This window comes from Mesorhizobium sp. M2E.F.Ca.ET.209.01.1.1, assembly GCF_004010375.2.
In the GTDB taxonomy this organism is placed as follows: Bacteria; Pseudomonadota; Alphaproteobacteria; order Rhizobiales; family Rhizobiaceae; genus Mesorhizobium.
Genome location: NZ_SADP02000002.1, coordinates 57672 through 288357, shown reverse-complemented (window position 1 = coordinate 288357; position 230686 = coordinate 57672). Strand labels below are relative to the sequence as shown.

205 protein-coding genes, 6 pseudogenes and 1 riboswitch (2 of these 212 only partly in view) are annotated in these 230686 nt (G+C 63.1%); of the genes and pseudogenes, 90 read left to right on the top strand and 121 right to left on the bottom strand.

Translation table 11 applies throughout. The features are described 5' to 3' along the window. Both EN852_RS04810 and EN852_RS04805 read left to right on the top strand, forming a co-directional pair. A protein-coding gene (locus tag EN852_RS04810; protein WP_127875556.1) for an aminomethyltransferase family protein crosses the window boundary here: on the top strand, window positions 1–1753 show its 3' portion. 617 nt of this gene lie to the left of the window's left edge; the window shows 1753 of its 2370 coding nt (coding positions 618–2370); its start codon lies beyond the left edge, outside the window; the stop codon is at window positions 1751–1753. 252 nt (window positions 1754–2005) lie between these two features. After that, on the top strand, window positions 2006–3715 hold the full coding sequence (locus EN852_RS04805; protein ID WP_127875557.1) for an APC family permease: 1710 nt from the start codon (window positions 2006–2008) through the stop codon (window positions 3713–3715). Between the two features lie 73 nt (window positions 3716–3788). On the opposite strand, the gene EN852_RS04800 is transcribed toward EN852_RS04805, so the two are convergent. The 5 genes from EN852_RS04800 to EN852_RS04775 form a co-directional block, all read right to left on the bottom strand. Then, window positions 3789–5138, bottom strand: a complete 1350-nt coding sequence (locus tag EN852_RS04800; RefSeq protein ID WP_127875558.1) for an LLM class flavin-dependent oxidoreductase — start codon at window positions 5136–5138, stop codon at window positions 3789–3791. 265 nt (window positions 5139–5403) lie between these two features. Further along, complete coding sequence (locus tag EN852_RS04795) at window positions 5404–8556, bottom strand: efflux RND transporter permease subunit (RefSeq protein WP_127875559.1); 3153 nt, start codon at window positions 8554–8556, stop codon at window positions 5404–5406. A gap of 251 nt (window positions 8557–8807) precedes the next feature. Next, complete coding sequence (locus EN852_RS04790; RefSeq protein ID WP_246694190.1) at window positions 8808–9953, bottom strand: efflux RND transporter periplasmic adaptor subunit; 1146 nt, start codon at window positions 9951–9953, stop codon at window positions 8808–8810. Between the two features lie 73 nt (window positions 9954–10026). Beyond that, the gene (locus tag EN852_RS04785) at window positions 10027–10632 is read right to left on the bottom strand and encodes a TetR family transcriptional regulator (protein ID WP_127875561.1); all 606 of its coding nucleotides are present in this window, start codon (window positions 10630–10632) and stop codon (window positions 10027–10029) included. 364 nt (window positions 10633–10996) lie between these two features. After that, complete coding sequence (locus EN852_RS04775) at window positions 10997–12637, bottom strand: acyl-CoA synthetase (RefSeq protein ID WP_127875562.1); 1641 nt, start codon at window positions 12635–12637, stop codon at window positions 10997–10999. A gap of 204 nt (window positions 12638–12841) precedes the next feature. On the opposite strand from EN852_RS04775, the gene EN852_RS04770 reads away from it, so the two are divergent. The 5 genes from EN852_RS04770 to EN852_RS04750 all read left to right on the top strand — a co-directional run bounded on the left by EN852_RS04770 (window position 12842) and on the right by EN852_RS04750 (window position 17848). Continuing rightward, window positions 12842–13807, top strand: a complete 966-nt coding sequence (locus EN852_RS04770; RefSeq protein ID WP_127875563.1) for a sugar-binding transcriptional regulator — start codon at window positions 12842–12844, stop codon at window positions 13805–13807. Between the two features lie 83 nt (window positions 13808–13890). Beyond that, complete coding sequence (locus EN852_RS04765; RefSeq protein WP_127875564.1) at window positions 13891–15945, top strand: bifunctional aldolase/short-chain dehydrogenase; 2055 nt, start codon at window positions 13891–13893, stop codon at window positions 15943–15945. A gap of 102 nt (window positions 15946–16047) precedes the next feature. Continuing rightward, window positions 16048–16305 (top strand): type II toxin-antitoxin system RelB/DinJ family antitoxin, encoded by a 258-nt coding sequence (locus tag EN852_RS04760; protein WP_127875565.1) that lies wholly within the window; start codon window positions 16048–16050, stop codon window positions 16303–16305. 48 nt (window positions 16306–16353) lie between these two features. Further along, window positions 16354–16578, top strand: coding sequence for a type II toxin-antitoxin system YafQ family toxin (locus EN852_RS04755; RefSeq protein ID WP_127875566.1), 225 nt, complete (start codon window positions 16354–16356; stop codon window positions 16576–16578). Window positions 16579–16783: 205 nt separating this feature from the next. Continuing rightward, window positions 16784–17848 (top strand): D-alanine--D-alanine ligase family protein, encoded by a 1065-nt coding sequence (locus EN852_RS04750; RefSeq protein ID WP_127875567.1) that lies wholly within the window; start codon window positions 16784–16786, stop codon window positions 17846–17848. A 401-nt stretch (window positions 17849–18249) separates the two neighbouring features. Here EN852_RS04750 and EN852_RS04745 read toward each other — a convergent pair whose 3' ends face one another. Further along, window positions 18250–19755: a winged helix-turn-helix domain-containing tetratricopeptide repeat protein gene (locus EN852_RS04745; protein ID WP_127875568.1), complete on the bottom strand. Its 1506-nt coding sequence runs from the start codon at window positions 19753–19755 to the stop codon at window positions 18250–18252. Window positions 19756–19938: 183 nt separating this feature from the next. Between EN852_RS04745 and EN852_RS04740 the strand changes: the two genes are divergently transcribed. Next, window positions 19939–20130 (top strand): DUF1127 domain-containing protein, encoded by a 192-nt coding sequence (locus EN852_RS04740; RefSeq protein WP_245519618.1) that lies wholly within the window; start codon window positions 19939–19941, stop codon window positions 20128–20130. A 76-nt stretch (window positions 20131–20206) separates the two neighbouring features. Here EN852_RS04740 and EN852_RS04735 read toward each other — a convergent pair whose 3' ends face one another. The 3 genes from EN852_RS04735 to EN852_RS04725 form a co-directional block, all read right to left on the bottom strand. Beyond that, the gene (locus EN852_RS04735; protein ID WP_127866943.1) at window positions 20207–21259 is read right to left on the bottom strand and encodes a substrate-binding domain-containing protein; all 1053 of its coding nucleotides are present in this window, start codon (window positions 21257–21259) and stop codon (window positions 20207–20209) included. Window positions 21260–21298: 39 nt separating this feature from the next. Then, window positions 21299–22291 carry an ABC transporter permease gene (locus EN852_RS04730; protein WP_127866942.1) on the bottom strand — a complete coding sequence of 331 codons (993 nt, stop codon included), beginning with the start codon at window positions 22289–22291 and terminating at the stop codon, window positions 21299–21301. A 68-nt stretch (window positions 22292–22359) separates the two neighbouring features. Continuing rightward, window positions 22360–23871 (bottom strand): sugar ABC transporter ATP-binding protein, encoded by a 1512-nt coding sequence (locus EN852_RS04725; protein ID WP_127875569.1) that lies wholly within the window; start codon window positions 23869–23871, stop codon window positions 22360–22362. A 138-nt stretch (window positions 23872–24009) separates the two neighbouring features. Here EN852_RS04725 and mtnK point away from each other — a divergent pair, with 138 nt between their 5' ends. The 6 genes from mtnK (at window position 24010) to EN852_RS04690 (ending at window position 29709) form a co-directional block, all read left to right on the top strand. Next, window positions 24010–25278, top strand: coding sequence for an S-methyl-5-thioribose kinase (mtnK, locus tag EN852_RS04720; protein ID WP_127875570.1), 1269 nt, complete (start codon window positions 24010–24012; stop codon window positions 25276–25278). Beyond that, window positions 25275–26369, top strand: a complete 1095-nt coding sequence (mtnA, locus tag EN852_RS04715) for an S-methyl-5-thioribose-1-phosphate isomerase (protein WP_127875571.1) — start codon at window positions 25275–25277, stop codon at window positions 26367–26369. The genes mtnK and mtnA overlap by 4 nt, the downstream gene beginning before the upstream one ends. A 300-nt stretch (window positions 26370–26669) precedes the next feature. Continuing rightward, window positions 26670–26817: riboswitch (FMN riboswitch) on the top strand. Between the two features lie 79 nt (window positions 26818–26896). Then, window positions 26897–27364, top strand: a complete 468-nt coding sequence (locus EN852_RS04705) for a 6,7-dimethyl-8-ribityllumazine synthase (protein WP_127875572.1) — start codon at window positions 26897–26899, stop codon at window positions 27362–27364. Window positions 27365–27514: 150 nt separating this feature from the next. Then, window positions 27515–28579, top strand: a complete 1065-nt coding sequence (gene fba / locus EN852_RS04700; protein ID WP_127875573.1) for a class II fructose-bisphosphate aldolase — start codon at window positions 27515–27517, stop codon at window positions 28577–28579. A gap of 133 nt (window positions 28580–28712) precedes the next feature. Then, the gene (locus tag EN852_RS04695) at window positions 28713–28871 is read left to right on the top strand and encodes a peptide ABC transporter permease (RefSeq protein WP_127866937.1); all 159 of its coding nucleotides are present in this window, start codon (window positions 28713–28715) and stop codon (window positions 28869–28871) included. 112 nt (window positions 28872–28983) lie between these two features. Then, entirely contained in the window at window positions 28984–29709 is a 726-nt protein-coding gene (locus tag EN852_RS04690; RefSeq protein WP_127875660.1) for an MgtC/SapB family protein, read from the top strand. Window positions 29710–29724: 15 nt separating this feature from the next. On the opposite strand, the gene EN852_RS04685 is transcribed toward EN852_RS04690, so the two are convergent. From EN852_RS04685 to EN852_RS04665, 5 genes are read right to left on the bottom strand one after another with little or no spacing between them, the layout of a single operon-like run. Beyond that, window positions 29725–30960, bottom strand: coding sequence for a VWA domain-containing protein (locus EN852_RS04685; protein ID WP_127875574.1), 1236 nt, complete (start codon window positions 30958–30960; stop codon window positions 29725–29727). Continuing rightward, window positions 30953–33211, bottom strand: coding sequence for a DUF5682 family protein (locus EN852_RS04680; RefSeq protein ID WP_127875575.1), 2259 nt, complete (start codon window positions 33209–33211; stop codon window positions 30953–30955). The genes EN852_RS04685 and EN852_RS04680 overlap by 8 nt, the downstream gene beginning before the upstream one ends. 3 nt (window positions 33212–33214) lie before the next feature. Then, a complete protein-coding gene (locus EN852_RS04675; RefSeq protein WP_112095179.1) occupies window positions 33215–34294 on the bottom strand; it encodes an AAA family ATPase in 1080 nt (359 codons plus the stop codon). 19 nt (window positions 34295–34313) lie between these two features. Beyond that, window positions 34314–35747, bottom strand: coding sequence for a DUF5691 domain-containing protein (locus tag EN852_RS04670; RefSeq protein WP_127875576.1), 1434 nt, complete (start codon window positions 35745–35747; stop codon window positions 34314–34316). Then, entirely contained in the window at window positions 35744–37144 is a 1401-nt protein-coding gene (locus EN852_RS04665; RefSeq protein ID WP_127875577.1) for an SWIM zinc finger family protein, read from the bottom strand. Before EN852_RS04665 ends, EN852_RS04670 begins: the two co-directional genes overlap by 4 nt. A 539-nt stretch (window positions 37145–37683) precedes the next feature. Here EN852_RS04665 and EN852_RS04660 point away from each other — a divergent pair. Then, window positions 37684–41088 (top strand): acyl-[ACP]--phospholipid O-acyltransferase, encoded by a 3405-nt coding sequence (locus tag EN852_RS04660; protein ID WP_127875578.1) that lies wholly within the window; start codon window positions 37684–37686, stop codon window positions 41086–41088. Window positions 41089–41158: 70 nt separating this feature from the next. Here EN852_RS04660 and EN852_RS04655 read toward each other — a convergent pair whose 3' ends face one another. Then, window positions 41159–41884 carry an SDR family oxidoreductase gene (locus EN852_RS04655; RefSeq protein ID WP_127875579.1) on the bottom strand — a complete coding sequence of 242 codons (726 nt, stop codon included), beginning with the start codon at window positions 41882–41884 and terminating at the stop codon, window positions 41159–41161. A 149-nt stretch (window positions 41885–42033) separates the two neighbouring features. Between EN852_RS04655 and EN852_RS04650 the strand changes: the two genes are divergently transcribed. Next, on the top strand, window positions 42034–42930 hold the full coding sequence (locus EN852_RS04650; RefSeq protein ID WP_127875580.1) for an AraC family transcriptional regulator: 897 nt from the start codon (window positions 42034–42036) through the stop codon (window positions 42928–42930). A 28-nt stretch (window positions 42931–42958) separates the two neighbouring features. Here the strand turns inward: EN852_RS04650 and EN852_RS04645 are convergent, their stop codons facing one another. Beyond that, window positions 42959–43945, bottom strand: a complete 987-nt coding sequence (locus EN852_RS04645) for a zinc-dependent alcohol dehydrogenase family protein (RefSeq protein ID WP_127875581.1) — start codon at window positions 43943–43945, stop codon at window positions 42959–42961. Window positions 43946–44048: 103 nt separating this feature from the next. On the opposite strand from EN852_RS04645, the gene EN852_RS04640 reads away from it, so the two are divergent. Next, entirely contained in the window at window positions 44049–44951 is a 903-nt protein-coding gene (locus EN852_RS04640) for a LysR family transcriptional regulator (RefSeq protein ID WP_127875582.1), read from the top strand. Between the two features lie 249 nt (window positions 44952–45200). Here the strand turns inward: EN852_RS04640 and EN852_RS04635 are convergent, their stop codons facing one another. The 8 genes from EN852_RS04635 to EN852_RS04600 all read right to left on the bottom strand — a co-directional run bounded on the left by EN852_RS04635 (window position 45201) and on the right by EN852_RS04600 (window position 53188). Further along, the gene (locus EN852_RS04635) at window positions 45201–46220 is read right to left on the bottom strand and encodes an isopenicillin N synthase family oxygenase (RefSeq protein WP_127875583.1); all 1020 of its coding nucleotides are present in this window, start codon (window positions 46218–46220) and stop codon (window positions 45201–45203) included. 219 nt (window positions 46221–46439) lie between these two features. Next, a complete protein-coding gene (locus EN852_RS04630; protein WP_127866923.1) occupies window positions 46440–47096 on the bottom strand; it encodes a methionine ABC transporter permease in 657 nt (218 codons plus the stop codon). Beyond that, window positions 47077–48168, bottom strand: coding sequence for a methionine ABC transporter ATP-binding protein (locus tag EN852_RS04625; protein ID WP_127866922.1), 1092 nt, complete (start codon window positions 48166–48168; stop codon window positions 47077–47079). Before EN852_RS04625 ends, EN852_RS04630 begins: the two co-directional genes overlap by 20 nt. A gap of 77 nt (window positions 48169–48245) precedes the next feature. Next, complete coding sequence (locus EN852_RS04620; protein ID WP_127866921.1) at window positions 48246–49097, bottom strand: MetQ/NlpA family lipoprotein; 852 nt, start codon at window positions 49095–49097, stop codon at window positions 48246–48248. A 201-nt stretch (window positions 49098–49298) separates the two neighbouring features. Beyond that, window positions 49299–50096 carry an amino acid racemase gene (locus EN852_RS04615; RefSeq protein WP_127875584.1) on the bottom strand — a complete coding sequence of 266 codons (798 nt, stop codon included), beginning with the start codon at window positions 50094–50096 and terminating at the stop codon, window positions 49299–49301. Further along, complete coding sequence (locus tag EN852_RS04610; RefSeq protein ID WP_246694173.1) at window positions 50093–51430, bottom strand: cation:dicarboxylase symporter family transporter; 1338 nt, start codon at window positions 51428–51430, stop codon at window positions 50093–50095. Before EN852_RS04610 ends, EN852_RS04615 begins: the two co-directional genes overlap by 4 nt. A gap of 29 nt (window positions 51431–51459) precedes the next feature. Beyond that, complete coding sequence (locus EN852_RS04605) at window positions 51460–52296, bottom strand: transporter substrate-binding domain-containing protein (protein ID WP_189545714.1); 837 nt, start codon at window positions 52294–52296, stop codon at window positions 51460–51462. 202 nt (window positions 52297–52498) lie between these two features. Beyond that, complete coding sequence (locus EN852_RS04600; RefSeq protein ID WP_127875586.1) at window positions 52499–53188, bottom strand: SDR family NAD(P)-dependent oxidoreductase; 690 nt, start codon at window positions 53186–53188, stop codon at window positions 52499–52501. A 187-nt stretch (window positions 53189–53375) separates the two neighbouring features. Here EN852_RS04600 and EN852_RS04595 point away from each other — a divergent pair, with 187 nt between their 5' ends. After that, complete coding sequence (locus tag EN852_RS04595) at window positions 53376–54491, top strand: anhydro-N-acetylmuramic acid kinase (RefSeq protein WP_127875587.1); 1116 nt, start codon at window positions 53376–53378, stop codon at window positions 54489–54491. 80 nt (window positions 54492–54571) lie between these two features. Here EN852_RS04595 and EN852_RS04590 read toward each other — a convergent pair whose 3' ends face one another. Both EN852_RS04590 and EN852_RS04585 read right to left on the bottom strand, forming a co-directional pair. Beyond that, the gene (locus tag EN852_RS04590) at window positions 54572–54994 is read right to left on the bottom strand and encodes a GNAT family N-acetyltransferase (protein WP_127875588.1); all 423 of its coding nucleotides are present in this window, start codon (window positions 54992–54994) and stop codon (window positions 54572–54574) included. Window positions 54995–55089: 95 nt separating this feature from the next. After that, window positions 55090–56274, bottom strand: a complete 1185-nt coding sequence (locus EN852_RS04585; RefSeq protein WP_127875589.1) for an MFS transporter — start codon at window positions 56272–56274, stop codon at window positions 55090–55092. Between the two features lie 48 nt (window positions 56275–56322). Between EN852_RS04585 and EN852_RS04580 the strand changes: the two genes are divergently transcribed. After that, window positions 56323–56862, top strand: a complete 540-nt coding sequence (locus EN852_RS04580; RefSeq protein ID WP_126078718.1) for an Lrp/AsnC family transcriptional regulator — start codon at window positions 56323–56325, stop codon at window positions 56860–56862. On the opposite strand, the gene EN852_RS04575 is transcribed toward EN852_RS04580, so the two are convergent. After that, entirely contained in the window at window positions 56859–57362 is a 504-nt protein-coding gene (locus tag EN852_RS04575) for a hypothetical protein (protein WP_127875590.1), read from the bottom strand. The two genes, EN852_RS04580 and EN852_RS04575, sit on opposite strands and share 4 nt — an antisense overlap. A 95-nt stretch (window positions 57363–57457) precedes the next feature. Continuing rightward, a complete protein-coding gene (locus EN852_RS04570) occupies window positions 57458–58282 on the bottom strand; it encodes a class I SAM-dependent methyltransferase (RefSeq protein WP_127875591.1) in 825 nt (274 codons plus the stop codon). A gap of 83 nt (window positions 58283–58365) precedes the next feature. Between EN852_RS04570 and EN852_RS04565 the strand changes: the two genes are divergently transcribed. Both EN852_RS04565 and EN852_RS04560 read left to right on the top strand, forming a co-directional pair. Continuing rightward, window positions 58366–59319 carry a LysR family transcriptional regulator gene (locus EN852_RS04565; RefSeq protein ID WP_127875592.1) on the top strand — a complete coding sequence of 318 codons (954 nt, stop codon included), beginning with the start codon at window positions 58366–58368 and terminating at the stop codon, window positions 59317–59319. 32 nt (window positions 59320–59351) lie between these two features. After that, window positions 59352–59534 (top strand): helix-turn-helix domain-containing protein, encoded by a 183-nt coding sequence (locus EN852_RS04560; protein WP_281407772.1) that lies wholly within the window; start codon window positions 59352–59354, stop codon window positions 59532–59534. A 394-nt stretch (window positions 59535–59928) separates the two neighbouring features. Here the strand turns inward: EN852_RS04560 and EN852_RS04555 are convergent, their stop codons facing one another. Continuing rightward, on the bottom strand, window positions 59929–60264 hold the full coding sequence (locus EN852_RS04555) for a hypothetical protein (protein WP_127866909.1): 336 nt from the start codon (window positions 60262–60264) through the stop codon (window positions 59929–59931). Window positions 60265–60330: 66 nt separating this feature from the next. Further along, window positions 60331–61179: a helix-turn-helix transcriptional regulator gene (locus EN852_RS04550; RefSeq protein WP_127875594.1), complete on the bottom strand. Its 849-nt coding sequence runs from the start codon at window positions 61177–61179 to the stop codon at window positions 60331–60333. Between the two features lie 98 nt (window positions 61180–61277). Here EN852_RS04550 and EN852_RS04545 point away from each other — a divergent pair, with 98 nt between their 5' ends. After that, complete coding sequence (locus EN852_RS04545) at window positions 61278–62180, top strand: SDR family oxidoreductase (RefSeq protein WP_127875595.1); 903 nt, start codon at window positions 61278–61280, stop codon at window positions 62178–62180. A 16-nt stretch (window positions 62181–62196) separates the two neighbouring features. Here EN852_RS04545 and EN852_RS04540 read toward each other — a convergent pair whose 3' ends face one another. The 8 genes from EN852_RS04540 to EN852_RS04505 all read right to left on the bottom strand — a co-directional run bounded on the left by EN852_RS04540 (window position 62197) and on the right by EN852_RS04505 (window position 68960). Continuing rightward, window positions 62197–62922: a GntR family transcriptional regulator gene (locus EN852_RS04540; protein WP_189401719.1), complete on the bottom strand. Its 726-nt coding sequence runs from the start codon at window positions 62920–62922 to the stop codon at window positions 62197–62199. A gap of 115 nt (window positions 62923–63037) precedes the next feature. Continuing rightward, window positions 63038–63766, bottom strand: coding sequence for an aspartate/glutamate racemase family protein (locus EN852_RS04535; protein ID WP_127866905.1), 729 nt, complete (start codon window positions 63764–63766; stop codon window positions 63038–63040). Window positions 63767–63777: 11 nt separating this feature from the next. Beyond that, window positions 63778–64500 (bottom strand): ABC transporter ATP-binding protein, encoded by a 723-nt coding sequence (locus tag EN852_RS04530; protein WP_127866904.1) that lies wholly within the window; start codon window positions 64498–64500, stop codon window positions 63778–63780. Beyond that, window positions 64497–65276 carry an ABC transporter ATP-binding protein gene (locus EN852_RS04525; RefSeq protein ID WP_127875596.1) on the bottom strand — a complete coding sequence of 260 codons (780 nt, stop codon included), beginning with the start codon at window positions 65274–65276 and terminating at the stop codon, window positions 64497–64499. The genes EN852_RS04530 and EN852_RS04525 overlap by 4 nt, the downstream gene beginning before the upstream one ends. A 3-nt stretch (window positions 65277–65279) precedes the next feature. Continuing rightward, entirely contained in the window at window positions 65280–66260 is a 981-nt protein-coding gene (locus EN852_RS04520) for a branched-chain amino acid ABC transporter permease (RefSeq protein ID WP_127875597.1), read from the bottom strand. 7 nt (window positions 66261–66267) lie between these two features. Beyond that, window positions 66268–67134: a branched-chain amino acid ABC transporter permease gene (locus tag EN852_RS04515; protein ID WP_127875598.1), complete on the bottom strand. Its 867-nt coding sequence runs from the start codon at window positions 67132–67134 to the stop codon at window positions 66268–66270. Between the two features lie 77 nt (window positions 67135–67211). Continuing rightward, window positions 67212–68414 (bottom strand): ABC transporter substrate-binding protein, encoded by a 1203-nt coding sequence (locus EN852_RS04510; RefSeq protein WP_127875599.1) that lies wholly within the window; start codon window positions 68412–68414, stop codon window positions 67212–67214. Between the two features lie 255 nt (window positions 68415–68669). Continuing rightward, window positions 68670–68960 (bottom strand): hypothetical protein, encoded by a 291-nt coding sequence (locus tag EN852_RS04505; protein ID WP_127875600.1) that lies wholly within the window; start codon window positions 68958–68960, stop codon window positions 68670–68672. Window positions 68961–69170: 210 nt separating this feature from the next. Here EN852_RS04505 and hutH point away from each other — a divergent pair, with 210 nt between their 5' ends. Further along, window positions 69171–70667 carry a histidine ammonia-lyase gene (hutH, locus tag EN852_RS04500; RefSeq protein ID WP_127875601.1) on the top strand — a complete coding sequence of 499 codons (1497 nt, stop codon included), beginning with the start codon at window positions 69171–69173 and terminating at the stop codon, window positions 70665–70667. Window positions 70668–70776: 109 nt separating this feature from the next. Here hutH and ugpC read toward each other — a convergent pair whose 3' ends face one another. The 5 genes from ugpC to EN852_RS04475 all read right to left on the bottom strand — a co-directional run bounded on the left by ugpC (window position 70777) and on the right by EN852_RS04475 (window position 75793). Continuing rightward, window positions 70777–71853, bottom strand: coding sequence for a sn-glycerol-3-phosphate ABC transporter ATP-binding protein UgpC (ugpC, locus tag EN852_RS04495; RefSeq protein ID WP_127875602.1), 1077 nt, complete (start codon window positions 71851–71853; stop codon window positions 70777–70779). A 26-nt stretch (window positions 71854–71879) separates the two neighbouring features. Continuing rightward, window positions 71880–72626 carry a ribonuclease activity regulator RraA gene (locus tag EN852_RS04490; RefSeq protein WP_127875603.1) on the bottom strand — a complete coding sequence of 249 codons (747 nt, stop codon included), beginning with the start codon at window positions 72624–72626 and terminating at the stop codon, window positions 71880–71882. A gap of 85 nt (window positions 72627–72711) precedes the next feature. Then, a complete protein-coding gene (locus tag EN852_RS04485; protein ID WP_127875604.1) occupies window positions 72712–73590 on the bottom strand; it encodes a carbohydrate ABC transporter permease in 879 nt (292 codons plus the stop codon). Continuing rightward, window positions 73587–74510 (bottom strand): sugar ABC transporter permease, encoded by a 924-nt coding sequence (locus tag EN852_RS04480; RefSeq protein WP_246694189.1) that lies wholly within the window; start codon window positions 74508–74510, stop codon window positions 73587–73589. The genes EN852_RS04485 and EN852_RS04480 overlap by 4 nt, the downstream gene beginning before the upstream one ends. Window positions 74511–74512: 2 nt before the next feature. Continuing rightward, entirely contained in the window at window positions 74513–75793 is a 1281-nt protein-coding gene (locus tag EN852_RS04475; RefSeq protein WP_127875606.1) for a sugar ABC transporter substrate-binding protein, read from the bottom strand. 352 nt (window positions 75794–76145) lie between these two features. Between EN852_RS04475 and EN852_RS04470 the strand changes: the two genes are divergently transcribed. Then, complete coding sequence (locus tag EN852_RS04470) at window positions 76146–76841, top strand: FCD domain-containing protein (RefSeq protein ID WP_246694172.1); 696 nt, start codon at window positions 76146–76148, stop codon at window positions 76839–76841. A gap of 64 nt (window positions 76842–76905) precedes the next feature. Here EN852_RS04470 and EN852_RS04465 read toward each other — a convergent pair whose 3' ends face one another. Beyond that, window positions 76906–77892 carry an aldo/keto reductase gene (locus tag EN852_RS04465; RefSeq protein WP_127875608.1) on the bottom strand — a complete coding sequence of 329 codons (987 nt, stop codon included), beginning with the start codon at window positions 77890–77892 and terminating at the stop codon, window positions 76906–76908. A gap of 295 nt (window positions 77893–78187) precedes the next feature. Between EN852_RS04465 and EN852_RS04460 the strand changes: the two genes are divergently transcribed. Together EN852_RS04460 and EN852_RS04455 are read left to right on the top strand one after the other, a co-directional pair. Then, window positions 78188–79345 (top strand): mandelate racemase/muconate lactonizing enzyme family protein, encoded by a 1158-nt coding sequence (locus EN852_RS04460; RefSeq protein WP_127875609.1) that lies wholly within the window; start codon window positions 78188–78190, stop codon window positions 79343–79345. A 62-nt stretch (window positions 79346–79407) separates the two neighbouring features. Then, window positions 79408–80292 (top strand): NAD(P)-dependent oxidoreductase, encoded by an 885-nt coding sequence (locus EN852_RS04455; RefSeq protein ID WP_127875610.1) that lies wholly within the window; start codon window positions 79408–79410, stop codon window positions 80290–80292. A 62-nt stretch (window positions 80293–80354) separates the two neighbouring features. Here the strand turns inward: EN852_RS04455 and EN852_RS04450 are convergent, their stop codons facing one another. From EN852_RS04450 to EN852_RS04430, 5 genes are all read right to left on the bottom strand, one after another. Next, window positions 80355–81554: a mandelate racemase/muconate lactonizing enzyme family protein gene (locus EN852_RS04450; protein WP_127875611.1), complete on the bottom strand. Its 1200-nt coding sequence runs from the start codon at window positions 81552–81554 to the stop codon at window positions 80355–80357. Window positions 81555–81563: 9 nt separating this feature from the next. Further along, window positions 81564–81890 (bottom strand): NIPSNAP family protein, encoded by a 327-nt coding sequence (locus EN852_RS04445; RefSeq protein WP_127875612.1) that lies wholly within the window; start codon window positions 81888–81890, stop codon window positions 81564–81566. A gap of 99 nt (window positions 81891–81989) precedes the next feature. After that, a complete protein-coding gene (locus EN852_RS04440; protein ID WP_127875613.1) occupies window positions 81990–83348 on the bottom strand; it encodes a mandelate racemase/muconate lactonizing enzyme family protein in 1359 nt (452 codons plus the stop codon). A gap of 57 nt (window positions 83349–83405) precedes the next feature. After that, entirely contained in the window at window positions 83406–84572 is a 1167-nt protein-coding gene (locus EN852_RS04435) for a mandelate racemase/muconate lactonizing enzyme family protein (RefSeq protein WP_127875614.1), read from the bottom strand. Between the two features lie 48 nt (window positions 84573–84620). Continuing rightward, window positions 84621–85331, bottom strand: a complete 711-nt coding sequence (locus tag EN852_RS04430) for a GntR family transcriptional regulator (protein ID WP_127875615.1) — start codon at window positions 85329–85331, stop codon at window positions 84621–84623. Between the two features lie 217 nt (window positions 85332–85548). On the opposite strand from EN852_RS04430, the gene EN852_RS04425 reads away from it, so the two are divergent. From EN852_RS04425 to EN852_RS04400, 6 genes are all read left to right on the top strand, one after another. After that, window positions 85549–87030 carry a sugar ABC transporter substrate-binding protein gene (locus EN852_RS04425; protein ID WP_127875616.1) on the top strand — a complete coding sequence of 494 codons (1482 nt, stop codon included), beginning with the start codon at window positions 85549–85551 and terminating at the stop codon, window positions 87028–87030. Window positions 87031–87107: 77 nt separating this feature from the next. Next, window positions 87108–88067 carry a sugar ABC transporter permease gene (locus EN852_RS04420; RefSeq protein WP_127875617.1) on the top strand — a complete coding sequence of 320 codons (960 nt, stop codon included), beginning with the start codon at window positions 87108–87110 and terminating at the stop codon, window positions 88065–88067. After that, window positions 88064–88954, top strand: coding sequence for a carbohydrate ABC transporter permease (locus EN852_RS04415; protein ID WP_095818911.1), 891 nt, complete (start codon window positions 88064–88066; stop codon window positions 88952–88954). The genes EN852_RS04420 and EN852_RS04415 overlap by 4 nt, the downstream gene beginning before the upstream one ends. A gap of 12 nt (window positions 88955–88966) precedes the next feature. Further along, window positions 88967–90064 (top strand): ABC transporter ATP-binding protein, encoded by a 1098-nt coding sequence (locus EN852_RS04410; RefSeq protein WP_127866882.1) that lies wholly within the window; start codon window positions 88967–88969, stop codon window positions 90062–90064. Between the two features lie 30 nt (window positions 90065–90094). Beyond that, window positions 90095–91258 (top strand): mandelate racemase/muconate lactonizing enzyme family protein, encoded by a 1164-nt coding sequence (locus tag EN852_RS04405; protein ID WP_127875618.1) that lies wholly within the window; start codon window positions 90095–90097, stop codon window positions 91256–91258. A gap of 24 nt (window positions 91259–91282) precedes the next feature. After that, the gene (locus tag EN852_RS04400; RefSeq protein ID WP_127875619.1) at window positions 91283–92017 is read left to right on the top strand and encodes a ribonuclease activity regulator RraA; all 735 of its coding nucleotides are present in this window, start codon (window positions 91283–91285) and stop codon (window positions 92015–92017) included. 156 nt (window positions 92018–92173) lie between these two features. Here EN852_RS04400 and EN852_RS04395 read toward each other — a convergent pair whose 3' ends face one another. The 6 genes from EN852_RS04395 to EN852_RS04370 are packed head-to-tail and all read right to left on the bottom strand — an operon-like array spanning window position 92174 to window position 96550. Then, window positions 92174–93433: an ABC transporter substrate-binding protein gene (locus EN852_RS04395; protein ID WP_127875620.1), complete on the bottom strand. Its 1260-nt coding sequence runs from the start codon at window positions 93431–93433 to the stop codon at window positions 92174–92176. 50 nt (window positions 93434–93483) lie between these two features. Beyond that, window positions 93484–93912: a DUF4440 domain-containing protein gene (locus EN852_RS04390; RefSeq protein WP_127875621.1), complete on the bottom strand. Its 429-nt coding sequence runs from the start codon at window positions 93910–93912 to the stop codon at window positions 93484–93486. Window positions 93913–93917: 5 nt separating this feature from the next. Beyond that, window positions 93918–94973 carry an aldo/keto reductase gene (locus tag EN852_RS04385; protein WP_127875622.1) on the bottom strand — a complete coding sequence of 352 codons (1056 nt, stop codon included), beginning with the start codon at window positions 94971–94973 and terminating at the stop codon, window positions 93918–93920. Beyond that, complete coding sequence (locus EN852_RS04380) at window positions 94970–95329, bottom strand: TIGR04076 family protein (protein ID WP_127875623.1); 360 nt, start codon at window positions 95327–95329, stop codon at window positions 94970–94972. The genes EN852_RS04385 and EN852_RS04380 overlap by 4 nt, the downstream gene beginning before the upstream one ends. Window positions 95330–95331: 2 nt before the next feature. Next, window positions 95332–95820, bottom strand: a complete 489-nt coding sequence (locus EN852_RS04375) for a DUF3830 family protein (RefSeq protein WP_127875624.1) — start codon at window positions 95818–95820, stop codon at window positions 95332–95334. A 1-nt stretch (window position 95821) separates the two neighbouring features. Continuing rightward, window positions 95822–96550: a GntR family transcriptional regulator gene (locus tag EN852_RS04370; RefSeq protein WP_127875625.1), complete on the bottom strand. Its 729-nt coding sequence runs from the start codon at window positions 96548–96550 to the stop codon at window positions 95822–95824. 150 nt (window positions 96551–96700) lie between these two features. On the opposite strand from EN852_RS04370, the gene EN852_RS04365 reads away from it, so the two are divergent. From EN852_RS04365 to EN852_RS04345, 5 genes are read left to right on the top strand one after another with little or no spacing between them, the layout of a single operon-like run. Further along, window positions 96701–97501: an ABC transporter ATP-binding protein gene (locus tag EN852_RS04365; RefSeq protein ID WP_127875626.1), complete on the top strand. Its 801-nt coding sequence runs from the start codon at window positions 96701–96703 to the stop codon at window positions 97499–97501. Then, a complete protein-coding gene (locus tag EN852_RS04360) occupies window positions 97498–98265 on the top strand; it encodes an ABC transporter ATP-binding protein (protein ID WP_127875627.1) in 768 nt (255 codons plus the stop codon). Before EN852_RS04365 ends, EN852_RS04360 begins: the two co-directional genes overlap by 4 nt. Then, entirely contained in the window at window positions 98262–99170 is a 909-nt protein-coding gene (locus tag EN852_RS04355) for a branched-chain amino acid ABC transporter permease (protein WP_127875628.1), read from the top strand. Before EN852_RS04360 ends, EN852_RS04355 begins: the two co-directional genes overlap by 4 nt. Next, a complete protein-coding gene (locus tag EN852_RS04350) occupies window positions 99167–100144 on the top strand; it encodes a branched-chain amino acid ABC transporter permease (RefSeq protein WP_189545710.1) in 978 nt (325 codons plus the stop codon). The genes EN852_RS04355 and EN852_RS04350 overlap by 4 nt, the downstream gene beginning before the upstream one ends. Window positions 100145–100149: 5 nt before the next feature. Then, window positions 100150–101439 (top strand): FAD-dependent oxidoreductase, encoded by a 1290-nt coding sequence (locus tag EN852_RS04345; protein WP_189545708.1) that lies wholly within the window; start codon window positions 100150–100152, stop codon window positions 101437–101439. A 46-nt stretch (window positions 101440–101485) separates the two neighbouring features. Here the strand turns inward: EN852_RS04345 and EN852_RS04340 are convergent, their stop codons facing one another. Further along, the gene (locus EN852_RS04340) at window positions 101486–101680 is read right to left on the bottom strand and encodes a hypothetical protein (RefSeq protein WP_127875630.1); all 195 of its coding nucleotides are present in this window, start codon (window positions 101678–101680) and stop codon (window positions 101486–101488) included. Here EN852_RS04340 and EN852_RS04335 point away from each other — a divergent pair. Then, window positions 101679–102752, top strand: a complete 1074-nt coding sequence (locus EN852_RS04335; RefSeq protein ID WP_127875631.1) for an ABC transporter ATP-binding protein — start codon at window positions 101679–101681, stop codon at window positions 102750–102752. The genes EN852_RS04340 and EN852_RS04335 overlap by 2 nt on opposite strands. A gap of 46 nt (window positions 102753–102798) precedes the next feature. Here the strand turns inward: EN852_RS04335 and EN852_RS04330 are convergent, their stop codons facing one another. The 5 genes from EN852_RS04330 to EN852_RS04305 all read right to left on the bottom strand — a co-directional run bounded on the left by EN852_RS04330 (window position 102799) and on the right by EN852_RS04305 (window position 108609). Further along, complete coding sequence (locus EN852_RS04330; protein WP_127875632.1) at window positions 102799–103641, bottom strand: carbohydrate ABC transporter permease; 843 nt, start codon at window positions 103639–103641, stop codon at window positions 102799–102801. Next, window positions 103638–104522: a sugar ABC transporter permease gene (locus EN852_RS04325; RefSeq protein WP_127875633.1), complete on the bottom strand. Its 885-nt coding sequence runs from the start codon at window positions 104520–104522 to the stop codon at window positions 103638–103640. Before EN852_RS04325 ends, EN852_RS04330 begins: the two co-directional genes overlap by 4 nt. Before the next feature lie 59 nt (window positions 104523–104581). Then, entirely contained in the window at window positions 104582–105856 is a 1275-nt protein-coding gene (locus tag EN852_RS04320) for an extracellular solute-binding protein (RefSeq protein WP_127875634.1), read from the bottom strand. A 114-nt stretch (window positions 105857–105970) separates the two neighbouring features. Beyond that, window positions 105971–107476 (bottom strand): alpha-N-arabinofuranosidase, encoded by a 1506-nt coding sequence (locus tag EN852_RS04315; protein ID WP_127875635.1) that lies wholly within the window; start codon window positions 107474–107476, stop codon window positions 105971–105973. Window positions 107477–107682: 206 nt separating this feature from the next. Continuing rightward, entirely contained in the window at window positions 107683–108609 is a 927-nt protein-coding gene (locus EN852_RS04305) for a transcriptional regulator (protein ID WP_127866865.1), read from the bottom strand. A gap of 1254 nt (window positions 108610–109863) precedes the next feature. Between EN852_RS04305 and EN852_RS04300 the strand changes: the two genes are divergently transcribed. The 3 genes from EN852_RS04300 (at window position 109864) to EN852_RS04290 (ending at window position 112308) form a co-directional block, all read left to right on the top strand. Continuing rightward, on the top strand, window positions 109864–110088 hold the full coding sequence (locus EN852_RS04300; protein ID WP_127866864.1) for a hypothetical protein: 225 nt from the start codon (window positions 109864–109866) through the stop codon (window positions 110086–110088). Between the two features lie 469 nt (window positions 110089–110557). Then, window positions 110558–111262: a Crp/Fnr family transcriptional regulator gene (locus tag EN852_RS04295; RefSeq protein WP_127875636.1), complete on the top strand. Its 705-nt coding sequence runs from the start codon at window positions 110558–110560 to the stop codon at window positions 111260–111262. 395 nt (window positions 111263–111657) lie between these two features. Then, window positions 111658–112308: a response regulator transcription factor gene (locus EN852_RS04290; protein ID WP_246694188.1), complete on the top strand. Its 651-nt coding sequence runs from the start codon at window positions 111658–111660 to the stop codon at window positions 112306–112308. Between the two features lie 128 nt (window positions 112309–112436). Here the strand turns inward: EN852_RS04290 and EN852_RS04285 are convergent, their stop codons facing one another. Next, window positions 112437–112715 carry a hypothetical protein gene (locus EN852_RS04285; RefSeq protein WP_189545705.1) on the bottom strand — a complete coding sequence of 93 codons (279 nt, stop codon included), beginning with the start codon at window positions 112713–112715 and terminating at the stop codon, window positions 112437–112439. 191 nt (window positions 112716–112906) lie between these two features. Continuing rightward, window positions 112907–113065: pseudogene (locus EN852_RS04280) on the bottom strand (PIG-L family deacetylase); the annotation flags it as partial. A gap of 60 nt (window positions 113066–113125) precedes the next feature. Between EN852_RS04280 and EN852_RS04275 the strand changes: the two are divergent. The 3 genes and pseudogenes from EN852_RS04275 to EN852_RS04265 form a co-directional block, all read left to right on the top strand. Beyond that, entirely contained in the window at window positions 113126–113359 is a 234-nt protein-coding gene (locus tag EN852_RS04275; RefSeq protein ID WP_127875638.1) for a hypothetical protein, read from the top strand. Between the two features lie 122 nt (window positions 113360–113481). Next, entirely contained in the window at window positions 113482–114021 is a 540-nt protein-coding gene (gene rfbC / locus EN852_RS04270; RefSeq protein ID WP_127875664.1) for a dTDP-4-dehydrorhamnose 3,5-epimerase, read from the top strand. Between the two features lie 392 nt (window positions 114022–114413). Then, window positions 114414–114702 (top strand): annotated as a pseudogene (locus EN852_RS04265) (AGE family epimerase/isomerase); the annotation flags it as partial. A 997-nt stretch (window positions 114703–115699) separates the two neighbouring features. On the opposite strand, the gene EN852_RS04260 reads toward EN852_RS04265, so the two are convergent. From EN852_RS04260 to EN852_RS43125, 4 genes are all read right to left on the bottom strand, one after another. Then, entirely contained in the window at window positions 115700–117022 is a 1323-nt protein-coding gene (locus EN852_RS04260) for an HlyD family type I secretion periplasmic adaptor subunit (protein ID WP_127875639.1), read from the bottom strand. Beyond that, the gene (locus EN852_RS04255; RefSeq protein WP_246694171.1) at window positions 117019–119376 is read right to left on the bottom strand and encodes a peptidase domain-containing ABC transporter; all 2358 of its coding nucleotides are present in this window, start codon (window positions 119374–119376) and stop codon (window positions 117019–117021) included. Before EN852_RS04255 ends, EN852_RS04260 begins: the two co-directional genes overlap by 4 nt. A 136-nt stretch (window positions 119377–119512) precedes the next feature. Further along, complete coding sequence (locus EN852_RS04250) at window positions 119513–119902, bottom strand: hypothetical protein (RefSeq protein ID WP_127875640.1); 390 nt, start codon at window positions 119900–119902, stop codon at window positions 119513–119515. Window positions 119903–119994: 92 nt separating this feature from the next. Next, window positions 119995–120117: a hypothetical protein gene (locus EN852_RS43125; protein WP_281407771.1), complete on the bottom strand. Its 123-nt coding sequence runs from the start codon at window positions 120115–120117 to the stop codon at window positions 119995–119997. Between the two features lie 746 nt (window positions 120118–120863). Here EN852_RS43125 and EN852_RS04245 point away from each other — a divergent pair. After that, a complete protein-coding gene (locus tag EN852_RS04245) occupies window positions 120864–124217 on the top strand; it encodes an Ig-like domain-containing protein (RefSeq protein ID WP_127875641.1) in 3354 nt (1117 codons plus the stop codon). Window positions 124218–124460: 243 nt separating this feature from the next. Here the strand turns inward: EN852_RS04245 and EN852_RS04240 are convergent, their stop codons facing one another. The 4 genes and pseudogenes from EN852_RS04240 to EN852_RS04225 all read right to left on the bottom strand — a co-directional run. Then, the gene (locus EN852_RS04240; protein ID WP_127866844.1) at window positions 124461–124703 is read right to left on the bottom strand and encodes a hypothetical protein; all 243 of its coding nucleotides are present in this window, start codon (window positions 124701–124703) and stop codon (window positions 124461–124463) included. Window positions 124704–124775: 72 nt separating this feature from the next. Beyond that, a complete protein-coding gene (locus EN852_RS04235) occupies window positions 124776–125771 on the bottom strand; it encodes a nucleotidyltransferase family protein (protein WP_127880092.1) in 996 nt (331 codons plus the stop codon). After that, window positions 125768–126922 (bottom strand): aldolase, encoded by a 1155-nt coding sequence (locus EN852_RS04230; RefSeq protein WP_127880093.1) that lies wholly within the window; start codon window positions 126920–126922, stop codon window positions 125768–125770. The genes EN852_RS04235 and EN852_RS04230 overlap by 4 nt, the downstream gene beginning before the upstream one ends. Before the next feature lie 358 nt (window positions 126923–127280). Continuing rightward, window positions 127281–127505, bottom strand: a pseudogene (locus tag EN852_RS04225) (DUF4158 domain-containing protein); the annotation flags it as partial. Window positions 127506–128002: 497 nt separating this feature from the next. On the opposite strand from EN852_RS04225, the gene EN852_RS04220 reads away from it, so the two are divergent. Further along, window positions 128003–128674: a sugar transferase gene (locus tag EN852_RS04220; protein ID WP_127880095.1), complete on the top strand. Its 672-nt coding sequence runs from the start codon at window positions 128003–128005 to the stop codon at window positions 128672–128674. Window positions 128675–129066: 392 nt separating this feature from the next. On the opposite strand, the gene EN852_RS04215 is transcribed toward EN852_RS04220, so the two are convergent. The 6 genes from EN852_RS04215 to EN852_RS04190 are packed head-to-tail and all read right to left on the bottom strand — an operon-like array spanning window position 129067 to window position 138331. After that, window positions 129067–130356: a lipopolysaccharide biosynthesis protein gene (locus tag EN852_RS04215; protein WP_127880096.1), complete on the bottom strand. Its 1290-nt coding sequence runs from the start codon at window positions 130354–130356 to the stop codon at window positions 129067–129069. Next, window positions 130353–131738 (bottom strand): O-antigen ligase family protein, encoded by a 1386-nt coding sequence (locus EN852_RS04210; protein ID WP_189545701.1) that lies wholly within the window; start codon window positions 131736–131738, stop codon window positions 130353–130355. The genes EN852_RS04215 and EN852_RS04210 overlap by 4 nt, the downstream gene beginning before the upstream one ends. Window positions 131739–131740: 2 nt before the next feature. Next, window positions 131741–133345 carry a right-handed parallel beta-helix repeat-containing protein gene (locus EN852_RS04205; RefSeq protein WP_127880098.1) on the bottom strand — a complete coding sequence of 535 codons (1605 nt, stop codon included), beginning with the start codon at window positions 133343–133345 and terminating at the stop codon, window positions 131741–131743. Beyond that, window positions 133335–135488 (bottom strand): exopolysaccharide transport family protein, encoded by a 2154-nt coding sequence (locus EN852_RS04200; RefSeq protein WP_127880099.1) that lies wholly within the window; start codon window positions 135486–135488, stop codon window positions 133335–133337. The genes EN852_RS04205 and EN852_RS04200 overlap by 11 nt, the downstream gene beginning before the upstream one ends. Further along, on the bottom strand, window positions 135485–136819 hold the full coding sequence (locus EN852_RS04195) for a hypothetical protein (protein ID WP_127880100.1): 1335 nt from the start codon (window positions 136817–136819) through the stop codon (window positions 135485–135487). Before EN852_RS04195 ends, EN852_RS04200 begins: the two co-directional genes overlap by 4 nt. Window positions 136820–136837: 18 nt before the next feature. Beyond that, window positions 136838–138331 carry a hypothetical protein gene (locus tag EN852_RS04190; RefSeq protein WP_127880101.1) on the bottom strand — a complete coding sequence of 498 codons (1494 nt, stop codon included), beginning with the start codon at window positions 138329–138331 and terminating at the stop codon, window positions 136838–136840. Between the two features lie 266 nt (window positions 138332–138597). Here EN852_RS04190 and EN852_RS04185 point away from each other — a divergent pair, with 266 nt between their 5' ends. The 3 genes from EN852_RS04185 to EN852_RS04165 all read left to right on the top strand — a co-directional run bounded on the left by EN852_RS04185 (window position 138598) and on the right by EN852_RS04165 (window position 142654). Beyond that, window positions 138598–139437 (top strand): WecB/TagA/CpsF family glycosyltransferase, encoded by an 840-nt coding sequence (locus tag EN852_RS04185; protein ID WP_127867269.1) that lies wholly within the window; start codon window positions 138598–138600, stop codon window positions 139435–139437. A 1549-nt stretch (window positions 139438–140986) separates the two neighbouring features. Then, the gene (locus EN852_RS04170; protein ID WP_127880102.1) at window positions 140987–142294 is read left to right on the top strand and encodes a polysaccharide biosynthesis/export family protein; all 1308 of its coding nucleotides are present in this window, start codon (window positions 140987–140989) and stop codon (window positions 142292–142294) included. A gap of 117 nt (window positions 142295–142411) precedes the next feature. After that, complete coding sequence (locus EN852_RS04165; RefSeq protein WP_127866844.1) at window positions 142412–142654, top strand: hypothetical protein; 243 nt, start codon at window positions 142412–142414, stop codon at window positions 142652–142654. A gap of 265 nt (window positions 142655–142919) precedes the next feature. Here the strand turns inward: EN852_RS04165 and EN852_RS42170 are convergent. Continuing rightward, window positions 142920–143087 (bottom strand): annotated as a pseudogene (locus EN852_RS42170) (integrase); the annotation flags it as partial. Between the two features lie 306 nt (window positions 143088–143393). On the opposite strand from EN852_RS42170, the gene EN852_RS04150 reads away from it, so the two are divergent. The 5 genes from EN852_RS04150 (at window position 143394) to fabG (ending at window position 149260) form a co-directional block, all read left to right on the top strand. Further along, window positions 143394–145664, top strand: coding sequence for a propanediol/glycerol family dehydratase large subunit (locus EN852_RS04150; RefSeq protein ID WP_127878195.1), 2271 nt, complete (start codon window positions 143394–143396; stop codon window positions 145662–145664). Beyond that, window positions 145661–146080, top strand: a complete 420-nt coding sequence (locus EN852_RS04145) for a diol dehydratase small subunit (RefSeq protein WP_127878197.1) — start codon at window positions 145661–145663, stop codon at window positions 146078–146080. The genes EN852_RS04150 and EN852_RS04145 overlap by 4 nt, the downstream gene beginning before the upstream one ends. 9 nt (window positions 146081–146089) lie before the next feature. Next, window positions 146090–146788: a cysteine hydrolase family protein gene (locus tag EN852_RS04140; protein ID WP_127878199.1), complete on the top strand. Its 699-nt coding sequence runs from the start codon at window positions 146090–146092 to the stop codon at window positions 146786–146788. A gap of 99 nt (window positions 146789–146887) precedes the next feature. Then, window positions 146888–148414: an APC family permease gene (locus EN852_RS04135; protein WP_127878201.1), complete on the top strand. Its 1527-nt coding sequence runs from the start codon at window positions 146888–146890 to the stop codon at window positions 148412–148414. A gap of 81 nt (window positions 148415–148495) precedes the next feature. Continuing rightward, window positions 148496–149260 carry a 3-oxoacyl-ACP reductase FabG gene (fabG, locus tag EN852_RS04130; RefSeq protein WP_127878203.1) on the top strand — a complete coding sequence of 255 codons (765 nt, stop codon included), beginning with the start codon at window positions 148496–148498 and terminating at the stop codon, window positions 149258–149260. A gap of 145 nt (window positions 149261–149405) precedes the next feature. On the opposite strand, the gene EN852_RS04125 is transcribed toward fabG, so the two are convergent. Further along, entirely contained in the window at window positions 149406–150416 is a 1011-nt protein-coding gene (locus tag EN852_RS04125; protein WP_127878205.1) for a phosphotransferase enzyme family protein, read from the bottom strand. Window positions 150417–150533: 117 nt separating this feature from the next. Next, window positions 150534–151817: an aspartate aminotransferase family protein gene (locus EN852_RS04120; protein WP_127878207.1), complete on the bottom strand. Its 1284-nt coding sequence runs from the start codon at window positions 151815–151817 to the stop codon at window positions 150534–150536. 101 nt (window positions 151818–151918) lie between these two features. Here EN852_RS04120 and EN852_RS04115 point away from each other — a divergent pair, with 101 nt between their 5' ends. Continuing rightward, window positions 151919–152680 (top strand): SDR family oxidoreductase, encoded by a 762-nt coding sequence (locus tag EN852_RS04115; protein ID WP_127878209.1) that lies wholly within the window; start codon window positions 151919–151921, stop codon window positions 152678–152680. Window positions 152681–152815: 135 nt separating this feature from the next. On the opposite strand, the gene EN852_RS04110 is transcribed toward EN852_RS04115, so the two are convergent. Then, entirely contained in the window at window positions 152816–153766 is a 951-nt protein-coding gene (locus EN852_RS04110) for a LysR family transcriptional regulator (protein ID WP_127878211.1), read from the bottom strand. A gap of 78 nt (window positions 153767–153844) precedes the next feature. On the opposite strand from EN852_RS04110, the gene EN852_RS04105 reads away from it, so the two are divergent. From EN852_RS04105 to EN852_RS04065, 9 genes are all read left to right on the top strand, one after another. After that, a complete protein-coding gene (locus EN852_RS04105; protein WP_127878213.1) occupies window positions 153845–154699 on the top strand; it encodes a dioxygenase in 855 nt (284 codons plus the stop codon). After that, window positions 154696–155757, top strand: coding sequence for a maleylacetate reductase (locus EN852_RS04100; protein WP_127878215.1), 1062 nt, complete (start codon window positions 154696–154698; stop codon window positions 155755–155757). Before EN852_RS04105 ends, EN852_RS04100 begins: the two co-directional genes overlap by 4 nt. 22 nt (window positions 155758–155779) lie before the next feature. After that, the gene (locus tag EN852_RS04095) at window positions 155780–157057 is read left to right on the top strand and encodes an ABC transporter substrate-binding protein (RefSeq protein ID WP_127878217.1); all 1278 of its coding nucleotides are present in this window, start codon (window positions 155780–155782) and stop codon (window positions 157055–157057) included. A gap of 154 nt (window positions 157058–157211) precedes the next feature. Further along, a complete protein-coding gene (locus tag EN852_RS04090) occupies window positions 157212–157931 on the top strand; it encodes an ABC transporter ATP-binding protein (protein WP_127878219.1) in 720 nt (239 codons plus the stop codon). After that, window positions 157931–158641, top strand: coding sequence for an ABC transporter ATP-binding protein (locus EN852_RS04085; RefSeq protein ID WP_127868484.1), 711 nt, complete (start codon window positions 157931–157933; stop codon window positions 158639–158641). Before EN852_RS04090 ends, EN852_RS04085 begins: the two co-directional genes overlap by 1 nt. After that, window positions 158638–159501 (top strand): branched-chain amino acid ABC transporter permease, encoded by an 864-nt coding sequence (locus EN852_RS04080; RefSeq protein ID WP_127868483.1) that lies wholly within the window; start codon window positions 158638–158640, stop codon window positions 159499–159501. The genes EN852_RS04085 and EN852_RS04080 overlap by 4 nt, the downstream gene beginning before the upstream one ends. A 1-nt stretch (window position 159502) precedes the next feature. After that, window positions 159503–160591, top strand: coding sequence for a branched-chain amino acid ABC transporter permease (locus tag EN852_RS04075; protein WP_127878221.1), 1089 nt, complete (start codon window positions 159503–159505; stop codon window positions 160589–160591). Beyond that, window positions 160584–162347, top strand: a complete 1764-nt coding sequence (locus EN852_RS04070; RefSeq protein ID WP_127868481.1) for an FAD-dependent monooxygenase — start codon at window positions 160584–160586, stop codon at window positions 162345–162347. Before EN852_RS04075 ends, EN852_RS04070 begins: the two co-directional genes overlap by 8 nt. Beyond that, the gene (locus EN852_RS04065; RefSeq protein ID WP_127878223.1) at window positions 162347–163234 is read left to right on the top strand and encodes an intradiol ring-cleavage dioxygenase; all 888 of its coding nucleotides are present in this window, start codon (window positions 162347–162349) and stop codon (window positions 163232–163234) included. Before EN852_RS04070 ends, EN852_RS04065 begins: the two co-directional genes overlap by 1 nt. A 291-nt stretch (window positions 163235–163525) precedes the next feature. Here the strand turns inward: EN852_RS04065 and EN852_RS04055 are convergent, their stop codons facing one another. From EN852_RS04055 to EN852_RS04010, 10 genes are all read right to left on the bottom strand, one after another. After that, window positions 163526–165139, bottom strand: coding sequence for a choline dehydrogenase (locus tag EN852_RS04055; protein ID WP_127878225.1), 1614 nt, complete (start codon window positions 165137–165139; stop codon window positions 163526–163528). Between the two features lie 38 nt (window positions 165140–165177). Then, window positions 165178–165954, bottom strand: coding sequence for an enoyl-CoA hydratase-related protein (locus EN852_RS04050; protein WP_127878227.1), 777 nt, complete (start codon window positions 165952–165954; stop codon window positions 165178–165180). A gap of 3 nt (window positions 165955–165957) precedes the next feature. Continuing rightward, window positions 165958–166914, bottom strand: coding sequence for a dihydrodipicolinate synthase family protein (locus EN852_RS04045; RefSeq protein WP_246694170.1), 957 nt, complete (start codon window positions 166912–166914; stop codon window positions 165958–165960). A gap of 63 nt (window positions 166915–166977) precedes the next feature. Continuing rightward, on the bottom strand, window positions 166978–167925 hold the full coding sequence (locus EN852_RS04040; RefSeq protein ID WP_127878231.1) for a substrate-binding domain-containing protein: 948 nt from the start codon (window positions 167923–167925) through the stop codon (window positions 166978–166980). An 84-nt stretch (window positions 167926–168009) separates the two neighbouring features. Further along, a complete protein-coding gene (locus EN852_RS04035) occupies window positions 168010–168996 on the bottom strand; it encodes an ABC transporter permease (protein ID WP_246694169.1) in 987 nt (328 codons plus the stop codon). A gap of 1 nt (window position 168997) precedes the next feature. After that, window positions 168998–169843, bottom strand: a complete 846-nt coding sequence (locus EN852_RS04030; protein WP_127878235.1) for a Cof-type HAD-IIB family hydrolase — start codon at window positions 169841–169843, stop codon at window positions 168998–169000. After that, window positions 169840–171315, bottom strand: a complete 1476-nt coding sequence (locus EN852_RS04025) for an aldehyde dehydrogenase family protein (RefSeq protein WP_246694168.1) — start codon at window positions 171313–171315, stop codon at window positions 169840–169842. Before EN852_RS04025 ends, EN852_RS04030 begins: the two co-directional genes overlap by 4 nt. A 13-nt stretch (window positions 171316–171328) precedes the next feature. Further along, window positions 171329–172801, bottom strand: a complete 1473-nt coding sequence (locus tag EN852_RS04020; protein ID WP_246694186.1) for a sugar ABC transporter ATP-binding protein — start codon at window positions 172799–172801, stop codon at window positions 171329–171331. Between the two features lie 64 nt (window positions 172802–172865). After that, window positions 172866–173693, bottom strand: coding sequence for a 3-ketoacyl-ACP reductase (locus EN852_RS04015; RefSeq protein ID WP_095766658.1), 828 nt, complete (start codon window positions 173691–173693; stop codon window positions 172866–172868). Then, window positions 173690–174907 (bottom strand): CaiB/BaiF CoA-transferase family protein, encoded by a 1218-nt coding sequence (locus EN852_RS04010; RefSeq protein WP_127878239.1) that lies wholly within the window; start codon window positions 174905–174907, stop codon window positions 173690–173692. Before EN852_RS04010 ends, EN852_RS04015 begins: the two co-directional genes overlap by 4 nt. Between EN852_RS04010 and EN852_RS40750 the strand changes: the two genes are divergently transcribed. Both EN852_RS40750 and EN852_RS04005 read left to right on the top strand, forming a co-directional pair. Continuing rightward, complete coding sequence (locus EN852_RS40750) at window positions 174788–175048, top strand: hypothetical protein (protein WP_189545749.1); 261 nt, start codon at window positions 174788–174790, stop codon at window positions 175046–175048. The genes EN852_RS04010 and EN852_RS40750 overlap by 120 nt on opposite strands. 36 nt (window positions 175049–175084) lie before the next feature. Then, a complete protein-coding gene (locus tag EN852_RS04005) occupies window positions 175085–176107 on the top strand; it encodes a LacI family DNA-binding transcriptional regulator (RefSeq protein ID WP_127878241.1) in 1023 nt (340 codons plus the stop codon). 215 nt (window positions 176108–176322) lie between these two features. Here the strand turns inward: EN852_RS04005 and EN852_RS04000 are convergent, their stop codons facing one another. Both EN852_RS04000 and EN852_RS03995 read right to left on the bottom strand, forming a co-directional pair. Further along, window positions 176323–177609, bottom strand: a complete 1287-nt coding sequence (locus EN852_RS04000) for a D-tagatose-bisphosphate aldolase, class II, non-catalytic subunit (protein ID WP_127878243.1) — start codon at window positions 177607–177609, stop codon at window positions 176323–176325. Continuing rightward, a complete protein-coding gene (locus tag EN852_RS03995; protein ID WP_127878245.1) occupies window positions 177606–178553 on the bottom strand; it encodes a sugar kinase in 948 nt (315 codons plus the stop codon). Before EN852_RS03995 ends, EN852_RS04000 begins: the two co-directional genes overlap by 4 nt. Window positions 178554–178793: 240 nt before the next feature. On the opposite strand from EN852_RS03995, the gene EN852_RS03990 reads away from it, so the two are divergent. Then, complete coding sequence (locus tag EN852_RS03990) at window positions 178794–179816, top strand: LacI family DNA-binding transcriptional regulator (RefSeq protein ID WP_095769692.1); 1023 nt, start codon at window positions 178794–178796, stop codon at window positions 179814–179816. On the opposite strand, the gene EN852_RS03985 is transcribed toward EN852_RS03990, so the two are convergent. After that, window positions 179813–180769, bottom strand: a complete 957-nt coding sequence (locus EN852_RS03985; RefSeq protein WP_095769691.1) for an alpha/beta hydrolase — start codon at window positions 180767–180769, stop codon at window positions 179813–179815. The two genes, EN852_RS03990 and EN852_RS03985, sit on opposite strands and share 4 nt — an antisense overlap. Before the next feature lie 6 nt (window positions 180770–180775). Beyond that, window positions 180776–181924, bottom strand: a complete 1149-nt coding sequence (locus EN852_RS03980; protein WP_127878247.1) for a Gfo/Idh/MocA family oxidoreductase — start codon at window positions 181922–181924, stop codon at window positions 180776–180778. 183 nt (window positions 181925–182107) lie between these two features. On the opposite strand from EN852_RS03980, the gene EN852_RS03975 reads away from it, so the two are divergent. The 17 genes from EN852_RS03975 to EN852_RS40745 all read left to right on the top strand — a co-directional run bounded on the left by EN852_RS03975 (window position 182108) and on the right by EN852_RS40745 (window position 198052). Then, complete coding sequence (locus EN852_RS03975; RefSeq protein WP_127878249.1) at window positions 182108–182908, top strand: class I fructose-bisphosphate aldolase; 801 nt, start codon at window positions 182108–182110, stop codon at window positions 182906–182908. 3 nt (window positions 182909–182911) lie between these two features. Continuing rightward, window positions 182912–183862, top strand: a complete 951-nt coding sequence (locus tag EN852_RS03970) for a PfkB family carbohydrate kinase (protein ID WP_127878251.1) — start codon at window positions 182912–182914, stop codon at window positions 183860–183862. An 86-nt stretch (window positions 183863–183948) separates the two neighbouring features. Further along, a complete protein-coding gene (locus EN852_RS03965; protein ID WP_127878253.1) occupies window positions 183949–185094 on the top strand; it encodes an ABC transporter ATP-binding protein in 1146 nt (381 codons plus the stop codon). 111 nt (window positions 185095–185205) lie between these two features. Continuing rightward, window positions 185206–186453 (top strand): sugar ABC transporter substrate-binding protein, encoded by a 1248-nt coding sequence (locus tag EN852_RS03960; protein ID WP_127878255.1) that lies wholly within the window; start codon window positions 185206–185208, stop codon window positions 186451–186453. Between the two features lie 125 nt (window positions 186454–186578). Further along, on the top strand, window positions 186579–187475 hold the full coding sequence (locus EN852_RS03955) for a sugar ABC transporter permease (protein ID WP_127868462.1): 897 nt from the start codon (window positions 186579–186581) through the stop codon (window positions 187473–187475). A gap of 5 nt (window positions 187476–187480) precedes the next feature. Next, window positions 187481–188323 (top strand): carbohydrate ABC transporter permease, encoded by an 843-nt coding sequence (locus tag EN852_RS03950; protein WP_127878257.1) that lies wholly within the window; start codon window positions 187481–187483, stop codon window positions 188321–188323. A 32-nt stretch (window positions 188324–188355) separates the two neighbouring features. Further along, window positions 188356–189177 (top strand): sugar phosphate isomerase/epimerase, encoded by an 822-nt coding sequence (locus tag EN852_RS03945; RefSeq protein ID WP_127878259.1) that lies wholly within the window; start codon window positions 188356–188358, stop codon window positions 189175–189177. Window positions 189178–189179: 2 nt separating this feature from the next. Beyond that, window positions 189180–190256 carry a Gfo/Idh/MocA family oxidoreductase gene (locus tag EN852_RS03940; protein ID WP_127878261.1) on the top strand — a complete coding sequence of 359 codons (1077 nt, stop codon included), beginning with the start codon at window positions 189180–189182 and terminating at the stop codon, window positions 190254–190256. Beyond that, window positions 190256–191074, top strand: a complete 819-nt coding sequence (locus EN852_RS03935) for a sugar phosphate isomerase/epimerase family protein (protein WP_127878263.1) — start codon at window positions 190256–190258, stop codon at window positions 191072–191074. The genes EN852_RS03940 and EN852_RS03935 overlap by 1 nt, the downstream gene beginning before the upstream one ends. After that, window positions 191074–191901, top strand: a complete 828-nt coding sequence (locus EN852_RS03930) for an alpha/beta hydrolase (protein WP_127878265.1) — start codon at window positions 191074–191076, stop codon at window positions 191899–191901. Before EN852_RS03935 ends, EN852_RS03930 begins: the two co-directional genes overlap by 1 nt. Continuing rightward, on the top strand, window positions 191898–192620 hold the full coding sequence (locus EN852_RS03925; RefSeq protein ID WP_127878267.1) for a ribulose-phosphate 3-epimerase: 723 nt from the start codon (window positions 191898–191900) through the stop codon (window positions 192618–192620). Before EN852_RS03930 ends, EN852_RS03925 begins: the two co-directional genes overlap by 4 nt. After that, complete coding sequence (locus EN852_RS03920) at window positions 192620–193603, top strand: ROK family protein (RefSeq protein WP_127878269.1); 984 nt, start codon at window positions 192620–192622, stop codon at window positions 193601–193603. The genes EN852_RS03925 and EN852_RS03920 overlap by 1 nt, the downstream gene beginning before the upstream one ends. 381 nt (window positions 193604–193984) lie before the next feature. Beyond that, window positions 193985–194971 carry a substrate-binding domain-containing protein gene (locus EN852_RS03915; protein WP_127878271.1) on the top strand — a complete coding sequence of 329 codons (987 nt, stop codon included), beginning with the start codon at window positions 193985–193987 and terminating at the stop codon, window positions 194969–194971. Then, the gene (locus EN852_RS03910) at window positions 194968–195972 is read left to right on the top strand and encodes an ABC transporter permease (RefSeq protein ID WP_127878273.1); all 1005 of its coding nucleotides are present in this window, start codon (window positions 194968–194970) and stop codon (window positions 195970–195972) included. The genes EN852_RS03915 and EN852_RS03910 overlap by 4 nt, the downstream gene beginning before the upstream one ends. Then, complete coding sequence (locus EN852_RS03905; protein WP_127249170.1) at window positions 195969–196733, top strand: ATP-binding cassette domain-containing protein; 765 nt, start codon at window positions 195969–195971, stop codon at window positions 196731–196733. Before EN852_RS03910 ends, EN852_RS03905 begins: the two co-directional genes overlap by 4 nt. Before the next feature lie 48 nt (window positions 196734–196781). Beyond that, the gene (locus EN852_RS03900) at window positions 196782–197867 is read left to right on the top strand and encodes a Gfo/Idh/MocA family oxidoreductase (protein ID WP_127878275.1); all 1086 of its coding nucleotides are present in this window, start codon (window positions 196782–196784) and stop codon (window positions 197865–197867) included. 26 nt (window positions 197868–197893) lie between these two features. Next, window positions 197894–198052: a hypothetical protein gene (locus tag EN852_RS40745; RefSeq protein ID WP_189545699.1), complete on the top strand. Its 159-nt coding sequence runs from the start codon at window positions 197894–197896 to the stop codon at window positions 198050–198052. Here EN852_RS40745 and EN852_RS03895 read toward each other — a convergent pair. From EN852_RS03895 to EN852_RS03855, 9 genes and pseudogenes are all read right to left on the bottom strand, one after another. Next, window positions 198034–198235 (bottom strand): annotated as a pseudogene (locus EN852_RS03895) (pentapeptide repeat-containing protein); the annotation flags it as partial. The gene EN852_RS40745 and the pseudogene EN852_RS03895 sit on opposite strands and share 19 nt — an antisense overlap. Window positions 198236–198523: 288 nt before the next feature. Beyond that, entirely contained in the window at window positions 198524–199255 is a 732-nt protein-coding gene (locus tag EN852_RS03890; protein ID WP_127878277.1) for an ABC transporter ATP-binding protein, read from the bottom strand. Further along, window positions 199252–199980: an ABC transporter ATP-binding protein gene (locus EN852_RS03885; RefSeq protein ID WP_127878279.1), complete on the bottom strand. Its 729-nt coding sequence runs from the start codon at window positions 199978–199980 to the stop codon at window positions 199252–199254. The genes EN852_RS03890 and EN852_RS03885 overlap by 4 nt, the downstream gene beginning before the upstream one ends. After that, entirely contained in the window at window positions 199967–201046 is a 1080-nt protein-coding gene (locus tag EN852_RS03880) for a branched-chain amino acid ABC transporter permease (RefSeq protein WP_246694167.1), read from the bottom strand. Before EN852_RS03880 ends, EN852_RS03885 begins: the two co-directional genes overlap by 14 nt. A 13-nt stretch (window positions 201047–201059) precedes the next feature. After that, window positions 201060–201929, bottom strand: a complete 870-nt coding sequence (locus EN852_RS03875; protein ID WP_042639200.1) for a branched-chain amino acid ABC transporter permease — start codon at window positions 201927–201929, stop codon at window positions 201060–201062. A gap of 87 nt (window positions 201930–202016) precedes the next feature. Then, entirely contained in the window at window positions 202017–203249 is a 1233-nt protein-coding gene (locus EN852_RS03870) for an ABC transporter substrate-binding protein (RefSeq protein ID WP_127868446.1), read from the bottom strand. 258 nt (window positions 203250–203507) lie between these two features. Beyond that, a complete protein-coding gene (locus tag EN852_RS03865) occupies window positions 203508–204362 on the bottom strand; it encodes an amidohydrolase family protein (protein ID WP_127878281.1) in 855 nt (284 codons plus the stop codon). Between the two features lie 5 nt (window positions 204363–204367). Then, entirely contained in the window at window positions 204368–205354 is a 987-nt protein-coding gene (locus EN852_RS03860) for an aldo/keto reductase (RefSeq protein ID WP_127878283.1), read from the bottom strand. A gap of 264 nt (window positions 205355–205618) precedes the next feature. After that, the gene (locus EN852_RS03855; RefSeq protein ID WP_127878285.1) at window positions 205619–206362 is read right to left on the bottom strand and encodes an FCD domain-containing protein; all 744 of its coding nucleotides are present in this window, start codon (window positions 206360–206362) and stop codon (window positions 205619–205621) included. A 98-nt stretch (window positions 206363–206460) separates the two neighbouring features. Between EN852_RS03855 and EN852_RS03850 the strand changes: the two are divergent. Continuing rightward, window positions 206461–207372 (top strand): annotated as a pseudogene (locus tag EN852_RS03850) (NAD(P)-dependent oxidoreductase); the annotation flags it as partial. A 62-nt stretch (window positions 207373–207434) separates the two neighbouring features. On the opposite strand, the gene EN852_RS03845 reads toward EN852_RS03850, so the two are convergent. After that, on the bottom strand, window positions 207435–208220 hold the full coding sequence (locus tag EN852_RS03845) for a FadR/GntR family transcriptional regulator (protein WP_127878289.1): 786 nt from the start codon (window positions 208218–208220) through the stop codon (window positions 207435–207437). A 3-nt stretch (window positions 208221–208223) separates the two neighbouring features. Further along, window positions 208224–209666, bottom strand: a complete 1443-nt coding sequence (locus EN852_RS03840; protein ID WP_127878291.1) for an FAD-binding oxidoreductase — start codon at window positions 209664–209666, stop codon at window positions 208224–208226. A gap of 161 nt (window positions 209667–209827) precedes the next feature. On the opposite strand from EN852_RS03840, the gene gloA reads away from it, so the two are divergent. Next, window positions 209828–210241, top strand: coding sequence for a lactoylglutathione lyase (gloA, locus tag EN852_RS03835; protein WP_095080570.1), 414 nt, complete (start codon window positions 209828–209830; stop codon window positions 210239–210241). An 83-nt stretch (window positions 210242–210324) separates the two neighbouring features. On the opposite strand, the gene EN852_RS03830 is transcribed toward gloA, so the two are convergent. The 4 genes from EN852_RS03830 to EN852_RS03815 all read right to left on the bottom strand — a co-directional run bounded on the left by EN852_RS03830 (window position 210325) and on the right by EN852_RS03815 (window position 215036). Then, window positions 210325–211293 carry an ABC transporter permease gene (locus tag EN852_RS03830; RefSeq protein ID WP_127868440.1) on the bottom strand — a complete coding sequence of 323 codons (969 nt, stop codon included), beginning with the start codon at window positions 211291–211293 and terminating at the stop codon, window positions 210325–210327. A gap of 4 nt (window positions 211294–211297) precedes the next feature. Then, the gene (locus EN852_RS03825; protein ID WP_127878317.1) at window positions 211298–212800 is read right to left on the bottom strand and encodes a sugar ABC transporter ATP-binding protein; all 1503 of its coding nucleotides are present in this window, start codon (window positions 212798–212800) and stop codon (window positions 211298–211300) included. Between the two features lie 5 nt (window positions 212801–212805). Further along, window positions 212806–213846 carry an ABC transporter permease gene (locus EN852_RS03820; RefSeq protein WP_246693148.1) on the bottom strand — a complete coding sequence of 347 codons (1041 nt, stop codon included), beginning with the start codon at window positions 213844–213846 and terminating at the stop codon, window positions 212806–212808. A 107-nt stretch (window positions 213847–213953) separates the two neighbouring features. After that, entirely contained in the window at window positions 213954–215036 is a 1083-nt protein-coding gene (locus EN852_RS03815; protein WP_127878293.1) for a sugar ABC transporter substrate-binding protein, read from the bottom strand. Window positions 215037–215245: 209 nt separating this feature from the next. Between EN852_RS03815 and EN852_RS03810 the strand changes: the two genes are divergently transcribed. Continuing rightward, on the top strand, window positions 215246–216838 hold the full coding sequence (locus tag EN852_RS03810; RefSeq protein WP_127878295.1) for a GMC family oxidoreductase N-terminal domain-containing protein: 1593 nt from the start codon (window positions 215246–215248) through the stop codon (window positions 216836–216838). A 1-nt stretch (window position 216839) separates the two neighbouring features. Here the strand turns inward: EN852_RS03810 and EN852_RS03805 are convergent, their stop codons facing one another. Continuing rightward, complete coding sequence (locus EN852_RS03805; RefSeq protein ID WP_127878297.1) at window positions 216840–217667, bottom strand: NAD(P)-dependent oxidoreductase; 828 nt, start codon at window positions 217665–217667, stop codon at window positions 216840–216842. A gap of 155 nt (window positions 217668–217822) precedes the next feature. On the opposite strand from EN852_RS03805, the gene EN852_RS03800 reads away from it, so the two are divergent. Further along, on the top strand, window positions 217823–218554 hold the full coding sequence (locus EN852_RS03800; RefSeq protein WP_189545697.1) for a FadR/GntR family transcriptional regulator: 732 nt from the start codon (window positions 217823–217825) through the stop codon (window positions 218552–218554). A gap of 17 nt (window positions 218555–218571) precedes the next feature. Here EN852_RS03800 and kdgD read toward each other — a convergent pair whose 3' ends face one another. The 4 genes from kdgD to EN852_RS03780 all read right to left on the bottom strand — a co-directional run bounded on the left by kdgD (window position 218572) and on the right by EN852_RS03780 (window position 222670). Next, window positions 218572–219504 carry a 5-dehydro-4-deoxyglucarate dehydratase gene (gene kdgD / locus EN852_RS03795; protein WP_127878301.1) on the bottom strand — a complete coding sequence of 311 codons (933 nt, stop codon included), beginning with the start codon at window positions 219502–219504 and terminating at the stop codon, window positions 218572–218574. A gap of 76 nt (window positions 219505–219580) precedes the next feature. Further along, a complete protein-coding gene (locus tag EN852_RS03790) occupies window positions 219581–220408 on the bottom strand; it encodes an ATP-binding cassette domain-containing protein (RefSeq protein ID WP_127878303.1) in 828 nt (275 codons plus the stop codon). After that, the gene (locus EN852_RS03785) at window positions 220405–221478 is read right to left on the bottom strand and encodes an ABC transporter permease (protein ID WP_127878305.1); all 1074 of its coding nucleotides are present in this window, start codon (window positions 221476–221478) and stop codon (window positions 220405–220407) included. The genes EN852_RS03790 and EN852_RS03785 overlap by 4 nt, the downstream gene beginning before the upstream one ends. Window positions 221479–221596: 118 nt before the next feature. Beyond that, window positions 221597–222670: a sugar ABC transporter substrate-binding protein gene (locus tag EN852_RS03780; RefSeq protein WP_127878307.1), complete on the bottom strand. Its 1074-nt coding sequence runs from the start codon at window positions 222668–222670 to the stop codon at window positions 221597–221599. A 176-nt stretch (window positions 222671–222846) separates the two neighbouring features. Here EN852_RS03780 and EN852_RS03775 point away from each other — a divergent pair, with 176 nt between their 5' ends. Next, complete coding sequence (locus tag EN852_RS03775) at window positions 222847–223890, top strand: aldo/keto reductase (protein WP_127878309.1); 1044 nt, start codon at window positions 222847–222849, stop codon at window positions 223888–223890. Window positions 223891–224339: 449 nt separating this feature from the next. On the opposite strand, the gene EN852_RS03770 is transcribed toward EN852_RS03775, so the two are convergent. From EN852_RS03770 to EN852_RS03745, 6 genes are all read right to left on the bottom strand, one after another. After that, window positions 224340–225290: a hypothetical protein gene (locus EN852_RS03770; protein WP_126101812.1), complete on the bottom strand. Its 951-nt coding sequence runs from the start codon at window positions 225288–225290 to the stop codon at window positions 224340–224342. Window positions 225291–225310: 20 nt separating this feature from the next. After that, the gene (locus EN852_RS03765) at window positions 225311–226162 is read right to left on the bottom strand and encodes an HNH endonuclease (RefSeq protein ID WP_126101813.1); all 852 of its coding nucleotides are present in this window, start codon (window positions 226160–226162) and stop codon (window positions 225311–225313) included. Beyond that, window positions 226162–227268: a hypothetical protein gene (locus tag EN852_RS03760; protein WP_126101814.1), complete on the bottom strand. Its 1107-nt coding sequence runs from the start codon at window positions 227266–227268 to the stop codon at window positions 226162–226164. Before EN852_RS03760 ends, EN852_RS03765 begins: the two co-directional genes overlap by 1 nt. Before the next feature lie 158 nt (window positions 227269–227426). Next, entirely contained in the window at window positions 227427–227876 is a 450-nt protein-coding gene (locus EN852_RS03755) for a hypothetical protein (protein WP_126101815.1), read from the bottom strand. Window positions 227877–227993: 117 nt separating this feature from the next. Then, window positions 227994–228770 (bottom strand): exodeoxyribonuclease III, encoded by a 777-nt coding sequence (xth, locus tag EN852_RS03750; protein ID WP_126101816.1) that lies wholly within the window; start codon window positions 228768–228770, stop codon window positions 227994–227996. Between the two features lie 19 nt (window positions 228771–228789). Then, window positions 228790–228972, bottom strand: a complete 183-nt coding sequence (locus EN852_RS03745; RefSeq protein ID WP_126101817.1) for a DUF3606 domain-containing protein — start codon at window positions 228970–228972, stop codon at window positions 228790–228792. Between the two features lie 131 nt (window positions 228973–229103). Between EN852_RS03745 and ligD the strand changes: the two genes are divergently transcribed. Then, window positions 229104–230686 carry the 5' portion of a DNA ligase D gene (gene ligD, locus EN852_RS03740; protein WP_126101818.1) on the top strand. The gene runs 358 nt beyond the window's last position, so the window shows 1583 of its 1941 coding nt (coding positions 1–1583); the start codon lies at window positions 229104–229106; its stop codon lies off the right edge, out of view.

The window sequence follows — 230686 nt, the reverse complement described above, 5'->3', positions numbered from 1 at the left end:
GGGCGACTATCTGCAGATCATCGATGTCGATGGCCGGCAATGCACCGACTTCCAGTGCTTTTCGGCGCGCAAGCTGGACAAGGGCCGCGACCTGCCGCTCGACGTGACGACGACCCGCACGCTGATGGGCTCGGCCTATCCGATGCCCGGCCTGCATTCGAAGTATTATGACCAGGACATGGAGCCGCTGGTCGAGGTGGTGCAGGACACATGCGGGCGGCACGACGCCTTCGCGCTCGCCTGCGCCGCCAAATATTACGACGACATCGGCTATCCCGGCCACACCAACTGCTCGGAGAATTTCAACAAGGCGCTTGCCGACAAGGGTGTCACGCCCCGCGCCGGCTGGATGGCTATCAACTTCTTCTTCAACACCGCGATCGACGCGCATGGCGTGATGGTGTCGGACGAGCCATGGTCGCGTGCGGGCGACTATGTGCTGCTCAGGGCGCTGACCGATATCGTCTGCGTGTCCTCGGCCTGCCCGGACGACACCACGCCCGCCAATGGCTGGGACCTGACCGACATCCATGTGCGGACCTATTCCGGCCAGCACAAATTCTCGCGAGCGATCGCCAGACGCATGAAGCCCGACTCGGAACCGAAAATGACCCGCGAGACAGCCTTTCATTCGAGCTTTGCCAAGCATACGCGCGACTTCGTCGAATACAGGGGCTATTGGCTGGCCAACTCCTTCGCCAAGGAAGGCGCAATCGCCGAATACTGGGCCTGCCGGCAGGACGCGGTGATCATGGACCTGTCGCCGCTGCGCAAGTTCGAGGTCACCGGGCCGGATGCCGAGGCGCTGCTGCAATACACGCTGACCCGCGACGTCAAGAAGCTCGGCGTCGGCCAGGTCGTCTATACGGCGATGTGCTACGAGCATGGCGGCATGATCGACGACGGCACGCTGCTTCGGCTCGGCAAGGACAATTTCCGCTGGGTCGGCGGCGACGATCTGTCCGGCGAATGGCTGCGCGAGACCGCCAAGAAGCTCGGCCTCAACGTGCTGGTGCGCTCCTCCACCGACCAGATGCACAACATCGCCGTGCAGGGTCCGAAGAGCCGCGACATCTTGAAGGAGGTCGTCTGGACCTCGCCGGTGCAGCCCTCGATCGGCGAGCTCGAATGGTTCCGCTTCGCCGTCGCGCGCATCGGCGGCGGCAACGGGGTTCCGGTCGTCGTCTCGCGCACCGGCTATACGGGCGAGCTGGGCTATGAAATCTGGTGCCATCCGCGCGACGCCGAAAAAGTGTTCGACGCCGTCTGGGAAGCCGGCCAGCCGCACGGGCTGAAGCCCATGGGCCTGCAGGCGCTCGACATGGTGCGCATCGAGGCAGGGCTGATCTTCGCCGGTTACGAATTCTCCGACCAGACCGATCCGTTCGAGGCCGGCATCGGCTTCACCGTGCCGCTGAAGACCAAGGCCGACGACTTCATCGGCCGCGACGCGCTGATCCGGCGCAAGGAGCATCCGCAGCACAAGCTCGTCGGCCTCGACATCGACGCCAACATCCCGGTCGGCCATGGCGACTGCGTCCATGTCGGGCGCGCCCAGATCGGCGTCGTCACCTCCGGCATGCGCTCGCCGGTGCTCGGCAAGACCATCGCGCTGGCAAGGCTCGACGTCACCCATGCCGAGATCGGCACCGAGGTCGAGATCGGCAAGCTTGACGGCCACGCCAAGCGGCTGCCGGCGCGCGTCGTGGCTTTTGCCCATTACGATCCGCAGAAGTCAAAGCCGCGATCCTGATACGCCTCCAAAGGCCAGATCCGACCCTCGCCGGCCGCCGCCGGCGGCGGTCGGATCAATGTTTCGAAAGCGTGATGTGCATGACATCCACAAAACGCTTGACGCGAAAGCGCGCCGGATCAATGTTCACTCTAAAGAAAAAAATACGACTGAGTGGAAACACGACGGTCGGACCATAGTGGCCGGGGAGCAAGCTTCGCGAGAGCCGAAGCGTCGCCGGCGGGGAACAGAAAAAAGGGGAAGACACAAGAAATGAGCACGATAAGCACGGCCCTGGAGCAGCCTGCCGAAAGCAAGCTGCTCAGGCATATCGATTGGCGTGGCGCCTTCTGGGTGGCAAGCGGTGTTCCGGCACTGGTCCTGTTCTCGATCGGCGGCATTGCCGGCACGACCGGGACGCTGGCCTTTCTGATCTGGACGGTGTCCATGATCATGGGCTTCCTGCAATCCTTCACCTATGCGGAGATTGCCGGCCTGTTTCCGAACAAGTCGGGCGGCGCCTCGATCTACGGCGCTACCGCCTGGCTGCGCTATTCGAAATTCATCGCGCCGCTTTCGGTGTGGTGCAACTGGTTCGCCTGGTCGCCAGTGCTGTCGCTCGGCTGCTCGATCGCCGCCGCCTATATCCTCAACGCGCTGGCGCCGATCCCGGTCTTCTCCGAGACCTCGCCGGAGGTTGTCGCCTATATCGCCGCACACGCGGGGACGGCACCTGCCGACGCCATCGCCGCGGTCACCGCCGCCGCGACGCCGGCGATCCGCACCTGGACGCTGTGGGGCCACACGCTCGGCCCGGTCTCATTCACGCTCAACGCCACCTTCTTCATCGGCGCGGTGCTGATGCTGGTCATCTTCGCCATCCAGCATCGCGGCATCCTCGGCACGGCCAATGTGCAGAAATATATCGGCCTGCTGGTCATCATCCCGATGCTGATCGTCGGTGTGGTGCCGATCATCACCGGACAGATCGACTATGCCAATTTCTCGCCGCTGGTGCCTCTAGCCGCGGCCTACGCGCCTGACCCAGGCTCCTGGAACATCGCCGGCTGGACGCTCGTGCTCGGCGGCATGTTCATCGCAGCATGGTCGACCTACGGCTTCGAGACGGCGGTCTGCTACACGTCGGAGTTCAAGAATCCCGGCACCGACACGTTCAAGGCCATCTTCTATTCCGGCCTGCTCTGCATGCTGCTCTTCATCCTGGTGCCCTTCACCTTCCAGGGCGTGCTCGGCCTGAACGGCATGCTGGCGACGCCGATCGTCGACGGCTCCGGCGTCGCGGATGCGCTGGCCGGCATGGTCGGCGGCGGCAAGATCATCCACAGCCTGCTGGTCATGCTGATGATCCTGGCGCTGGTGCTCTGCATCATGACGGCGATGGCCGGTTCCTCGCGCACGCTCTACCAGGGCTCCGTCGACGGCTGGCTGCCGCGTTATCTCAGCCATGTCAACGAGCACGGCGCGCCAACGCGGGCGATGTGGACCGATCTCTGCTTCAACCTGGCCGTTCTGGCGATCGCCTCGGCCGACGCGACGAGCTTCTTCTTCATCCTCGCCGTGTCGAATTGCGGCTACATCATCTTCAACTTCCTCAACCTCAATGCCGGCTGGATCCACCGCATCGACAACGGCCATATCAGCCGGCCGTGGAAGGCGCCGACCTGGCTGCTCGGCATCGGTGCCATCTTCGCCTATGTCAACGCGGTCTTCATGGGCGCCGGCGCCAAGGTGTGGAATCCGATGGCGCTGTGGGCCGGCCTGATCACGGCTGCCTTGATCATCCCGGTGTTCTGCTTCCGTCATTACATCCAGGATGGCGGCAAGTTCCCCGAGCATATGCTGGCCGATCTCGGCATGGCGGGGGCCGACCTCTCGGTCAAGAAGGCGGGCATGCTACCCTACCTGACGCTCGCCGCCGGCGTGATCGTGATGCTGATCGCCAACTGGGTGTTCGTTATCTGACGTGGCAACCTGAATGGAAACGGGCGCGCTTCGGCGCGCCCGTTTGTTTTTGGCGAGTTTATCGAAGCTGAGATCAGCCGGCCTTGCGGACGGCCGCTTCTTCGAAGAACCGGTTCGGCGGTCGCTTCAGGCCGAGATTCTCGCGCAGCGTCGAGCCTTCATATTCGCGCCTGAAGATCCCGCGCCGCTGCAGCTCAGGCACCACCTTCTCGGCGAAGTCGTCGAGACCGGCGGGAAGGTAAGGGAACATGACGTTGAAGCCGTCGGAGCCTTCCGCCAGCAGCCATTCCTCCATCCCGTCAGCAATGGTTTTCGGGGTGCCGACAAAGGCAAGGCCGGAAAAGCCGCCGAGCCGCTGTGCCAACTGGCGGACTGTGAGATTTTCATTGCGCGCAAGTTCGATGACGCGTTCGCGGCTGCTCTTCGAGGCATTGGTCTCCGGAATGTCAGGCAACGGCCCGTCCGGATCGAAACCCGACGCATCATGGCAAAGCGCGATCGACAGCGAGGCGATGCCGCTCTCGTAATAGACCAGGCTGTCGAGCTTCGCGCGCTTGGCCCGCGCTTCCTCGATACTGTCGCCGACGATGACGAAGGCGCCGGGCAGGATCTTGATGTCGTCGCGCGCGCGGCCAAGCTTTTGGGCGCGGCCCTTCACGTCGGCAAAGAAGCGCTGGCCGGATGCCAGATCGGGCGGCGCGGCGAAGATGACCTCCGCCGTCTCGGCGGCCAGTTGGCGCCCGACGTCGGACGCGCCGGCCTGGACGATGACTGGCCAGCCCTGGATTGGCCGGGCGATGTTGAGCGGGCCGCGCACAGACAGGTGCTCGCCCTTGTGGTCGAGCACATGCAGTTTCGATGGATCGAAGTAGAGTCCGCTTTCGGCGTCGCGGATGAAGGCGTCGTCGGCAAAACTGTCCCACAGTCCGGTCACGACATCGTAGAACTCGCGCGCCCGGTGGTAGCGCTCGTCGTGCTCGACATGCTCGTCGAGGCCGAAATTCAGCGCCGCGTCGGGATTGGACGTGGTGACGATGTTCCAGCCGGCGCGTCCGCCGCTGATATGGTCGAGCGAGGCGAAGCGCCGGGCGATGTGATAGGGCGCGTCGAAGGTGGTCGAAGCGGTCGCCACCAGGCCGATATGATCGGTGACGGCGGCAAGCGCCGAGAGCAGCGTGAACGGCTCGAAGGACGTTACTGTATGGCTCCGCCGCAGCGCCTCGATCGGCATGTTGAGCACAGCCAGATGGTCGGCCATGAAGAAGGCGTCGAACTTCGCCGCCTCGAGCGTCTGGGCGAAACGCTTCAGGTGCGCGAAGTTGAAGTTGGCGTCCGGATAGGCGCCCGGATAGCGCCAGGCGCCGGTGTGAAGACTGACGGGGCGCATGAAGGCGCCGAGTCGCAATTGCCGTTTTTCTGACATGGGAAATGATCCAGCGATGACGAGCGTTGCCGCTCCGATATTAGCGCAGGATCGGCCTGCATCGCGCCGCTGAAAAGGAATTCTGTTTTGCCGAAGCCTTGCCGCGGAGTATTTTCGCCCGGCCGGCCCTGGATGCGGATCATCCGCCACCGGCTTTCGCCGATGGCGGATGATCCAAGGTTGCCACCTTATCGTTTGAGCATGATCTCTTCCGAACCGAAGGTCAGCGCAGCAAAAACCGCTATGCACTTTTCGGGATCATGCTCTATTCCGCGGCCAGTGCCAGTTGCGGCCGTTCGATGCCTTCGATCTTCTCCGGCTCCGGCGCCTGCTCGGCGGTCTTGGCCTTTTTCGGCGCGCGGCCGAAGAACAGCGCGTAGCCGGCCGGCAGCACCAGAATGGTGAGCACGGTGGCGACCAGGATGCCGCCCATCATGGCGTAGGCGAGCGGCCCCCAGAAGACGGCGCGCGAGATCGGGATGAGCGCCAGCACGGCGGTTAGCGCCGTCAGCATGATCGGCCGGAAGCGGCGCACGGCCGCACCCACGATCGCTTCCGATCGGTCCATGCCTGCCGCTATGTCCTGATCGATCTGATCGACCAGGATGATCGAGTTGCGCATGATGATGCCGAGCAGCGCGATGACGCCGAGGATGGCGACAAAGCCGAAGGGCGCGCCGCTGATCAGCAGCGCCGCGGCGGCGCCGATGATGCCGAGCGGACCGGTCGCCAGCACCAGCATCGACTTGCCGAAATGCTGCAGCTGGACCATCAGAAGCACGACGATGATGGCGAGCATGATCGGCGCCTTGGCTGCGATCGAGGCCTGGCTTTCGGCCGAATCCTCGGCGCCGCCCTGGATCTCGACCTTGTAGCCGGGCGCAAGGCCGGCGCGCAGGTCCTTCATGTCGTTGTACATCTTGGTGACGACGTCGTTCGACTGCACGCCGTCCGGCAGCGTGGCGCGCACGCTGATGGTCGGCAGGCGGTCGCGCCGCCATTCGACGCCCTGCTCCATGACCGGCACGACCTTGGCCACCTGCGAGAGCGGCACCGAGCCGCCAAAATCGGTCGGGATGTAGACGGAGTCGACCGAGGACAGGAGATGGCGGCTCGCCTCCGGCTCGCGGGCGACGATCGAGACCGTCTCCTCGCCGTCGCGGAAGTCGTCGAGCGGCGCGCCGGACATGGTGGCCTGCAGCACCTGGCGGATGCGCTGCGAGGTTACGCCAAGGGCCCGGGCGCGATCCTGGTCTATCACCAGCTTCATCGCAGGCACCGGCTCCAGCCAGTCGTCATGGATGGCGCCGAGCAGCGGGTTGGCCTGGAACTTCGCCTTCACCTCGTCGGCGATGCGGCGCACCTCCTTGCGGTCCGGACCCATGATGCGCATCTGCACCGGCCAGCCGGTCGGCGGTCCGAGGAACAGACGGTCGACCTTGCCGCGGATCGACGGGAAGTCCTTGGCCAGGATGCCCCGCATCTTGACGATCAGCCGCTCGCGCGCCGGCTCGTCCTTGGCCATCACCAGCAGCTGGGCAAAGTTGGGATTGCGCAGCTGCTGGTCGAGCGGCAGGAAGAAGCGCGGCGCGCCTTCGCCGATATAGGTGGCGATGAAGCGCTTGTCGGGATCGTCCATCATCCTGGCTTCCAGCGCCTTGGCCTGGTTCTCGACCTCCTTGATCGAGGTGCCTTCGGGCAGCCAGAGATCGACAAGGATTTCCGGGCGCGAGGATTGCGGGAAGAAATTCTGCGGGATGAACTGGAAGCCCCACAGGCTGGTGGCGAAGGTGACCAGCGTCATCACCAGCACGATGATGCGGTGGCGCACGGCCCAGGTGACCGTCGCGCGCAGGCGGCGATAGAAGCGGGTGTCGAAGACATCGTGGTGGGTGCCGGCGTGCTTGCGCTGCTTGAGGATCATGTAGCCCAGCCACGGCGTGAAATAGACCGCGACGAACCACGACACGACGAGCGCGATGCCGACGACGTAGAACAGCGTGCGCACATATTCGCCGGCGGTGGACGCCGCGAAGCCGACCGGGATGAAGCCCGCCGTGGTGATCAGCGTGCCGGTGAGCATCGGGAAGGCGGTCGAGGTGTAGGCGAAGCTCGCCGCCTCGATCTTGACCAATCCTTCCTCGAGCTTTCGCTCCATCATCTCGACGACGATCATGGCGTCGTCGACCAACAGGCCGAGCGCGATGATCAAAGCGCCGAGCGAGATGCGCTGCAGGTCGATGCCGATCTCGTACATGATGGCGAATGTCGCGGCCAGGACCAGCGGGATGGCGATCGCGATCACCAGGCCCGAGCGCCAGCCGATCGACAGCAGCGAGACGGCGAGCACGATGAGCAGCGCTTCGCCGAGCGCTTCCATGAATTCGCTCACCGCGTCCTTGACCACCTCCGGCTGATCGGAGATCTGGTCGACCGAAACGCCGTAGGGCAGCCCTGCCTCGAAGCGCTGGTAGGTCGCCTCGACATCCTTGCCGACGTCCCTGACGTTGAAACCCTTGGCCATGACGACGCCGACCTGGACGCTCTCATGGCCGTTGAAACGGTATTTGCGCTCGTAAGGGTCTTCGAGGCCGGACGAGACGGTGGCGATGTCGCCAAGCCGCGTCACCTGGCTGCCGGAGCGCAGCCTGAGCTCGCGGATATCCGCGGCCTTGGTGACGTCACCCTCGACCGAGATGCGCACCGAGCGCAGGCCGGTGTCGACCGAGCCCGCCGGATCGACGGCGTTCTGCCCCTTCACGGCGTTCTGCAGATCGAGAATCGTAAGGCCGCGCTCAGCCAGCGCCTTGGACGAGACGTCGATATAGATCTTCTCCGGCTGGTCGCCGATGATGACGGCCTTTTCGACCCCCGGTGTCGTCAACAGCATGTCGCGCGCCTGGATGGCGAATTTCTTCAGCTCCGGATAGGTGAAGCCGTCGCCGCTGATCGAATGCAGCGTGATGAAGGTGTCGCCGAACTCGTCGTTGAAATACGGACCGAGCAGGCCTTGCGGCAACTCGTTGGAAATGTCGCCGACCTTCTTGCGCACCTGGTAGAAGGCGTCCTTGACCTGTTCAGGGTTGGTGTCGCCCTCGACCTGCAGGGTGATGATGGCGCTGCCGGCACGGGTGTAGGAGCGCACGAAATCGAGATGCGGCGTCTCCTGCAGCTTGCGCTCGATCTTGTTGACGACCTGGTCCTCCATGTCCTGGATCGAGGCGCCGGGCCAGATCGCCTGCACCACCATGACGCGGAAGGTGAAATCAGGGTCTTCCTTCTGGCCCATGCGCATCAGACCGAGCGCGCCGGCCAGGATGATCAACCCGAACAGGAAGCGCGCGATGCTCGGATGTCCGATCGCCCAGCGCGAAAGGTTGAAGGGCCGCTTTTCAGTGCTGCTGTCGGTCGTGGTCATGGCACAAGTCCAGTCCAATTGGCCGGCAATGCACACCTGGCATTGCCCGTGAATTCTCGATCGGGTTTCCGGGCGGCGAGACGCTCAAGCGGAGGGAGACTCGCAAATCACGCGGGACGACGCGGCACTGCCGCGGGGGGGAGCCAACATGCCGGCATCCCGCGATCGGGCGCACACCGCCCGGAACCCATGCCCTTCCCCGGCTCGCGGCTCGATGCAGCGAGAGCGGGAAAGGCGTCTGTCGCGCCTGGTTAGTGCAGGCTGCCGGTGGTCGCGACGTCATTCTCCGCCGAAGCGGATTGCTGGGCGTCGCCGGAAAGCTTGACCTTCAGGTTTTCGGTCATGAACTGGGTGCCTGCCGCGACCACGACATCGCCCTGTTTCAGGCCGTCGGCCACAGTGACGCCGTCGGCGGTGAAGCTGGCGATCTTGATCGGGCGCGGATGCACGGTGTCGGAGGCGCGATCGACCGTCCAGACGATCTGCTTGCCGTCCTTCTCGGTCATGGCGGTCAGCGGGATCGACACGAGCTCAGCCTTGCTGCCGACGGCCGCCTGGACATTGGCGGTCATGCCGAGCAGCACGCGCGGATCGTTGGGCAGCGAAACCCGGACGGCGAAGGTGCGCGACTGTGGATCGGCGCTGCCGGCGACCTCGCGGACCTTGCCGTCAAGGGTGAGCCCTTCGTCAGACCAGAAGCTCGCCTTGACCTCCTTGCCGGGCTTGAAGCCGGCGATATCCATCTCCGGCACCGCGATCGAAACTTCCTTCTCGCCATCGACCGCGACGGTCATCACCGGCGTGCCGGCGGCGACGACCTGGCCGACATCGGCGGAAATCGCGGTGACGATGCCGTTCTTGCTGGCCTTCAGATCGGCGTATTGAACCTGGTTCTGCGCCTGGGCCAACGCCGAACGGGCGGCATCGCGGGCCGCCACGGCCTGGTCGTAGGTCAGGCGTGCCTGATCGAGCTGCGACTTCGGCGCGAAATTCTTGGCATAGAGCTGCTCGGCACGCTTCCTGGCGAGGTCGACCGTCTCCACTTGGCGCTCGGCGGCGTCGAGGCTGGCCGCGGCGCTCTTCACCGACAGTTCGTAATCAGCAGGATCGACGCGGGCGAGCACGTCGCCCTCGTTCACATGCTGGCCGATGTCGACCAGACGCTCGGTGACCTTGCCGGCGATGCGGAAGCCGAGATTCATCTCGGTGCGGGCGCGCACCGAACCGGAATAATCGAGCTGGCGAGTAGTCTGCGCCTCGCCGATCTCGACCACCTTCACCGGCCGGACGACCTCCTGGACGACCTCGGCTTTCTCCTGGCTGCAGCCGGCAAGGCCGAGCACTGCCGCGATGACGGCGGCGGTTGGGAGGCCTGCGGCCGGCAGCTTGCGGAGGATGGAACTGGACAAAGACACCTTAGCGCTCCCGAATTGGAGATGATCTGTCGAAACCGCGCCCGGCGGGCGTCGGCTATTTCAAGGCTCTGATGGCGTAGTCGATAAGTTCGTCGGGCATCGCCCGGTTGGTCTTGGCAAGGCACTGCGCCACCATCTGCGGGTGGCAGAGAATGACGGTCGCGGCGCCGAAGCAGCGCGAGGCTGTTTCTGGGTCCTGTTCCCTGAACTCACCGGCCTCGATGCCCTCGCGGATCACCTCGGCGAACAGGTTGTGGATGCTGTTGACATGCTTGTCGATGACGCCCCAGTCGCGCTCCATCGCGACGATGACCATCTCGTGCACCTTCTCCTGGTCGAGCATGACTTCCAGCGTCATCTTGTATTGGGCATGGATGTAGCGCCGCAGCCGCTCCTCGGCGCTGATCGGCAGGTGCATGATCTCGTAGGCCATCTTGTAGCTGGCGCCGAGCATGCGGCCACAGACGGCCTGGTGGATTTCGACCTTGGAGGCAAAGAAGCGGTAGATGTTGGCCGGCGACATGCCAAGCTCGCGGGCAATGTCGGCGACATTGGTCTTGCCGTAGCCGTAGTGGCGGAACAGGCGCTCGGCGCAGTCGAGAATGCGGGTCACATTCTCCTGCCTGGCGGGGTCTGCCACGATGCTGGCGGCTTCGGACATGGCGCTTTCGTTTGACAAGTGACGAATTTCAATTTTCGTCAGTCGTAAAACGAAAGCGGCGAGGAGTCAACGCGGAATCGACGTACGCGTATAATTGGTGACAGATGGTGACAATTGCGAGGGTGGTGACCAGGGTAAGGAACGCTGAGCCTACTTTCGGCGCAGCGATCCTTCACACCCCCCTCTGGCCTGCCGGCCATCTCCCCCGCAAGGGGGGAGATTGGCAGCTCGGGCGCCGGCGCTTTTTCCTGCAGCGCTGACGATTGGCGAAAGCGGCGGCGACATCCGATCTCCCCCCTTGCGGGGGAGATGGCCGGCAGGCCAGAGGGGGGTGGGCGGGAACTCGGCTTTGTCCGTTTGAGGCTCACGCCCCCTTCGCCATTTCCCTCAACCTGAACTTCTGGATCTTGCCCGTCGACGTCTTCGGAATCTCGGCAAACACCACAGCCTTCGGCACCTTGAAACGCGCCAGCAGCCCTCGACAATGCTCGATGATCTCGGCCTCGGTCGCGGTCTTGCCGGGCTTCAGCTCGACATAGGCGACAGGCACCTCGCCCCATTTCTCGTCGGCGCGCGCAACGACGCCGCAGGAGGCAACGGAAGGATGCTTGTAGAGCGCGTCCTCGACCTCGATGGAGGAGATGTTCTCGCCGCCCGAGATGATGATGTCCTTGGAGCGGTCCTTGAGCTGGATGTAGCCGTCGGGGTGCATGACGCCGAGATCGCCGGAATGGAACCAGCCGCCGGCGAAGGCCTCGTCGGTGGCCTTGCGATTCTTCAGATAGCCCTTCATGACGATGTTGCCGCGGAACATGACCTCGCCAATGGTCTCGCCATCGGCCGGCGTCTCGATCATCGCCTGAGGGTCCATCACCGTAAGACCCTCGAGCGACGCGTAGCGCACGCCCTGGCGCGCCTTCTTAGCCGACCTCGGGCCTTTCTCCAATCCGTCCCACTCATTGTGCCATTCATTGACGACCGCCGGGCCGTAGGTCTCGGTCAGGCCGTAGAGATGGGTGACGGCAAAGCCTGCATCGGCCATGCCGGACAGCACGGCCTCCGGCGGCGGTGCCGCGGCGGTGTTGAAAGTGACAGTCTGCCGGAACGCGCGCTTGTCCTCCTCCTTCGTATTGATCAGCACCGACATGACGATCGGCGCGCCGCAGAGATGCGTGACGCCGTGGTCGGCGATGGCGTCATATATCGGCTTTGCCCGCACCCAGCGCAGGCAGACATGCGTGCCGGCCTGCACGGCGAGCGTCCAGGGGAAGCACCAGCCGTTGCAATGGAACATCGGCAGCGTCCACAGATAGACCGCGTGCTTGGCCATGCCGGCATGGATGGTGTTGGTATAAGCCATCAGCGCGGCGCCACGATGGTGGTAGACGACGCCCTTCGGATTGCCTGTCGTGCCGGACGTGTAGTTGAGCGAGATGGCGTCCCATTCGTCGTCCGGCATCGACCATGCGAACGCCTCGTCGCCCGCGGCGACGAAGTCTTCATAATCGAGCACGCCGATCCGCTCGCCCTTCGGATAGGGCGCGTCGGCGGCGTAGTCCGGGTCGTCATAGTCGATGACCAATGGCTTCACCTTGGCCAACGCCAGGGCCTCCTTGACCACGCCCGAGAATTCGCGGTCGACGATCAGCACCTTTGTGTCGGCATGGTCGAGCTGGAAGGCGATGACGGCGGCGTCGAGACGGGTGTTCAGCGAATGCAGCACCGCCTTCACCATCGGCACGCCGAAATGCGCTTCGAGCATCGGCGGCGTGTTGGACAGCATTACCGTCACCGTGTCGCCCTTGCCGATGCCGCGCTTGGCTAGTGCGGCGGCAAGCTTCAGCGAGCGGCGCCAGAACTCGCGGTAAGTGATGCGCTGGCTGCCATGGATGATGGCGATATGGTCAGGATAGGTCTTGGCCGCACGCTGAAGATAAGTTAGCGGCGTCAGCGGCTGATGGTTGGCGGCGTTCCTGTCGAGATCCTGTTCGTAAGGATTGGCCATCCTGTTCTCCCCAAAGTTCTTTTCGAACTTTCTAACCTTAGGCTCGTCGTCGCGCTATCCCCATCCGGCGTCTGAAAATGCTATGCTGCGCCGGCTTGGTAGAACGGCGATCCAGGATACGCCTTGCCGGGAGGTGATTGCCCTCCGCCCAACCAAATTTGACTTTTGTCGAGAGCCGTGACTAATGTCAGCCGAGGAGGCGGCATGGCGATCAGACCGGCAGAACAGCTCATCCACAAGGCCGCCTGGCTTTACTATGCCCATGGCCTGCGCCAGGACGAAGTGGCGAGCCAGCTCAACATTTCCCGCGCTTCGGTCGCCATGTATCTGCGCAAGGCGCGTGAAACCGGCATCGTCAACATCTCGACCTCGACGCAGCTTTTCACTGACGATGTTGTGGCCCGCAAGGTTGAAGACGCGTTCGGGCTCGACGCGGTCTGGATCGCGCCGGAAAACGCCTATCTCGCCGATCCCTCGACCGATATCGCGGTGCTAGCGGCGAGCGTCTTTCTTGAGCTGGTGAAGAAGGGCGACCGCATCGGCGTCGCCTGGGGCCGCACCGTCTACACCATCGCCGACATCATGTCCTTCGCCGACCTGCAGGACGTCACCGTGGTGCAGCTCTGCGGCAATCTCGGCGCGCCCTATTCCTGCCGGCCCGACCAGTGCACGATGGAGATCGCGCGGCGGCTGAACGCCAAGGGCCTGAACTTCTATGCGCCGCTGGTGCTGTCGACGGAAGAGCTGGCGAAGAGCCTGCGCGCCGAGCCGGTGATCCGCGACCAGCTTGCCGGCATCGCCAACTGCGACCTGGCGCTCTATTCCGTCGGCGCGGTCGATGCCGACAGCCATCTGGTCAAATGCGGCGCGCTGTCGCCCGCCGAGATGGAAGGGCTGCGCAGCCAGGGCGCTGCCGGCGTCATCGCCGGACAGATCATCGACGCCGGGGGCGAGGTGCTCGACTGTGGCTACAACCGGCGCGTCATCTCCGCCGCGCTCGCCTCGCTGCGCGCCATCGAGAAGCGGCTGATGGTGGTGCAGGAAGACACCAAGTTCGAGCCGCTGCTTTCAGCCATCGCCGGCGGGCTCTGCACGCATCTGGTGATCGGCGCGCATATGGCCGGGCGCCTGCTCCAATACGCCGAGGCGGCAACCCAAAAGGCCTCTTAGAAAAACCACCCTCGCCGCTTCTGTCATACAGACGTCGCGGCTTTCTGTTCATGAGCAAAAAAACGAGTATCGGACGGAACGACATGAAGAACCTTTGGAACGACGCCGACGCCGAGAAGATGGTTGCCGACTATGCCAGGAAGGGCGTCGGTGGCGACCTTGCGTTGCGCGTCTACACGACCCGCCTGCTCGGCGGCGAGCCGCGGCTGGTGCTGCATGGCGGCGGCAACACGTCCTGCAAGACCAAGGCCACTGATCTCCTCGGCGACGAGTGGGACGTGCTGTGCGTCAAGGGCAGTGGCTGGGACATGGCCGTCATCGAGCCGCAAGGCCTGCCGGCGGTGAAGATGGGCGCGCTGCTCAAGGCGCGCGGGCTGGACAAGCTCTCCGACGAGGACATGGTGGCGCTGCAGCGCTCCAACCTGATCGATCCGTCCTCCCCCAATCCGTCGGTCGAAACACTGCTGCACGCCTTTCTGCCGCACAAATTCGTCGACCACACGCATTCGACGGCAATCCTGGCCATCGTCGACCAGGAAGACAGCAAGCCGCTGATCAAGACCGTGTTCGGCGACAAGATGGGTTACGTGCCCTACATCAAGCCCGGCTTCGACCTCGCCAAGGTCGCGGCGGAAGTCTTCGACGCCGACCCGAGCGTCGAGGGTTTGATCCTCGACAAGCACGGCATCTTCATCTTCGGCGATGATGCCAGGCAGGCCTATGACCGCATGATCCATCACGTGACTGTGGCCGAGGAGTATGTCGCCAGGAACGGCAAGCCGCAGGCGGCCAAGGCGGCGCTGCCGGCAAAACTCGCCAAGCCGAGCGACATTGCGCCGACGCTGCGCGGCGCGGTGGCCGTGGCGCGCGGCGAAGGCCGCTTCGACCGCATGATCAGCGACTTCCGCACCTCGGACGCGATCGTCGATTTCATCAATTCGGCCAAGATCGCCGAGTTGGCCGGCCGAGGCGTCTCGACGCCCGACCTGTCGATCCGCATCAAGACCGGGCCGATGGCGGTACCGGCGCCGGAGGCCGACAAGCTCGGCGACTACAAGGCAGTGGTGCGCAGCCATGTCGAGGCCTTCGTCAAGGACTACACCGCCTATTTCGAGACCAATGACGCGCTGGACGACGTGAAGCGCACCATGCTCGACCCGATGCCGCGCCTGACGCTTGTGCCGGGTCTGGGCATGTTCGGCCATGGCCGCACGCTGAAGGACGCCAAGATCGCGTCGGATGTCGGCGAGATGTGGATCGAGGCAGTGCGCGGCGCCGAGGCCGTCGGCAATTTCCATCCTCTGTCCAAGGCCGACCTCTTCCCGCTCGAATACTGGTCGTTGGAACAGGCCAAGCTTGCCTCCAACAAGCCGAAGCCGCTGACCGGCCAGGTGGTGCTGATCACCGGCGGCGCCGGCGCCATCGGCGCCGCGACGGCAAAATTGTTCGCCGCCAATGGCGCGCATGCGGTGATCGTCGACCTCGATCCGGCCAAGGCCGCGGAAGCGGCCAAGGCGGCCGGCTACAACTCGATCGGCGTCGGCGCCGACATCACCAAGCCGGCCGAGATGCGCGCCGCCTTCGACAAGGCGGTCGCGGTCTATGGCGGTGTCGACATCTTGGTCTCGAATGCGGGAGCGGCCTGGGAAGGCCGCATCGGCGAGTTGGATGACGCGACGCTGCGAAAGAGTTTTGAGCTCAATTTCTTTGCTCATCAGTCGGCGGCGCAGAACGCGGTGCGCATCATGCTGGAACAAGGCACCGGCGGCGTGTTGCTCTTCAACACCTCCAAGCAGGCGATCAATCCCGGCCCGAAATTCGGCGCCTACGGGATTCCCAAGGCGGCGACGCTGTTCTTGTCCAGGCAATATGCGCTCGACTACGGCGCCTTTGGCATACGCTCGAACGCGGTCAACGCCGACCGCATCCGCTCGGGCCTCTTGACCGACGCCATGATCGCCAGCCGCTCCGGCGCGCGCGGCGTATCGGAGAAGGAATACATGTCCGGCAATCTGCTCGGGCAGGAAGTGACGGCCGACGACGTGGCGCAGGCCTTCCTGCACCAGGCGCTGGCCGAACGCACGACCGCCGACGTGACAACGGTGGACGGCGGCAACATCGCGGCGGCGTTGCGGTGATGTTTGTCCTGTAAAGGTGATGTTTGTCCTGTAAAAATGGCAGGGTATCTGCTTGCAGGAATGCTCCTCTGTAGCTACATTGTGGCTCCAGAGGAGTCGCATATGGCATCAGATACGGTAGTTCGTGCTCGCATCGATACCGCAACGAAGGATCAGGCTACGGAAGCCTTGGCGGCCATGGGGTTGTCGGTTTCCGACGCCATTCGCCTACTGTTGGTCCGTGTCGCCGCGGACAAGGAATTTCCCTTTCCGGTGAAAGTGCCGAACGCAACCACACGAAAGGCCATGGCCGAATTGGAGAAGGGCAAGGGCAAGCGGTTCGCTTCGGCCGACGAGTTGTTCAAGGATCTGGACATCTGACATGTTGATCCCCGTTCGCTCCGGGCAATCCGCCGGGATGTGAAGCGTATGGAGAAGCGTGGCAAGGATCTCGGCAAGTTGCGTCAGATATTAGGTCTCCTGATCGGCGAACATGAACTGCCGCCGATCTACAAGGACCATCCGCTGAAAGGCGACTGGAAAGGCTATCGCGACGCTCACATCGAACCGGATTGGCTTTTGATCTATCGCGTCGCGAATGGCGAACTGCAGCTTGCACGAACCGGTTCTCATTCCGATCTCTTCAACGAGTAGCTCATCGTTTCACGAAAACGACGAACCGCTCGATCTCCTCGCGTTGACTCCTCTCAGGACGGAGCGCCTTTCGCAGCTTCTGCTGAAAAACTGCTTCAACCGGTCAAAGTCCCACTCCAATCCTTCCTTACTACTGGAAGGGTTGAAGGGGACTAGCTGGTGTTTCGCATGCGAGCTCCAACCCTGATCATTGGTGGAGTTATCGATGGCGGCAAAGAGACTTCGTATCGGCGTGTTGTTCGGCGGGCGCTCCGCCGAGCATGAGGTATCGCTGCTTTCGGCGGCCAACGTCATGGCCGCGCTGGATCCGGCGAAATACGATGCCGTTCCGATCTTCGTCACCCGCGAAGGGCAATGGCTGCTCAGCCGCTTCGAGAGCGGCGCGCTGGCCACGCCGTCGGCCGGCACGCAGCTCTGCCTGGTGCCGGGCGGTCATGGGCGGATGCTGGCGATACCCGCCGGCGGCGCGCCCCACGACATTCCCGCCATCGATATCCTGTTTCCGGTGCTGCACGGCCTGCATGGCGAGGACGGCGCGGTGCAGGGATTGGCCGAAGTGGCGCGCGTGCCGCTCGCCGGCTGCGGCATCCTCGGCTCCGCCACGGCCCTCGACAAGGACATTGCCAAGCGGCTGCTGAAGGCGGCCGGACTGCCCGTCGCACGCTCAGTGACAATCGAAGAGGATGCGGCGCCTGCCCTCACCGAGCTGGAAGAGCAGCTCGGCCTGCCGCTGTTCATCAAGCCGGCGCGGCAGGGATCGTCGGTCGGCGTCTCGAAGGTCAATGCCAGCCAGGAATTCGATCGAGCACTCGAGGAAGCCTTCCAGCACGATCGCAAGCTGCTAGCGGAGGAATTCGTTCGCGGCCGCGAGATCGAATTCAGCGTGCTGGAAAGCCCCGAGGGCGAACTTTTCGTCTCGCGTCCAGGCGAGATCGTGCCCGCGGAGAGCCACGGCTTCTACAATTACAATGCCAAATATATCGACGAGAACGGCGCTGCGCTGATCGTGCCGGCGGAATTGCCGCCGCAAGTCGAGGAAGCCATGCGGGGCGCAGCCGCAAGGGCGTTCAGGGCGCTCGGCTGCGACGGCATGGCCCGCGTCGACTTCTTCCTGATGCCGGACATGTCGTTCCTTATCAACGAGCTCAACACCATTCCGGGTTTCACCAATATCAGCATGTACGCCAAGGCGATGGCGGCAAGCGGCATCAGCTATCCGGAGGTCATCGACCGGCTGGTGGCACATGGGCTGGCCCGCGCCGGCCGGTGAAAAAATATAAGGAATTGGACGCGGGTTGCCGTTTGTCTTGGCGCAGGATTTCCGCCCATTGTAGTGAAATCAGCGCGAACGCCGGGAATTGGTTGAAGCCGCCCCAACCTCGTCATTCTATGGCGGAGCAAGGAGCGAAGCGACGCGGCGCAGACCATGGAATCCATGCCGTGACATGGAAGCGCCGCCACGGTGCAGAATTCTGCTCCGTTGCACGCCTTGGCGAAGGTAACGGCATGGATTCCAGGGTCTTCGCGACGGAGCTTCGCTCCTGCTCCGCCCTGGAATGACGATCGCGATAGGCGTTTCGGCCAATCTCCAACGCATGCCGCCTGCCAACGAAAACAGAGCCAAGCGATCAAATCCTGTGCTCGGGCGACTAGGCCGTCATCGTCGCCGCATTACTCCGGAAGGCCGGCCTTGCGGAAGCCGTCGACGAAATGCCGGAGTGTCGCGTCGTCGCGGAACGGCTCCGTGTCGACCCAGCGCTGCGTGGAGAAATGCGGGTTGCCGACGAGGAACAGCGCGACCTCGGTGCGCGCCTCGTCGAGCCGGCCGAGTTGAGCAAGGGCCGCCGCCAGGAAGCGGCGCGAGCTGGTGCGGTAGGTCTCGTCGCGGCGCAGCGTCTCGACGGCCGCCTCGTAGTCGCGGGCCGCATACTGTGCCTGGCCGAGCGTCAGGTAATACCAGCTCGGCGGAAACGGATTGAGCCGAAACGCCTTGCGGATGTGTTCGAGACTCAACTCCACTTGGCCGGCCAGCACCTCGATGTCGGACAATGTCGCCCAGATATCGGCCTCGTTCGGATCGAGTTCGATCGCCTTGGCGAACTCAATCTCGGCCTGTTCGAAATCGCGCTCATAGGCAAGCAAATTGGCGAGCACCCAGCGGCAGCCGGCATCGTTGGGGTCGATCGCCACGGCCTTGCGCGCCAGTTCCAGAGCCGTGCTGCGGGCAGGCTCGAACGGCTCGCCCCAATGAACCCAGCCCATCCAGTGGTTCATCGCCTGCCAGCGATAGGCCTCGGCATAGTCCGGATCGAGCGAGATCGCGCGCGTCAGCATCAGATGCGCTTCGCGCGCCATTTGCGGCGACTCGTCGAACATTTTGCGTGCCCGCACGACGAGATCATAAGCTTCGAGGCTCTTCGGCCGGTTGCGCTCTGGCGGCGCGCGCAGCCTCCCAAGCAGCGCTTCGACGATCTTACTGGTAGCCTCATCCTGAACGGCGAAGATGTCCTCCAGGCCGCGATCGAAACGCTCCGCCCAGAGATGCTCGCCGCTCAGCGCATCGATCAGCTGGGCGTTGATGCGAACCCGTCCGGCGACACGTCTTGCGCTGCCCTCCAGCAGATAGCGCACGCCAAGCTCCCCGGCGATGGCGCGCACATCCATGGCCCTGCCCTTGTAGGCAAAGACCGAGTTGCGCGCGATGACGAACAGGCCCGGAATCCGCGAGAGATCGGTGATGAGGTCTTCGGTCAGGCCGTCGGCGAAAGAGTCCTGCTCGGGATCGTTGCTCAGATTGATGAAGGGCAGCACGGCGATCGACGGTTTGTCGGGCAGCGGCAAGAGTTTGCGCGTGGCGTCGGCCTGTTCGACGGTACCGGTGAAGCGGTAGCCGACACGCGGCACGGTGGCGATCCACTCGCCGCCACCGGTCGCCGGGCCAAGCAGCTTCCTGAGCTGCGCGATCTGGACGGTGAGATTGCCTTCCTCAACGGCGGTACCCGGCCAGGCCGCGTCCATCAGCTCTGCCTTGGCCAGGATTTCGCCGGGACGCGCGACGAGGGCCTCGAGCAGCTTCAGTCCGCGATGACCGGCGGCCACAGGGACGTCGCCCCGAAGCAGCGTTCCCGCGCCAGGATCAAACACGAACGGTCCAAAAGCAAAGCGCGATCCCTGCATGCGGCGATCTATAGCCGATTTGGAAGTTTTGAGAACTATTTGGCAGGGCTTAATTACGCCGCCGGCCGGCTGCGGCACAGTGCAATCTCAATCTGGTCGAGGGCCTTCGGAACCCTCATTTCGATGGAGGTTGCCATGAACGACAGCTTTGCGCCTTCCACATGTCTGGCGATGGCGCCGGCAATGCAAAAAGGCCGCCGGCGCTACAGCCTGGCTGCTTTGCGCAGCCTCATCGCGGAACACCGCAAGCAGGCCTATTTTCGCTTTGAGCTCAAGCGGATGGCGAGGGACAATCCGCATCTGATCGACGATATCGGGCTGACGAAAAAAGAGGTCGAGGCCGAGATCGCCAAGCTGCCCTTCTGGCAGCGATGAGGCCGCAACAGCAGACTTGGAAAGACAGAGAGCGGCCCTTTGGACCGCTCTCTTCATTTCGTGACCGCCAGAGACCTTACTTGGCATTCGGGTTCGGCATCCAGGCCGGCATCGCGACATTGGCATGGGCGAATTGCGGCAGCTTGGCCGACAGGTCTTCCATGTTCTTGATGTCCTTGTCGATCAGCTCCTTCTGGGTGATCAGCGTCGGCGGCACGATGACGTTGTGGCCGGGATCCTCGCCGGCAAGCAGCTGCGCCAGCGCGCGCACCGAGACCTGGCCGACGACGGCCGGGTTGGTGGCGGCGGTCGCCGCCCAGGCGCTGTCCGGCTCGCGCATCGCCGCGATATCCGAGGTCGAGATGTCGGCCGAGTAGATCTTGATGCCTTTGTTCAGGCCGGCCTCGTCGACCGCGATCTTCACGCCCTTGGCGAACTCGTCATAGGGCGCGAACATCACCTTGATGTCGGGGTGCGCCTGCAGCACCGAGCGCGCCTGGTTGGCGACGGAGTTGGCGATCGGGTTGTCGAGCGTGCCGAACTGGGCGACCTCGCTGATGCCCGAATATTTCTTCTTCACGTCCACCCAGGTCTCGTTGCGGCGGTCGAGCGGGGCGATGCCGGCGACATAGACATAGCCGGCCTTCCAGCTCTCGCCATTGTCCTTGACCGCCTGCTCGAGCGCGAGCTTGGCAAGGTCCTTGTCCGACTGCTCGATCTGCGGGATCTTCGGGTTCTCGACATTGACGTCGAAGGCGACGACCTTGATGCCGGCGTCGACAGCGCGCTGGGCGGCGTCCTTCATCGATTCCGTCAGGCCGTGCTGGATTATGATGCCCTGCACGCCGAGGGCGATGGCCTGGTCGACCATGTCGGCCTGGAGCGCGGCATCCTGGCGGCTGTCGAGCACGCGCAGATCGACGCCCAGCGCCTTGGCCTGCGCCTCGACGCCGGACAGATAGGCCTGGAAGAAGTCACCGGTCGATAGATACCGCACCAGCGCGATCTTGACGCCCGGCTTGTCGAACGGCGCCGGCTTGTCCGCCGCCGATGCCGTGCCCTGCATCAGCAGCGCCGCGCCGGCGAGGCCGAGTGCCGCCTTCCCCAAAAGTCTTCTCGTGATGTTCACTTCGTTTTCCTCCGTTTTGTCTCAATACCCCGGTCGAAACTATCTCTTGCCCCTGCCGGACAGGGCGAAGGTGAAGACAAGGGCGACGACAAGCACCGCGCCCTTGACGAAATCCTGCGTGTAGTAAGGGGCGTTCATCATCGTCAGGCCTTGCAGCAGGACGCCGACGAACACCGCCCCGACGGCCGTGCCGAAAGCGTTGGGCTTGGCCGCGCCGAGCACCGCGTAGCCGATGAGCGCCGCCGCTACTGCGTCGAGCAACAGATTATTACCCGAGGCGATGTCGCCGCGTCCAAGCCGGGCGGCGAGCAAAATCCCGCCGATCGAGGCAAAAACTCCCGAAATGACATAGGCCCAGATTTTGTATGCCTTGACAGGCGCGCCGGCGAGTTCGGCGGCCCTCTCGTTGGAGCCGACCGCATACATCATGCGGCCGAAGCGGGTGTATTCGAGGAAGAACCAGATCAGCACCGCGAGCACCACCAGCACCACCACCGAGACCGGGATCAGGCTCGGGATGAAGAAGTCGATGCGATGGCGGCCGAGCGCCAGGAAGGCTTCGGAAAACTTGCCGTTGGCGACCGAGCCGTCGGGCATGGTCATGCCAGTGGCGATCGAGCGGCCTTCGGTCGGGATGCGCTGCAGGCCAAGCAGCAGGAACATCATGCCGAGCGTCGCAAGCAGATCGGGCACGCGCATATAGACGATCAGCCAGCCATTGATCAGCCCGACGATGACGCCGATGACCAGGCAGGCGATGACGGCGACGATGGCGTTCTGCTCCAGCACGACCATGGCGTAGGACGCCGCCATCATGGCGCTGGTGGCGACCGAGCCGATCGAGAGGTCGAAGCCACCGACGACCAGCGTCGCGGTGACGCCGAGCGCCAGCACGCCCGTGATGGCCACCGACTGGAAGATGAAGACGGCGCTTTGCGGCGAAACGAAACCGTCGGCTGCAACAGCGAAATAGGCGATCAGCCCGACCAGCAGGACGATGAAGCCGTAGCGGATGGCGTAGTCGCGCATCATTCAGCGCCCCGCCGCGCGGCATTCGAACTCAAACGCATTCCCAGTCCACTCCCTGCAATTTCTCCCCCTCACGCAGCGCTGTGAAGCGGGCCGCCGGCCACTTCCGCCAGCAGCCGGTCGAGGTCGATATCGGCGTTGCGGTGCTCGCCGACGATCGTGTGTTCCGACATCACCAGGATGCGGTCGGCGGTTTCCAGCGCCTCGTCGATCTCGGTGACGAAGATCAGCGTCGCGCGGCCGTCGGCGCTGGCTCGAAGCTTCGCGGCGATGTCGCGGCGCGCCGAAATGTCGACGCCCTGGAAGGGCTCGTCGAGGATGAAGAGGCGCGAAGCCTGCGACATCCAGCGCGCCACCATCACCTTCTGCTGGTTGCCGCCGGAAAGCGCCGACAGCTCGTCCTTCTCCGAACGGCAGACGATGCCGAGCTCGTCGATCTGGCGGCGGGCGGCGACACGCTCGGCGCGCGTCTTCATGACACTGAGGCTCGACATGCGCTTGAGGAACGGCAGGCTGATGTTGCGTTCGATGTTGAAGCCGCCGACGATGCCGCTCTCGGCGCGATCCTTGGCAACCAGGAAGACACCGGAGGCGATCGCCTCGCGCGCCGAGCCCGGCGCGTAGGGCTTGCCGTCCATATGCATGGTGCCGGCAAGCGGCTTGCGCACGCCGAACAGCGTTTCGGCCAACGCCGTCTTGCCGACGCCGACAAGGCCGGTGACCGCCACCACCTCGCCGGCGCCGAGCGTCATCGAGATCGGTTTTGCTCCGTGCGCGAGCTGCAGGCCTTCGGCCATGAAGACCGCGCGCGCCGAGCTTCTGGCGACGACCCTGTCGAGGTGGATCTTGCGGCCGAGCATGGCGTTGACCGCGCCCTCGTAATCGAGCGGTTTTTGATCGAAGACGCCGGAGACGACACCGTCGCGCATCGACATGATGCGGTCGGCGAGCCGCCTGATGTCGGACATGCGGTGCGAGATGTAGAGGATGGCGACGCCATGACCGCGCAGCCGGTCGATCAGTGAAAACAGCCGGTCGGCCTCGGCGCTCGACAGCGACGAGGTCGGCTCGTCGAGGATCAGCACTTTGGGCTCATGCGCCATGGCGCGGGCGATGGCGACCATCTGCCGGTCGGCCAATGATAGATCGCTGACGCGCGCCTTGAGGTCGATAGTGAGCCCCATGCGGTCGGCGACAGCCTTGGCTTCGGCGCGTACATTGGCTGGCCTGAACAGCATCGACGCGCCCTTGCCGCTCAACCGGTCGAGCGTCAGATTGGTGGCGACGTCGAGGTCGGCGACCACGCCGTCATTGATGTTCTGGTGCACGGTCACGACGCCGGCGCGGATGGCCTCGGCCGGGGTCTGCGGGTCGAACGCCTCGCCGGCGAGCTGCATGGTGCCGGCACCGCGCGAATAGACGCCGCTGACGATCTTGACCAGGGTGGATTTGCCGGCGCCATTGGCGCCCATCAGCACCGTCACCTCGCCTGAATGCAGTTCGAGCGAGATGCCGCCAAGCACCTCGTTCTGGCCGAAGGATTTCCTCAGGCCCTCCACATGGAACACGGCATCTGCGCCCATTCCTTCCTCCCTAGCCCGTGACGCTATGGGCTCATTCGTCAATTGTCAACACGATTGACATTTGCCAGAGCGCTTCCTAGCTTGGCCCCGCCGTCGTGGCTCCGCTATCGTCGGAGATCACGCGAAGGAGGGGAGAGCATGACCGGGAAGTTCGAAGCATTGTCGGTGGAAACGCTGCCGAAGCGCCTTGGCGAGACCGTGGCGCTGACCGAGCGCATCGGCAAGGACATCAGCCGCTGGAAAGTACGCGAGGTCGGCGACGGCAATCTCAACCTCGTGTTTATCGTCGAGGGCGACCGGGGCGCCGCGGTGGTCAAGCAGGCGCTGCCCTATGTGCGGCTGGTCGGCGACAGCTGGCCGCTGCCCTTGAAGCGCTCCTTCTTCGAATATCATGCGCTGACCCGGCAGGAGCGCCGCGCGCCGGGCTCGGTGCCGGCGATCTACCATTTCGACGAGACCCAGGCGCTGATCGTGATGGAATATCTGGCGCCGCCGCATGTCATTCTCAGGCGCGCGCTGATCGACGGCCGCGAATTGCCGAACATCGCGCGCGACATCGGCCTGTTCATGGCCCGCACGCTGTTCCGTGGCTCTGACCTGTCGATGGTGGCCAAGGATCGCAAAGCCGATCTCGCTTTGTTCGCCGACAATGTGGAGCTCTGCGACATCACCGAGAACCTGGTGTTCTCCGATCCCTATTTCGACGCAAAAATGAACCGGCATACCTCGCCGCAGCTCGACGGCCTTGTCGCCGAATTGCGGGCCGATCGCGACCTCAAGGTCGAGGCGCAGCGGCTGAAGCATCTCTTCGCCGCCAATGCCGAGACGCTGCTGCATGGCGACCTGCATTCGGGCTCGATCATGGTGACGGACACAGAGACCCGGATGATCGATCCGGAGTTCGCCTTCTACGGCCCGATCGCCTTCGATGTCGGCATGCTGCTTGCCAATTTCTGGATGGCCTTCTTCTCGCAGCGCGGGCACGAGGAAAAAGGCAGTCGCGACTCGATGCGCGCCTATCTGCTCGGCGTCACCGCCGAGACCTGGGCCACCTTCCGCGCCGAGTTCGCGCATCTGTGGCGGACCGAGCGCACCGGCATCCTCTACCAGAAAAGCCTGTTCGAGGATCAGGGCGACAGGCTGGGTTCCGAGCAGGCGCTCGATCACATGCTGCATTCCATCTGGACCGACCTGCTCGGCTTTGCCGGCATCGAGGTGCACCGGCGCATCCTTGGGCTAGCCCACAATGCCGATTTCGAGACCATTGCCGATCAAGACCTGCGCGCCAGATGTGAGGCCAAGGCTTTGCGCTTCGGCCGCCACATCGCCGTCAACCGGCGCCAGATCCACAGCGTCGACGAGGTCAACAATCTGGCCGCGCTGATCGAACAGGAGAACTCCCTTTGAATGTCGGCGAACGCCATTACCGCACCATCTGGCTCAGCGACGATGAGCGCTCGGTCGAGATCATCGACCAGCGCTGGCTGCCGCATGAGTTCCGCATCGAGACGATCGGAACCGTCGCCGGCATCGCCACCGCGATCCGCGACATGTGGGTGCGCGGCGCGCCACTGATCGGCGTCACCGCGGCCTATGGCGTCGCCATCCAGATGATGGACGATCCGTCGGACGAAGCGCTCGATGCGGTGCGGGAGACGCTCAACAAGACGCGGCCGACGGCGATCAACCTGCGCTGGGCGCTGGACGAGATGCGACGCTTCCTCAAGCCGCTGGCGCCGGAGGAACGCGCGGAGGCTGCCTACAAGCGGGCCGCCGAGATCGCCGACGAGGATGTCGGGTTGAACCGCGCCATCGGCGAGAACGGGCTTGCCATCATCAGAGAGATAGCGGCGAAGAAGAAGCCCGGCGAAACCGTCAACATCCTCACCCATTGCAATGCCGGCTGGCTCGCGACGGTCGACTACGGCACCGCCACCGCACCGATCTATCTGGCGACCGAGGCCGGCATTCCGGTGCATGTCTATGTCGACGAGACCAGGCCGCGCAACCAGGGCGCCCAGCTGACCGCCTGGGAGATGGCCGGGCACGGCGTGCCGCATACGCTGATCGTCGACAATGCCGGCGGCCACCTGATGCAGCATGGCGACATCGACATGGTGATCGTCGGCACCGACCGCACCACCGCCAATGGCGACGTCTGCAACAAGATCGGCACCTATCTGAAGGCGCTGGCCGCGGCCGACAACGACGTGCCCTTCTACGTCGCGCTCCCCTCGCCCACAATCGACTGGACAGTGGCCGACGGGCTAGCGGAAATCCCGATCGAGGAGCGCTCCGGCGACGAGGTTTCGCTGGTCTGGGGCAAGACGTCAGACGGCAAGATCGCGCAGGTGCGCGTGTCGCCGGATCAGACGCCGGCGGCGAACCCGGCCTTCGATGTGACGCCGGCAAGGTTGGTGACGGGATTGATCACCGAACGCGGCGTGGCAAAGGCCTCGCGCGAGGGGTTGAAGGCGATGTTTCCCGAGCGAAGCTAATCCCCTCCGTCGCCAATGGCGACAGAGGGGGCGCGGTCCCGCCGGCGTATCTATGCTTGGGTTCCTCGCCCCCGCCAAGGCGGGGGAGAGGTGGCCGCGAAGCGGACGGAGCGGGGGCCTTCGTAGGGCGCTCCCCTCTCCGTCTCGGCTTCGCCGAGCCACCTCTCCCCACTTCGTGGGGCGAGGAACCTTGATCCTGCAACGCCGCGCCCCCGTCTACCTGCCGGTCATCCCCCACAACGGAGAGATTGGCTAGTCGCCAATTGACAGCGCCTGCCTCCCCCTCCATAGCTGCACCGTCAATGTTCTCAGGGCGGGGTGAAATTCCCCACCGGCGGTAAGGGTCTCGACCCAAGCCCGCGAGCGCCTTCCGGCCTTATCGGAAGGGTCAGCAGATCCGGTGCGATTCCGGAGCCGACGGTTACAGTCCGGATGGAAGAGAACGATCGCATAAGACGGTCCGCTCGCGCGGGCCGCATTTTTGCGTCGTGCGTCCTGATTCTGGTTCGAAACGGAAGGAAGGACCCATGAATCAGCATTTCCCCAAAGACCATACTGTCCGGCGTGTCGCCGTCATCCGGGCGCGCTGGCACGCCGATATCGTCGACCAGTGCGTGGCGGCGTTCGAGGCGGAGCTTGCCGCGCTCGGTGGCTTTGCCGTCGAGGTCTTCGACGTGCCGGGAGCCTATGAAATCCCGCTGCACGCCAAGACGCTTGCGGAGACAGGCCGCTACGCCGCGATCCTCGGCACCGCCTTCGTCGTCAACGGCGGCATCTACCGGCACGACTTCGTGGCGAGCGCCGTCATCGACGGCATGATGAATGTGCAGCTTGCGACCGGCGTGCCGGTGCTGTCGGCGGTGCTGACGCCGCACAACTACCATGACAGCGCCGAGCATCACCGCTTCTTCCACGAGCATTTCACCGTGAAGGGCAAGGAAGCCGCGAAGGCCTGCGTCGAGATCCTCGCCGCGCGTGCAAAGATTGCCGCCTGAGCAACCGGTGCACCAGAACTAAACCGATTTGGATTTCAGGACCGCGACGAGAGTGGTTGCGGTGCGTCGGAAATCCAGCCAGAAGCAACGGGGCCGCCCGCCCGGGTGGCCATTTCAAACGGGCTCGAACCAGATACGGGAGACTATTCGTTGGCTCGCATCACACTGAGACAATTGCTCGACCATGCCGCAGAACATGGCTATGGCGTGCCTGCCTTCAACATGAACAACATGGAACAAGGCCTCGCCATCATGGAGGCGGCCGAGGAGACCAAGTCCCCGGTCATCCTGCAGGCCAGCCGCGGCGCGCGCGCCTATGCCAATGACGTGGTGTTGGCCAAGCTGATCGACGCGCTGGTCGAGATCCATCCCGATATCCCGGTCTGCATGCATCTCGACCACGGCAACAACGAAGCGACCTGCGTCACCGCGATCCAGTACGGCTTTACCTCGGTGATGATGGACGGCTCGCTGAAGGAGGACGGCAAGTCGCCGGCCGACTATGCCTACAATTCCGGCATCACCCGGCGCGTCGTCGACATGGCGCATTGGGGCGGCGTGTCGGTGGAAGGCGAGATCGGCGTGCTGGGCTCGCTGGAGAGCGGCGGCGGCGAGCAGGAAGACGGCCATGGCGTCGAAGGCGCGATCAGCCACGACCAGCTTTTGACCGACCCGGTGCAGGCCGAGCAGTTCGTGCGCGACACGCATGTAGATGCGCTGGCGGTGGCCATGGGCACCAGCCACGGCGCCTACAAGTTCTCGCGCAAGCCGGACGGCGCGGTGCTGGCGATGAACGTGATCGAGGAGATCCATCGCCGCCTGCCCAACATGCATCTGGTCATGCATGGCTCGTCGTCGGTGCCGGAAGAGTTGCAGGAGATCATCAACAAATATGGCGGCGAGATGAAGCCGACCTGGGGCGTCCCGGTGGAGGAGATCCAGCGCGGCATCAAGCACGGCGTGCGCAAAATCAACATCGACACCGACAACCGCATGGCGCTGACCGGCGCGATCCGCAAGGTGCTGACCGAGAACCCGTCGGAGTTCGACCCGCGCAAATATCTGACGCCGGCGATGGCGGCGATGAAGAAGCTCTGCAAGGAGCGCTTCGAGCAGTTCGGCACCGCCGGCAACGCGCCGAAGATCAAGCCGATCCCGCTGGCGGACATGGCCAAGCGCTACAAGTCGGGCAGCCTCGACCCGAAATTCGGCTAAAGCGAAATCTCCCGCGACCGGTTCAATCCCGGTCGCGGGCATTGCTCCCCCCGAAACACGGCGGAACTTCGCACCGACAAATCGGTTCCTGCTCAGAGACCTTCCGGATCCGTTCCAAAGGAAGGAGCAATTCATGAGCAAGGATCGCGATAGCGAAGGACTGGTCTTCTCGGGCCAGGACGCACGACAGGGTGAAATCATCCTGCGCACGCGCACCCGCCGCATCATTTTCATCGCCGGGCTGGTGGGCATCGTGGTGCTGGCGTTGGTGGTCAGCCTCGCCGCGCATTGAAGACAGCCCTGATGTCTTCAGACATCGGTCACGGAACCATTCCCGGCTCTGCCCGGTTGAACGTCGCTGACGAAATTGAGGCGCGGTGAATTTACACCCCCTTGTCGAGACGATGTTCGAGACACTTTGCTGCGACATGCCGCTTCATCCGACCTGGCTGGACCTTGTCGGGCGGCTCTTGCTGACCCTGCTGGCCGGCTTCCTCATCGGCCTGAATCGCGAGGCGCGCGGCCATTCCGCCGGGCTGCGCACGACCATACTGGTCGGTCTGGCGGCCTGTGTGGCCATGGTTCAGGCCAACATGCTGCTCGACGTCTCCGGCAAGACGCCGGACTCTTTCGTGCGCATGGATGTGATGCGCTTCGCGCTCGGCGTGCTGACCGGTGTCGGCTTCATCGGCGGCGGCGCCATCCTGCGGCGCGGCGATCTCGTCACCGGCGTCACCACCGCCGCGACGATGTGGATCATGACGATGATCGGCCTCGCCTTTGGCGGCGGCCAATATGGCCTCGGCATGATCGCGACGGTGCTGACGCTGGTGACGCTGCAGGCGCTGAAATGGGTCGACCTGAAAATCCCGCGCGACCACAAGGCGATCCTATCGGTCTCATGGCCGGAAGATTCGCCACCCGACATACGCAACATGGTACGACCGCTTGGCTACGACGCGCGCTTTGTCGGCATGGAGCATGATGTCGACCGCAACTGCTTTGTTTTTTCCTTCGACGTTCAATGGAAGCAGCCCGACGCGCTCGAGCCTTCGACGGACATCCTGGCGGTGATTGCCGAGCACTGCGCGGTCGAGCGCTTCGAGATGACCGGCGAGAAGCCGTTCTGAGTTCGGGCGGCAAGCCTACTCCGCCGCGCCCGGCGCCTCCGTATCGGCGCGGACGAGCTTGATGTCGGCGCCTGCCGCCCAGGCGCCGATATCCTCGCGGCGCAGCGCCGCCGCCATCATGTCGGGGAAATGGTCGGGCGTGCAGGCAAAGACCGGGATGCCGAGCGCGGCGACCGACCCCGCCATCGACGGATCGTAGCCGGGACGGCCCTGATCGGTGAGCGCCAAGAGCACGACGACGTTGACGCCCGACCGGACAAGCGCCGCCAGCCTTTGCAGGAGCTCCTTGCCGTTGCCACCTTCGTAGAGATCGGTGATCAGAACGAAATGCGCCTTGGTTGGCCGCTCGATGCGCTCGGCGCAGTAGGCGACCGCCTGGTTGATGTCGGTGCCGCCGCCGAGCTGGACGCCGAACAGCACCTCGACCGGATCGCTGAGCTCTTCGGTCAGATCGACGATCGCCGTGTCGAAGCAGACGAGTTTCGTCCGCACGACCGGCAGCGAGGCCATCACGGCGGCGAAGATCGAGGCGTAGATGACCGAGCTCGCCATCGAGCCGGACTGGTCGACGCAGAGCGTCACCTCATCGAGGTCGACCAGTCGGCGCTGACGACGCATGAAGCCGACCAGCTTTTCCGGCACGACGGTCTTATGGTCCGGCTGGTAGTGGCGAAGGTTCGCCGTGATCGTGCGCGGCCAGTCGATATCGCGCTGGCGCGGCCGGTCGGTGCGCCGCGACTTATCGAGCGCGCCGCGGATCGCCTCCGCGGTCTTCTGCTCCAGGCGCTGCATCAGCTTGGCGACAATGTCGGAAATGATGGACCTGGCGATGTCCTTGGTCTTGTCCGGCATCGCCGAGCGCAGCGAGACGAGGTCGGCGACGAGATTGACGTCGGCCTCGATCGCCTTGAGGAATTCGGGCTCCATCAGCATCTGCTTGAGGTTCAGCCGCTCAAAGGCGTCCTTCTGCACGACCTGGACGACCTGCTCCGGGAAAAAGGAGCGGATGTCGCCCATCCATTGCGCGACGCGCGGCGCCGAACGGCCAAGCCCGCCGCGCCGCTTGCGCGGATCGCCGGCGGGGTCGCCGCTGCCGTCGCCATAGAGCACATCGAGCGCCGCCGACAGTTTTCGGTCCTCGGCCGACAGCGCCGACGATGTCTCGTCGTCGGCGCCGATCGCCAGCCGCCAGCGGCGCTCACGGTTGTCTTGCGTCGGATCGAGCTCCGGCCCGTGCGTTTCATCAACCATGGCCGGGTTCCCCTGCGAGCAGCTTTGCGAGAACACCAAAATGCCTGCGCCATGCCGCGCCGCCATCCGGCGCCGCCGTCAGTCCGGCGGGCAGGCTTGCTCTCTTGCCAAGCACGGCCTCGATCAGGCGCCGACGCTCCATGCTGTCGAGGTTGGAGAAGACGCGGCGCAGCAGCGGCAGATGCGCCACGAAAGCCTCCTCGTCGAGCGAGGCCAGCCAGGCATCGACGGCACCGCGCAGACCTTCGTCATAGATCAGCCGCTGGCCGGCGCCGCTGAAGAAGCCTTCGAAGAAGGCGGCGGCATCGATCACAGGCGTTCCCGGCGACAGGCGCCTTGCCAGGAGATCGGCGGTCTCATCCGCTGAGAGGCGTCCAGCCTCGTAGAGCAGATGCGCGGCGCAGCCGGCGACGAGCGCCGTGGCGCGTAAGGAATCGAGCACGGCCGCCAGCCCGTTGCGCCAGGCTTCCAGAACATGCTCATCCGGCTCGATCAGCTTGATCGCCTCGTCGGCCTTGCGAAGTGCTGCCATCAGCGCGGCGGCGGCCTGCGCATCGAGATCGCGCGCCGCGTAAGGCAGCGCGATGGAGCCCTCGATGATCAGCCGCTCCAGCAGGCCGGCGAGACGCTCCGTCTCTGTCTTGCGCGCTTCGCCGTAGCGGATGATGTCGGCCAGCGGCGGCACCGAGGCCAGCAGCTCCAGGCACTCGCTGCTGTGCGCTGCCTTTTCCTCGAGCGCCGCAAGACCGGCGGCGGACGCCTCGCTCAAGGCGGCGGTGATCGCACTCTGCACCAGCGTGGCCAGAGCATCGAGCGTTGGAGCGGCGCCGATCATAAGGATCAATCGGCCATTGGCGGCCTTCTCGATGGTCGGGCCGTAGACCAGGTTCTCGACCAGGCGGACGGCATATTCCGGCTGCCAGGCCAGCATCCAGCGCTCGCGAAACGTGCCGCGGCTGCGCCCGACATCGGTCAGCCTGCCCCAGCTCACGCCGAGAACGTTCAGCCGATGCAGCAAGGTCGAGCGGAAGAGACCGCTCTCGCTGCGCAGGTCGACGGAAAGCTCTCGTTCCAGCGCTTCCGGTTTCAGCCGCGCGGCCTTCTGGTTGCGCTGCAGATCGTCGATCAGCGGCGCGAGCGGCGTGTCGGGCGGGATCTCGCCGACATCGGCGCCAAGCAGCAGCTCGGCCTCGACCATCTTCCACAGCAGGGCCTCGCCATTGAAGAGCGCCGAGACCGAGGCGTCGCGCAGTTCCTCGAAGCCCGGCTTCGGCCGTTCGCGGATTGCGGCAAGCGCGCGCGCCAAGCGCTCCGCTTCGATCAGCGATGCAGTCGAGATCATGTGGCCCTTCGCCCTGAGCACCGAGGCGATCCGCGCCAGCCACAGGACGGAGGCGTCGCCCTCCCCGCGCGTCTGCCACAGATGCTTGCACCAGCCGGGCGCGACGACGCCGGCGCCGTAGCCATAGCCCAGCGCCAGGCGCGGTCCGGTCCACGGCGCATAAGTCATCGTGGTCTTGCGTCGGCCGATGCCCTTGAGCAGCGCCTGGTCACTCTTTTGCGTATGCGCGGCCCCCAAGGCCGGCACATGCCAGGCGCCGCAGACGACAGCCAGCGGCCCGTCGAATTCTTTCCGCGCGGCGGCGATCTCGAGGCGCATATGCGCCTCCCGCATCGCCTCGAACTTGGCGATCGCGCCCTCGCCCTCGCGCAGCGTCGTCATCGCGTCGGCGATGGCCGCGAAGATCGGGCCGGGTTCGGGATTCTGCTCGATAATGTCCGACCACCAACTCTCGCCGTCCTCATAGCCGGCGGCGCGCGCCAGGGTACCGATCGGATCCTGAATGCGCGTGGGTTCCTCGCCCTGCTCGTCCGTGGCCTCCGCCTCGGCTGCTTCGGTGTCCGCGGCTGCTTCAGGCGCCTTCTCCGCAAGCCGCGCGGCCGACGGCAGGTCGATGAAGCGCAGCGCCGCCTTGTTGGCGACGGCCCAAAGTGCTGCCTGATATTCCGGCGAGAATTCGGCGAAGGGCCAAAAGCTGGTCGCGGCGGGGTCGTCCTCGGGATAGCAGAGCAACGCCACCGGCGGCTTCATGTCGGGGCTGGCGAGCAACGGCAGCAGCGGCGAGGCATCCACCGGCCCCTCGATCAGCACGGCGACGGGCTGCAATTCCTGCAACGCCTTGACCAGGCTCCCGGCGGAGCCCGGGCCGTGGTGGCGAATGCCGAAATAGCTGATGCCGCCTTGCGTCATGGCTCAGATGGCCGCGTTGAGCGCCGCATAATAGCCGGCATAGTCCGGCCGCTTCTTCAGCACCGTCTCCAGATATTCCTCGAGCACCACCTTGTCCTGAACCGGATCCTTGACGATGGCGCCGACAAGACTTGGCGCCAGCCCTTCGGCGTGGAGCTTGCCGTCGTCGAACCATGCCGCCTGGCTGAGGCCGCTGACCATGGTTGCGATCGCCTCGGCGGTGGAGAGCGAGCCCGACGGCGTCTTCAGCGTCACCTTGCCGTCGGCGGTCGCGCCCGAGCGCAGCTCGCGGAAGATGGTGAGGACGCGGGCGATCTCCTCGCCGACATTCTTCGGCACCGGCAGGTCCAGCCCGCCGGCCATCTCGCCGACGCGCCGGGAGACGATGGAGACTTCCTCCGCCATATCGTCCGGTAGCGGCAGCACCACTACGTTGAAGCGGCGCTTCAGCGCCGAGGAGAGTTCGTTGACGCCCTTGTCGCGGTTGTTGGCGGTGGCGATGATGTTGAAGCCGCGCTGCGCGTAGATCGAGGTGTTCAGCTCCGGCACCGGCATCATCTTTTCCGACAGCACGGTGATCAGCGTGTCCTGCACATCGGAGCCCATGCGCGTCAGCTCTTCCAGCCGGCAAAGCTTGCCGTCCTGCATCGCGCGGTAGAGCGGCGTTGGCACCAGCGCTTCCTGGCTCGGGCCCTTGGCCAGGAGCTGGGCATAGTTCCAACCATAGCGGATCTGGTTTTCGTCGGTGCCGGCGGTGCATTGCACGACCAGCGTCGAATTGCCCATGATGGCGCCGGCGAGATGTTCCGAGACCCAGGATTTTGCCGTTCCGGGAACGCCGAGCAGAAGCAGCGCCCGGTCGGTCGCGAGCGTGGCGACCGCCGTTTCCATCAATTGCCGGCGGCCGACATATTTCGGCGAAATCACCGTGCCGTCGCTCGCCTTGCCGCCCATTAGATAGGTGAGCACGGCTTTCGGCGACAGGCTCCAGCCGGCAGGCTTTTGGCGGTCGTCGCCGCGCGCGAGCGCCTGCAGTTCGGCGGCGTAGACCTGTTCGGCCGGGAGGCGGATGGCTGCGTTCATGCGATCTTCTCCGGGTTGATCATCTGTCGGATTGGGAAAGGTTTTCGGTCAGTGCCGCATTGAGCCGCAGCAGGCTGAGGGATGGAGACGCCGGCGGCAAGCCAGTTGTAATTAAATCTTCGATTAGTCTCGTCGCAGCTGTTGCGGTAGCGAGAAAGCCCATCACCTCGAGGAAGTCGTGAACCCCTTGCCGCATAGCATCGTCGCTTCCGCCGATGACGGAACGCAACGCTGGAAGCACTTGCCCATTCGTCAGGTCGTCCCAGTCCAGCCAGCCAGCGTCGAGGCTTTCCGCCAGATTAAGCATTCCGAGGTAGTTCGCTTGCTTAAGGATCAACCGGACCAGCACACGTTTTCGGCGATTATCTAAGCGCGGGGTCAATTGAAGCGCGCGAAACACATGCTTGCCACCTTCGGCGACAAGCATGTCGGCCATATGCGCCACCGCAGTGTCGCTGCCGGAGGCGGCGACCATGCGCGAGAGATGGACATCGGCATTGTTGTCGGTGCCGAACTGCCAGCCGGTTATGAAGTCGGACTCCGTAACGCCGAACCGCGTCGCCAGATCGACCAGGTTGCAGAGCTCGAACAGCTCCGCGCGGCGCTGTTCCTGCGCGTGCGATTTGGTTTTCGCCGGCCCGAAGGTCGTGCGCCGGCGAATGAAGCCCGCCTTACCCTCCTCGATGAAGCCGGCAAGCTCGGCTACGGGGGCGTCCGGCCCTCCTTCGCCATGTTCGCCCAGCATCGCCAGCATGCGGCCGGCGAGCTCACGGACCTTGGTGGAGCGATCTGAGGCCAGGCTCTTCAGGAACGGCGCGTCGTCCGGTCCGAGGCCGATGCGGATGAGCTCGACCAGCGACAGCCTGACCTCGGCCGATTCCGCCGGACCCTTGGCCTCGATCAGCAGCCTGGCGACCGCCGGTTCGCTCCGGCGCATCCCCGCCAGCGCAACGCGCCGCGCGGCCGGAAAGAATTCTGGCCAATTCTGCAAGGTGAGCTTTTCATGCGACAGCCGTTCCTCTCCGGCGCTCGCCCGCCAGTCGATCCAGGGCGCGTAGATATCCGGTGCGATCTGGTCCGACGCGGAAGGCATCCAATCCATCGGATGGGTGACGAAGCCACGACTGGCGACCAGCTTGACGACCTGCGCCTTGCGCCTCGCATCGGCGGCCTGCTTCAGCGCGGCGCGCAGCGCCGGCCGCAGGCGTTCAGGCAGCATCGGCAAAGCCAGCACCGGCAACGGCGGACGCCGCTTCAAGCTTTTCGGCGCCGCGGGGCGGAGCGCGACATCCAGCGCCTGCGCGGCGATGGCCAACAGCCGCCGCTCCCGTTCGTCGGGGCTGGTAGCGGTGGCTACCTCTTTCCACTCGACCGGGGCGAATTCGAACATGGCGCCGCCCGAAATCCAGCCGTCGCGCAACCGTGCCAGTCCGGCCTGATCGAGCTCGTTCATGACAGATCGAGCCTCCCGATGCTGCTTTGCGATGCCAGCAGCTCGAGCCTGGCGCCGTTCCAAAGCGCTGCCGTCGCCGCGAGATCGAGGCCGAGCAAGGTCTGGTTGACGGAGCCGGCAACAGGCAGGGCAATGCCGTGCGGATCGCCGGCCGCCTGCCACCAGGCGCCGTCCTTTTCGTCCAGCGCGATCGCACCGGCCGGCAGGATGACAGGGCAATCGGACAGCCAGGGCGCGCCATCCTGGAACGCGGCGTAGGCGGCCAGCGGATCGCCTGCTGCATCCGGGACGAATGCCGGCCACGCGCCAGACGCCACGTCGCCCAGTCGGTCCGCGACCAGCGCGCGCAGCGGATTGCGCGACGGATAGAACACCAGCCTCGCTCTGAAGCGGTCGCCCGGCGCGAAGGCGCCGGAGCGGCGTCCGGCCGAGGCGGGGAAGAAATCGAGCAGCACCGCAAATCGCGGTGTCGTGCTTTTCAGATCGAGCAGCCAAGTGGCGTGACTGACCAGCCCGTCGCGTCGGGTCTCGATCTTTTCGCCAAGCACCTCCCAGTCGCTCTCGACCTGAACGGCGTCGGGGTTGGCGAGTATCTGGTCGCGCGTCTCCGATGTCGAGACCAGGCGTTTCAATTCGGCATCGTCCGGCGCGGCGCGCCAGGCCTTCGCGAGCAGCACCAGCTTGCCCAGCTCGCGGATCGCGGCGTCCGGCCGCTCCTCGCCGCGCAGCGCCATCAGCTTCGCGGGCAATTCGTCGATACGACCGGCGAGTGCCGCCGCCTTGAGGTCTACAAGCCGTGCCGCGATGCGGCGGCAGCGCTCGCTCGAGGCATCGACAAAGCCGGCAAGACCGAGCCGCAACTGGTCGGCGATCCACTGGTCGAGCTCGTCGAGCGCCGCCGAGACCGCGCTGCGCGTGTCCTCCGCCCGCTTGCGCTGCGCCGCCTCGCGGCGTTCGGCGGCAGCTGCGTCCTCGACAGGATGTGCCTCTTCCGGCCGCGATGCCTCGTCGATGCTTTTGCCTTCCGCGCGAGCTGGTGCCGTGGCCGGCGGCTGCCCAGGCTTGCGGCGCCGGCCGAGCCAGTCATTGACCCAGTCAGGCGTCTGGTCGACACGCGCGAAGCTCGCCGGCGCGGTGGCGCCGATCCAGGCCAGCGCCAGAATGTGCTTGCAGGGAAATTTCCGCGACGGACAGGTGCATTTATAGCCGTGGTCGGAGGTGTCGAACGCGACCCGGTAAGGGTTGGAGCCCGAGCCCTGGCATTCGCCCCAGATCAGCGGCAGCTGTTCATGCGCTTCAAGCCTGGGCCAGTTCGACCGCTTGGTCAGCTTGGCGGCGGCGCCAAGCGAGGCCTGATCGGGGGCCAAAGCCTCGATTGTCTTCAAATCCAGCTGCAAGCCGCGCGCCTCTCACCACCCCGAAGCATGACTTCGCGACGATTGATAGCCGTTTGCGGCCGGCTGGTGTAGCTCCAGTCGCCGCAAAATCGAGAGCTTGTCTAACGTTTCGTTGTTCTCCTGAACGCCAGGTCGCGCGCAGCTCGCATCCAGCGTGTTCCCATTCAACAGTTCGATCTGTGAACGCCGTTCATTTTTCTCTTGAACGTCGTTCACGATATGCTATGCTGCGAACATGAACAATGTTCACTGAATTGTATCCGGCCTGAAACAAGCCCAGGCCGACGCAGCCTAAGCCTGAAACGAAAGGATCATATCGATGCTCACCGACAGCCATGCCCGCAAATATTCAAGCGCCTGCAAGCCCTGGAGACCGACCGCGGACGTCAGATGCGGGGCGCCAAGGGCAAGAAACAAATGGATTGGAATAAATCGCAGTAACGAAGTTTAACCGCTTCCCGGTAAACAAGGCTCAAACCGCGCAAGTGTCCGCTCAGTCCAAACGGATTGCCAGTCGGGCTTGCCCAATGGAAATTGCCATGAACACCCATCTGATGATGTCGCGGCGCTTCGCGCCTCTCTTCTGGACGCAATTCCTCTCGGCCTTCAACGACAATTTCCTGAAGAACACGCTGGTGTTCCTCATTCTCTTCACGCTGGCGAAGGACCAGGCCGCGTCGCTGGTGACGCTGGCCGGCGCCATTTTCATGGCCCCCTTCCTGCTGCTTTCGGCGCTGGGCGGCGAGATCGCCGACCGCTTCGACAAGGCGCTGATCGCGCGCCGGCTGAAATTCACCGAGATCGCCGCGGCCGCCGTCGCCGTCGTCGGCATCGCGCTGTCCTCTATTCCCGTGCTGATGACGGCGCTCTTGATGTTCGGCATCATCTCGGCGCTGTTCGGACCGATCAAATACGGCATCCTGCCGGACCATCTGGAGCGCAAGGAACTGCCCAAGGCCAATGCCTGGATCGAGTCGGCGACCTTCGCAGCGATCCTGGGCGGCACGATTGCCGGCGGGGTCGTCTCCGCCGACGGTATCGGCGTCACGGTGTTCGGGCCGATCATGATGGCGCTGGCCGTCGGTTGCTGGTTCGTCAGCCGTTACATCCCTTCCACCGGCTCGGCGGCTCCCAACCTCACCATCGACTGGAACATCTTCCGCTCGACTTGGCGGCAGGTCGCCGAACTGCGCACCGACACGCGCATCTGGCGCGCCGGCCTGATGACCTCGTGGTTCTGGCTGGTCGGAGCCATCGTGCTTTCGATCCTGCCGGCGATGATCAAGGATTCGCTCGGCGGCAACGAGATCGCCGTCACCGCCTATCTCGCGGTGTTCGCCGTCTCCATCGCCATCGGCTCGGCCATCGCCGCCTGGATGTCGCAGGGCCGCATGGTGCTTTTGCCCGCGCCGGTCGGCACCGCGCTGATGGCGCTGTTCGGCCTGCATCTGGCCTGGACCATCGGCAGCATGCAGCCTTCGCCGACAGCCGCCAGCCTGTCGGCCTTCTTCGCCGGCCCCAACACCGTCCGCGTCGCCATCGACCTCGCCGGCATGGCCATTGCCGCCGCCTTCCTTGTCGTGCCGACCTTCGCCGCCGTGCAGGCCTGGTCGCCGGAAGCGCGCCGCGCCCGCGTCGTCGCGGCGGTCAGCATCGTCAACGCCGGCTTCATGACCGTCGGCGGCATCCTTGTCGCCGCCATCCAGGCGGCGGGCGTCTCGATCGCAGGCATCCTGTTCGGCCTCGTCGTCGCCAACGCCGTCGCCGCCTGGCTGATGCTGAAATTCCTGCCGACCAATCCATTCCGCGATTTCGTCTCGATCCTGTTCCGCGCCTTCCTGCGGCTGGAGGTCGAAGGACTGGACAAACTCAAGGCGGCCGGCAAGGCGCCGATCCTGGCGCTCAACCATGTCAGCTTCCTCGATGGTCCGCTGGCGCTGACGCTGACCGACGAGGAGCCGGTCTTCGCCATCGACTACACGATCGCCCAGGCCTGGTGGATGAAGCCGTTCATGAAGCTCGCCCGGGCGCTGCCGCTCAATCCGGCGAAGCCGATGTCGACCCGCACCCTGATCAAGATCGTGCAGGGCGGCGATCCGCTGGTCATCTTCCCGGAGGGACGCATCACCGTCACAGGCGGCCTGATGAAGGTCTATGACGGCGCCGCCATGGTCGCCGACAAGACCGGCTCGATGGTGGTGCCGGTGCGCATCGAGGGGCTGGAGAAGAGCTATTTCTCGCGGCTCTCCTCGCAGCATGTGCGCCACCGCCTGTTCCCGAAGGTCAAGGTGACCATCCTGGAGCCGGTGAAGCTCGAAGTGCCCCAGGAACTGAAGGGGCGCCAGCGCCGCGCGGCGGCGGGCTCGGCGCTCTATCAGGTGATGTCGGACCTCGTCTTCCGCACCCAAAACATCGACAAGACGGTGCTTCAGAAGATCATCGAGACGGCCCACGAGCGCGGCATGAAGGAGCTCGCCGTGCAGGATCCGGTCACCGGCTCGCTGAGCTACGGCAAGCTGCTCACCGCCGCCGCGGTGCTCGGCGAGAAGTTCAAGCATCTCTATGCGGGACAAGAGACGCTGGGCATCATGCTGCCCAACGCCAACGGCGCCTGCGCTGCGCTGCTCGGCGTCATGTCGGCCGGCAAGGTGCCGGCGATGATCAACTTCACCGCCGGCGCGGCCAACATCCTGTCGGCATGCAGGGCGGCCGAAGTGAAAACCGTGCTCACCTCCCGCGCCTTCGTCGAGCAGGCAAAGCTCGGGCCGGTGGTGGAAGAGATCGGCCGCTCGGTCGACATCGTCTGGCTCGACGACCTGCGCGTCACGATCGGCCTCAAGGACAAGCTGCTCGGCCTGTTGCGCAAGACAACGCCGCGGGTGGCGCGCAAGGCGGACGATCCGGCGGCGATCCTGTTCACCTCGGGCTCGGAAGGCACGCCCAAGGGCGTGGTGCTGACCCACCGCAACATCCTGGCCAACGCCGCCCAGGCGGCCTCGCGCATCGACTTCCACTCGGGCGACAAGGTGTTCAACGTGCTGCCGATCTTCCACTCCTTCGGCATGACGGCGGGCACGGTGCTGCCGCTGATCTCTGGCGTGCCGGTCTATTTCTACCCCTCGCCGCTGCACTACCGCATCGTGCCGGAGCTGATCTACGGATCGAACGCGACGATCATCTTCGGGACCGATACGTTCCTCGCGGGCTATGCGCGCACCGCGCACCCCTACGATTTCCGCTCGGTGCGCTATTGCTTCGCCGGCGCCGAACCGGTGAAGGTGGCGACGCGCATGACCTATATGGAGAAGTTCGGCCTGCGCATCCTCGAGGGCTACGGCGTGACGGAAGCCGCACCGGTGATTGCCATCAACACGCCGATGTACAACAAGGCAGGCAGCGTCGGCAAAATCATGCCCGGCATGGAATATCGCCTGGACCCGGTGCCCGGCGTCGACGAGGGCGGGCGGCTCTTCGTGCGCGGTCCGAACGTCATGTCGGGCTATCTGCGCGCCGAGAACCCCGGCGTGATCGAGCCGCTGAAAGACGGCTGGCACGACACCGGCGACATCGTCACCGTCGACGACGCCGGCTTCATCTCGATCCGCGGCCGCGCCAAGCGCTTTGCCAAGATCGGCGGCGAGATGATTTCGCTGGCGGCGGTCGAGGCGCTGGCCGGCGAACTCTGGAAAGGCTCGCTGTCAGCGGTCGCCACAGTACCGGACGCGCGCAAGGGCGAGAAGCTTATCCTGATCACGGAAGCTTCCGGCGCGACCCGCGCGGACTTTCTCGCCTTCGCCAAGGCGAATGGCGCCATGGACCTGATGGTGCCGGCCGAGGTGCGTGTCGTGCCGAAGGTGCCGGTGCTCGGTTCCGGCAAGCTCGACTTCGCCGGCGTGATCAGGATGGTGCGCGGCGAAGAAGAGCTGAAGGTCAAGGCGGCGTGACGAGGTTAGGCGAACGGGCCGGCGCGAAACGCCGACCTGTTCGCATCTGGCTGACTCGGCGGCACGACGTCTACATATTTGCTGCCGTCGGGCGCACGATCACTTCGTTGACGTCGACGCCGTCGGGCTGTTCGAGGGCAAAGCGGATCGCCCGCGCAATGGCGTCCGGCGTCAGCGATTTCTGCCGCCACTCCTTCAAAGCCGCGGCCACCTGAGGATCGCTGATGTCGTCGCCCAATTCGGTCGCGGTCACGCCGGGCGAGATGATCGTGGCGCGGATGTCGTCATGCTCCTGGCGCAGGCCTTCGGTGATCGCCCATACCGCATATTTTGTGCCGCAGTAGACCGCCGCGGTGGGCAGAACGAGATGCGCGCCGACGGACGCCACGTTGACCACGTGCCCGTTTTTCTGAGCGACGAAGCGGGGCAGCACCGAAGCGATCCCGTTCAGCACGCCGAAGATGTTGACGTTGATCATGCGCGCCCACTCATCGCGCTTCAGCGCGGCAAGCGGCGACAGCGGCATGACGCCGGCATTGTTGACCAGCACGTCGATCCGCCCGAATTGCGCCTGAGCGGCATCGGCGAATGCGGCGAAGCTTGCCGCATCCGTCACATCGAGTTCGCGCCAGCCAACCCCTTCACCGAGTTCCTCGGCCAGCGCCTTCAGACGCTCGGCGCGGCGGGCGCCGATAAACAGCCTGGCGCCTGCCGAGGCAAGCTCGCGAACCGTCGCTTCGCCGATGCCGCTCGAGGCGCCGGTGATCAATACAACCTTGTCTTTCAGTCCCGTCATGATTGTTTCCTTTTCGCTTGCGGTGACGGGACGCAAAATGGTGGCGCGAAGGCGGAGAGCGGTAGCGCGATCGTCCAAAGAGTTTGCACGATCCTCCAAATAAGCCGACCAAGCCTTGCAACATCGCGCGCGATGCAGATTTATGCGGCATGAACAAAATTGCCGACCTGGCTCAGATGATCGCGCGGTTCGCGCCGGCTTCCGGCATGTCCGGCACCGCGGTGCCTCGGCTGTCGCTTATTCGCGCCGACCATCCCAGCGCGCCAGTGCCGGCGGTCTATGAAGCTTCGCTTTGCATAATCGCCCAAGGGTCGAAGCGCGTCTCGCTGGCCGGCCAGAGCGTGGTCTATGATGCATCGAGCTATCTTCTTGTTTCGGTCGACCTGCCTCTGGTCGGCCATGTTCTCGAGGCCAGTCCGGCCGCGCCATATCTGTGCTGCAAGATCGACTTCGACACCGCGGCACTTGCCGACCAGCTTGTGACCGAGCGGCGGGTTTCTTCCGAGAAGGACGTGCCCGTGCTTGCCGTCTATCCAAGCGACCCGGACCTGATCGATGCCGCGTGCCGATTGGTGAAGCTGCTCGATCGCCCCGAAACCATCGATGTTCTGGCCCCGCTCGTGGAGCGCGAAATTCTCTACCGTCTGCTCACCGGTCCGCATGGCGCAACGCTTCGTCAAATGGGAACCGTCGACAGCCACCTGAACCAAGTGAGCCGCGCCATCGCCACGATCCGGAACGGCTTTCAGGCGCAATTGCGCATCGACGAGATTGCCACGGCGTCAGGCATGAGCGCGTCGTCGCTTCACGCCCACTTCAAAGCGATCACGCGCATGACCCCGCTCGAGTATCAAAAACAGCTACGCCTGCAGGAAGCGCGAAGGCTGATGCTGGCTGACGGGGCCAACGCCGGCACAGCCGGCTTCGCCGTCGGCTACGACAGCCCTTCGCAGTTCAGCCGCGAATATCGGCGCCTGTTCGGCGCCCCGCCCCGTCAGGACGTCGAGCGCCTTCAGGCTATACCCGGCTCGGCCGAAGCCTATTAAGCCTTTGGCTGAGCGGGCAAAGTGCGCCTCAAACCACGACCACCACCTTGCCGAACTGTTCGCCCGCCTCGAGAAAGCGGTGCGCCTCGACGATCGCCTCGAACGGAAACGTCCTGGCAACGATCGGCTTCAAGGCGCCTGATTGGAGGCCGTCGAGAATGAAAGCCTTGGCGGCTTCCAGCCGGGCGGGATCGCCGGTGATCTCGTGCACGAGGTAGCCGCGCAGCGTCAACGTCTTCGCCAGGACCTCGAACAGCGGGAACGGCGTCGGCTCGGGGCTGAGGCCGCCATATTCGATGAGAATGCCGCCGCGTGCCATCGCGGCTGCAAGAGGCGTGAAGATCGGGCCGCCGACCGGGTCGAGCACGACGCGCACGCCTTGCGGCGCGATCGCTCTCAGCCGCGCCTCGAGATCGTCTTCAGCCAAGGCCACCACATTCGCAGCGCCGGCATCGAGCAGCGCCGTCTTCTTGGCCGATGTCCGGGTGACGGCGATCGGCACGGCGCCAATTCTGTTGGCGATCTGGATTGCGGCGAGCCCGACGCTGCTCGACGCGGCGGTGATGACGACGGGCTCGTCACGACGGAGACGGGCGATATCGATCAGCGCGCCATAAGCGGTGAGATATTGCATCCATGTCGCGGCGGCGGCCTCGAACGAAAGCGATGGCGGATGTTTGACGACGAGTTCAGCCGGAAAGGTGACGAACTCACCATAAGCCGGCCAGCGAACCATGGAGCGCGGCGGGATGATGCTGACCGCATCGCCCGTCGCGAAACCACCGACGCCCTCGCCGATCGCCTCGACAATGCCGGCCGCCTCAAGACCTAGGCCTGACGGCAGCGGCGGCGTTTCGATGCAAGTGCCGTTGCGCATCGAGGCTTCGGCGCGGTTCAAGCCCAGTGCCCTGACGCGTATCCGCACCTCGCCAGGACCTGGCAACGGAACCTCTTTTTCCTCGATGCGAAGCACCTCGGGACCACCGTGACTGTGAAAGCGAACAACCCTTGCCATCCATGCAACTCCAAATCGAATCGATGGAATGGAACTATGCAGAGGCGTGAAGAGCCGATAAATCGCTGTGCAGGCAGAACAGTCGAAACGCCGGGTTTTCAATATGGACCGCCTCGAAAGCATGGAAGTGTTCGTGAAAGCCGTCGACCTCGGCTCTTTCACCGCCGCCGCGGCGGCGCTTGACCTTTCGGGGCCGATGGTCGGCAAGCATGTCCGCTTCCTTGAGGAACGCCTTGGCGCACGGCTCATCAACCGTACGACGCGCCGGCAGAGCCCGACCGATTTCGGGCGCGCCTATTATGAGCGCTGCAGGATCGTGCTGGCGGAAGCGCAGGCGGCCGATGCATTGGCAGCCGACCAGTTGTCCGAGCCGCGCGGAAGACTGCGCGTGACGATGCCGACGCATTTCGGTCGCCACTGCGTCACGCCGATCCTACTCGCCCTTGCCCGGAACTATCCGACACTGGAGTTGGACCTGTCGCTCAGCGACCGCTTCGCCGATCTCGTCGAGGACGGCTTCGATCTGGCGATCCGCACCGGCGCACTGGATGACCGGGCTGGCATCATCGGGCGCCGAGTCGCGCGCCAGCGCATGGTTGTCTGCGCTTCGCCGTCCTACATCGAGACCTCCGGCCGACCGGTTCAGTTTGAGGACATCGCCAGCCACCAGGCAATTGTTTACCGCCGTCTCGGCCAGGCACTGCAGCCATGGCTGTTCCCGCGCGAGGATGGCTCGGTAACCGAGATCGCGCCCGTCGGCAGGCTGCGGCTCGACGACCTCGACGCCATCGCCGATGCGGCGACCGACGGCATGGGACTGGCCTGGCTGCCATATTGGCTGGTGCGTGAGCGTTTCGAAGCGGGCAAGCTCATCCGCGTGCTGCCCGACCAGCCGGACTATCTCTACGATTGCCACGCACTCTGGCTGCAGGTGCCGCATCTGCCGCTGAAGGTGCGGCTGGCCATCGATGCGCTGGCGGCGGGATTGCCGAAGCTGATGAGCTAGGCCGCTTGGTCGATATCGTCTTTGCCTAGTCCGGGCATCCCCAGGCATTTGAAAGAAAAAGGCCGGGCGCGAAAGCGGCCCGGCCAAGCATGAAGGTCATAACCTTCAGAGGGGAACATCACCCGGCGCAATGGGAGGAAAACACCGGGCGACAATGCCTATTTGGGGTCACCGCGGTGTATTTTCCACGAACGAAATTCCAAAAAAGAGCAAGAATGCGGAAAATCTCGCCCTGACGCGTCTCAATCGTCAGCCGGCGGCCGATGCTTTTTCCAACAGATCCGCATAATGGCGCCGAGCCACGTCGGGATGGGACCTCAGCCGGCTTTTCAGCACATTGGCGCCGACGTTGCGGAACAGCGGGTTATCCGGGTCGCTGGCCGGGCCGCGCGCCTCGGCCGCCAGTTCCTCCGGCAGGTCGAGCAGCGGGATTGTGGCGTCGAGCCGGGCGCTGAAGAAGAACGGCACCGAAATCCGCTCGACGCCGGCGGGCGGCGTGACGACACGATGCACGGTCGCCCTAAGATAACCGTTCGAGGCGAGTTCGAGCAGCTCGCCGATGTTGACGACGAGCGTCTGAGGGATCGGGTCCACGTTCACCCAGCTGCCGTCATATTCGACCTGCAGGCCCTTGTTCTCGTCCTGCAGCAGAAGGGTGAGGAAGCCGCCATCCTTGTGCGCGCCGACGCCCTGGTCGTCGCCGGTCGTGTCGCGGCCGGGATAGCGCACGATCTTCATGCGGTGGTTCGGCTCGCCGCGATAGATCGCATCGAAAGCGTCCTCCGGCTGGTCGAGCGACAGCGCGAAGGCCTTGAGCAGCCGGATCGCCACATCGGTCGCCTTGGCTTGCCAGGCGAGCAGCGCCGGCTTCAGATCGGGGAGCGCGGCAGGCCACTGGTTCGGGCCCTGCAGCCGCGTCCAGGGCGGCACGCCCGGCCCTTGCGCAATGGTCGCGCGTTCGACGCCGATGTCGAGCTGCTCGCGCCAGTCGGCCTTGCCCCTGGTCAGCTCGCCGCCGGCGCGCGTATAGCCGCGGAACTGCGGCGACTTCACCATCTCGATGGCGAGCTTGTCGGCTTCCGGCAAGGCGAAGAAGCCGCGCGCGGCACCCAGCACCGAGTCGATCTCCGGCTGGGTGATGCCGTGGCCGCTCAGATAGAAGAAGCCGACATCGCGGGCGGCGGTGCGCAAATCAAACAAGAAAGTTCGAAGCTCGGATGGACCCTGCTCCAGGCGGTCGAGATCGAGCACCGGAATTATTCTTGGCATGGACAGGCTCCTCTTGGCGGCAACTTTCTATTTTCGCAATTCCGGACGGAAAACCGCCGCGCACTTTTCCTGGAATTGCTCTGGCAACCCCAGCCGCACGATGACATCAGCGGCATTGCTGGTGAAGAAACACACCGACCAATCTCATTGCAAACGGAGCAAGCCGGCGCTCAATTCCCGGCTTTTGCGGCAAATTGCGTTCGCCTCCGGCGCCTGCCCTTACCCGCGGTGGTCCAGACGAGCGACCAGCCGGTCGCCGATCCACTGGATGCCGCAGACCAGCACGATGAGCACGACGACAACGGCGACCATGACGCTGGTTTCGAAGCGCTGGTAGCCGTAGCGGATGGCGAGATCGCCGAGACCACCGGCGCCGATGGCGCCGGCCATGGCCGAGGCGCCGACGAGCGTCACCAGCGTCACGGTAAAGCCGGCGACGATGCCGGGCAGCGCCTCCGGCACCAGCACCTCGCGGATGATCGTCCAGCGGTTGCCGCCCATGGCGCGCGCCGCCTCGATCAGCCCGAGGTCGACCTCGCGCAGCGACACTTCGGCGATGCGCGCGTAGTAGGGCGTCGCCGCGATCGACAGCGGCACGATGGCCGCCCAGGTGCCGATCGAGGTGCCGACGATCAGCCGCGTCACCGGGATGAGCGCCACCAGCAGAATGATGAAGGGCACCGAGCGGAAGCCGTTGATGACGGCGCCGAGGATGCGGTTGACCCAAAGGCTCTCGGCGATGCCGCCGCGATCGGTGGCGACCAGGGCAAGGCCAAGCGGCAGGCCGAAGACAAGCGAGATGAGACCGGACGCGCCGGTCATCAGCACCGTCTCCCAGATCGAGCGAAGCAGGAGTTCAAACAGGACCGGCGACATGGCCAAGCACCTCCACCCGCGCGCCGCGGTCTTTGAGGAATGCGATAACCGCCGCCAGATGCCTGGCATCGGCTCCAGGAACAGCCACGAACAGCGTGCCGACCGGCTGCTGCTGCACATGGTCGATGCCGCCGTGCACAAGCCGGAACGCGCCGGGCACGCCGGCGCTCAGTTCGGACAGCAGCGGGCGACGCGCGGCTTCTCCGGCGACATCGATCCTGAGAATCGTTTCGGTGCCTTCGCCCGCCACCAATTGGCTGGCGATCTCGGGCGGCAGTTGGGGCCGGATGCCGCCGAGCAGGCTGCGGGTGATCTCTGATTTCGGATCGGCGAAGACCTGCCAGACGGCGCCCTCCTCGACGATGCGGCCGGCATCGATCACCGCCACGCGATCGGCTATGGAGCGGATCACCTCCATCTCGTGCGTGATCAGCAGGATGGTGAGGCCGAGCCTGGAATTGATGTCCTTGAGCAGCGCGAGGATTGAGCGCGTCGTCTCCGGGTCGAGCGCCGATGTCGCCTCGTCCGACAAGAGCAGCGCCGGCCGCGCGGCCAAAGCCCTGGCGATGCCGACGCGCTGCTTCTGGCCGCCCGACAGTGAAGCGGGATAGGCTTTGGCCTTCTCCGACAGGCCGACCAGCTGCAGCAATTCAGCCGCGCGGGCCATGCGCTCGGCGCGCGTCCGCCCTTCGATCTTGAGCGGCAGCGCGACATTGTCTTCGACGGTCTTCGCCGACAAAAGGTTGAAGTGCTGGAAGACCATGCCAATGCGGCGGCGCAACGGCTGCAGCTCGTGTTCGCTCAGACGACTGATCTCGCGACCCTCGATGAAGACCTCGCCGGAATCCGGCCGCTCCAGCCCGTTCAGGCAGCGGATCAGCGTCGACTTGCCGGCGCCGCTGCGGCCTATGATGCCGAGGATCTCGCCCTTCTTCACAGTAAGCGAGACGCCGTCGAGCGCCGCCGTCGCGCCGAAGCGGCGCTTCAGGTCTACGAGGCGGACAACGTCTTGCGACGCGGCTGGTTCGACAGCGACCGGGTCGCCCGTCTCAGCCGTGACATGCTGATTCATCTCTGTTTCCGTACCGCTCAAATGCGAGGGCGGCTCGCTCAAAAGCGGACCGCCAACTTCAGATAGCCAGGCGCCGGTCAATAGGCGCTGATCCCGGTGCCCTTGTAGACCTTGTCGAACTCGGCCTTGACCGTTTCGTTCTGGTAGGAGGCGACCAGCGTCTTCACCCAGGGCTCGTTCTCGCTTCCGGCCTTGACCGCGATGAAGTTGCGGTAGGGATTGTCCGCCACCGGCTCCTGCGCGATGCGGTTTTCAGGGCCGAGGCCGCTCTTCAGCGCCCAGTCGGTGTTGACGACGGCGGCGTCGAGATCGTCGACCGAACGGCCGACAATGCCGGCGTCGAGCTCCTTGATCTCAAGCTTCTTCGGGTTGTCGGCAATGTCGGCGGTGGTCGCCAGGATGCCGGTGCCGTCCTTGAGCTTGATCAGGCCCTCATGCTCCAGCACATGCAGCGCGCGGCCCTCGTTCGACGGATCGTTCGGAAGCCCGACGACGGCGCCTTCCGGCAGGTCGGCAACCTTGGCGTGCTTCTTCGAATAGAGGCCGATCGGCCAGACGCCGGTATAACCGACCGGCACGATGTGATAGCCTTGCGTCTTGATCTGGTTGTCGAGATAGGGCTTGTGCTGGAAGGCGTTGGCATCGATCTCGCCGCGCTCCAGCGCTTCGTTGGGCTGGGTGTAATCGTTGAAGACGATGGTCTCAATCGTCAGCCCTTTCTTGGCCGCCTCGGCGGTGACGACGCGCCAGACATCCTCGTCCTCGCCACTGATGATGCCGACCTTGATCGCCTTCTTGTCCTCGGCGAAGGAGGGCGACGGCGCAGTCAGGCCGATGACGGCCAATGTCGTGGCGAGAAGTGCCGCCAGTCCGGCGCGCCTGGTGATTGACGTAACGAGAGAATTTGAAGCGCTGCCGCGTTCTGACATGATGCGTTCCTTGCAATCTTGAAATCATTTCGGCCCGGCGGGATGCGAAGCCTTGATCTCAAGCATCACCAATGCTGCCCGCTCGGGCAAAGAAGCGCATTTCCTCTCAGACGGGAGGCGGAAAATATTCTCTCAAAGATTTTATGACTTGGAGAACATTGGCTGCTGGCAGCCGGTTTTACGCGATCAAGCGGCAAGCGCTCAGGAGGCCTGCTGCGCGACTCGCCAGCTCAACCGATCGCTTCCCCGCAAGCGAGGCACAGTCGGCAGGCCCCGCGCTTCCTGTACGCCGAAGCCCAGCCGCATCAGGCTGGCCCGCGCCAGGGCCGCATTGCTGTCGATGACGATCAATCCGTCCGTGTCGCCAAGGCTGGCCGCCACCACCGACAATTCGGTGCAGCCAAGCAGGGCGACATCGGCGCCGGCCATTTGCGCGAGATGAAGCGCGCGCTCGGTCTCGGCAGCGGCTTGCGCGATCGACCCGGCCTTGACGAGCATGATCGCGCTGTCGACTCGCTCCTGGAACTCCGCGTCCGCCGGAATGCAGAGCTCGAAGCCCGCCGCCTCTATCCTGCGCTGATAGAAGCCGGAAACCAGCGTGCCCCGGGTTGCGAGGTTGGCAACCCTGCCCCGGTCCAGGCTACGGCGGATTTCCGCCACCACGGCGTCGCCGATGTGGATGATCTCGGCTCGCGAGTCCGCCGCCAGCCTGTCGTACCAATGATGGGCGGTGTTGCAGGGCATGGCGATGCAGGCAACGCCGAGCGCGTTGAGCGTTGCGACCGCCGCTCGCAGCGGCGCCAGCGGACCGTCATGGTTGCTGAGGATCGCTTCGGTCCTGTCGGGCAATTGCGGCACGCTAAGGATAACGGAAGGCACATGCTCGTTGTCGCGCAGTGCTTCGGTCATCCGGGTCAGCTTGAAATAGAAGTCGGCCGACGCCAGCGGTCCGAGACCGCCGATGATGCCGAGCTGGGGACGAATGCCGTCGTCGATCATTGGGCTGGCTCGGCTTCGAGCTCTTGCCCGACCATTTCAGCGCTCTGCGTCCTCTCTCGATGGCTGGGCGCGATCATTGCCGTGCTTGCGGCCACAGTGGAGACGCTGGACAGCGTCATCAGCGTGTCCACGGCCGCGTCCACCGCGACGAAAAGGGCGAACGCCGCCTCGAAGGGAAGCTTCAGATAGCCGCAGACGATGGACATCTGCGACAGGATGAGCAGGCTGCCCATGCCGCCTGTCGTCAGCGCCAGAAGCGCGGAGACGACGCCGACAAGCAGGAGGTCCGGGATCGCCAGCTGATGGCCGTAGAGCTGGGCAATGAACAGGGCGCCCGAGGTGTAGACCAGCGCCGGGCCGGTCCGCAGCAGCGCCGCTTGCAGCGGCACGAGCAGCTCGACCACCACCAGGTTGAAGCGCAGCCGTTCGCTTAAAAGGTTGATGACCCAGGGCAGCGAGGCGACCGTGGAGCGCGTCGTGATGGCCACCATCAGGAGCGGCTGAAGGGTCTTGATCGTGGCCCAGTAGCTTCGCCGCGAGCGTATAGCGATGATAGCAAACGCGCCTGCGAGGAATGTCAGGCAGGAAAGGCCCATCACCAGCAGATAGCCGCCCATCAGCATCAGCGGCTTGGTACCGGTCGAGGCGGTCTGGTCGGCGATCAGGATGAAGGTCGCAAAAGGCAATCCCCAGACGAACCAGTTGGTCAGCACCGTGCAGGCCCGGTACACGGCGTTCAGCGCCTGTGAGAGGCTGAGCGACGAGGGCTGCGGGATCTTGCCCATCGCCAGCCCGAAAAGCAGGCAGAACAACAGCACCTGAATGGTCTGGCCCGAGGCCAGCGCGTTGAAGACGTTGTTCGGCACAAGATCCAGGAAGATCGAATGGCCGCTGTTCGCATCGCCGGTGGGCGGCGGCGGCTGGAACGGGAAGGCGAGATCGGTGGAGACGCTGCCTTGCGAATTGATGAACTCACCGAGCTCGATGCGCGACTGCGGGTTCTCGATCTGGCCGGGCTTGAGGATCAGCGAATAGGTGCCGCTGACCAGCACGGCGAGGAACGACACGACCAGCACCGCTATGCCGACCTTGCCGAGATAGCGCACCGATTTCGGGTCCTGGACCATGGCGGTGATCGAGAAGATGACGGACGAGACCAGGTAAGGCAGGACGACCATCTTGAGGAAATTCAGGTAGACCTGCGCGACGGGGCTGATCGCATGGGCGAAGGCCGGGTAGTAGAGCCCGCACAAGATCCCGGCCAGGATCATGATGATCGTCGTCAACGGCGAGCGCAGGATGCGCTTCGCCGCCAGGCGCCAATCGAGAGGCATGGGTGCGGCTGCATCCGAGACGGCCATTGTCAGGCTTTGCTCCCCTGGCGATAGCGCGCGATGATCTCGTCGGTGTTGAGGACCTGCTGGCCCCTTGCCAGATCGAGATAGAGATCGACGAAGGCCGCGAGATGCGGATTGGCCGGGCTGACGCCGACCGCTATGGTGTCGACCTTGTCGGTCAGCGTGATGGAGCGCGCGACGACCGTCATCGACGGATCGTCGACCATCAGCTTCTTGATCTCGAAATCATCGCGATAGGCGAGGTCGATCGTGCCGTTGCGGATCGCATCGATGACGGTGTTCCAGCCCGCGAAGCGCTGGATAGTGGCATGCGGAAAGGTCACCGCTGCATAGGTAGCGAAGGACGAGCCTTCGATCACGCCGAGCTCGCCGGAGAAATCGCGGATGATCTGCTCGGGCGGCTTGCCTTGTGTGATGCGCGCCAGGTTAACGCGATTGGCGAGCAGACCCTGGTGCAGCATGGCGTAGGGCCGCGAATAGAGAATCGACCGGCCGCGTTTAAGCGTGCGGCTGAGCTTGCCGATCGCCAGGTCGGCCTCACCCAAGGCCAGCTTTTGCACCATGGCATCGAAGGTCACGGCGGACCGGTCGAACACCGGTTCGACGCCGAGCTCCGCGGCTATGCCGCGCGCAAGGTCCATGTCGATGCCCTTGTCGCCTGAACCGTCGGCCGGAAAGAACGGATCGGAAGCGAAAGCCGGCATGGCGATGCGCAGCTTGTTGTCGGCGACGATGGGTTTCGGCACGTCTTGCGCCTGGGCAGGCGTGGAAACGGCTTGCGCCTGCACGATCAGCAGCCCTCCGCCTCCGGCTGCAAACAGCGTACGACGTGTAAGCGGCATGCCTATTCTCAATTCGCGCAGGAGAGCCGGACAACAGATCTGACCGTTCCGCAGTATGCACGCCGAAGTTAAGTAAAGGTATCTTTTATTTTTCGCCTTTTTACATTGCGGATCGCTAAAATGGCATCAGTAAATATGCAGACTCTCTAAAATAACATGTCCACGGCGGTGCGCGTTATTGCGCGGTTGGTGCAGTGGGCCATCAGAACGTCTCGACCCAGGGTCTCAGCTCGACCTCGAAGCTCCAGGCGCTGCGATGCTGGCGATGGACCGCGAGATAGGTCTCGGCGATCGCGTCGGGCGAGAGGCGGCGGTCCGGACGTTCGGGCTCGGGCGCCTGACCGGCCGGCTCGATCTGGCCGTCAATGATGAAATGCGCCACATGGATGTTCTTCGGGCCGAGCTCGCGCGCCATCGATTGCGCCAGCCCGCGCAGACCGAATTTGGGCATGGCGAAACCGGCCGAGCCCGAAAAGCCTTTTAGGCTCGCCGTAGCGCCGGTGAACAGGATCGAGCCGGAACCGCGCGCAAGAAGCCGGCGCGCCGCCTGCTGGCCAACCAGGAAGCCGCCATAAACGCCGACGAGGAGGGCCTGCTTGACCGCTTCCGCGTCGAGTTCGGCGATCGGCCCGCGCGTGCGGCCACTGGCGTTGAAGACGGCGATTTCGAGCGGACCCGCCTTGTCGGCCGCCTCGAACAGCCGCTCGACGGAGGCCCCGTCCGACACGTCGGTTTCCACGGCCTGCGCGCCGGTTTCCTTCAGCAGCGCGGCAAGCTTGTCGACATTGCGCGCGGCAAGGACGACGCGGAAACCTTCCTTGGTGAGAAGCCGCGCCAACGACGCGCTCAGCCCGGAGCCGGCGCCCGCGATCACTGCAACATTGGCTGCCATGGCATTTCCTCCTTGAGACAGGTCGGTGAGGTCGCGCAGGCTCGCGCCTTCGGCGGCAAGAGGCAAGAACGTGGTTGCTCGATTTTCGCCATTTGGCGCAAAAGGCCGCCGACAAGGGCGCGGCGAAAGACTTGCCTGCCGCGCCGATCCGTCCGACACGTGGTGACGACGATTCGGGGACAAGACCATGGAACCAATCTGGGCCGTCGGCCTGATGACCGGCACGGTGCTCGACGGCAATATCGACGTGGCGCTGATCAAGACGGACGGCGAGCGCATCGCCGATACCGGCACCTACACGCTGGCCCCCTACCCGCAATCGATCCGCGCCTTGCTCGAAGAGACGCTGCGCCAGGCGCGCGCCTGGAATTTCGAGGGACCGGAGCCAGTGATTTTTCGCGAGGCCGAGGAGGCGCTGACGCGGGCGCAGTCGGCGGCGGTCAGGGATCTGGTCGAGAGCCACGGCATGCGCATGGCCGATATCGGCATCGTCGGCTTCCATGGCCAGACCGTGCTGCATCGCGCGCCGCAGCCAGGCAAGATCGGAAGGACGCGCCAGCTCGGCGATGGCGAGCTGATGGCCTCGCTGCTCGGCACCAAGGTGGCCTACGATTTCCGCTCGGCCGATGTGGCGGCCGGCGGGCAAGGCGCGCCTCTTGCGGCCGCCTATCATGCGGCGCTGCTCAAGCAAGCGGACGCCAGCGGTGACACCGCGGTGCTCAATCTCGGCGGCGTCGGCAACATCACCTGGTGGGACGGCAAGGACAATATCGTCGCCTTCGACACCGGGCCGGCCAATGCGCCGGTCAATGATTTCATCAAGGCGAAGGGCCTCGGCGAGATGGACCGCGACGGCAGGTTCGCAGCCGCCGGCAAGGTCGACGAGGAAAGGCTCGCCAGGCTCTTGCAGCATCCTTACCTGACGAAGCCCTATCCGAAATCGCTCGACCGCTTCGACTTCACCTCGGCCATGGCCGAAGGGCTGAACGCAGAGGATGGCGCCGCTACGCTGACGGCCTTCACCGTGTCGGCCGTCGGCAAGGCGCTCGATCTTTTGCCGCGAAGGCCGCAACGGCTGGCGGTGAGCGGCGGCGGCCGCCACAACCCGACGATGATGGCGATGCTCGAAAGCCGCGCCGGCGTCGAAGTGGTGCAGGCCGAGACGCTCGGATGGAAGGGCGACGCGGTGGAGGCGGAGTGTTTTGCCTTCCTCGCCGTGCGCGTGCTGCGCGGCCTGCCGATCAGCTTTCCAAGCACCACCGGCGCGCCAAAACCGATGCGCGGCGGAAAGCTCGCGGGTTAGTTTGTTTTGACGCAATTCCGGACGGAAGGCTACGGCGAAGACGCCGAGCCTGACCGCTCCACACTTTTCCTGGAATTGCTCTACGGCAACTTCTTCTGCAGGAAAACGCGGCGACGGCCGACCGGAAAATCCGGGAGCTCCCCGAACGGTTTGTAGCCCTGGCGCCGATAGACCTTCTCGGCGATCGGATTGAAGGTGTCGATCCAGGCGCCGTGGCAACCGCGTACGACGGCTTCCTGTTCGGCGGCTTCGAGCATGCCGGCGGCAATGTGTTGGCCGCGCTGCTTTTCGTCGACCCACAGCCATTGCACGTAGAGCCAGCCCCAGGCGGTGTAGCCGGAAATGCCGGCGACGATGACGCTATGCTCGTCGCGCACAAAAACCGCCAGCGGCTTTCGACCTGACGCGCCGACATCGGCGTCGTTGAAAGCGGTGAGGTTCCCGCTCAGGAAAGCGAGGTCCTGCGGCAAGGGCTCGGCGGTGATCTCGAGGCTGGTCTTCATCGGCTGCGACTCCGGTTCGCAAGCCAGCCTTAGAGCAATTGCAAGGAAACTGCGAAACGGTTTTCCGTCCGCAAGCGAGGAGTAAGGCAGACCTGTTACCGAGGACCGACCGATCGCCATGCCGCGGCCGATGCCGCCACCAGCATCAATCCCGCGGCGATCAGGGCGCAGTTGGCGAAGCCCAGGCTCGTGTAAAGCGGGCCGAAGCCGGCGGTGCCGACAGTGACGGCGAGATAGGTGACCGCGCTGTTCAGGCCCATGATGGTGCCGCGCTGCGACGGGTCGAGGGCGGTAAGGCGCATGACCAGCACGTTCAGACCGAAATGGTTGGCCAGGCCCCAAACGGAGGTCGTCGCGATCAGCAGGCCGAAGCTACCACTCGCCAGCACGATCACCACATAGACAGCGGCGACCAGCAGATAGGCGAAGGGCATGACACGGCGCGCGCCGAGGCCATCGATGACACCATCGAGCAAGGCGGCCGCGCCGAAGCCGAGGCCGTAGGCGACGGCCGCCAGGCCGTTGGCGCTGACCGGCTCGCCGAGAGCTTCATGCAGATGATCGCCGAGATAGCCGTAGACGCCATAGAAGGCGGTCATGAAGGCGCCGCAGGCAATGAGCAGCGGCAGGATGCCGGGAACGGCGAGCGCGCCGAGCGGCGACGGCGCGGGGCCGCTCTTCCTGGCATCGTGCAACGAACTCATCGCAAGGCCGGCAACGGCCGCTGCCGCCAGCAGCGCCACGGCCGCGAAGGCGGCGCGCCAGTGGATGAGATCGGCGAGCACCGCCGACAGCGAGACGCCGGCGACCATGGAAAGCGTCCAGCCTGTCAGCACGACGCCGATGGTGCCGCTTTCGCGGCCGGGCGGCGCGATCGCGGCCGAACTGGCATAGATCGCCGGCATGGCGATACCGGCGGCAATGCCGGCGACGAGCTGGGCCGTCACGAGCAAAGCGACGGTCGGCGCGAGCGCGCTGGCGACCAGCGCCAGGGCCAGCAGCAGCAATGCGCCCTGCAGCATGCGGCGCGCGCCGATACGGTCGATGTAGCGGGCAAGGAAGAGCGCGCTGGCCGAGGTGCCGAGGCCGAAAGCGGCAGCCGCCGTCATCACCGCCGGCACGCTGGCGCCGAACGACGCCGCGACGGCCGGCGCGATCGGTCCCAGAACCAGCGAATTGGAGCCGATGACGGCAATGCAGCCGGTCAGCAGATAGGCTGAGGCCGGGATCGGCGCGCGGGGCACCTCAGTCATAAAAGCTGATTGATTGCTGTTCGACATATCATCATATTGGCCGAATTGAATTCCGCATCAACGGAGAATTTCCATATGGACGCAGAAACAGATGACATTCAGCGGAACAAGCAACCGGCCCGTGAGATCGACCCGATTGACCGAAAAATATTAGGCGTTCTCGTCGAGGACGCGACCATCAGCTATGCCGATCTGGGCGAGCGCGTCGGCCTGTCGCCGCCGGCGGCGCATGAGCGGGTCAAGCGGCTGAAGCGCAGCGGCGCCATTCGTGCCACATCGGCGATCATCGATCCACGGGCGGTGAAGAAGCCGCTGCTCGCCTTCGTGCATATCGACACAAGAGGCTGGGGCAAGACGCCGGAGCTGATGGCGGTCTCAAAATATCCCGAGGTCGAGGAGATCCACACCGTCGCCGGCGACACCTGCATGCTGCTCAAGGTGCGCACCGAGGACACGCGGGCGCTCGAAGGGCTGCTTGCCCGTCTCTACGACACGCCCGGCGTCACTTCGACGCGCAGCTATGTGGTGCTGTCGACCTATCTCGAGCGTCCGGTGCAGCCGGAGATCACCGGCGAATGGCCGGCGCCCAAGCACATGGCGAACCCTATGTATTAGGCCGTTGCCGGCTGATGGCGCCTGGATCGCGCCAGCAGATAAAAGGCCGCGACATGCGTGATCATCAAAAGCGGCACGTAGATGACCGGGATCGCATAGGTCGCGCCCAACTGCCCGGCATGACCGGGAAGGTCGAGCATGACGCCGTGATAGTAATCGCCGACAAGGTCGACCACGCCCACGACATTGAAGGCGACGACGAGCGGCCAGAAGATCGCGGGCCTCGCCACTGCGAGCAGCGCCAGCATGGCGAGGAGTCCGGTCGCGAAGTCGCCATAGGCAGCAAAAGGGGCAAAGCCGGCAGGCAGGTCCGGCCCCACGACGCCCGGGATCAGGAAGACGAGCCCGAAGAAGCGGAAGCTGTGCAGCGTAGCGATGGCTCGCTGCGCCTCTATCGACTCCATCGACCTCAGTCTCGGCCAGATATAGGCGGCAAAGCAAAGCAGCCAGGGCACGTAGCCAAGCCCAAGTTGGATGTTCAGGATCATCGCCGGTGACATCCGCGCCTCCTATCAATATTAGTTTTCGCAATTCCGGACGGAAGGCTACGGCGAAGTCGCCGAGCCTAACCGCTGAACACTTTTCCTGGAATTGCTCAGTTGACCGGAAAGGCTTCGAACACCGCGGTGAGGATACCCAGCCGTCCCTGCATGAGATTGCGCCCGAGATTGGTGGTGAGTTCGGCGAAACCCTGCCCCATGACGACGCCGAGATTGAGCGGCGGCGGACCGGAGGCGCGGAGTTCGGCGAACCAGGCCTTGGCTATGGCCGTGTCGTCGCGGCGGACCAGCGCGCCGAAGCCGGCGGCCTCGATCGCCTCGCAGGTCGCTTCGGCGGTCAACAGGAAGCTTTCGCCCGGCGTCTTCGCCCACGGCACCGGATAGAGTGGATCGCCACCGCTCAGCACGACATCGAAGGTCGCGAATTTTCCGCCCGGCTTCAGCACGCGCCTGATCTCGCGGTAGAGCAGCGGCCGGTCGGCGATGTTCATCGCCACATGCTGCAAAAGCGCGGCATCGAAGCGGCCGTCTTCGAAAGGCAACGCCAGCGCGCTGCCGGTTTCGAACGACACCTTGCCGTCCTGCCCGGTTCGCCGGGTCAGATAGCGCGCGGCCTCGACGAAGGGTTCGCTGAGATCGACACCCGTCACGTGGCAGCCATAGCTCTCCGCAAGAAAGCGGGCCGGCCCGCCGACGCCCGATCCGACGTCGAGCACCGACATGCCGGCTGTGATTACGGCCAGATTGGCAAGCTCCGCTGTCGCGGCCAGCCCGCGGGTGTGGAACTGATCCAGCGTAGCCAGCTGCTCGGGCTTCAACCGCTGTTCCTCCGGCCCAAATACCGCCAGCGCCGTCTTCAATCGATCGGTGAGGCCGGTCGCGCGGTAGTGATCGCGCACGCGATCGAGTTCGTCGGTCATTGCACTTCCCTTCAGGCTTCCTCGTCGCGCAAGAAATACGGCCACTTTCGGCCAGCGACTATCAGCGATAATGTCGATGGGTCATGAAGCAGAACTTCACAGTCCGACACGGCGCGCTCGACGGCGTGGAGGCCTTCTTGAGCGTCGCAAGGCACCGCAATTTCCGCAAGGCCGCGGCCGAGCTTGCCGTCACCCCGTCGGCGATCAGCCAGGCGATACGCACGTTAGAGGCGCGCATAGGTGCCGCGCTCTTCATCCGCACGACGCGCAGCGTCGGCCTCACCGAAGCCGGCGAGCGCTTTTTCGCGCGCGCCCGGCCGGCCTTCGAGGAGTTGATCGCCGCGAGCGAGATCGCCCGCGACATGGGCCAGCGGCCGGCGGGGCTGTTGCGCCTTTCGGTGCCGCCGGCCGTGGTGCCGGTGCTGCTGGAGCCGATGATCGCCTCCTTCTGCCAGGCCTATCCTGAGATCGAGCTGGAGATCGTCGCCAGCGGCGAACTGGCCGATCTCGCCGCCGAAGGCTTCGATGCCGGCATCCGCATCGGCGATCTGATCGCGCCCGATATGGTCGCGGTGCGCCTGACGCCGTCCTTTCCGATGGTGGTCGTCGGCAGTCCCGATTATCTGCGCCGGCGCGCTGCACCCGAGCGCATCGAGGACCTGCGCGACCATGCCTGCCTGCGCCTGCGCCGCTCCAACGGCTCAGTTGCGCCATGGTCCTTCGTCGACGGCAACAAGACGATAGAGGCGATCGTCTCGGGACCGCTGATCGCGCACGACTATCCGTCGCTGCTCGGCGCGGCGATCCAAGGTGTCGGATTGGCGCAGGTGCCGAGCCCGATCGCCGAAGCGCCGACCGCCGACGGGCGCCTGCAGGCGCTGCTTGGCCGTTTCGCGGTGACCACGCCGGGCGTTTTTCTCTATTATCCGGAACGGCACCAGGTGCTGCCCAAGCTGCGCGCTTTCATCGACCACATAAGGCAGCCGGCTGACACAGACCCTTCCCCGAAGCGGTCGGGCAAACGGCAGCCACGCTGACGCTTCGAGTCTGACGGTTCACCGGGCCGGCTGTGTCCGAGATATTTGAGCTGCATGCATGGTTGGAAGCGGCGCGCATGGCTGTGGAAACCAGCAACGCGCCACTCGGCCGCATCGCCGGGGAAACCGGCTTCGGCGATCCCGGCCGCATGCGCCGCGCCTTCATGAGAAGCTTCGGCCAGCCGCCGCGGGCGCTCAGGCGCGCGGCAAGGTAGTCCTGGCGCGCTAATTCCCCGACACAGGGATTTTGAAAGGTTGCCGTTTGTCTTGGCGCAGGATTTTCCGTTCATTTGCGTGAAATCAGCGCAAACGCCGGGGATTGGTCGAAGCCGCCCCAACCTCGTCATTCTATGGCGGAGCAAGGAGCGAAGCGACGCGGCGTAGACCATAGAATCCATGCCGTGACTTCGAAGCGTTGCCGCGGTGCAGAATTCTGCTCCGTTGCACGCCTTCGAAGGTAACGGCATGGATCCTAGGGTCTTCGCGACGGAGCTTCGCTCCTGCTTCGCCCTGGAATGACGATCGCGATGGGCGTTTCGGCCAATCTCCAACGCATGCCGCCTGCCAACGCAAACAGAGCCGACCGCTCAAAATCCCTGTGCGGTGCCACTAGTTTCTCTCATGCCAAGCAAGGAACCTGCTTATCTCTTCCCGTTTGTCTTGCGACAAACCGGCAAGGAGCTTCTCGTCCAGATACCCTTTCCGGATTAGACCGCCAAAGACAACGGTCAGCTGCGAGTAGCGATAGTCGAACATCTGCTCAAGGTTTCGCCGTTGCTGTCTCAGATAATCTTCGATCTCCCACATATCGGAAAAGGTCGCCGCATCGCTGGCCTTCTTTTTGAATTCGGCCAGCTTCTTGCCGAGCGCCACCTCCAGCGCCGCATCGAAAGCAGCGCGAGCAACCTTCTTTTCGGACGGAGACCATTTCAGATCGAAGTTCATGGAACAGCTCCCTGGTCCTGCAGCCAATCTCAGACGCGCCGTGAGGCAAACACAAAGGGCACGGCGTCAGCCGGATCGAGACGCGATCAGCGATTGAATGCGTTCCGCGTCCGCCTGCGTCACGGGATTGTAGACGATCATGCCGAGCTCGGGCCGGCCGTCAACGGCAAAGACCGAGAACTCCAGCTCGATCAGTCCAATGTCGGGATGCCGCAGGCGCTTCACGCCTTCGCCATGCGCCGGGACGACATCATTGTCGCGCCAGAGCGCGGCGAACTCGGGGCTCACCCGCGAAAGCTCCTCGACGAGTTCGGTGACCTCCGCGCCGGCGCCGGCACGGACGGCGTCAGCCCTGAACGAGCCAACCACGAAACGCGCGACGCTCTGCCAGTCGTCCTGCGCGTCACGCACGCGCGGATTGCCGAACATCAGGCGCAGGATGTTGCGCTGCTCGCGCGGCAGCTTGGAATAGTCGGTCAGCATCGCCGCGGCGGCGCGGTTCCAGGCCACCACATCCCAGGTCGCGGTCTTGATGATCGCCGGGCTGGGGTCCAAGGCGTCGAGGACACGCTGCAGGCGCGGCGTCACGCTGTCCACGCCTCTGTAGCGGACCTCCGGCGGCCGCCCGAGACCCAACATGAACAGATGCTCGCGCTCGGGCTCGGTCAGCATCAGGCCGGTGGCGATACGGTTCAGCACATCGGCGGACGGGGCGCCGCCTCGCCCCTGCTCCAGCCAGGTGTACCAGGTCGGGCTGATATTGGCGCGCTGCGCCACCTCTTCACGCCGCAGGCCCTGGGTGCGCCGTCGCCCCGTGGCGAAGCCGAACGCCGTCGGATCGAGGCGCATGCGGCGATCGCGAAGAAAGGTGCCCAGCTTGTTGGTCGTCTCTTTGTCGGCGGTCCCTTGGGGCATTGCCATCCTGTTGGGCATTATACCATGATAAAGTCACTACTTTAACAGAATGAGCTATAGCGCAAATAAGGCCTCCGAACAACCACAGGAGACCTCCCATGCGTGTATTTCTTACCGGCGCGACCGGTTTCATCGGTTCCAGGATCGTGCCTGAGCTTCTCGCCGCGGGTCATCAGGTGCTTGGCCTGACCCGCTCCGATGCCGGCGCGCGGTCGCTCGTGGCCGCAGGCGCCGAGCCGCATCGCGGCGACATCGAAGACCTCGACAGCCTGCGCGACGGCGCGGCGAAATCGGATGCGGTGATCCACACAGCCTTCGACCACAATTTCTCGAATTTCGTCGCCAATTGCGAGAAGGACAAGCGCGTGATCGAAGCGCTCGGCGGCGCGCTCGCCGGCTCGGACCGGCTGCTCATCATCACGTCGGGCGTCGGCATGGGCTCCGCCGAACATGGACAACCGGCGAGGGAAGACGTCTTCAACACAGAGCATCCCAATCCGCGTATCCTGTCGGAACTGACCGGCCAAGCGTTGGCCGAGAAGGGCGTCAAAGTATCGGTGGTGCGCTTGCCTCAGGTGCATGACACGGTGAAGCAGGGCCTGATCACGCCGCTGATCGCGCAGACGCGGGCCAAGGGCGTGTCGGCCTATCTCGGCGAAGGCCGCAGCCGATGGTCGGCGGCGCATGTGCTCGATGTCGCCAAGCTCTACCGTCTGGCGCTGGACAAGCAGGACGCCGGCGTGCGCTACAATGCCGTCGCCGAGGAAGGCATCCCGATGCGCGAGATCGCGGAAGTGATCGGCGCCGGCCTCAACATGCCGGTGGTCTCGCTCTCGCAGGACGAGGCAGCGGACCATTTCGGATGGCTTTCCATCTTCGCCGGCCTCGACATGCCAGCGTCGAGCGAATGGACGCGCCAGCATCTCGGCTGGCAGCCGACCGGACCCGGCCTGATCGCCGATCTTGAACGGATGGATTATTCGCAGGCGGCCGCAGCCTAGCCAGTCCTCCGGCGGTTCAGCGACCCGGCTGGACCGCCGTCTGCAACAAATCCGCCAGGCTGTCGGATTTACCCACCTTGTCGGTCAGGTCGAGACCGGAGAGCAGGTCGACCAGATGGCTGTTCATCAGGGCGGCGGCGTCGGCGCTGTCGCCGGCCTCGATGGCGTCGACCAGCGCATGATGGGCATGCTTCTCGCAGGTGGCGTCGCGGCGCTTCCAGTAGAGCGCGATAATCAGCGAGGAGTGCGAGACGAGGTCACGCACGAAGTTGGTGAAGACCGAATGCGCCGCGATTTCGGCGATGCCGACATGAAAGCGCGCCGACAGCATGATGGCGTCGCTGTCGCGGCCATCATGCAGCGCCTCATGCTCCTTTTCGAGATGGTGGCGCAATTGCACGATGTCCGACGGCACCGCCGCCCTGGCGGCAAGCGCCGCCACCTTGGGCTCGATCAGCGCCCTCGCCTCGAACACTTCCCGCGCCTCGATCTTCGATGGCTGAGCGACGAAGGCGCCGCGGTTGGGCTCCAGCCGTGCAAGCCGGTCGTGCGCCAACGCCTGCAGGGCGGCTCGAACGACGGTGCGGCTCACCGAATAGATCGAGGCCAACTCGTCCTCCGGCAGCTTCGTGCCCGGCGCGAGGCGATGGCTGACGATGGCGTCCCTCAGCCCATAATAGATCGGCGACCAGCGCGCCGCCGGCTTGTCTTCTCGATCGTCTTCCCTGAGTACCGTCAACATGCTCTTCAACGCGCAGGCGCAGCACGCCTGATTTGCCTCCATTGGTAGAGGTCGGTTCAATCTAATATGGCTTGCGCGGTGGTCAATCCCGGGCAGCCTGCCTTACACGACTGTCTCAGTCGGCCGGCGACAGCGGTGCGAACATGCCGGCAAACTGCTTGCCGCGCGGCGCCGCATAGCCGCCGATCTTCGATGTCTTCAAGCCGACCTTTAACAGGCTCTCGGCCAGCGTGACGGCGCAGACGACGCCATCCAGCACCGGGACGCCGTGCTCCTCGGACAGGCTGTGCGCAAGGTCGGCCATTCCGGCGCAGCCGAGCACGATCGCCTCGGCCCTGTCCTCGCTGATGGCGCGCGCGATCTCTTCCGAAATCCGATGTCTTGCATTCGATCCCGGACGTTCGAGCTCGAGCACGGCGACGTCCGACGAGCGCACCTTGGCGCAGCGCGAGGCGAGGCCGTATTTCGCCAGATTGTGCTCGATCGCCGGAACCGAGCGGGCAAGCGTGGTGACGACGCTGAACTTGCCGGCGACGAGGCTGGCCATATGAAAGGCCGCCTCGCCGATGCCGATGACGGGAGCCTCCGTCGCGCAGCGCGCGGCATCGAGGCCGGTATCGTCGAAGCAGGCGATGACATAGGCGTCGGCCTGTGCCTTGCCCATCTCGGCGATGATGCCGGGAATGGCGAAGACCTCGTCGAAATAGCCTTCGATGCTGGGCGGTCCGTCGACCGGATTGACGGCGACGATCTCCGTCGCGCCGGAGGCGACACTTGCCGCCGCCTCGCCGATCTTGGCGGTCATCGAGGCTGTGGTGTTGGGGTTGATGACGAGAATGCGCATTCCATTCAGCCTCAGATCTCGCCGCCCAGATAAAGACGCTTGACCCGGTCGTCGGTCAGCAGTTCGGCGGAGTTGCCGCTGAGCGCGACACTGCCGGTGGTCAGCGCGTAGGCGCGCTGCGAGATGCGCAGCGCCATGCGCGAATTCTGCTCGACCAGCAGCACGCTGACCTTCTCGTCGCGGTTGATAGCGACGATCGAGCGGGCGATGTCCTGGACGAGCTTTGGCGCGACGCCCAGCGATGGCTCATCCAGCAGCAGCAGCTTCGGCTTCGCCATCAGCGCGCGGCCGATGACCAGCATCTGCTGCTCGCCGCCGCTCATCGTGCCGGCGGCCTGCGAGAAGCGCTCCTTGAGCCGGGGAAACCGCCCCAGCACCATCTCCATCGAAGCGGCGATCTCGGCCTTGCTGGTGCGGGTGAAGGCGCCCATCAGGAGGTTGTCCCTGACCGACATGTAGGGGAAGACGCGGCGTCCTTCCGGCACCATGGCGATGCCCATCTTGACGATCTCGTCGGGGGCGGCGCCGTCGATCCGCTTGCCGCCGTAATGGATCTCGCCGGACCTGATCTTGCGCAGGCCGGTGATGGCGCGAAGGATCGACGATTTGCCGGCGCCGTTGGCGCCGATCAGCGCGACGGTCTCGCCCTCGTTGACCTCGAGCGAAACGCCTTTCAGCGCATAGACATGGTCGTAATAGAGCTCGACATTGGCGAAGTTCAGGATCCGGTTCATAGGCCGATCGCCTCGTCTTCGCTGCCGAGATAGGCTTCGATCACCTTGTCGTTGGCCTGGATTTCCGACGGCGTTCCCTCGGCGATCTTCTGCCCGAAATTGAGCACGACGAGCCGATCCGAAATCTTCATCACGGCCGGCATGTCGTGCTCGACCAGAAGGATGGTAAGGCCGCGCTCGCGCAGGCGCCGCACCATCTCGACCATGCGCATCGTCTCGTCATGGTTCATGCCGGCGAAGGGCTCGTCGAGCAGCAGGATGGAAGGGTTGGTAGCCAGACCGATGGCGATGCCCAGCGCGCGCAAATGGCCATGCGGCAGGTTGCGGGCGATCTCATGGGCGAGCGAGGAGAGGCCGAGCAGCGCCAAGATGTCGTCGGCCGATTGGCCGAAGGCCGCCTCGTCCGCCTTCGCTGTGCCGGTGCCGAGGAAGAAGCCGAAGAGGCTCGCCTTCGAACGCAGATGGTGCGCGATGATGACGTTGTCGCGCACGCTCATGTTCTTGAAGATCGTCGTCTCCTGAAAGGTGCGCACCACGCCCTTGCGCGCCGCGATGTGCGGAGCGAGACCTGCGATGCGTTCGCCCTTCAGCCGCACCTCGCCCGTTGTCGGCCTGAGGAATGACGAGATCAGCTTGAACAAAGTCGACTTGCCGGCGCCGTTCGGCCCGATCACCGACAGGATCTCCTTCTCGCGCACCGAGAAGGACACGTTGTTGACCGCAACCAGACCGCCGAAGCGCTTGGTGATGCCGGAGACCTCGAGCATTTCGGCCATAGCTCAACCCTTCTTCCGGGTCGTTTCGGCAAGGCTGAGCAACCCGTTGGGCAGCACCAGCATCAGGACGATCATCAGGCCGGAATAGATGAGCAACTGGAACTGGCCGGTCTGGAACAGAAGGTCCCAGCCGAAATAGAGCACCAGCGTGCCGAGCATCGGACCGAACACATAGCCGAGGCCGCCGAGGAAGCAGTTCAGCATGAAGTTGACGGAATCGGTGACGGTAAAGCTCGACGGGTAGATCGACTGCGAGATGGCGGCGAAGATGGCGCCGGAAACGCCGCCGAAGAAGGATGAGACGGCATAAGCGATGACGCGCAGATAGGCGATGTTGACGCCGATCGAGGAGGCGAGCTCCTCGTTCTGCTGCAGCGACTGGCAAAGCTTGCCGATGCGCGAATTGACCAGCCGGTACATGATCGCGAAGCAGACCACCATCAGCGTGACCGCCAGCAGATAGAAGGCGAGCCGCGAATTCTGCAGCGTGGCGAAATCGGGGATCAGCGTGATCCCGAAGACCGACAGCGCGCCGGGCAGCGGAATGCTGACGATGCCCTTGGCGCCGTTGGTGATCGGCAGCGCCAGGGCGAGCAGGCGCGCGACCTCGGTCAGCACCAGCGTGACCATGGCGAAATAGACGCCGCGCAGGCGCAGGATCGGCAGGCCGATCAGCACGCTGGCGGCGGCGCAGAACAGTCCTGCGACGGGGAGCGTCAGCCAGAACGACCAGCCATGGTTCATCACCAATATGGCCGAGACATAGCCGCCCGTCAGCGCATAGGCGCCCTGGCCGATGTTGATGCGGCCGATGTAGAAGGTGAGCCATACACCGGCGCTGGCGATGCTGAGCAGCGCCACCGAGGTCAGCGTGTAATAGAGGTCGAAGCGGCCGCTGGCCGAAATCGCGGCCGGCACGACGACAAAGACGATCGCGAGGAAGGCGACGACCGCGGCGACCCTGGTGTTGCGATTGAAGGTCATGGCACGATCAACCCCACGGCTTGCCCATCAGCCCGTTGGGGCGGATCGACAGGAACACCATCAGGGCGGCGAAGATGACGAGATAGGTTACGTCGCCATATTCGCGCAGCACGGTGAGGCCGACCGATTCCATCATGCCGAGGATGAAGCCGCCGGCGATCGCGCCGCCGACGACGCCGGCGCCGCCGATCATCACCATCAGGAAGGCCTTGATCGAGATCGGCCCGCCGATGCCTGAATTGACGCCGGTGATGGTGACCAGCAGCCCGCCGACGACACCCGCGAGCATGGCGCCCATGGCGAAGCCGATCATCGAATAGCGGTCGACACGGACGCCCATCAGCTGGGCGGCGACGCGGTCCTGGGCAAGCGCGCGCATGGCGCGGCCGACCCGGCTGTACTGCATGTAGAGGACGAAGGCGGCGATGAAGACGATCGCCAGCGCGCCGACGACGATGCGGTCGTATGGCATGATGATGCCAACGTCGTTGAAGACGCCCTTGACGATCTTGGGAACGCCGCGCTGCTTTTCGCCGAACAGAAGCAGGATGACGGCATCGAAGAAGAAGGCGGTCGCGGCGGCGAGCAGCATGGTGCTTTCCTCGCGATGGCTGCGCCGGATGACGGTGCGGAAGAGGAATTTCTCCATCAGCGCGCCGATGACGGCGAGCGTGACGCCGGAGGCGAGCAGCGCCACCACGAAAGGCAGGCCGAGCTGGCCGTAGACGGTGTAGGTGATGAGCCCGCCCAGCACATACATCTGGCCGTGGGCGAAATTGAGCACGTTCATCAGGGCGAAGATCAGCGTCAGGCCCAGCGCGATCAGCGCGTATTGGGCACCGAGATACAATCCGTTGGCGATGACCTGTTCCATGGATACCTTCGATCTTCCGCGGGGTCCGGCCTATTGGACCCCGCGGCAAGCTGGAGGAAGTGACGCTCGAAGGTAAACTAGTCGACGGAGCCGACGAACAGGGTCTGGAACGCGCCGTCCTTGTATTCGTTGACCACCATCGGCACCGAGAGCTGGCGCTTCTGGCCGAAGGACGTCGCGCCGACATAGCTCAGCTTCGCGTCACCCTTGAGGTAGGGATTGGGCGCCGAGAAAGTGTCCATGGTTTTCTTGAATTCCGCGACGTCGTTGATCGCGGCCGGATTGGCCTTCAACGTGTCAAGGATGTATTCCAGCGCATAGACCTTGGTGTTGGACTCGTCGTTATATTCGCCGAACATCTTGGTGTAGCGGGCAACGAATTCCTTCATCTCGTCCGAAGCGATCTCCGGCGTCGAGGCGCCGCCGACGGAGATGAAGCCGTTGGCATATTCGCCGGCGCCCTCTTCCAGCACCTTGGCGTCCTGCGCGGTTTCGGTCGAGATCAGGCCTTCATAGCCGAGCTCGCGGGCGGCGCGGATGAGCAGCGGCGCATTGGCCGGCGCGACACCCGACAGGACGAGCAGGTCGGGCTTCAAGGCGACGATCGGCGTCAGCACCGGGGTGAAGTCGCGCGTGTCGTTCTGGTAGGTGTCGTTCTGGGCGACGACTTCCAGGCCGAGAGCTTTCGCCGCCTCGACACCCGAGTCGCGCTGGCTGAGCGGGTCGGATTCATTGGCGGCGACAAAGGCGATCTTCTTCACGCCCTTGTTTTCCTTGAGGTATTTGTAGATTGCCGGACCCGACTGGTAGTTGGCGATCATGCCGAGCACAGCGTTGGAAGCCGGCTTCTGGTAGAGCGCCTTGGGGAAGGCGTAGGGGAAATAGATAATGCCGTTGGCTTCGGCGACCGGGCGCACCGCGGCGGCGCCGTCATCGACATTCGGACCGACGACATAGTGGATGCCTTCCTGCGCCATTTTCTCCATGCCGGCGATAGCGCGCTTGGGGTCCTTCTGGTCGTCGAAGGTGACGATGTTGATGTTGTAGGTGTCGTTGCCGATCTTGACGCCGCCTTTTTCGTTGAGCCAGGCGGCGCGCGTTTGCATCGAGCGTACGTTCGAGGTGCCCCAGGCGGCGGCCGGGCCGCTGGTGACGCCGACAAAACCGATCTTCAGTTCCTTGTTTTCAGCCTGCGCGTACGAAATGCCGACAGCGGCAATGGCCAGGGTCGAGACGGCGCCGAGCGCCATGGATTTCAGAGTCGAGCGACGGTTGATCATATTGGCAGTTCCCCTTGGTTATCGCGCTTTGTGTTTTGCTCATAGGCTGCGCGGATAGTGTTAAGGGAAACCGGCTGCGGCAGATTGTCAACATCTTTCTTATGTTTTGTATACAATGTGTCGAGGGAATGTGTTCGAACGCCCTCGGCGCCAGCAGCGACCAACGGAAGCCCTTGCTGACGGCATCAGTCGTCCGCGAACGCAGTGAAATGGTCGAAGGCTATCTTTCGCAGGGCGAAGCGTGACGGACGACGGCTACTTCCCGCAATGATGGTCGTTGATCTTGTTTATCGCATTCGCATCCGGTCCGACCCCGTCGTAGGAACAGGCGCCCGCGGCGGTTGTGAAAAGCTGCTGGTCGTAATAGCGCGGACCGCCGAACAGCTGGTAGAGGATATCATCACTGGCCGGAACGTAGCGCTCATGCTCGACCGGCGGCTGATGACGATGGTAGCGATGATGATGCCATTCGCCCGCGACCGCCGAGGCGGACATGCTGGCGGCCGTGACCAGCACGAAAGCAGAGAGGGCGAGGTACTTCATCATCGACGGCAACCTTTCGGCAGTTGGATTCGCAGCATATCCAAAATCGCTGGCGGCGCAAAAGTTCCCGTATGGAGCATTTCTCGCGCCGTACAGCCAGCTGAAGAAAGATAACGGCAATCGCGACGGCGGATTTTCGACAATGGCCGGCTCCGATGCCGGATATCCTGCATTCGTTCGGCCACCATTCCCGGAGGCCCAAGGAATAGACCGATGACAGCCAGAGTGATCGTCCTCGACGCCAAGCCGCTCAGCACGGAAGACGTCGCCGAGATCGCGCGGCGCAATGCCCGGCTCGTGCTCGGCGAGGAAGCTATGCGCCGCATCCGCGCAAGCCGCGCCCTGATCGAGCATCTCACCCAGCTCGGCAAGCCGCTTTACGGCGTCACCACCGGACTTGGCGCCTGCGTCGACACGCCGCTCGCCGGGGCCGACCTGATTGCCTTCCAGCACAGCGTTCCGCTCAGCCATTCGATGGGCGCCGGCCCGTTGCTGCCGACCGAGGCGGTGCGGGCGCTGATGGTCGCGCGCATCTGCGGCATGGCGGCGGGCGGCACCGGCACTTCGGAAGGTGTGGTGCTCGGCCTGCTCGCCGCGCTCAACGCCGGCGTCCATCCCGTCATTCCGAGCTGGGGATCGGTGGGCGCCGCGGATCTCGCGCCGCTCGGCCATCTGGCACGGGCGCTGCGCGGCGACGGCGAGAGCGAGTATCAAGGCAGGATCATGCCGTCGGCCGAGGCGCTGAAGCTCGCCGGGCTCGAACCGCTCGACCTGCGCGAAAAGGACGGCCACGCCATCATCGTCGCCAACAGCCTTTCGACCGGAACGGCATGCCTGGCGCTCGAAGAGATCGCGTGCCTGATCGACTGGTCGCTAGCGGCGGTGGCGCTGAACTATGAAGCATTCCGCGCGTCGCTCAAGGCCATCGACGAGGATGCGCTTGCGGCGCGTCCGGCCTTCGGCCAGCAGGAGATCGGCGCGCGGTTGCGGGCCGAGCTTTCAGGCAGCGGGCTGTGGCAAGAGAACGCCGCGCGGCGCCTGCAGGATCCGCTCAGCTTCCGCTGCGTGCCGCAAGTCTGGGGCGGGCTGCTCCATGCCTATGAGCAGGCGAAGATCGCGACGGAGATCGAGCTTGGCCATTCCGGCGACAATCCGGTCATCCTGCCGGAGGCCGAGCGGGTCGTCTCCAACGGCAATTTCGACCTGACGGCCTTCACACTGACCTGGGAAAACCTCGGCCAGGCGCTGGCGCATTGCGCGGTCGGCACCGCCAACCGCTCGATGAAGCTGATGTCGCCGACCGTGGCGGAGCTGCCGCGCTTCCTGTCGGCCAGGGGTGGCAGCCGCCAGGGCTATGCGGAACTGCAAAAGCCGGTCGCCGCCCTCGAAGCCGAGATCCGGCACCTCGCCAATCCGATGTCGCTCAGCCCCTTGGCGATCTCGGACGGCGTCGAGGACCAGTCGTCAATGGCGCCGCGCGTGGTGGCCAAGACGGCGGGGATCATCGAGCGCCTGCGCTATCTGGTGGCGATGGAGCTGATCTTCGCCGCCACGGGCGTGGAGCTGCGCGGCGTGCTGGACTCGATGGGCGAAGGCCCGCGGCGCAGCTATGAGGCCGTGCGGGCGCTGGTCGCCCCGCTCGACGACGATCGCGAGATGAGCGCCGATATGGCGCGGGTGGCGCGCATGGTGGCGAGGCCGCGGCTGTAGGGTGCCCGCGAGAGCCCGCTACAGGCGTCAGTGGTAGCAGATGCCACCGTCGACGTTGAGCGCCTGGCTGGAGCTGGAGGTTTTCAGCTCCACGGGCGAGCAGTTCCCCCTACCCACTGACGAGTTCGTCCTGATTTATCCTCATGCCACTTCGCGCGTCGAACAGGTGGACCTTGGAAACCATCACCTCCAACCCAACCTCTTGATCGGGCTTGAACGGCGGGTGATCCCGAACTTCGGCCACCAGCTCGACCCCGCTTGTCCTCAATGTCAGCTCCTGAGCCTCCCCTGTCGGCTCCACCACCTGGACGCTTGCCCTCGCATGATCGCCCCCGACGATGATGTGCTGGGGACGGATCCCGTAAATCACCTCTTGTGCGCCGCGGAACTGCAACCCTTTGGGCAGAGGCAGGCGAAGACCTGAACCGGCTTCGAACGCGCCGTTGTCGACGCGACCTTCGATAAGATTCATTTCCGGGGAGCCGATAAAGCCCGCGACGAACAGATTGGCCGGTTTCTCGTAGAGTTCGGACGGGGTGCCGATCTGTTCGATGCGGCCTTTGTTCAGGACCACGATGCGGTCGGCCAGCGTCATCGCCTCGGTCTGGTCATGCGTGACGTAGATGCTGGTGCGGCCGAGCCGCTGGTGCAGCTTCTTGATCTCGGCACGCATCTTCACGCGCAGCTTGGCGTCGAGATTGCTGAGCGGCTCGTCGAACAGGAACGCCGAGGGGGCGCGGACGATCGCGCGGCCCATGGCGACACGCTGGCGCTGGCCGCCGGACAGCTGACGCGGCATGCGGCCAAGCAGGTCCTGCAGACCGAGGATTTCGGCAGCCGCCTTCACCCTGGAGACGATCTCCTCCCGGGGAACCTTGGCCAGCCGAAGCGCGAAGCTCATATTGTCGGCCACGCTCATATGCGGATAAAGCGCGTAGCTCTGGAAGACCATGGCAATGTCGCGCGACTTGGCGGGCATCTCGTCGACGACGCGCCCGCCGATGCGGATCTCGCCAGTAGTATGCTCTTCGAGCCCCGCGATGATGCGCAGCAGCGTTGACTTGCCGCAGCCCGACGGACCGACCAGGACCACGAACTCGCCGCTGGCGATCTCGATGTTGACGTCGCGCAGAACTTCCACCGCGCCAAAGCTCTTGCCGAGCTGTTCTATCTCGATTGCGGACACCTAGCTTTCTCCCGTACCGGCGCGGCTCATTTTCCTTGGGCCTGCCGCCATGCGCGGTATTCGGCCTCGCCCTCGGGGCTCAACGGATAATATTTCCGCAGGTCTCCGCCTTGCGCGAGCCGCAAGCGAGAAAATTCCTCCCACTCGACATGCGCGCCGGCGAGCTCGACCAGGCTGGGAGCAAGGGCGACCGGCACGACGACCACACCATCGTCGTCGGCGACGATGATGTCGCCGGGGATGACCAGCACGTTCGAGCAGGCGATGGGAACGTTGACGGCGAAGGGGACGATGTTGGTCTGGGCGTGGAAATTCGGCGTGACGCCCCTCACCCAGATGCCGATATCGAGCGCCGCCGCCTGAGCGGAATCGCGAATGCAGCCGTCGACGACGACGCCGGCGCCGCCCCGCCCGGCGAAATAGGTCAGCATCATCTCGCCGAAGATGCCGCTGCCCATATCGCCGCGGGCATCGACCACCACCATGTCGCCCGGCTTGGTGGGATAAAGGACGTGCCGGTGCAGTTGCCGCTCCGGCTCCTCATACTCCGTCTCGTTGTACAGATCCTCGCGCTTCGGCATGCATTGGAGCGTGAGCGCCGGCCCTGCCGCCGTGCTGCCAAGCCGCAATGGGCGAGGTCCACGGATCTGCGGATCGCGAATGCCCATCTTGTGATAGAGCTCGCTGGCCAGTGTCGCCGAACCGATCGCCGCCAGCGCGTCGACCAGTTCTCGTGGCGGCCGGGAAATGTCCGGTATCTGGTCAGCTTCCATTCCGTTTCCTCCAATGCGCGGTGAGGTGCCAACCTCGCCAATCGTCACTCAGTTGCGTTCAACCGTCGTCGAAGCCGTTCGCCCTTCAGCCGCGAACGGCCCCGGTGGTCAGGCCTTTGACCAGCAGCCCTTGGGCGAACCAGACGAACACCAAAGTCGGGATGACCATGAGCACGCCTGCGGCCGACATGGCGCCCCAGTCGATGCCGTACTGCGAGACGAAATTGGTGAGGCCGACGGGTAGCGTCTGAGCGGCCTTGCTCGAGGTCAGCGTTAGCGCGAGCAGCAGGTCGTTCCAGGTGAAGAGGAAGGTGATCACGGCGCTGGCGCCGATGCCGGGCGCAATCAGCGGCGCCACGATCTGGACCAGCGTGCGCACGGTGCCGGCGCCATCCGACTGGGCCGCCTCCTCGATCTCTTTCGGCACATCCTGGATGAAGCCCAGAAGCAGCCAGATGGCGACTGGGAGCTTGGCCGCCGTATGGCTGAGGATCAGCGCCCAGACGGTGTCGAGCAGGCCCATGGCGGCGAACACCGCGAAGAGCGGAATCGCCAGCGCGATGACCGGGATCATGCGCATGATCAAAAGCACCCCGAAGATCAGCATGGCGCCCGGCATCCTGAAGCGCGACAGCGCATAGGCGCAGGGTATGGCCAGCAAATGGACAAGGATGACTGTCGCCACCGAGACGACGACGGTGTTCCAGACATAGCCCATGGTGTCGTACTGGGCGAAGACCGCGACATACTGCGTCAGCGTAGCGGTCTCGGGGATGATATGCACCGGAACCGAGAAGATGTCGGCCGAGCTGCGGATCGAGGTCAGGAACAGCCACACCAACGGAAAGACCGTGAGCGCGACGGTCGCGACCAGCGCCAAATACTGGCCGGCGATCCCCGCCGTGAGCCGGCGGCGCCGGCGCTTTGGCATGGGACGTGCGCCGACAATGACGGCTTCGGTCATATCGCCCTCCGTTTCGCAATGACCCACGGCACTCCGTAGAGCAGTGCGAGCACGAACAGCGACATGCCCAGCGCGATGTATGAGACCGCCGCCGCGTGTCCGAAATCCACCGCCTGAAACGCCAGCAGATAGGAATAGACCGTGAGCAGGTTGGTGGCACCGCCCGGTCCGCCTTGCGTCATCAGCCAGACGACGTCGAAGGTGCGGAACGTGTCGATGATGCGCAGCATCAGCGCGATCATGATGACCGGGCGCATCAGCGGCAGCACGATGTGCCAGAAGCGCTGCCATGGCGTGGCGCCGTCCACGGTGGCCGCCTCGAGCGGCTCCTGCGGCAGGGATTGCAGGCCGGCAAGGAACAGGAGCACCATCAGCGGCGTGTTCTGCCAGACATCGGCAACGATCACCGAGACGAGCGCCCAAGTCGGGTCGTTGAGCCACGGAATGTCGGGCAGGTTGAACATGCGCAGCAGCGCATCGACCAGCCCATACTGGGTGTTGAACAGCCAGCGGAAGTTCAGCCCGACGACGGCGGGCGCGATCATCGGCGGGACCAAAAGCAAGGTGCGCGCAAGGCGCATGCCGCGCAATTTGCCGTTGACGAGCACGGCGATCGCCATGCCGGCCACCACTTCGATCGTGATGGAAACGACGCTGAAAATGGTCTGGTTTCGCAGCGCCTGGTTGAACTGGCGGCCGAAGAGCTCGTCGGTGTAGTTTCCCGTCCCGATGAATGGCGCCGAGCCGCTCAGATCCCAGCGGAAGAAGCTCATGATGAAGGAATATCCGAGCGGATAGATGAGGATGGCCAGCATGACGAGAAGCGCCGGGCTGGCCAGCAGGTATCCTCTCTGCCAGGTGTAGGGCAGCGGCGAACGTCGCCGGCGCCCTGACACGGGAGCCTGCGCAATGGGCGCCATGCTCAATCGTAAGCTCCGGCCCTGCGCATGGTTTCTTCCGCTTCCTTCGCCGCCTGATTGAGCGAGTCGGCGGGCGAAGCCTGGTCGGACAGGGCTTGCTCGATGGCCGAGAACATCAAGGTGCAGACCTTCGAGAACCCGGCGAGCTTCGGCCATTCCTTGCCGTTGGCGATCGTCGTCTCCAGCTGCTGCAGCCAAGTCGCCTGCGGGCCCTTGGCCGCGGCGATCACTTCCTTGGCCAGGCTCTGGCTGCTCGGGAAGTTGGTGAACTGGTCGAACTGCAGCCGCTGGGCGTCGGTGCTGACCGTGTATTTGATGAACTCGACGGCGGGTTCCTTGCGGCCGGATTGGCCGTTCAGCGCCATGGCATGCGAGATGGCGCAAGAGATCGCGGCCTTGTCCCGGACATAGGGAGCCGTCGACCATTTGCCGACGACGCGCGAGGTTTCCGGATTGGACAGGGTGGCGAAGGCACCCGGCCAATCGAAAGTGGCGTAGACGGTGCCGGACGAGAATTCGGTGGAGTTCTCGTTCCACTGATAGCCAACAGCGTCGGGCGGCACGATTTTGTGCTTCTGGATCAGATCGCGATAGAAGGTGAGCGCCTTGATGCCGGCTTCGGAATTGAAGGCCGGCTTGTTGGCCTGGTCGACCCAGTCACCGCCGGCTTGCCAGAGAAGATCACTGAAAGTGCGTTGCGCCGGATCGCCCTGCCCCGGCACGACAAGGCCATAGTGACCGTTGCCGGTGAGTTTCAGGCCGACATCGACGAGTTCCTCCCAGGTCTCGGCCGGCTTCAGGCCTTTTTCCTGGTAGATGTCGCTGCGGTAATACTGAACGCGCGCATCCATGTTGCGCGGAATCGCCGCCAGATTTCCGGTCTTGGGATCGCGCAAATATTTGACCGCGACGGGATAGAAGTCCGCCAGCTCGGAGTCGCTGAAATAGCTGTTCAGCGGCGCGAAATGATTGAAGTAGGAATCGATCTGCGCCGTGTGGGTGCTGTAGACGTCGTACTGGCTCGACCGCGCCGCGCTCAACGTGACCACCTTCGCCGTCAAGGGCGTGAATTCCAGGAGGTCGTAGCGAACCTTGATACCGGTCTTGGCGGTGAAGTCCTGAACGATCTTCTCCCAGTATTTGGGATAGAGCGGGCCGCCCGTGATCAGCAATGCGGTGATCTCTTGGGCGTCCGCCCTGGCAACCCACGGCGCGGCAAGCGAGCCGGCCGTCACCGCCGCGCTCGCGGCCAGGAATTTGCGTCTCGATAAGTTTCCGGACATCACAATCTCCTCCTGGTTTGATTGGTCGGTCCATCGCAGGGACGGCCGACGACTTTCAGCATCGGCAATCCGCCGGCGTGCTCCTCCCGCCGCGAGACTGCCTGGATTGGTTCCCGGACGACGCTTGCGAGCCTCCGGGCGATCGGGCACTTGCGCTCCGACACGCCTCGCTCGGTTGCGAGGGCGTATCGATCGTGATCTCGGACGGCGGCAACAGGGCACGGCGGCTGGACACCGCTCGATCCTCCCTTCCCGCAGGCCGCGTTATAGGCTAGTGAGCGTTTTTATGAGATAAGTTGACTGCATATCTAGCTATCAGCCTATAAGCTTATCAGACAAGTGGATGTTAATGATGGATACCGTCGAGGTCAAGCTTCAAACTTTGCCCAAGCAGGTGGCGGGTGTGCTGGCGCGGCGCATTGCCAGCAGCGGTGTCGCCGGCGCCCAGGGGCCGTCGGAACAGCAGATCCTCCAGGAATTCGGGGTCTCGCGCGCGGTCGCCCGAGAGGCGCTGAAGATGCTGGCGTCGCTGGATATGATCGAGATCGCGCAGGGACGGCGCGTGGTGCTGCGCCCAGCCGAAGAGTGGGACTATCTCAGCCCGTTGCTCATCGACTGGCTGCCGCCCGAGCAGATGCGCGAGATCCTGGCCGAAGCGCACGCGACGCGGATCATCATCGAACCGGCCATCGCCGCCATCGCGGCCAAGCATATGACCAAGGAAAATCTCGAGCGCCTTGGCACGTTGCTGGCGGCGATGTCGGCCAGCGAGGACAATCCCGACGCCTATCTAAAGCTCGACCTGGATTTCCACATGGAGATTTGCCGGGCGGCGCAGAACAGGATTCTCGACCGCTTCATGTATTCGTCCCGGTGGTGGCAGATGGCGAGCAGGCGCATCAGCAACCAGATGCCTCATGCTCTGCCCTCGGCGACCGAAATGCACAGGGCGATCTACGAGGCGCTCGTGGCGCGCGATGAAAAGCGAGCCGAGGAAGCGATGCGCCGGCACCTCAAGAAGACCACCGCGGTCGGCTTGCCTCGATGAAGAAGCGGCGCAGCCAGCATTCGCGCTGGCCGCGCCGCAGCGTGCCGGGAGGACACGGCTTGAGCTAGGCTCTTTTCGCTTGTTGCTCCTGGCGTTGGCGTGCGCGGAAACCGAACATGTCGCCCTTGTCCTTAATTTCCGCCCAGACCGGCGCAGTGATCCTGTCGATGGCGGCGATGTCCGCGTCGGAAATCGTCCAGCCCGCGCTCTCGACGTTTTCCTCCAGCTCCTTGACGGTGCGGGCGCCGACCAGCGGCGAGCTGACGCCTGGCCGGCTGGTGAGCCATTGTATAGCAAGTTGCGGAACCGTCTTGCCGTAGCGCGCCGCGATCGGCTTAAGCATGTCGACGGCATTCACCGCCCGCTCATAGGTGCCCGGCTGGAACAGCACCGTCGTGCGCCGCTCATCGCCCTCGACGAATTTGGTGTCCTGCGACAGCGTGCCGGTGAGCAGTCCCTGTGCCAGGCCGCTATAGGGCATGACGCCGATATTGTGCTTGCGGCAATAGGGCAGCGTCTCGGCCTCAACCTCGCGCCATAGCATGTTGTAGGGCGGCTGCAGCACATCGATGACGCCGTGTTGGCGGGCACTTTCCATGTCGGCGATGCTGAAATTCGAGACGCCGACGGCCTTGATGCGCCCTGATGAGCGCAGTCGCTCCATCATCTCCATGGTCGGGCCGATCGGAAAATCCGAGTTCGGCCAGTGGACGAAATAGACGTCGACATGGTCCGTCTGCATTCGCTTCAGCGAACCATCGAGCGCCGCCTCGATCGCGGCGGGTTCGAGATGATTGGGCGCAACCTTGGTCGCGATGACGGCCTTGTCGCGGCGGCCGGCCAGCGCCTTGCCGACGACCTCCTCGGCATGGCCGTGTCCATAGGCCTCGGCGGTGTCGATCAGCGTGATGCCGAGCTCGAGCGCGCGTCTGATCACCCGGATCGACTCCTCGTCGTCGGCCGCGCCCCAAAACGCGCCCGACATCCCCCAAGTCCCGAGGCCGATTTCCGATACCTTGACCGGCGACGATCCGAGCTGTCGCTGTTGCATCCTGTTCCTCCCGATTGGCAGCACGCATGAGGCATGGCTCAGCGATCACCCAATTTATACGCTTATATACTCGTCTAACAAGTGCGTTCTTCGAGATTTGCGATACCTGACCGGCGACTCGGAATTTCTCAAACAAAACAAGGATCGGCGATCCATTGAGCGTCCATCCCCATGCAAAATCCACCTAAAGGGGTTTACGGCACATTATTCAATCTTGTATGCTTATTAGACAAGTTTGCCGTTAGGCAGAAATCCGCGCTTGTAAGCGTTGCGCCATCACGGGGAGAAGGGTCCGATGAAGATCGTGGACATCAAGACGGCGGTCGTCGCCTATCACGGCAAGGCGACCCTGATCCGGATCGACACGGACGCCGGCATTTCCGGCTATGGCGAAGCCAATCCCGACGCGGGCGCGGCCGCGATCGTCGGGCTGATCTCGGAGCTGAAGTCGGAACTGATCGGCCAGGATCCGCGCAATGTCGAATATTGCTGGGACAAGATCCGCCGCGATCATGTCTTTTCCGGCGCGCAGGCCGGCATCTTTCTCATCGCCCTCACCGGGCTCGAAATGGCGCTGTGGGACGTCGCGGCAAAAGCCGCCGGCCAGCCGCTCTACCGCATGTTCGGCGGCAAGTTCCGCGACCGGATAAGGCTCTATGCCGATTGCGGCGACGGCGATGACGAATCGGGATCGCCGCAGGGCTGTGCCGCCCGCGCGCGCCGCATGGTGGCGGAAGGATTCACGGCGCTTAAGTTCGATATCGACAATTTGCACCATCCAACAAAATTCGACCGGATGAACCACACCATCAACGGCGCGGAACTTCGCTTCATGGTGGAGCGTGTGGCGGCGGTGCGCGACGCTGTTGGTCCCGACGTCGATCTCTGCATCGATCTGCATGCGCGCTATGATGTGCTCAGCGCCAGTCGCATCGCCGCCGAGATGGAGCGCTTCAATCTTCTGTGGCTCGAAGAGCCGATCCCGGCGGAAAATGTCGAGGCCCTGAAGCAGATCCGGATGCGGACCAAGACGCCGATCTGCGTCGGCGAAAACCTCTATCTGCGCTGGGGCTTTCGCGAGCTGTTCCAGAATTACGGCGCCGACGTCGTCATGCCCGACGTGCCGAAATGCGGCGGTCTTGCCGAGAGCCGCAAGATCGCCAACCTCGCCGAGATGTACTACGTGCCCTTCGCGCCGCATCTGGTGTCGACGCCGCTGGGCACGATGGCGACTTGCCACGTATGCGCCAGCGTTCCGAACTTCCTGGTGCTGGAATGGCACGCGCTGGAAGAGCGCGACGCCTGGGACAGTTACGTGCGCTTGCCGAACGGGGCCAGGTCGATTGTCGAGGACGGCCACATCGCGGTGCCTGATGTGCCAGGCATCGGCGTCGAGCTCGACATGGATGGCGTCCGCAAACACGCAGTCCCCGGCTACGGCATTTTTGAATAGCGGATGACCAGCCGGCCGGTGGGATCCGCCGCTCGATCAAGCAAATTCGCTCGGAGGAAGCCATGGGCAAGCGGATCGTCTTCACCGGCGGCAGCGGCAAGATCGGCCGGCACGTCATACCTTACCTGCTCAAGCGCGGGCATCAGGTTCTCAACCTCGACCTGACGCCACTCGACGTGCCCGGTGTCGATACCGTCATCACCAACCTTGCGGACGCCGGCGAAGCCTACAATGCGCTGACGCTGCATTTCGGCTTCCGCGAGTATTTCGGCGGCAAGGGCCGCGCCCCGGTCGACGCCGTGATCCATTTCGCTGCGCTCCCACGCATATTCCTGCGGCCGGACAACGCCATGTTCGCCGCCAATGTGCAGTCGACCTACAATGTGATCGAGGCCGCCACCAAGCTCGGGATCCGCAAGATCGTCACGGCCTCCAGCGAAACGGTCTACGGCATCTGCTTTGCCGAAGGCGAACGCGACTTCTCATCCTTCCCGGTGGATGAGGAGTACGACGTCGATCCGACCGACAGCTACGGCCTTTCCAAACTTCTGGGCGAGAAGATCGCGCGGTCTTTCGCCTCCCGCACCGGGGCCGACATTTATGCGCTGCGGATCGGCGGCGTCGTCGAACCGAAGGACTATGCCCGCTTTCCGGAATTCCTGGCCGATCCCTCGAAGCGGCGGCGCGACGCCTGGACCTATATGGACGCGCGCGATCTCGGTCAGATCGTCGACCTGTGCGTCGAGAAGGACGGCCTGGGGTTCCAGATATTCAACGCCGTCAACGACAACATCGTGTCCGAGTTGCCGACGGCGGAGTTCCTCAAGAAGCATGCGCCCGACATACCGGTCACCCGCGCCATGGACGCATTCGAGGGCCTGATCTCAAACCGGAAGCTGCGCGACGTCCTTGGGTTCCGGCAAGAACATGACTGGCGGACACAGTGAGCCGATCGGCGAGCTCACAGTCGTCCTGATGCCGGCGCCCAAAGGGAGGGCAGCTGGGAAGCTCAGTCGAAGAAGCCAGCATCCTCTTCCTTGAGATATTTTCTCGCCGCCTCGGCGTCGATATCGAGGCCGAGCCCCGGCGCCTCGAGCAGATCCACCATGCTGTCGTTCACGATCTGTTTCGGCAGGCCGATCACGAGGTCCTCCCACCACGGATCGGAGGCGCTCGGATATTCGAAGGCGATGTAATTCGCGGGCAAGGTGGCGCAGACATTGATCAGCGCGCCGAGACCGAGCAGGCCGTTGGCGGTACCGTGCGGCGCCATCAGGATCGAATGCATATAGGCGTGCTCGGCGACCCACTTCAGTTCGGCGATGCCACCTATATCAGCCGGATCGGGACCGATGACCCGTACCGCCTGCGTCTCGATCAGCTCCTTGAAATTGTGCCGCAGGTAAATCTGCTCGCCGGTATGGATCGGCGTCGAGGTTGAGGTCGTCAGTTCGCGATAGGCCTGCGGATTGACCCAGGGCACATAGTCGCCGGTGAGCATGTCCTCCAGCCACATCAGATTGTACGTCTCGACGGCGCGGGCGAACTTGATCGCATCGGGCAGCATCCAGCCCGGGCCGCAGTCGAGCGCCAGGCTCACCTTGTCGCCCAGCACTTCCTTCATCGCGATCACGCAGTCGAGCATGTGATTGAAACCGCGCTCGCTGATCACGCCCTGATCCATGGCGCCGTGATAGCCGGCCTTCTTCTGCGTCACGCCGTAGTGAAACCCCTCGACGCTGTCCTTCATGTTGGAGTGGAACGAGATGCCCTGCTTCAGCATGAAGAAGTTCTGCGGCTGCTCCATCATCCATTTGACGTCGGCGGCATAATCTTCCGGCCTGTCGCCCGTGCGCTTGCGGCGGATCGAACCGTTATAGACGCGCACCTTGTCGCGCACCTTGCCGCCGAGCAGCTTGTAGACCGGCACGCCCGCGGCCTTGCCGGCAATGTCCCACAGCGCGTGCTCGATGGCGCTCACCGCCGCGCCATAGGGCTTGAACGAGCCGCGCTGGCGGATCTTCAGCATCACCCGCTCGACCTCTGTCGGATCCTCGCCGATCAGCGCCTCGCGGAAATGCAGCACGAAGGGTTTCAGGTAGGTCTTTGTGTATTCGACCTCGCCCAGGCCATGGAGGCCCTCGTCGGTAACGATGCGGACGATCGGGTGCTTGCCGATGACGGCGCAGCGCAGGTCGGTGATCTTCATGGCCCGGTCCTATTTCACAGACGAAAAAGCTGTCGGCGTGAGCATCTGGCTGCTGATATTGGCAACGATCTGCCCGTCGCGCTCAGACTCGTCCCGGGCCTTGTGCCATACTGGATCGGTGGCGAAAGCCGTCCATTTCGCCTCACGCTCGGCCAGCGATTCCCAGGCGAGGAAATAGGTGAGGCGATTGTTGTTTTCGCCGATCACCGTGGTAAAAAACCCGGCTTGGCGGATGCCGTGCCTCTCCCAGATGGCCAGCGTCTGGTCGGAAAAGCGCTTGAGCAAAGCCGGCAGCCTGCCCGGCAGGCAGTCATAGATGCGCAGTTCGTAGATCATGGTTTCCGTTTCTCTCTTCGCCTCTCCCTTGGGAGAGGTCGACACGAATGGTCGGTCGGTGGCTCTGTGACCTTAGGGATGAGGGCAAGGGCGTCCGGGCTAACTCCAGGTCCGGTCCCAGCTATATTCATTGTCCCAATGCTCGGTGGATTGCCATATCCCTGTGACACCGGGCTGCAAGTGCTGCGAGATCACCTCGTCAACCACATCGTCTATGCCCAGCCCCGGCTTGTCGGGCACGGTGATGAAGCCGTCCTTGACGAGCGGCTTAGGCAGGCCCGTGACGATATCATCCCACCAGTCGACATCGGCGGAATGGTATTCGAGCGCCATGAAGTTTTCGGTTGCGGTCGCGACATGCGCCGCAGCCATCGCCGCGATCGGGCTTTCGGCCATGTGGATCGCCATGGCAACGCCGTGGTCCTGCGCCATGTCGCCGATCTTCTTGGTCTCGAGGATGCCGCCGCTGGTGAGAAGGTCCGGGTGGATGATGGAGAGGCCGCCGCTCCTCAGCAGCGGCTCAAAGCCCTCCTTGAGATAGATGTCCTCGCCGGTGCAGATCGGCACCGAGGTCGCCTGCTGTAATTGCCTGTACTGCTCGGTGTACTGCCAGGGGATCACGTCCTCGAGCCAGGCAGGGACATACTTCTCGATACGGCGCGACAGGCGGATGCCGTCCTGCAGCGAGATGTGGCCGACATGGTCGATGGCCAACGGGATCTCGTAGCCGATGACCTCGCGGACCTCGTGGATATATTGCTCCAGCAGGTCGATGCCCTTTTCCGTGAAATGCAGGCCCGTGAATGGGTGCTGCACATTCTGCGCATCGTAGGCAAGATTGCGGGCCTTGCGCTCCTCCAACGTCCCGGCGCGGCCGCGCGGATTGGCGTGAAAACCTTCGAGCGCGCCGGCGGGCGCCGTGACAGCGCCCGGAATGTGGGCGATCTGCATCAGGCCCAGATCCATCTTGAGGAAGGTGAAGCCGCGCTCCATGCGCGCCTTGAGGCGCTTGCCGGTCTCGGTGCCGCTCGGCTTCTCGGCGTCCGTGTCGCAATAGACGCGCACCTGGTCGCGAAACCTGCCGCCGAGCATCTGGTAGATCGGCACGCCATAGGCCTTGCCGGCGAGATCCCAGAGCGCGATCTCGACCGCCGACACGCCGCCGCCCTGCCGGCCATGGCCGCCGAACTGCTTGATGCGGCGGAACAGCCGGTCGATATCGCAGGGGTTCTCGCCAAGCAGCCGGCTTTTCAGCATCAGCGCAAAGGTGGCGCTGGCGCCATCGCGCACCTCGCCAAGCCCAACGATGCCCTGGTTGGTGTAGATCTTGAGCAGCGCCGAGGTGAAGGGCGCGCCGACAATCTCGGCCACACGCATGTCGGTGATGCGCAGGTCGGATGGCTTGGAATTGGTGTTGATGCGATTGAGAGCCTCGTCGGCTCCATCCGTCTTTGGCATGATTTGTCCTCGTTCCGCTGGGAGTGGCCCCGCCCGCCGGGCCTGCTTTAAGCAGCGCTAGCCCAGTTCGATCTCGTGGGCCTGCAGGTAGTCGCGGTTCATCTCGACACCGAGGCCGGGCTTCGACGTTAGCTTGAGGCTGCCGTTCGAAACATCGAGCGGTCTGTCGATGAGGTGATCGTATTTGGAGAGGTCCCACTCCGATGTTTCGAGCTTGTAGAAGTTGGGAACGGTCATCATCACCTGCGCTCCCGCGACCACATTGATCGGTCCGGCGGCGTCATGCGGCGAGACCGGGACGTAATAGGCTTCGCACAAGGCAGAGATTTTCTTGAGCTCGGTGATGCCGCCGGTCCAGGTGACGTCGGGCATGATGTAGTCGGCGAGCTTGTTTTCGAGCACCGGCACGAAATCCCATTTCGTGTGGCCGCGCTCGCCCCATGAGATGGGAGCGCTGACCTTGTCGCGCACCTGCTTGAGGGCGTTGAGGCTCTCGGGCGGACAGGGCTCCTCGAACCAGTCGATCTGGCCTGCTTCCTCGAGGCTGCGGCAGAGGCGGATGGCGGTCGGCACGTCGAAGCGGCCATGCGCGTCGATGAGGATGTCGACATCGGGCCCCGCCGTCTCGCGGATCAGCGCCGTCAGTTCGGCGGCCTCACGCTCGTCCTTGCGGGTCATGCCGCCGTCGAGATAGCCGTCCCGCCTTTCGCGGGCCACGCCATCGACGCTCGGACCCTGGTGCGGGAACGGATCGAATTTGAGCCCGGTGTGGCCGGACTCCACGATGTCGCGAATTTCGCGGACTACCGCCTCCTTGCTGGTGAATTTGGCCTGGTTGGGGTGGGTGTAAAGCGCGATTTCATCGCGCACCGGCCCGCCCAGCAGCTCGTAGATCGGCTTGCCCAGCACTTTGCCGCGGATGTCCCAAAGCGCAATGTCGATCGCGCTCACGCATTCGACGGCGGCGCCGCGGCTGCCCATATAGGTGAAGCTGCGGAAGATCTTGTGCCACAGATGTTCGATGCGCGCCGGATCCTCCCCTGTCACGGCGGAGCCGATCTGCCGCAGGATCGTGCACAAAGCGCGGTTGGCGAGCTTCGTCGTGGTGGTGATCTCGCCCCAGCCGCTGACCCCTTCGTCGGTCGTCACTTCGACGAATAGATACTCTCCCCAGTAGGAAGCGTCGGACTTGATCAGCCATGGCCGAATGCTCGTGATTTTCATCTGGACTATCCTCCCTGATATGGCCAGGCTGACGATGTTGCGGGTCCGCTACCCTGCCCGGGCGGCGCTGCGTGCGCGCATGTGTTCGAGGACGTGCCGGCCGGAGCCCTCGACATGGCGAGCAATGAGTTCGGCCGCCTTGTCGGCCTCTCCCGATTTCACGAGCGCGATGAGCTCGCGATGCTCGCGGATGATCGCGGCGCGCCGGGCAAGCGTGAAATTGAAACGGCGGCTGACCGCGCGCAGCACCTCGCGGTGCTTCCACCAGAGCTCGGCGGCATGGCGATTATAGTGCCGCTGGTACATCACGGTGTGGAAGGCGGTATCCAGCTCGCTGTGCCTGAACGTGTCGGTGAAGTTGTTCTCTTCGATCAGGCCCTGGAGACGTTCGAGCTCGGCAATGTCCTCCTCGGTCGCCATTCCCACAAACCAGCGCGTCAGGGCGGGCTCGATGAGAACGCCGATCTCGTAGATATCGCGCACGAAATCCTGATCTATGGGCCGGACGCGCGCGCCCCGGTTGGGAACGAAGGTGACGAAGCCCTCGCCGCGCAACAATTGCAGCGCCTCGCGCACGGGATTGGTCGAGGTGCCGTGACGGCGGGCGAGATCGGTGACCACGAGCCGCTCGTTTGCGGCCAGCCGTCCCTCGATGATGTCTTCCCTTATCTGTTCGTAAAGCGAGGCGCCCTCGCTCGATGCCCCGAGGGCGTCAATCCCCTCGGGTGGCTCTGCTTTGAAATCGCTCGTTTCCGCCAAGGCCGTCCCCCTTCGTCCAATACACGATCCGACCGATATCATGCACATCTTCGACAAACAATGTACGATTTGTTGCGTTGACAGCTATTCTGCGATCTGAAAACGTATAAAGTGATCGAAGGGATACATTAGGGCGGAGACATATCCCGGCGATCGAAACGACCAAGGACCGCTTGCCTAGGCGCAGAGCGGCATAGGACAACCTGGGAGGAGACCTATGAGGAGGATTACAGTCGGCGGTGCCGCCCTGCGCGGCGCTGTTTCCACTGCATTGACGATATCGCTGATGTCGGGCTCGGCGCTTGCCGCGCCCCCGGTCGACCTGAGCAAGTGGTCGCCGGAATATGTGCGCTCCATTGCCGGCACGCAGGATTTCGACACCGCCGGCGATTGCGCCAAGGTCACCCCGCTCGACTACAAGGGGCGACTGACATTCTGGTACCAGGGTGTCTTCGAGGGCGACCCCGACCTCCTGCGCCAATACTACAAGGATTTCTTCGCAACCTTCCGCAAGACCTACCCGAACATCCAGCTCGAGGAACAGGCCCTCACCTACAACGACCTGCTCGACAAGTTCCGCACCGCGCTCCTTGGCAATGCGGCGCCGATGGCGGTCCGCCTGCAAATCCTGGGTGGAACCGAGTTCGCCTCGAAGGGCTATCTGCAGCCGCTCAAGCCCGAGGATGTCGGCTATTCGACCGAGGATTTCTGGCCCGGCGCCATGAAGGCGGTGACCTGGGACGGCGTGACCTACGGCATTCCGACCAACAATGAGACGATGGCCTTCATCTGGAACGCCGACATCTTCAAGCGCGCGGGCCTCGATCCGAACAAGCCTCCGGCGACCTGGGACGACGTCGTCAAATATTCCAAGCAGATCCACGACAAGCTCGGCATTGCCGGCTACGGCCTGGTGGCGCGCAAGAATGCCGGCAACACGCCCTACCGCTTCATGCCGCAGCTATGGGCCTATGGCGGCGGCGTCTTCGACGAAGCAAAGGCGAACCCGACCTATAAGGAGATCGAGCTCAACAGCCCGCAGAGCAAGGCAGCGCTGCAGGCTTCCTATGACATGTATGTCCGCGACAAATCGGTTCCGGTTTCTGCGCTCACCAACCAGCAGGCCGACAACCAGCCGCTGTTCCTGGCCGGCCAGCTCGGCATGATGATCTCGCATCCATCCGACTACAACGTCATGCTCGACCTGCAGAAGAAGGCGACGGGCGCCGACAAGGACAAGGCGCAGACCGTCATCGACAACATGCGCTACGGTCTCATTCCGACCGGTCCCGACGGCAAGCGCGCCGTCGTCTTCGGCGGCTCGAACATTCACATCCTGAAGCCCGAATATGTCGAGGGCGGCAAGGTGGACGAGCCGGCGGCAAAGGCCATCATCTGCATGTGGACGAGCCCCGAATGGTCGCTGAAGATGGCCTATGCCGGCTCGAACCCCGGCAACCTCAACGGCTTCAAGACCAAATGGATGAAGGAGCGTCTGGACAGCATCAAGTTCCTCGATGTCACGACGTCGATGCTGCCATACGGCATTCCCTTCCCGGCGCTGCCGCAGTCGCCCGAGATCATGAACATCATCGTCCCGGACATGCTGCAGAATGCCCTGACCGGAGCGATGACCGTCGACCAGGCGGCGGATGACGCGGCCAAGAAGGTCAAGGACCTGATGGGCGGCGGTCTTTAAGCAAAGCCCGACCTGCGATCTCACCGGCTGCGCCGACAACGCAGCCGGTTCGTTCCGATGAACAAGGGCACGCCAAAGTGACGATCGTGAGCGGCAAGGCCGAGGCTCGCCGAACATTGCAATCCGCCAGGTCCGATGTGCTTCGCAAGATGTGGGAGCATCGCGCCGACTATGCCTATGTGCTTCCGGCGATCGCCGTGATGCTCATCGTCATCGCCTATCCGATCTACTACACAATCGAATTGTCGTTCTTCAACACGCCGCCCGGCCTGCAGCTCCGCGACAAGATCTTCGTCGGTTTCAACAACTACACAGCCATCCTGACCAGCGGGGTGTTCTGGCAGGTCACCTTCAACACCCTGATCTGGACAATCGCATCCACTTTCTTTTCCTTCGTCCTGGGGTTTGCCGCGGCGCTGGCGCTGCATCGCGATTTCATCGGCCGCGGCGTCCTGCGCGCCATCCTGATCATTCCCTGGGTCATCAGCGCCGTCGCCGCCTCCTATATCTGGAAGTGGATCTACCATTCGGATTTCGGCATCATCGGCGCGGTGCTGGTCGAGCTCGGATGGGCCGAGCGACCGCCGAACTTCATCGACAGCGTCTCAACGGTGCTGCCCTCGCTGATCGTCGTCAACATCTGGCGCGAGTTCCCTTTCGCCATGATCATGATGACGGCCGGCCTGCAGACCGTTCCCGAGCAGTTGCTGCGCGCCGCCAAAGTCGATGGCGCCAACGCGTGGCAACGCTTCTGGCACGTCACCTTCCCGCATTTGCGCAATGTGTCGACGGTGACGATCCTGCTGCTCGCGGTCGCGAACTTCAACTCCTTCATCATCCCCTGGATCATGACTGGCGGCGGCCCGTCCAACGCTTCGCACATCTGGATCACCCACATCTATGAGCTCGCCTTCGGCCGTCAGCGCTGGGGCGTGGCATCGGCCTATTCGGTGCTTCTGTTCATCATCCTGATGACGCTTGGCTACTTCTATGTCCGCGCGCTGAGCGGCAACGAGCGGAAGGACGGCAGCGCATGAGCACGGTTTCCGAGACGATCTCACGGGGCCGTTCGGCCCGCCGCGTGCGCATCGATGGATGGCGCTGGGGCGGACGCGCCTTCCTGGTGTTCATGCTGCTCTATACAGCGCTGCCGATGATCTGGATGCTGCTCACCTCGATCAAGTCCGGCTTCGCGGCGATGCAGTTTCCGCCGCAATGGTGGCCCGACCAGCCTACCCTTGACAGCTACCAGAAGCTGCTCGATCCGCAAAACAGCGTCGGCCAGGATTTCCTCCGCTTCTTCTGGAACAGTCTCATCGTCTCGACCGCCACGACCATCCTTTCGGTGATCGTGGCTGTGCCTGCAGCCTACGCGTTCTCGCGCTTCACCTTCCCGGGCCGCAACTTCCTGTTCTTCGCCGTCCTGCTGCGCAACATGTTCCCGGCGGTGATCTTCCTCGTGCCGCTCTTCATCCTGATGCGTGCGATCGGGCTGGTGAACACGCACGGGTCGCTTGTGCTGACCTACCTAACCTTTGGCCTGCCGCTGGCGATCTGGCTGCTCAAGGGCTTCTACGACAACATCCCGGTGCAGCTCGAGCAGGCGGCGCGCATCGACGGGGCAACACGGTTCCAGGCCTTCGTCCTGATCGTGATGCCGCTCTCGGCGCCGGGCATCATCGCCACCGCTATCTATTCCTTCATCGGCGCCTGGAACGAGTACATCTATGCCTACACCTTCCTCTCCAAGAACGAACAGCTGACGCTGCCGGTCGGCATCCAGCGCTTCTTCTCGGAGAACACGACGGACTTTCCTGGCCTCATGGCGGCCAGCTTCATGATGAGCGTGCCCGTCGTGGTGCTGTTCCTCCTCCTGCAACGATACTTCGTGCGCGCCCTGACGGAAGGCGCGGTCAAGCACTAGGGAGCTGCCTGCATGGCCCATGTGGTCCTCAAAGATCTCGTCAAGACCTATGGCAGCTTCAAAGCCGTCAACGACGTTTCGCTGACGGTCAATGACGGCGAGTTCGTTGCGCTGGTCGGGCCCTCAGGCTGCGGCAAGACGACCACGCTCAATCTCGTCGCGGGCCTGATCTCGGTCACATCGGGCGACATCGTCATCGGCGACCGGGTGGTCAACGACCTCGACCCCAAGGACCGGGACATCGCCATGGTGTTCCAGAACTACGCGCTCTATCCGCAGAAGTCGGTCTACATGAACCTCGCCTTCCCGCTGCAGATGCGTAAGCTGCCCAAGGACGAGATCGACAGGAAGGTCAGGGAAGCAGCGCGCGTGTTGGACATGACGCAGTTGCTCGAACGCAAGCCGCGCGAGCTTTCCGGCGGGCAACAGCAACGCGTGGCGCTCGGCCGCGCCCTCGTTCGCGATCCAGCAGTTTTCCTGATGGACGAGCCGCTCTCCAATCTCGACGCCAAGCTGCGCGTGCAGATGCGATCCGAGATCAAGCGGTTCCACCAGGACCTCAAGGCGACCATCATCTATGTGACGCACGACCAGCTCGAGGCCGTCACCATGGCGGACAGGATGGCGGTGATGAATGGCGGCTACCTGCAGCAGTATGATTCACCCGCGCAGGTTTTCGCCCACCCCGCCAACATGTTCGTCGCAAGCTTCGTCGGCAGTCCGGCGATGAGCCTCATTCCGCTGGAGGCATCGACGGCAAACGGCGGCGCCGTTCTGACGAGCGCGGAAGGCTGGAGTCTCGCGCTGTCGCCGCGCAACGCACAGAAGGTCGCGCGAGCAACGACCAGGAAGGTCGTGCTCGGCGCCAGGCATTCGACGATCAAGCTGCACAAGAGTGCCATTGCCGGCGCCATTCCGGCCAAGGCCTATACGGTGGAGCCGACCGGAGACGTCACCTTCGTGCAGGCGTTCCTCTCCGGCGCCATCGTCAACATCAGCGTCTCCCCCAATGTCGCCGTCGCACCCGACGAGCAGATCTGGCTCGAGTTCGACCAGGAGCGCATGCACCTGTTCGACAGCGAAACGCAAATGGCGCTCGAAGCCAACTGAGACACCAAGCGCATGGAACATGAGGGGGGAATGACTACGAAAATGACGATCAGCGCGATCAAGCCCTATCCGGTATGGGTCGGGACCCGTAACCAGATGCTCGTCAAGGTCGAGACCGACCAGGGCATCTTCGGCTGGGGCGAGAGCGGCCTGAGCGGTCGCGAGAAGGCGGTGGCCGGCGCGGTCGAACACTATCGCGAATTTCTCATCGGCCGCGACGCCATGCAGATCGGCCGCATCTGGCAGGAACTCTATCGCAGCCAGTATTTCGAAGGCGGGCGGGTTCTGCAGGCGGCGATCTCCGCCATCGACATCGCCCTTCACGACATCAAGGGCAAGGCGCTGGGGGTACCGGTCTACGAGCTGCTCGGCGGCAAGCAGCGCGACCGAATTCCGACCTTCGCCTCGACCGGAGACGAGGCCGAGGGCGACGCCGCCATCGAACGGGCGCGCGAGTTGCGCGCTGAAGGATGGCAGGCGATCCGCTTCTTCCCAGCCGGGCAAAGCAGCAAGGACATTTTCGAGCCGCGCGAGTCGATCGGTCCTACCGCCACCATGCTGAACAAGGCGCGCGAGGCGCTGGGCGACGAGGTCGTGCTCGGCATCGACTATCACCACCGGCTGTCGGTCGCCGAGGCGGCGAGCTTCTGCAACAAGCTCGGTCGCGGCGTGCTCGATTTCCTCGAGGAGCCGATCCGCGACGAGACGCCGGAGGCTTATGAGAGCCTGCGCAGGATGACCGACATCCCGTTCGCCATTGGCGAGGAGTTTGCCAGCAAGTGGCAGTTCCTGCCTTACATCGAGCGCGGCATCCAGCAGTTCAACCGGCTCGATGTCTGCAATGTCGGCGGACTCACCGAGGCGATGAAGGTCGCGGGCTGGAGCGAGGCGCATTATGTCGACCTGATGCCGCACAATCCGCTTGGCCCGGTCTGTACGGCCGCGACCGTCCATTTCGGAGCGGCGGTGCCCAACTTCGCCTGGCTCGAAACCAGGGCGCCCGAAAGGAAGCTGGGCTTCGACAATTCAGACTTCTTCCCCGTGCAGCCTCGCCTGGACGGCACCCATTACCCGGTCGGCGATCTGCCGGGACTGGGCGTCGAGGTCAACGAGGCGGCGATCCAGGCACAGAGCTTTCGCTTCTGGGAAGCGCCGCATCTCAAGCGCCGCGACGGTTCCGTCACCAACTGGTAATTCCATCTCATCCGGAGTCCGACAATGACGCATACAACCGACATCACCCGGCCGCCCAAGGATCTGATCGAAGCGCTGAAGGAGATCGGCGCCGCGACGGTTGCCGGCACGCTTGGCCATATGGGCTTCCGCAGCCCTCATATGGTCGGCCCGGTCGCGCAGAACCACGGCAAGTCGATCGTCGGACCGGCGCTGACGCTGCAGTTCCTGCCGCAGCGGCCGGACCTCTTCAACGAAGGCGAATATGCCGATCCGGAAACGCAGTTGCACCGGCATGTGCTCTACCACGCGCAGGAGGGCGACGTGGTGGTGGTGGACGCGCGCGGCGACATGAGGTCGGGCGTCTTCGGCGATATGATGTCGACCTATTTCAAGGGCCGGGGCGGCGCGGGCATCGTCATCGACGGATGCATGCGCGATCGGCCCAATGTCGAGAAGCTCGATCTGCCGCTATGGCTGCGCGGCTGGACGCCCAACTATCATGTGCAGACCAGCATCTATCCCAATGCCGTCAACGTGCCGATCGCCTGCGGCGGTGTCACGGTGATCCCCGGCGATATCATCGTCGCCGACGATGACGGGGCGGTGGTGGTCCCCGTCTCGATGGCGCCCATGGTCATCGAAGAGGCGCAGAAGCATCATGACTGGGAAGAGTTTTCCCGAGAGAAGCTCATGCAGGGCGCGCCCTTGCAGCGCTACTATCCGCTGCACGATGATGCCCGTGGAGAGTATGAGGCGTGGCGCAAAGCGAGGCGCTAGCGAAACGCAACCAGCGTGACTTGGAGCGGTGCAGCTTCAAGCCAGACTAGACGGAACGAGATAGCGCCGCTCGGCACAACGCGGCGCGCAGTCATTGCCTGTTGGGTCGGCGGCAATCCAAACCTCAAGGATCGCCGCCGGGCGAGTATTTCCGCGTTACTGCAGCTTCGCCTGCAGCGCGTTGACGTCATCCGTCGTCATCTCGCCGTCGGTCGTCACCTTGCCGTCGACGATTTTCCAGAGCCGGAACGGACCGGTGATATCGCCGAATTTGTCGAAAGAGACCGGGCCGATCACGCCTTCGTAGCGGATCGGCTTCCCGTCCTTGATCAGGCCGAGCGCCTTGGCGAATTCCTCCTTGCCGGCATAGATCGGTGTGCCTGCCGGATCGACCGCCTTGTACATGGCGTCCTTGATCTTGGCCGGGTCGTCGGAACCGGCGATGGCGATAGCAAGCCCGACGATGGCCCCGGCGTCATAGGAACGGTCGGCGGCCGGGTTCGATGGTTCGATGCCCGAGAATTCCTTGTAGTTCTTGTTGAAATAGTCGGTCGACGCGGTCGGGCTGGTGCCGGAGGACGTGCCATAGGCATCCTTGAGATAATCGGCTCCGACGGACTCAATGAAGTCGGGACTGTTCATGCCGTCATTGAGCAGGAACTTCTGCACGCCGCCTTGCGAGATCCAGGTGCGGGCGACGGTGGCGCCGTCGACCGGCGTGCTGACGAGATAGAGTCCATCCGGTTCGCCGGCCATCGCCGCCGTCACTTCCGAGGCATAACTGGACTGCTTCTCATTGTAGGGCGTGTCGGAGACGATGGTGCCGCCGAGCGCTTTGTAGGCGCGCGAGAACTCGGCCACCATGTTGACGCCGAAGTCGTTGTTGACGTGGATGATCGACAGCTTCTTGAAGCCCTTGTCGATGGCGTATTTGGCGGCGGCCACGCCCTGCAGCGCATCCGAGGTGATGGTGCGGAAGAAGATGCCGTTGGTCTTGCCGTCGCGGCCGAGCGCGGTCAGCGTCGGCGAAGAGGACGCCGGCGACACCTGGACGATCTTGGCCGGCGCGGTGACCGAGGTGAGGATCGGGATCGACACCGAAGAGATGATGCCGCCGATGATCACCGGCACTTTCTTGACCTGGACGAGCTGGGTTGCGGCGTCGACCGCGACATTGCCCTGGCTCTGGCTGTCGCGCGTGTCGGTCGCAAGATCGCAGCCGCGCACGCCGCCCGCGGCATTGATGTCGCGGAAAGCCATCTCGACCGACTTGGCACCCGCCTGGCCGTATTCGCCGGCCGGGCCGGTCAACTCCATGACGAGGCCGACGGTGATCTTGCAATCGGCGGCATGCGCTGCGCCGGCCAGCGTTACGAGAGCGAGCGCGGTGGTGAATTTCAGGATCGTGTTTCTCATTGTTGTTCCCCTTGAGTTACTCGGCTTTGCTTTGATCTCTTGAGCCTGTTTCAGCGTTCCGGCACCTGCAGCCAGGTCTCATGCAGATGCCGCCATTCGACGCCGTTGGGCGCCGATGAACTGGTGGTGAAGACGGCGCTCGACTGGCGGCGGCTGAGCTTGCCACCGCGCAGCTGCGCCTCGACATAGAGGACGACGATCGCGTCGTCGGTTTGCCAGCCGGGCCTGATGTCCTCGATCGCGATGGCAAAGCCGTCATCGCAGGTGGCGCGGCTTTGCCTGACATGGTCGACGACCGCATCGCGACCGAGGACCGCGCCGCTCGGCGCGATCATGGTCAGGCCTTCACCCATCACGGCTTCGAAGCGACCGAAGTCGACCGCATCGGCGCGCGCGGCGACGAACCAGTCGACGAAGAAGCGGTGCAGATCGACGATCTCGGTGCTGGCGCGGGAAAACAGCGAGGCCTCCTGGTTCATGGCGCTCACACCCGGCCCGCATTCAGATTGTAGTGCATGATTGAGCCGTGGCGGCCATGGCGGTCACGCTCGAGCGTGTAGACGTCGCCTTCGAGACCGGGGCTTTGCGCGATCACCGCGCCGATCGCCGCCTTGTCGTCAGGACTCAGTTGGACGTCCATGATTGCCGCATTGGCAAGCGCGTGCGCCTGGTTGCGGGCGCCGACGATGACGGCCGCGACCTGCGGCTGTTCCAGCACCCAGGCGCTGGCGACGGTGGCTATGTCGACGCCGTGGCGATCGCCGACCGTCTTCAATGCCTGCAGCAATTGCTGGAACAGGTCCCAGCCGCCGAAATCGTCGATGATCAGCTTGTATTTGACCAGCGAGCGGTTTTCGAGCGGCGTCGCCGGTTCGGCAGCGCCAAGCCATCGATCGCTGAGGAACCCGCCGGCAACCGAACCGTAGCATAGGAAATGCATGCCATGTTGCTTCGCCAGCGAGGCAAGGCCTTGGGCGGGACGCTGGTCGAGCACGGAATATTGCAGCTGCTGACTGACCAGTGGAATGCCCGCCGCCAGGATTTCGGCGAGCCGCTGCGTGTCGAAATTGGTGGTGCCGAGATTGCGAACCTTACCCTCGCGGCGGAGCTCGTCGAGCCAGCCCATCGCCTCGACATAACGAGGCTGCGCATAGTCCCACCAGTGGAACTGCACGAGGTCGATTCGCTCGGTCTTCAGCCTGCGCAGCGACTGGTCGATGATGCCCCTGATATAGTCGCGGCTGATGCCGGCCAGCCGCTCAAGATCGGGCACCAGCTTGGTGTGCACCTTCATCCTGGCGGCGGCATCGAGGCCGCGTTCGTTGCCAAGCCGTAGGCGCGCGGCGCCGATTAGTTCCTCGACGCCGGTGTAGATGTCGGCGCAGTCATAGGTGAAGATGCCGGCGTCGAAGGTTGCGACAAGATCGGCCACTGCCTGTTCGCGGTCTATCGCGCCGTGGCCGCCGGCCAGTTGCCAGCCGCCGCGAATGACGCGCGAAATGGCGTAGCCTTGGGCAAGTTCGAAAGTCTTGGCGGTCATTTGTGCTCGGTCTCCCCCGGCAGCGGCACCGCCGTCGTTTCGGCATGGCTGAACCGCCGCTTCGCCACCCTGACGATCCTGAGCCGGCTGGCGCAGTTGGGATCTGGACAGGCGATTTCGGCGTCGGAGGTCATCCAGTCATTGGCGTGCGTCGGCCGCTGCTTGGCCGCCAGCAGCGGCAGCACGGCGGCAATGGAATAGATCGAAAAACCCTGCCCCGCCGGCAGCGACAGCATCTCGCCCTTCAGTTCGAAATAGTCGCCCGCCTTGGCGCCGCAATAGATCGGCTTGCCCTCGGGAATGACCGCCTCGACGCGAAGGTCGAAGAGCTCGAAACTGTCGTCGCGCTCGGCCATTTTCAGATCTCCGCTCGCGTGAAGGTGACGTCGCAGGCGCCATTGCGGCGAATGACGCCGCATGCGACAGCGAACCGTTCCCGCTGCTCCGGCAGCACCTGTGCGACGACGCTTCCAGCGAGCCAGCCGATCGGGAACAAGAGCCGCGCGCCCTGCCCGTAGAACAGGCCGATGTCGAAGATCGCGTTCGGATTGCCGCCCCACATGCGCGGCGGCACATAGGAGAGCACGATGTCACCGGGCTGGGGCGTCAGCGTCGCATTCTCGGCCGGCAAGGGCTGGGCGTAGGCCTGGCCCTCCAGATGCGGCTGCGGCACCGGACAGGAGATTTCAGGACCGGTCCACATCGCGTGGATGCCGGCAACCACGCGCGGCGCTTCCAGATAGCTCCAGAGAAAGGCAGCATTGTCCGGCGCCTTTTCCGGCAGCAGCAGCGCCGTCGCCGACAGGCCGGAACGCGGTTCGGTGATCTTTAGGGCGGCCTTTGTCATCTCACTCCGGTCGAGCCTTGGATTGTAGCTTGTCGCGAAGGAAGGCAAAGGGCCGGCTGATGTCGGCCACCAATGCCTCGCGTGCGGCTTGTGTGTCCTGCGCCGCAAGCGCGGCAACGATGCTGCGATGGTAATGCGCGGTGTCCACCTCGCCGGCTTCGGAAAAGGCGTAGATGGCGACGCGGATGCATGGGCCGGATTGCAGCCAGAGGCTCTCTATCATCGGTATCAGCACGGCTGACCCGCAGGCACGGTAGATCTCGAAGTGAAAGCTCTGGTTGAGCGTAACCTCGCGGTCGACATCCTTCTTTTGCTTCAGCGCCCGGACCTCGTCCCATTCGCGCAGCAGCGCCTCGACGGTCGCAATTCCGCGCGGCCCCATGCGCGTTGCGGCGAGCGAGATCGCCTCCCCCTCGATCAGGATGCGTGCACGCAGCAGGTCGTCGATCCGCTCCAGCGTGATCGGCGGCACGCGCACCGAACGGTTGGGCAGCGCCTCGAGCGCTTTTTCCGTGATCAGCCGTCCGAGCGCCTCACGCACCGGCATGGTCGAGGTGACCAGCGCGTCGGCAAGGCCGCGAATGGTCAGCACCTGGCTTGGCTCGAACAGGCCGCCGATCAGAGCGCGGCGCAGCTCCGAATAGACGCGGTCCTGCACGGTCTCGCGGCCGACCGGCGCAAGTTGCGCGGCGAAAACGTCATTGGTCCGCTCCACGGCTGCCTTGTGCATGCGCTCCCGACTTTTTTCTGGCGACCCTTTTTGGCCGACCTGCCCGTTTTCGGCTTGCGGAGAAAATTAAAGCTGATTAGCGTGATCAAAGCAAGTGTGATCACATATCAAAATCAGGAAACGAAAAACGCTTCCGGCCCCGAGGGACTGATGGGAGACACAGTGAAACGGCATGGGGCTGAGACCCAGGAGCCGGTGCTGGCGGCAAAAAACGTCGTCAGGCGCTTCGGCGGGCTCGTTGCCGTGAACAATGTCTCGTTCGACGTCCGCCCGGGCGAGATTCTGGGCCTGATCGGCCCGAACGGCGCGGGAAAGACGACAATGTTCGACCTTCTGGCCGGCAGCATTCTGCCATCCAGCGGCGAGATCTATCTGGGCGGTGTGCCCGTTTCCGGCGAGGCTGCGCACCGCCGCATCGGACGTGGCCTCGGCCGCACGTTCCAGATCCCACGGCCGCTGCCCAACCTGACGCTGATCGAGAACGTCATGCTTGCCGCGCAAGGGCAGACCGGCGAACGCCTGCTTGCCAATTTCCTCACGCCGTGGCGGGTCGCCGCCGAAGAGGAGGCCGCCGCGAAGAAGGCCGCGGAGCTGCTGGAGCTCGTCTCGCTGACCCGCCTGGCGCGCGAACCGGCTCGGGTGCTTTCCGGTGGCCAGCGCAAGCTCCTCGAGCTCGCCCGCGTGATGATGGCCGATCCGGCGATCATCCTGCTCGACGAGCCGGCGGCCGGCGTCAACGCCACGCTGCTCGAGGTCATCATCGACCGCATCCGCGACATCAACGAAAGCGGCATCACCTTCCTGTTGATCGAGCACAATATCGACATGGTGACGCGGCTTTGCCACCGCGTGCTGGTGATGGCGAGCGGCGAGCTCTTGTGCGAGGGCACCGCCGACGAGGTGGCGCGGGACCCGCGCGTCATTGAGGCCTATCTCGGGGGCGCGGCATGAACGAAGCCGTGCTTGACGTCAGCGATCTCGAAGCCGGCTACGAGCCTGGCGTGCCGATCGTGCGCGGCGCCTCGATCACCGTCAACAAGGGTGAGATCGTCGTCGTTCTCGGGCCGAACGGCGCCGGCAAATCGAGCCTGATCAAGGCCATCGCCGGCCTTGTCCCGATCAGCCGGGGCAAGGTGATGCTCGATGGCAAGGACATCACCGCGGCGCCCGCCCACACCATGGTCCGCCTCGGCCTTGCCTTCGTGCCGCAGACCGAAAATGTCTTTCCACGGATGTCGGTGGAGGACAATCTGAAGGTCGCCTGCGGCATCCTCGAACGGCGCCAGGCGCCCGCCCGCATCGAAGAAATGTACGCGGCCTTCCCCGACCTTCTGCGCCAGCGGCGAACTCCTGCCGGCAACCTCTCGGGCGGGCAGCGCCAGATGCTTGCGGTGGCGCGGGCGCTGATCGTCCATCCGAAGGTGCTGGTGCTCGACGAGCCCTCGGCCGGACTGTCGCCGAAATTCGTGTCGATGGTGTTCGAGATGCTTTCGGTCATCCGCAAGTCCGGCGTCACCATCCTGCTGGTCGAGCAGAACGCCAAGGCAGCGCTGGCCATCGGCGATCGCGCATACGTGCTGGTCGAGGGCAAGGAGCGGCACGAGGGGGTCGCCTCGACGCTATGGGACGACCCGGTCGTCGCAGAGCTCTATCTCGGCCAGCGCCCGCTCCATAAGGACAGCGCACGGCACACCGAGACGGGAGGCGCGGCATGAGCCTGCAATTCGTCGTCGACGGGCTGCTCACCGGCTCGATGATCGGACTTGGCGCGATCGGCGTGACGCTGACCTATTCCATCCTGCGCTTCTCGAACTTCGCCCATGGCGATTTCATGGCCTGGGGCACCTATGCGACCTTGGCCGTCGTCGGCGCCATTGCCGCCATGTTTGGCAAGGTGGCGCCGATCGCGCCTTTGTCCTTCGGCTGGCCGCTCATCGTCGCGCTGGTCGTCGGCGCGGCGTTTACGGCCCTGCTTGCGCTGCTGCTCGACAAGGTGCTGTTCTCGCGACTGCGCAAGCAGGAGCAGGCGATCATCGCGGTAATGGGAAGTTTTGGCGCCTCGATGGCGCTCAGAAGTCTGCTCGAATTCATCTTCACCTCGCGCCCGACCTATTTCAGCCGCGCCATCCAGATCGCGATGCCGGTCGGCTTCGGCATCCGCATCACGCCTGATCAGATCGCGCTCCTCATTCTGACCGCGGCGCTGGTGCTGGGCGTGCATCTTCTGGCGACACGCACCCAGACCGGCCGCTCCATGCAGGCGATGAGTCAGAACCCGGCGCTTGCCCGCATCGCCGGCATCGACGTCGCCAGCGTCGTGCGCGTAACCTGGGTCATCGGCGCGGCACTGGCCTGCGTCGCCGGCGTGATGATCGGCGTGTTGGTCCAGATCCGTCCACTGATGGGTTTCGACATGCTGTTGCCGATGTTCGCCGCCGCCATACTGGGTGGCATCGGCAGCATTCCGGGCGCGGTGCTGGGTGGCCTGATCATCGGGCTCGCCGAGGCCGGCGCGGTACAGCTGATCGGCGCTGAATGGCGCGCCGCGGTCTCCTTCGTCATCCTGATGGCAGTTCTGGTCGTGCGGCCCATCGGGCTCTTCGGGGTGCGTGAAAGATGATCGATCTGGTGGGCTACGGCGCCTTCTTCCTGACGACGGCATTGATCTTCTCGCTGGTCACGCTGGGCCTCAACCTGCAATGGGGGCTGACCGGGCTGTTCAATGTCGGCCTCGCCGGCTTCGTCGCCATCGGAGCCTACACCTCGGCGCTGCTCACCACGCCTGACGACCCCGCCCGGCTGGGCGGCTTCGGCCTGCCGATCCTCATCGGCTGGCTGGGGGCGATGTTTGTTGGCGGGGTTGCCGCCGCACTGACCGGCATCGCCACCTTGCGGCTCAGATCGGATTATCTGGCGATCACCACTTTCGGTGTCGCGGTCGTCGTGCAACTGGTCGCGCTCAACGCGCAGAAGCTGACCGGCGGCCCGTTCGGCATCGGCTTCATCCCGCGACCCTTCGGCGGCCTCGCCGAAACGCCGCTGCTCTTCAACCTGTCGAACCTGGCCATTGTCTCGGCGGTGACGCTCGCCGCATATCTGGCGCTCGAACATCTGACGCGCAGTCCGTGGGGCCGCGTCCTGAAAGCGCTGCGCGAAGATGAGCGCGCCGCGATCTCGCTCGGCAAGAGCGCGCGTTTCTATCGCGTCCAGGCCTTTGCCGTCGGCGGCGCGATCATGGCGCTTGCCGGCGCGCTGCAGGCGCATTTCATCGGCTTCATCGCTCCCGACAACTACCTGTCGATCCTCACCTTTCAGGTCTGGGTGATGCTGATCGTCGGCGGCTCCGGGAGCAACGCCGGCGCCATTGCGGGCAGCGTACTGGTCTGGGCGATATGGGCGGGCTCGGGCGCGCTCACAAGCGTGCTCTTCGCGCCGGAACAGCAGGCGCGAGCCGCATCCCTGCAGATCGTCGCCATCGGCGTCATGCTGTGCGTTATTCTGCTGGTCAGGCCGAACGGCATATTCGGTGAGCGGCCACGGCGGGCGCGTTTCGGCAAGCGGACGAAGGCCACAGCCAGCGAAAGCGGATCCTGAACGCAATGGCGCGGCAAGAAGCGCTTTCCCTGTGGCACGCGGTCAGCCGCGACCACCGCCTCCGACCAACGCTGGAAGATAGCCTCGATGTCGATCTTGCCGTCGTCGGCGGCGGCTTTGCCGGCCTGTCGACCGCACTTCATGCCGCCGGCAAAGGCCTTTCGGTGGCTGTGCTCGAAGCAGAGATCATTGCCTGGGGCGCCACGGGCCGCAACGCGGGCTTCGTCGTGCCAAATTTCGCCAAGATGGATCCGGACGCCATAGTGGCCCATCTCGGCGCCGAGCGCGGCGAGCGGCTGATCGGGGTCGCCGCTGGCAGTGCCGACCTCGTGTTCAACCTGATCGAGCGGCATGGCATCACCTGCGACGCCGTCCAGGACGGCTGGATACAAGCGGCGCACTCATCGGCTGCTCTCGAAAAAATCCGATCCCGCGCCGGGCAATGGGCGGAGCGCGGCAGGCCGGCGGTGATGCTGGACAGCCAGCAGACCGAGGCGCTGACCGGCGCGCGAGGCTATGCGGGCAGCTGGATGGACCGCTCAGGCGGCGTGCTCAATCCGGTCGCATTCGCGCGCGGACTGGCCGATGCGGCCGAAACCGCCGGCGCGCAGATTTTCGAGCACACGCGTGTCACATCGATCGACCGTTCGTCCGACGGCTGGACAGTGACGACGCCGTCGGGTTCGTTGCGTGCCGGCAAGGTGCTGATCGCCACCAACGCCTATGGCGGAGCGCTCAACCCGACACTGCAGCGCACCTATTTTCCGCTAAGAGTTTTCCAGATCGCGACGGCGCCGCTACCGTCGAAGACGCGTGAGCGCCTGCTGCCCGGCGGTCAGGGTTTTTCCGACACCAGACGCAATCTCTTCACCTTCCGCTTCGATGCGCAGAACCGGCTGATCAGCGGCGGCATGCATGTGGTGAGCGCGGGCGCCGAGAGGCGCGTGCCGCGGGCAATCTGGCGGCGGCTGGCGAAGCGCCTGGAACTGCCCGACCTGCCTCCGCTTGAGCATAGCTGGTCGGGGATCGCCGCCGTCGAACCGGATTTCCTGCCGCATCTGATCGACCTCGGCCCAGGTCTGATGGCGGCCCGTGCCTGCAATGGACGCGGCATCGCCATGACCACGGCCATGGGCAAGGTGCTGGCCGACTGGGCCGCCGGGACAGAAGGGCGCGACCTGCCGCTGCCATTCGCGCCGCCGGCGCCGATCCCCTTTCACGGCCTGCTGCGCTACGCGCCCAACATGCTGCTGCCTTGGAGCATGCTGCGGGACCGGCTCGATCGCACCGGTTAGGACAGTTTCGGATCAGAAGACTCTGGATTGTGTTTCGCAGCCAAATTCAACCATTCCTCATCTCGAATGATGGACCGCTGACAGTTTCAAGGGATAGCGGAGGGATGCCCTGAGCCTTCACCGCCTCGATGATGGTTACGAGTATCCGGGCGCCGGCACCGCGCTCGTTGTGCCGTAGCTCCACATTCCTTGACATCGGGTATTTATCCGAAATTATGCAGGAAAGGAGGATCGCAAGCATGACGGGAATCGCGCTATCGGGCGTATCAAAGCACTTTGGCGCGGTCCAGGTGATCCGCGACGTGAGCCTGGACATTGAGCCAGGAGAGCTGGTCGTGTTTCTCGGTCCGTCCGGTTCTGGCAAGACGACGCTGCTGCGGATGATCGCTGGCCTCGAAAGCATTGACGAGGGCACGCTGACGATCGACGGGGTGCGCTCGGAAAACCTTGCGCCGGGCAGGCGCAACGTTGCGATGGTGTTCCAGAACTATGCGCTTTACCCGCATATGACGGTGGCGGAGAACATGGCCTTCGGGCTAAGGAACATTCGGGTCGCGCCGGATGTCATACGCCAACGGATCGCCGAGGCTGCGCGTGTCTTGGAGATCGAAGCGCTGCTCCACCGGCGGCCGTCGCAGCTCTCCGGCGGGCAGCGACAGCGCGTGGCCATCGGGCGGGCGATCGTCAAGGAGCCCAAGGCATTCCTGTTCGACGAGCCACTCTCCAACCTTGACGCGGCGCTTCGAGCCCGTACACGCGTCGAGCTCGCCGAATTGCATCACCGTTTGAAGTCGACGATGATCTACGTCACCCACGACCAGGTGGAAGCAATGACGCTCGCCGACCGTATTGTGATTCTCAATGATTGCCGGATAGAACAGATGGGAAGACCCGACGAGGTTTATGCACGTCCGGCGTCGCGATTCGTCGCGACCTTCGTCGGGTCTCCGGCGATGAACATTCTACCTGTTACGGTTTCGGGCTCAGGCGACAGGCTCAATGCGCGCTTGACCGATGGATCGCTCGTCGGACTTTCTGGCGCGCGGGTCAACATGGATTGGCGCGAACTCGGCGTGCGGCCGGAATCGCTGACTGTCGTCTCCGAGGGCAATGAAACATCCGCCACGGCCACCGTTGTGGAGCGCCTTGGCGAGCGAACGCTTGTCTATGCGCGGCTCGCGGATGGGACGCAGGTTACGGCACAGGATCGCGCGCTTTCGAGCATCAAACCTGGCGACGTCGTTCGGCTGAAGTTCGACACCGACGCCCTGCATCTCTTCGCCGCTGACGGATCGACCTGGCACGCGCGCTGAGGGGGCCTGAACCGATCAGGCTGAATCCGGTTCTGCGCGACGTGTTTTAACCCTTGATGCCTGCCGAGAGCGTTATTGCTTCGGTTACTCGGCGCTGGAAGAAGAGGTAGGCCAGTGCCACCGGAAGGCCGGCCAGTACAGCTGCCGACAATTGGCGCGCGTAGTAGACACCGAAGGCGTCGTTGACCTGCGTGATGCCGACGGTGATCGTCATCATCTCGGTGCGGGTCACCGAAAGGAACGGCCACAGAAAAGCGTTCCACGTCCAGATGAAGCAGACGATCGACAGCGCCGTCGTTACCCCCCAGTTCATCGGCATGTAGATCTTGAAGAGGATCCCGAATTCGGACGCATTGTCCATGACCGCGGCCTCCCGGAAGTCCTTCGGGACCTGATCGAAGAACTGCTTGTACACGATGATAATGACGGGGTGGATAAGCTGCGGCAACATGATTCCGGCCCAGCTGTTGATCAGGCCAAGGTTGGCCACCAGCACGAAATGATTGATGATAAGCGCTGAGATCGGCACCATGAAGGAGGCAAGGATCAGCCACCATAGCGCGATCCGCCCCGGGAACCGTAGCTGCGAGATCGCGTAGCCGCACAGCATCGAGATGAAGATGGTGATGACCGTTACGCCGATCGCGACCGCCACCGAGTTGACGTACCAGGCGCCGATCTGCGTGGTGGTCACGGCGCTGATGTAGTTCTCCAGCGTCGGCGTCTGGGGCCAGAGTTCGATGTACGGCCGAACGACCTCGTCGTCTGGCTTGAGCGATGAAATCACACCCCAGTAGAGAGGGAACGCCCAGAGGACGGCCCAGACGAGCGTCAGCGCCGTGATGATCCCGCTCCAAAAGTTCCAGCGTTGCGCAGCCATGGCGTTCATCGGCGCCGCCTTTCGGCGAACCGGAGCAGCTGGAATTGCAGGACCGAGACGACGACCACAAGCACGAAGAGGGTGACGGCGACGGCCGCCGCCCTGCCTCCCTGGTTCTGCTGGAAGGCTTTCTGGAAGACGTAGTAGACGAGCACCATGTTGTCGTTCGGCCGGCCGCCGATCGAGAACAGATAGACCTGGTCGAAGATCTTGAGCTGCAGGATCAGTTGGATGGTGAACACCAGCGAGGTGACCGGCCACAGCAGCGGCCAGGTGATACGCCGGAACGTGGTCCATCGCGTCGAGTTGTCGAGCGCCGCGGCTTCGTAGATCTCCGCTGGTATGGACCGCAGTCCGGCGAGGAAGAGGAGGATCGAGAAGCCCGCGGTCCACCAGATCGTCACTCCGGCCACAGCCGGCAAGAACCAGACGCGCGACTTGAAGACCGGCACGCGCGGGATGCCCAGCCAGTCCAGCACATGCATCGCGATCCCGAACTGGAAGTTCAGCGTCCAGTCCCAGATCAGATAAACCACCGACACCGGCAGGATATAGGGCAGGAAGAAAAGCGCCAGAACGATTGACTGGAAGCGGCCCTTGAGGCGCGACACGCCTAGAGCGATCAACAGCGCGATGAGCGTCCCGGGGACGACCGTCATCAGCACGAAGTAAGCGGTGTTCCAAAGCGCTCGCCGGAACATCGGGTCGTTGTCAAGGCGCAGGTAGTTGTCGAGACCAACCCACTGGCCCGCGCCGATCAGGGGCGCATCGGTGAAGGAGATCCGGAACATCTGAACCGTCGGATAGACGAACGCCAGCAGGTAGATCGCCAGGAAGGGAGCGACCAGCACCAGCGCGACAAGACGTTCAGTGCGGGAGTTGCGAAGCATGGTTTTTCCTCAAACAGGCTGGGACCGTTCCGGGCGGGATTGTCCCAGCCTTTGAGTTTCTACATGCCGTTCAGCTCTTCCTTGATGGATTTCACCGCGTCGACCGGGTCCATCTCTCCGTTGAGGGTCGGCACGAAATAATTGGACATGATGTCGAAGATCGGCCCGGCGACACCGGCCTTGGTCGACTTCGGGTCGAAGATCATGTTGGCCGTCAGCGTCGAGTAGGTCGCATTGGGCTCCATTGCCTTGTATTCGGCCGTTTCAGTGACTGCCTTGTAGGCCGGGATGTGGCCTGCCGTGGCCCAGAACAGCGAGTGCTTGTCCATCCATGAGATCACCTCGAGGACGGCGGCACGCTTTTGCGGACTGATCTCCTTGCCCTTGTTCTTCGGGATTGCGAACGAGTGGCTGTCCGCATAGGTGCATGGCTTATCGAAGATCACCGGGATCTCGACGGCGCCCCAGTCGAACAGCTTGCCCTGCTTGGCCAGGTCGGTCATCGTGGGAACCTCCCAGACGCCGTTGATCATCATTGCGGCCTTGCCCGAGGTGAAGAGAGCGACGGTTGCGGGATAGTCCGTGTAGGTCGACTGCAGCCCTGCCTTCGTCCACCCTTGCAGAACCGCAAGCGCCTTCTCCAGCTTTTCGGGATTGTCGCCGGCGAGGAACTCGTTGCCCGTCAGAAGCTCGCCGCCTTGCTGGCACACCAGCGAATAAATGGTGCGGTACATGAAGTTGCCGTCGGCGGTGACGCTGCCCAGCGGGAACTCTACGCCGGCATCCTTCAACTTCTTGAGTGTCGCGGTGAATTCCTCCTTGTTCTTCATGCCCATGGGACGGCCGTCCGCGCCGAGCACGCCTGCCTTCTTCAGGAGGTCGCGATTGTAGTAAAGGACGATTGGATGGGTATCGAGCGGCACTGCGTATTGCTTGCCGTCGACCGTCACGGCGTCCATCGTCGTCTTGCTGAAGTCCGAGGCCGAGAGGCCCATCTTGCTCATGTCGTCGGCGGTGATTTCTTCGAGAATGTCCTGGCTCACCGCCAAGGGGATGCGGCTGGCGTGATAGGTCATGACGTCTGGCGCCTCACCGACCCCGGCCGAGGTCTGCACCTTCGCGTAGAAGGGCGTTCCCCACTCCAGCGTCGTGGCGTCGATCTTGATCTTGCCGGCGTGGGCGGTGTTGAAGTCGGCGATCATCTGCTTCATGCGCACACCGTCGCCGCCACCGAGGAAATCCCACCATATGACGGTTTCTTCGGCCTGAGCCGCGACGGCCCAGAATCCTCCGGCCGCAACCACCGCAACGGCCATCATCCTGCGAAAGTTCATCTCAGCTTCCTCCCGAGCACGGCGGTTAGATCCGCCTTGAACGTTTCAATGCTACACCAAACCCATCCGCCCGCAACGGATTTTACGGTATATATCTGACAATCGGATATTAAATCAGAGCGTCACACGCACCATCGAGTAGGAGTGCGGCGGCAAGTTCAGTGTCATTCCCCTGCCGCTGAGCGCTGCCCCGTTGCCTTTGGCCGGCGATACGTTGTCCGGCGCGTCTTTCGTGTTGCAGGCCTCGAGATCGTCGTGACGGATAATCGTATGCTCGATGGACTTGGCGGCGAACCGCTCGAGGGCGATTTCGGCCTCTATCGTCTCGGATCCATGTCGGTTGATGGCGAAGAAGGTCAGCGTGCCGGCGTTCGAATCGTGCACGCCTGCAATGTCGAGCCACGGCACCTTGTCGGCCGCGGCTGCGTCATAGGTGGGTACCTCGACCGCGAGTTGCAGCGCGGTGCCGCGGCCGTGCCTGGAGGCCAGCATGAAAGGCCAGTAGATCGTCTGCCGCCAGGCGCTGCCGCCGGGATCGGTCATGATAGGCGCGATAACGTTCACCAACTGCGCGATGCAGGCGATGCGAACAATATCCGACCGTCGGATGAAGGTGTTGATGATGCAGCCAACCTGCAGCACGTCCTCGAAATTGTAGATGTCTTCGAGAAGCCTAGGCGCTTCCGGCCAGTCCCAGCCACGCATGCGCTCGGCGTCCTGCTTGCGCTGATGGTACCAGACGTTCCACTCGTCGAAGGAGATCTTCACGTCCCGCTTCGAGCGGGTCTTGGCCTTCACGTAGTCGATGATGCCGGAGACCGTGCCGATGTAGCGGTCGAGCTTGGCTGGAAGAGCGAGATATTCGGCCGTATTCTTCTCGTAGTTCTCGAAATACATGTGGAGGGAGATGTAGTCGACCTGCTCGTAAGTCGCTTCCAGCACGGTTGCTTCCCACTGCGGATAGGTCGGCATATTGGAGTGCGACGAGCCGCAGACGACCAGTTCCACCGTCGGGTCGAGGCCGCGCAGCGCCTTGGCGGTCTCGTTGGCGAGATGGCCGTATTCGCTCGCCGATTTGTGGCCGACCTGCCAGGGGCCGTCCATTTCATTGCCGAGACACCAGAGGCGGCAGTTCCAGGGTTGCGCGCGTCCATTCTTGGCCCTGAGGTCGGACCAGTAGCTGCCGCCCGGGTGGTTGACGTATTCAACGAAGGCCCGCGCCTCGTCGAGGCCGCGGGAACCGAGATTGACCGCAAGCATCATCTGGGTGCCGGCCTTTTCGGCCCAGTCGGCGAATTCGTGGATTCCAACCAGGTTCGGCTCCGTGGTGCGCCAGGCAAGATCGAGCCGCCGCGGGCGGTTCTCCTTTGGGCCTATGCCGTCTTCCCAATTGTAGGCCGACACGAAGTTGCCACCCGGGTAGCGGCAGATCGGAGTGTCGAGCGCGCGCACCAACTCGATCACGTCCTTGCGCATCCCCTGTGCGTCCGCTCGCGGATGTCCGGGCTCATAGATGCCCGTATAGATCGCCCGGCCAAGATGCTCGAGAAAGGAGCCGTAAAGACGTTTGTCGATATCCGCGACGGCATAGGCGGCGTTCGCCGTGACTCTGGCCCTCATGATCCCTCCCACTGCGGATTGTCAATCTGACTTTCCGGTCTATATCCGGGTCTCTGGATCAGTTAATGGCGGAGTTCGTTCGCCCGTCAAGGGCCTAATGCATGTCGCCCAGAAGTGTGCGCGGTTCTGGGACAACGACATGCATCACAACAAGGACTTAAAGCGCGTCGCCTGAATCCGGTTCAGCGCGACGCTTTAAGATGCCCTCAAGCCTTCAGCAGGCGCAGAACGATGTCTTTGCTGTAGTTGCCGAAGCCGCTGCCGAAGATATTTATGCCGCCGGGGTGACGCGCATCTTCCTTCACGCCGATTCGTATCCGGATCGAGCGGTGCCGCCCGAGCTCCAGATCAGCCAGCGAGCATTTGGAAACCTTCTCATTGTTGCGATAGGTGCCATTGTTCGTGACGCGCCAGTGTGCGAGGTCACCATATTGCGATCCGGCCAGCTTCCACCAGCCGGGCGTATGCTTGCCGCGCTTGTCCCCATAGTCGGCTGGCGCCGTCCAGGTATCTATCTCGTGTCCGTTGATCGCTACCGTGATGTCTGATGGCCAATCCTTCGACGTGCCCGGCACCTCCGACGAAAGCTCCATCGCCAGTTCCAACCCGCCGACTTTGGCATTGGCAAGCGTCGCATTGTTGGGAAACTGGTATTCGACGAAGCCGCGCGTGAACCACAGCAGCCCTGCCCGCATACGGTCAGGATCAAGGAAGGTGTCGGGCACATCGAGAAGTCCGATGACGCCGTCCTTTGAACACAGGCCGCAGGGAGCGGAGACTTCGCATCTCGTATAGAGTCCAAGCGGCATCGCCACTTCTATGACGCCGAGATCCTGCGCCGGGGCGCGGTCCTTGAAGACGACAACCAACTCAGAGAAGGTCGAATAGCAAACCTTCTGGCTTCCCTTGCGCGCCTTCTGTGATTTCGTCTCGATCAAACCGACATCGACAAGAACCTGGATGTTGGCGGAAATCGTCGATTGCGGCAGCCCCAGTTCTTCGGCCACCTGATTGACGTTTTTCGGCCCCTTGCGGTGCAGCAGATCGAGAATCCGGACCCGGACCTCGCTCGCGAGGCTCTTCAACAAGTCGAGCCGCTCAAGCGGATCGACAACCATGATTTCATTCGACATATCGCCCCGCACTCGTCACACGGCGTTATGTATCAGCAGATCAGATACAAATAAAGACGGTGGCATTATGATTGACCCCGAAGCTGGTTTGTCTTTCGTGGCGACTTCGTCATTCTGTGGTTGACCAGCACGGCCACTACGGCGGCGCGTCGTCCGCATTGACCGGTCTGGAGCATGCCTGGCAGTCAGCATGCCCATGCACTTGGCAAAAGCGTCGCGGAACTTCTCATGCGCCGTTTGAAAGGTGAAATGCGCACCTCAGAACGGCTCGTCTTGCCCACAGGGATTATTGAGCGCGTATGCGTTGGTCCGCCTGATGATCACGATGAGCGTTAGGTCCTCATGCTCAGCCGATCAAGACTTCCCCAATCCTTATGTTTGAGCGGAGTTGGGATGAAGCGGGCTTCAGCGCAGCGCGCATTCGACGCCGTTAGCCCTGAGCAGCCCACCGTAAGTCAACAAAATCAAAGTGATGCGCGGAGGTTCGCTACCTCCGGCTGCTTCGCCAACCCGTTTCTTTCGTATTCTCTCGTATGATCTGGCGAACCCAAATCCAACATCATAGCGAACGTTGTTCTGGGTCATGGCGGCTACGAACACGATCTGCATCGCTCGCAGATTGCCTGTCGCCTAATCGAGATAGCCGGCGAAAGAAGCGACGCCAGCAGGCCGATAATCAACAGGCCGCGGCAAAAAATGAGCGCCAATGGAGCGGCCTTTCGCGCAAAGTTGTCAACTCGACGCCGCAAAGCCTCCAGAGGCGGTTCCGGTTGTCTCACCCAGAGGTGATGCCTCAGATTGTATACTTCGGCAGACGAGCGTTCCAGACAAGTGCTCCAAAGGAAGTAGCCGATCCTCCGGCAGCGGTAGGATGACGGCAAGCCCCCTTCCGAAGGACTTTGTGGAGGATCGCCCCCGCGGTACCCAATAGAGCTTAATGAGGACGGGTGTACTGACGGCCTCGCTCCGATGTAAGCTCGATTCCTGACTCGGGTCGGCCCTCTGGATGCCAGTGCTGAATGTGCTTGCAAAATCCGGGAGCAACTAACCGAAAAAACCGAACGCGTTGGTTTTGTCCGTCAATGAAGGCCGCGGCGCAAGTGATCTGCCTCATCGCTTGCGCAGGTGCGGCGATCCCCGGGATAGGTCCCCACCCGTGCGTGGCTGAACTAATCGAGGGCGATCACAATCGCGCATTCGTAATTCTGGCCCAGGCGGGGGATTGGTTGGCGTTCCAGCACAAGGAGGAGCGATATGACTAAGCATGCTACGCGAGGAACGCTGGGGCACAAGGAGATAAAACAGCTCAAGGAAGTTTACGACCGGGCCCGAGCCGTTCAAGCCAAGTGCTCGGAGTCACACATCGCGAGCAGAGCCGCAAAAACGCTGATCGATGCGTTCGAAGCCGAAAACGACCCCGAAGATACGGAAGTCGATCCTCAATGGCTGAGTAAGGCCGCCCCCCGGGGGAACGCCTGAAGGCCGAACGTCATCATGCGCGCGCAAAGGCAGCGTATGAAATGAACCCATTCCTTTGTGTCTCGCATTCTCAGGCCTTGCGGACAAATCCGGTAGCGACCTTCAACAAACGGCCGACAACCGCTTGCACGCGAAAGTGCGGAGATAAATCCCGCCTATAGCGTTTCACCGTTTCACGGAAACGGCGAACCGCTCTATCCCTTTGTTTTTAGCAATTCCGGACGGAAAACCGCTCACATTTTTCCTGGAATTGCTCTTAGCCTGAACAGCCCACGCGATTCTTCGGGGAGGACGTCGGCGTTCAATTTCTTGGGCGCCCGAAACGGAACTTCGACTCGTTGCAGCATTGAGGAGAAACTTCTGTCGATTTCAATCATAATGGGACTTCTCTGTGAGCCGGCTCACATCTGGCTTTCAAAAGTTAATTATTGTAGGCTGTGGTGGATTTGGAGAAACTCGGGCGGTCTCCATGCAAACGCTGTCGCAGTACCCAGCGCCGCGTCCCCTTGGGGGGACGCCATCACAGGCTATATGGGGCATCAATAATATCCTCGGGATTGCCGCAAGACCCTACAAACCCCATTCGATCTTATGCCGTCAGGATGACGAAGACGACACGATATTCATTATCAAGTCGGGCTGGACGTTACTTTATCGCGGACTGCCCGACGGAGATCGTCAGATCATCGACACGCCTCTTCAAGGCGACATTGTCGGCTTCCGTTCCGTGCCCGGACCTCGCTTCGCTTCGCTAGCCGCTATAACCGACGCTGCTGTCTACCCAATACCAAGGAAGGCCCTGACTGATCTCATCTTGTCGGAAGGAAGTTTCGGCAGGAAGATCGCCCGCTCCCTGGCGCGGACAAACGCCATTGTTGCCGAGCATCTTGTGAACGTCGGGCGGCGCAATGCCATGAGCCGGACCGCTCATTTCCTGCTAGAGCTGGAGGAAAGACTCACCAAAGTCGGCCTTTCGGCCGAGGGGGGATATGATTGTCCACTAACCCAGAATGAGCTGGCAGACATTCTTGGCATGACCCCCGTTCACGTGAACCGGACATTGCGCGAGCTCCGCACGGCCGAACTCGTCTCGTTCAAAACCGGCCACGTGGAGATGCTCAACCGCAAGAACCTTATCAAACTGGCGGGGTTCGAAAAGGAATATCTCAGCTAGATTGATCGTTCAGGACCGTGATCGCTTCCGGCGTCAGGCGACAAATACTGGGCGTGTCCGCGAACAAGTGCCGGGTTGCCGCCCGCTTCCCCTTTTATTCAAATTTACCAAAAATTAACCTAAGTTAGCGACCCCTAATAATTCAGCCTTAGACTGGGGTTGGCGGGTCCTTGTCGGGGTAGGCAGGACCGCTTTGGGGAATGAACGATCCAGCCTAAGACGGCGCGGGATTTTTTCCAACTCGTGAAATAAGAGGGATGGCGGCCGCCGGAACGCGGCACGTGTGCAAAAGGGTGGGTAATATGAGTTCTTCAGCAGGACTACCTAATTACGCGTCTTCAAGTCAGCCAAGTGTTCCGAGCAACGGAACAGCTCCTGACAAGGAATGCCTTCTCATACTGGACGGTCGGGCCTTGGACCGAGAATGTCTAGCGTCGGCCCTGGTAGATCACAAACTGGGCATGGCGGTCGCCGCCATGGGCTCTATCGAAGAATGGCGCATAAAGAAGAGTTCGGCACCGCCGCTGGTCGCCATACTCTTCAACCTCGGCGGCCGGAAGGTCACTGATCACCCCACGGCAGAAGAGATCAGGCGCATATCATCTGAGTTCCAGTCGGTTCCCGTGGTTCTCCTGGCCGACAATGAAGACCTTGCGCAGATACTGGCAGCTCTCGAATGCGGCGCACGAGGCTACATTCCGACCTCGGTCGGCATCGATGTATGCGTCGAGGCGATCAACCTTGCAGCGGCCGGCGGCATCTTTGTGCCGGCAAGCAGCGTTCTTTCCATGCGGCATCTGATCGGCTCGGACAACCGCGACACGCAGCCCTTGTCGAGGTTGTTCACGATGAGGCAAACCGAGGTCGCCCAGGCGCTCCGGCGTGGGAAGGCGAACAAGATAATCGCCTACGAACTGAACCTGCGTGAGAGCACCGTGAAGGTGCACATCCGGAACATCATGAAGAAGCTGAAGGCGACCAATCGCACGGAAGTCGCCTATAAGGTCAACGATCTCTTCACGGAAGGGACTCCGGCCGAGAAGTGAACCAAACGATTTCCGTTCCAGCGATTTCCGCGCAGATCAGATCATGCTGGCCTCTCGCTGGAGCGGAATCTTCCGCACCCCACAAGCGAGGCTGAGACCTTGGACGGCGCCGCCGCCGGGTCCGCCTATCAATCCGAAGAGCGGATTAGGTCAGGAAAGGTGTGCTGACCCACCCAACTTACGGCTTCCTCGATCGTATCAAAATTCTTATGCAGTCCGCTCAGCAGTCCGAAACCTGTCTCGAGGAACCATTTGCCTTTCGTTGAATAGGCTTCCTCATCGATCTGGGTGAGGATTGCGACCAGCTGGCCGAACTTCCAGACCAGAACACCGGATTCTCCGCCCGCGACCGTTGCGATTCGAGCTTCGTCGAGCGAAAATCCAGGAGCAAATGCGGCTTGGCTCACCTTGAAGAGTCCCCTCCGAACTCGACACGCACGGCAAGAAATGCGTCTGGCTTGAATAGGGTCTTTTTTGTCCGTCTTTGCTGCAAACGTCGTCCTAATTGGGACGACGGTAAGGTTGTTAGCAGATCGCCGGGTACGTTCAAGGCCCTTTCGCTCGTCATCCACCGTTGGTTTTTCTGGTGGGCGTTCCGCTAAAAAATTCTGGCTTTTCGGAGCGTGAAGGCCTCCGCGAAATGCTCCGGTGCCCGGCATTCCATACAGCGCAACCTGGCAAGCCCGAAGAAGGTCTCGCGGTCGAACCAGTCCTTGGAGCGCTGCGTCCCGAAGTGCTCGCTGAGAAGCCCGTCGACCGGCGTGTGGCGCAGATGCGATCCGCGGAGCCGGCAGCCGACCGGCCGGCGCCTCATGTCATGATCGCGGACGACTTCGATCGCCCGAATGTTCCTTCCTGCTCCGGCCCGATGGAATTGAAGAAGGAAACGCGGTGGCCTGACTATGAACCTGCGCCTGCCGCGTCTCCCCAGTTGGATAAAAACAACTTAGATGACTGGTTGCAGATTTCGACTTGCCAATCCGTTGGGCGCCCTAAGCCTTATGGAGAAACCGCGCGGGCCATCGCCCTGGCCAACCCATCGAAGGGGTAGTGCGATTGGTCAGGCGTACCGCGATCGGAGGTTCCGATAAGGCTTTGGTAGCTCTTCCAGCCCAGGCACGCGCTATCGACAATCCGATCGGCTGTCTTTGCCACCTCGAAGCCAAGGTCGACATGCGATTCACAGAGACGAAGCTGAGCGGTGTCTGGCTGATCGAGCCAACGCCCATTGTCGACGACCGCGGCTCCTTCACGCGCCTGTTCTGCGAAAAGGAGATGGCCGATTGCGGGCTTGCAACACGCTTTGTCCAGCACAGCCGGTCACATTCGGTCAAAAGAGGCACGTTGCGCGGTTTGCATTATCAACAGGAGCCATACGCGGAGGTGAAGCTGGTTTCCTGTGTCCGCGGCGCGATCTTCGACGTCGTGGTCGACCTGCGCCCGAGCTCGCCGACACACCACAATTGGCTCGCCTTCGAGCTCACTCCCGAGAATATGAGTCAGGTCTACATCCCTGCCGGATTCGCCCATGGGCTTCAGACCCTCACGAATGATGCCGAAGTCTCCTACTTGATGTCTCAGTTCTACACGCCGCATGCATCGACGGGCCTGCGCTACAACGACCCTGCCTTCTCGATAAACTGGCCTTTGATGCCGACCGCGATGTCGGAAAGGGACTTAAACTGGCCGCTGCTGAAGAACCTGCGTTCCTAGTGCGGTTCACCGTTTCACGTAAACAGTAACCCGCCCTAACTCTTGTTTCTACGCAATTCCCGGCGCAAAACCGTTCCCACATTTCCTAGAATTGCTCGCCGCGACGGCTGCGCTTGTAGGCCGGGGCCGCGGCGTCGCCCACGCAGGACATCACCACCGTGGTCGACGAGGCCACCCGCTCCTGGCAACCTGCTCGCCTCCCGAGGCAAAGGTGCAGGGGCGGTAGAGGTCGCTGTCATAGCCGCAGAGCGCATGCCCCGCACGCAGCAGCATCGGCACCATCACCGAGCCGATATAGCCTTGATGGCCGGTTTCTGGTGACCATTCCTGCGTGCTGCTCGCGCTTGCCCATGCGCCAATGCGCTCATCGGGACGCTTTGCGGCTCCCGAAGCAATGTGAGGCGATCAAGGCTGCCGCCGCCTTGGACGGAATTCGCGGGCCCGGACCCGAAAGCCGAGATCGAAGCTCGCGTCGCCCGCCTCTTCAGATGGCATATCGATCCGGCGCCGGTCGGCTTGTGGATCGAAAGATCGGTGGCGACCGAAGTTCCTGCAAGCATCTTCTATCATCTGCTGACCGCGTTGATGCAGTATCTGGAAAAGATCGGCGGACAGATCGAACCGTTCCGACCGCCCGTTTCGGAAACGGGCAAGTTCTCGGCCAGACGCGTCTACGCGTGATACGGCCAATCCGTCGCACTTGGCTGCCTGCACGCTATTGTCTCCGCATTTGTCGCGGACTGTACCCGTGGACTTCGGTCCAGAGCGCGTTGCTCCGATCTCGCAAACCCAGCCTCACAGCGACGACCGCTCAGTGTCGTTCAGCCGCAGTCGACTGGGTGGCTAACGCTTCTGGAGCATCCCCTTTTTGCTGAATCAGCAACTCCCGGAACAGGAGTATCCTGTTGTTCCAGCCGGTGCCGCCAACACGCCGGTTAGGCCCAGCGGCGATCCAAGTCACACCCATGCTTGCTGGGCCGCCCGAGACATACAGGCAGCCATTCAAATCTGACCATCGCTCGCCCGCTGGCACGCACAAGATCGGCGCTGATCACCGCCTCGTCATTTTAGCCTTAACTAATTGTAGACCACGCTGTCCTATTCTGAGACAGCGCGGGGCCACCCGCCCGCGCAGGCGGCTTCGGCACGTATAGCACACCCCGCGCCACGGTCGAAGCCGCCACCTTCTGTATACTAGCAATGGTTGAATCAACCGTTACCGAGCACCGTTAATGGTGTATTTTGTAGTCCGTTAAAGATTGAGCCCAGGCACGACTGCGACTCAAGGCAAGGCGCCCAGGTCTGGCGCTGCTCTGCCATTATCGCCTGATTGGTGAACTCAAATCTGAGTTGTATGATTTGAGTCCCGTCGAAATCCCGGACTGTGGAAACTAGGTTGCGGTAGTTAGTGGGTGGTGGGCCAGCCACTAGTTTGCGAACCATCTCGAGCGCTCGTTCCTTCGCCGTTTCGGGTCCAAGTAGCAGGCCCCGCGTGCATCGTAATAGACATCTCCAGTGTCGCAGAGATCGAAGAAAAATCTGGGCATTTCGTCTTTTAACCCCGGATGGCAAAAAGTTAACCTCAATATTGACCCAGGGTCGCGTCTTTCTCCCACGGGCGACGGCAGCGCGCGCCAATTCGACTCGGGCGGACGTCGGTTCGCGTTAGCTTCGTGACTCAGGGTTCGCGGATGCTTTCGTCGAGACCACGCAGGAGCGGATAGAGGATATATGACAAGATCGTGCGATCGCCGGCCTTGATCTCCGCGGTCACTGCCATGCCCGGGATCAAGCGGAAACTGCGCGGCACATCACGCAGGTCGATCGCGGTCAACTCCACCCGTGCCTTGTAGTAAGGACGCTGCTGCCCACCATTCTTCGGATCCGGCGTGAAGGTGTCATCCGAGACGGTTCGAACCTTGCCGGACAGGGTACCGTGCTTCTGGAAGGGCCACGCCTCGAGTTTCAGGCGAACTTCACTGCCGGGCTCGACGTGTCCGACATCGAGCCCCTCGACAGAGACTTCCGCCTCCAACGGAGAGCCTAGAGGAACGAGGGTGTAGAGCGGCTCAGCTTCTTTCACGACCGAGCCAACAGAGCGCTGCGCCACTTCGAGCACGATCGCGTCGGCGGGTGCGGTTAGCACCGTGACAGCCTTCCGCCGCACCGCCTTGTCGAGGTCCCGGGCCGCGGCATCGTGATCGCGGCGCGCTTGGACCAGTTCCTCGGCGGTCTTCTGGCGGAACTCTGCGAGGTAAGCCGCTTCCTCGGCCTTCAAGCGTTCCACATTCTCCTCGAGCTCAGCCATGTTGTTGCCCGCAAGCAGCATTTCCTGCTCGACCTGCAGCCGCTGACCCTTGGCAGACAGATAGTCGACCTTCGAGCCAACCTCCCTCTTCAGCAGAACGTCGCGCATCGTCTCAAGATCCTTCGCCACGCCAAGGCGTACCTCCAATGCCTCCCGATCGGCGCTCTTGGTCGCCATCTGGGCTTGAACATTACGGATCTGCCGATCGTAAGAAGCCAGCTTAGCCTTGTTCTCCTCGATCCTCCGGATCCATATCGTCGACTGCAGGCGCGCTTCGTCATCCAGGTTCTGGGGCTTGTACGGGCGGTCGTCGAGTTCGGCCTCGAGCCGCTCGATTTGCGCGGCGAGGCTCGCGACCTTTCCCCGCAATTGGTCGGCATCGGCTTCACTGAAAGTGGCGTCGAGGGTCGCCAATGCGTCACCTTTCCGCACGATGCCGCCAACCTTGGCGTCGATGCTGCGCACGGTCGAGATCTCGAGTGGCTGCACCACAATCGTCGAGGCCGTCGTCACCAGCTTGCCTGGTGCGACCACGATCTGGTCGACCTTGGCCACCGACGCCCAGATGCCTGCGACCATGATGAGCGCGACAAGTACGTACAGCGTGGCCCCCACGACCCAGGGCACGCGTCGCTCGTCGATCTTGCGAGCGTCGCTTTGAAAGTCTCTCACCGCTGGAAGGAGCGTGCTCATCGGGCAAGATGCCTGTTCTGCTGGTTCCACAGCTGTCGGTAAGTCATGCAGCGGGACAGAAGTTCGCCATGTTTCCCGTGATCGACGATCCGGCCGCGATCGAGCACGACAATGGCGTCCGCTGCGACGAGCGAGGACAGACGGTGCGAAACCATGACCACGGTTCGCCCCTCGGCAATGCGGGCAAGGTTTGCCTGGACGATCGCCTCGCTCTCGGGATCAAGCGCGGAGGTCGCCTCGTCCAGGATGAGGATGCGCGGTTGGCGCAGCAAGGCACGGGCGATCGATAGGCGCTGCTGCTGGCCGCCCGACAGGTTGGTGCCGCCCTCCTCGAGCAAGGTGTCGTAGCCCTGCGGCAGAAGCTTGATGAACTCGTCGGCGCCCGCCATCGTCGCGGCGTCGACGATCTCCTCCAGGGTCGCATCCGGCTTGGTCGCCCCGATGTTCTCGCGTACGGTGCCACGGAACAGAAAGCACTGCTGCATCACGACGCCGACGTTGCTGCGCAAATGCGGGAGGTCTAGCTCGCGAATTTCATGACCGTCGACCCGTACCGAGCCGTGCTGGATCGGGTACGTGCCGCGCATCAGCCGCGTCAATGTCGACTTGCCCGAGCCGCTGCGCCCGACGATGCCGAATACCGAACCGGCCGGGATGGTCAGCGACACGTCGTTCAGGGCCGGCGGAGCGCTTTCGCTGTAGCGGAAGATCACATGTTCGAACTCGACGGTGCCCACGATCGGCGGGCGCAGGCCGCGCACATTCGATGGCCGCTCGGGACTGCGGTTCATGATGTTGCCGAGCATTCGCACCGAGAGTCCGGCCTCCTGGTAGCCTTGCACCAACCCCACGATCTGTGAGAGCGGCGTGGTGACCCGCCCCGACAGCATGTTGAACGCGATCAGCGCGCCGACTGTTATCTGTCTGTCGAAGACCAGCAGGGCGCCGAAGCCGACGACCGCGACCGTCAGCAGCTTTTCGAGGAGCCCGATCACCGCCTGCGCCGAGGTCGAAATCCGCCCGACGTCGAACCGCGACTCGGCGGCCTGGGCGCAGAGGGCGTCCCAGTCGCGCTGGCGCAAGGGCTCGGTCGCCAAGCCCTTGACCGTTTCCATGCCGTGGATGGTCTCGACGAGATAGGCCTGACGCTGCCCTTCGGCCTCGTAAAGGACGCGCAACTTGCGGCGGTAGAGCGGGATCAGCCCGCCGATCACACAAGCGGTGAGGGCGGAAAAGCCGAGCACCATTGTGGCGAGGCGACCGCTGTAGAGGAACAGCAGCGGCACGATGACCAGCAACGAGGTGGCGTCGAGCAACGTCAGGAAGAGGCGGCCAGTCAGAAATTCCCGGATCTTCTCGACCTGCTGCATGTGCTTGGTGATGACGCCGGCCGAGGCGCGCTCGAAGAAATCGATCGGCAAGGACAGCAGGCGCGCGAAGGTGCGGATCGAGGTGCGCACATCGATCCGCGCCGAGGCGTAGACCAGCAGGATACGCCGCAGATAGTTGAAAATCGCGTCGAACACGACCGCGGCGCTGACCCCTATGGCGAGCACTGCGAGCGTCGTATAGGCTTGGTGCACGAGCACCTTGTCGACGGTGATCTGGATAAAGATCGGCAGGGCAAGCGCCAGTACTTGCAGCGCGACCGCCGCGACCGCGATGTCGCGGAACATCGCCCCATTGCGGACGACTTCCGGGAGGAACCAGGTAAAGCCGAAGGGCCGGCTTTCATCCGTCAGCGCGAATGAGCGACGCAGCAGCAGGAGTTCGCCGGTCCACTTCCTGCAGAACGTCGCCTGGTCGAGGGGCAATACCGCCAGGCGGTCGGCGAGGGGGTCGAGGACCCCGACCTTGTTCTCGTTGTATCCGAGCAGGATGACGCTGTTGCCGTTTGTCAGCCGGGCCATCGCCGGATAGGCCTCGCCGAGGCGTTGGAGATCATTCCAGCCGACCTTCAATTTGCGGCTGCGCATGCCGCTGCTGCGGGCGATCTTCGGCAGCAGCCGGTCGATGTCGTCGTCCGGCCTCAGGGCAAAGTCGTGCTTGATGCGCTCGGGGGAAAGATCGATGCCGTAATGCCGCCCGATGGCGACAAGGCACTGCAGTGCTGTTTCGACTGGAGATCCTTCCACGGTACCGCGCAGATTGTCAGCCTTGGCGGCGCGGAGGGTGGAGGAGCGCGTTCGGGTCATCCAGGTGAGGACGAGCCATACCAGCAGCGTAGACAGCAGGAACTGAACCGGGGGGCTCGGCCTGTGGAGCCACTCGGCGATCGGCCCGTGCCCGGCGGCAACGACAGTGGCGAGCGCATCGGACAACCAGCTATTCAGTTTGCCGTAGAGATCGTTCATAGCTCTCGCTCCGCGGCGTGCTGGCTGGTCGGCGCGTGAACGGGCGCCGTGACGTTAACGGGGCTGGGCGTGCTTGCGCCGCGCCATGAAAGGCGGAGAGCAGCTCTGTTCGGCATGAGGCACTGACGCATTTTGGCTATTGCTCGTCGCTAAAATTTGGCGACTTCGGCAGCTGCAGCGCCGCGGGCGTTGCCGCGGCAGGCCATGCCTGTTGCGGCATCAGCCTTACTAACGTCGCTCCAGTTCCTCCCATTTCCTCCCCCGCTGGCGGGGGAGACGTGGGCTGGAAGCCCGGCTCGGCTACCGGCGATGGCTGGAGTGACCGGATCACGCCCGCTTTCTCGAGCTGTTCGCGCATGCCGTTCTGCGCCTGCAGCATTTGAGAAAAGGCCTGCAGGCTGGTGATCAGCCGCTGCGTCACGCGCGGCTCGGAGCCCGACAGCGAGACCAGCTCGATACGGATCATGCCGTGCTTCAACGAGATCTCGCCAAACGCGTCGACAAAGGTTTCCGGTACCGCGTCCATTGCCCACCCCCCAGTTCTACGAGCAGGGCGGCCCGGGCGAGTGCCCGGCCGCGGAGAGTCCACCGTCAGGCGAGAGTGATCGAGAACGGGTCCTACTTGGTGTCGTTATCGCCATCGGTGAGAGTCGCCGTCAGGTTCATGGTGAGCGGTTGCGGCACGAACGCCTGCAGGACGCTGAACTGGATCACCGGGACCTTGATAGTGCCATTGGCCACAACCACAACAGCAGCAAATTGAACATGCCGCCTTTGTTGGTCGACATCCGACCCACCCGGTCTACATTGTCGCCGACCCTAATATAGATTTAGCTAATTTTTGTGCATAAATCCATAGCTGTTGCTACGCCCGAGGATGTGCCTGCAGGTACTTCTTTTGGAGGAGCGATGCTTGTAATTCGCGTGCCCAGGGCTTTTAGATGCGTTGCCTGAATTACGTCTGCCACGCTCTTTGCAAGCTGCGTGGGTGGTCGGGTTCACGTAGGGAACAATGTGCAATCGCCGACCGCGACGGTCGCTCGTTCGGATGACGTCACCGTTCGACATACAGTCGAATTCATGCTCAGCCGGTCCAACCATTGCTGGATCTTCAAGCGCGCGGCTTGGGTCTTACGATTTGCATCGCAGTTCACGGCCGGCCGGACGAGGCCGCCGGCTTGAATAGCCGGGTGGAGTTGCGAGGCGTTGCGGCATACCCCGACAACTGCTTGTGCAGGGTTTTCCCGACTGTGCAGGACAGAGCATCGGGGGCTGCACAAACGCTGCTAAAGGCAGTGCAGGACCTGCAGAGTTTGCAGAGGTTCAAAAATTACAGCTGCAATAATGACTTGGTCGGCTGATGACAGTTTCGGAAACCCCCGTCCAATTGCCATACCTCCTTTGGTGGATGCACGCTGCCTTTAAACCGGCTCGGATAAGGATTAAACTTATCAACCGCGTGGCTTCAATCCCGAGGGTGAGGGTAAATGACAATAAAAGCCAAGGCGGACACCGCAAGTCTTCTCGAAGATACCACGGTCACTGGTAACTTGCTTGCCAACGACACGGGAACCTCCGCGTTAAAGTGGATCAAGTATGGCAACACCTCCAAGCTGGTGGGCTCGACGACTACCATTCAGGGCCTCTACGGGACCCTTACGGTCTATGCCGATGGAAGCTACAGCTACACAGCCGACTTGGCGAAGGCCGAGGCCTTGGCTGCGGGAGCGGTCGTAACCGAGAGATTCGGCTATACGGCTAACGATCAACTCGGAAATACCAGCAGCAGCACGCTTACCTTTACCATCACTGGCGTTAACGATAATCCGGTGATCTCGATCGGCAGCGGCGACAGTGCAGGCGCCAACCTGACCGAAACCAATGCCACGCTTACGGCTGCCGGCAACCTTACGGTGACCGATGTCGATACCTCCGACACCGTCAGTTCAACTGTGACCAAGGCGGTTCTGACTGGCGCGACCGGCGGCCTCGTCGAAGCCGATGTCAAAGGACTGTTGACGCTCACTCCGGCCACGGGGCTTGCTGCCAACGCCGGCGACTCGCATAACCTCGGCTGGCAATTCAACTCCGGATCGCAAGCCTTTGACTTCCTGGGACAGGGCCAGGTCTTGACCATCGCCTACACGATTTCGGTGTCGGACGGTCATGGCGGGTCGGCCACCCAGCAAATCAATGTCACCATCACCGGCACCAACGACGCGCCGGTTGCTAGCGCAGACGCCTATGCAGCCGAAGCCGGCGTGCAACTCAATGTGTCGGTGGCGCAAGGCGTCCTAGCCAATGATCACGACGCAGAGGGCAGCGCCCTCCATGCCGTGTTGATTTCAGGCCCGTCGCACGGGACGCTCCATCTGCTGGACGACGGGTCCTTCGACTACACCGCCGCCGCCGGTTACACTGGCCCGGACAGCTTTACTTACGAGGCTTTCGATGGGGCTGCGTACAGCGCCGCTACCGCCGTCACGCTCTCGGTCACGTCCGGCAACACGGCACCTGTTGCCGCCAATGACAGCTACAATGTCACGGCCGGGACGGATTTTAGCGTCGTCAGGGCGGGGGGCGTCCTCGCCAATGATAGCGACGCCGACGGCAACCCGCTCGAGGCCGTCCTGCAGACGGGGCCTGCCAATGGCAGCCTGACCCTCGATAGCGATGGTTCGTTCATCTACACGGCAGTTGCCGGCTTCACCGGAACCGACAGCTTTACTTACAAGGCCTTCGACGGGACAGCCTATAGCAACACGGCAACTGTCAGTCTGGTGGTCAGTTCGCCCAACGCCATTCCAGTAGCCAGTGACGATGTCTACAGCTTGAATGCCGGCTCGACCCTGACGAAGAGCGCTGCCAATGGCGTCCTCGCCAATGACAGCGATGCCGATAACAACGTGCTGCAGGCGGTGCTGCTCGTCGGCCCCAGCAAGGGCACGTTGGCGCTCAACGCGGACGGCTCGTTCACCTACACGCCCATTGCCGGCTTCACCGGAACCGACAGCTTTACCTACCGGGCATTCGATGGCCACGACTACAGCGCAGCGGCATCGGCCGAACTGACGGTGAACGCCATTCCCACCCCCACGACCGTAGTATTCCAGGATGGATTGAACGGCTATGCGGCCACCCTGGACACCACCTTGGATCAGGCAAAGCCCACGACGTCTTTCGGCTCCGACATCGCAGTGAGTGTCGACAAAGCCGATGCCGGCGTCGCCAATGCCAAGCAAGCGCTGCTCTGTTTCGACAATTTGTTTGGTTCGGGCCCGGGGCAGATCCCAGTGGGTGCCACCATCACCTCGGCAACCCTCACCTTACAGACGAACAACGAATCTGCGTCGGCGGCCAATGGTGCGTTCTATCGCATGCTGGTTGACTGGACCGAAAGCGCGACTTGGAACTCGATGGTTGGAGGCGTCCAGGCCAATGGCGTCCAGGCCCTGTCCGTGGCGGACGTGACTGTGGGGCAGACCGCTCTCGGACCAACCACGGTTGATGTCACCGCAAGCCTGCGCGCCTGGGCAACCGCGGGTACGACTGCTGCTGAACTCAATGCTGCAAATCAGGGCTGGCTGATCAGCACAGGTTCTACCGACGCCTGGAGGTTTGACTCCTCCGAGGGTTCAGTGCACCCGAAGCTCGCCGTGACCTACTTGATCGGCACCAGTTCCATGCCGGTCCTGGGCATTTCCGATGCCGCGCAAACCGAAGGCCCGGGCGCCAATATTACCTTCCACCTCAGTCTCGACCACGCTGCGTCTCAAGACATTCCGATCAGCTACTCGATCATCGACGGCACCGCCACCGTCGCCAATGACCTGCTCGGCCCCGCGACCGGTATAGTGACCATTTCTGCCGGCCAGACTTCCTTGGATCTTGCGCTCACGCTCAAGGACGACACGCTCACCGAGAACACGGAATCCTTTAGCCTCAAGTTGAACTCCGCAAACGGTGCCTTCATCGCAGAGAATACGGCGACTGGTACGATTTACGACAACGATCCAAACCCCGTCATTCAAGCCAGTGTCGTCGCCGTGACCGACCTCACCACGGCCCCTTTCCGCGATGTCGATGCGGCAGGGGCAGGTATCGGCGATCCCTCCGGCCTGGCCTATGATCCGGTCTCTCACAAGCTGTTCATTGCCGACTCGGAACATGATGAGAGACCGTGGTTCAGCCAGACCAACCTGTTCTCGATCGGTCCCACCGGTGCTACTCAGGGATACAGCCTGGAGTCATTCACCTTCGAGCCCACCGGCCTCGGGATCAATCCGTCCAACGGTCATATGTATATCTCCGATGACGATCAGCTGGAGGTGTTCTGGGTCGACCCGGCCAATCCAACGGTCAAGCTTGGATCATTCGACACGGCATCCCTGGGGCAGGACGACAGCGAGGACTTGCGGTTCGATCCGACGACCGGCCACATCTTCGAGCTCGATGGCCATCAGAAACTGATGTACGAACTGACTGGCGATGGGGCACTGGTGAGAACCATAAATCTCCCCTCGGTAATGCATGACGCGGAGGCGCTGGCCTACGATCCAACTCACGGCATCTTCTTCGTAGCCTCCGGATTGAGCCCGAATATCTGGGAGATGGATCAGGCCGGCGACATCATCTCGACAATCAGCGTCCTCAACTCGCCGGCCTACACAAACCCGATTACCGGGGTGGCGGTGAGGCCCAAGGGTCTAGAGCTAGCACCAAGTTCCGACCCAAACGACGGACAGCAAATGAGCCTCTATGTCGCCGACTACGGCGTCGACCAGGTCGCTGATGGCCGGTTGTTCGAAATCCATCTGGGCTCGGACTGGCTGCTGTCCTGACAACTGGACTCATGTCGAGCAGTTCCAGAACGACAATTTCGTGAGCAGTCTGCTGCTTGCGTAGGGAGAATTCCAAGCACACCACGGCCACATGTCATGGTGGCCGGCTCCGAGATGCTCGGGATGGTGGAAGGTCCGCGCATGCGGATGGGCCAGATCAGCGCCCAGCAAAAAAGCCCGGGCTGATCGAGCGGCCCGGGCATTTCAAATGCTGTCGAACAAAGGCCTAAATTTCTCGAACCACTATTTTCCGGTTTGGCCGGGAGGGCCGATGTGAATGTGGTTCTTGTCCCCCCAGCCGTTGCCCGGCCATCCGCCCGATTTGGCGATTGCCCTGGAGTTCAAGCTCGTGCCGAGCAGAAGCGTGATGGCTGGCGGCGTGACCGCCGCGAAGCGTCCCGCCTTCTTGAGAAAGTCACGACGCGCCTGAGCTTCGGAAACGAGAATCTCCGGTTTCCCTTCCGAAGGTTTATTTTCGATCGCCATGTCAAGGCCCTCTATTTCTGGAAAATTACTTTATAGATTGCAGAAAAATAAACCAGTACGCCACCCAAAGGCTTAGACTTTCGCGCCAGAGAAAAAAAGAGTGCGAATAACACGACGTCCGAGATCAGACGGACCGCGCCGCGCCAAATCGTCGGCACGCGAGAACCGCCGTGTGCCCCACGCCAGATTGGCGGCCAAACGCAAGGGGGCGCCGAGGAAGGGATGTCTCGCCGTGAAAACCCGCCTCCAGTGCTGGAAGCGAACCATCGGGCGCGGTGCGCCGCTCGTCGGGATCCTCGTCCCGAAGAAATGGTGCAAAGCCAGGAGTTGGGTGTCGAGCGCATTGCGGGCGCCTCGATCCGACATGGCTGCCCGCAAAGCCGTCCAATCCATGTCGTCGCTTTCGGCCAACTGCGCCAGATCATGAAGGTGCCTGAGATCGATCCGTCCGCGCCAGTAGTCCCCCTCCTTGAGAAGGTCATGCATCATCCAGTGCAGGGCGCGAGAATGTGCCGGAGGAATTTTAACGCGCAAACCATTTCTTTCGACGGGACTGGACGGGCCGAATGCGCTTGTCTGACTGGTCCGCAATTCCAGCATTCCAGCGTCCTGCCGGCGGGCCAAGCCCCGACCGCTCGCCACCGGCGCGTAGCCAAGCGCTTCCAGGCAAGCTTGGGCGCTCGCCTCTTCGGTCGGCTCCACAGCCAAATCGAGGTCACTGGTCATCCTGCTGGGGACGCGCTCAGGGACGGAAAGAAACAAGGGTATTGCCCCCTTGAGCAGGAGCGGAACGATCTCGCGCCGGTTCAGCGCTGCGACGGCTTCAGCCAGCTGGGCGCGCAAGCGCAGGTTCCGTTCCCGGTTGCAGTCGTGAACGAACCGGAGGTACTCGCGCACGTCGTGCGGCAGGCCGTGGATCTGGCCGGCATGCGCGAGGGAGGAGAACAAGGCGGGTGTGAGCAGAGTATGGTTCGCAAGCGCGATCACCGCCTGCCAGTCGGCGCCGGCGGGTGGCCGGCCGCGAAGTCCCGCGATCAACGCATCGAGCGTGGCGCCGGCGCGCATCATCGGCATGCCCTCGCGATCAGTTCCACCGCATCGTCGAGTCTGTAATAGGTCAGGCAGTAGGCCTGCGCCGATCCGATGATTTTGCTCAGCGCATCAAACGCGGCTCCGGTTACTTCCCTGCCGGGCGCAAAAGCGCCGTTGAGCAGACCGCGCAAAGCGCTCGCTGGATCGACCGGCGCCAGGCAGGCTTTCGTGTCGTGACCTCGACGGAGCAGGATCACACTGCCGACGGAATGAGGAGAATGCGGTGCGAACGTCCTCGGCACGGCAAACCGCACGCGTCGGCGATCCGGACGGCGAAAGATTGGAATGGCATGGAGATCGGCGCAGTATTCGGCCAGAAGCGGCCATGCTCCCGCCTTGACAGCGGGAGCGAACGGAAGACCCACGCAGAGCCCTTTCGAGTCCAGAAGCGTCACGTCGTCCGCGGCGAAGCCGAAGCCTGCATGGACCAATGCCATGGTCAACGTCGTCTTGCCCGCACCCGGATTTCCGCAGAGGAGCACGACGCGTTCTCTTCCGAGAAGCGCAGCCGCATGGACGGCAAGTTCATAGGCGCCGTGCTCGAGAACCTCTGTAAGCAAGTGCCCTTTCAGCACGACGGGAAGTTCGTCGGGCGAGCAGGACTGGATCCAGTCGGAATCCCGGAACAGATGAATCCGTCCGCGGTGCTCGGCCAGATGTAGCAGAATATCTGCAGCATCTGTCTGAACTTCGAGATGCCGAAATACGGCGATGGCCGGAAAGGCCCAGGCCGCCGGATAGGCGATGCGTATATGAAGGCCAGCAATGGCGACCACCCGACTCACATGGTCGTATGCCGACGGCGGAGACAAAGGCGCACGGGGCCGTATCAGACCCAGTCGTTCCCAGTCCTCGAGGGCTGCCTCGACATACCTGTTTGCCTCATGCCTATCGATGCCGCCGCGCGCAATCTCGAACGCAATGGCCGACGGCGGCATGCCTTCTTCCACAGAGCACCAGATGTCGGCAGCGGTATCGTTGACGGCGAAGATGGCCTGCCCGGACGAGCCGAACAGGATGTTCTGCCCCCCGACGCGCGCCAGCCGACCCTCGATCACCAAGTTGGCCGCGCTGCAGTCGGCACGACCTACCGCCGTGGTTCCATCAACGGCCTGGTGCTGCTTCATCGGATTGTCGTCCCGCCAGCCAATTCATCGAATCTCGGGATCGTGCGTAGGCCAGCGCGTGCTGGTAGATCGTACGAAGCTCCCTTGAAGCGCGTCGCGTTTGACAAATTCACGCGACGCGCTTTAACCAGTGAAAAACGCCCGCCCACCTTCGAGGCGGTTTATTTATGCGGCGCATGGGAGGCAATGCCCTCGGACTTGTTCTTCGAGCGGCTTGTGTTTCCTGATGCCATGATGACAACTCCCAAAAACCGACAAGTTTACTTCAAAGGGACAATATTTACCTTAGCACTTCGAGTGCCAGCCTTAGATTCATCCTAAAGGAGTACCGGGGCGCAAGGAATTCCGTAGATCCGTGTCCGTTGCCGGCGAACGTCCCCGTCTGGCGCATAGTGCAAGGCTGAACCGCGAAGCCCAGCTTGTTCTGCGGTCGGCGGCGGAGCTCGCATTCCAAACGATCTGCCGGGTCCAGTGTAAAGTGACCGATCGGACTATCCTCGTCCGTCGCAATACCCACGAGTATCGCAGCTTCCTTTGAGCTGACGAGCCTTCTTCTACCCGCTCGCCTTCTCCCTTGGCACACACGGACTTCAAGGGGAAATTGGTCGCCATCAGCCAAATGCTTTCAACCGGCCGGCAGCTTCATCTGCAGATCAATCACGCAAGTTCGTGCTCCTCCGGTCTTAGGGTGTCGGTGGGAACAGTTCTTGTTCCGACCCCTTGATGGAAAACTTCAGCGGCCAGCCGTGCGACGCGTTCCTGAACGAGACCCTGTTCACCTCACTCGCCCAGGCGCGCCGCACTTGAAGAACGGCGCCGCGACTACAATATCGTCCGGCTCATTTTCGCATCGGCAGGCTAACGTCAATCGCGTTGCGAGAGTTAATTTCGCTCGACTCTTTAATCCAAATTTTGTAAAATTATTTGCAGTAAATCTTCCCGGAGGCGCAGTTGCAATCTGGACGCATGGCGGTGTATGAGATGCGCTAATTGTCTCGGCGATGCTGAGTAAAAAGGACGCAGCGATACCCACCAGACGGTGTGTTTAGTCTGGAATGTTGTTCTTATTGCAATGAAGCCATGTCGTTTGTAGGGGTCGGCATGGGTGTGTTAGAGCAATCTACTGATCGGGTTATTATCGATCTATCCCGCAGTTATCTTAACAGCCGGTTCAGACGCTCGCTGGATACGTTGGTAGCTGTACTCTTGTTGGTTGCCCTGATCCCGGTGATAGGGCTCATAACCGTCGGTATTTCAATAACATCGCCTGGACCAATCCTTTTCCGGCAACGGCGGAGCGGAATAGGCATGAAGCCGTTCATGCTCCTCAAGTTCCGTACGATGTATTGGGCGGAGACGCGGGCGGGAACGGTCGAGCAAGCGATCCGGGGGGATTCACGAGTCACCCCATTGGGCCGGTTCCTCCGGGCGACGAGCCTCGATGAGCTTCCACAGCTCTTCAACGTGGTGCGTGGTGAGATGTCACTCGTCGGCCCGCGGCCACATGCCGTTGAGCATGACCGATTCTATATGGCGCGCATCCCACATTATGTGCGGAGATTTGAAGTTCGCCCAGGCCTGACTGGGCTTGCGCAAATCAGCGGCGCGCGCGGGGGCACCCCGCGAATACAGGACATGCGGCGGCGTGTGGACATTGATTTGGAGTATATCGAGAACGCCAGTTTGCCAGTCGATTGCCTGATCTTCCTTCAGACCGTCCGTGAGGTGTTCGAATCAGATTCCGCCTACTGAGCCGGTCTGCGGCCCCTCCCCCAGACTTACATCGATAATGGAAAACCGCAGGATGACGTCACCCGCCATTGCGAAGTGAGCCTGCGCCAGCCAGTGCCGGGCTCCCTTGTTAGACGCTCAATTCGCCGGTGGTGGGAGAAGCCGGTGGCCCAGACCCATTCGATCGCCCTGCGCGATGCTGATTTCCACAACGGGATTGCTGGCGTCAGGATTGTAGAGGCCGCGGGAAGCTTTGGCCCGTCATGAGTTCCTGCGGGAGTGGGCGCTGCCTCTGGCGCACACCGGCTGATCGTCAAAAGCGATTGCAATGCGCGGCTCCACCAATTCCGGCTTGCCGGTGTTTCCCTTCACGATCAATTGAGGACGGCGCTTATGGGACGGCTACCAAGTGCTCAAGGTTTGATCGTTCGCCAGAAACATATGAAATAGGTGATGTTGGCGGCGATTAGGGTACCCGCGGTCGCAACGGCGGCGCCATCGGCACCGTAAAGGGCCGAAAGGATGAAGGTTGCTGCGAAATTGAATGCCGCGAAGCCCAGTGCCAGCTTGCCGTAGGTCCGCTCCTTGTCAACCATCATCAGTGCGGTGGCGCAAGGGCCTACGGCGGCAGAGATCAGATAGCCCAGACCAAGGAGACGGAGGATAGCGGCCGCTCCAATAAACTCGTTGCCGAACCAGCCGAGCACAAGACTTGGCGCCGCCCAGAATGCTACGGCAAGCGGCAGTGCACCAGCGAGCGACAACAGACAAAGGCGCAAATATGACGTCCTCAGTTCCTCGAGGCGGCCCTCGTTGAACATCACGCTAATCCACGGCGCCGCAACCGGCGTAATGATCCGCAGCATGAAGACGTTCATCAGCGCGAGCCGCGACGCGGCTTGATAAAGTCCCGCACCATGGTTGTCGCCGGTAAAGCCCAAGATCAGCACGGCGGTGCGTGATACGAGCTCGTCACTAAGACTGCCGACCAGCATGGCGGCGGCTGCAAAAGCCCATTCGCCCACACGCCATTCGGCTGCTGTCTTCCAGGTGGCGGGCGGCGTAAAATTCGCGACTGCAACCGCTGAAATCGCAAGGAGCGGAACGCAGCTGGCGCCGTAATAGACCACCGCACGGCCTGGATCGTGGAGCCCCAGTGCCAACACCAAGCCAATGACGGCCATTGGCAGCATCAGGGTAGGCAAAGCCTCACCGAGGTCGCCCGCGTGGAAGCCGCGCAATAGGTAACGATTGAGTTCAAGCAGTGTCAGTGCTGTGGCAAGTAATGCCATATAGGCCGGAACTATGTTGCCCGCGATACCTGGCCACATGAAGCGTGCGAAGCCCAGCGCCCCGAGGAATATGGCGAGCCCGGCGATAGTCGTCGCATAAGCCTGCAGCAGCACCCCCTTGATGAGACCGAACTGTTGCGCGTTGGTGTAAGCGCTCAGGAGCCGCGTCGAAGCATTGAGCCAGCCCATCGGAGCAAGCCGCGCTGCGACTGTGGCGATCGCCAAGGCGACATTGAACGCGCCGTAATCCGCTGCGCCAAGTGACCGGGCCAAAACGATTTCGAGCGCGAACAGGGCAGCAACACCGGCGCTGCGCACGAAGAGTACCCGCAGGATGCGCCCGTTCAACTTGCGGCGCAAAGCGGCGCCGGCATTGGCGGTCTCCGGCCACGCCGACGGGAGGAAGGTCATGACCGGGGACTCTGCAGCATCGGGGACTGCAGCGCCACCCTGCGGGCGGGTTGCAAGCTGGCTGCGAGAAACTCGCTGTAGGCGATGAAGAGGAAAATCAGTATGGAGGCGATCGCGGGTGCGTCAATATCCTCGAACACGAGCCACGCCCACAAAGTGATCTGAAGCGTCAACAACAGCCGGAGCTGCGTTCTGGCAACGACTGGCAGCCTCGTGGCGGCCGCCGCGAGACCGAGCCAGCGTATGATCGGAAGAACCAGCAGGTAGGCTGCCACCAGCGACAGACCGAGAACGCCTCCCTTTGTAAAAGCGGAGATGAAAGTCGAGTGCGAACCCAAGGCAATATGGCTGATTTCTTCGCGCGGCTTTATGCCGAGGCCGAAGACGGGATTGTTGTCGAGCGTTTCGACGACGGCTCGGACGTAGTTGTCGGTGCGGCTGTTGGTGCTGTATTCCCGATAAGTCGTGAGCGACGATAAGTCCGCGAGTAGCGGCAGGAGAAGGGCCGCGGCAACCGCCGCAATGCTTGCAAAGCGTCGAAATGGCGAACCGAAAGCTATTCCCGCCACCGCGAGCCCCGCCAACCAGCCTGCCAGAACTGAACGGCTTAACGAAATGGCGAGTGTTGCCGTGATGAGGCCCTCAAGCAATGGCGCGAGCTGGGCTCGCCGGCCTCCACGGTTATGCAGGTGCAGAAGCGCCAGGACACCGAGGATGGCGATGATGATGGCAGTGGCGTTTGGATAGGGGCCATAGATGCCGATGCGTGGCATCGGAGTTCCGTGCAAGCCCCAGTCGGCAATAGTGAGGGTGATTGTTGTGGACTGGCGGATGAGAGCAGCCGAATCTGGAATCCTGTTACCGGCGATGGCGCCAAAGAGACTTGGGAATTGCAAGTCGAATCGCCTGACTGCATAGGCGAACACGAAGGCGCCCCAGGTCAGGGGGATGAGAACTACAAAGCTCCAGAAGGCACGATGAAGAATGCGGCGGCGCCCATCGCCGGCATCTTTGAGGAGCGCGCGAAACTGCTGGACGATGATGAGGGCGCTCGCCCAGATTGCCGCATTGTAGATGGCCGCGGCGAATCTCAGCGGTTCCTGCGCGATGACGAAGCCATTGACGAATGCGGATCCGGTGAGCGCAACGATGACGAAGGCGAGCAGACAGTCTCCCAAAGTGAAATGCAGGTTTACCGAAGGGCGCATGATCAACAAGATGAGGGCGAGTAACATCGGCATCACGAAGCCGATCCCCAAGGCCCACCAAATCGGTAGCCCGAGCAGAAAAATCGAAAAAGCTGTTTCGGTAAGGTGAGCATAGCCCTTCTCCCGCCTGCGGCTGGCGGCAAAGAGGCGCGATGGGGCAGCATTCACGGACATCTTCAGGAGTCGATCCTTCCGCAACTCCGCCAGTTGCCTGGGCTTCCGCGCATCACACAGAACCATGCCGCCGCGGCACCTGGAGTAGGTGCATCGTTGTCGATGCGGAGGCCCGCAGGGTGCCACCCCAGTGACGGTGGAGCGCTTGCAAACTGAAAACTGTTGCCGGTGAAGCGGGGCCGGACCGCTGTTTCATCCCAAGGCCGCAAGAAGGGAGTAACGGTTCCCGGGGCGGAGTTTCCAATGACTATCGCTTCAAATTCGCCGCCCCCCGCCTTTCCGAAATCGAATGTGGAAACGGCATGGGTGGCAGCGCCCCGCCTGACAATCGTGTTGCCGATGACGACGGCGCGCGCTGTGGGCATCGATCCGGCCCGGAGGCTGATTGCCACATAATCATTTCCGGCAGTGGCCGCAACAGGGCGGCAGGCGATACGATTGGATGAGATAATGAGCGAGCCATCGGCGCCGTCGCCGAGCGCGACGACGGAGTTGCACGATATGGCTGAGAGAACCCCTTCGCGCTCTCCCGCGCCGACGCCCCAACCATCAATGTAGCAACCTGAAATTTCCGTCTGGAAGGCATGCTCGAAGACCATGCCATTACGCCCCGCGCCGTTTAGGTGGCAACCGGTGGCGCGCCATCCTGCGGATCGGGTGATGTGAATGCCGTTACCACGGCAACCCAGAAGTGCTTCGGGGCCGACGGCGACGGTGCAATAGTCCAAGATGCCGTCAGTCGCCAATGGCGGCTCAGCCGCGCCTGTGGGGTCTCGGGCTCCCGGCAAAGCGCCGATCAGGATGCCGCCGAAATTCATCTCGCCATGTGGTCCTGTGAAACTGGCTCCGCCTACCCCCGCGCCCTTGACCCATACGCGACGGAGTAGGTTGTCGACGAGCGCACCCATAAAGGTACCGTCGGGGCGCTGGGTGTTGATCCACAGGCCAAAGCCGGTGGCGCTTCGGATCCAAATGTTATGAATGTCGAGCTGTTGATTGGCGAGCATAAGCCCGTGGACTGGAACACCGCCCTGCGCTGTTACGGCATCGACGTCGAAGTACAAGTCGCGCATGTGAAGGCGTCTTGCAAAATCTTGCCCCTCCACCCATTCACGGCTGACCAGCAATGCGGCAAGCGGCAGTGGAGCCACACCTTCAACGCTTGAATAGTGTAGGACATATGGCGTCTCAAATCCCTTCAGGGCCCGAAAACCGCTCAGCGGAGAATTGCCATCCCCCGGCACTTCGCCAGCAAGCTCGATCGACTGCGGAACGGCGATTGGGCGGGCGAGACCGAACACGCGAGGCGGTACACGCAGCCGCGTGCCGGGCCTTTGCCCTGCCCAGTCAAGTGCTGCCTGCAGAGCCTCAGAGTCGTCGGTGACGCCATCGCCGCGCGCACCGAAATCGTCAAGCGACGGCAATTCCCGCAGTTTATCTTCAATGCGGCGCCTAACACTTCCCGGTGCCCCAAGACTGAATTCCGCGCCTGCGTCGGACGCATTGGCACTCACCCCCGCCGGCAGCGCAGCACCTGCTCCAGCAAGACCTGCAAGGAGGAAGCGCCTCCGGTTGGATGGCGCGGCACCTTGGTCTTCATCCCTCATAGAGTCTCCGGAAACGCTTTTGTGTGAGCAGGCCTGACGACTGGACTTGTTGGCCCCGGATTTCGACGCCGGTCATGACGGCAAAGACCAAACGGGTGGTGAGCCGCCGCAATACTCCGGCACCAGCCTCGGCGTCGGAGCGCTCGGTCCTGCCCCATTCCAGGGCGATGAGGACGCAATCCCCATGGCTTGCGAGGGCGTGGCAGTCGCTTACCCCCAGCAGCGGCGGCGCATTGACGATGATATATTTGTAGCGCTTGGCTAGCATCTTGATCAGCGTCACGATGTTGTTGTGGGGGGCAGAAACATGGGCGTCACTTTGGGGCTCGCCGTCGAGGGACAAGATGTCGAGGCCCGTTGCCTGATCGAGGGTCAGCGCCACGTCGATCGAGGTGTCGGAACTCAGATTTGAGCTCAACAGCTTGGTTGCTTCGGCCGGCACTTGCAGGCCAAAATCTCGCATTGGTACCGGTTGGTACTTGTCGAAATTCACCAGTACCGTGCGCTTGCCGGCCTGGGCAGAATAGACTGCGAGATCGACAGCGAGCTGCGCCTTTTCGCGACTCGGCAGGGGTGAGGTGACCACAATGGTCCTGGCCCGCGGTGAGGCAACGGCCAGTCGCGCCTCCAGAGCGCCAACCGCGTGGGCATAGAGGGAGTTCGCTTTCCGGGCGAGGGCCGAGCGGTGGCGGATCTGACCGGCGATGCGATCAGGCTTGGGCAGCAGAGCCAGGCAGGGCACCCCTAGCGCTTCCTCGACCTCGCGTGAACCGACGAGCCGCTTGTCCAAGGATTCGCGCGCAAGTGCTATCGCGGCCCCGAGCAGAGTCGATAGCACCGCAGCAGCAGCGGCGATGATGAAGACACTAAGGCTCGATGGCTTGATAGGAATCTCGGCCGGCGACATGACCCAAGCGCCCGCATCCGCAGAACCGAGCATTGCATCGGCTTGTTGTTCGGAGCGCAGCAGATCCTCATAGACCGAGCGCCTTGCTACGGCGTCGCGCTCAGCTACCTGCAATTGCACGGAGTAAATCTCGGCGCGTCCGTTTTGGTCTGCGGCTCCCTTTAACTGCTCTTCGAACGCTGCCGACCGCGCAGTGACCGCGGCGAGTTCGTTGCGAACGCCGGTGACGATGCGGTCAATCTCTTGGGAAATGCGCTGCCTGACGTCGGCAAGGTGGCCGTTCAGGATTGCAGTACGCGGGTTGTGGTCGTTGTAGATAGCTGAGTTCTCGGCAATCTGGCGCATCAGATCCAGTTCCTGCGTGCGCAATTGCGACACGGCTTGGGAGGCGAGAACCTCATTGATCGCGTTGGTAGAACCGCCGGACAACTTGATCTGATCGATGGCGGATAGTTTCGATCGGAGATTGGCTTCGTCAGCCTTCGACTCGATCAGCAGCTTATTTAGTTCTTGCATATCGGAATTTGCGAGCGTGACATTGCTGCTTGTCAATATCTGGCCCTTCGCACGCAGGTCAGCGACCCTGCCTTCGGCTTCTATCACCTGGCCCTTCTGGGCATCGAGCGACTTCAGGGCGCGTGCCCGCCAAGCACTGATGTCAGCATTTCTGCGTTCGAGAAGATTGGCCACGTAGAAGTTGGCCAGCTGATTTGCAATTGCTGCCGCCTTGCCGGGATCGATGGAAGTGAACGAAATTTGAATCACGCGTGACTCCGGGGGATTGGAGACGGCGAGGTTCCGCTGAAATATGTAAAGTGCATATCCGCGCAACTCTTCGGTGGCGCTCTCTTCCTCATCTTTGCTTGAGGACCGCGCAAGGAACCGGCCATGTGCGCTGATCTGGAATTCTGGATCATTGAGGAGGTCCAGTGCATCGATCGTCTGGTTGGCAAGAGGATTACCCAGCACAGTGTTGACCTGGGTCTGCATGAGTGAGGGATCCGGGGTGGGACTCTGTGTCTCAACAGGGGCGCCGGTGATGCTCTTGTTTGGGTCGACGACGACCAGCACCGTCGCCGTGTAGCTGGGGCCGCGCCATATGGCAAACGCGGCAGATGCCATGGTGATGACGAGCATCGTGGTGATGATGGTCCGAGTGCGCTTGCGCAAAATAGCCAAGAGGTCGCTGAATGTGGCTTCGCGACTTGTTTCGGCGATCGGGTTCTCATTGATCATGATACTTGATATCTCTCGGTCTTCTCGTCGTGATCGTTATTCTGAAGATCCGTTTCAAAGGCGCCTCCGGCCGCGCCAAAATGAAGGCAGGACGCGAGGGCGGTCGCGAATTCATTGCAGTTGCTCTCTTCACGGCCGGCAAACCTGGATTCAACAAACCACAAAAGTGAGCGCAGCAGACTGATCGCCGCGAGCGGCTGCGCATTGTCCGGATTGAAGCCCGTGCTTTGCAAGGCAGCGCGGCCAACGTGGATGATGCGCGGCATCAGCGGCAGCTTGGTCAAACGGCGCATTTCAATGAACATCACGAACTGCATGATATCGAGGCCGAGTGGAACTCCGATTTTGCCACGCTCCCAGTCCCACACGTTGAAACGGCCACCTCCAAGAACCTGGATATTCGGCGGGATCCAATCACCGTGGCTTACACCAAGCGGGAAGACGATCCCGCCCCAGCGCGCTTCCACGGTCTTCCAACCATGTTCGACAGCGGCGGCGACACTGGCAGACAGCAGAGGACTTGATTGGCTGGCCAATGTGCGAATCTCCTGCCAAAAGCGGGTCTCAGCCAGGGCTTTGGGTGGTGACGGCGCGAGGCTGGCGATGGCAGCAGCGGCCGGCAACATCGTGTGCACAATGGGGGACCGCCCCCGGCCGGGAAGCTGGTGGACGATCAGCGCCTCGAGACCGCGCCAGGGTCCGCTGCCGAGCACCGTCGGAATGGCCACGGCGCTCTCGCGGCAGAGCGGAGCCAGTTTTCTGAGAAATTGCGCTTCATGGCGCACCAGGCGGCGAGTCAACTCATCCCAGCCGAATTTCGCATAGGCCAAAACCTGGCCTCGCGGCGACACCGCTTGAATGACGGGCTTGCTATTGGGCCGGCCCGGGGCAAGCCTTAGACTCATCACGAAGTCCCCCGTTCCGAGCACATCCGCAAGAAAGCCGTGGACCGGAGTGTCTTTGGCTCCAAGCGAATCTGTGACGACGGAGACGCGATTGCCCCAGGACAACAGCGGCAGACCGAGACGGCTTTCGAATGACAACATCTGGGCGGCCAGGCGCGAAACGCGCGAACCCGCTCCCTTCCCATACTGCGCGAGGACCGCAGTGCGGGCCTTAGCACCACCGGTGAGTGGGATAAGCACACGGGGATCATCGAGCCCGGGGAATACCGCATAGCGCTCAAGGATTTTGTAGCCGTTCTCCTTGCCTGCGGGGCTCATTTGGAGCATGCCAAACTGGCCGCCAGAGAGCACCTGCAAGGCGGAATCGAGGTGCCGCGGACAGGGCATTGGGTCCTGTGTGTTGCCATGCCGTAGATCGTGCACCAAGGATCCAACCCTCCTTTTTCACAAGACCGCCCAAACCGCATTGACCGCCTGTCTGGCCGTCTCTTCCAGAGGTCCGGTTGTGTCGATGGTGACGACAGGCGTCGATCCGAAATCCGTCTTACGTTCGAGTTCCCAATGCCGACGTACCGCGGCCTCGTCCGGTCCTCCTGCCTTGTCGCGTGTGGCATCGCGCGCGATGGCGATAGCGATCGGCGCTGTGAGTTTTATTACGAGATTGGGACGGGGTATCGCGGAGTAGCAGTAGCGTTCGTATTGCATCAACTTGCGCTTCAGCCATGAATCGCAACCGGCAAGGGCCACACTGTCGAAGCTGCTGCTGTCGATGGTGCCGGGCTGCAACGAGGGATATCGGTCAGATATGACAATTGCGCCCGCTGCCGCTTTGCGCAAAGCGCGCTGCAGCAGACGGCGGCGGTCGTGTGCGAGCAATGCCATCCGTGCGACATGGAAGAGGGAGAAATCGCGACGCTCGCGGCGCGCGGGGTCTTCATAGACCGCCATCCGTTCATGCGGCAGGAGGCGACGCGCCAGCGGAACGAACCAGTTCGGAAGCCAGGAAATCAACGTTGGCGGCGGTTTGCCAGCGTGGATGCGGCAAACGTTTAGGTGCCGGCCGAGGCAGCGGGCGAGTTCATTCGCAGTCGTTGATTTGCCCGTCGCCTTGGGGCCCACCAGTGCCACAATGCCGCCGCCGCTCACGAGGTGCAAACTCTTCGCGCCACTCAGCCTGCCCCTGACGAAATCGCCAAAGCGCCAGAGCCGCGAGACAGCAGCGCCAAATGCTGAAAGCCGCCGCGTGCCGCGCAGCCGCCATGCGACTTTCCAGCCAAGCCGAATACGGAGGAAAATTGCTTCTTGTCTGGCGATAGCATTGACGAGATCGGAGAAGAGTTCAGCACCAATAACGGGAAACAGCCTGTCGCAAATGGCCGGGGGCGGCACGATGCTTCGACTGGCCGCCTGTTGCAGCCAGGCAAGTTCGTCGGCGTGTTTGCTGCGATGACGGTTTGATTTCAGTAATTCGATGGGACTCAGATGTTTCAGCGCGATCCTCAGCACAAAATAGACCAACTCGCAGGCCGCGTCCGGCACCTTCACCCCCAAGAGTTCACGGGTGTTGGCAAGGAGCTCGCCCTCGATCGGCATGCGGTAGTTCTTCACCAGGCTGTCGCCGCTATAGACTTCGTGGCAGACGTGGAGGTCGACAAGCTCGCCCGTGTGACCGTCAAGGCCAATCGCGTGAAATGTGCTGGGGTGGCCGCCTCCAAGAGCGGATTGCGCCAGTTTGAACCCCGAGACGCTCAGCACCCCTTGGAACTTCGCGGCCTGTCGGCGGTCCACAAGAATGTCAATGTCTTCCTCGCCGGCAAGGGTCGCTTCAAGACGGCAGTTACTCTTCCAATGGCAATAGGAAATCCTTGCCGCGTCCAGTTCGCTGAAAAGTCTGCGGATTACGGCTTTCTCATTCTGACCTTTGCTTTCGAGGCTCAACGTCCCTGGAACTAGAACCTGATTCATAGCCATCCACACACTATAACTGAGTCTAAGACATCAAACCGGCGATGGCGGTTCTGCAATCTACCACTGGCCCCAGTTGCTAGCATGGATCTGACAGCAGCGTTATTGGGCCTTGCGGGTTAGCCGGCTTACCTCCTTTGAGTGAGACCCATCGACCTTTTGCGCTCCCGCGGCACTCCCTGTGCGCTGGTAAAATCCCGCCAACTGCACAGCGCACCAACCGGCAAAGGGATTCGATGATGCGTGCGGACACCGTCAGTAAGTCGTCACGAATGCAAATGCGTGGGCGCACCGCCTCCCAGGCGCTACCCACGGAGATCATTGGTGGCGTGAGCATTGCCACCCTCAGCCGTGTTGAGACCGCAAGACTCGTGGTTGACATGGCCCTAAAGGCCAGGGGCAGCGGACTCGCCCCCTATATCTGTTCGTCAGTCAACGGACAGGTGTTGGCCGACCTCTATGTTGGCCGGAACCGTCATCGCACACAGCAGCTCCTTGCGTGCACGCATGTTCTGAGCGCCGATGGCCAGCCGCTTGTCTTCGCTTCCCGGTTGCTGGGAAACGGCGCGCTGCGAGATCGCTCCGCGACCACGGATCTGTTCCACGATGTGGCGAAGCTCGCTGCCGCCGAAGGCGCGAGCTTCTACATGCTCGGCGCTTCGGAAGATGAGAATCGATCCGCTGTTGGCAATGTCCGCGCCCGCTATCCCGGCCTTCGAATTGTGGGACGGAGGAACGGCTACTTTGCGTCCACGGATGAAGAGCTGCTGGCAGTGCAGGAGATCAATGTCTTACGACCAGATATACTGTGGGTAGCGATGGGTTTTCCGCGCGAGCTCGAGTTCTGCCATCGCTGGCGACAAGAGCTGACCAATGTTGGCGTGATGAAGACCAGCGGCGGGTTGTTCAACTTTCTGTCCGGCGCCCACAGGCGGGCACCACAATGGATGCAGTCGGCCGGTCTCGAGTGGGCGCACCGGCTGTATCTCGAACCAAGGCGCCTGTTGGTCCGCTACGCCACGACCAACCTAATCGCCACTTGGGCTCTGCTCAGCAAGACCAGGCACACCTCGCAGTAGGCGCTCTTTCCGTCTCCAGCCCCTCGGTGCGCGCTCGCGACAACGGGACCTTTTGGCGGCTTCCGTCCAACGTAAGCGCTTAGCTGATAGCGCCTGTCTTGAAGGTCCAAGGCTTGGGCGCGTCGATTTCGAATGCGGGCCAGCCTTGCGATGCGGGTCAAGGTCCGGGAGGGAATCCAGGCTTCGACGTGGTCGTCACCCATCCATTCCATCCGTTGGGCGGGCAGAACTTTGCCGTGGTCGGTGAGCATGATCATTGACGGCATCCGCCACCTCTTTATTCGGCAGCCGCACAGCGGGACCTTCCATCTTCCGGACTGGATGGCCGCCGCAACTGGAAGGACTGGGAGGTTTCGATCCGCGGCCACCATGAGGCATATATTTCCTGGGAGGAGTTCGAGAGGATCAGCACCCGATCGCCCACGACGCCAACGGCAAGACCTACCTCGGGGGGCGACCAATTTGGCGATCGGCACAGTGTCGATGACGTCGCCGACGAAAATCGAGTGAGCCTAAACGGCTTGCTGAGATCTCCTGTCGTTCGCTTCACCTATATTTACGACTTCGGAGACAACTGGCAGCGCATTCGAAAGAAGCGAGCCGGCGGTCGAGGGGGAAGTCTATCCGGTCTGTATCGCGGGTAAGCGCAATTGTCCGCCGGAAGATTGCGGCGGCGTCTGGGGTTGTCAGGAAATTGCTGGCCATCCTGGCGGATCCTAGCCATCCCCAACACGCCGAACGCGTCGAAGAGTTCGGCGACGAGTTCGATCCGGACGAATTTGTCCTTGACGTCACAAATGCCGCACTTGCCTCTCGGTTCAGGATGAAAATAGCAGCAGCCCGATAAGCCACTCTGCCGCCAAACCTCGGAAGGGGAGTAATTACTCCGGGCAGTGAATTGTTTGCAAAAGTCGTTTAGGCCATTACTCCGTCGTAGGTATGTGGTATACTCCGTTGTGGGTAAGCGGCATGCTCCGTTGTGGGTAGCTGGTATTAAAGTGCGTCGCGCTGAATCGGATCCAAGCGATGCGCCTTAAGCCTTTGTTTTGATGCGTGTCGTTGTCCCAGAACGGCTGCACACTTCTGAGCGACAAACACTAGTATTGCAAGACTTGCAGAGATACGAGAGTTAGAGATGAGTTCCTCACATGCATTCAAGGGGATAGCCATTGGGCTCTTGCTGTCGATCCCATTGTGGATGGCAATCGCTTACGCCTATTTCAATATATTGAGCCGCGACAATACGGTTCAGGTAATACGCCCCCACAATCAGGCGACCGATCAAGTCGAAAAAATCGCGACTAAGCGGGACGGCAAAGACGTGAAACCGTCTACAGCGGTGCAGCCCTAGAGCCGCACGGCTCGAGCTATTCCAATTGGCTGATTATGCGCCTCACAATACTCCGAAAGAGGTAGACCGGTTTAATCCGATGCGCACTACCTCACCCGCGGCTGGTGTTGATAAACTCACCCTCAAGTAATCTCGCCGTCACAATCAGGCATTGACGCCGTGGCCTGTCGCTCGTTCTGATTGTTTGGAGCTGCTCTGTTGGAAACGGGTGAGTTCATGCATCGCAATGTTCCGCTTTATGTTTCACTGACCGCTGCTATGGCTTTGACCGTGGCGGCGGCGCGGGCCGAGGATGGCCTCAACTTAACGATCAGCCCGCAGGATAAGCTGAGCGTTCGCGTCTATGACTGGCAGCAGGCGGATGGGACATTGCGCGAGTGGCCTGCATTCAATGGAGAGTTCGTTGTCGGAAGCAATGGGCGGGTGGAGTTGCCGCTGATCGGGCTCGTCGATGCGGCGTCGCGCAGCGCGCCGGAAATCGCCGCCGATGTTGCGAACAGACTGCAGGCCCAAGTCGGCCTCATCGCCAAGCCCAGTGTCATCGTCGATGTTGCAGAGTACCGGCCCTATTACGTTATGGGCGATGTCGATCACCCCGGTGAATTTGCGTTCAAACCGGGGCTCACGGCATTGAAGGCCTACAGTATCGCCGGCGGGTCCCGGTTGATGCAGGGGGCAGCGGTGTGGCAGCCGGCGCACGACCTCCTTTCGGCGGCGGGCGATGCGCGTACGCTGTCGCAAAGAATCGACGAACTCAAGGCAAAACGTGCGCGGCTTGGCGCTGAACTTGCGGGTGAGTCCGCAGTCTCCTTCCCACCCGAACTCGGTGCAAACTCGAAATCTCTCGTGGAAAGAGAGCGCCAGCTTTTTGAAGAGCGGCGCAACGCATTGCGCCAAGGTCTCAACTCACTTGCCAGCCAGAAGTCGCTGAACGAAGAGGAGGTAAAGGCACTTCAAGGGCGCATTGACGTGAACGCAGATCAGTCTCAAAGGATTGAGGCCCAAGTCGAACGCACGAAGGGCTTGGTCCAGAACGGCCTGATCACGGCGGCACAGATCTTGACTCTCCAGCAAGCACACACTGAGTTGCAGTCGCAGCAGCTTGATATCAATGGCCGTATCTTCATTGTGCGCGAACAGATCTCCAAAATCGAGAAGGACATGTTCGACTTGCAATCCTCCAGGCAGCAGGAAGTTCTCGCAGATATGCAGGCGACCGAGGCAAGCCTGCATGAGGCCGTGAACCGCATCCAGACGCTCAGCGACATTATGGGCCAAGCGCAGGCAGCAATCGCTAGCCCATTGCACACGGCAAGCGCTATTCGATTCACGATCAGACGCAGGCAGAGTATCCTCACGTTTGATGACGGCCGCGACCCTCCAATCGAACCGGGCGACATTGTCACAGTCGAGCGGACCGTCAGCCAGACGGCCGACGGTCCGCAGTCGGCGGCAGAGACAGCGATCGTCCGGGCGGATGGGAAAAGCCCAGCTGACGTGCAATGAGTGAGAAGACCAAGGACGTCGCGTTGTTTTCTCTCGCGCGAAGCCTAGGCCTTTTGACGTACTGGTTTATTTTTCTGCAATCTGTAAAGTAATTTTCCAGAAATAGAGGGCCTTGACATGGCGATCGAAAATAAACCTTCGGAAGGGAAACCGGAGATTCTCGTTTCCGAAGCTCAGGCGCGTCGTGACTTTCTCAAGAAGGCGGGACGCTTCGCGGCGGTCACGCCGCCAGCCATCACGCTTCTGCTCGGCACGAGCTTGAACTCCAGGGCAATCGCCAAATCGGGCGGATGGCCCGGCAACGGCTGGGGGGACAAGAACCACATTCACATCGGCCCTCCCGGCCAAACCGGAAAATAGTGGTTCGAGAAATTTAGGCCTTTGTTCGACAGCATTTGAAATGCCCTGGCCGCTCGCTCGAGCGGCCCGGGCTTTTTTGCTGGGCGCTGATCTGGCCCATCCGCATGCGCGGACCTTCCACCATCCCGAGCATCTCGGAGCTCGACACGTTGTAGAGCGCGTCGTTTGGGATCTGGCCGAGGTCGAGGCCTGGTTGCGTGCTCGCCGGGCGGTACCTATCAGGCGCGCCAAGCTCGCTATGCAAGTTTGCGAAAGACTGGTCCTTTCAAAGCGCTGGATCGGGCTCAAAGGCCGTCATCGTCGGGGGCCTTAGCACGATGGAGCGTCTTCTCCCCTCGACCCAAGCTTCGACCACGTCTGACCACTGCTGTATCATGTGGCGACGCTGGATCTCGTATTCCGCCTTGTTGCAGACGCCGCGAGAAGAGCGCCCAAAATACTTCTTGCCGCCGCCCAAACACCGGCATCAAGACCGTCAAAACGTTATGCTTTTGATTTTAAATGGAAAATCGACTCGAGAATATTTTCGGCGTTTCACCAACTATCGAGAACAATCGGACGATTTCTCGCAGCTTGCGGCGTCCGATAGCGTGGTCTTTCAAAGTACCGCCACCATGCCAACCGCGGCGAGGAGCTTTTGAGCCCGCGGCCTGCGCCCCCTTGGCCGGCGGCCGATCCAGGGTCATTGTGTGGCGAGTAAGCATTCACTAGTCTTTCGGCTGGGTCGAGGATCGCACGCATGACGCCGAAACTGAACCGCTGGAAGCGCTTCGCCGACTGGGACGAGCGGCCGTTGCGTCTGGACAAGTTTGCGGCGGAAGACCCTGCCAACGGCTTCTCCGCTTTCTCCAGTCCGGCCGATCCCCAGCCTGGCATCGGCATCAAGGACGGGCGCGTCGTATCCCTCGATGGGGTGCTCGAACACGACTACGACATGATCGACCGCTTCATCGCCCGCCATCACATCGACCCGGAAGTGGCGCCGGAAGCGATGGCCCTGGAGTCAGCGACCATTGCGCGCTGGCTGGTCGACATGAACGTTCCGCGCGAAAAGCTCGTGCGGCTCGCCCACGGCATGACGCCTGCGAAACTCGCTGAGGTCGTGTCGCAGCTCAATGCGCTGGAGATCGCCTTCGCCTACTCGAAGATGCGAGCCCGCAAGACGCCAGGCAACCAGGCGCATGTAACCAACGCCAAGGACGACCCGCTCCAGCTCGCCGCAGACGCCGCAACCGCCGTTGCCTTTGGCTTCGACGAGATCGAGACAACGATGCGTGTGTCGCGCAACGCCTGGTCCAACGCGGTGGCATGCGCGGTAGGCGGCGCGGTCGGTCGCTGGGGAACGCTGTTCCAATGCTCCAGTGAGGAGGCCGAAGAGCTGCGCATCGCCATGGCCGGCTTTACCTCCTACGCCGAAACCGTTTCCGTCTACGGCACTGAAAAGTCGTTCACCGATGGCGACGACACGCCGTGGTCCAAGGCATTTCTCGCCGCCGCCTACGCCTCGCGCGGCGTCAAGATGCGCTGCACGTCGGGTGCCGGCTCCGAATTGCTGATGGGCTTCCATGAAGCAAAATCGCTGCTCTACCTGGAGGCGCGCTGCCTCTGCCTGCAGCGCGGCATGGGGGTGCAAGGCACGCAAAATGGCGGTATCGACGGAGCGCCTTTGACCGCCACTATACCCGGCGGTGTTCGCGAGCTGATGGCCGAGAACCTCATCGCCGTCTGGCTCGATCTCGAATGCGCCTCGGGCAATGACGCGCGCTCGACCGAATCGGAAATTCGCGTCGGCGCCAAGATCCTTCCCTACCTGATTGCCGGCTCGGATCTGATCTGCTCCGGCATGGGGTCGATCCTGAAATACGACAATTCGTTCAACCCGTCGCTGATCAACGGCGAGGAACTGGAAGATTATCTTGTGCTGCAGCGCGATTTCGAGGCCGATGGCGGGCTGACGCCGCTGCCCGAGTCGCGCGCGATCGAGCTGCGCGAGCGGGCGGTGGAAGCGATCGCCGCCGTGTTCGAGGAACTCGACCTTTCCGCACCGACCGAGGACATGAAGAGCAGCGTGGTCTACGCTTCCGGTTCCGACGACACGCGCAGCCTGATGCCACGCGACGTCAGCTTTATCAGCGAAGCCATCAAGGAGCGCGGCATCACCGTGATCGACGTCGTCAAGGCGCTGGCCAAGCGTGGGTTCCGAGAAGAGGCGGAGAACCTCCTCAACGTGGTCAAGCTGCGCCTCTCCGGTGACTATCTGCAGACCTCAGCCATGATCCGCGATGGGCGGATCGTGAGTGCGGTCAACGATCCGAACGACTATCTCGGTCCCGGCTCCGGCTATCGCGTGTCCGAAGAACGGCGCCTGCAGCTCAATGACATCCGAGACGTGCTGGACCAGAAGGAAGTGCTGCGCTCGGAAGCCCTGCACGAGAAGGACGAGGCAAGGCACATCCGCTATCGCAACCTTGGGCCGGCAACGAACGGGCCAGCAAACGACGACGTGGTGATCGGCATCAGCCCGGCCTTCGGCTTGAAGCTTTACCGAACGACGGCCGGACATCGGCTGTCCGAGGTGCTTGGCGCCATGCTGGACGCGATCCGCGCGCGCGGGCTCAAGGCGCGCGTCGTTCGTTTTCGCCATACGGCCGATACATCCTTCCTCGGCCTGTCCGCTGCGCGGCTTGCCGGCAGCGGCATCGGTATCGGTATCCAGGCCAAGGGCACGGCCGTCATCCATCAGCGTGACCGCCAGCCGCACAACAACCTCGAACTGTTTTCCAATGCGCCGATCACCAGGCTCGAGCACTATCGCGCGCTGGGTGCCAATGCGGCGGCCTATGCGCTGGGCGAAATGCCAGAGCCCATCGTTGTGCCGCAGCGGGGCGAAGCCATGGGGTCTCGCTACCACGCCCGCGTCGCCCTCATCTACGCTATCGAAACCGGGCTGACGGAGGTCGGTGCGGCTCCCGAAGAGGTCGACGTCACCCTGACGGAGGTGAAATCGTGACCCTCACGCGCGCCGACTATCCGCTCGCCGAAACACAGCCCGGCACTGTTGCGGGCAAGCGGGGCAAGTCGCTTCCTGAGATAACGCTGGATTCGGTGCTTGCGGGCGACGTGACGATGGAAGACCTTCGCATCACACCACAAGCGCTGCAGGCACAGGCCGATGTGGCGCGCGATGTCGGCCGGCCGACACTGGCACTCAACTTCGAGCGTGGGGCAGAGCTTGTCGAGGTGCCGCAGGATTTCATCATGCAGGTGTACGAACTGCTGCGCCCCGGCCGCGCCAAATCCAAGGAAGAATTGCTCGAGGCCGCAGCCAAGATGCGCGATACCTACCAGGCCGAACGCATCGCCCGTTTCATCGAAGAAGCCGCCGAGACCTACGCGGCGCGCGGCCTTTTCACGTTCCGCTTCTGAAAGAACCGCATGAGCTGGAAAACCGGATTCCGTTCGCTCTACTATCTCGGCGCACCCGAGCCGGATGATCCGGTGCTGGTTCCGGCGCAAACCGCCATCCTGGTCATCGACGTTCAGAACACCTACCTGGAACGGCCGGATCGCTCATCGCTTTCGCTGCAGGAACAGCAACGCTACGATCTGTGGACGCCGTTCCACGAGCGCATGCACAGCACGGTCATACCGAACACGGCAAGACTGCTGGCGCTGGCACGGCAAAACGGCATCGAATGCCTTTTTGCCCGCATCGCCTGTCACACGCAGGACGGGCGCGACCGCTCGCTTTCGCAGAAAATGCCAGGCTGGAACAATTTGCTGTTGCCAAAGAACGACGCGCCGTCCCAGCTCGTTCCAGAACTTCAGCCGGTCGGCGACGAAATCGTGGTGACCAAAACCACCGATTCCGCGCTGACGGGAACAAATCTGCGCCTGATCCTGCACAATCTCGGCATCCGGAATGTCATCTGCTGCGGCATCTTCACGGACCAGTGCGTGTCTTCGACTGTGCGCAGCCTGGCCGACGAAAGCTATGCCGTCATCGTGATCGAGGATTGCTGCGCGGCGGCGACCGACGAGCTTCATCGCCAGGAGCTCGAAATCATCAACATGATCTACTGCCACGTGATGTCGAGCGGCGAGCTTTGCGAAATCATGGCCTTGGCAAAGTGACGCGGCGTCCGTAGTGTCGTGGCTGCACGAGCAGGCCGGGACACATCGGCCGCCATGTGCGGGGAACTGCATACAGCTGTCACGAATGGAGAGGGCTTCATGGCCATGGAAACTGCACGCGGGACGATCGACGTCTCGAAAAGTAACAGCATCAACCTTTTGCACTCGAAGGCCGTGGGGCTCGCGGGAGTGCTGTTTCTGGCCGTCACCGGCGCGGCGCCGATGTCGGCGATGCTCGGCAATGTCCCGTTCGCGGCAGGCTACGGCATCGGCAAATATACCCCCGCCGCTTTCCTGATGGCGACGATCGTGCTGACCATCTTCTCGGTCGGCTATGCCGCGATGGCATCGCGGGTCTCCTCCGTCGGCGGCTTCTACTCCTTTATCAGCCAGGGGCTCGGCCGCGAGGTCGGCATGTCGGCGGGCATCGGCTCGCTCGCCTGCTACTCGCTGTTCGAAGCTTCCCTCACCGGACTGTTCGCCTTTTTCGGCAATTTGTGGATTTCCCAGCACTTGGGCATCAACGTACCGTGGATCGTCCTGGCGCTCGCCATGATCGTGGTTATCGCGGCACTTGCCTACCGCGACGTGAAGGTGTCGGCGCGGTTGCTCGGCATAGCCCTCATTCTTGAGGTGATCATGCTTCTGATCTTTTCGCTGGGCGTGATTTTTGCCCATGGCGCAACGAATTTTTCCGGCGATTCGCTCAATGTTTTCAAGGTGTTCACGCCTGTCGCCGAGCAGAAGGTCGGCGATGTGGCCATACCGGCGGGCGAAGCGGCCGTCGGCATCTTCATGGCGTTCTGGTCCTGGGTCGGCTTCGAGATGGCGCCGAACTATGCCGAGGAATCCCGCGATCCCAAGCGCATCATTCCGCAATCGCTGCTGATCTCGGTCATTGGCCTCGGCCTGTTCTACACCTTCGTCAGCTGGTGCGCGGTGGCGGCCTATCCGACCGAGGCCGATATGGTAGCCAAGGCTTTCTCCGACGGCGTGAACTTCTTCCTGACGCCCATTCAGACTTTTGTCGGCGGCTGGGGCTACCAGCTGATGTCGCTGCTCATCCTGACCAGTTCCTTCGCCTGCGGCATGGCCTTCCACAACACTGCTTCCCGCTATTTGTATTCGCTGGCGCGCGAAGGCGTCCTGCCGCAGGCGATCGCTGAGACGCATGACCACCACAAGAGCCCACACAAGGCCTCGGCGCTGCAATCGGTGCTGGCGGCGGTATGGGTGCTGCTCTACGGTCTGGCCTACGGCTTCGACGATCCGTCCGGACAGGCCTGGCTTGGCGTCTATACGCTGTTTGCTGTGCTTGGCACCGGACTGCTTTTGGTGCTGCAAGCCGTTGTCTCGCTGGCGATCTACATGTGGTTCAAGAAGAATGGCGGCGGCAGCATGCTGACGACTGTCATCGCGCCGTTGATCTCCCTCATTGTCCAACTGGTCCTCGTCTACACGCTTGTTGCCAATCTCGCGACCCTGGGCGGCACCAATGGCTTTGCCAGGAGCATCCCCTATGTCGGGCTTGCTATCCTTATCGTCGGCTTGATCTGGGGCTTCGTGCTGAAGTCGGCCAACCCCAAGGCATATGAGAACATCGGTCACATGGTGAACGAGGGCTAGGGCGCCTACGGCCCAGAAATCCTTGCGACAGCGGGGACAGGGCATCCGCTCTGTCCCCGTCACATCTTGGAGCTTCAAGTCATGACCCAGTCCTTGAAGGGTCGGTCTGTCGTCGTTACCGGCGGATCGAAAGGCATCGGCAAGGGCATAGCGCGGGTGTTCGCACTCTCGGGTGCCAAGGTCGCGATCGTTGCGCGCCATCCCGACCAAGCCGAAGCCGCGGCCGCCGAGATCGGCCATGGCGCCTTTGGCGTGGTTGGCGACGTTACCTCGCTCGCCAGCATCGAGAGCGCGCTTGCAGTGGCAGCCGCGAGAAACGGTCGTATCGACGTTTTGTGCGCCAATGCCGGCATCTTCCCGCAAGCGCGGCTCGAAGACATGACCTCGCAGCAATGGGACGAGGTTGTCGACACCAACCTCAAGGGCACCTTCCACGCGGTCAAGGCAGCGGTTCCCTATCTCAAGACATCCGACCAGGGCCGCATCGTGCTGACGTCGTCGATCACCGGCCCGATCACCGGTTTTCCCGGCTGGTCGCACTACGGCGCCACCAAAGCGGGACAGCTCGGCTTCATGCGAACGGCCTGCATCGAACTGGCGAAATACAGCATCACCATCAACGCCATCATGCCGGGCAACATCGTGACCGAAGGCCTTGCCGGCCTGGGCGAGGACTATCAGAAGACCATGGCCGCCTCGATCCCGCTCAAGCGGCTCGGAACGGTGGAGGACATCGGCTACGCCGCGCTCTACTTTGCGTCGAAAGAAGCAGGCTACGTGACAGGGCAGACGATCATCGTCGACGGCGGCCAAATCCTGCCGGAGAGCCTGGAAGCGCTGGCCTGATGATGGCACCGGATCATTTGCCCCGAACAGCAGCCACGCAGAACTAGAGCGGTTCAACGTTTCACGGAATCGCCGAACCGCTCTAAGTATTTGTTTCTACGCAATTCCGGACGGAAAACTGTTACACACTTTTCCTGGAATTGCTCTAGGAAAACTTGCCCAGATACGCCTCGCACAGCCCGACCGTTCCTTCGGTATAGGGCAGGCCCATCGACCTGGCGAGGTCCGTCTCCGCGTGCGAGCCGATCCACGCAACCAGCAGCAGGCGGCGCAGCATCACAAAGGTCGGGATCTCGTCCTCGTCCGCCTTAGGCAGATCAAGCACGCGGCGATAGCCGGTCGTCCACGACTGGATAAGATCGGCAGCCTGCGGTTCGTGCTCGTAGAAAGAGATGGGCGTCGCGGCATCATACATATACCAGCCAAAGCCGCAGTCGTCGAAGTCGATGACCTTCACTGTCTTGCCGTCGATCAAAAGGTTGGCGAGCCGCAGATCGCAATGGATAAGGCCGAAGCGGTCATGGCCCTTGCCGAAGGCAGCGAGCCTGCGGCCGATCAGCTCCGCGGTCCGGCCAAAGAGCTTGGCTTTCGCGGCGTCGACGCCCATGCCGTCACGCCAGCGCCCCCAATGGGGGTTTTCCTCGCCGAGGCTCGTCTCGAAATCCCACACGGGGCGGCTGAACCACGAAGGGCGCCGCCACTGCCGGGCGTGGATGTGCATGCGGGCCGTTACCTCGCCCAGCACCTCGAAAGGTTCGCTAAGCGCCTCGCCTATGCCCGGCTCCGAACCGGTCTCCCATTGCGACAACACGACATGGCGGGGTTGCGCCAGTCTGGCATGGCCGACAAGCTGGATTTGCTCACCGTCCTTTCCCGCCACCGGCACGGGTGTGGGGACGATCCTGGTCTGGCGGAGATCGGCCAGCCAGGCCAGTTCTGATTGGATGGCTGTCCTTGAATGGTAGCCGTCGCGATGGATCCGGAGCGCCCACCGCCGGCCGTCGCGAGCCGCAATCTTGTAGGTCGCATTCTCCGACAGGTTGATCATCTCGACGGAAACGTCCGCCGGCAGATCGTAGTTGGCGGTGGCCGCCTCCGCCGTCTCCTGCAGGATGCCGAGTTGCTGGTCGTGGGTGAGTGCGTCGAAATCCGTCACTGTCCGCCCTGCCCTATCATTGCACCCTTGTCCCCTGTCAGAATCCGCGCGATCACGGCAAGCCCGGCCGCCAGCTCGAACCGGACGCTTGGCAGTTTCAACCAGGTTCGGGACATGTCAACTCGCCTTGCCTGCCTGATGCAGCAACTCTCGGGCGCGCGGCATTGCCGCGTCGAAGCGATCCATGATGTCCCGGCAGGTTTCTGGATCCAGAAGCACGCCAGGCTTCCACTGCAGCACCCGCTTGTCGAGCGACGAGAAGATCGCCCAGACGCCCTGCTCGTAGAGTGCACGCGACGCGAAGACGGCGCCCTCGGGATGATTGCTGAATTCCAGACCGAGGATCACGCCCTTCTGCCGCACCCCGGTGAAGATATCGCCGTGACGAGCCAGCATCTCGCGCATGGCCTGTGCCATGAACTCGGTCACGGTGCCGACATTGGCCGCCAGTTCAGGCCGCTGCAGCATCTCGATGACCTTGTGGCCAACGACACAGCCGAGCTCGGCCCCGCCGGTGGTCGAGATGTGGGCCGCACCATCCTCGTTGAGCCAGCCGCCGGCCTTGTCGTTCACCAGCGCCGCGCTGATCGGATAGAGGCCGCCGGACAGGCCCTTTGCCGTCACCATGATGTCCGGCTGGACGCCATAGGCCTGCCAGCCCCACATGCTGCCGGTGCGCATAAGGCCGGTCTGGACCTCGTCGGCGATGTACATCGCGCCATGTTTTTCGCACAGCGCCTTACAGGCGGTGAGATAGCCATCCTTCGGCATCGGGAAGCCGTAGGTGGCGGGGATCGTCTCCATAATCAGCGCCGCGACGTCTTCGCCCTCGAGCGCCTGCGCCATGGCGTCGATATCGTTGAAGGGCACCTGGATGAACGTCTCAGGCTGGTCGGAGAGAAAGATCTTGGTGAAGCGATCGTCGCCGGTCGCTACCGCGAGCCCCGAATGTCCGTGATAGCCTTTGATGATCGACACGATCTTGCGCCGCTTAGTGGCATAGCGGGCGCTCTTGATGGCGATGTCCACCGCCTCCGCGCCGCCCGGCGCGAAGATCGCGTATTTCATGCCGGGCGAGACATTGATGAGGGATTCGGCCAGCGCCGTTCGCGCCACGGAAGGGAACCAGTGGTTGCCGATGTCGAAATAGTCGAGCGCGCTCTTCAGCGTCTCGACCAGCTCCGGATTGCGGTGACCGAGATTGTAGGTGCCGCCATTGAGGTGCAGGTCGATCAGGCGGCGCCCCGACATGTCGTAGAGGAAATAACCCTCCCGCCTCCCGATCACCAGGTCGATCCCGGCCTTCTGCCAGAACCTGGTCTTGTCAGGATTCCAGAAACGCATTGCCTTGTCGAAAAAATCCTGCTTCGACTCGAACTCGAAGGGGCCGAAGTCGTACATGCCTGTCTTGTCCTCAAGGTTGACGCGCGCGCACCGGAGCGGCCGAGGCTCGCCCGCCGGATGATGCAGGATTACAAGCCGGCGAGAAAGGGTGAAGAGGGATGATCCTGAAGGACAGGACCGCAATCGTCACCGGCGCGGGATCCGGCATCGGCAGGGCTGCGGCGCTGATCATCGCGCGCGAGGGTGCAGTGGTCGGAGTGGCGGATCGGAGCACCGGCGGCGCCAACGCGACCGTCGAACAAATTCTTGCCGCAGGTGGCCGGGCAAAGGCACTTGTGTTCGACCTGACCGACGATCAGGCGCTTGAAGCCGGCTTTCACGATTTCATCCACACTGAGGGCAGGATCGACATCCTGCACAATCATGCCGGCGTACAGGTCGAAGGCGATGTGCTCGGTGTGAGCGTGAAAGGCTTCGACACCTCCTGGACGCTCAATGTGCGGGCTCACTTCCTGGGTGCCCGCATCGTGATGCCATTCATGAAGAAGGCAGGCCGCGGCGTCATCCTCAACACATCGTCGAGCTCCGGCGTGCTCTACGACCGCGAGATGATCGCCTATACGACGACCAAGCACGCGGTGATCGCGATGACCAGGCAGATGGCCGGCGACTATGGCCGCTTCGGCATTCGCGTCAACGCGCTTTGCCCGGGCTGGGTGGACACGCCCTTCAATGCTCCTTTCATCGCCCAGATGGGAGGCCGAGAAGCCATCGAAGCCTACATCCGCGAAAGGGTGCCGCTTGGCCGTTGGGCAAGCGTCGAGGAAATCGCGGAGGCAGTGCTGTTTCTGGTGTCTGACCGCTCCTCGTATATGACGGGTCAGATTCTGGTTGTCGATGGAGGAGAAACGGTGGTCTAGCCGTTAGCCTTCAAAAGGAGGCTGTCAATTCGACCGGAGTTAGAATCTTTGAATAGAACAGTCATTCCGTTTCCAATCGGGCCTCGCCGAAGCTTGTAATATGGTGTCAGAGACCATCGTGTCAGAGACAAGGGATCACAACCCCCAAACGACTGCCTGCTCATGGCGCTTGATCAGATGCTTGAGATTTTCGAAGCTCTTGCGGATATGGGCTGAAAAGGCCTCGACCGCCGGGGCGCGCAGATCCTCGGTGCGGTAGAGCAGGCCGAGCGCGCGTTCGGGATGCGGGATGTTGACCGGCAGCGCGGTGATCGCTTTCTCGGCGCGGAAGGCAAAGACGACGCTGTGCGGCAGGATTGTGAGCGCGTCGCTCGCTTTCATGTAGTTGATGGCGCTGGTCAGTGAGCCGCCGGCATAGCGGATCTTGATCTCGGTCGCGCCTAGCGACAAGGCAAGGCTGCGCAGGTCGGCAAGCAGCGGACTGCCTGGCGGCGGCGCGATCCAGGGATAGTCGAGCAGCTCGGCAGCGTTGAGCCGGCGCTTTAGAAGCAACGGATGAGTGGAGCGGCAGGCGACGATGTTGCGGCCCGGGAGGATTTCCTGGAAGCGCATGCCCGAGCCTTCGTCGAGCATGTCGATCGGGCAGATGGCGAGGTCGATGCGGTCGGCGTTCAATGCCTCGCGCAAATCCGGCAGATAGCCGTAGCTCTGGTCGATGCGGACATCCGGCGAGCCGTTCTGGAACTCGGCGATCATGCCGGAGATCAGCGCATCCATGAAGAAGGGCGTGCCGCCGACGCGGACCAGGCCGGTGCGGCCCTGGCGAAAACGCTCGACCAGCGTCGACGCCTTGCGCGAGGCCACCAGCATGGCCTGGCCGTGGTCGGCCAGCGCGCGCCCGAGCGGCGTCGGCTGCAACGGGCGCCGGCCCTTCAGAAACAGCGGCTCGCCGAGCCGCTTCTCCAGCATCGACAAGGTGCGCGAAACCGCCGGCTGCGTCAGGCCAAGCAGGGCAGCGCCTTCGGTGACGCCACCGGCCTGGACCACGGCAGCGAGTTGCACCAGATGCCGTTCCTCGAGCTTCATAGCAAATTGCTATATTGACTCTCCAAAAAATCATCAAGTGCTACGCATCAAACTGCTAGCTTCATCGCAGGAGGAAGCATGGCAGACCGTTGGTTCAACGAGACGAATTCGGCCGAGCTCGTCGTCGAGCGGCTGAAGAGGCGCGCCGACGGGGCGCTGCCGAAATTCCTCGTCTCGCTGGTCGAGCATCTGCATCTTGCCGTGCGTGAAACGCGTCCCACCGCCGAGGACTGGCGGCATGCCATCAAATTCCTCACCAATGTCGGCCATGCCAGCGACGACAGGCGGCAGGAATGGGTGCTGCTTTCCGACCTGCTCGGCGTCACCGCACTGATCGAGGAGATCAACTCGCGCCGGCCGAAAGGGGCCACACCCAACACCGTGCGCGGGCCGTTCTACCGCGCCGACGCGCCGCGCCTGCCGCTCGGCGCGAACATCTCGCTCGACGGCAAAGGGGAAACCCTGCAGGTGCGTGGCCGCGTCACCGATCTCGACGGCGAGCCGGTTGCCGGCGCGACGATCGAGACCTGGCAGGCCAATGCCCAGGGTTTCTACGAGAACCAGCAGCCCGACCTGCAGCCGGAGTTCAACCTGCGCGGCGTCTTCGAGACCGGCAAGGATGGCGGTTTCCATTATCGGACCGTCAGGCCCTGCGGCTATGGCGTGCCGGCGGACGGGCCTGTCGGCCAGATGCTCGGCGGCATCGGCTATCCGCTCAGGCGGCCGGCGCATCTGCATTTCATCGTCAAGGCCGGCGGCTTCGAGACCATCAGCACGCATGTCTATGATGCCGGCGACCCGCTGCTTGCCGAAGACGCGCTGTTCGGCGTCAAGCAGGAATTGCTCGGCGCCTTCCGCAAGCAGGATGCACATTGGGCGCTCGACTTTACTTTCGTGATGGTGCGGGCCAGGAAAGAACGGCGGGCGGCATGACTCTGGGTTTCACCTATCAGGGCAGCAGCGCCCGCATCGTCTTCGGCAACGGCGCGTCGGCGCATGCGGCCGACCACATCGAAGCTCTAGGATGCCGCCGCGCGCTCGTGCTCTCGACGCCGCAGCAGGCCAAGGACGGCGAAGCGCTGGCCGGACGACTCGGCGCGCTCTGCGTCGGCACGTTTTCCGGCGCCACAATGCACACGCCGGTCGAGATCACCGAGCGCGCCGTCGCCAAGGCCGCCGAGGTCAAGGCCGACTGCGTGGTGTCGCTCGGCGGCGGGTCGACGACCGGGCTCGGCAAGGCGATTGCCTATCGTACCGACATCACCCAGGTCGTCATTCCGACCACCTATGCCGGATCGGAAGTGACGCCGATCCTCGGCCAGACCGAAGGCGGCGCCAAGACGACGTTGCGCAGTCCCAGGGTGTTGCCTGAAGTGGTGATCTATGACCCCGAACTGACCCTTGGCCTGCCGGTCGGCATGAGCGTGACCAGCGGCCTCAATGCCATCGCCCATGCCGCCGAAGGCCTCTACGCAGAGGACCGCAACCCGATCACCTCGATGATGGCGGCCGAGGGCATGCGCGCGCTGAAGGAGGCGCTGCCGGTCATCGTTGCCAGCCCGCGCGACGCGGAAGCCCGGGCCAAAGCGCTCTACGGCGCGTGGCTTTGCGGCACGGTCCTCGGTCAGGTCGCCATGGCGCTGCATCACAAGATCTGCCACACGCTGGGCGGCAGCTTCGACACGCCGCATGCCGAAACGCACGCGATCATGCTGCCGCATACGATCGGCTTCAACGCCGTTGCGGTGCCCGAGTTGCTCCGGCCGGTGGCCGAGATCTTCGGCGGCTCGCCCGGGCAAGCGCTTTACGATTTCGCCAAATCGATCGGCTCGCCGCTGGCGCTCAGCGATTTCGGGCTGAAGGAGAGCGACCTCGACCGCGCGGCCGAGATCGCCACGAAAAGCCCCTACCCCAATCCGCGGCCCTTCGACCGCGCGGCCATCCGCTCGCTGTTGCAAAGCGCATGGCAAGGAGTGCGTCCACCACATTGAGTTCTATCGGGAGGAGAACAAGATGATCACCAGACGTGAATTGCTGAAGACCGCCGCCGCCACCGGCCTCATTGCCGGCACTGGCGGATTGGCCATGCCGTCGATCGCCCGGGCCGCCACCATCAAGCTTGGCTATGTGAGCCCGCAGACCGGACCGCTTGCGGCCTTCGCCGAAGCGGACAAATTCATCATCGACGGTTTCCTGGCCGCGACAAAGGCTGCGGGGCTCGACTACCAGGTCGTCGTCAAGGACAGCCAGTCCAACCCGAACCGCGCGGCGGAAGTCACCAAGCAGCTGATCGTCGACGACGAGGTCAGCCTGATGCTGGTCGCCTCGACGCCGGAGACGACCAATCCGGTCACCACCACCTGCGAGGCGGAAGAAGTTCCCTGCATCTCTACCGTCGCGCCTTGGCAGCCATGGTTCATCGGCCAGCAAGGCAATCCGGCTGACCCGGCGTCCTGGAAACCGTTCAAAAGCGCCTTCCACTTCTTCTGGGGGCTCGAGGACGTCATCGCCGTCTACACCAACATGTGGGCGCAGGTCGAAACCCACAGACATGTCGGCGGGCTGTTTCCCAATGACGGCGACGGCAACGCCTGGGGCGACAAGGTGGTCGGCTTCCCGCCGGTACTCGACAAGGGCGGCTATACGCTCAACGATCCCGGCCGCTATCAGAACCTCACCGACGATTTTTCGGCGCAGATCAACGCGTTCAAGTCGGCGAACTGCGACATCATCACCGGCGTGATGATCCCGCCCGACTTCACCACCTTCTGGAACCAGGCGCAGCAGCAGGGCTTCAAGCCGAAGGTCGCCTCGATCGGCAAGGCGATCCTGTTCCCGCAGGCGGTCGAGGCGCTCGGCAAGACCGGCAACAATCTGTCGTCGGAAGTCTGGTGGACGCCCAGCCATCCGTTCAAGTCGTCGCTGACCGGCGACAGCTCGGCGCAGCTGGCGGAAGGCTTCACCAAGGCGACCGGCAGGCCGTGGACGCAGCCGATCGGCTTCGTGCATGCGCTGTTCGAGCTTGCCGCCGATGTGATGAAGCGGGCCGACGCCGGCGACAACGCCGCGGTGATCAATGCCATTGCCGCAACCAAGCTCGACACCATCGTCGGCCCGATCGCCTGGAACGGCGCCAATCTGCCGCCCTTTGCGGCCAAGAACGTCACCAAGACGCCGCTGGTCGGCGGCCAGTGGCGGCTGAAGGACAGCGGCGGTTACGACCTTGTCATCACCGACAACAAGACGGCGCCAAACATCCCGACCGGCGGCAAGATGGAAGCCATCGCGTGAGCACGCTCACCGATCTTTCCTTCGCCCGGTCCACGGGGAGAAGGTGGCCCGACGCGTCGGATGAGGGGCGGCGCCGGCGGCCCATAGGTTTGTGCTGCCCCTCATCTGCCTGCCGGCATCTTCTTTCCGTAAACGGGGAGAAGAAAGGCTGACCATGCCCATCCTCGCCCTCGACAACGTCTCGAAGAGCTTCGGTGCGCTGACCGTTGCCGACAAGGTTTCGTTCGCGCTCCAAAGCGGCGAGGCGCTGGGCATCATCGGGCCGAACGGCGCCGGCAAGTCGACCTTGTTCAACCTGATCACCGGCAATATCCGCGTCGATGCCGGCCAGGTGACTTTCGACGGCGCCGACGTGACCCGGCAGCCGCCGATGGCGCGCTGCCTCGCCGGCATCGGGCGCACCTTTCAGATCCCACAGCCTTTCGAGAAACTGACGGTGTTCGAGAACCTCCTGGTGGCGGCGACCTTCGGTGCGCGCAAGCGCGAAGGCGAGGTCTCGGATGATTGCGCCTCGATCCTTGCCGAGACCGGACTGCTTGGCCGCGCCAACCAGTCGGCGGGCAGCCTCAGCCTGTTGCAGCGCAAGCGGCTGGAGCTTGCCCGCGCTCTCGCCACGCAGCCCAAAGTGCTGCTGTTGGATGAAATCGCCGGTGGCCTGACCGAAGCGGAATGCCATCAGCTCGTCGAGACCATCCAGGCGATCCACCGCCGCGGCGCCTCGATCATCTGGATCGAGCACGTGCTCAACGCGCTGAATTCGGTGGTCAGCCGGCTGCTGGTGCTCAATTTCGGCAAGGTGATCGGCATCGGCGAGCCGGACGAGATCATGGCCTCGCAAGCGGTGCGCGAGATCTATCTCGGGATAGAAGTCTGATGGCGCTGCTCGAGACAAGGAGGCTGACGGCTTTCTACGGCGACTTCCAGGCACTGTTCGGAGTCGACGTGGCGCTCGACGCCGGCGAGACGGTGGCGATCATCGGCGCCAATGGCGCCGGCAAGTCGACCTTGCTGCGCTCGATCTCCGGCGTGCTCGCCAATGGCGCCGACCAGGTGCTGTTCGAGGGCCGGCCGGTCGGCGCGTTGCCGGCGCCGGAGATTGTCGCGCTTGGTATCGCCATGGTGCCGGAGGGCCGTAGACTCTTCCCGTCGCTCTCCGTGGAGGAAAACCTTCTGATCGGCCGATATGGTCGCGCGGTCGCCGGCGCGTGGTCGCTGGAGGGGGTCTACGATCTCTTCCCGATCCTGAAGGAGCGCCGGCGCAATCCAGGCACGGCACTGTCGGGCGGGCAGCAGCAGATGGTGGCGATCGGTCGCGCGCTGATGTCCAACCCGCGCGTGCTTTTGTGCGACGAGATCAGCCTCGGCCTGGCGCCGGTGGTCATCAAGGACATCTATGCCGCCTTCCCGAGAATTCGCGCCGCCGGCGCCTCGATCGTCATTGTCGAGCAGGATATCGGCCAAGCGCTGAAAGTCGCCGACCGCGTCTACTGCATGATGGAAGGACGCATCACGCTGTCCGGTCGTCCGAGCGAGATCGGTCGCGACGACATCCACGCCGCCTATTTCGGGACGAAGACGCCATGATGTGGCTCGACACCATCGTCCAGGGCATCTTGCTTGGCGGCCTCTATGCGCTGTTCGCCGCCGGCTTGAGCCTGGTCTTCGGCATCATGCGGCTGGTCAATCTCGCGCATGGCGACTTGATCGTGCTCGCCGCCTTCCTGATCCTGGTTCTGGTCACGGCACTGGGGCTCAATCCGTTCGTGGCGGCGCTGGTCGCCATACCGGTGATGTTCGCGCTCGGCTTCGCGTTGCAATACCTGGTGCTCAACCGCACGCTCGGCCCCGACATCCTGCCGCCGCTGCTCGTCACCTTCGGTCTGTCGATCGTCATCCAGAACGCGCTGCTCGAACGCTTTTCCGCCGACAGCCGCCGCGTCTCGGCCGGCGCGCTGGAAACCGCATCGCTGCAACTCGGCCCGATCAATATCGGCACGATGCCGCTTCTGACCTTCCTGTCCGCGATCGCGGTGATCGTGGGCTTGAACCTCATCTTCTACCGCACGTCGCTCGGCCGCGCCTTCCGCGCCACCTCCGACGATCGCGTCACCGCTGGCCTGATGGGCATCCGGCCCGACCGCATCTTCGCCATCGCCACCGGCCTTGCCATGGTGGTGGTGACGATCGCCGCGCTCTATCTCGGCACGCGCGCCAATTTCGATCCGACCATCGGCCCGGCGCGACTGGTCTACGCCTTCGAGGCGGTGATCATCGGTGGCCTCGGCTCGTTCTGGGGAACGCTTGCCGGCGGTATCATCATCGGCGTGGCGCAGACCGCAGGCGCCTCGATCAATCCTGAATGGCAGATCCTGGCCGGGCACATCGCTTTCCTGCTGGTGCTTCTGGCGCGCCCGCGCGGCCTGTTTCCAAGGGCGGTGGATTAATATGGCGGTCGAGGCGCTGCAGAGCTTCAGGGTCGAGACGCGCACGCGGCTGTCGTCGGCTTTCCTCGTCGTTGCAATCGCCGTGCTGGCGATCGGCTTCGCCGCGCCGCTGTTCAGCACGCGCGCGGTGATCCAGGACCTGTTCTTCATCCTGACGATGCTGGTGCTGGCACAATGCTGGAACCTGCTTGCCGGCTTCGCCGGCCTCGTCTCAGTCGGCCAGCAGGCCTTTGTCGGCTTCGGCGCCTATACGATGTTCGCTTCCGTCATCCTGCTCGGCCTTGATCCGCTGATCGGCATCATGCTCGCCGGACTGCTGGCGGCCCTGCTCACTGTGCCCACCGGCTTCTTCGTCTTCCGCCTGCAAGGCGCCTATTTCGCCATCGGCACCTGGGTGATCGCCGAGGTGGCGCGGCTTTCCTTTGCGCAATGGAAGGCGCTCGGCGGCGGCACCGGAACCTCGCTGCCCTCGGGCGCGACGCGCGACATGTTCGGCGTGCGATGGATCGCCGATCTGTTCGGCTGGCGCGCCTCGCAGGCGACCGATGTGCTCTGCTATTGGCTGGCGCTTGCTCTGGCCGCCGCCACCATCCTCTTCATCCATAGGCTTCTGCGCTCCAGGCAGGGGCTCGGCCTCGCCGCCGTGCGCGACAATCAGGAAGCGGCGCGGTCCGTAGGCGTTGATCCGCGCTGGATGAAGTCGACCGTCTATCTGCTCGCTGGCCTCGTCAGCGGCGTCACCGGCGCGCTGATCTATGTGCAGAAGGCCCGCATTTCGCCCGACGCCGCGTTCTCGGTCACCGACTGGACGGCTTATGTCATCTTCATCGTGGTGATCGGCGGCATCGGCACGATCGAGGGACCGATCGTCGGCGTCATCGTTTTCTTTGTGCTGCGCAACGTGCTGGCCGATTATGGCTCCTGGTACCTGCTCATCCTCGGCCTGATCGGCATCCTGGTGATGCTGGTGGCGCCACGCGGCTTGTGGGGCCTGTTTACGGACCGCACCGGAATCCAGCTCTTTCCCGTCCGTCGCATGCTGACGGGCGCATCGACGACAAAGACCATCACGGGAGGCACGCATGGCTGATATCACCACCGACGTTCTCATCATCGGCACCGGGCCGGCGGGTTCGGCCTGTGCCGCGCTGCTTGCCACCTACGGCGTCGAGAACATGGTGATCAACCGCTACCGGTGGCTCGCGAATACACCACGAGCGCACATCACCAACCAGCGCACCATGGAGGTACTGCGCGACCTCGGCCGGGAGGTTGAGGACGAGGCCTATATGTTCGCCGCCGAGCAGGACCTGATGGGGGAGAACGTGTTCTGCACGTCGCTGGCCGGCGAGGAGATCGGTCGGCTGAAGACCTGGGGCAAGCATCCCAACTCGCGCGCCGAGCACCAGCTTTCCTCGCCTTCGCGGATGAACGACCTGCCACAGACCTTCATGGAGCCGCTGCTCTACAAGACCGCTTGCTCGCGCGGCACGCAGGGGCGCATGTCGGTCGAGTATCTCAGCCATGTCCAGGATGCGGACGGCGTGACGACGACCTGCCGCGACCGGTTGACCGGCAAGGATTTCACCATCCGTTCGAAGTATCTGGTCGGCGCCGACGGCGGCAATTCGAAAGTCGCTGAGGACGCCGGCCTCACCTTCGAAGGCAAGATGGGCGTCGGCGGCTCGATGAACATCCTGTTCAAGGCGGACCTCTCCAAATATGTCGCGCACCGCCCCTCGGTGCTCTACTGGGTGGTGCAGCCGGGCGCCGATGTCGGCGGCATCGGCATGGGCCTGGTGCGCATGGTGCGGCCCTGGAACGAGTGGCTGATCGTCTGGGGCTACGACATCAACCAGCCAGCGCCGATCGTCGACAAGGCCTTCGCCACCAAGGTCGCGCGCGATCTGGTCGGCGATCCGGAGCTCGATATCGACATCCTCCAGGTCTCGACCTGGACGGTGAACAACATGTACGCCACCACCATGCAGAACGGCCGCGTCTTCTGCATGGGCGATGCGACCCACCGGCATCCGCCGTCCAACGGGCTCGGCTCCAACACCTCGATCCAGGACGCCTTCAACCTCGCGTGGAAACTCGCCTATGTGCTTGGCGGCAAGGCGGGCGCGAAACTGCTCGACAGTTTCCAGATCGAACGGGCGCCGGTCGCCAAGCAGATCGTGACGCGCGCCAACAAGTCGATCGAGGAGTTCGGGCCGATCTTCAAGGCGCTGGGACTGCTGGATTCGATCGATCCGGTGAAGATGCAGCAGAACATGGACGCGCGCTGCGACGACACGCCCGCGGCCGAGGAGCAGCGGCGCAGGATCCGCGAGACCATCGCCTTCAAGGTCTACGAGTTCGACGCGCATGGCGTCGAGATGAACCAGCGCTACCGTTCGGGGGCGGTGCTGACCGATGGGCAGAAGGAGCCGGCCTTCGAGAAAGACGCCGAGCTGCACTACCAGCCGACGACGTGGCCGGGCGCCCGGCTGCCGCATGCCTGGGTGTTCGGCGAAGGCGGCGCCAAGGCCTCGACGCTCGACCTCTGCGGCAAGGGCCGCTTCACCGTCTTCACCGGCATCGGCGGCAAGGGCTGGGTCGATGCCGCGAAGCTGCTCGCCCATGAGCTCGGCGTCGACATCAACGCGCATGTCATCGGACCGCGGCAGATCTGGCAGGACCTTACCGGCGACTGGGCCAATCTGCGCCAGGTTCGCGACAGCGGCATCGTGCTGACCAGACCCGACCAGCATGTCTGCTGGCGGCGCGAGACGATCGCGGTCGATCCGGTTGCGGAGCTGCGCCGCGCGCTGAAATCCGTTCTGGCCTTAGGAGGTGCATGATGGACGCACACGAAAAGGGTTTCTTCACCGAGGCGAACTCGATCGAGGTCGTCACCGGCCGCAACAAGAACGCCAGGGACGAGCGGCTGAAACAGGTGATGGAGGTGATCACCCGCAAGCTGCACGAGGCGGTCAAGGAGATTGAGCCGACGCAGGACGAATGGATGCAGGCGATCCTGTTCCTGACCAGGACCGGACAGCTCTGCACCGACTGGCGGCAGGAGTTCATATTGCTTTCCGACGTGCTCGGCGTGTCGATGCTGGTCGACGCGATCAACAACCGAAAGCCGTCCGGCGCGTCGGAATCGACGGTGCTCGGCCCATTCCACATCGCGGACGCGCCGGAACTGCCCATGGGCGCCAACATCTGCCTCGACAGCAAGGGCGAGGACATGGTGATCCATGGCCGCATCCTCGACACCGAAGGCAGACCTGTGGCCGGCGCGGTGCTCGACGTCTGGCAGGCCAATGATGAAGGCTTCTACGACGTACAGCAGAAAGGCATCCAGCCGGATTTCAACCTGCGCGGCGTGTTCCGCACCGGCGCTGACGGCCGGTACTGGTTCCGCGCCGTGAAGCCGAGATACTACCCCATCCCCGACGACGGCACGGTCGGCAAGTTGCTGCATGCGTTGGGACGCCACCCATACAGGCCTGCGCATCTCCACTTCATCCTCAAAGCAGACGGCTTCGAGACGCTGACCACGCACATCTTCGATCCTGACGACCCCTATATCAATTCGGACGCGGTCTTCGGCGTGAAGGAAAGCCTGCTCGCCGAATTCAAACGGGTCGTGCACCCGGGGAGATCGAAGGAGCTCGAGTTCGCCGGGCCGTTCTGGGACGTCGAGTATGATTTCGTGTTGGCGCACCCCCCAACAAGGTAACCGCCAATCAACAGCTGCGGTGCGGTCGCGATGGCCGGAGAAGCATTCCTGCTTTCGCCAGCGGGAGCGTCGCTAATTTCTCGCGAATTTCGCTTAGATCCTTTGCTTCAACGATCTGGCGAGTGCCGGGGATATCGCTGCGATGCCAGATTTGCCTTGTGAAGCCGATGCCATACAGATAACGGGCCCGGGCACCCTCGCCGACCACCAAAATGTTCGAAGTCGGCGTCATTGAGCTGGTCAGACCGTCGTCGAGACAGAACGAGGAATTGCACGGATCGGTCCCCAGGCTCAGGCGACCGCCGCCATTGCGGGATGCGAGCGGGCGGATCGGACGCCCCTTATGAGATCCGCGCCCTTTTCCCCGATCATCATCGTCGGCCCATTCGTGTTGCCGCTGATGAGCACCGGCATGATCGAGGAATCGATCACCCGCAATCTCTCTATCCCGCGCAGCCGCAATTGCGGATCCACGACCGACATTTCGTCGACGCCCATCTTGCAGGTGCCCACGGGATGGTAGTCGCAGCAGGCATACTGCCTGATATAAGACATGATCTCCTCATCGCTTTTCGCGGAAGGCCCAGGCAGCCGCTCGACCTTGATGAATTTGGCGATCTCGCTCTGCGCCAGCACTTCGCGAATGATGCGGACCGACTTCAGCGCCATGGCTCGATCGTATGGGTCCGAAAGATAGTTAGGATCGACCAGCGGCTCCTCCCCGGGGTTGGCCGAGCGAAGCTTGACCGAACCTATGCTGCGCGGCCGCAGAAACGTCGAGTTGATCGTGAAGCCGTGCCCATCAAGCCTCGTCTGACCGCCGCGCACCACCATTGCCGGCGCGATGTGAATTTGAAGATCCGGGCGCGTCGCACCCTCCGTTTGGAAGAAACCACCGCCCTCGACGATCACGGAAGCGGCAGGGCCGTTGCGATAGAGCAGCCAGCGCATGCCGTGCAGAAGTGCCTTGGGATAGCGGTCCTGACCGTCGTAGCTGATCGGATCCTTCAGCGTTAGATGGACGTTGGTGCACAGATGATCCTGCAGGTTGCGGCCAACGCCCGGAAGATCGCACACCGGAGAAATCCCCAGCGCCTTGAGCTCGTCGGCCGGCCCGATGCCGGACAGGAGCAGCAGGCGCGGCGTGTTGATCGCTCCGGCGGAGACGATCACTTCCCGGTCGGCGCGCATGACCTGCCGCGACCGGCCCTGTGCCAGTTCGACACCAACCGCGCGTCCGTTCTCGACCACCACGCGGGTGACGCGGGCATGTGTCCTGACCGTGAGGTTGGCGCGATTGCTGACCGGATGCAGATAGGAGACGGCTGAGGAACGGCGGCGGCCATCTCGGCAGGTCACCTGATAGAAGCCGGCGCCATACATTGTTTCGCCGTTGAAATCCGGATTGTACGGCAGGCCATACTGTTGCACAGCGCGGACGAAAGCCCGGGTTAACGGGTGCGGGCCGATCTGGTCGGAAACACTTAGCGGACCACCCTGGCCGTGATAGCGGTTGACCAGCCGGTCATTGTCCTCGGACTTCCGAAAATAGGGCAAGACGTCCTCATAAGCCCACCCTTCGTTGCCGAGAGCCGCCCAATTGTCATAGTCCTCCTTCTGGCAACGGATGTAGATCATGGCGTTGATGGAACTCGACCCGCCAAGCGTCTTGCCCTGCGGATACCAGATGGAGCGGTTGTCGAGATTCGTCTGAGGGACAGTATGAAAACGCCAGTTGACGCCGGGACCAAACAACTTGCCGATGCCGCCGGGAATGTGGATCATCGGATTCCAGTCACGACTGCCGGCCTCCAGCAGCAGCACCTTGACCTCAGGATCTTCCGACAAGCGGTTGGCCAGCACGCAGCCCGCCGAACCGGCGCCGACGATGATGTAATCCCACATAGACTTCTCCACCCTAGTTCGCGCCAGACCGCAAGGGCCTACCTGCCCTTGAACACAGGCGGCCGTTTTTCGGCGAAGGCTCGCAGGCCCTCGACGCGGTCTTCCTTCGCGAATGCCTCGACCGTCAGCCGGTGCTCGACCTCCAGCCCGGATTTCAGGTCGGTCTCGAACGCCGCCAGCACTGCCCTCTTGGCATACGGAGTGATGGCGACCGACTTGGCAGCGATCGAGGCTGCGATTTCCAGCGCCCTGGGCAACAGCCTTTCAGGCGCGACCACTTCGCTGATCAGCCCTTTGCGTTCCGCCAGAGCCGCGTCGACCATCTCTCCGGTCAGCACCATCTGCATGGCGAATGACTTACCAACCAGGCGCGGCAGGCGCTGCGTGCCGCCGTCGCCGGGAAAGGAGCCGATCTTGATTTCAGGCGTGGCGAATTTCGCGGCATCGGAAGCGATGACTATGTCGCACAGCAGGGCAAGTTCGAGGCCGCCGCCCAGAGCGTAGCCGTTCACAGCGGCAATGATCGGCTTGGAAAAGCCCTCGATCGCGCGCCAGCAGGTCAGCCGCTCCGGATCGCTGTAGGAGGCAACACCTCGCTCCAGCATGTCTGAAATGTCCGCCCCCGCCGCAAAGGCGCGTCCCGCGCCCGTCAAGATCGCGCAGCCAACGCTCGCATCGGCATCATAGATCGCGAGCAAATCGCGCAATTCGCCGAGTAATTCCTTTGACAGCGCATTCAGCTTTTCATGCCGATTGAGTGTCAGCAGGCGGATGCCGGGAGACGGCTCCTCGGTAAGCACCAGGGCCTCGATCATCGATCAGGCGACCTTTCTGTATCCCGCGCTGAGACCAGCTTCAGCCAGCAGCCCGCGGATCTTTTCGATTTCGGCAACACCAGGCTTCATCAGTGGTGGCCTGACATGGGCTTCGTCCAATCGGCCGAGGATCACAAGTGCCTCCTTCATGCGATTGTGCATATCGAGAAGCGGCGCGTCATAGAAAGCCCTGACTGTCGGATAAATGCGATCGTTGATTGCCCTGGCAGTCTTCAGGTCATTCGCCTGCACGGCACGGTAAAGCGCGACCTGAAGATCGGCGATCACACTTCCGGCCCCCGAAAGAAGCCCGTCACAACCGAGAGCCAGGGACCCGAGCAGCCAGGCGCTGTGGGTTGTCAGCGTGTTCACGGGCCGATCGAACGCCTTCAGTTCCCGTATCTGACGTTCGTGCAGGTTGCCGTCACCGCATTGGTCCTTTATGGCGACAATGGATGGGAAGCGGCGGCAAAGCTCCAGCAGAGTCGGCAACGGATAGGCAAGATTTGAGGCGAGCGGATACTGAAAAAGAATGATCGGCAGCCCCGATGCATCCGTAATGCGCCGCAGATGCTCGTAGATCATCTCAGGCCTGAGATGCCCGCCAAGCGTCATGAAGTCAGGGGGAAACACCAGCAGAGCATCGGCGCCTTCATGCTCCGCATAGGCAGCGATGCGGGCGGCCTCCAGGCTCGAATTGGTATAGATGCCGACGATGGTCGGGACCCTGTCTTGCAAGACATCCTTGGTCACGACGATCGCGCGGAATTGTTCCTCGATCGTGAGCGCGTGCACTTCGGCGGCATGTCCGTTGATGGTGATACCCGAGATACCTTCCACGGACCCGACGTCGCCAAGATGCCGGCGATAGGCGCCCTCGTCGACGGCCAGGTCGGCGCTGAACGGCATCAGGCAGGCTGGGATGACGCCTTTGGCAACAAATTGTCTCTTCTCGCTCATCATCGGATTCCCTTCAGAAATGGCAGGACGCCGCAAGTCGCGGCGTCCCAATGAATCGTGGCCTCAGAAGCCCTTTCCGATCATCTGCGCGATATTATCCGCGGTGACGGAAACTGTGGGCAGCGTGATGGTCGGTGGGACCTGTTCTCCCTTGGCGACCTTGTAGGCGGTCTCGATGCCTTCCGGGGCCACAAATGGGTAGACGAAGGTCGCCGCCAGCTTTCCCTGCTTGACGGCTTCGAACGCGGTTTCCTGGCCGTCGATGCCGACGACAGCCACCTCGTTCAGCCTGCCGGCTGCCTCAAGCACCTGTATGGCGCCGAGCGCCATCTCGTCATTGTGCGCGTAAACGGCCTGGATCTGGCCCGGCCCGAAGCGCTGAACCATGTCCTCCATGAACTTGACCGCCTTGTCACGCGTATAGTCGCAGTTCTGCGAGGCGACGACCTTCATGTCCGGAAACTTCGCGATCGCTTCGGCGAAGCCCTTGTTGCGGTCTATGGTGGCGGAAGCCCCCGCGGTGCCCTGAAGCTCGATGATGTTGCCCTTTCCATTCAACTTCTTGGCGAGGAACTCGCCCGCGCCGACGCCGAGCGGGAGATTTTCGCCCCCGACATGGACCGTAACCGGCGTATTCACCTTGCGGTCGAGCGTGACGACCTTGATGCCTGCATCCATGGCCTCCTTGACGACGGGCGTGAGCGCCTGCTCGGTCAGCGGCGAGATCATCAGCACCTTGATGCCCTGAGCGATCAGGTTTTCGACGTCGGCCACCTGCTTGGAGGCATCGTTGTTGCCGTCGGTGATGATGAGATCGACGTCCGGATAATGTTCGGCTGCGTACTTCTTGTTGCCTTCCACCATGGCCACGCGCCACGGGTGGTTCATCGTACCTTGGCTGAAACCGATCTTGATCTTCTCCTCGGCGAAGGCGGCGCCGGACAGCATGCCCCCTACCAGCAGCGTCGCGGCCAGTGCGGTCGTGCGTAGGAAATGTCTGCGATTTGTCATTTTTAACTCCTCCGTTGGACTTCAAGTTAAGGTGTTCCAAGCGCCCCAACCGGTCTGCCGCGGCGGGACCGGACACGCTTGGTGTCAGGACCGCACGCGGTGGCGGTAGACCTCGAACATCACCGCTGCGATGATGATTGCGCCCTTCACGATCTGTTGCGTGAAGGGCGAGATACCGAGCAGGTTCAAGATGTTAGCCATCACGGCGATAATCGCGGCACCGATAACCGTGCCGATCACGCCGCCCTCACCGCCGAACAGGCTGGTTCCACCGATGACGACGATCGAGATTGCTTCCAGCTCCAGATTGGTTCCCGCCGTCGGTTCGCCGACGGTCAGCCTCGACACAAAAACCAGGGCGGTCAGCGCCGACAGCAGGCCAGAAATCACATAGACCGACATCAAGGTGCGAGGCACGCTTATCCCTGCCAGCCGCGCGGCCTCGGTGTTGGAGCCGACAGCATAGACCTGGCGGCCGAACGGCGTATGGCGAAGGACGACGAAGGCTATCGCCGCGATGGCGGCAAAAAGCCAGATCGGAACCGGGATGCCGAGCAGAAATCCGCTGCCCAGATAAGCGAAGACGTCCGCGGAATCGCCAAGCGCCTTCGGTTCGCCATTGGCGATCGTCATGGCTATGCCACGGCCCATGACCAATGTGCCCAAGGTCATGATGAAAGGCGGCATGCCGAAGAAGACAACGCCGGCGCCATTCACTGCGCCGAACAAGGCGCCGATGGCGAGCGCGGCGAACATGGCCAGCGGTATTGAGACGCCGTTCGAAATCATCAGCGCCGTCGAGACAGCCACGACACCGACGATCGAGCCGACCGAAAGGTCAATGCCGCGTGTCAGAATGACGAAGGTCATGCCGACGCTGACAATGCCGAACAGGGCGATCTGACGACCGACGTTCAGCACATTGCCCATGTGAACGAAGCTCGGCGACAGGTATATGGCGAACGCACACAGCACGATCAGAACCCAGAGCAGCCCGAGGCTCTGCGCCCATCCGCGCAGGCGTCCGATCGACCCCGGCTGAAGCGCGGCCGATGCTTGTCTTGTCGTCATCTCAACCATCCCTTCCTCCCATTAATTGCGCGGCAGTGGATCTCGGCTGCTGGCTCCGCATCAGCCAGGCTATGGCATCGGCCAGCCCGCCTTCGTCACAGGACGGTCCGACGAAATGCGCAAGCTGCATGACCTGAGGCACAGCATTTCCGACCGTCATCGCGGTTCCCGCCCAGGCCAACATTTCGACGTCGTTTTCCGCGTCGCCAGCGGCTGCGCATTCATCAGCCGCAATACCAAGCTTGGCGGCGACAAGACTTATCGCGGTCTTCTTCGATGCCCCCGGCGGTCCGATCTCGAGCAGGCGCGGATGCGATCCCGAAACGGAGAGCCGTCCGCCAAGCGTTTCGCGGAGCAGTGCGAAGGCCTCCCGGTCGGAAGCCTGGCCGGCCACGCACATGATCTTGCCGGGTTCGCCCGGGAGCGCCTCAATCGTTTCGGCTACGAACAGAGGCTCCCTCGTCACCGCGGCTTCGCGTGCGATGAGCGGGTCGTTCATCAGTGCGAAAACAGCATCGCCGGTGAACCACATAGGCCGCGCGCCCGCTGCTTGCGCGGTCGCCATGGCGTGCAGCGCGTCGGAGCGTGAGATCCGCTGCTGCGAGAGCGTGGACCCGGTTGCGACATTGCCGATCCAGCCGCCGTTGAACGCGACGACGAGATCGGCGATTCCCAGCCGTTCGGCAAAGGGCCTGACCCCGAGCGGAGAACGTGCGGTCGCCAGAACGACCACGGTTCCCCTGTCCTGAGCCGCGCGCACGGCATCGGCGACCCGCTGCGGCAGTACGTAGTCGTGGGTGAGCAGGGTCCGGTCGACGTCGGAAACGATGAGGCGGGGCGTGGTCATCGACCGCCTCGGATCGGGAACACTGCGGCACGAGGACCGGTATGGATGAGAAGCGTCTTGAGCTGCGTGAATTCCTCGAAGCCGGCCTGGCCCATTTCGTAACCGAAACCGGATCCTTTGACGCCGGTAAGCGGAAGCTGTGGCGCACCATCGATGATCGTATTGGCCTGGACCCAGCCGCTCCTCAGGCGTTTGGCGACCGTCAGCACGGTGTCGATGTTCTTCGACCAGATGTAGTTCGACAGGCCGTAGGCGGTATCATTGGCCAGCCTTACCGCGTCGTCTGCCGTATCGAACCGGGTGATGCTCAGAACGGGGCCGAAAATTTCTTCGCGGAAGATCGCCATGCGCGGCTCGACGCGATCGAAGATGGTTGCCTCGTGGAAGTGTCCGGGCGTTCCGGCTGCAATGTTGCCGCCCAGGACAAGCTCCGCCCCGTCCTCGATCCCATCTCTGACGAACCCCGCCACCTTTTCCAGATGATTGCCGTCGATCAGCGCCCCGATGTCGGTGTCTTCGTCGAACGGGTTGCCCACCTTCATCGTGCGCGCCCGCGCGACCACTTTGGCGATGAACTCGTCAGCGACAGACGATTGAACGAACAGCCGTGAACCTGAGACGCAGCATTCGCCATTGTTGAAGAAGACACCCATCAGCGCGCCGTCAGTGGCAGCATCGAGATCGGCATCGGCAAAGACGATGTTGGCCGACTTGCCGCCAAGCTCGACCGAGGACTTGACCAGGTGGCGCGATGTGTTGGCGACGACGCGGCTGCCGGTGCGGGTCGACCCAGTGAAGGAAACGAAGTCGATGCCAGGATGCGCGGTCAGGTGATCACCGACCGCGGCGCCATAACCGCTGACGACATTGAAGGCGCCGGCCGGCAGCCCCGCCTCGCTCGCCAGCGCCGCGATCTCAAAGGCCGAGCCGGATGTGAACTCGGACGGCTTCAGCACGACCGTGCAGCCGGCGGCAAGCGCGAACGGCACCTTTTGTGACAGGATGAGAGCGGGAAAGTTCCATGGCGTTATCAGTGCCACGACCCCGGCAGGCTCACGCGTGACCAGCGCCGTCTTGCCCTCGCCAATGTTGGTGTAGGATAGACCCGCCATCTGCATTGCAAGAGAAGCGGCGTAGCGCGTCAGGCCGATCGCGCCGTCGATGTCGCCACGAGCAAACCTTATCGGCTTGCCAACCTCCTCCACCTCTATCCTCACCAGCCGCTCCCGATTGGCGCTGATGAGGTCGGCGAACCGGTTGAGCACTTCGGCTCGCTCGATGCCGCTCAAGCGCGGCCAGGGCCCCTCCTCGAAAGCGATCCGCGCCGACTCGACAGCCAGATCGACATCCGTCGGCGCGCCTTCCGCATAAGTGGCGACCCGCTCGCCAGTTGCTGGCGCTCTGCGTTCAATTGATCCTGTGCCCGTGCCGGCGACGAACCGCCCGCCGATGAATTGTTGGTAGCTGCGCATGCCCATCTCGCTCCTACTGCCAGACCGCATGGGCCATGATGGTTTCCTCGGTCGCGCCCTCCCCATCCAAGACTGCCGAAACGGCGCCTTCCCGCATCACGACGATGCGGTTGCAGAGACCTAGAATTTCCGGGAGTTCGGACGAGACCATCACGATGGTCGCACCGCGCGTGGAGGTCAGCTCAACAAGCAGGTCGTAGATCTCGCGCTTGGCGGCGACGTCAACGCCGCGCGTCGGCTCATCCACCAGAAGGATTTCGGTCCCGGCATGCAACTGCCGGGCTATGCCGCACTTCTGCTGATTGCCGCCCGAGAGCGTTCGCACCTTGGCGCTGGCGCTCGGCGTCTTGATGCACATCTGCCGGATGAAGCGGGAAACCTGCTCCTGCTCGCGCCTGCGGCTGATCAGTCCGCCTTGAACGATGGCCGCGAGTTCGGAAACGGTGACGTTGAAGGCAACGGATTGTTCGAGGAAAAGGCCCTCGGTCTTGCGGTCCTCCGGCAACAGGCCGATCCCATGCGCGAGCGCCGTACGCGGCCCATCGACAGCGATCGCCTTGCCATCGATCCTGATCTCGCCGCTGTCAATCGCGTCGGCGCCGGCGATTGCCCGCAGCACCTCCGTCCGACCGGCCCCGGCGAGACCGCAGATGCCGACGATCTCGCCTTGCCTGACATCGAAAGAAATGTCCCTTAAAACGCCGGCTCGCGAGATATTGCGCACTTCAAGGCGCACATTCGGGCCCGGTTTCGGACGGGGCGGGAACACGTCCTTGAGCTCGCGTCCGACCATGTGACGAATGAGGTCGGCGGTTGTCGTATGCGCCAGCGGCATGGACGCGACAACCTGCCCGTCGCGCAGCACGGTGACTTCGTCGCAGATCTCGTAGAGTTCCTTGAGACGATGCGTAATGTAGATGAAGGATACCCCCTGTTCGGCGCTGAGCCGCCGGATCGTCGCGAACAGGTGTTCCAACTCGGCGTCGCCCAGGACAGCGGACGGCTCGTCGAGGACCACGATGCGCGCTTCGCGTGCAATCGCCTTGGCGATCTCCACCATTTGACGCTGGGCCACGCTTATCGCATCGATCCGGGCGGCCGGATCAACACGGAAACCCAACCTGTCCAACACCTCGCGAGCCGCAGCTTGGGTCTTGCGCCAGTCGACGCTGCCGAGCACGGTCTTCGGCAATCGGCCGAGAAAGATGTTTTCGGCAACCGTCAGATGGGGCGCCTGGGCCAGTTCCTGGTAGATGACCGCAATACCCAGTTCGAGCATCCGCTCCGGCGTCGGCGTCGGCACGACAGTGCCATCGATGACCACCTCGCCCTCGTTGGCAAGGAAGGCGCCGGAGAGGACGCGCATCAACGTCGACTTGCCGGCGCCGTTTTCGCCGATCACGCCATGAACACTGCCTTTGCGCACGGCAAAGCTGACGTCATTCAGCGCGTACACACCGGGAAAGCGCTTGTGGATGCCGCGCATCTCGAGAACTGCGTCTTTCATACTGAGCCTCAAGAAATCGTTTTCACGCTATGCTCAAAAAAGCTCACAAGCGGTGGATCTGCATGCCGCCGCCGATGTGGTAGATGTCTCCGGTACTGAACGGCAGGCCGCCTGCGGCCAAGGTCGCGACTGCGCGAGCAATGTCGTCCGGCTGGCCCCATCGCCGGATCGCCGACAACTCACCTGCCTCGACCTGCGAGGAATACTTCTCGTAGACGTCTGCGGTCATGTCGGTCTGGATCAAGCCGGGGCGAATCTCGTGTACCCGGATGCCGGCGTCCGCCAGGCGGATCGCAAACTGTTGCGACGCCATCGAGAGCCCGGCCTTCGATATGCAATATGGGCCCTTCTCCGGCGAGACGAGGCCGGCATTGGCGGAGGTGATCGTCACGACCGATCGCTCCGACGCGGTCTGCGGCCTTGAGAGCATCGCGCGCGCGACGGCTTGGGTGAGGAAGAATGTGCCACGCAGGTTGACACCGATCAGCCGGTCGAAGCTTTCCTCGGTGACATCGAGAAGGTCGCCGCGCACGCTCACCTGCACGCCGGCATTGTTCACCAGGCACGTGATCTCGCCCAGGTCGCGTTCAAGGCCTTCGACAAAGGTCGCGTTGCCCGACGTCTCGGAGATGTCCCTGCGGTAGAAAGCGCTGTTGCGCCCGAGCCTGCTCACAAGATCGACAGTCTCGCTGGCATTCTCGTCATCGACGATATCGACGATTGCTATATCGAAGCCCACCCGTGCAAGCTCGCAACAGATGGCGCGGCCAATGCCGCGTCGGCCGCCTGTGACAACCGCAAGACCGCGGTCGCCGGGGGACTGCCGTTCAGCCATGTCCCGGACCGCTGGAGCAGTCTGGTTCAGCATCATGATGCCTTCCTTTCCACGGCAGCGCCGACACCGCTCGCGGCGACCACTGCCTTCGAGGCCAAGAGGCTCTTGACCTCGCCCTCGGCATAACCGAGCCCGTGCAGGATCTCGCGTGTGTGCTCGCCAATCTCGAGGGCCAGGCAGCGCAGTGCCGGCACCTCGCCGTCATAGCGGTTGGGATGATTGACCAGATAGATGGTGCGGCCCCGCACGGTGACTTGGCGGAACACCTGAGCGTGACTTAGCTGCGGATCAGCCAGCAGATCGTCATAGTAGTTGATCGGCGCCCACCAGATGCCGTGGCGATCGAAGCGGTCAGCAAGTTCCGCTACAGAAAAGATCGCCGTGGCCTCGGCCAGGTGGCGAGCGTATTCGTCCCGATCCGCGTATCGGTCGACGTCCGCCACTTCGCGCAGACCATCGCTGCCTAGCGCTTCGGCCAGCACCGAGGAGTCGCAAAGTGAGATCACAACATGGCCGTCGGTGGCGGGATAGACGCCATAGGGCGCAGCGTGGAACCACGTAGCCAGGTTCTTCTCGCGCTTCAGGACTTCGCGGCTCATTCCACCCGCGAAGTAGTTGACGAGAGGCTCCCCCTGCAGATCGATCGCCGAGTTGATCAGGCTGGCTTCAACGCGCGTGCCTTTGCCATCACGAAGTCGGCGCACCAGCGCGCCCAGGATGCCCATCGCCAGCAGCGCGCCGCCATGCTGATCGACGATCGCCGCCCCAACGGGCGTCGGGCCCCGATCGGGCGTGCCGGTGACACTCATGAGACCTGACCGCGCTTGGGCGAGAAGGTCCTGACCAGGCTTCAGCGCCATCGGTCCGGTGGAGCCGAACCCGCTTGCCGAGGCGAAGATCAGTGTAGGATTGATCGCGCGAAGCGCTTGGTCGTCGAAACCCAGCTTGGCGAACACGCCAGGCCGGAAATTTTCCATGACCACGTCGGCCTCGGCGATCAGGCGGCGCGCGACTTCCTTGCCCTCAGGGCTTTTCAGATCGATGCCGATGGAGCGTTTGTTGCGGTTGGCGCAGAGATAGAAGCCGCTGACGCCGTCGACATACACATCCGCGCCGGACCACCGACGCTCGTGAGCCCCATCTATCGGTTCGACCTTGATGACGTCGGCACCCATGTCGGCCAGATACTGGGCGCCTGCGGGACCTTGCAGGAAATGGCAAAAGCTGACGACCTTGATCCCGCTGAGCATGTGTCTTCCCTTGATGTAGCGCTTTCACTTACGCTCTTTGTGAAATCGTTTTCACAACTTTTCAGAGCGCTGTCAATCCTGTTTTCCGGACTTTTCGTCGAAAAAGACATGTGGCGACCTGAAAGAATTTGTGCGATCTAGAAAACGGTTTCTCAAATTTGGCAATGGCCACACTCAATGGATATCGAAGACGGCAGCGCCAAACTGATTGACGTGGCCCGGCTTGCGAACTGCTCGCCGGCTACCGTTTCGCGCGTCCTCAATGGCAATCCGAACGTCAATGAGATCGTCCGAGATCGCGTGGTGCGAGCCGCGCGGGAACTTGGCTACGTCCCCAACGGTTCCGCCAGGGCGCTGCGATCCACGCGAACAAGGCTGGTCGGCGCCATCATTCCGACCTTGGACCACGCGATCTACGCCACAATGGTCGACGCGCTTCAGGCCCGGCTGTCCGAAAAGGACGTTTCGCTGATTATCAACACCTCGGGCTACGACATCGATCTCGAATACGAGCAAGCGCGCCTGCTGGTCGAGCGCGGCGTCGAGTCGGTGGTCCTAGTTGGATCCACGCACCTGCCGGCCACGCTTGCGATGCTTGAGCAGAAACGTATCGACTACGTCTATACCTACACGTCGAAAGCGAGGGAGTCGGGCGCTGCAGTGGGGTTCGACAATGAGAAGGCTGGGCGCACGGCGGCGCGCTACCTGCTCGACCTCGGCCACTCCCAATTCGGGATGATCGCAGGCATCACCCAAGACAATGATCGTGCAGCCGGCCGCCGCGACGGCTTCCTGAATGAACTCGAGCGGTCAGGGATCGACCGCGCAACCGTTCCGGTTGTCGAAGGGGCCTACAGGCTGGATGACGGACGGCGGTGCATGGAGCGGCTGATGGAAGAAGGCACAAGGCCGACGGCGGTGTTTTGCGGCAGCGATATCCTGGCGGCCGGCGCCATCAAATACTGTCACGCCGCTGGGATCGCTGTGCCCAGGGAGGTCTCGATCGTTGGCTTCGACAATCTGGAGATCGCGGAGCTCACCTCACCTGAATTGACCACGCTGGAGGTGCCGGCGCGAGATATGGGCCGCATCGCCGCTGATTACGTTCTGGCATCACCCTCGCAGCGGCTGCATTTAAGGCAACGCGAACTGGCAATCCGGCTGATCGTCAGGGAAAGCACGGCTCCAGTAAGGCGTTAGGCACTTCGACATCCTGGGAGCACGGTATGTGCCCTTTGTTGCGAAAACTGATCCGGGTGGCTGCTTCCAGCCGACAAGCGCTGATCGATCACGATCGTCAGTCGACGCGCTATTTGACCACGTCCCGGCCGCGGCGACCTGTGGTCATCATCGTATCCCTCCATGAGAGATCCACGCGGGCTAAGTCAAATCCGAGGTCCGGAACCGAAGACCGCTTACTGGTTCGTGGCGTTGCGATAGATGTCGAGCACGCGTGTCACGCTGCCGAGCAGAAGCCCATGCGCGGTCGGTCTGATGCGGCCCGCGCCGACGTCGACATCGAGATGGCCAATAAATTGGCTGATCAGCGGGCGGGGAATCTCCGTGTCGCCAAGCGCGGCCAGCACCGCTGCGGTTGCGCGCTGCGCTTCCGGCGTCAGCCAGTAGTAACGGATGCGGTCGCTGAAGGAGAAATGCCGCTGCAGGCGTTGCTCGTTCGATGTGCCGGAATAGTAGTTGCGCCAGTTCTCGGGCGAGGCGAGCATCACCCGCTCCATCGCCGCCTGCAGGTTTTCCCGGGACGGGTCGGGAACCATCTGATCGGCGATCAGACTGAGGCCGTAGAGCGCCTCGCGTAGCGCGAAGGTCAGCCATGGGCCGACTTTGAGGATGGCGAAACCGTCACGCACCAGCATGCCCAGCGCTTCCGCCGGCTGGTGGTCGGTCGAGTGCGCTTCGAAAACGAATTGCGGCATGCGTTCCAGCACAGCGACCAACTCGATCGCCTTCTCCGGCGCATAGGCAATGATATCGGCATTGCCGAATTCGACACCGGGCTGGACGACGACGCCGACGACCCGGTCAAAGGCCTCGTCGAGCCCAACGCTTGCAAAGGCCTGGCGGTGGAGCTCGACGGAACGGAGCGCGTCCGCCGGCTCGGTCACTTGCATATGCTCGAGCGGCTCCAGGGCACCGCCGGGGACCGGCACCTCGGTACCGATGATGTAGACGGGTTTCTCACCGCCGGTACGCGCGACGGCCGCCTCGGCGACCTTGGCAAGCTCGGCCGCGCGGGCGGCAATCGTCTCGTCGGGGAGCGGCACCGGATCATCGGCGCAGGCCATGCTGGTGTCGAGATGCAGCTTGGTGAAGCCGGCGGCCGCATAGGCGTCGATCATCGCGGCCGCTTTCCGCATCGCCTCGGCAGCGCAGTTGTGCTTCCAGGGATTGGGTCCAAGATGGTCGCCGCCGAGAATCAGACGATCGAGGGGAAGACCAGCCCTTCTGGCATGCGTTTCGACGAGGCCGCGAAAGGCGGCCGGCGTCATGCCGGTGTAGCCGCCCTCGTGGTTGACCTGGTTGCAGGTTGTCTCGATCAGCACATCGGCGCCATGCGCCGCGCCATGGCGGAGCGCCGCCTCGATCACCAGCGAATGCGCCGAGCAGATCGAGGCGATGCCTCCCTTGCCGCCGGCGGCGCGGCGCGCAGCGATCTTGGCAAAACGGGCGGTGGCGCTCGTCATGCGTGCGCCCCGGCGTTGAGGATGAAGGCCTCGACCTCGGCGAGTCGATGGATGCCTTCCATCGGTCCCTTGCGGGTAACGGCAAGCGCGCCGCAGGCATTGGCGACGCGCAGGGCATCGACAGGTGCGGCGCCGCGCAACCACATTGAAACGAAGGCGGCGCCGAAGCAGTCGCCGGCTCCGGTCGGGTCGACCTCCTCGACAGGAAAAGCTGGCAAAGCGACCGCGCCCTGCCGGTCGTGATAGGCGGCACCGTCTGCGCCCTTCTTCAACACGACGCAGGAAATGCCTCGGCCCAACAGATCATCAACTGCGCCCTTGTCGTCACCGGCCGAAGAGAACAGGAACAATTCGTCCCCGCTGGGCAGGAAGACGTCGGTTTCCGCCAGCACCTTGTCCAGCGCGGCGCGCATGCCGGAAACCTGTAGGATCTCGCGGCGGACGTTGGGGTCGAAGGACACGGTGCCGCCCCTGGCCTTCACGGCCGCGGTCGCGGCGAGCACAACGTCGGTCGCCTTGTCCGAGAACAGCGACGAGCCCATGACATGCAAGTGGTCGGCGTCGGCAAGCAAGTGTCTTGCGGCATCATCGATGGCCATCAGGCCCGCCGCGCTGTTGCGGATGTTGAAGACGAAATGCCTGGAGGCATCAGCCAGATAAGTGACGAAGGCAGTGCCGGTGGCATGGCCTTTGTGGGACGTGATTGCCGAAACGTCGGCGCCGAGCGCTCGCAGCCGGTCAATGTTCAGCTGACCAAAATCATCCTCGCCGACGGCGCCGATGAGGCCCGCCGGTTGCCCAAGCGCCGCTGCCTGGCCGACGAAGATCGCGGGGGCGCCGGACGGAAACGGACCTACCAGCGGTCCAGGCGCGAGAAAGCTCTGGCCGATGCGTTCAGCCATGATCTCGACGAGGATTTCACCGGCGCAAACCAGCTTCTTCATCCATGACCTCCGGCATTCGCCGCCGCACAGCGTGCTCCGTCCGCAAATTCAATATGGCGTGAAATTTTTCACGTCAATTAATTAGTTTTACGCATGCAATAATTTCTTTCGACGCGTTGAAACTTGTAAATCTTCCTGTAAAATTTCAACTTGCGTTCGCGCGGCGGCGAACCGTAGTGATGGCGCCGGGGCAACACAGGGACACGGCGATTTGGAAGTTCCACGCCGCAAGGGCTTTGAATGTCGATGACGCACAAGACCATGGAGGATTTCGCCCGCTCCTGCGGCGTCTCCAGACCGACATTGTCGAAATTCTTCGACGATCCGACCAGCGTCAAGCCGGCAACGCGCAAACGTATCGAGGATGCGTTGCGCTCGTCCGACTACCAGCCGAACCTCTTCGCGCGCAATCTCAACCGCAAACGCACGCGCAGCATCGGCATTGTCGTTCCGACGGTGACCGACCCGTTCTATTCGGAGATGGTCAGCCGCATCGAGCTCAGGCTACGCGACGAAGGCTACTGGCCGGTCGTCATTTCCTCGCATGGCTCGACCGAACTCGAGATCGAAGCCACCCGAACCATCCTGTCCCTGAAGGTATCCGGCGCGCTGATCGCGCCGCTGGGCAAACGATCCGATCAGAGAACCCTGGAAAAGCTCACGCAGACCATCCCGATTGTCTATTTCGACACTTTCCTGGAAGGTGACACGCCATTCGTGGGCAACAACAACGAAAAGAGCGTCGCGACGATCGTGGATTACCTTTGCCGTTCCGGCGACGCCCCGGTCTATTTCGACATCCCACACGTCAATCACAATTCGGCGGAACGATTGAGCAGCTATGTCGCCTCGATGCAGCGACTGGGGTTCGAGCCGACCGTCTTCGGCGACACCAGCGACTATACTTGGGACTTCGAGCGCATCGGCTACGAGCAGACCGAGAAGCTAATCGGCAATGGCGGCCTGCCGGGCAAAACCATTCTATGCGCCAACGATCGCCTCGCCTTCGGCGTGATGGCGGCGGCCTTTTCGAAGGGCCTGAAGGTGGGACGCAAGACCGACTGCGACCTGCGGGTCGCAGCGCATGATGACCATCCGCTGAGCCGCTACACCTGCCCGGCGCTCACCACCATGGCGCAGGATTTCGCCGCCATGGCCGGCCGCAGTGTCGAGACGCTGCTTGCAATGCTCGACGAGGATGCGGCCGCCGTGACGCCGAAGGTCAGCCTCGACGCAACGCTGGTGATGCGTCAGTCGGCCTAAACCCTGTCGAACGCCGGATCGAATTCGCGCCAGGCCGCAACAGCAGCCTCGACCGCCTGACGCGACGCCGGACCGTGGCGGCCCATCGAGACGAAGCCGTGGATCTGCCCTGGCCAACGTTTGGCCACGATCGGGACGCCGTCCATTTCGAGCCGCCTTGCATAGGCTTCGCCCTCGTCGGCGAGAATGTCGTGGCCCGCGATGGCGACAAAGGCGGGAGCGGCCCTGGCAAGGTTCTTGGCCTTGAGCGGCGAGACGCGCCAGTCGTCGATGTCGGCGGCGTCACGGACATATTGGTCGCGGAACCAGGCCATGGTCGCGGCCGTCAGGCCGAAACCTTCGGCGAAGCGGCGATAGCTGTCCGCCGTTTGGTCGGCGTCGGTGTTGGGGTAGAACAGGAGCTGCGCGGTCAAAGGGCATTTGTCATCGCTGGCGAGCAGCGCCAGCACCGCGGCGAGGTTGCCGCCGGCGCTGTCGCCGGCAACGGCTATGCGGCTGGCATCGATGCCAAGCCCGCCGGGCATGTCCCGCATGAAGGCGAGAACGGCACGGCAATCCTCGACCGCCGCCGGAAACTTGTGCTCCGGCGCCAGCCGGTAGTCGGGCGAGACGACGACGCAGGCGGCGATGTTGGCGTACCAGCGGCAGATCTCGTCATGCGAATCGAGATTGCCGATCACCCAGCCGCCACCGTGCAGATAGAGCAGCGCCGGCGCATTGGCCGTCGGCGCGCCCCGCCCTCGATAAACTCGAAGGTTGAGAGGGCCACCCGGCCCGACAATGGCTTGTTCGCACACCGAAGCGACGGGCTCGCGCTCGCCTTGCAGCCCGGGGAAACCGTTGTCGTAGGCGCGTCGCGCCTGCTCGGGCGTGCCTGTCTCGAAAGGCGGCTCATGCGCCTGGCGGCCGAGTTCGAGAACCTTCCGCGCCTGCGGATCGAGCGGGGACAACACGGGCGCTCAGGCCAGCAGGCTCGCAGCCTCGTCCTCGCCAAGCAGCGGCGGCTGGTCGACAGTGCCGGCGATGGCGACCGAGTTGCGGCTTTCGCCCGAGGCGAGGATGGCCTCCATGATCTCCAGCACATGCAGAGCCAGATCGCCGGACGCGCGCGGCTTTCTCTTCTGCGACAATGAACGCGCCAGATCTGCGACGCCGAGCATGCGGTAGTTGGCGCGATTCGGCGCCGCATAGGGCCAGTTGCGCGCGCCGTAGAGCTCGCCTTCGCTGGCGAAATCCTTCCAGTCGGCGCCACGCGCGGAAAGCGAGACGGTGCCGCCGAAGGTGTCGGGATCGGGCAGCCTGAGCGACCCTTCGGTACCGTGCAGCTCGATGGGGTGGTTGGAGTGCTTGAAGACGTCCCACGAGGCACCGAAAGTGACGGTGGCGCCGGAGCGGAATTCGAGCAGCGACAGGATGTTGGTCGGCGTGCCGACCCTGAAGCTGGTGTTCTTGTAAGGGCCGTCGGCGGTGATCAGCCGCTCCTCCTGGCCGCGCGTGGCCATCGCCATGACACGGGCGACGGGGCCGAGCAGGTTGACGAGCATCGTCAGATAGTATGGCCCCATGTCGAAGACCGGGCCGCCGCCTGGCTGGTAATAGAATTGCGGGTTCGGATGCCAGTGCTCCATACCGCGCTCCAGCATGAAGGCGGTGCCGGTCACGGCGCGGCCGATCGCGCCCTCGTCCATCAGGCGGCGCGCGCGGCGTCCGGCGGCGCCGAGGAAAGTGTCGGGAGCCGAGCCCAGCAGCAATCCCCGTTTCGCCGCCTCCGCCACCAGCTTGCGACCATCGCTGGCTGAGGTGGCGAGCGGCTTTTCGGTGAAGACATGCTTTCCCGCCGAGAGCGCCGAAAACGAGATGTCGAAATGTGCCGCGGGAATGGTGAGGTTGAGGACGAGATCGACCTCCGGGTCGGCGAGCAATGCATCGACGCCGAGCGCGCGGATGCCATATTCCTTCCCGCGCAAGACAGCCATCTCGGCGGAAATATCGGCGCAAGCGCGCAGTTCCACACCGGCAAAAAGTGCCGCGTTGCGCAGATAGGTCATCGATATGTTACCGCATCCGATGACGCCGATACCGAGCTTCGCTCCTGAATTTGCTTGCATTTCCCTTTCGACCTCCCAATCGGCGACGCCCGAGACAAGCCATCGCGACAGCGACGGACAATTTTCGTGACTCGCTATAGCGCATTTTAAATCTTGACGCGCGTAAAATTTTTATAGAGCATATGAAAACGCTGGCCCAGCATCACGGGCCGCCGGCCTTGTAAAACAAGAGATTAGGGAATTATGAGTCTAGGGACCAAAGTGCGCCTTGCGCGCCTCTTTTCGCATCCATCGGGGAACCTATTTGGCGGCGCGGTCGACCACTTCGTCGGCTATGGCGACGTGCGCAAAGGCGGCCTTGCTGATCTGCCCGGCGCACTGGCCCGCGTCATGGCGGGAAAGCCCGACTATGTCAGCATCCAGCCTGGCGCCGCGCGCCATCTGTGGCCGCAATATGCGGGCAAGGCTGCCCTGGTGATCCAGGCCGGTTGCTTCACGCCGGACGACCGCATCAGCGAGTTGATTGCAACGCCAGAGGACGCGGTGCGCGCCGGCGCCGACGCGTTGGCCGTGGCCATTCCGGTGCGCGGTGCGACTGAAGGCAAATACATTCGCTGGCTGACCGATTCCGTGAACGCGGCAGCCCGCTACGGCATGCCGGTGGTGGCGCACATCTACCCCCGCGATTTCACCGACGGGGCAAAGATCGTCTTCACCCCGGACGAGATCGCCTATGCGGCGCGCATCGGCTACGAGTCCGGCGTCGACGTCATCAAGATCGGCTACACGGGCGATTTCGAGTCGTTCCGGGAGACCGTCCGGACCTGCCCGGTGCCGGTCGTCATCGCGGGCGGGCCGAAGACCGATACGCTACTTGGCGCGCTGCAGCAGACGGCGGACGCCATCCGCGCCGGCGCGCGCGGCGCCGTGGTGGGCCGCAATCTCTGGGGGCACGGCGATCCTCAGAAGGCAGCACTTGCCTTTCGGGGCGTCATCCATGACGGGCTTTCGGCGCAAGAAGCGCTTGCGAAGGCGGGGGCCTGAACGATGCCTCCGGTCCCCTCGATCCTCGGCTTCGGCGCCATTGCGATCGACGACATCGTCTATGTCGATCAGCCGTTGTCGGCGGGCAAGGGGAAGGTCCTGCAAAGCACGCGCGCTTTCGGCGGCAATGTCGCGACGGCCCTTGCCGCCGTCGCGCGGCTCGGCGGGAGCGCCAGCTTCATCGGGTGGCTGGGCAACGCCGGTGACGACGCCGTGTTGGGCGACCTCGTCGCCAGCGGCGTCGAAACCGCGTTCGCGCCACGCCATCCCGATGCGCGCCCGGTACGCTCGCGCATCACCGTCGGCTCGGACGGAGACCGCTTCATCGCCTATGATGACGACGCGATGCTGGGCACCGCACCGGACTTTCCGGACGAGATCCTCGGCCGCGCGAGCGTCCTGATCGTAGACAGCTACGCGATCCGCTCACTGGATGTCGTGGCCCGGGCTCGCGATCTGGGCCTCGCGATCCTCGGCGATATCGAATGGAGCGCCGGCCCAGCCACAGATAGGCTGATGGCGCTCTGCGGCCACCTCATTCTTCCGCTCGGCTTTGCAGGAACCGCAACGGGTCGCAGATCGCCCGCCGAGATGCTCGATGCCTTGTGGTTGCCGTCGCGGTCCGCCGTGGTTCTGACCGATGGCGGCAGAGGCGTCTACTATCGCGGAAGCGAAGAGAGAGGCCTCTGGCACCTGCCTCCGCACCGGGTTGCTGTCGTCGACTCGACCGGGGCCGGCGACTGCTTTCACGGCGCCTATGCCCATGCATTAGCGAGCGGAACCGACACCGCGGGCCGGGTGGCATTCGCTGCTGCGGCGGCGGCTCTGTCGATAACCGGGCGTGGCGGACGCGAGGCCCTTCCGACCAACAGCCAGGTCACGGAACTGCTGGCATCGGCGAGCGCGCCATCGGCGGTCGAACTGAAATACGCGCAACTCGGCACCGGAACATAGGCTGGAACTATCCGAGGAAATATTCACAAGCAATATAGCCAAGGTTAAAAACAAAAATCATCGGCTTGACTTGTGGAGGGAGGAATATGGCGGAAGTCATTCTTGAGAATATCTGCAAAACCTACGGAAACAGTTTCCGTGCAATCGACCGATTGAACCTGTCGGTCGAGGACGGCGAGTTCCTGATCCTGGTCGGCCCATCCGGCTGCGGCAAATCCACCGCCTTGCGGATGATCGCGGGATTGGAGGACATCACGAGCGGCAGCCTTCGCATTGGCGGCGTCGACGTCGTCGACATGCCGCCCAAGGACCGCGACATCGCGATGGTCTTCCAGAGCTATGCGCTCTACCCGCATATGACGGTGTTCGAAAACATCGCCTTCTCGATGCGGCTGGCGGGCAAGCCGAAGGCCGAGCGCAAGAAGCGCGTGGACGAGATCGCCAAGACCCTTCAGCTGACGTCGCTGCTGGACAGCAAGCCCGCCAACCTTTCCGGCGGGCAGCGCCAGCGGGTTGCCATGGGCCGCGCCATGGTGCGCGAGCCAGCCGCCTTTCTCATGGACGAACCGCTCTCCAATCTGGATGCGAAACTGCGCGTGCAGATGCGCGCCGAGATCACCAGCCTGCAGAAGCAGCTTGGCGTGACGACCATCTATGTGACCCACGACCAGACCGAAGCGATGACCATGGGAGACAGGGTCGCGGTGCTGAAAGGGGGTGTGCTGCAGCAGGTCGACACACCGAAGCGGCTCTATGAATCGCCTGTGAACGCCTTCGTGGCCGGCTTCATCGGTTCGCCTTCGATGAATCTTTTCGAAGGGACACTGACGGGCGACGAACTGACAGCCGGCACCTTTGCCATCCGGCTGCAGGATGCAGCCTTCGTGCGAAGGCCGGGCTTGAAGTCGTATGCAGGGCGCAAAATCGTGTTCGGGATCCGGCCGGAGCATCTCTATGACAGCAGCCTCGATTCCGGCCGCAAGTACCAGACTGTGCCGGCAAAGGTGACCTCGATCGAAGAGCTCGGGTCCGAACACATTGTCCATCTCAATATCGACGCGGTCCGGGTGGACTCCGGCGACCCGGACGCAGTGCAGGATTTCGGCATGGCGTCGAACGCGGTGGCGAAATTCGAGCCGGAAAGCGCAGTCCGCTCCGGCTCGGAAATCCGGTTGGCCCTGGATGATACCAAGCTCCATTTCTTCGATCCCGAGACGCATCTGGCGATCTGAAGATTTGCGGCAAGGCCAGCAGGCGGGAGCGAGGCGCCTGCGAATGAAGACTGCTGAATGAACCAGATGATCTTCCGCATTGTGCGGCCGATCTCAAAGAAGGAGGAGAAAATGACGTTTCGGATAAAGCCCGCGATGCTGAAGATGGCCGCGGCCGCATGGCTGCTTGGCGCGACCAGCGCCATGGCGGACACGACCCTGGAATTCACCCAATGGTGGGAACCCGAATTGCCCGCAGGCTCGCTGCGGAAGATCATGGACGAATTCGAGGCCGCGAATCCCGGCATCAAGGTGACGCTGGTCAGCGGCCCCTACGCAGCAACGCGGGATCAGATCTCGGTCGGCGCGGCAACCGGAACGCTCAGCGACGTCGTCGGTCTCGACGGCGCCTGGGTGAACAATTTGAACGCACAGAACGCGCTCGCCGACATGAATCCGATGATGGACGCGAGCGGCTTCGACAAAGCCCAAGTCGCTGACATCATCAAGGTGGACGGCAAGGCTGTGATGTTTCCGGTCGCTTCCTTCGTCTATCCGGTGTTCGTCAATCTGGACCTTGCCGCCCAGGCAGGCGTCACCAAGCTGCCGTCGACACGCGCGGAGTTCCTCGAAGCCGCCAAGAAGATGACCCATGCCGACAAGAACCAGTATGGCTGGGTGCTGCCGCTGTCGATGCAGTCGCCGTCCGGCGTCCAGAACGACATGATGTCGTGGGTCTGGGCGTCGGGCCAGTCGATGATGGCTGACGGCAAGCCCGCTCTCGAGGGCAAGCCAGTGGTGGACATGCTCACCTTCGTCAAATCGCTCAATGACGCAGGCACCATCTCGCCCGGCATCGCCACCAAGACCGAACAGGAAAAGGTCGAGGAATTCGTCAACGACCGCGTCGGGATGATGATCGACTCGCTCGCGCATGTGAACCTCATCCGCAAGCGCAATCCCAAGCTGAACTTCGACCTCATCCCGGTCCCGGTCGTAGAGGGCTATACGGGCAAGCGCGGCCTTCCCTATGCCTCCTGGGGCATCGGCATCTCCGCCGGCTCGAAACACCAGGAAGAGGCCTGGAAACTCGTCCAATATCTCATGAGCGAGAAGGTCAACGCCAAGCTGGTGTCGCTGGCCAACGCCTTTCCGGGCAACGTCAACGCCAAGCCCGACTTCGTGACCTCGGACAAGGCCTTCGGCAAGGCTTTCGAAATCTTCAAGACCGGTTACCTCGCCAACGAGTTCACGGGTCTGCCGGTGGCTGAAGACCTGATGACCCAGTTCGACGTCGAAGCCCAGAAGATGCTGGCCGGCGAGCAGTCTCCGGAACAGGCCGCGGCCAACGCTCAAAAAGGATGGACGGCGAAATTCTGATTAGCCTGTTTTACGATCTTCGACCGGGAGGCCTGGCTTCGGGCAGGCCTCCCGGCAGCAAGGCACCGGCAACGCGAGTGTTCGCGAAGCTCACCTTCTCTCGAAGGTGTATCCAAGGTTGGCATATGACCCGGCAGAAGCGCTCCCGTCACAGACTGAAAAGAACGGTCGCACCCTATCTCTATCTGTCGCCCTCGCTGGTGATCATTGGCCTTTTGATGCTGCTGCCGATGGTGACGGTGATTTCCTATTCGTTCCAGAACAGCGCGGTGCTGCGTCGCGACTCATCCTTTGCCGGACTGAAACACTACCAGGCGATCTTTGCCGATCCCGTGTTCTGGGCCTCGCTATGGCACACGCTCTACTTCACGTGTATGAGCGTCATTTTCCACATGACCATCGGCATGATCTTCGCGCTCATGCTGAACAGCGACCGCATCAATCCGACGCTGCGCAACATCCTGCGCGTGCTCTACATACTGCCCTGGCTTTTCACCGCGGTGATCATCGCGGTGATCTGGCGCCTGCTGCTCGAGCCCAACGGTGTCGTAAACAGCATTCTCATGCAGTTGGGCATCATCGGTTCCAAGATCGAGTGGTTTTCCTCGCCCGAGACCGCGTTGCACGCCGTCACCTTCGCCAATATCTGGGCGGGCTACCCGCTCTTCATGGTCAGCCTGCTCGCGGGCCTGCAGGGCATCCCCAAGGATTTCTACGAGGCCGCCGATATCGACGGGGCGAAGGCCTACCAGAAGCTGATCTTCATCACCATCCCGCAGCTGATGCCGATCATCATCAGCATCTCGTTGCTCGATTTCATCTGGACGATGCAGGTCTTCCCGTTGATCTGGATCACGACGGGCGGCGGTCCGATCTACTCGACCGAGGTGCTCAGCACCTACACCTACAAGCTGGCGTTCTCGAGCTACAACCTGTCCCAGGCGTCGGCGAGCGCCGTGGTCATCCTGCTGATCTCGCTTGGCCTGACGCTGTTCTACATCCGTTATCAAAAGGCCCGGTAATCACCATGAGGAAAAGGCACACGACGAAGGACAGGCTGATCACCGTCGCGCTGCATATCGCGCTTGTCGCGGGGCTGTTTTTCGCGGCCTTCCCGATCTACTGGATGCTGAGCAGCTCGTTCAAATCGAACACCGAGATCTTCGCCCTGCCGCCGACCATCCTGCCGAAAGCCTTCACCGTCGAAGCCTATGCAGCGATCCTTGGCGACCCGGTCAAGCTGCGCTTCTTCTTCAACAGCTACTTCGTGGCCTTCGCGGTGACCGTGCTGACGGTGCTGATCGCCTTGCTGGCGGCCTATGGGTTCAGCCGCTTCAATTTCCGAGGCAAGGGCAGCCTGAACACACTCATCATCAGCACGCAGACCATCCCGCCGATCACGCTTCTGATCCCATTCTTCGGGCTCGTCGTCTCGTATCGCATCTTCGACACCTATACCGCGCTGATCCTCACCTATCTGGTGTTCACCCTGCCCTACGCGATCCTGCTGATGACCGGATATCTGAACACCTTGCCGCGCGATCTCGACGAAGCGGTGGCCGTCGACGGCGGCACCAGTTGGACAGCTCTCTGGCGGGTGATCGTGCCGATCTCGCTGCCCGGCATCGTGGCGACGTCGGTTTACACCTTCCTTTTGTGCTGGAACGAGTTCCTCTTCGCACTGACGCTGACGAAGTCGACGTCGATGCGCACCGTCCCGATCGGCATCCAGCTTTTGATGGGGCAGCATGCCTTCGAGTGGAACCAGATGATGGCGATGAGCGTGCTCGGCTCGCTGCCGCTCTTGCTGATCTACCTCATTGCCCAGAGGTTCTTCCTCGCCGGCATGACCGCTGGCTCGGTCAAATAGGCACGCCCCGCGGAGAACCAAGGATTGAAAGGATGAACGTGAAAGACCTCAAAGTCGGCTGCCAGACCTTCACCTGGGAAATGCTGGGAGACCGGTTCTCCGGCGGCCCCGATGATCTCATCAAGGCGATCGCCGATGGCGGCTATGCCGGCATCGAGATCACCGACACGATGATCGGCCGCTACGCCAGCAAGCCATCGGAATTCGCCGCCGCGCTGAAGTCGTCCAGCCTGACGCTGGTTTCCTTCGCCTTCGGCTCGAGGAGCGGCTTTACGCTCAAAGAGAAAATCGGCGAGGATATCGACACCGCCAAGCGCTGGATCGACTTCGCCGCCGCCTTTCCGGGGGCGCTGGTGTCGATGGGCTCGGCGACCGTCGTGTCGGACGGGCCGCGCGAGGACAAGTTCGCCATCGCCGCGGAAGTCTACAACAAGGCCGGCGAGATCGGCCGCAAGACCGGCGTCCAGGTCGCGGTGCATCCGAGCTCGCACCACAACACGCTGCTGTTCGACCGTGCCGATTACGACCGCATCTTCGCCCTGATCGACGCTTCGCTGGTCGGCTGGGTGCCTGACACGGGGCACATATTGCGCGGCCACAAGGACATGGCCGACACGCTCACGACCTATCGCGACCGCATCCGCTACGTGCATCTGAAAGATGTCGACGCGAACGGCACTTGGGCGATGCTTGGCAAGGGCGTCTGCGACACGGCAAAAGTGATCGAGATCGCCGGCGCCGCCCCCAACTTCAACGGCTGGCTGATTCTGGAAGAGGAGTCCGAGACCGCTGCCGCCGATCCGGCCGGCGCGGTGAAGACCAATCGCCAGACCATGCGCGGCTACGGAGCCTGACGATGATCGCCAAGAAAGACCGTCGCCTTCGCGTAGGTGTGCTCGGCTGCGGGCCGATCGCGCAATTCGCGCATCTGGAATCCTGCGTGAAGGCAAGCAACGCCGACCTCTACGCGATCTGCGATGCGGCACCCGATCTGCTGGCGCGGATGGGCGCCACCTACGAGCCGCGCAAGATGTATGGCGACTATGACGAGATGCTCGCCGATCCACAGCTCGAGGCGGTGATTGTCGCCACGTCGGACGCCTATCACGTGCCGATGTCGATCAAGGCGCTGCAAGCCGGCAAGCATGTGCTGTGCGAGAAGCCGATCGGCGTGTCAGTCGAGGAAGGCGAGAAGCTTGCCGAAGCGGTCAAGCGCTCGGGCAAGGTGCTGCAGGTCGGGCACATGAAACGCTTCGACCCGGCGCTGGAAGCGGCGCGCGATTTCGTGCGCGACGAGATGGGCGAGATCCTGGCGCTCAAGGCCTGGTATTGCGATTCCACCCATCGCTACACCAACACCGACGCCGTGCAACCACTGCCCGTCACCAGTAAGCTGGCGAGGAAGCCGGGCGGCAATCCGAAGGCGGACCTGCGGCAGTATTTCATGCTGGCGCATGGCTCGCATCTCGTCGACACGGCGCGCTTCCTATGCGGCGAGATCACTGCCGTTCGTGCCCGCCTCAACGAGCGCTTCGGCGCCTATTGCTGGTTCGTCGAGACGGAATTCGCCAATGGCGCGCTCGGCCATCTCGACCTCACCGTCGCCGTGCGCATGGACTGGCATGAGGGCTTCCAGCTCTATGGCGAGAACGGCTCGGTGATCGCGAAGACCTTCAATCCCTGGTATTTCCGCGCCAGCGAGGTCGACATCTTCCACGAGAAGGACGCGACCTCGCGCAAGCCGCTCGGCGCCGACGGCCATTTCTTCCGTCGCCAGTTGGAAGGCCTGGCCGACACGGTGCTCAACGGCGCGCCACAGCGCGGCGCCACGGTTGACGACGGGCTCGCCTCGATCCGCGCCATGGTGGCGATCGCCCGCTCGGTCGAGAGCGGCGAGCGCGTCGCGCTCGCCAATGTGACGGGAGCGGTCTGATGCAGGTCGGCGTGTTCGCCAAGACTTTCCCGGGCAGCGAGCCGACCGGCGTGCTTGCCGCTGTCCGAGATGCGGGCTTCGCGGTCACCCAGTTCAACCTCGCCTGCGCCGGCCTTCCGTCGATGCCCGACGCGGTTCCGGACGCGGCAATCGACGCCATCGGTGCTGCTGCCAAGGCGACCGGGATCGGTCTCGTCGCTCTCTCCGGCACCTACAACATGGCGCACCCGGACATCCGGATGCGAGAGGATGGACTGCGACGGCTGGCGGTCGTCATCGAAACCGCGGCCAGACTTTCGATCCCGCTCGTCACGCTCTGCACCGGGACGCGCAACGTCGAGGATCAGTGGGCGTACCATCCCGACAATTCCGATCGATCAGCCTGGGCCGACATGGCGCGCGAGATGGAAAAGGCTCTTCGGCTTGCCGAGCGCCACAGCGTCGATCTCGGCATCGAGCCGGAGCAAGCCAACATCGTCACATCGGCCGAAGACGCCATGCGGCTGATCGGCGAGATGGGCTCGCAGCGGCTGCGCATCGTGCTCGATCCAGCCAATCTGTTCGAGCGAGCGAATGCCGAACAGGCACGCTCCATCGTTGCCGAAGCGGTCGAGCGCGCGGCGGGCCATGTCTCTCTGGCGCATGCCAAGGACCGCTTCGCCGACGGCCGCTTTGTCACGGCCGGACAGGGCGTGATCGATTTCCCCGATTTCATCGCCCGGCTGAAAGCCACAGGCTTCGACGGGCCGCTGGTGACACACGGGCTATCGGCCGGGGAGGCGCCGGGCGTCGCGCGTTTTCTCAAGGAGCTGGTGTGATGGCGGGGCAGATTGCGCTTCTTCGCGACGGCGCGACGCTGCTCGGCACCGACACGGGCGAAGGCCCGGCTGTTGTCTTCCAGCACGGGCTAGGCGGCGGCGAGGCGCAGGTCGCGCAGACTTTCCCCACCGGCTTCCGCCGCATCACGCTGGAATGCCGCGGCCATGGCGGCTCAGGCCTCGGTGAACGGCGGCCGTTCTCGTTCGAAATGTTCGCCGACGATGTGCTTGCCGCAGCCGACCGGGCCGGCCTCGAGCGCTTCTTCGCCGGCGGCGTTTCGATGGGCGCGGGAATCGCGCTGCGCCTCGCCTGCCGCCATCCGGAGCGCGTCACCGGCCTCATCCTGGTGCGGCCGGCATGGACGTTCTCGCCAGCGCCGCAGAACCTGCAGCCGATCGCCGAGGTCGCCGAGCTCCTCCTCGAACATAGCGCCGACGAGGCAAGGACGATCTTCGCACGATCGGACCCTGCTGCACGGCTCTATCGCGAGGCGCCCGACAATCTCTCCTCGCTGCTTGGCTATTTCGACCGGCCCGACGCCAAAGCCTTCGCCCAGGTGCTTGCCAATATTTCGGCCGACGGACCCGGTGTTTCCGAAAGCGATGCCGCGAGGCTCGACATACCGGCGCTGGTCATCGGCAACGAAATCGATGCCGTGCACCCATTGTCGACCGCACATGCACTGGCCGTCGCGATACCGAACTCGACCTTTGCCGAGATCACGCCCAAGGCGCGCGACAGCGCGAAGCATTTCGCCGAACTGCACGAGCAGATCAGCTTGTTCCTTCATTCCCACTCGAAAGCCCGGAGCCTCATTCCGTCATGATCGCCAAACCTCTCTCCGGACCCGCGGCCATAGCCGGCCTGCCGCGCAACCGGCTCATCGGTGAATTCTCGCTGTGGTCGGCGGATCTCGCCAACATGGAGCGCGACCTGAAGCGGATCGAAGCCCATGCCGACCTGCACCACATCGACGTGGCGGACGCCCGCTTCACGCCCGGCTTCCTGTTCTTCCCGGATCTGGTGGCGCGCATCGCCAAGCTGACGGCCAAACCGATCCACGTGCATTTGATGGTCGAGGCGGAAATCGTCGAGGCACAGACGCGCCAGTTCATCGAGGCCGGCGCCGACCTTGTCACCATCCACGCCGAAAACGGCGAGGCCGCGTTGCGCGCGGTCAAGCTGGCGCGTGAGCTCGGCGCCGAGGCGGGCGTGGTGCTGCGGCTAGAAACGCCGATCTCCGCGATCGCGCCGTTCCTGCCTAACGTCGCCTTCGTGACGCTGCTCGGCACCTCGATCGGCGTCAAGGGGCAGAGCCTGTCCGAAAAAGCCTGCCCACGCCTGATCGAGGCGCGCGCGCTGATGCGAAAAGCCGGCCGCGAGGCCGACATCATTTTGGCCGCCGATGGCGGCATCCGCCATGAGACGGTGCCGCTGCTGCGCGCCGCCGGCGCCGAAACGGTGGTGCTCGGCTCGCTTGCCTTCGGCGACCCCGACCTCGCGCAGCGCATGGCCTGGTTGCACGGGCTGAGGGCCGCCGCCTGATGAGCACGCTTGCGCTTGCCTTCGATCTAGGTGGCACCGAGCTGCGCGGCGCGCTGATCGGGCGCGGCGGCGAGGTTGTGGCGCGCTTCTCGGAACCGACGATGACCGAAGCGGGATCGGAGGCGGTCATCGGCCGGATCATCGCGCTCGCCGAAAAGCTGCTGAACGACCACCCGCAGGCCAAAGTGATCGGTATCGGCGCCTGCGCGCCAGGTCCGCTCGACCCCAAGGCGGGCATCGTCATCGGACCGCCGACGCTCTCCGGCTGGCACAACGTGCCTATGATCGACATTTTGAGCCGGCAGTTCGGGCTGCCGGTGCGGTTGGAGAACGATGCCAATGCGGCAGCGCTCGGCGAATGGCGCTTCGGCGCCGGACGCGGCGCCGGCTCGCTGGTCTTCGTCACCGTGTCGACCGGCATCGGCGGCGGCGTGATCGCCGACGGCCACATCTATCACGGCAGGCGCGGGCTGGCGGCCGAGATCGGCCACATGACGATCACCGGAGAAGGCGATCGCTGTTTCTGCGGCAATGTCGGCTGCTTCGAGGCTGTCGCTTCGGGCACCGCTCTCGGGCGCCGGGCGACGCGGCTCACCGCGCCTGGCGACGGCTCGCAGTTGCGGCGGCTTTCCAATGATGGCGATGTCTCCGCCCGCCATGTCGTCGAGGCCGCGCGGACAGGCGATGCGGCGGCGCGCGACCTGGTCGAGGCGGAGGCGAAATGGCTAGGCATCGGCTTCACCAATCTTCTGCATCTCTACTCGCCTGAGGTGATCGTCATGGGCGGCGGACTCGCCAACGGCTTCGACCTCCTGGCGCCGGGGATCAGGGCAACGATCGAGGAACGGGCCATGCAGGCCTATCGCGACGTGCCGATCGTGCCGGCCGAGCTCGGCGACCGCGCCGGGCTCGTGGGCGCTGCCAGCCTTATCCTGTGGGAGGGCGAACCGGGCACGGCGTTGGCCATGGTGCAGAACGACTGAACCGGGAGCTCGCCGGAGAAGCCCGGCCGCCCCGAGGGCGGTAAGTCCGGCCGAAGCTGAAGTTGCACAGGGCGTGCAAATCTATCGATCGGCGAAGATCATCGAAGGGCGCCTTCCCCACATCCTAGACCTAAAATGCACGGTATTCCATTTTAATTCTTGACGTACGTAAAATTATTTCCAAACATGCGATAACGCTGAGGTGATATCATCAGCGCTCTGGGAGGAGCAACGACTGATATGAAAGAAACCCGAACCGGGCGCCTTGCGCGCGCACCAGCTTGTCTTTCCAACGCAAGCCCCGGGCTCGCGTGCGTTTCGTCAGCCATGCCGTTCGCAGAACAACGAGCCGACAATCAAAAATCCGGAGGAGGAAGATATATGCGCATGTTCAATTGCCTGGCGCTCGGCGCTGGCCTGCTTGTCACGCCGCTCGCCGTGCCTGCGCACGCCGAAGAGGCCAAGGTCGCGGCGATCGTCAAAGGCCTCGACAATCCGTTCTTCCAGACCATGCAGAAGGGCATCGAGGAACAGGCCAAGGCCGACGGCGTCGGTGTCACCGTGCAGGCCGCCGCCAATATGGGCGATGCGACGGGGCAGGCCGACAAGCTGACGGCCATGGCCCTGCAGGATTATGATTGCTACCTGGTCAATCCGATCAGCGTCTCCAACCTGGTACAGGCGCTCGTGCCGGTCGCCCAGAAGAAGAAGCCGATCGTCAACATCGACTCGACCATAGATGCCGAGCAGGCCAAGGCCGCGGGCTTCGCCGTGTCAACCTATATCGGCACCGACAACGTCGCCGCCGGCGCGCTGGCCGGCGAGGAGATGCTGAAGCTGGTGCCGAAAGGCTCCAAGGTGGCGCTGATTGCCGGTATCGTCGGCGACGTCGGCTCGAACGCCCGCATCAAGGGCTTCAAGCAGGCGGTCGAGGGTAAGCTGGAAGTGGTGGTTATGGTGAGCGCCGACTGGGATCGCGAGAAGGCGCTGACTGCTGCAACCGACATCCTGGCCGCGCATCCTGATCTCGCCGGCTTCTTTGCCGCCAACGATATCATGGCGCTCGGCGTCGAGCGGGCCGTGCGGACGTCCGGCAAGGACGTCAAGGTGATCGGCCTCGACGGCATTGTCGACGCGCTGAAATCGGTCGCCGCCGGCGAACTCTCGGCCACCGTCGCGCAATACCCCTATGTGGTCGGCGCGATGGGTGTGGAAGCCTGCAAGGCGGCCGCCATGGGCAAGGAACTGCCCGCCAACGTGCCGGCGCCAGTGCTGTTGATCAACAAGGACAATGCGGAAGCCTCGCTGAAGAACTTCCCGCGTCCAGGCGGCGACTATCCCGATCCCTTGCGCGAGATGCTGAAGTGAGCCTTCCAGCCGACAACGCGCCCGCCTCTCGACAGGCGGGCGTCCACGAGGAGAGCCGCCCCTCCCTGGCGGCTCTCCTCATCGATCCTTCCTTCTGGGCCGACTGGGCATCCGTCGTCGGCCTGGCCGGTCTCGTCATCCTGTTCGGCGTCACCTCGCCAGTCTTCCTCACAGTCGCCAACATGCAGGCGATGCTGCTTGCCGCCGCGATCCTGGTGGTGCTGTCGATCGGCCAGACCTTCGTTGTCGCCACGTCCGGCATCGACCTGTCGCTAGCAGCCTCCGTCATGCTCGGCGCGGTCATCCTCGGCCTGGTCAATGCGGCAGATCTTGGCATCTTCGCCGCCTGCGTGCTCGCGGTGCTCGCCACCAGCGCCATAGGCTTGATGAACGGCGTGCTGATCACCGCCGGGCGTATTCCCGATTTCGTGGTGACGCTCGGCACGCTCTCCGGCATCACTGGTCTTGGCCTCATCCTGTCTGGCGGCGAGCCGACCATGGTGGGCTCCACGTTCCTGCTCAAGCTCGCGTCAGGCTATCTCGGGCCGTTCGGCTATCCGGTGTGGGTGGCGATCGCGGCCGTCCTTGTCGCGCATGTTGCGCTCTACCACACGCGGTTCGGCGTGCATCTGCTTGCCACCGGCGGCCAGGCCGAGAGCGCCAGCGCGCTCGGCATCCGCACGAACCGGGTCAAGATCGCCGCCTACACGATCTCCGGCTTCTGCGCCGGCATCGCGTCGATCCTTCTGGTGGCGCGCATCGGCTCGGCCGAGCCGCAGATCAACACGAGCCTGCTTCTGAACTCCGTGGCGGCCGTGGTGCTGGGCGGCGTCAGCCTGTTCGGCGGACGCGCCAGCATCCTGGGACCGGCCATCGGCGCGCTGATGCTGACGGCCCTCGTCAACGGGCTGACGCTGCTCAGCGTCTCGGCCTTCTATCAACCACTTGCCGTGGGCGTGATCGTGGTCCTGGCGGCGCTTATCATGCGGTATCAGAAATGAGCACCGTCAATCACATCGCGCCTTCCGAGGCGATCCTCGCCTGCCAAGGCCTGAGCAAGCATTTCGGCGGCATCCGCGCCTTCACCGATGTCGGGTTTCAAGCCCGGCGAGGTGAGGTCACTGCAGTCATCGGCGACAATGGCGCCGGCAAGTCGACGCTCATCCGATGCCTGGTCGGCGTGCATGTGCCCGATGGCGGCACGATCTATTTCGACGGCCGCCAGCACCCGTTCTCCAATCCGGACGAGGCGCGCAAATCGGGCATCGAGACCGTGCACCAGAACCTGGCGCTGATCGACGAATTGACTGTGGCGCAGAACCTCTTCCTGAACCGTGAGATCGTGCGCCGCATCGGCCCGTTCGCTCTACTCGACCGCAAGGCGATGAAAGACCAGGCGCGCGCCATGTTGTCACGGCTGTCGATCAACGTGCCGTCCGTGACCCAGCGCGTCCGGCGTCTCTCGGGCGGCCAGAGGCAGGCGATCTCGATCTGCCGCGCGGCTGGGTCCGGCGCCAAGCTGGTGGTTATGGACGAGCCGACGGCGGCGCTTGGCGTGCAGGAAACGGCAAATGTCGAGGCCCTTATCCGCAAGCTGCGCGAGCAAGGTGTAAGCGTCATCCTGATCAGCCATAATTTTGATCAGGTGCGACGGCTCTCCGACCAGATCTGGGTGATGCGTGCTGGCAAGATGGTGGCGACGGTGCGCTCATCCGAAACCACCGGCAACGAGCTCGTGGCGCTGGTGACCGGCGCGGCGTGAACGCCGCGTCGCGCTTGGAGATTGAAACAACTAGCGAAGGAGTTTGCCGTGGCGCTGATCCGTGTCGGGCTTGTGGGTCTTGGAGAGGTCGCGCAATCGATCCATCTGCCGGTGTTGGCTGACCAGCGCGACCGCTGGGTCATCGCCGGCGCCTATGACGTATCACCGAGCCTGGTGAAGCTCATCACCTCGCAATATCCAACCGCCAAGGCCTATGAAAGCGCCGAGGCGCTGATCAATTCGCCGGACATTGACGCGGTCTTCGTGCTCTCATCGGACGACACGCACAGCCGCTTCGTCCGGGCCGCGATCACAGCCAACAAGCATGTGCTGCTCGAAAAGCCGGCCTGCCTGACGGTGCGCGAGATCGACGAGCTGATGGTGCTGAGCAAGGATTATAAAAAGACGATCTTCGTCGGCTACATGCGCCGCTACGCGCCGGCTTATCTGGCGGCGCGAGACGAGTTGCCGGCACACGGAGACATCACCCATGTGCGCATTTTCGACCTGATCTCGGAAGGCCGGCATTTTCTCAAGAAAAGCCAGAACGTCCTCTACCCCGCCGATATCGACGCTACGATCCTTTCGCGCGGTGCCGAGGAGCGCGACGCGCTGATCCGCGAGGTGGTCGGAAAAGACGCATCGGCCGACCTCGTGCGCGCCTATCGCGGCCTGACGGCGCTCTCCTCGCACCACATCTCGGCCATGCGCGGCTTGATCGGCGAGCCGCGGCGCGTGGTGGCGGCGCACCGCACCAATGGCGGCGCCAATACCAGCGTCACCTTCGACTATGGCCACTTCGCCTGCCTCTATGACGCGGTGGTCGACGATCTCGGCCTGTTCGACGCCATGATCGAGGTTCGCTCCAACACCAAACGGGTACGGATCATCTACGACACGCCCTATATCCGCAGCCTGCCGACGCGCCTGGAGGTGACGGAGGCCGGGTCGCTCGGACCAGTGACGAAGGCCTTCGGACCGCTTTACGGCGATGCCTTCTCCAACGAACTGGAGACATTTCACCGCCACATTATGGAGGGCACCAAGCCGGTCACCGACCTGGCGGACTCACGACGCGACCTTGCGCTGATGGCCGAGATCATCGCACGGATGAGAGAGAGCGGCGGGAGATAGGGTCGCTCGCTACGGCACCAACGCGCTTGGAACTGGCAGCGGCCGGCAAGGCGGCCGTTGCCCTCACGGGCGCGAGCATTATTTCGCCTGCCACGGCCGCGCCCATGCTCGATTCGAACGGCCGGATCCTCGGCCGCCTCGACACATCCTACTCCAACGAGGCTCGCTATTTCTGCTGGAATTGACAGGGCCAATTTTCTGGCCTGGTCAAGCCAGAAGGCAACTCAGCAAGCCATGTTGAGCTGCCATTGGGACAGACCCGCCGATTTGGAAAGATCGAGGCCCTCGATACGGGTCAGAAAGAAAAAAGCGCCGTCAGAGTCTATCGGCGCGGTGAACGTCGCTCCTCGGAAGTCCGCCCGCGCGAGAACTATGCGCTCGGCAATTCGCGACGAGCCCTGTTTCTTGCTGACGTGTGCATCGACTGGTGACAGCGGCAGCCTTCGTCCTTGCAGCGTTGTTTTCCAGTTTCGGCGCCATCCTCCTGCTGCACCAGCCAGACCTTTCAGGACATAGGGGACCCCTTCTCTGATACCGGTCATGTCGGCCGTGGTGGTCGAGGCACCTCGATCCAGGGGCCGCCGAGGGACATCTGAACGCTGGGAAAGGCTATCGAACTGCCCCCCTGCTCGCGCTGGCGCGTCGTCCTCGAGCGATTACGAACTCTGCCGGGCCCTCTTGCCGAGATAGAGCTCCTGCATGACCGGCGACAGTTTCAATTGCTCGATGCCGCCAGACGCCACGATGCGGCCGGAATTCATCAGATAGCCTTGCTCGGCCACCGAGAGTGCAAGTCCGGCGTTCTGCTCGACGAGCAGCACAGCGGCGCCAAACTTCTCGCGCACGTCGATGATGATGCCCTGCAGCTCCGACACCAGCAATGGCGACAGTCCGAGCGAGGGTTCGTCGAGCAACAGGATCCGTGGTCTGGCCATAAGGCCGCGCGCGATGGCCAGCATCTGCTGCTGGCCGCCGCTGAGCGTGCCCGCCTTGGCGCCGCGCTTCTTGGCAAGGATGGTGAAATAGTTCTCCATCAGGGTGATGTCGGCTTCGACCGCATCTCTGTCCTGGCGGCAGTAGGCTCCAAGCAAAAGGTTCTCGCGCACGCTCATGTCGGCGAAGACATGGCGGCCCTCGGGCACCATCACGACGCCGAGCGCAGCTTTTTCATCGGCGTGCAGCGCGGTGACATCGCGGCCCTCGAAGGTCATCGTGCCGCGCCGCGGCTTCACCAGACCGGCGATGGAACGCAACAGGGTCGTCTTGCCGGCCCCGTTGGGCCCCAAGATGGTGACGATCTCATTTTGGCCGACCGCGAGCGAGACGTCGCGATTGACCGAGACGGGCCCGTAGCCGGTGTCGACATGCTCTACGGCAAGCAGGTTCATGACGCGGCCGCCTTCTTGTCGGGACCGAGATAGACCTCGCGCACCTTGGGATCAGAAAGCACCTCTCCCGGCGGACCTTCGGCGATCTTGGTGCCGAAATCGAGCACGACGAGGCGGTCGCAGAGGTCGGCCATCATGTCCATGTCATGGTCGATGAGGCAGACGCCAATGCCTTGCGGCGGCAATTGCGCGATGACCGCCGCGAACGCCTGCGCCTCGCTGTCGTTCAGCCCAGCGCCGGGTTCGTCGAGCAGTAGGAGTTCGGGCGAGACGCCGAGCGCGACGGCCAGCCCAAGGCGTCTCAGGCTGCCGAAGGGCAGCGATCCCGCTATCGCCCTGCCGAGCGGCGCCAGGCCGACAAAGTCCAGGATCATGCCGGGCGACGCCCACCGGCTGTCGTCCCTCCTGCCCTGCTCCCAGGCGATGCGGACATTTTCGTCGACGGTCAGACCGGGAAACGACATCGCCTGCTGGAACGTCCGCACCAGCCGCTTTCGCGCGATGCGGTGCGCGCCGATATTGGTGATGTCCTGGCCTTGCCACGATACCGTGCCGCCGGTCGCCGGGTGGACGCCGGTGACGACGTTGAACAAGGTCGTCTTGCCGGAGCCGTTGGGGCCGACGATGCCGACCACTTGGTCGGTGCCGATGTCGACATCGATGCCGTTGAGCGCGACGACGCCGCCGAATTGCTTGCGCAGACCCCTCACCTCAAGCGCGGCCATTCGTGCCTCCGCCTTGCTTTTCGAACCCGCCGCGAACCGCGCAGTAGACGTTCTTGATGCCTGCTCCGACTCCGCCCGGCAGCAGAAGGATCACCAGAAGCAGACAGACGCCGTAGGCGATGCGGGAATCGACCGGATCGAGGTTCAGCACCTCGGGCAGGAAATTGACGACGACCGCGCCGATCAGCGGCCCGTAGAGATAGCGGGCGCCGCCCAGCATGACCATCAGCGCCAGGTAGAGGCTCGGGAAAGCGCCGAACAGGGTCGGCGAGATGTGGCGCAGGTAGTAGAGCTGCAGCACGCCGGCGAGACCGGCGAACAGGCCTGAAACCATCAGCACGCCAAGCTTGTGCAGGTCGACATTGATGCCGACCGAACGCGCCAGCTGCTCGTTCTCGCGGATGGCCCGCAACGTCCGGCCGTAGCGCGAAATGCCGATGAGATAGGTCGCGGCGAGCGCCAGGAAGAGCGCCGCCAGGACCAAATAGTAATTGTTGGAGAGCTTGTCGAAATTGATGCCGGGCAAGGGCGTGACCGACCCGACATCGAGACCGGTGGCGGATCCGGTGAAGGTGCCGCCATTGGTGAGCACGATGACGAACAGGGCGCAGAAGCAGAAGGTGATGATGATGTAATGCTGTCCGCCCACCCGCAGCGTAGGCAGACCGATGACGCCGCCGACGATCGCCGACAAGGCCATGGCGAAGGGCAGCGAGGTCCAGAAGCCCAAGCCGAGCTGCACGGAAAGGATGGCCGAGGCATAGGCGCCGACCCCCATCAGCGCCGCATGGCCGACCGACATGATGCCGGCCTGGCCGAACTGCAGACCGAGGCCGTAGAGGCCGATCGCCGTATAGAGCGTCGTGATGGCGATCGACAGAAAGCGGTAGCCGAGGCCGAGCCAGGGCAAGGCAATGAGCAGCACCGCCAGCAGGATTGCCGTGATCGCCTGGACGCTGGCCGGCAGCGGAACGGCGGCATTGTCGGCCGTCAGAAGCGCGAGCCGATCCCGTGCCCTGACGCCTTCTGGCGCGGCGCCTGTCTTGCCGGCGCTGTTGTCGGTCATTGGCATCGACATCTCACGATGCCTTCGGGCCGAGCGTGCCGCCAAGCAGCCCCTGGGGCCGCAGCACCAGGATCAGGATCATCACGACCAGCGAATAGGCGTCGGTCCATTCCGGATATCCGTAACCGGCGCTGAGGCCGTCGACGAGGCCGAGCACGAGACCGCCGACGACGGCGCCGCCGACATTGCCGAGACCGCCGATCAGCGAGACCGCAAAGCCGCGGATGATGATGACGCTGCCGGTGAAGGGCGTGATCGGAAACAGCGAGATCATCAGCGCGCCGCCGATGCCGGCAAGCAGGCTGCCATAGATGAAGACGCCGGTGACGTAGCGGCGAACCGGAATGCCCATCAGCTCGGCGGTGTCGCGGTCAGAAACGCTCGCCCGCAACGCCATCCCATAGCGGCTGCGCGAGATGCCGAAATAGGTTATCGCCACGATCACGGCCGTTACCGCGACGACGATCGCACGCATCGCGATGATATCCACGCCGCCGATCGTCCAGACTAGGCCGACCGGGTCGGTGATGCTTTTCTGGAACTCGTTGAAGACGCGGATGACGGCGTGCTGCAGGATCACGCTGAGGCCGATCGACATGATGAAGCCGTTCATCGGCCGGTTCAGCGTGAAGCGGAACAGGCATCGTTCGGCGGCAAAGCCGAGCGCCCCGACCAGCAGGCCGGCCAACACCAGCGCCACAAAGAAGTTCATCCCGGCGCCGACCATGAACCAGGTCGCCATGCCCCCGACCATCAGGAACTCGCCATGCGCGAAATTGACGATGCCGGCCAGGCCGAAGATCAGCGTGATGCCGATGCCGATGAGAATGGTGACGCTGGCAACCGAGAGGCTGTTCACCAGTTGCTGCACAAAAATGTCCATAATCAAATCCGGGTGGCGAACCTGCAGGGAAGGAGATGGGCGGAACATAGCCGCCCATCCCGATTTTGGATTTTGTCGCGGGCCGGCTCAGCCGCCGTTGTCGCCGGGCGGCGGTGCGGCCGGCGGCTGCTCGACCGCGCATTTGAACTTGTCGGATGTGTTGGGTTCGACCATGCAGACCTCGGTCGCGAAGGTGACCTGATGATGCTTGTTGAACACAAGCGGCACAGGCGACACGACGCCCTTGTAGTCCGACTTCAGGAGCTCTGCGACCACCGCGTCCGGATCATCGATCTTGCCGACCTTCTCCAGCGCCTTCGCGTACCAGAAGAAGTAATCGTAATAGAGCAGCGAAACGGAGGACTGCGGGCCCTTGGCGGCGCCGAGGCCGAAATACTTGTCGAAATACTGCTTCACCTCGGGGTATGGCGAGGAACCCCAGCAGACCGGCACGCAGCTCATCGTCACCGGCACGTCCGCCTTCAGGCTACGCTCCTGATAGATGCCCGGATCGACGCCGAACAGGAAATAGGACGGGGCCACGCCGAGCTTGAGGGCTTGCGGGAAGGCTGTAAGGGTTGAATCGCCGTTGTACCAGAAATGCACGATATCAGGCTTCATGCCCTTGATGCGGGTAAGCAGCGGCGAGAAGTCGGTCGTATCCGGCGGATACTGCACGAGGTCGACTTTCTGGCCTTCCGCCTCGAGCGCCTTGACATAGTGCGACGACAGATACTGTCCGGTCGCGTCATTGCCGACGAACACCACCGAATGCTTCGGCGGCGACTTCAGCTGCGGTGTGAGCAACGACAGCACGCCCTTTGCGGTGCTGCCGCTGCGCTGCCATTCCTGCGGCTCGCTCTGGAACGTGTAGTGAAGCCAACCGTCCTCGGCGACGGCCTTGTCGTCGAGCACGGCGCCGAGCGAGCTGTTGCCGGAAAACTGCAGCACCTTGGCCGGGCCGGTGATCTTGGCCATGGATACCGAGAAGTCATGCGTCTCGGTGCCCCAGATCGCCTTGACGCCAATGTCGTTGACCAGCTCGCGCGCGGCCGCGATGGTGACGTTCACATCCGTCCGGTTGTCGCGGATATAGAGTTTGATCTTGTAGGTCTTGTCGCCGACCTTGATGCCGCCGGCGTCGTTGATCTGTTGCGCCGCCAGGTTGGCGGCGCCGACGATGGTGTTGCCGGCCGAAACGAACGAGCCCGACTGCGCGGCGATGACGCCGATGGGCAGTTCCTCGTCGGCACGTGCCGTCTGCAAAGCCATGGCGAGCCCCGCGGCCACCACGGCTAACCCAAGTCCTAGCTGTCTCATGCATGTTCCTCCCGTTACATGACCGACTTGTCATACAACCCTATTACCATGTAACAAGGTTGTCAACGTGACTTCCAGCGTGGAGCGGGCGGTCGAGAGGTGTCAGCGGGCTCTGATTTGGCCTGTGTGAATCCGGTCCGGGCGCGAGGCTCGCCCGGCTTGCGGATCGGGTAACTGGTTGGGATCGGGACCGCCCTCGACGCGTCCGGGATGGCTCGGCCGCCAAAGACGGGAAGCGATCAGAGCCGTGTCACGGCGTCACGGCGACGGTATGGTCAAGCGGTACGCCTCGATGGCGGAAGCGCCAAGAATTTGAGACCGTTCTTCTTCCGTCAACCCGGAGAGGCAATCGTCGAGGGCGCGCTTGACCGACTGATAGTCGGCCGCGACTAGGCAGACCGGCCAGTCCGAGCCGAACAGGCATCGCGACGGCCCGAAGATCGAAAGCACCGCGTCGACATAGGGCTGCAGGTCCTGGCTTTTCCAGTGCCGCCAGTCGGCCTCCGTGACCATCCCGGACAGCTTGCACCAGACGTGGTCGCGATGCGCCTTGAAACCTTGCATCAATCCGGCCCATGGCTCCATCGCATGCTGCGCAATGCGCGGCTTTGCGATGTGGTCCACCACGAAACGCAGGCCAGGATGCCGCTCCACAGTCTCCAGGGCGGCCGGAATCTGCGGCTCCTTCAACAGCAGGTCATAGGCCAGCCCGGCCTCGGCGACCGCGGCCAGCCCGCGCTGGACATCCGCGCGCAACAGCCAGTTCGGATCCGCCTCGTTATGGACGAGGTGACGGATGCCGACCAGGTAATGGCCATCCGGCCGCGCCTTCAGCTCGGACAGCGCGGCGGCCACCTCGGGATCGGTGAGGTCAACCCATCCGACGACGCCTGCGACGAAATCGGTCCGGCTCGCCATCGACAGGAACGCCCGCGTCTCGTCGAGCGAATGCCATGTCTGGACAAGGATCGTCTTGTCCACGCCGGCCGCGGCGAGCGCCGGCCTGAGGTCGTCGGGGGAGAACACCCGGCGTATGGCGGCGTAATCCTCCGTCATCCAGCCGCAGGAGCCATCCGCCGGGCCCCAGAAATGCTGATGGCCGTCGATCACCATGGCGCTCACCAGCGCTGGTGCACGGCGGCCTTGATGCGCCGCTCATAGATGTCGGCGATGCGCTCCATCACCTGCGGCGACAGCGCCGGCAGGTCGGACGCGGCGGCGTTCTCCTGCGCCTGCCGGACGGACTTGGCGCCCGGAATGGTGACCGTCACGGCCGGGTTCATCAGGATCCAGCGCAGTGCCCATTGCGCCATGGTGGCGCCTGGCGGCAGCAGCGGCCGCAATTCCTCGACCGCCTGCAGGCCTTCCTCATAATTCACGCCGGAGAATGTCTCGCCGACGTCGAAGGCCTCGCCCTGCCGGTTGTAGTTGCGGTGGTCCTTGGCGCTGAAACTGGAATCGCTCTTGAACTTGCCGGACAAGAGCCCGCTGGCCAGCGGCACCCTGACGATGATGGCGACATCCTTCTGGCGCGCCATGTCGAAGAACAGCTCCGCCGGGCGCTGCCGGAACATGTTGTAGATGATCTGGACGCTGACGACGCCGGGATATTGCAGCGCCTTGATGCCTTCCTCGACCTTCTCGACGCTGACGCCGTAGTGACGGATCTTGCCCTCCTCGACCAGCCTGTCCAGCGCCTCGAATGTCTCGGGCTGGTAGAAGACCTCCGTCATCGGACAATGAAGTTGGACGAGGTCGAGCACGTCGACCTCGAGATAGCGCAGGCTGCGCTCGACGAAGCTGGTCAGGTTCTGCCGATTGTAGCCTGACGCGACATGCGGGTTCAGCCGCTTGCCCGCCTTGGTGGCGACAATAGGCCTGACGCCGCCACGCCCCTTCAGCGTCTTTGCGATCAGTTTTTCCGCCCGGCCGTCGCCATAGACATCGGCCGTGTCGATCATCGTCACGCCTGAATCGAGCGCGGCGTTGAGCGCCGCGATGGCGTCCTTCTCCTCGACGTCGCCCCAGTCGGCACCGATCGCCCAACTGCCGAAGCCGATTTCCGACACTTGCCAGCCGGTGCGGCCAAATCGCCTTTGATGCATAGAAACCACTCCTGAAAGCCAACGTCGTCTTGACGGGTCGTGCCCGCAGGAATATCAGATCGGATAGTTGTATGACAACCCTGTAAGCATGCAAAGGTAATGGCGAAAAGCGGCGGTTTTGGATCTACCGGCAGGCTGGAGGGCGATGGGATGTTCCTGGCATCGGAGCGTGGCGCCGATCGATGCCAACCCGATTTGGACCGTCAAGCCGCAGCCGCCGCTGATCGATACAAGCCACGAACCGATCGAGCGACCTTGCCCGATTTATTTCCCAGCGCTGTCGCGCAGCTGCTCGAAGCGCTTGTAGGAACGGGAAAGATGCAGCCGCATCGCGCGCTGCGCCGCCTTTGCGTCGCGGGCCGCGATGGCGTCGTGGATCGCCCGGTGCTCGCGCCGCGTGCGCTCGAAATGCCGCTCGCGCTCGTCGGGCTCCAGGCGATCGAACTGCGTCCATTGGCGCGGGATCATCGCGGTGCCGAACGTGTCGAAAAGCCGGCTGAAATAGGCGTTGTGCGAGGCGAGCGAAATCGCGCGATGGAAAGCCGCATCCTCGGTCGCGGCAAGGCCGGTTTCGGCGATCGCCCGGTCGATGGCGTCGAGCTGCCTGGCAATGAGCGCAAGGTCCTTGGCGGTCCGGCGCGTGGCTGCCAGCGCCGCCGCCTCTCCCTCGACGCCCATGCGCAGCTCGAGCACCGCCAGGATCTCGTCGATCGATTCGACATCCGTCGGGACGATCGAAAAGGTTTTAGGCGGCGGCTCCTGGGCCACAAAGGCGCCGAGGCCCTGCCGTGTCGTGATCAGCCCGCGCGCACGAAGCGAGGCGAGCGCCTCGCGAACCACCGTCCGGCTCACACCCGTCGCGTTGACGATCTCCTGCTCGGTGGGCAGCCTCTGGCCAGGCGCAAGATCGCCGGCTTCGATCTGCGCGGCAAACTTGTCGACCAGCTCGCCCCTGAGGTTGGGGGACTGGCGAATGGCGCCGAACACTGCTCCCTCGCGATCCGTCATCGGAACACCGGCCCCTTGAATCGATTCTTGGGCCAAGGATCGCACCGCTTGGTTGCAACGGCAATCTTTCGTTTGTTTGAGCCCAACAGCAAGGGAAGACCAATATGAAGCAGCAAATCGGCTTTATCGGCCTGGGCGCGATGGGCTCGGGCATGGCGGCCAACCTTCTGGCCAAGGGCTGGCCGCTGACGGTCTGGGCGCATCGCAACCAAGAGGCGGCGCTGAAGCTGGCCGCCGCCGGCGCCCGCCAGGCGACGACGCCGCGCGCGCTCGCCGAAGGCTGCGACATCGTTCTCCTTTGCGTCACCGGCTCGCCGCAGGTCGAGGCGGTGGTGAAGGGTCCTGACGGCCTGGCCGCCGCCGGCAAGCCGCTGTTGATCGTCGATTGCTCGACCTCCAACCCGTCCTCGACGATCGCGCTCGCCGCCGAACTTGCAACTCAAGGCATGACGCTGATCGACGCGCCACTGGCGCGCACCCCCAAGGAAGCCGCCGAGGGCAAGCTCGACGTCATGGTCGGCGGCGCGGCGGAAGTGGTCGCCCGCGCGCGGCCAGTGCTCGAAGCCTTCGCCGCGCGCATCGTCCACACCGGCCCGACCGGCAGCGGCCACACCATGAAGCTGCTCAACAATTTCGTCTCGATGGGCTATTCGGCGATCTATTCCGAGGCGCTGACGCTCGGCGCCAAGGCCGGGCTGACGCCGCAGGTCTTCAATAGCGTCATCTCCGGCAGCCGCATGGATTGCGGCTTCTACCAGGCCTTCTTCGACTTCGTGCTGAACCGCAACGAAAACGCCCAGCGCTTTGCCATCGCCAATGCGCTGAAGGATATGACCTATCTCGCCTCCTTCGCCCAGGCCGCCGGCATCGCCAACCCGGTCGGCGCCGTGGTCCGCAACGGTTTTGCGACGGCGGTGGCAACAGGACACGGTGAGAAGTTCGTGCCGGCCCTGTCGGATATCGTTGCGGGGCTGAATGGGGTGTCGCTGGTGGTGCCGGCGGCTGAGTGAATTCGCACAGGGCGCGCCCCCTCGGTCTCGGCTCGCGCTGACCGACAGGGCTGAGCCGCCGCCTACCCCGCCGCCTGCCCGCGCACGGCCTTCCTCAGCCTCGAATGCCGCGCCGGCGATGCTGGCTTAGCCGCAGCGTTCCCTCCAGGGAGTCCTACGCGAGAAGCCGCACCTGCAAGATGCCGCGTCATGGCGGCGCTCGCGCCCTTCGCGTCGCCGGCCTTGATCGCCGCCAGGATGCGCTCGTGCTCGCCCAATGTCGTGCGCGCCATGTCGTCCGACTTCTGCTGGTTGCCGGCGGCCAGGATGCTCTCGCGCACCCGTTCCGAGACGAAGACAAGGAACTGGCCCATATAGGGGTTCTGGGTCGCCTCGGCGACGGCGCGGTGGAAGCCAAGATCGTTCTTCAGCCAGGCGACGCTGCCATAGGGAGCCGTGCGCATCCCGTCGAGCGCCTGTTCCATCGCCACAATATCGGCATCGGAGCGGCGGGTCGCGGCCAGGGCGGCGATCTGCACTTCAAGCATGCCGCGCAGCTCGAACAGGTTGCGGAAGGAATCCGCCCGCTGCAAGGTCTCATAGTCGATCGTCAGCACCGTCGCGTTGGTCGCGTCGGCGACGAAGGCGCCCCTGCCCTGCTGCGACCAGATACGGCCTTCCGAGCGCAGCCTGGCGATCGCTTCGCGCACCACGTTGCGGCTGACCCCGAAGGTGGTCGCCAGCGCCTGTTCGGTCGGCAGCTGATCGCCGGGCTTCAGGCGCCCTTGCGCGATCTCGCGCGAGATGGAACTCGCCACCAGGGTGGAGAGATGCGGACCGCGATTGACCTTGTCGAGCTTCAGCGTCATCGCTCACCTATAGTCGAGCGCGGATGCGGACGCCAGAATGCGGCCGTTGCTCAATATATGGCGCGGATCGATCGCATCCTTGATGCCTGCCGCGAGATCGAGCGTCACCGCATCGATGCGGTCGAGGAAGGCCCGCTGTTTGACCCGGCCGATGCCGTGCTCGGCGCTGATCGAGCCGCCATAGCGGTCGACGACGGCGAAAATCTCCGCTTCCGCCTCCTCGAACAGATGCTCGATCGCCTCGGCCGCCATGCCCTCCGGCGGCACGACGTTGAGATGGATGTTGCCGTCACCAACATGGCCGTAGGTGACCGGCAGCGCGTCGGGGCGGGCCCGTCCCAGCTCGAAGAGCGCGTCGGTGACGAAATCGGCAAGCTTCGAGATCGGCACCGAGACGTCGGTGCGCAGGTAACGGCCGCCGCGGCCCTGCCGTTCGACCATGATCTCGCGGTAGAGCCACAGGCGCTCGGCCTGCGCCCGCGTCGATGCCACGATGCCGTCCTCGACTAGATCCTCGACGCCGGCGAGAAAACTCAAAAGCATGTCCTTGAGGTCGATCAGCCCTCCGGACGAAACCTCGATCAACACATAGGCGGGGTAAGGCTTGCCCAGCGGCTCGGGGAAATCCTTGCCCTCACGCATGGTGATCTCGATGCCGCCGCGCAGGATCAGCTCGAAGGCGGTGAGCAGGTCACTGCAACCGCGACGCGCCCGCGCATACAGCGCCATCGCGTCCTCGACCGAACGCAGGCCGACGAGCGCCGTTTCGATCTGCGTCGGCCTGGGAAAGAGCTTCAGCGCCGCGGCGGTGACGATGCCGAGCGTACCTTCCGAGCCGATGAAGACCTGCTTCAGATCATAGCCGCGATTGTCCTTGCGCAGCACCTTCAGCCCATTCCAGATCCGGCCGTCGGCCAGCACGACTTCGAGGCCAAGCACAAGGTCCCGCGTCATGCCGTAACGCAGCACGTTGAAGCCGCCGGCATTGGTGGCGACATTGCCGCCGATGCGGCAGCTGCCCTGCGCGCCGAAGGTGATCGGCAGGATGCAGTCGCTCTCCTCCGCCGCGCGCTTGGCGTCCTCGAGGATGCAGCCGGCCTCGACCACCATGGCGAAGTCGATCGGGCTGATCGAGCGGATCCTGCTCATGCGCTCCAGCGAGACAACGACCTCGTTGCCGTCGGCCGCCACCGCTGCGCCGACAAGGCCGGTCAGACCGCCCTGCGGCACGACGGGGATGCGCTCGGCATGACAGTGCCGCATCAGCGCCGACATCTCTTCCACGGAGCTGGGCCGCGCCACCGCCAGCGGGCGGCCGAAATGGTCGCCCGACCAGTCCCGGCTGTAGCGTGCCATGTCCTCTGCCTCGGTCAGCAGCCCGCCGTCCGACAGCACGCCGGCAAGGGCGGCGATCAGCGATGCGGAATTGGGCGGCACTGCATTCATGAACTGAACCTGGACCCTTCCGGAAAACGACTGGACAACCACCAATCTTGTCGTGTTATCATACAACCCTGATTGAGAACATCAAGCGATAGCATGCTTCCCGAAGCCGTTTGGTGTGGATGGTCAGACTGGCAAATCACTGAATTCGGAGGACTTTCCCAATGAGCGACGCCCCGGGCTTTCGCTATATGCACACCATGATCAGGGTGCTCGACCTCGACAAGTCGATCGCCTTCTACACCGAGGTGCTCGGCATGACCTTGCTGCGCCGCGAGGATTATCCAGGCGGCAAGTTCACCAATGCCTTTGTCGGCTACGGGCCGGAGGACAAGGAAGCGGTCGTCGAGCTGACGCTGAACTGGGGCCGCGAGGAACCCTATGAGATCGGCACCGGCTTCGGCCATCTGGCGCTCGGCGTCAACGACATCTATGCCGTTTGCGCCGAACTCGAAAAGCGCGGCGCCAAGATCCCGCGCAAACCGGGACCAATGCAGCACGGCACCACCCACATCGCCTTCGTCGAGGACCCGGACGGCTACAAGATCGAGCTGATCGGCCTGGACACGATGCAGTAATCCTGGACCGGACCGCACCGGCCTCGCGCCGATGCGGTCCCTTTCCGTCCGCGCTTGCTTGGGAGGCGGTGCGGGTGAGTTCGTCACTTGATGACCGCGATCTTGCTGCGGTCGATCGTGATGGCGACGGCGGCGATCAGCACCGCGCCGAACACCATGTTTTCCAGAAAAATGTTGACGCCGACGAAGGTCATGCCGATGCGCACAATCGAGATGATCAGCGCGCCGACCGCGGTGCGCGCTACCCCGCCCAAGCCGCCGGTGATGGCGGTGCCGCCGACGATGACGGCGGCGATGGCCGGCAGCAGCAGCTGGTTGGCGAGCACCGGCGAGCCGCTTGACAGCCTGGCCGCCAGCACGACGCCGGCGATGGCCGCCAGCATCCCCGATGCGGCAAAGGCGATGATCTTGGTGCGGTCGACATTGATGCCCGCCGCCCAGGCCGCCGGTTCACCGGCGCCGACCGCGATCGCCTGGCGGCCGAAGCGCGTATAGCGCAGCACCAGGAAACTCACGATGCCGATCAGCGCTGAAATCAGCACCACCATCGGCAGGCCGAAAATCGTGGCGTTGATCCAGGCGGTCTTTTCGCGGCCTGCTTCCTCGATGGTGATGGCGCGGCCGTTGGAAACCCAGAGTGCCAGCCCGGTGACCACGCCGCCGGTGGCCAAGGTCGCGACGAAGGACGGCACGCGCAGCTTGACATGGACGATGCCGCTCAGCAGCCCGAAGGCGAGGCCGGACAGGATCGCCACCGGAAAGGCGGCGAAGCCGAGCGAGGGCAGCAATTGCGCCAGCATGACGCTTGCCAGCGAAGCCACAGCCTGGATCGACAGGTCGATGCCGCCGAGCAGGATGGCGAAGGTGACCCCGGTCGCCAGGATGAATAGCACCGCGGTGTTGGCAAAGAGCAGCGCCAGCGTCTCGCCAGTGAGGAAACCGGGCGCGGCGATCTCGATGATCAGCAGCAAGGCGACGAGCAGGACCAGCGGTATGGCGCCCTGCGTCCACTTGCCCTCGAACACCTGCCTGATGGAAAAACCTTCGTTCATCGGCTCACACCATCGCTCGCAGGAGGTCTACCTGCTTGGGCTTGTTGCCTGGGCTCGCATCGAAGCGCGCGGTGATCTCGCCGTCGCGCATCACCAGCACCTGGTGCGACAGGCCGATCGTCTCTTCCAGCGTGTCGGAGATCAGAAGGATCGCCACGCCTTGCTGCGAGAGGTCGCGCACCAGCTCGTAGACCTCTTCCTTCGCGCCGACATCAAGCCCGCGCGTCGGATGGTCGAGCACCAGGATGCGCGAGCCGGCCGTCATCCAGCGCGCCAGCACCACCTTCTGCTGGTTGCCGCCGCTAAGCTTGCGGCAGGCGGCGTCCGGTCCCGGCGCCTTGATGCTGAGCCGCTTGATCCAGTCGGCGGCGAGCCGCCGCTCCTTGCCGTAATCGATGGCGCCGTTGCGCATGACGCTCGAGAGGTCCGCCAGCGAGATGTTCTCGGCGATCGACAGGAACATCACCAGCCCTTCGAGCCTGCGCTCGCGCGGGACATAACCGATTCCCCTGCGCACCGCCGGTTCCGGCGAACTGAAGCGCACCGGCTCGCCGGCGATCTTCATCTCGCCCTCATCATGCGGCAGGAATCCGCCGATGGTGCGGGTCACCTCTTCGCGGCCGGAGCCGACGACGCCGGCGATGCCCACGATCTCGCCGGCACGGATCGAAAGATCGACCCCGTGATAGAACCCGTTGGCGCCCAGCCCCTTGGCCTCGACCATGACCTTGTCGCCCGGCGGCCGTTGGCGCGCCTCGCGGTAATATTCGGCCTGCAGCCCGCGCCCGACCATGATCTCGTGCAGCTCCGGCGCCGTGACTTCCGCGGCGCGGTGCTCGGCCACGACCGCGCCATCCTTCATCGTGTAGACGCGATCGGAAATCGACAGCACCTCGTCGAGGCGGTGCGAGACGAAGACGAAGCTCGCGCGAGACTTCAAAGACTGAACCCGCGCGAACAGAACCTCGATATCGGCGGCGTTGAGCACCGAGGTCGGCTCGTCGAGCAGGATGAGCAACGGACGCTCGACCATCTCCTCCAGCGTCAGCGCCTTGGCGAGCTCGACCATCTGGCGCGCTGCGAAGGTCAGCTCGGAGGTGCGCGCGGTGACATCGATGTCGACGCCGATCTTGGCGAGCTGCCGTCGCGCCGCGGCGTTCATGGCGCGCCAGTTGACGAGGCCGAAGCGGGTGAAACGGTCTTCTTCACCCAGATAGATGTTTTCGGCGACAGTGAGATTGAGCACCAGCGACTGTTCCTGGAACACCATGCCGATGCCGTGTCTGGCCGCGTCGCGAGCATTGCGCAGCTTGAGCGGCTCGCCATCCAGCGTGAGTGAGCCGCCATCCGGCCGGTAGCCGCCGGCCAGCAGCCGCATCAGCGTCGACTTGCCGGCGCCGTTCTCGCCGATCAGCCCCACCACCTCGTTTGGACGCACCTCTATGGAGACGTCGCGCAACGCCTGGACGCCGGGGAAGTTCTTGATGATGTTCGACGCCTGCAGCATGGCGGTCACTTCACGATCTTGAGGCGAACGCGGTCGAGCGACAGCGCAACGGCGGCGATGATCATCAGTCCCTGCACAGTCTGCTGGATGTAAGGCGAGATGCCGAGCAGGATCATGCCGTTGGCTAAAACGGTGACGATCAGCACGCCGATCAGCGTATTGACGACGCCACCCTCGCCGCCGGTCAGTGCCGTGCCGCCGACAACCACCGCCGTGACCGCGGCAAACAGCCTGCCGTCGCCGATGACGGCGTGCGACTGACCGAGCTGGGCGGCGGCAAGCACGCCGGCAATGCCGAAGAAGAAGCCGGCCAGCGCAAACGCCGCGATGCGTACGCGCGTGACATTGACGCCAGAGAGCTTGGTCACGTCCTCGTCGCCGCCGATCGCCAATATGTGGCGGCCGAGCCTTGTGTAATACTGGATGACGGCGGCAAGGGCGAACGCGCCGATCGCGACCCAGACCGCCAGCGGCAGCCCGAGGAAACGATGCAAGGCGAGGTCGCGGATCGAGGCGTCGTTGAGCCGGATGGCCGAGCCGCCCAGCATATAGACCGACAGGCCAAGCCCGATGAACCACATGCCGAGCGTCGCCATGAAAGATGGGATGCGCAGCATCGTCTGGACGAGACCGCTGATCAGTCCCATGATCGTGCCCGAGGCGATCGCCGCCAGCACCGCCCACCAGCCATAATCGTTGCCGTTGCTGTCATTGGCGGCCAGCAGCACCACCACCATCGCCGCCACCGACAGCGTGCCCTCGACCGAAAGGTCGATGCTGCCCATCAGAATGATGAATGTCAGCCCCATCGCCAGTGTCAGCGGGACCGCGGCGGAGTTCGCCAGCCGCACAAGATTGCGCAGCTCGATGAAATTGGGGTTGGCGATGGTGATCAGAATGCAAAGCACGACCAGCACCGCCAGCGGCGCGAGCCTGCGCCAGCGCCTGCCGCCGAGCATAGTGGCGATGCGGCCGGGGAGGAATGTCATAAGCGTCGTCCGCTCGATGTCCGAAACGGACTTCAGGGGTTCTGTCTGGATTGTCAAGAAACCGCTTCCCGTCTGCTGGTGACAGGCGTCGTGGCCGCGGGCGCAAGACGCCGGCAAAAAGGGAGCGGGCCGCTGCCAGGGAGAAGCCGGCCCGCCCCAACGGGTCAGGCGCGGATCGCTCCGGTCACCCGGCCCCACAGATCGTTCCAGTCAATCTCGGGCTTCGACTCGACATTGGTCTTGTAATATTCCTCGACATTGTCGTGCGAGATCAGCACCGCCTTGCCATAGAATTCGCGGTGCTCCGGCGGCTCCTTGGCCGGGTCGAACTTGCCGATCTTGGCGTTGTAGCCGATCGCAAGCCCCATGCCGCCCTGCCAGAACGGATCGGAGGTGACGGTGCAGGCGAACTCGCCGGTGCGCACCGCGTCGACCGCCGTCTTGATGCCGTCCACACCGACGATCGGCACCTTGCCGGCGAGGTTTTCGGCGCGCAGCGCTTCGAGCGCGCCGGAGCCCATGTCGTCATTGGCGGCCCAGATGCCTTTGATGTCGTCGCCGAAGCGGGTCAGCAGATTGCCCATCAGGTCGAATGCCTCGGTCGATTTCCAGTTGGCGACCTGGAAGTCGAGCAGCTTGATGTCGGGATTGGCTGCAAGCGCTGCATCAAGGCCCTTCTTCCGTTCAATCGCAGCCGTGGTCGAGATCAGGCCGCCGAGCGCGACGATGCCGCCCTTGCCGCCAATGGTCTTGAACAGGATCTCGGCGATGGTCTTGCCGCTGGCGATGCCGTCGAACTCGATATGCGAGACATAGTTCGGATTGAAGTCCTTGGGGTGCAGGTCGGCCGGCTTGTTCCACTGCGTAACCACATAGGCGCCGGCCTTGGCGCAAGCTTCGACGATAGGGCGCGCGTCGGGCGTGTCGTTGGGATCGGAATTGAGCACCATATTGCCGTTGGTCTTGGCCAGCATCGCCTTGATGTCGGCGATGCCCTTCTCGCTATTGCCTTCCGAAACCAGCGTGACATGCTCCAGCCCGGCCCATTTGGCATAGGCCTCGGCGCCGGTCTTCCACACCGCGTGATAGGGATTGGACAACGAGCGGATCGACGTCACCAGCGTCGGCTTGTCGGCCGCGCGCAATATGTTCGGCATCGCCAGCGTCACCGCGCCGGCGGCGGCGCCCAGCATCAGCGTCCGGCGGCTCACGCTGCCGGAAAAAACAAGACCATTGCTGTCCTTCATTTCGAACCTCCCGATTGAATTTGTTTGCCGCCCGGCGCTTGCGCAGGGCGCGGCCGGATCCTCCAGCGAGGGTTATCGGTCTCCTCTACTTGTATGACAACCCTTCAACACGGCAACCATACTCTTTCTCTTGACGCGGCACAAGCGACTTGAGATCGTCACGCGCATGAAGAGCGAGGCACTGACTTCGCCTCGGCTAGGGAGCGAGAATGCCGGACTACATCATCGTTGGCGGCGGCTCGGCCGGCTGCGTGCTTGCCGCGAGACTGAGCGAGGATCCAGGCCTGTCGGTCGTCCTGCTCGAGGCCGGCCCGCCCGACACCGACCGTTACATCCACATGCCGGTCGGCTTCTTCAAGATGACGTCCGGCCCGCTGATCTGGGGCTATGACGCGGCGCCCGGCCTGGAGATCGATGGCCGCGTCATGGTCTACCCGCAGGCACGGGTGCTGGGCGGCGGCTCGTCCATTAATGCCCAGGTGTTCACGCGAGGCTGCCCGCAGGACTATGACGGCTGGGCGGCCGACTTCGGCTGCGCCGGATGGAACTACGCCGATGTGCTGCCCTATTTCGTCAGGTCCGAGGGCAACGACACCTTTGCCGGCCCGCAGCACGGCATTGAGGGTCCGCTCGGCGTCTCCAGCGGCGCGCCGCATCCGCTGACCAGGATCTTCGTCAAGGCGGCGCAGCAGGCTGGCCTGCCCTTCCGAGCCGACTTCAATGCCGGCGAGCAGGAAGGCGCCGGCTTCTACCAGACGACCACGCGCAACGGCAGGCGCTCGAGCACGGCGGTCGCCTATCTCAAGCCCGCCCTGGCGCGCCCGAACCTGAGCTTGCGGACCGACGCCACGGTCAGCCGCGTCGTCGTCGAGAACGGCCGCGCCGTCGGCGTCGAGATCATCGTCAATGGTCGCCCCGAGCTGATACGTGCCGAACGCGAGGTGATCGTCACGTCCGGCGCCATCGGCTCGCCGAAACTCCTGATGCTGTCCGGCATCGGCCCGGCCGCGCATCTTGCGCGGCACGGCATCAAGGTGGTGCATGATCTGAAAAACGTCGGCCAGAACCTGCACGACCACATGGATGTCGACGTCGTCGCCGAACTCAACGGCCCACATGGCATCGACCGCTACAAGAAGAAGCGCTGGCAGGCCCTTGCCGGTCTCGAATACGCGCTGTTCGGCAAGGGACCGGTTGCCTCCAACATCGTCGAGGCTGGCGGTTTCTGGTGGGGCGATCGCGCCGAGAGGACGCCCGACATCCAGTTCCATTTCCTGCCCGGCGCCGGCGTCGAGGAAGGCATCGGCTCGGTTCCTGGCGGCAATGGCTGCACGCTGAATTCCTACCATGTGCGACCGCGTTCGCGTGGCAGTGTGGCGCTGCGCTCGGCGGACCTGCGCGATGCGCCGATTATCGACCCCAATCCTTTCGCCGAGCGCTACGACCTCGAACGCGCCATCGACGGCATCGAGATCAGCCGCGAGATTCTCTCCCAGCCGGCCTTCGCCAGATACGTCAGCCGCGAGCATCTGCCGGGAGCGGCGACGAAGGGCCGCGCGGCGCTCGAAGCCTTTGCCCGCCAGCATGGCCGCAGCGCCTATCATCCGGTCGGCACCTGCCGCATGGGCGGCGATGCCGACAGCGTCGTCGATCCCGAGCTTCGTGTGCGCGGTCTTGCCGGCCTGCGCGTCTGCGACAGCTCTGTGATGCCGCGCATCGTCTCTTCCAACACCAACGCAGCGGTGATCATGATCGCCGAGAAGGCGGCGGATATGATCACCGGCAAGACCACAGCGGCATAGCTCACTCGCTCTCGAACATCTCGCGCGGCGGGAAGTCGGCGCGGCTGTAGTCGACGACGATGAACTTGCCGCCCTGGTAGCGCTCGACGACCGGGTTGTCGGTCACCTTGCCGCGCACACGTTCGGCCTGGCCGTCGGAACTGTCGAGCGGCGTCCAGCCGATCTTCAGCCTTGCATCCTTTCGCCAGAAGCCACGGCTATTGTTGGACTGGCCCCAGATAACCGAGCAATCGACGCGCTCCGCCGCCGCGCAGCGCTCGATCAGGCGCACGAAATCGTCATGCGATATCCAGGTAGAGAGGATCCGCTCGTCGGGCACCTCCGGCAGCACGGAACCGATGCGGATCAGCACGCTTTCGACGGCATGCTTGTCGAAATAGAGCCGCGCCAGCATCTCGCCATAAGCCTTTGACAGGCCGTAATAGCCGTCGGGCCGCAAGAGGCAATCCTGGTCGAGGATCTGCGTGCGTTCGTAGAGGCCGACCGCATGAACGGAGGACGGAAACACGACACGCGCTTTCTCCCGGCGTGCCGCTTCGTAGATGTGGTAGGCGCCGCGGAAATTCGGGCCGAGCACGGTCTCGAAGGATTGCTCGGTAGAGATGCCGCCGAAATGCAGGATCAGCCCGCAGCCCTCGGCCAGTTCATCCACCGTCTTCTGGTCCTCGAGATCGGCCGGGGTGAAGCTTGCCCTGTCCGGCAACCGGATCGGCAAGGGCACGACATCGGTGAGCCGCAAGGTCCAGCCCAACGCCGCCAGCCTGCCCGAGAGCAGCCGTCCGATCGTGCCGGATGCCCCGGTCAACAACACAGGTTTGGTGGGTACCATCAGCCCCAGCCCTTTCTTAGCCACCGCTCCGATGTTCGTGCGCACCGGCCAAGGACCGCGCAGATTGCCTTCGGCACGGCCGTTGAAAATCTCATCATATCACCAGACAAATTATGACTTGCCAGCAAATGCGGTTCGTTTATTGCTTGACGACGATGAAACGTTCCTTTGGCCTTCCCCCGCAGATCAGCCGCACTGCGCAGGTTGCGGACTGGTTTGCGCGCGAAATACGTGCCGGTCACTTGACGAGCGGCGAAAAACTGCCGACCGAGCAGGAGTTGATCGCGCAATTCGGCGTGAGCCGCACGGTGATCCGCGAAGCCATGGCCTCGCTGCGCTCGGAAGGGCTTGTTGTCAGCCGCCAGGGGGCGGGCGTGTTCGTCGCCGATCATCAGGCCGCCACCACCTTCCGCATCATCTCCGACGAGCTCACCTCGCTGACCGAAGTGCAGAACGTGCTGCAGCTTCGGCTGGCGGTGGAACAGGAAGCCGCCGGCATCGCCGCCGAGAAGCGCAGCGACGACGATCTTGCCCGCATGCGCGACTGCCTCGATGCCATCGACGCCTCGATCGCGGCGGGCGAGAGCGCCATCGAGCCGGATTTCGCCTTCCACCGGGCGATCGCGTCCGCCACCGGCAACCCCTATTTCGAACGCTTCATGCATTTCCTCGGACCCGTCATCATTCCGCGCCAGCTGATGCGCCCGCGCGACGAAACGCCGGAGCAGCGGCGGCTGTATCTGGAGCAGGTCCAGACGGAGCACCGCCGCATCTATCAGGCCATCGAGCGGCAGAATGTCGAAGCCGCCCGCTTCACCTTGCGCGAGCATCTGGAAGCGGGCCGCGAGCGCTATCGCCGCATGGTCGACGGTCCGGCAAGGCGGTAACACAGGATCCATCGGACCTAAGCCATCTCGGCCACCGGCATCTTGCAGACCTGCATAAGGGCGGCGAGCTGGCGTTCCTCATCCGCCGTCAGATCGAGCAGCGGCGAGCGGACCGGTCCGCAGTCGATGCCGGCAATGCGCGCGCCAGCCTTGACGATCGACACCGCATAGCCGGCGCGCCGGTTGCGGATGGCGAGATAGGGCAGGAAGAACGAGCGGATGAGATCGTCGACCTCGGCCTTGCGGCCGGCCCGCAGGGCGCTGAAGAAACGCAGCGCGACCTCGGGCGCAAAGTTGTAGATGGCCGACGAATAGGTTGTCATGCCGATCGCGGCCGCCGCGCTGGCATGGACCTCCGCCGTCGGCATGCCACCGATGAAGACCAGCCGATCGCCCATGCGATAGCGCGTGGCGGTGAGCAGCTCGATGTCGCCGACACCGTCCTTGAAGCCGATCAAGTTAGGGCAATCCTGCGCCACACGCTCCAGCGTCTCGGGCGTCAGAATGGCATTGTCCCGATTGTAGGCGATGACGCCGATACCCACCGAACGGCAGATGGCGGTGAGATGGCGGCGCAGGCCCTCCTGCTCGGACTTGACCAGATAGGGCGGCAGCACCAAAAGGCCGTCGGCGCCATTGGCCTCGGCCGCCTTGGCGAACTCCACCGCCATATGCGTGCCATAGCCGACGCCGGCGAGCAGCGGTAGGGTCTTGGGAACTTCGTGCGAGGCCGAGCGCACGACGCGTTCGTACTCCTCGAGCGTCAGCGAGAAGAACTCGCCGGTCCCGCCGGCGGCGAAAAGCCCGCTCGCTCCGGCAGCGCCCTGGGCTGCGACATGGGCGCGGTAGCCGTCTTCGTTGAAGGCGCCGTTCTTGTCGAAAAAAGTTAGCGGGAACGACAGCAGTCCGCGGCCAAGGGATTTCATCAGTTCGGTCGGAGAGAAGGTCAAAGCGAGTGCTCCATGCGAGGGCCGGTGGGTGGGGTCGAGCCGGCTGGGATTGTTCTAGCGGTGCCTTGTCGGCGGCTCATACGAAGCCCGGCCGCACTTGCGCCGCGGCGGCATCGATCGCCTTGCGGCCGAGGCCCGACTTGACGATGCGGATCAGTTCCTCCTCGCTGGTGTCGGCCGTCGAGGCGTCGAGCGCGATCTCGCCCGAATGCAGAAAGTTGATGCGGTCGCAGACCTCGAAGATCTGGTTGTAGTTGTGCACGATCAGGATCACCGAGACCTGGCGCTGCTGGCGCAGGTTCTGGATCAGGCCGAGCACATGCGCGCTCTCGCGCACGCCGAGCGCGGCCAGCGGTTCGTCGAGCACCAGGATTTTTGGCGACGAATAGATCGAGCGGGCGACCGCGATGCACTGGCGCTGGCCGCCGGACAGAAGGTCGACAGTGCTGTTGACCGAGGGGATCGAGATGCCCAGCGTGTCGAGATAAAGCTGCGCCTGCTCGCGCATCTTCCCGTTGTCGAGCAGGCTCAGCCCCAGCACCCGGTTGTGGTACTCGCGTCCCAGGAACATGTTGTGGTAGACGCTGAGGTCGCCGATCAGCGCCAGATCCTGGTAGACGGTCTCGATGCCTTGCGCGCGGGCGTCGCGTGGCGAGGCGAAACGCATTTCCTTGCCCTGCGAGACGATCGTGCCTGTGTCGGGCTGGTGGAAGCCGGACAAGATCTTGATCAGCGTCGATTTACCGGCGCCGTTGTCGCCGACCAGGGCCAGCACCTCGCCCTGGCGCAGCCTGATCGAGACGTCGACCAGCGCGGTGACGGCGCCAAAACTCTTGGAGATGTTGGTCATCTCCAGCACGACAGGCGCATCGGGCGCCAGCGGCGGAATAGTTTGCGTGTTCATACGCGCCTCCGTGTGCGCAGCCGGTCGACCTGGATCGAAAGGATCATGGCGGCGATGATGGCAGCACCCAGATAGATGTCGGAGACGGTCGCCTGCGCGCCGATCATCACCAGACCGTTGTTGAGCGAGGCGACGACAAAAGCGCCGATCAGCGCGCCGATCACCGTGCCCGAGCCGCCGAGCAGCGACGTGCCACCGATGACCGCCGCGGCGATCGCCTGCAACGTCAGGAACGGACTGCCGGCCTGCGGGTCGGCCGAAGTGAATTGCGCCGTGTTGATGATGCCGGCAAAGGCGGCGCAGCCGCCGGCGATCATGAAATTGTACGTCTTCATGCGATCGGTGCGCACGCCGATCTCGCGCGCGCCGATGATATTGCTTCCGGTCGCAATCGTGTGCAGGCCGAAGGTGGTGCGGTTGAGCACCAGGGCCAGCACCAGCACGACCAGCAGCGCCCACAGGAACGGAGTGAAAGCGGTGACGCCGTGCCAGGACGAAAGCGCATCCGTCGGCTGGTAGAGGCTCTGGCCGAAGATCGCGTTGAAAGGCTGCTCGACCGGCGCCACGATCGGCTGGCTGTTGTAGATCGACACCACGATGCCTTGCAGGAAGAACAGCGTGCCGACCGTGGTGATCAACGAGGGCACCTTGAAGCGCACGGTGATGATGCCGTTGATGGCGCCGACGAGGATGCCGATCAGCACGCCGATCACCGCACCGACGGCCAAAGGCACGCCGTAGGTCACCGACAGCAGCGCCATGACATAGGGAGCGATGGAGAAGATGGCGCTGAGCGACAGGTCGATCTCGCCGGTGATCATCAGCATGACTTCGGCCGCGGCGATCAAGCCCAGCCGGCCGGTGTCGCGCAGCACCACGCTCATGAACGAGGGCGACAGGAAATCTCCGTCGCTGCCGAGCTGGAAATAGATCACCAGCACGATGGCGACGACGGCGATGCTGGCCTCGCGGTAGCGCGACAAGAGGATGAGCAGTTGCTCCCGCATTGTCCGGGGAACCTTGACGCCAACGGCGTTCTTCTTCGCTGGCTGTATTGCGGTGGGCGGCAAGCTTGTCTTCCTGGTTCGATGCGAGGCAAGTTCAACGGGCTATGCATCCGCGGCCGACGCCGTCGCCGCCCATCGCGAGATGAGATGGCGAGGGCGGTGGCAGGGAAGCCGTCAGGGCTCAGGTCGGCTCGGCGTCGCTGCGGCCCTCGAAGCGCGTCTTGCCGACATAGGCGTCGACATTGTCCTTGGTCACATAGGCCTGGCTGGTGTCGCTGTTGGCCGGGCCGACGAGACCGCCGGAGAGCTTGTAGAGATACATCTGCTGCACCGGCAGGAAGCCCTGCAGATAGGCCTGCTGGTCCGTGGTGAAGTTGACGTCGCCGGATTTGATGAAGTCCAGCGTCTGCGGAAACAGGTCGAAGCCGGCGACCGCGCCGCCGTTCTTGACCAGCCCATATTTGTTGGAGATGAAGCCGCAGGCATAGGTGTCGGAGCCGCCGGTGCCGAACATGCCGTTCACGTTCTTGTGGCTGAGATAATAGCTCTCGACGCGCGAGATTTCCGTTGCCGGATCCGGGCCGGTGTTGACGACATCGTAAGTGACGCCGCTGTTAGAGTCCTTGATCGCCTGGATGTAGCCGTCGAGGCGCGGCTGCGTGTTGAGCGAGCCAGGCACGCCGATCGACAGCATGACGTGGCCGCCCTTGGGGATCAGCTTCAGCCATTTCAGCGCCGAGTTGTAGCCCGACTGGTAGAGCGGCTGGCCGACATAGGAGAGCCGCTTGTTGGGGCTGCCGACCGGCACGTCGGCATTGAAGGCGACGACCGGGATGCCGGCCCGAGCCGCCATTTCGGTGGCGGCGTCGAAAGCCGTCGGATCGACCAGGCACACCGCGATGCCGTCCGACTTCTGCGCGATCGCCGTCTGCATGGCGCTGACCATTTCGGAGACGACGTTCTTCTGCGAACCCGTCCACTGGTAGCTGCAACCGAAGGCGGCGCAGGCGTCCTGGATGCCGTAGACAGTCGGCGTGAAGAACTGGTCCAGCGTCACATGGCAGACGAAATGGAATTTATACGGCTTCTTCGGCAAGCCGGCCGATGAATCGGCTGCTCTTGCCGCGCTGATGCCGGCCAAGCTTCCGCCCGTCAGCCCTGTCGCCAGCCCGGCAGCGCCGAGGCCGAGCTTGCCGGCCAGCGCGAACGCGCCGCGCCGGCTCATGGCCATCTCATTCTTCGTTTCGTCGTCCATCTGTTCCTCCCTTTCATTTGCAGGCGTTGCCCGCTTGTGTGTCATCTGGTTACATTGTTATATGACAACTTAGGTGTCAATGGCCTTTCGACCCCGCATCGACGGCGGACCTGTCGCGGCCGGTCGCGATGCGGAGTTGGAGCTTGGCCAGCAGGATCGAGAGCAAGGGAAGAAAAATGGCTGAAATCGAGTTCAGGCCCGTCGCGAAGAATGGGCTCAAGGTGACGACGATCGGACTCGGCGGCACCGGGCTGGGCAACATGTATCGCGCCGTCCACACCGACGCGGCGGTCGAGACCGTGCACGCGGCATATCGGAACGGCATCCGCTATTTCGACACCGCGCCCGTCTACGGCTTCGGCGTCAGCGAAACCAGGCTTGGCCTCGCCATCCAATCTCTGCCCCGCGCGGACATCGTCATTTCATCCAAGATCGGCTACGATCTGGTGCCGATCCCGCGGGAGGAGCTCAAGCCGGCGCTGTGGGACCAGCCCGGTTCCTTCCGCGCCGAGTTCGACTATTCGCGCGACGCCGTGATGCGTTCGCTCGAAGGCACGCTGAAGCGGCTCGGTACCGACTATGTCGACATGGTCTCGATCCACGATCCGGACGAGGCGATCCATTTCGGCCCCGGCGAAGATCCTTATGCGAGGAGCCGTTTTCGCGAAGCCATGGACGGCGCTTATCCGGCTCTCGACGAGCTACGATCGCAGGGCGTCATCAAGGCGGTCGGCGTCGGCATCAACCAATGGCAGATGCTGTCCGATTTCGTCGTCGCAGGGGAATTCGACTATTTCCTGCTCGCCGGCCGCTACACGCTGCTCGAGCAGGAGCCGTTGGCGACTTTGCTGCCGCTCTGCGAGCAGCGCGGCACCAGGATCATCATCGGTGGACCGTATAATTCGGGCATCCTTGCGACGGGCGCGGTCAAGGGCGCGACCTTCAACACCCGGCCGGCGCCCGAACCGGTGCTGGAGCGCGTGCGCCGCATCGAGGCGGTCTGCGCCCGCCACAAGGTTTCATTGCCGGCGGCGGCGCTGCAGTTCCCACTCGGCCATCCGTTGGTGTCGAGCGTCATTCCCGGCGCCCGGTCGGCGGACGAGCTCAAGCAGAACCTGGCCTACCTGGGCGAGGATATCCCATCCAGTTTGTGGACCGACCTCAGAGACAGCGGATTGATTGCGCAGGGCGCCCCCCTTCCCATGACCGACGAAGGTTGATGCGCATTCACTGTCCAGCTGTACATCTCAAATGGAGTGCGGAACTGTCGATCTCCGCCCGCGAATGGAATGACCGCTTTCGGCGGAGATCAATGCGGTGCGCATGGGCTTGAATGAGGCGCAAAGCGGACACGCCTTTATGCACGCCGTTCTACGCCATAGCGCTCTCGCCATTCGAAAGCACTTTACTCGATCCGGGACGTGGGCGCAGATCGCGTCTGCCAGATCGGAGATGGAGATTCTCAGTCGAATAGGAGTCAGATATGGACAGGAAGGCAACTCGCACGGCAGCGAAAATCGCCGCCGAAATTACGCTATTGTCGCCGTTCTCCTACTCCCACTCGATGATCAACTGGAGCATCAACGAATTGAATTTATTATATAATTTCTATCAATGAGTTCGATAATACCGTTCCAAATACCGTCGGATTCCTACGCTGTTGAAAAGGCTACAACAATGTAGTCGCTGTCGCGGCATGCATTCTTTTGACTACATCATTTCCGTCAGCGCCTTTGCGGCGCCCAAGGCGCACTTCGTTTGGCCGGCTGTGGCGGACGCCGTACGCAAAACCGGCACAGGACAGCGGTTGCTTCAGTTTGGGTATGCATCGCTTCCCGTTTGGCCCCCAAGCACAAACGAACTTACACAATTCGACAGCAGCGTTTGCGGACGCCCAATTTCCCCGGGCGTGAGCATCCCGTGCCTGAACAAGGTGACCACGCGACACCTCAAACCGATGCTGCTTTAGAAGCAACAGCAACTCGGAATCGGTTTGCGGGAGCCCAATGTCCGTGGGAAGGCTGCGCCGGAGAATGCCATCCGATACTGTGAACCCGTCTTGCTCCAGTCCGTAGCGGAGCCTTTGAAACTCGGGCTTCTCAACGGTCGGCTTCGACCATTCATATACTGGCTTGACGGCGGGAAGACGCGCAGCCGCGCGTTCAACCAGCGCGTTTTCAAGTAGTCCATCGTCAACGGGATGTCTCGGATTTCTATCGATGAACTGCTTCAGTTCAACCATCCGTGCTTTTGCGCTACCACCTCCGATATTCTCGTAAACGCTGGGCCCAAAGTCGGTGAGCAGCGCACTGATTTCAGCCTGCGTCAGGTTCTCCAGAACGTCAGCCGCCGCAATAATCGTCCGGCGCGAAAACAGCGAGCGCGTCGCCTCGCGAGCGGGCCCGAAATACTGCTCGACCCGATCATTGGCATGGCGCTCTAGGAACTTTCGCGCCTCCAGGTCCGTCAGGGGGAAGAACCCCTCCAACACACCATCATGACCTGCCAGCAGCTCAAAGAACACGCCGCTTGGTGTCCGGTAAAGCGTCCAGGAGGCATCCGACCTGTCGTCGCCGTGGTCGCCTCGGGCTAATCGCTCGGAGGTTTCGGTATCGTACACGACCCCGTTTATAATCCTCCTCATGCTACACCCGCCGCGAAGCCGCCTCGGCAATACCAGTCACTGTCGGCCAACGCCTGGTAGGAGGCCGTCCGCCAACCATTCACATTTACCAGCCGACAGCTGTTCGCCGTGCTCTGCAGAAGTGAGCGCACATCGTCCGCGCCGCCATCTGCATAGTTTGTGTTCATCAGATCGCTTAGTTCGGTAAGTTCCTGTGCGGCCTTTGCCGCATATCGGCTCGCCAGATTGAGCATCTTAAACTGGCGCTGGACCCGGGAGGTCAAGATTTCGCTCCAGCCGGCTGGTGGGGAAACGAGGAACCGCAGAGCCGCAGGCGTACCTTCGACGACTTCAGCGACAAGCCAGGGCTCGCCTTCGATATCGTCATAGTAGGGATGGATAGTCTCTTCGCTCGCCGTCAATGGCCGGACATCCGACTTGGCCTTGTTACAGTCATGACAGGCCGGAATCAGGTTCCACGGGGCTACCGCGAGCGCAGGAAACTGAGTTTTCGGTAAATAGTGATCGAGGGTTGAGACCACGTGTTGGCCACAGAGCGGGCATCGGCCGTGCTTCGGAGCGGCCATTAGTTCATCATAGACGGTCCGGCCAGGGGCCCCCTTCGCGGCCAATCTGCCAGTGTAGACCCTCGACATTTCCTTGACTGTTACAATACCGTCGATGTTCGCACTCGGTGCAATGGTGTGGATCTCATTGTTGGAGGCCGCGTCATCGAACTCGATCGAGGCGCCAACGATTGCAGCGGTTACGCTCACAAGGCGCTGTTTGAGGTCCTCATTTGCCACCTTGCTGATCGTCGTGGTGAACACATCTTCGGCCGTTTGTTCGGGCTTTGGCAATTTCCACATCAGTCATCGCCATTCGCGTCGCGTGCAGCGATAAGGCCTCGAACGATCGCCTGGCCTTCGAGGCCAAGTTGACCGACGAAGTGTTCGACGATCTCATCGAAGTCGCCACCCGCCGCCACCTGATCTCGCAGCATCCTATGGAAGCCGGACCCTGTTACCTCCAAGCCGAAGACCTCGCGGGTCAGAATTTCCACGTTCTCACCAAAGGTCTCAATTTCTGGACGTTCGGCGACGACAGTGCGTCCGTTGCGTCGAATCTTCCAGACGCAACTCATTGGCACCTCCTGCAACACGACAGGGGAGTGGGTTGAGTATTGCGGACCAGAGGACTTGTCCCTCGGAACGCTGATTGGAGTGAAATCGTCAAACGCGCTGAAGCTGACCGACACGAGCCCTGTAAATGAGCCGGCGTCTTCGTCGTCGTGACTGACGACGAAGCGCCCCTTTGCGCGATCGTTGTCATCCAAGAACGCTTCTGTCATCGAGTTTAGCAGGTAGGTCTTGCCCACACCGTTCCGCCCCGTGATGACATGGATGTTGGTCGGTGGCTGAACTTCGGGAAACACCCCAAACGTCAATTCCACCCGCTGCGTAATCGACCTGCGATCGCGAGGCATCCTGTATGAGAATTCGAAGGGTGTGACGCGAGCCCCACCACGTGCCATGCGGCGGTACTGCCCACGCACCGCCTGCGTCGACACGGAACGAAGCAGCGATAGTCCCGTGACACGCTCCTGCAGCGCGCGCTCAAAAAGATCCGAATCGAAAGCGAGGTCCCTGAGGCCTTCGAGGATTCGGTCGCGTAGCTCGGGCCCGATTTCGTTCAGCGCGGCATAATAGGTATCGTCCTGGCCCAAAGAGAAAAATTGCTCCTCCAAGGCCTCGAAGCGCTCTGGAATGTCGGGACGCCGCTGAGGTTTCTCCATCCCGACTTGGCCGATTTTCACGGACCCGATGTCCCGACTCTCACCATCGGCATCGATGTAGGTCAGGAAATACATGGTCGAGAATGCGAACCAATCGTCCCAGTTGTCGCTGATTAGAAATGCTCGCGATCGAGCCTTGCTCGGCGGCCGCCCGCCGACAGGCAATACTGTAAAGAACACGCTCCCTCCCCCCAACCCGCGAATAGAAATTCTATACCAGTATCTCGCCATGGAAGGCGACAGGCGAAATGAGCCGCGAATCAGATGGATCGGTGCAGGATTACAACTGGGGTCGACAGCAAGGATGTCGGACGTGGGGTTGCATCGCAGTGACCGATCTAAGGATACCGAGCCTTTATCTGATGCATCGCCGTGCCAATGGCCGCCATCATCTTCTGGGACATCGTAACCAGCGTTTGGGTACTCGCCGCATCGAACTCCAAGATCGGCACCTGCTCGATATCGCTATGGTAGTCGGATCGCCAGGGTCGAACATAGTAGCTCTGGGAGTCAGAATGAGCGTAAACTTGGTGACGCAGGCGAATGACATTCATGTGCAGCGCAGCTTCTGCTGTGTCGTAGGTATCCAGAAGCTCCTTGGGAAATTGTGGCCACCCCCTGCTCCCTCCGAACGCGCGCCCATACGGGTGACCATTCCACCCCTTCTTTAAGATAAACAGCCCGTAGCTGTGAGCAGCAGCCAAGTCGTGGCGTGCAGCATGCAGCTTACCGTAGAGTCTGTTATCCACATCGTCGAAATGGAGTTCTTTACTTTCGCTCGTTGTCAATGAAGCGGCCTCATGCCTGCCTGGGCGTGTGCAAGCATACAACAACTAATGAGTTCAGCCGGTGTTAGCTTCGGGGTGCCTGGAATGCGCTATTTGCACCCCGCGCAGCCTCGTGGGCTAGATAAGTTCGATCCAAGCCGGCGCATGGTCACTCGGCTTTTCCTCACCACGCAACTCGACATCCACACCGGAGTTGCGGAGCCTGTCGGAAACTGAGGGATTAATGAGCAGATGGTCCATTCGGAAGCCAGAGCTCCTATCGTAGCCACCGCCGTAGGAGAAATTCCAGTAGGTGTAGACGCCCTTCTCCGGATGAATGCGTCGAACCGCATCGATCCACCCATTCTCAAGCATCTCGGCATAGGCTCGCCGGCTCTCGGGGAAGTAAACCGCATCGCCTAGCCATCGTCGCGGCACCACAGCGTCAATTGGGGTTGGAACGACATTGTAGTCTCCGCACAGCACAGTTGGTGCTCCCTCTTTGAGCAGGACTTGGCCGTGGCTGATCAGACGGTCGAACCAGCGTAGCTTATAGTCGAACTTGGGACCAGGCGCTGGATTCCCATTCGGCAGGTAAAGGCAGCCGACAACAAGCCCGTCCACGTCGGCCTCGATGTAGCGGCTGTGCGTATCATCAGGATCGCCCGGCAGACCGCGCCGGCGTTCCACCGGGTCCATTCCCCGAGATAGAATGGCCACTCCATTGTAGGATTTCTGGCCATGCCAGACCGCGCCGTATCCCGCCTCGCGGATCGCGTCGGCTGGAAACTTCTCGTCCGACGTTTTCAGTTCCTGCAGGCAGACGATGTCGTAGTCCCTTGCCCTGAGCCATTTGAGGAGCACGGGCAGCCGGCCATTGACGCCGTTCACATTGAAGGTGGCGATGCGGACCATCTGTCCTCGCGGCCGAGGCTCACTTCTTGCCCAGTTTTTCCTCGACCTTCTTGCGACTGTTGCCGACCGATTTCACAGCCGACTTGACACCAGCCTTGGTGGCCCCAGTCTTGCCCGCCTCGTATTTCACCTCATGATCCTGCCCACCAGCGACTTTCGCGCGGTCCTGGCTACGTCCGCGAGTTGTTTGAGTAGTGGCCATTTCTTCCTCCAAGGGGTTGCGTGCAGTTCCCAACAACGCGGTCGGGCTCTTCCGGTTCAATCGATAGACGCGCGGAGTGGAACTGAATCTCAGGTCAGAGTATTGAATCGCACAATGTATGCGAGTTCCCTATGTCGGCCGTAGAGGCCGCTCTCAGCAAGAAGCGCGCACGGCGCAAGGACTCGGAATCTATCCCTCCATACGCGCTTCCCAAGTTTCGCCCATTCCAGCTCTGCACGCTGACAGACGACATACCGGTGGGCGCCGACTGGCTCTTCGAAATGAAGTTCGATGGCTATCGCGCGCAGGCCGCGATCTCCGGCTCGGAGGTCGTGGTCTATACCCGCAACGGCCACGACTGGACCCGCCAGTTCAAGGTGATCGTGCCGCCGCTGAGGTCGCTGACCAAGGGCTCCGCGCTTATCGATGGCGAGATCGTGGCCATCGACAGCCAGGGTCGCAGCAATTTCTCCATGCTGAAAACCGGCATCGCCGCGGGCATGCCGCTCAAGTTCTATGCCTTCGATCTGCTCGAATTGAACGGCGACGATCTGTCGAACCGTCCACTCCTCGACCGCAAGGAAAGACTTGAGGTCCTTCTGGGCAAGCGGGAGCCCGGCGACAGCCTGCAATTCTCCAGTCATATCGCCGACAATGGGAAGAAAGTCTTCGACACCATGTGCGCCGGCGGCCACGAAGGTGTCATCGCCAAGCGCGCGGACAGCCGGTATGTCGGCGACCGCGCCCCCACCTGGCTCAAGATCAAGTGCACAAGACGACAGGAGTTCGTGGTCGGCGGTTACCGCCCAAGCGACACCGGACGCGGCATGGCATCGCTGATCTTGGGTACCTATGAGAACGGCAAGCTGATCTATCGTGGCCGCGTCGGCACTGGCTTCACCCAGCCGATGCGCAAGAACATCCTCGAGCAACTTGAGAAGCGTCGCCTCGATAAGCCGGCCTTCGCCTCCGTACCGCGGGACATCGCGCGCCGAGCCAGATGGGTCAAGCCCGAGCTTGTTGCCGAGGTTGCGTATTCGGAGGTCACACCAGATGGCAGCCTGCGACATCCAAGCTTTCAGGGCATGCGCGAAGACAAGCGAGCCGATCAGGTGGCGATGGAAATGCCGAAGACACCGGCGACGCCTGGCGCCGCCAATCTCGATCCGGCGATCGGCAAGGAGGTCGCCGTCGCGGTCGGCGTCAAGCTGACGCATCCGGACAAGGTTAGGTATCCCGGCACCAAGGTTACAAAGGCTACGCTCGCCGCCTACTACGCCGCGGTCGTTGAGAAGATGTTGCCGCATATCCAGGATCGGCCGCTGTCACTGGTGCGCGACACTGATGGCGATCTGCGGCAGACCTTTTTTCAGAAGCACAAGCTGCCAGGCATGCCCAAGGCCATCCACGACGGCCATTTGGAGAAGATGTCCGGCAAGGAAAGACGCATCCTTTGGGTCGACGATCTGGCGGGGCTGATCGCCGGCGTCCAAATGAACGTGCTGGAATTCCACGTGTGGGGCAGCCTGCGCCAGCAGCCGAAACTGCCGCATCGCATGATCTTCGATATCGATCCCGACGAGGGCCTTGGTTTCAACGACGTCAAGCAGGCAGCCCTCGACATCCGGGGCGTTCTGGAAGCGCTCGGCCTTCAATCCTGGCCGCTGCTGTCCGGAGGCAAAGGCGTTCACGTGGTCGTTCCACTCGTTCCCGA

Bases quoted from the DNA above. Each gene is read 5' to 3' on its own strand.
- EN852_RS04805 (WP_127875557.1), top strand. From the start codon at position 2,006: ATGAGCACGATAAGCACGGCCCTGGAGCAGCCTGCCGAAAGCAAGCTG.
- EN852_RS04800 (WP_127875558.1), bottom strand. From the start codon at position 5,138: ATGTCAGAAAAACGGCAATTGCGACTCGGCGCCTTCATGCGCCCCGTC.
- EN852_RS04795 (WP_127875559.1), bottom strand. From the start codon at position 8,556: ATGACCACGACCGACAGCAGCACTGAAAAGCGGCCCTTCAACCTTTCG.
- EN852_RS04785 (WP_127875561.1), bottom strand. From the start codon at position 10,632: ATGTCCGAAGCCGCCAGCATCGTGGCAGACCCCGCCAGGCAGGAGAAT.
- EN852_RS04775 (WP_127875562.1), bottom strand. From the start codon at position 12,637: ATGGCCAATCCTTACGAACAGGATCTCGACAGGAACGCCGCCAACCAT.
- EN852_RS04770 (WP_127875563.1), top strand. From the start codon at position 12,842: ATGGCGATCAGACCGGCAGAACAGCTCATCCACAAGGCCGCCTGGCTT.
- EN852_RS04765 (WP_127875564.1), top strand. From the start codon at position 13,891: ATGAAGAACCTTTGGAACGACGCCGACGCCGAGAAGATGGTTGCCGAC.
- EN852_RS04760 (WP_127875565.1), top strand. From the start codon at position 16,048: ATGGCATCAGATACGGTAGTTCGTGCTCGCATCGATACCGCAACGAAG.
- EN852_RS04755 (WP_127875566.1), top strand. From the start codon at position 16,354: ATGGAGAAGCGTGGCAAGGATCTCGGCAAGTTGCGTCAGATATTAGGT.
- EN852_RS04750 (WP_127875567.1), top strand. From the start codon at position 16,784: ATGGCGGCAAAGAGACTTCGTATCGGCGTGTTGTTCGGCGGGCGCTCC.
- EN852_RS04745 (WP_127875568.1), bottom strand. From the start codon at position 19,755: ATGCAGGGATCGCGCTTTGCTTTTGGACCGTTCGTGTTTGATCCTGGC.
- EN852_RS04740 (WP_245519618.1), top strand. From the start codon at position 19,939: ATGCAAAAAGGCCGCCGGCGCTACAGCCTGGCTGCTTTGCGCAGCCTC.
- EN852_RS04730 (WP_127866942.1), bottom strand. From the start codon at position 22,291: ATGATGCGCGACTACGCCATCCGCTACGGCTTCATCGTCCTGCTGGTC.
- EN852_RS04725 (WP_127875569.1), bottom strand. From the start codon at position 23,871: ATGGGCGCAGATGCCGTGTTCCATGTGGAGGGCCTGAGGAAATCCTTC.
- mtnK (WP_127875570.1), top strand. From the start codon at position 24,010: ATGACCGGGAAGTTCGAAGCATTGTCGGTGGAAACGCTGCCGAAGCGC.
- EN852_RS04705 (WP_127875572.1), top strand. From the start codon at position 26,897: ATGAATCAGCATTTCCCCAAAGACCATACTGTCCGGCGTGTCGCCGTC.
- EN852_RS04695 (WP_127866937.1), top strand. From the start codon at position 28,713: ATGAGCAAGGATCGCGATAGCGAAGGACTGGTCTTCTCGGGCCAGGAC.
- EN852_RS04690 (WP_127875660.1), top strand. From the start codon at position 28,984: ATGTTCGAGACACTTTGCTGCGACATGCCGCTTCATCCGACCTGGCTG.
- EN852_RS04685 (WP_127875574.1), bottom strand. From the start codon at position 30,960: ATGGTTGATGAAACGCACGGGCCGGAGCTCGATCCGACGCAAGACAAC.
- EN852_RS04680 (WP_127875575.1), bottom strand. From the start codon at position 33,211: ATGACGCAAGGCGGCATCAGCTATTTCGGCATTCGCCACCACGGCCCG.
- EN852_RS04675 (WP_112095179.1), bottom strand. From the start codon at position 34,294: ATGAACGCAGCCATCCGCCTCCCGGCCGAACAGGTCTACGCCGCCGAA.
- EN852_RS04670 (WP_127875576.1), bottom strand. From the start codon at position 35,747: ATGAACGAGCTCGATCAGGCCGGACTGGCACGGTTGCGCGACGGCTGG.
- EN852_RS04660 (WP_127875578.1), top strand. From the start codon at position 37,684: ATGAACACCCATCTGATGATGTCGCGGCGCTTCGCGCCTCTCTTCTGG.
- EN852_RS04655 (WP_127875579.1), bottom strand. From the start codon at position 41,884: ATGACGGGACTGAAAGACAAGGTTGTATTGATCACCGGCGCCTCGAGC.
- EN852_RS04650 (WP_127875580.1), top strand. From the start codon at position 42,034: ATGAACAAAATTGCCGACCTGGCTCAGATGATCGCGCGGTTCGCGCCG.
- EN852_RS04645 (WP_127875581.1), bottom strand. From the start codon at position 43,945: ATGGCAAGGGTTGTTCGCTTTCACAGTCACGGTGGTCCCGAGGTGCTT.
- EN852_RS04640 (WP_127875582.1), top strand. From the start codon at position 44,049: ATGGACCGCCTCGAAAGCATGGAAGTGTTCGTGAAAGCCGTCGACCTC.
- EN852_RS04635 (WP_127875583.1), bottom strand. From the start codon at position 46,220: ATGCCAAGAATAATTCCGGTGCTCGATCTCGACCGCCTGGAGCAGGGT.
- EN852_RS04630 (WP_127866923.1), bottom strand. From the start codon at position 47,096: ATGTCGCCGGTCCTGTTTGAACTCCTGCTTCGCTCGATCTGGGAGACG.
- EN852_RS04625 (WP_127866922.1), bottom strand. From the start codon at position 48,168: ATGAATCAGCATGTCACGGCTGAGACGGGCGACCCGGTCGCTGTCGAA.
- EN852_RS04620 (WP_127866921.1), bottom strand. From the start codon at position 49,097: ATGTCAGAACGCGGCAGCGCTTCAAATTCTCTCGTTACGTCAATCACC.
- EN852_RS04615 (WP_127875584.1), bottom strand. From the start codon at position 50,096: ATGATCGACGACGGCATTCGTCCCCAGCTCGGCATCATCGGCGGTCTC.
- EN852_RS04610 (WP_246694173.1), bottom strand. From the start codon at position 51,430: ATGCCTCTCGATTGGCGCCTGGCGGCGAAGCGCATCCTGCGCTCGCCG.
- EN852_RS04605 (WP_189545714.1), bottom strand. From the start codon at position 52,296: ATGCCGCTTACACGTCGTACGCTGTTTGCAGCCGGAGGCGGAGGGCTG.
- EN852_RS04600 (WP_127875586.1), bottom strand. From the start codon at position 53,188: ATGGCAGCCAATGTTGCAGTGATCGCGGGCGCCGGCTCCGGGCTGAGC.
- EN852_RS04595 (WP_127875587.1), top strand. From the start codon at position 53,376: ATGGAACCAATCTGGGCCGTCGGCCTGATGACCGGCACGGTGCTCGAC.
- EN852_RS04590 (WP_127875588.1), bottom strand. From the start codon at position 54,994: ATGAAGACCAGCCTCGAGATCACCGCCGAGCCCTTGCCGCAGGACCTC.
- EN852_RS04585 (WP_127875589.1), bottom strand. From the start codon at position 56,274: ATGTCGAACAGCAATCAATCAGCTTTTATGACTGAGGTGCCCCGCGCG.
- EN852_RS04580 (WP_126078718.1), top strand. From the start codon at position 56,323: ATGGACGCAGAAACAGATGACATTCAGCGGAACAAGCAACCGGCCCGT.
- EN852_RS04575 (WP_127875590.1), bottom strand. From the start codon at position 57,362: ATGTCACCGGCGATGATCCTGAACATCCAACTTGGGCTTGGCTACGTG.
- EN852_RS04570 (WP_127875591.1), bottom strand. From the start codon at position 58,282: ATGACCGACGAACTCGATCGCGTGCGCGATCACTACCGCGCGACCGGC.
- EN852_RS04565 (WP_127875592.1), top strand. From the start codon at position 58,366: ATGAAGCAGAACTTCACAGTCCGACACGGCGCGCTCGACGGCGTGGAG.
- EN852_RS04555 (WP_127866909.1), bottom strand. From the start codon at position 60,264: ATGAACTTCGATCTGAAATGGTCTCCGTCCGAAAAGAAGGTTGCTCGC.
- EN852_RS04550 (WP_127875594.1), bottom strand. From the start codon at position 61,179: ATGCCCCAAGGGACCGCCGACAAAGAGACGACCAACAAGCTGGGCACC.
- EN852_RS04545 (WP_127875595.1), top strand. From the start codon at position 61,278: ATGCGTGTATTTCTTACCGGCGCGACCGGTTTCATCGGTTCCAGGATC.
- EN852_RS04540 (WP_189401719.1), bottom strand. From the start codon at position 62,922: ATGTTGACGGTACTCAGGGAAGACGATCGAGAAGACAAGCCGGCGGCG.
- EN852_RS04535 (WP_127866905.1), bottom strand. From the start codon at position 63,766: ATGCGCATTCTCGTCATCAACCCCAACACCACAGCCTCGATGACCGCC.
- EN852_RS04530 (WP_127866904.1), bottom strand. From the start codon at position 64,500: ATGAACCGGATCCTGAACTTCGCCAATGTCGAGCTCTATTACGACCAT.
- EN852_RS04525 (WP_127875596.1), bottom strand. From the start codon at position 65,276: ATGGCCGAAATGCTCGAGGTCTCCGGCATCACCAAGCGCTTCGGCGGT.
- EN852_RS04520 (WP_127875597.1), bottom strand. From the start codon at position 66,260: ATGACCTTCAATCGCAACACCAGGGTCGCCGCGGTCGTCGCCTTCCTC.
- EN852_RS04515 (WP_127875598.1), bottom strand. From the start codon at position 67,134: ATGGAACAGGTCATCGCCAACGGATTGTATCTCGGTGCCCAATACGCG.
- EN852_RS04510 (WP_127875599.1), bottom strand. From the start codon at position 68,414: ATGATCAACCGTCGCTCGACTCTGAAATCCATGGCGCTCGGCGCCGTC.
- EN852_RS04505 (WP_127875600.1), bottom strand. From the start codon at position 68,960: ATGATGAAGTACCTCGCCCTCTCTGCTTTCGTGCTGGTCACGGCCGCC.
- hutH (WP_127875601.1), top strand. From the start codon at position 69,171: ATGACAGCCAGAGTGATCGTCCTCGACGCCAAGCCGCTCAGCACGGAA.
- EN852_RS04490 (WP_127875603.1), bottom strand. From the start codon at position 72,626: ATGGAAGCTGACCAGATACCGGACATTTCCCGGCCGCCACGAGAACTG.
- EN852_RS04485 (WP_127875604.1), bottom strand. From the start codon at position 73,590: ATGACCGAAGCCGTCATTGTCGGCGCACGTCCCATGCCAAAGCGCCGG.
- EN852_RS04480 (WP_246694189.1), bottom strand. From the start codon at position 74,510: ATGGCGCCCATTGCGCAGGCTCCCGTGTCAGGGCGCCGGCGACGTTCG.
- EN852_RS04475 (WP_127875606.1), bottom strand. From the start codon at position 75,793: ATGTCCGGAAACTTATCGAGACGCAAATTCCTGGCCGCGAGCGCGGCG.
- EN852_RS04470 (WP_246694172.1), top strand. From the start codon at position 76,146: ATGGATACCGTCGAGGTCAAGCTTCAAACTTTGCCCAAGCAGGTGGCG.
- EN852_RS04465 (WP_127875608.1), bottom strand. From the start codon at position 77,892: ATGCAACAGCGACAGCTCGGATCGTCGCCGGTCAAGGTATCGGAAATC.
- EN852_RS04460 (WP_127875609.1), top strand. From the start codon at position 78,188: ATGAAGATCGTGGACATCAAGACGGCGGTCGTCGCCTATCACGGCAAG.
- EN852_RS04455 (WP_127875610.1), top strand. From the start codon at position 79,408: ATGGGCAAGCGGATCGTCTTCACCGGCGGCAGCGGCAAGATCGGCCGG.
- EN852_RS04450 (WP_127875611.1), bottom strand. From the start codon at position 81,554: ATGAAGATCACCGACCTGCGCTGCGCCGTCATCGGCAAGCACCCGATC.
- EN852_RS04445 (WP_127875612.1), bottom strand. From the start codon at position 81,890: ATGATCTACGAACTGCGCATCTATGACTGCCTGCCGGGCAGGCTGCCG.
- EN852_RS04440 (WP_127875613.1), bottom strand. From the start codon at position 83,348: ATGCCAAAGACGGATGGAGCCGACGAGGCTCTCAATCGCATCAACACC.
- EN852_RS04435 (WP_127875614.1), bottom strand. From the start codon at position 84,572: ATGAAAATCACGAGCATTCGGCCATGGCTGATCAAGTCCGACGCTTCC.
- EN852_RS04425 (WP_127875616.1), top strand. From the start codon at position 85,549: ATGAGGAGGATTACAGTCGGCGGTGCCGCCCTGCGCGGCGCTGTTTCC.
- EN852_RS04415 (WP_095818911.1), top strand. From the start codon at position 88,064: ATGAGCACGGTTTCCGAGACGATCTCACGGGGCCGTTCGGCCCGCCGC.
- EN852_RS04410 (WP_127866882.1), top strand. From the start codon at position 88,967: ATGGCCCATGTGGTCCTCAAAGATCTCGTCAAGACCTATGGCAGCTTC.
- EN852_RS04405 (WP_127875618.1), top strand. From the start codon at position 90,095: ATGACTACGAAAATGACGATCAGCGCGATCAAGCCCTATCCGGTATGG.
- EN852_RS04400 (WP_127875619.1), top strand. From the start codon at position 91,283: ATGACGCATACAACCGACATCACCCGGCCGCCCAAGGATCTGATCGAA.
- EN852_RS04395 (WP_127875620.1), bottom strand. From the start codon at position 93,433: ATGAGAAACACGATCCTGAAATTCACCACCGCGCTCGCTCTCGTAACG.
- EN852_RS04390 (WP_127875621.1), bottom strand. From the start codon at position 93,912: ATGAACCAGGAGGCCTCGCTGTTTTCCCGCGCCAGCACCGAGATCGTC.
- EN852_RS04385 (WP_127875622.1), bottom strand. From the start codon at position 94,973: ATGACCGCCAAGACTTTCGAACTTGCCCAAGGCTACGCCATTTCGCGC.
- EN852_RS04380 (WP_127875623.1), bottom strand. From the start codon at position 95,329: ATGGCCGAGCGCGACGACAGTTTCGAGCTCTTCGACCTTCGCGTCGAG.
- EN852_RS04375 (WP_127875624.1), bottom strand. From the start codon at position 95,820: ATGACAAAGGCCGCCCTAAAGATCACCGAACCGCGTTCCGGCCTGTCG.
- EN852_RS04370 (WP_127875625.1), bottom strand. From the start codon at position 96,550: ATGCACAAGGCAGCCGTGGAGCGGACCAATGACGTTTTCGCCGCGCAA.
- EN852_RS04365 (WP_127875626.1), top strand. From the start codon at position 96,701: ATGGGAGACACAGTGAAACGGCATGGGGCTGAGACCCAGGAGCCGGTG.
- EN852_RS04360 (WP_127875627.1), top strand. From the start codon at position 97,498: ATGAACGAAGCCGTGCTTGACGTCAGCGATCTCGAAGCCGGCTACGAG.
- EN852_RS04355 (WP_127875628.1), top strand. From the start codon at position 98,262: ATGAGCCTGCAATTCGTCGTCGACGGGCTGCTCACCGGCTCGATGATC.
- EN852_RS04350 (WP_189545710.1), top strand. From the start codon at position 99,167: ATGATCGATCTGGTGGGCTACGGCGCCTTCTTCCTGACGACGGCATTG.
- EN852_RS04345 (WP_189545708.1), top strand. From the start codon at position 100,150: ATGGCGCGGCAAGAAGCGCTTTCCCTGTGGCACGCGGTCAGCCGCGAC.
- EN852_RS04335 (WP_127875631.1), top strand. From the start codon at position 101,679: ATGACGGGAATCGCGCTATCGGGCGTATCAAAGCACTTTGGCGCGGTC.
- EN852_RS04340 (WP_127875630.1), bottom strand. From the start codon at position 101,680: ATGCTTGCGATCCTCCTTTCCTGCATAATTTCGGATAAATACCCGATG.
- EN852_RS04330 (WP_127875632.1), bottom strand. From the start codon at position 103,641: ATGAACGCCATGGCTGCGCAACGCTGGAACTTTTGGAGCGGGATCATC.
- EN852_RS04325 (WP_127875633.1), bottom strand. From the start codon at position 104,522: ATGCTTCGCAACTCCCGCACTGAACGTCTTGTCGCGCTGGTGCTGGTC.
- EN852_RS04320 (WP_127875634.1), bottom strand. From the start codon at position 105,856: ATGAACTTTCGCAGGATGATGGCCGTTGCGGTGGTTGCGGCCGGAGGA.
- EN852_RS04315 (WP_127875635.1), bottom strand. From the start codon at position 107,476: ATGAGGGCCAGAGTCACGGCGAACGCCGCCTATGCCGTCGCGGATATC.
- EN852_RS04305 (WP_127866865.1), bottom strand. From the start codon at position 108,609: ATGTCGAATGAAATCATGGTTGTCGATCCGCTTGAGCGGCTCGACTTG.
- EN852_RS04300 (WP_127866864.1), top strand. From the start codon at position 109,864: ATGACTAAGCATGCTACGCGAGGAACGCTGGGGCACAAGGAGATAAAA.
- EN852_RS04295 (WP_127875636.1), top strand. From the start codon at position 110,558: ATGCAAACGCTGTCGCAGTACCCAGCGCCGCGTCCCCTTGGGGGGACG.
- EN852_RS04275 (WP_127875638.1), top strand. From the start codon at position 113,126: ATGATCGCGGACGACTTCGATCGCCCGAATGTTCCTTCCTGCTCCGGC.
- rfbC (WP_127875664.1), top strand. From the start codon at position 113,482: ATGCGATTCACAGAGACGAAGCTGAGCGGTGTCTGGCTGATCGAGCCA.
- EN852_RS04260 (WP_127875639.1), bottom strand. From the start codon at position 117,022: ATGAGCACGCTCCTTCCAGCGGTGAGAGACTTTCAAAGCGACGCTCGC.
- EN852_RS04255 (WP_246694171.1), bottom strand. From the start codon at position 119,376: ATGAACGATCTCTACGGCAAACTGAATAGCTGGTTGTCCGATGCGCTC.
- EN852_RS04250 (WP_127875640.1), bottom strand. From the start codon at position 119,902: ATGGACGCGGTACCGGAAACCTTTGTCGACGCGTTTGGCGAGATCTCG.
- EN852_RS04245 (WP_127875641.1), top strand. From the start codon at position 120,864: ATGACAATAAAAGCCAAGGCGGACACCGCAAGTCTTCTCGAAGATACC.
- EN852_RS04240 (WP_127866844.1), bottom strand. From the start codon at position 124,703: ATGGCGATCGAAAATAAACCTTCGGAAGGGAAACCGGAGATTCTCGTT.
- EN852_RS04235 (WP_127880092.1), bottom strand. From the start codon at position 125,771: ATGATGCGCGCCGGCGCCACGCTCGATGCGTTGATCGCGGGACTTCGC.
- EN852_RS04230 (WP_127880093.1), bottom strand. From the start codon at position 126,922: ATGAAGCAGCACCAGGCCGTTGATGGAACCACGGCGGTAGGTCGTGCC.
- EN852_RS04220 (WP_127880095.1), top strand. From the start codon at position 128,003: ATGTCGTTTGTAGGGGTCGGCATGGGTGTGTTAGAGCAATCTACTGAT.
- EN852_RS04215 (WP_127880096.1), bottom strand. From the start codon at position 130,356: ATGACCTTCCTCCCGTCGGCGTGGCCGGAGACCGCCAATGCCGGCGCC.
- EN852_RS04210 (WP_189545701.1), bottom strand. From the start codon at position 131,738: ATGTCCGTGAATGCTGCCCCATCGCGCCTCTTTGCCGCCAGCCGCAGG.
- EN852_RS04205 (WP_127880098.1), bottom strand. From the start codon at position 133,345: ATGAGGGATGAAGACCAAGGTGCCGCGCCATCCAACCGGAGGCGCTTC.
- EN852_RS04200 (WP_127880099.1), bottom strand. From the start codon at position 135,488: ATGATCAATGAGAACCCGATCGCCGAAACAAGTCGCGAAGCCACATTC.
- EN852_RS04185 (WP_127867269.1), top strand. From the start codon at position 138,598: ATGCGTGCGGACACCGTCAGTAAGTCGTCACGAATGCAAATGCGTGGG.
- EN852_RS04165 (WP_127866844.1), top strand. From the start codon at position 142,412: ATGGCGATCGAAAATAAACCTTCGGAAGGGAAACCGGAGATTCTCGTT.
- EN852_RS04150 (WP_127878195.1), top strand. From the start codon at position 143,394: ATGACGCCGAAACTGAACCGCTGGAAGCGCTTCGCCGACTGGGACGAG.
- EN852_RS04140 (WP_127878199.1), top strand. From the start codon at position 146,090: ATGAGCTGGAAAACCGGATTCCGTTCGCTCTACTATCTCGGCGCACCC.
- EN852_RS04135 (WP_127878201.1), top strand. From the start codon at position 146,888: ATGGCCATGGAAACTGCACGCGGGACGATCGACGTCTCGAAAAGTAAC.
- fabG (WP_127878203.1), top strand. From the start codon at position 148,496: ATGACCCAGTCCTTGAAGGGTCGGTCTGTCGTCGTTACCGGCGGATCG.
- EN852_RS04120 (WP_127878207.1), bottom strand. From the start codon at position 151,817: ATGTACGACTTCGGCCCCTTCGAGTTCGAGTCGAAGCAGGATTTTTTC.
- EN852_RS04115 (WP_127878209.1), top strand. From the start codon at position 151,919: ATGATCCTGAAGGACAGGACCGCAATCGTCACCGGCGCGGGATCCGGC.
- EN852_RS04110 (WP_127878211.1), bottom strand. From the start codon at position 153,766: ATGAAGCTCGAGGAACGGCATCTGGTGCAACTCGCTGCCGTGGTCCAG.
- EN852_RS04105 (WP_127878213.1), top strand. From the start codon at position 153,845: ATGGCAGACCGTTGGTTCAACGAGACGAATTCGGCCGAGCTCGTCGTC.
- EN852_RS04100 (WP_127878215.1), top strand. From the start codon at position 154,696: ATGACTCTGGGTTTCACCTATCAGGGCAGCAGCGCCCGCATCGTCTTC.
- EN852_RS04095 (WP_127878217.1), top strand. From the start codon at position 155,780: ATGATCACCAGACGTGAATTGCTGAAGACCGCCGCCGCCACCGGCCTC.
- EN852_RS04090 (WP_127878219.1), top strand. From the start codon at position 157,212: ATGCCCATCCTCGCCCTCGACAACGTCTCGAAGAGCTTCGGTGCGCTG.
- EN852_RS04085 (WP_127868484.1), top strand. From the start codon at position 157,931: ATGGCGCTGCTCGAGACAAGGAGGCTGACGGCTTTCTACGGCGACTTC.
- EN852_RS04080 (WP_127868483.1), top strand. From the start codon at position 158,638: ATGATGTGGCTCGACACCATCGTCCAGGGCATCTTGCTTGGCGGCCTC.
- EN852_RS04075 (WP_127878221.1), top strand. From the start codon at position 159,503: ATGGCGGTCGAGGCGCTGCAGAGCTTCAGGGTCGAGACGCGCACGCGG.
- EN852_RS04070 (WP_127868481.1), top strand. From the start codon at position 160,584: ATGGCTGATATCACCACCGACGTTCTCATCATCGGCACCGGGCCGGCG.
- EN852_RS04065 (WP_127878223.1), top strand. From the start codon at position 162,347: ATGGACGCACACGAAAAGGGTTTCTTCACCGAGGCGAACTCGATCGAG.
- EN852_RS04055 (WP_127878225.1), bottom strand. From the start codon at position 165,139: ATGTGGGATTACATCATCGTCGGCGCCGGTTCGGCGGGCTGCGTGCTG.
- EN852_RS04050 (WP_127878227.1), bottom strand. From the start codon at position 165,954: ATGATCGAGGCCCTGGTGCTTACCGAGGAGCCGTCTCCCGGCATCCGC.
- EN852_RS04045 (WP_246694170.1), bottom strand. From the start codon at position 166,914: ATGAGCGAGAAGAGACAATTTGTTGCCAAAGGCGTCATCCCAGCCTGC.
- EN852_RS04040 (WP_127878231.1), bottom strand. From the start codon at position 167,925: ATGACAAATCGCAGACATTTCCTACGCACGACCGCACTGGCCGCGACG.
- EN852_RS04035 (WP_246694169.1), bottom strand. From the start codon at position 168,996: ATGACGACAAGACAAGCATCGGCCGCGCTTCAGCCGGGGTCGATCGGA.
- EN852_RS04030 (WP_127878235.1), bottom strand. From the start codon at position 169,843: ATGACCACGCCCCGCCTCATCGTTTCCGACGTCGACCGGACCCTGCTC.
- EN852_RS04025 (WP_246694168.1), bottom strand. From the start codon at position 171,315: ATGCGCAGCTACCAACAATTCATCGGCGGGCGGTTCGTCGCCGGCACG.
- EN852_RS04020 (WP_246694186.1), bottom strand. From the start codon at position 172,801: ATGCGCGGCATCCACAAGCGCTTTCCCGGTGTGTACGCGCTGAATGAC.
- EN852_RS04015 (WP_095766658.1), bottom strand. From the start codon at position 173,693: ATGATGCTGAACCAGACTGCTCCAGCGGTCCGGGACATGGCTGAACGG.
- EN852_RS04010 (WP_127878239.1), bottom strand. From the start codon at position 174,907: ATGCTCAGCGGGATCAAGGTCGTCAGCTTTTGCCATTTCCTGCAAGGT.
- EN852_RS04005 (WP_127878241.1), top strand. From the start codon at position 175,085: ATGGATATCGAAGACGGCAGCGCCAAACTGATTGACGTGGCCCGGCTT.
- EN852_RS04000 (WP_127878243.1), bottom strand. From the start codon at position 177,609: ATGACGAGCGCCACCGCCCGTTTTGCCAAGATCGCTGCGCGCCGCGCC.
- EN852_RS03995 (WP_127878245.1), bottom strand. From the start codon at position 178,553: ATGAAGAAGCTGGTTTGCGCCGGTGAAATCCTCGTCGAGATCATGGCT.
- EN852_RS03990 (WP_095769692.1), top strand. From the start codon at position 178,794: ATGTCGATGACGCACAAGACCATGGAGGATTTCGCCCGCTCCTGCGGC.
- EN852_RS03980 (WP_127878247.1), bottom strand. From the start codon at position 181,924: ATGCAAGCAAATTCAGGAGCGAAGCTCGGTATCGGCGTCATCGGATGC.
- EN852_RS03975 (WP_127878249.1), top strand. From the start codon at position 182,108: ATGAGTCTAGGGACCAAAGTGCGCCTTGCGCGCCTCTTTTCGCATCCA.
- EN852_RS03970 (WP_127878251.1), top strand. From the start codon at position 182,912: ATGCCTCCGGTCCCCTCGATCCTCGGCTTCGGCGCCATTGCGATCGAC.
- EN852_RS03965 (WP_127878253.1), top strand. From the start codon at position 183,949: ATGGCGGAAGTCATTCTTGAGAATATCTGCAAAACCTACGGAAACAGT.
- EN852_RS03960 (WP_127878255.1), top strand. From the start codon at position 185,206: ATGACGTTTCGGATAAAGCCCGCGATGCTGAAGATGGCCGCGGCCGCA.
- EN852_RS03955 (WP_127868462.1), top strand. From the start codon at position 186,579: ATGACCCGGCAGAAGCGCTCCCGTCACAGACTGAAAAGAACGGTCGCA.
- EN852_RS03950 (WP_127878257.1), top strand. From the start codon at position 187,481: ATGAGGAAAAGGCACACGACGAAGGACAGGCTGATCACCGTCGCGCTG.
- EN852_RS03945 (WP_127878259.1), top strand. From the start codon at position 188,356: ATGAACGTGAAAGACCTCAAAGTCGGCTGCCAGACCTTCACCTGGGAA.
- EN852_RS03940 (WP_127878261.1), top strand. From the start codon at position 189,180: ATGATCGCCAAGAAAGACCGTCGCCTTCGCGTAGGTGTGCTCGGCTGC.
- EN852_RS03935 (WP_127878263.1), top strand. From the start codon at position 190,256: ATGCAGGTCGGCGTGTTCGCCAAGACTTTCCCGGGCAGCGAGCCGACC.
- EN852_RS03930 (WP_127878265.1), top strand. From the start codon at position 191,074: ATGGCGGGGCAGATTGCGCTTCTTCGCGACGGCGCGACGCTGCTCGGC.
- EN852_RS03925 (WP_127878267.1), top strand. From the start codon at position 191,898: ATGATCGCCAAACCTCTCTCCGGACCCGCGGCCATAGCCGGCCTGCCG.
- EN852_RS03920 (WP_127878269.1), top strand. From the start codon at position 192,620: ATGAGCACGCTTGCGCTTGCCTTCGATCTAGGTGGCACCGAGCTGCGC.
- EN852_RS03915 (WP_127878271.1), top strand. From the start codon at position 193,985: ATGCGCATGTTCAATTGCCTGGCGCTCGGCGCTGGCCTGCTTGTCACG.
- EN852_RS03905 (WP_127249170.1), top strand. From the start codon at position 195,969: ATGAGCACCGTCAATCACATCGCGCCTTCCGAGGCGATCCTCGCCTGC.
- EN852_RS03890 (WP_127878277.1), bottom strand. From the start codon at position 199,255: ATGAACCTGCTTGCCGTAGAGCATGTCGACACCGGCTACGGGCCCGTC.
- EN852_RS03885 (WP_127878279.1), bottom strand. From the start codon at position 199,980: ATGGCCGCGCTTGAGGTGAGGGGTCTGCGCAAGCAATTCGGCGGCGTC.
- EN852_RS03880 (WP_246694167.1), bottom strand. From the start codon at position 201,046: ATGACCGACAACAGCGCCGGCAAGACAGGCGCCGCGCCAGAAGGCGTC.
- EN852_RS03875 (WP_042639200.1), bottom strand. From the start codon at position 201,929: ATGGACATTTTTGTGCAGCAACTGGTGAACAGCCTCTCGGTTGCCAGC.
- EN852_RS03870 (WP_127868446.1), bottom strand. From the start codon at position 203,249: ATGAGACAGCTAGGACTTGGGTTAGCCGTGGTGGCCGCGGGGCTCGCC.
- EN852_RS03865 (WP_127878281.1), bottom strand. From the start codon at position 204,362: ATGGTGATCGACGGCCATCAGCATTTCTGGGGCCCGGCGGATGGCTCC.
- EN852_RS03860 (WP_127878283.1), bottom strand. From the start codon at position 205,354: ATGCATCAAAGGCGATTTGGCCGCACCGGCTGGCAAGTGTCGGAAATC.
- EN852_RS03855 (WP_127878285.1), bottom strand. From the start codon at position 206,362: ATGACGGATCGCGAGGGAGCAGTGTTCGGCGCCATTCGCCAGTCCCCC.
- EN852_RS03845 (WP_127878289.1), bottom strand. From the start codon at position 208,220: ATGACGCTGAAGCTCGACAAGGTCAATCGCGGTCCGCATCTCTCCACC.
- EN852_RS03840 (WP_127878291.1), bottom strand. From the start codon at position 209,666: ATGAATGCAGTGCCGCCCAATTCCGCATCGCTGATCGCCGCCCTTGCC.
- gloA (WP_095080570.1), top strand. From the start codon at position 209,828: ATGAGCGACGCCCCGGGCTTTCGCTATATGCACACCATGATCAGGGTG.
- EN852_RS03830 (WP_127868440.1), bottom strand. From the start codon at position 211,293: ATGAACGAAGGTTTTTCCATCAGGCAGGTGTTCGAGGGCAAGTGGACG.
- EN852_RS03825 (WP_127878317.1), bottom strand. From the start codon at position 212,800: ATGCTGCAGGCGTCGAACATCATCAAGAACTTCCCCGGCGTCCAGGCG.
- EN852_RS03815 (WP_127878293.1), bottom strand. From the start codon at position 215,036: ATGAAGGACAGCAATGGTCTTGTTTTTTCCGGCAGCGTGAGCCGCCGG.
- EN852_RS03810 (WP_127878295.1), top strand. From the start codon at position 215,246: ATGCCGGACTACATCATCGTTGGCGGCGGCTCGGCCGGCTGCGTGCTT.
- EN852_RS03805 (WP_127878297.1), bottom strand. From the start codon at position 217,667: ATGGTACCCACCAAACCTGTGTTGTTGACCGGGGCATCCGGCACGATC.
- EN852_RS03800 (WP_189545697.1), top strand. From the start codon at position 217,823: ATGAAACGTTCCTTTGGCCTTCCCCCGCAGATCAGCCGCACTGCGCAG.
- EN852_RS03790 (WP_127878303.1), bottom strand. From the start codon at position 220,408: ATGAACACGCAAACTATTCCGCCGCTGGCGCCCGATGCGCCTGTCGTG.
- EN852_RS03780 (WP_127878307.1), bottom strand. From the start codon at position 222,670: ATGGACGACGAAACGAAGAATGAGATGGCCATGAGCCGGCGCGGCGCG.
- EN852_RS03775 (WP_127878309.1), top strand. From the start codon at position 222,847: ATGGCTGAAATCGAGTTCAGGCCCGTCGCGAAGAATGGGCTCAAGGTG.
- EN852_RS03765 (WP_126101813.1), bottom strand. From the start codon at position 226,162: ATGTGGAAATTGCCAAAGCCCGAACAAACGGCCGAAGATGTGTTCACC.
- xth (WP_126101816.1), bottom strand. From the start codon at position 228,770: ATGGTCCGCATCGCCACCTTCAATGTGAACGGCGTCAATGGCCGGCTG.
- EN852_RS03745 (WP_126101817.1), bottom strand. From the start codon at position 228,972: ATGGCCACTACTCAAACAACTCGCGGACGTAGCCAGGACCGCGCGAAA.